This is a genomic window from Pelagicoccus sp. SDUM812005, from assembly GCF_031127875.1.
Lineage (GTDB): Bacteria > Verrucomicrobiota > Verrucomicrobiia > Opitutales > Opitutaceae > Pelagicoccus.
This window is the reverse complement of the sequence record NZ_JARXIA010000009.1, coordinates 1-230,686: the sequence shown is the minus strand read 5'-3', so window position 1 is coordinate 230,686 and position 230,686 is coordinate 1. Positions and strand designations below refer to the sequence as shown.

Below are 230,686 nucleotides of genomic sequence, written 5' to 3'. Positions count from 1 at the left end.
GCGCTTATAGTGAACTTATCCAATTAATTCTCGGCAGCCCGCCGGCTTAGGTCCCCGTCCACCCCTCCTCTAGGGACGTCCCCCTAGATTCTCCCGCCCCTTGTTCTCTACGGACAAGGGGTTTCCTTTTTCGCTCAAAACCAGCAACTTACATCGCCCCGACACCTAAGGCTCACCCCAAAAACATCATCCCCGCCAATCCCGAAAAACCCCGATCTAAGTTTTGTCCTATCCATATCAGTTTTATGAGACAGATGCGGTTGGAAAACGGGACAAAGGGGAGCGATACTATAAACACTCCAAGAAAGCGACCCAACCGGCCACTGGCAGACCTTTCTTTATTATCGTTAACCCAACGTGCGCTCGCGCCACTAGCTAATAATAGTGGGCAGGACGGCTACCTACTAAATACCCCGTTCGTTTGGCACACCCCTACAAACGTCTAGAAATATCACAGATATGAAATACAAAAACGCACCCACGACCCTTACCTCGGTCACGCGGTCCAGCGCCGCTGCCCTGCTCTTGCTCGGCCTCGCAACCGCCCCCGTTTCCCACTCCCAGGAGGACGACGAAGAAGTGTTCACCCTGGAAGCGTTCAAGGTGACAGGATCCTTCGCAGGCAGCCTCGCAGCCGCCGCCCAAGAAAAGAAGTTCAAGCCCACCATCGTCGAAGCCATCTCCGCCGAAGACATCGGCAAACTGCCCGACACCAGCATCGCCGAATCCCTGGCTCGACTCCCCGGCATGACCTCCCAGCGCGTCAACGGACGCAGCCAGGTCATCTCCATCCGCGGCTTCCCTTCCGAATTCACCACCGGCCTGCTCAACGGCCGCGAGCTCGCCACCACCAGCAACAACCGCGACATCGAATACGACCAGTTCCCCGCGGAACTCCTTTCCGGCGCTACCGTATATAAAACGACCGAAGCCGCCCTCGCCACCCAAGGCATCAGCGGCACCGTAAACCTGCAAACCGTACGCCCCCTCAGCCACGGAAAAAAGACCGTCGCCACCAACGTCTTCTACGAATGGACGGACAAAGGCGCCCTCAACGCCGGCTCCGACGACGCAGGTATCCGCTTCACGGGTACGTACATCGACCAGCTGCAAGAAGGCAAAGCAGGCATCGCCTTCGGCTTTTCCCATACCGACAAGCCCGGACAAGGCGAGCAATGGCAAGCCTGGGGCTACCCCAGCGGCGACACCGACGAGTACGGAAACATCAGCATCATCGGCGGAGCCAAGCCCTTTGTACGCTCCAGCTCGCTCGAGCGCGACTCCTTCATGTTCGTCTACGAAAACAAGCTCGCCGAAAACGTACACTCGACCTTCGACGCCTTCTACTCGAACTTCGCGGAGACCCAAATGCTGCGCGGCATCGAACTCCCCCTCTGGTGGAGTTCCGCCCAGTTCCGCGACGGCAGCGAGGTGGTCGACGACGGCTTCGTAGTCGAAGGCATCTACGACAACGTCTACGGCGTCGTCCGCAACGACATCGCCAGTCGCGACGCGGACGTCTACGCCTTCGGTTGGAACCTCGAATTCGCAAACCTCGGCGACTGGACCGCAGACGCCGACATCGCCTACTCCAAGGTCGATCGCGTCGACACCGTGCTGGAAACCTACTCCGGCACCGGCTCGAACCAAAGCGGCACTCCCGACAGCATCGCCTTCAACATGAGCGGCGGCACCGGAGCCATCTTCACTCCCACCATCGACTACACCGATCCCAGCAACCTCGTGCTCTCCAGTCCGCAAGGCTGGGGCGGAAACATCGTCCCCGGCGGACAGCTTGGCTACCTCAAGGAGCCGCAAACCGAAGACGAACTCCTGCAAATCAAGCTAGGCGCCAAGCGCGGACTGGAGAACAAAACCTTCAGCAGCCTGCAAGTCGGCCTCCGCTACACCGACCGCTCCAAGTCCGAAGCAGAAGTCGGCAAGTTCCTCGCCCTTCCCGGCGGAGCCACCGAAGCCCCACTGCCCAGCGTCATCGGCACCACCGACCTCAGCTTCATCGGCATCGAAGGCATGGCCAGCTACGACCCCATCGCCGCTCTCGACGCCGGCACCTACCAGGTCATCAACAATCCAAACGCGGACGTAGTCGCAGTCGACTGGAACGTCGACGAACAAATCACCCAGCTCTACACCCAGCTCGACATCGACACCCGCATCGGCGACACCCCCGTCACCGGCGCCGTCGGCTTCCAATACATCTTCAGCGAGCAATCCTCCAGCGGCCTCGCCGCCAGCGGAGAAGGAGACGCCGTGGAAACCCTGCCCGTCACCAACACCCACAGCTACGAGGACTTCGTTCCCTCCCTCAACCTGAACTTCCTCCTCCCCCAAGACCAGTACCTGCGCTTCAGCGCCGCCCGCCAGATCATGCGCCAGCGCATGTCCGACATGCGTGCCGGCTACCAGTTCAGCTACACCCCCGCCCGAGCCAACATCTCCGATCCCATCGATGGACCCTGGGGCGGCAGCGGCGGCAACACCGCCCTCGAACCCTGGCGGGCAAACGCCATCGACCTGTCGTACGAAAAGTACTTCAAGGACGGCATGGGCTACTGGTCCGCGGCGCTCTTCTACAAAGACCTCCGCACCTTCGCCTACAAGCAGAAGCAAATCCGCGACTTCACCGGATTCCCCTACGAAGGCGACGAGCCAGCCACCTTCCTCGGCGGCGTAGAAGTTCCCCAAAACGGTAGCGGCGGCAGCGTGCAAGGCCTCGAGCTCACCCTCTCCCTCCCCGGCGAAAAGCTGAGCGACTCGCTCAAGGGCTTCGGCGCCATCCTCAACGCCGCCTTCACCGACAACAACGTCCAGCCGGATCCCAACGACGCCAATACGCCCCTCCCCGGCTTCTCCGACAAGGTCGCCAGCGCCACCTTCTACTACGAATCCGAAAACGGCTTCTCCGCCCGCGTCAGCGGCCGCTACCGCTCCGAATACCGGGCCAACGTCGCTTCCTTCGGACCTCGCGGCGAGGACTTCCGCACCGTGCAGGACGAGACCGTCATCGACGGGCAAGTCAGCTACACCTTCCAGTCCGGAGCCCTCGAAGGCGCCTCCCTCATCCTGCAAGGCTACAACCTCAACGACGAGCCCCTCGTGACCTACGACGGCACCGACCCGCGCTTCGTCCGCGACTACCAAAGCTACGGCCCGTCCTACTCCATCGGCATGTCTTACAAATTCTAAGGACGAAAAACGAGACACGGGCTGGCCGAGCAGGGACCTGACTCGGCCAGCCCTCTTCTTTGAACCTCTCCCGCCCAAACGCGGACCGATCACCCGCAAACGAACTCGAAAAAATGTCCACTCTCGCACACAGTTGGCTGACCGCCCGTCAGTCCGGAGCCCTCCTCCACGTCAGCTCCCTACCGAGCGACACCGGAATCGGCAACCTCGGAGCAGGCGCTCAAAACTTCGTGGACTTCCTCGCCGCCGCCGGCTTCGCCTACTGGCAAGTCTGTCCCGTCGGCCCCACCGGATACGGCGACTCCCCCTACCAGTCCTTCTCGGCATTCGCCGGTAACCCGTACTTCATCGACCTCGCCGAACTCGTCGAGCGCGGCCTCCTCCAGGAGGACGAAGTCTCCGAGCTCCGCCAGCTCCCAAGCGACCACGTCGACTACGGCCAACTTTACCACCGTTTCTGGGGCATCCTCGCCAAGGCCCACTCCCGCTTCGACCCGCAAACCTTCTCCTTCGAAGACGGACAATCCTTCCACGAGTTCTACGAATCCCAAGCGTATTGGCTCGACCCCTACACCACCTTCATGGCCCTCAAGGCCCGCTTCGGGCAACGTTCCTGGGTCGAGTGGCCGGTCTCCTTCCGCGACCCTAAACGGATCTCCAAAATCAAGCTCGCCCAACCCGACGTATCCGAACGGTCGCGACACGCCTTCTACCAATACGTTTTCTTTCACCAATGGACTCGCCTCAAACGCTACGCCAACGAAAAAGGCGTGCAGATCGTGGGCGACATCCCCATCTACGTCGCCCTCGACAGCGCCGACGTCTGGAGCCGCCGCGACAACTTCCTCGTCAAAGCCGACGGCGACCTCGATTCCGTCGCCGGCGTCCCGCCCGACTACTTCTCCGAAACCGGACAGCTCTGGGGCAACCCGCTCTACAACTGGAAGCATCTCGAGAAAAATGGATACAAATGGTGGATCGAACGCATCCGCTCCAGCCTCGAGCTCTTCGACGTGCTCCGCTTCGACCACTTTCGTGGCTTCGCCGACTTTTGGGTAGTGCCATCCCATGCCCCCGACGCCTCGGAAGGGGCGTGGGAACTGGGCCCCGGCATCGCCCTATTCCAGGCCATCGAACAAGCCATCCCGGAAGGCAAGTTCATCGCCGAAGACCTCGGATACATCAACGAAAACGTATTCAAACTTCGCGAACAAACCGGCTTCCCCGGCATGAAGATCATGCAGTTCGGCTACGGGCACGACGACAATAACGTCAACCTCCCCCACTTCTTCGAACGCAACCAAGTCGTCTACACCGGCACCCACGACAACGCGACCACCCAGGCGTGGCTCGACTCCCTCAAAGGCGAAAACAAGCAAAACGTATTCGACTACTTCGACCTGCACGACAGCCCCACCGTCCACCGCATCCTGCAAGCCGCCCTCGCCTCCGTCGCCCGACTCGTCATCACCCCCGTGCAAGACCTGCTCGGACTCGGGCCCGAGGCCCGCATGAACGAACCGGGCACCTCCATCGGAAACTGGCAGTGGCGCCTCGATCCCCAAAACTTCGAAACCCTCACCCAAGGCTCCGTCGACCGACTCCTAACCCTCCACAAACGCTACCACCGCGTTGACGACACCCAGCAGCGCAACTACTCTGCTCCTCCGGAAAAGAAGACAACCTTCGACGAAATCCCCACTGCTTAAGCCTTTTCGCTTCGCCCCAAATGACCCAACAACGACTATCCTTCTGGCAAATCTGGAACATGAGCTTCGGCTTCCTCGGCATCCAATTCGGATGGGGACTGCAGATGGCCAACATGTCCGCGATCTACCAATACCTCGGAGCCGAGGAGAGCGAGATTCCCATGCTCTGGCTGGCAGCGCCGATCACCGGCCTGATCGTGCAACCAATAATTGGATACTACAGCGACCGCACCTGGACTCGCCTCGGACGCCGGCGTCCCTACTTCCTCGTAGGCGCCATCCTCGCCAGCTTGGCCCTCATCGCCATGCCAAACTCCTCCACCCTCTGGATGGCCGCCGGCCTCCTCTGGATCCTCGACGCATCGGTCAACGTATCCATGGAGCCCTTCCGCGCTTTCGTGGGCGACAAGCTCCCCGAAGACCAACGCAAGACTGGCTTCGCCATGCAAAGCCTTCTCATCGGCCTTGGCGCCGTAGCCGCCTCCTCCTTGCCTTGGGTTTTCAGCAACGTATTCGGCATGGAAGCCGGCTCCTCGGAAGGCAGCGCCATTCCGCAAACCGTCAAGATCTCCTTCTATATCGGCTCCGCCATCTTTTTCTTCGCGGTGCTCTACACCGTTCTCACCACCAAAGAAAATCCGCCTGAGAACATCGAAGCCTTCGAGCGCGAAAAGGCCCAGTCGGCCGGAGTCGGCAACATGTTCGCGGAAATCTTCTCCGGCATCAAAAGCATGCCCAAAGCCATGCGCCAGCTCGCAGTTTCCCAGTTCTTCACCTGGTTCGGCCTCTTCTGCCTCTGGCTCTACTTCTCACCTGCAGTTGCGACTCAAGTCTTCGGCGGAAAAGTCGGCGAGGCCGCCTACCAAGAAGGCATCGAATGGGCCGGCGTTTGCCTGAGCGCCTACAACTTCATCGCCTTCCTCTTCTCCTTCGCCCTCATCGCCCTGACCAAGAAATTCTCCGCCAAAGCCATCCATACCGTTTGCCTAACCTGCGGGGCGTTTGGACTCGCCTCCACTGTCCTCGTATCCAACCCTCAGATACTGATCGTCTCCATGGTCGGCGTCGGCATCGCCTGGGCAAGCATCCTGTCCATGCCCTACGCCATGCTCTCCAACGTGATTCCCGCCAAGAAAATGGGATTCTACATGGGCGTATTCAACTTCTTCATCGTCCTCCCCCAAATCGTCGCCTCGCTCGGACTGGGCTTCGTCGTCAAGCACCTGTTCTCGAACAACGCCGCCATCGCCGTCGCCCTCGGCGGAGCCTCCCTAGCCATCGCCGCCATCTCCCTCCGTTTCGTAGAAGAAGACAACTAGCCGATCCTCCCGGCAATATAGCCCGCGGGGCTCCTACGGCTTCATGCTGCTCGACTCCACTCCCGCAAACCGGGCCAAGTCCTCCAAGGCCTCCTCGGTGCTCACCACCCGAGCGTAGCGATCCTTCAAGGTCGCGATGCTCGCCTCGTGCAAGCGTGGAGTCACCGTGGCGCAGGCATCGTCTACCATCGTCACGAAATAGCCAAGGTCGCTCGCCGCCCGCACGGTCGTCTCCACGCACTCGTTCGTGTAGACGCCGCAAACGAAGAGCGCGTTCACTCCCATGTTGTTGAGCACGAAATGGAAGTTGGTCGAAGAGAACACGCCACTGGCCGTCTTGTTGACAACCACCTCGTCGCCAACCGGCGCCACCGCTTCCACAAACTCGGCCTCCTTCGAACCGGGAGCCGCCAATAGATCCAAACGCTTGTGCCCCGCGCTCCGATCCCGTCCATCCTGAGTCAAAGACTGTATTCGCGTATGCATGACCTCTAGCTGGCACGAGCGAAACGCATCCTGCAAACGCCTCACATTCGGCAATACCGTCTCCTTCAAGCGGCTGAAGTAATAGTCACGCCCTTCCTTCGGCACGCCCGACTTTTCCGGCTCGCGAAACACGCCAAACCCCTCCACCGCGTCGAGATACTGCAAATCGATGCAGAGCAGCCCCGTGTTGTGGTTTATCAATTGCTTGAAATGCCCGGGATTATCCACGATCGAATCGTGGTAGATCGACTTCAATGGGTCGCTTTGCTTACTCGTGTCTTTACTCATTGGATACAGGTCATGTCTTAGCGGATCGCGCCATGCGATCGATTGCCCTCAAGCAGAGATTCGCTCCGGCTTCGATGTCCGACCAAGCCGTCCACTCCGCGGGCGAATGGCTTTTCCCCTCCCGGCTCGGAACGAAAATCATCCCGATCCGAGTGAGCTGAGCCATGATCTGGGCATCGTGAGCCGCTCCGCTCGACATCTTCAAATAGTCTAAGCCCAAGCTCTGCGCTTCCTCCTCCAGGACTTCGATGATCTCGCCATGGCATTCAGTCGGCTCGATCTCGCTCTGGATCTCGTAGTCGAACATCAGCTTGCGGCGACGCGCGATAGCCGACAGCGCCCGATGAAAGGCTTGTCCCAGATCTTCCAATACAGCTTTCGACGTATCCCTCACGTCGATAGTCAGCTCCACCAGCCCCGGTACGGTATTCGGAGCGCCGGGCAAAATCTGCGCTCTGCCGATGGTAGCGCGACTAGACTCCGCGCCATTCTCTTCCAAGATACGCGGAATCTCGTGAGCGAAGTCCGCCAGACCCATAAACGCGTCCTCCCGCATCTCCATAGGCGTGGTGCCGGCATGGTTCGCCGTGCCGCGAATTTTGATGAGCCACTTAAAGAGACCGGTGATGTTCTCTACGATCCCCACCGACTTCCGCAAACGGTCCAGCACTGGCCCTTGCTCGATGTGCAATTCCAGATAAGCATCGATCTGCTCCGCCTCCAAGCGGGCATCCAACGCTTCCAACGGATTCATGCCGCAGCGAGTCATCGCTTCCGCCAAGGTACAGCCCTCCAAGTCACTGTAGTACTCCAAGGTCTCCGGCGTGACCGCCCCGACCACCGCTTCGGAGCCAAACATCCCGCCAAAGCGGCCTTCTTCGTCGCTAAAAGCCACGAGCTCCAGATGCCGCGTATAACCATCGGTCCCCCGTTCCTTGAGCGTGCGCAAACACTCCAGGGCCACCAGTACGCCTAGGCTCCCGTCCAGAGCTCCCGCGCAGGGAACCGTATCCAAATGGGAGCCTACCAGAAGCGTTTTCGTCGCTTCGTCCTCGGCCGCCAGGCGACCGAAAACGTTAGCCGCTCCATCCATCCGCACCGCGAGCCCCAGCGCCTCCAACTTCCGCCGCAACCAAGCCCGCCCTTCCATATCCGCTGCCGAGAAAGCAGTTCGATACAGGCCGCGATCCTCCGGATTCTTTCCAATCTCGGACAGCTCGAAGAAGTCCTGCTTCAGCCTTTCGATATCGATCGCCAACGGCATAGTTTTTCAGCGTAGTTACTAGTTAGATACAACTGGGGTCTCGACGAAGGTCTCGCTCAAGATCTGCAAGCATAGCAAGTGATTCAGCAAGGTGTCCTTGCGGGTTAGCGAGACGGGGTCCTGATCCTTGCGATAGTCCTCGAGGAACCTCGCCGTCCGCTCCGGACTGAGCAGCTCCGCCTTGCGCAAGGCATCCGGGTTCAAGAAGCGGTCGATCAACTCGTTCACCTTGGCAAGCTTGTCGGGGCTCGTGTGCGCAGGCGGGGCCATGAAGGCGAACTTCTCGCGCTTGTAGAGCACTTCCGGCAACACGCCTTTCACCGCTTCGCGCAGCACCCATTTCTCGATGTTCCCCTTCACCCTCAGGCTAGGAGGCACCTGCATCGCCACCTCAGCCAAGTGATGGTCCAGAAAAGCAGGACGCGATTCCATAGAGTTCGCCATGTCCACCCGATCGCCGCCCCAGTTCAAAATCTGGCCCTCGAGCTGACACTTGCTCCAGGTATACTGGGCCTTGTCGAGCGCATGGCGGTTCATCAACATCTTGCTATCGATCTTGGAGGCGATCGCCTCGATCGGATCGTAGTCGCCAATCTCCTCCAAGGCGTCATCGCTCAACAACGGCTTCGCCAACTCCAAGGTAGCCATCCAAGGCTGTATCCACGACGGCGTGAACCCGCACAGTTCCTCGAAGGCGGGATGCGTCATCTGGTTCTCCGCCAAAATCGCCCCCTTGAACAACTTGTTCGATTCGTCCAAAAGCCCTTGCAAACGGGCTCGCTCCTGCGGCGTCTCGTGGTCCAGACCGTAGAGAAACATGTCACGCTTGAAGGCTGGATAACCGCCGAACAGCTCGTCGGCACCCTCTCCCGTCACCACCGTTTTGTATCCACATTCCCTGACTCGCTGACTCATCAGGTACTTGGCGACCCCTAAGGTGTTGTAAAACGTACGCTCCGCGTGCCAGACAGTCTTGATAAAATTTTCGCCGTACAAATCGTCCGCCTTCAAGTTGATCTGCTCCTGGTCAGCTCCCATGCTGTCGGACATCTCCTTGGCGATATGCGCTTCGTCGTACTTGTCGTCGTCGAAGCTGATCGTAAACGCCTTCACAGGGCTCTGCATCGCCCCCGTGGCCAGACCGAGAATGCTGCAGCTGTCGATCCCTCCCGAAAGGTAACAGCCTACCGGCACGTCCGCCTCCAAACGAAAAATCACCGATTCGATCAGCTTCTCCCGAACCTGTTCGACGTGATCCCTTTCGCTCATCATCGCGTCACGGGCATCGATCTCCGGGAAGTCCATATCCCAGTACTTACGAGTCGACGTCTCCAGCTTTCCATTACGCTTCCTTACCACCAGCATATGGCCTGGCTCCACCGCCACGATCTCCTCGAACGCGGACGTTCCCGGCTCGATCGTTTGCATTAGCTGGTGCAAGGCCGCCTTGCGGTTCAAGCGTTTCGGCACATCCGGATGGGCCAAGATCGCCTTCACCTCCGACCCGTAAACGAAGGTCTCGCCGGAATTGTAATAGAACAAGGGCCGAATGCCAAAGCGGTCCCGCACGAACAGCATCTCGTCCTTCTCCCGATCGTAGAGAGCAACTGCGAACTCGCCACGCAAGTGCTCGACAAAGGCCTTGCCGTATTTCCGATAAAGCGTGAGCGCAATCTCGCTATCGGACTTGCAACTGAAGCGTTCCCCTTCCGCCATGGCATGAGAGCGATACTTCTTAAAATCGTAGAACTCGCCGTTGACCGTCAGCGTCAACGACTTGTCCGGACTGTGGATAGGCTGCTCGCCGGTATTAAGGTCGATGATCGAAAGGCGTGTATGCCCCATCGCTAACCCACGTTCCGCATCCACATAGCTTCCTTCCCCATCGGGACCGCGATGCTCGATCGTCTTCAGCATCCGAGACAGGGTGTACCCATCCTCTGGATGCATTGCTTTTACTGAAAATATTCCTGCGATTCCGCACATAGTTTCCTTAGGTTTGGACTTGAGAACGTCAATGCGCTCCAGTCCTTGTTCTACTTTACGGTTGGTATTTCGTCGGGCAGTCGATCCAGACGCCCGCTCACGCTTATGAGAAGCGCCTGCCGTACGAACACAGCCCCGTGGGCCTGCGAGAAATAAAGGTTGTGAGCCGTATCGTCCAAACTGCAGTCCAACTCGGACAAACGAGCCAAGGGGTGGAGTATCACCGCGTTCTTCTTAAGCTTGCTGTCTTTGTTCAGCTGGTACTCGCTGTCCAAGTTCTTGTAGCTATCTCCTAGGAATGCGATCGAGTTCATATAGATCACGTCCAACTCGGATACCCGGCTCTGCATGTCGTTAGTCACCTCGTACTTGATGCCTGCCTTGTTCAGCTCGGCCACCAAGTCCTCCCCAAAAGGATCCGCCATCTGAGATACGACAACCACCCGACTTATCCGGTCCTGAAACATCAGAGACATCAGCAAGAAACTCTTCACCGCTCGCATGCTTCCGGGCGTACCCAAAATCCCGAGACAGAGCCGCTTGCTCTTCTTGCTCGGGTCGGGACTCGCAAGCTCCGGTTTCCACTTCAAGAGCGCGTACCAGTCCGCCAAGGACTGCGTCGGATGCTCACCGCTGCCGTTGCCGGCATTGATGAGCGGCACCCTCAGGTTCTTCCGTACGCGTTCCGCCGAATCCGTTTCGGTGTGACGCATGATCACCATGTCGCAGTAAGCGTTGAACATCTCGCCGATATCCTCCAGCGACTCGCCCTTGCGCACTCCCGTAACGCCTCCCTCGGGGATGCTTAGAACCTTACCGTCCAAACGCAAAACCGCGCTCTCGAAGGAAAGGCGCGTACGCGTGCTCGCTTCGAAGAAGGCCGTGGTAACGATCTTCCCGTCCATGATGTGATAAGGAGCGATCTCGAAATTCTCCAGCACCGCGGCCAGCTTCGCTAGCTCGATCACCTCTTCGCGCTCGAAATCCTTCACACCCAAGATCGATCGCCCCTTCAGCCTACGAAGCACCGAGAGATCAATCGGGTTGTCCTCGAAAAGGTTAAGCGGCGGAGGCCTCAACGTCGCTACGCCTTCCGGAGGCTCCAAAAACTCGATATGCTTATTCAACTCCAACTTTTCGTTCATCTTACCACAGGTCCTTTGAGATTATATCCTTCACAACCATCCACAGCAGCGTAACCACGCCAGCCGCCGTCAAAAAAATCGCCGCGAAAATCAACGCGATCACCACAAGCTTAGGAAACATCACCATTACAATTTCTCCTCGTTCAGTTTACTCCATTGAAAATGCGTCTTCGACAAAGCGATCGAGCCGAAGGTAATGAGCATCGATACAATCGTCGCCACCAAGGAAGCCGTATACCAACCATATTCAAAGTACGAATACAGACCCACGGCAGACCCGCAAAGCATCGAAAGCACCGCGCCCAGCTCATTGGACCGTTTCCAATACAAGCCGGTCACCACTGGCCAAACCGCGCTCCCAACAAAGGGCCCTGCGAAAAAGAGCACCGACATAAGGTTCCCGATCCGCGGCAGGCAGATCAACCACGTCACCAGCCCCAACCCGACAATGATCACCGTCGAAATCGAACGCAGGCGGGCATCGCTCACCCCGGGGTTGAACATCTTCTTGTACACGTCTTCCGCCAGCAAGTCAGAGGTCGCCGCCAGCAAGCTGTCGATGCTCGATCCCAGCGAACAAAAGATAACAACAAAAAGCACGACCGCCCCCGCGGAACCCAGCAACTCGCCAGCGATCAAGGGTCCCGTCATATCTATATCCGTAATGTTGATACCGAGACTGTTGCTGAACAGAGCCGAAAAGCCGACCGCCAAGGGGATCGGCAACCAAAGCAGCCCGGCCAGCGAAAATGCCTTCGCTACCACCTTCTTGCGAATCGCAAAAGCTCGGCTCCACCAAACGTTGTTATGGAAAACCTCCCCGAAACCGAAAAACATGTTATTGAACAAGGACAGCAGCGCCACCGGCAGCAAAGCGTCGAACAGGGCTGGCTGGGTTTGCACCGAAGTCTCGTAAGCGTTGCCAAGGTCGATGCGCGACAGGGCCGCGATCGCCACTGCGATGATCCCGATCAAGATTACCACGCTCTGGATAAAGTCGGTCCCGATCACCGCGTAGAGCCCGCCCACCAAGGTATACAACACGCAGACCAGCAAGATCATGCTCATCCCGTACTTGTAGTTTATTCCTGCCAAGGCCTCCAGCACGATGCCGCCCGCCATCGCCATCGATACGAGCCAAGCCATCGAATAGAACAGCGAGATTCCCAAGAAGACCGACCAAGCCACCTTGCCGTAGCGCAAACGGATAAAGTCGCCGGAAGTAAAGCCACGTGGCATGAGATTTCGGATACGAGCCGCCATCGGAGCGAACAGGAACAAGCCGAAGCTCGCAGTCGTGAAGGCGAGCAATCCCCAGACTCCCATCTTCAAACCAAACTGAGGCACCACCATGATCGTATTGGAGGTCACCCAAGTCGCCATCGCCGTGGCCGAGCCGAAGGCTATGCCCACGTTTCTTCCGGCCAACATGAAGCCATCGAGGCTCTTCGACTTGCGTCCCCAGTACAGCCCCAGCCCGACCCACAGAATTCCAAAAGCGAGCAGCAAGGCCCACCCTACGTTCGGATCCAATATCGTTTCTTCTTGGTTCATCTCGATTTCGCTCTAGGAGCTCTCACTTCCTTCCGTAGCCCGGCGACCGAGCGCGATGGTACCGATCAATACAACGAAGCTAAGCGCTCCCGCCCCCATCAGCGGCCATACGATCGCCATGTCGATATAGTCAACCGTCACATTAAGACCTTCGTCTCCCCAATCTGGATACGCATCGCCTTTCGCTTTCGAACGAATACGAAATACATAATCGCCCTCCCCTAGGCCGGAAACGAAGGAGGCCGTGTCCTCCCCTTCGTAGACAAGTTGCCCAAGGCCAGAAGCATCCAGTCCCCAGCGACGCACCTCGTAGACGCGATCCCCAGAAAGGTTCCGTTCCGTCTCTCCCCACACCAGCGGCACCGTTCCGTCATCGGTCCGGTAGCTCGAGCCCTCCGGCTCCAAAAAGCCTTCGCCTAAGGCAATCGGTAGTTGCAATATGGCTACAAACAGAAACGCAGCGACCGTGCGAAACTGCGTTCTCATGCGAATGAGAGCGTGGTTCATTTCTACGAGGGTGTTACAAGGAGGTTAGGATTCGGTCCGTTCGGGTGACTTCGGGGAAACGCGACCGTTCCCCTTCAAGTCTGCCGTCGTTTCGAGAATGGGCGCCGTCGGGCTATCGACCGCCCCCTGCAGCGGGGCATCGATGCACTCGATCAGTTTCTCTAAGGAAAGCGCGATGGTTGCTCGCTCCAACTCGGGAAGCTTCTCGATCGCGTCTATTAAATTCTCCTGCAGCGGCGACGGTGAGGCCTCCACCATCTTCCGTCCCTTCTCAGTCAAGGTCACGCGGACCCGACGTCGGTCTCGCACCGAACGTTCCCGGGCCAGAGCTCCGCTCTTTTCCAAACGGTCCACAATCCCCACCGTCGTGCTCGGACTGAGGAAAAGCTCGTTCGCCAAGTCCTTGACCTCAAGCGGTCCCAGCTCGTCCAGCTTCAGCATGCACAAAAGCTGCGGCACCGTCATGCCGCTCTGCGTCGCGAGCCGACGCGAATGGCTGTCGATCGAGCGCACGATGCGACGCAACGAGCTCAGAATCCTCAAGTCGTAGCGCTCCCGGGGCAACACCGGCAGCACCTCCTCCACCTCGCCCGCAGGCAAAAGAGGAGCCTCATCTGTCTCTAATTCCTGGCTCATCCGCAAAGCCCCCGAACTGTTTCGACACGAATCATTCGTGTACGAACCTTTTTCGCGAAGCTTGGCTCTGTCAAGCCTACCGATAGATTTTAGGGGCGAGGAAACCTTCTGCCCTAGCGGGCCAGCACGATCAAAACCACCCCGAGCAAGATCCCCAGCACGCAGGGTGTCTTCGCCCGATAGTTGCGCTCCCTGAACAGCAGGTAGCCGGAAGCGAAGCTCACCAGCACGCCACCTCGGCGCAGGCAGGACACCACCGAAATCATCGCGTCCTCGTCCCGCAAAGCCTCGAAGTACAGGTAGTCGGCCACCAGCAGCGTCACCCCGATCATCGGCATGGTCCAACGCCATTGGAAGCGGCCGCGCGGCCACCAGTGCTGCCACCAGCCGATCATCATCGGCAGCATCACCACCACCAGGTAAATGGAAAACCAAGCCTGCACCGTCGAGGCCCGATAGCCGAGCGTGCCCATCAGGTACTTGTCGTAGAGCCCGCTCACCGTACCGGCCAAAGTCCCGCCGATCATCAGGAAAACCCACTTGTTGCGATGGAAGACCAAGCCTTCCTTTCGCCCCGCAAAGGACAAGGCCACGAAGGACGCCAGCGTTACTACGATGCCCGCCCACTGCATCCCGTTCGGACGCTCGGTAAAGATCACCACCGCCGCCAAAAGCGTCCACAGCGGCCCCGTCGCCCGAATCCCGCCCGCCAGGGATACCGGCAGGTGCTTCAAGGCGAAATAGGCCAGCACCCAAGAAACGGATACGATCGTCGACTTGAGCAGCAGCCGCAAGTGATCCGCCCAGCCCAAGGAATCTACCTCCAGCATAGCGAACGGCACCTCGCCCCACGCCGACCAGACCACCCAAGGAGCCCACAGCGACGCTCCCGACACCACGCTGATGAACAGGGTCGGAATCACCGCATTCCCATTCACGGAATGCTTCTTGAACACGTCGTACACCCCGAGAAACAAGGCGCTCGCTACAGCTTCGTAAACCCAAGTCATCTGTCCCGCCCCACTAGCCACAGCTCGCCCCGCGCCACAACTCATTTCAAAGCCGCGCCGAGATGCTCCTTCCTCTCCATTGCGCGTTTTCAGCATCGCACTGCCCGCCCCGATCCTCTAAATCCGCCGCAAACCATGAAAGATTCCATCTTGAATTTCATCAACGAGAGCAGCGAAGGCCTGATCAAAACCGGCGTCACCCTACTCGTCGTCCTTCTCACCTACTTCTCGATCCGCCTCTTCCGCCGCTACATCGACCACACCAGCGAACGCCACCGCTTCGCCCCCCAGCGCAGCGCCGGCATCTCCAAGGCAGGCCAAACGGTCATCTACATGATCTCCATCGCCATCATCTCCAACATCCTCGGCGACGGGATCCAAGGCCTCTTCGTCGCCACCAGCTCCTTCTTCGCCCTCGTCGGCATCGCCTTCTTCGCCCACTGGTCCATCCTCAGCAACGTCACCGCCAGCATCATCCTCTTCTTCACCTTCCCCTACCGCATCGGCGACCGCCTCCTCATCGAAAGCGAACCCAAGTACTGCGGCATCCTCAAGGACGTCACCCTCATGTACCTGAAGATCCAAACCGACGGCGGCTCCTACATCACCCTCCCCGCCAACGTCGCCGTGCAAAAGCTCATCACCATCCTCAGCCCCTCCGACTACCAAAAGATGCTGGAAGAGAAGGAGAAGAAGGACGACGATGGAGCCGTTTAAGAACTTTATCAACGCCACCGTCGTCCGCACCCTCGCCCAAGCCGTCAAGGACGCGTATCCAAAGTTCGCCGACAAGCGCTTCGAGAAAAGCTGCCTCGCGTCCCTCGACAGCCTCGAGCTCAAGCAGCGCGCCCAGCTCATCGCCGCCCAACTCTGGCAAGAGCTCCCCCGCGACCCGAGCCAAGCCATGGAGACCGTCCGGCAAGCCATCCTGCCGCTGCCCACCCTCGAGGAAGACGACTCCCTCGACGGCTGGGTCTACATGCCCCTCAACTCCCTGCTCACCGCCCACGCGCTGGAAGCGGTCGACGCCTCCCTCAAGCTCATCCCCGAAGTCACCAAACGCTTCACCGCCGAATTCGGCATCCGCGTCCTCCTCATCCACCAGCCCCAAAAAGTGTTCCCCCACCTCAAGCGCTGGGCCAAGGACCCCGACCCCAACCTGCGCCGCCTCGTCTCCGAAGGCACCCGCCCCCGCCTGCCCTGGGGCGAGCAAATCCCCGCCTTCGTGCAAGACCCGCGTCCCGTCCTGCCACTTCTCGAAATCCTCAAGGACGACCCTTCGTTGTACGTGAGGCGCTCCGTCGCCAACAACCTGAACGACATCTCCAAGGACAATCCCGAACTCATGCTCGACACCATCGAAGCCTGGCTTCCCCAGGCCGGCCCCCAGCGCCAGCAGCTACTCCGGCACGCCTGCCGCAGCCTCATCAAGCAAGGCTACCCCCGCTGCCTTGCCCTCCTGGGCTACGGAACGCCCCAGCTCAAGGTCCACGCCTTCGCCGCCAGCCCCGACGCTATCCAGCTCGGACAAAAGCTCACCCTATCGCTCGAACTCCACTCCACCGCCCGCCAAGCTCAAGAGCTCATCGTCGACTACCGCTTCCACCTCGTGAAGGCCAACGGCCAAACCGCTCCCAAAGTCTTCAAGGGAAATTCTCTCACCCTCGGCCCCGGAGCGAAAAGATACCTCCAGAAAAGCTTCCATTTGAAACCAATCACCACCCGCAAGTACTATACGGGGACCAACACCATCGAACTGCTCATAAACGGCCAAAGCCTCGCATCCATCCCATTCCATCTCACCGTATCCTGACCTAGCGCCCGCCAACTCGTTCGATGTCCAAACCGCAAAAACCAGCCAAGCCCCCACGCTTCCGCAAGACCAAGCGCCTCGCTATCGCCGCGACTGCCCTCCACTTCGCCGGAATCCTCAGCTTTCCCATCTGGTCCGCCTGGCTGGCCAAGCCCTTGGCCCAGCGCTTCGGCGTGCAAATCGAAACGGTCGAGCGCCTCTCCTGGGACCGCTGGCGCATCGAAAAGCTCGCCACCGAACAAGCAGGCGTCCAGATCGCCGCCGAGCGAGCCGAACTCCCCTCCCCCACCAAGCTGCTCTTCGAGCACTTCTCCTCCGCCCCCGCCACCGAACAGCTCGCCCTCGAAAACTGGACCGTCGAACTCTCCACCCCAAACCCAGCCCCGGAACCCGACTCTCCCGATCCGCTAAGCATCCCGGAAATCGTAGCCCTCGCCGACGACAGCCTCGCCCAGCTGGGCAGCTACCTCGCCTCCGTATCCCTGCGCTCCGGCACCCTCAGCCTCAACGGCCAGGCCACCCTCGAAATCGAAGCCATCGAGCTCAGCCCAAACCAGCTCGCCGCCACCCTCACTCACCTCCCCACCCAAACCGCCGCCCGGCTCGACGCCACCTTCCAAGCCCCCGGCCAATGGCAGCTCGACGCCGCCGTCCCCCAGCATCAACTCGCCCTCCACGCCGCACTCCAGAGCGACACCTCCCAGGCCAAGCTGGTAGGCGAACTGCAGAACTTCCAAAACCGGGTCTCCCTCGACGCCCTCTGGACCCGCTCCCTCGTCCCCGACGCCGGTCAAATCGCCACCCGCAGCTTCGAGCTCGACCAACGCTACACCTTCTGGGGCTCCGCTCCGCCCCTCTCCCTCGACGCCCTTCTCAACTGGAACGGCCAAGCCTTCGACTACCGTATCGAAGGCTTCGATACCAGCGACCCCAGCGGATCCTCCACCATCCTGCTCACCGGACAAGGCTCGCAAAAAGCCCTGCAGATCGACACCGCCACCGTTAACCTCCCATGGCTCTCCGTTGAGAGCGACAAGCCCATACGGCTCGACTTCTCCCTCGACAACCCGCTCGAAACCGCCCAGCTCGAGGCCAAGCTCGACCTCGCAAAACTTCCCTTCATCGAAGCCACCGGCAAGCTCGACGCCCTCCTGCAAACCCGCACCTCCCCCCAAGGCCTGCCCATCCTCACCGCCGACCTGCAAGGCACGAACATCACCCTTTGGGACAGCCTCCTGGAAACCGCCAGCGCCCAGGTAGACCTGCTCGGCCAGGAAGCCACCATCCAATCCTTCGACATCCGCTCCGCCGCCGGATCCTCCATCAGCCTCACCGGAGGCTACCACATCCAAGAAAAACGCTTCCTCGATTCCCAGCTCACCCTCCAGCTGGAAAACGAATCCCAACGCCTGCGCGAACTCCTCCCCCCGCTGGAATGGCAACGCATCGAAGGCGAGCTCCACCTCGTCGGCCCCCTCGCCGATCCCCAGTTCGAAGGCCACCTCGCCTCCCCCAGCCTCCAGCTGCCCAGCACCACCCCCTTCTCCGTCCAAGCCGACCTCAGCGGCAAGCTCCAGCAACTCGAGGCCCACCTCCAGGCGACCAACGAAAGCGAAACGCTCGAGCTCGCCCTCGAGCTCGAACGCAACCCCGAGCAAGCCAAGATCAGCCTCTCCCAGCTCACGCTCGCCGAAAACGGCGGCTCCCCCATCCTCGCCCTCGAGGAAGCCGGCACCCTCACCATCGACCTCACCCAAACCGCCATCGCCTCCGCCGGCATCGTGCTCGCCGGCCCTACCGGACGACAGCTCGAGCTCAGCTCCCTGCTCCTCACCCCAGACCAATTCAGCCTGCACGCCACCGCCATCGACTTCGAGACCAACGTCTTCAACGCCTGGCTCGCTAGCCCCATCCCCAACCTACGCATCCAAGATTTCGATACGCAAGCCACCCTCACCGAAACCCAATCCCAAATCACCACTTCCGGCTCCGCATCCTGGGCCCTCAAGGAAGGCAGCAGCGTCGACCTCTCCTGGCTCGCCAAGTCCGACCCCAAGCGCCTCGACAGCCTCAGCATCGACCACCTCGATATCGGGGCCGACTCCAAGCACATCCTCGTCGCCGAAGGACACTTCCCCGTATCCATAAACTGGTCACAAGGCAGCCCCAGAACGCAAATCCACCAAGACGCCCCCCTTGAATTCAGCCTGCAGTCCTCCCCGCATCCCGACTTCTGGGCATCCCTCGAAACCATCCTGCCCATCGCCCTCAAGCGCCCCGTCATCAAAGCCCAACTCAGCGGCACCCTCAACAACCCCAAAGGAAACTTCGACTTCAAGCTCGCCTCCCTCGACTGGCGACACCCCAGCGACCCCAGCAAGAACATCCAGCTGCAAGACTTCTCCGCCTCCCTGCTCGCCAACTCCGACGGCCTCGCCATCCGCTCCCTCGAAGCCCACGCCGGAAAAAACGCCGTCTACGCCGACGCCACTCTTCCCATCGGCGAAACCTCCCTGCTCAACCTCGTCAAGGACACCCAAAAGCTCGACTTCTCGCCCCTCACCGGCCACGCCCGCGTCGACCTGCTGGAACTCGAAGCCCTCAAGAGCTGGCTACCCGAGATCATGCGCTACGAAGGAAAGGCCCACATCGACATCAATCTCAACGCCGGCGACATCACCGCCACCGCCAAGGTCGAAAACCTCGCCACCCGGCCCCTCCCGCCCCTCGGAGCCCTCTCAAAGATCTCCGGGCAAGTCGAACTCGCCAAAGGCATCTGGCAACTCAAGGAAGTCCGCGGCCTCGCGGAAAAAAGCCCCTTCACCCTCAAAGGCTCCGCAGATCTCAACGACCTCGCAAACCCACGCTACGACCTCGCCTTCTCCAGCAAGGAGTTCCCGCTCATCCGCGACGACGGTCTCATCCTCAGCGGCGACATCGACATGCAGCTCGTATCCAAAAACCTAGACGCTCCCCTGCTCAAAGGTACCCTCAACCTCACCAAGGGACTCTTCCTCGTCGAACCCGATCTCCTAGCCAGCTCCACCAAAACCGTCACCTCCCGCCCGCCCTACTTCGCCGTCGAGCAAGCCCCTTTCAGCGAGTGGGGACTCGACATCGACATCCGTGGCAACGAATTCCTGCGCGTATCCAACTCCTTCTTCGAAGGCACCCTCTCCGCCGAATTCGACCTCGAAGGCACCCTCGGCACTCCTCTGCTCATCGGTAAGGCCGAAACCAATACAGGCCGCATCTTCTTCCCAGCCAGCTCCCTCAAGCTCAAAACCGGCCAAGCCTACATCACCCGCGACCGGCCCTCCGAACTCCAGCTCGAAGCCGTCGCCGAAGGACGCCTCTTCGCCTACGACATAAACCTCGACGTCACCGGCACCGTGGAAGACCCCGAGCTCGTCATCACCTCCAACCCCGCCCTCAGCCAGGTCGACGCCCTGCTCCTGCTCACCACCGGATCCGTATCCAACGCCCAAGGCAATCTCGCCCAAAAGTCCGCCACGTCCCTCGGCATCTTCATCGGAAAAGGCCTCTTCAAAAAACTCACCGGCGGCAACTCAGACTCCGCTAGCAAGCTCAGCCTCGAGGTCGGACAAGACATTTCCCAGCAAGGAAAGAAAACCATCGACGCCAGCTACCAGCTGACCGAAGACCTCGAAATCGAAGGCGAATACGACAAGCGCGACGAATTCAACGCCAACCTCAAATGGACCATCTTCAAACGATGACACGCCCCGGCAACAACTCGCTCGTCGGGCTCCCACTTGCGGCCCGCCGCCTTGTCCCAGCTCCGACGACGCTCCTCCTCGCCTTCTTCGCCCTGCTCGCTTTCCACGCCGCTCCCCTCCACGCCGCCACCGTAAAGGTCAGCGGCTTCGGGCTCTTCGGCAACGCGGAGCTGCGCAGCTCCCTGCGGCTTCTCGAAATCGAGGAAGGCGAACTCGACTCCCAAAAGATCGACGACGGCGCCTTCCTGCTCCTCACCCGCCTCACCCAAAATGGCTACCTCGACGCCAAGCTCACCGCGACCTACCAAAAAAGCGACGGGACCGAAGAAACCGCCACCTGGACCAGTCCCTTCGAACCGCAGATCCCCGAAGGCGTAGTGGCTGAAAAACTACACTACACCATCCAAGAAGGCACCCTTTACTATTACAACAGCGTCACCATCGACGGCCTTGTCTCCATCGATCCCGAAGAAGCGAAAAACTACATCATCCCCGACACCTCCCTCTACTCCCGCAAAAAAGACCGCTCCTATTCCCAAAACATCCTCGCCAACCACCAAAAGCAACTCGCCGCCGCCCTCGCCGCCCTCGGCCGCACCGACGCCAAGGTCACCCCCCTCTCCGTCGACATCGACAAATCGACCGGAGCCGTCGACGTCGCTCTCCAAGTCGACGAAGGCCCGCTCTACAAGATCACCCAAGCCGAAGTCCACTACCTCAAAGAAGACGCCCTGCTAGAGAGCAAAGAGATAGACCCCGGAGCCAACTACACCCGAGCTTGGGTCGAGGACCAAGTGCGCGCCATCCGCAACGAAGCCTACAGTCATGGCTATCCGGATACGAAAGTCAGCAGCCGCATCCTCAAGGCCACTCCCGAAGAGGGAACCGTATCCGTCCACATCCTCTTCGAAGTTCGCCGCGGCCCGAAGATCACCCTTTCCGGAGTCGAACACAAAGGAGCCACCGACACTCACCTGCCGCTGCTCGACCGCAAAGCCGACCTCACCACCGGCACCCCGCTCGACATCACAAAAGCCGAAGCCGCCCGGCGCCGCCTTTCCCGCCTCGGCATCTTCGAACGCATCGACCTCAGCTACCAAGACGACGGGCCCGGACAACGGAAAGCTGTCTTCGACTACAAAAACGGGGAACGCATCAAAGCGCAATTGCTTCTTGGATACGGAAGCTACGAGCAATTCCGAGCCGGGCTGCTCGCCCAAAGGGACAACCTCTTCGGCCGTGCCCACTCCCTCTCCTTTTCCGCAATCCGCTCCATCAAGTCCGCCAGCGGAAACCTCAACTACACTGTCCCGGAACTCCTCGGGGAATCCATCGACGGCACCTTCGAAATCAACTTCCTCAACCGCCAGGAACTCTACTTCGACCGCGAAGAGCGAGGCGTTACCATGGGACTGTTCCGCCGTCTCCCCGAACTCAAGACCGACATCGGTCTCGACTACGCCTTCGAGCGCAAGGAAGCCCGCAATCCGAAATTCGAAGGTGAAGACACGGACGATTTCCAAGAAGCCAACATCGGCAGCCTTTCCCTACGAGCCACCCGCAGCAATATCGACGATATCCTATACCCAAAATCCGGATACGAGATCTCCGGCGTCGTCCGCTACGCTGACGAATCCCTGGGCGGGGAAACCAGCTTCCTCAAACCCGAAATCAGCTTCGCCTACCACAAGCAACTCGGCAGCCGCTGGCTCTTCCACTTCGGCGCCAGAGCCGCCCAAATCACCTTCTCGGAAGGAACCCTCAGCGAAATCCCTCCCAACGAATTCTTCCTCGTCGGCGGCGAAAATTCCGTTCGCGGTTACCGTCGCGGCGAAGCTGCCCCGCTCGCCGAAAACGGCAACCCAACCCGCGTCGAAGCCTACTCCCTCGTAAATCTCGAGCTCGAATACCCCATCCTCGACCGGCTCAACCTCGTGCTCTTCGCCGACGCCGCCCGCATCTGGGAGTCCGCCGAAGCGAGCGAACTCTACGAGACCCTCTCCAGCGTCGGCCTCGGCTTCCGCTACAACACCATCGTCGGCCCGGTGCGCCTCGAATACGGCCACAACGTCGACCCGCGCCCCGAGGACCCGCGCGGCACCGTCCACCTCTCGATCGGCTTCCCCTTCTAGGAGGAGCAGGAACGGCTGCCCAACTCGTTGCTCTCCGCAGCGGCCTCTGGCTGCCGCGGCAGCTCCGCAACGCCTTCGCTGGCCGCTTTTGGGCGGCCATTTTCCCAGAAAGCTTGGGCAAACGCAGTCTTGTTTCCCGCGAGAAATTCGCGTAAACACTCTTCATCGCGGGCTAAAGCGACCTCGTCATTTGGATTGGCGAATTTCATAATTTCGTTAATCCAATCGGCATCGCTTGAGAAAACTGTATTTCGAAGATAGATACAGCAGACGCTCGACGATAATGCCAAAAAGACAATCTCCCCCCTTCCTCCTCAACTAAATCCCGTACCTTCCGATACTTAGCGGGCCAACGCTCGCTTTCCCATGCCAAAACACCCTCTCCTCGTCCTTAGCCTAGCTGTATCTTGCTCCCTCGCGACATACACCCATTTCGCTGGGAACGGAACCGCTGACTCCTATCGCATAGAAGCCATCGGCGAGGCCGAAACGCCTCTCCCCTCACCTCTTTCCGAAAAATCAGCCGAGCGCAGCCCCGACCTCGAGGCGAACGATTTCGCAAACCTCGCCGACACCCTCTACATCGGGACCGTCAAAAAAAGCAGCCCCGCCTACAGCGTCCTCCAGCCCCTCTTCGTGGAATGGGGCGCCAGCGACCCGCACGCCGCCATGGCCTACCTGCAGAACGCGCCGCAAGGCATCCAGCGCTTCAGCAAGGACGTCCTGCGCGGATGGGCCCAAAGCGGCGACCTCGCCGGCGCCCGGGCTTGGATCGACACCCACATCGGAGCCACCCTTTCCACCCCTTTCTACCTCGCCCTCGTCGACGGCCTCAACGACGTAGACCGACCCGAGCAAGCCCTCGAGCTCGCCCAATCCACCATCCCCAAAAACCAGCCCCCGCTCGCTAAGCAAGCCATGCAAGGCTGGGCCAGCCAGGACCTGCAAGCCGCCTCGCGCTGGATCGAGGAGCACGAGGCCGACCTCCCCCAAGCGCTCCAGGAGAGCGTGCTCAGCGGATACGCCCGGGCCTGGGCCAAGAAAGCTCCCCAAGCGGCCGCCACCTGGGCTAAATCCCTGCCGCAGGGCTCCGTGCGCGAGGAGGCCCTCTACGCAGCCTTCGACCAGTGGATCCAAAAGGACGCCACCGCCGCCGGCTACTGGATCTTCAGCCAAAAGAAGGACCCCGCCATCGAACAGGTGCTTTCCGAAACCGTTCCCCAAATCGCCCACGTCGATCCGGAAGCCGCCTTCGAATTCATCGAAAACGACGAGGCCAACCAAGAGGACCCCTACCGCCTGCGCGGACACCTCATCATGGCCCTCGACAACGTCATGCGCAAGACCCCCGCCGAAGCCACTCCCTGGATAAAGCGGGTCGAAGCCCAAACCCTCGCCGCCGCCAACGACGGCCTCACCGACGTCGGCTACGAGGTCCCCCAAACCGCCTACGTCGAGATGGTCAACCGCTGGGCCGCCGAAGACGAAGCCGCCGCCTTCGCCTACCTCGACAACGCTCCCCAAATCGACGAAGCCGCCCGCGACGCCATCGAGCGATCCGCCCTAGACCGACTCCAGACCGACGACCCCGAAAAAGCGGCCTACTACCTTTTCAAGCGCTGGCAGGATTCCGACCAAGCCAGCGCCGTCGCCTTCGCCGGCACGCTCTCGCCCCAGCACCTCGACACCTCCGTATCCAACTTCAAGGAACACTACCAGTCGATCGCCGAAGCCTGGGGCGAAACCGAACCGGAAAAGGCTGGCTTCTACGTAGAACGGCAAGAATTCCTCACCCCGGAAGAGACCGCCGAAGTCCTCGTCTCCCTACAGCCGGTCGAAAGCTAATCCCTCCCCCGAGCGAGCCCCCCCTCGCCCGTTTCCTCCCCGCAAGCGGCTTCCCTCCGCTTGATACGCTCCCCCAAAATCCCCCAAAATTGCCATGAAATCCCAAGCGTACTTCCTTGAGGAATACCGCCTGATCGTCGAAGTCGTGCTCGATCTCGTAAGCCACGAAATGATCGTCGCCCTCAAGAAGCGGGCTCGCCAAGCCGGCTGGATACGGCCGGGAACGAACTTCCTCGTGTGCGTCAACCACGGCACCGTTGCGATTACGCAAAAGGAGTTTCTCCAGTACTCGGAGTGGTCCGCCCAGAACCTTCCCGAACTCAAAGGCAGCAGGATCGCAGTCATCGCCGACTCCCCCCTTCTCTCCGCCCTCAACATCATCCTCAAAAAGCACGTCTCCGGCACCCGAACCATCGAGGTATTCACTACCCTGCGAGCCGCCGCAGATTGGCTCGCTGTCCCCAAAGAGCTGATACTCGAAAAGGTCCCCGAAACCCGCATCCACGACCTCGACTAGGCTCCAAACAAAAAAGAGGAGCCTCGATTCCCCGAGGCCCCTCCTGAAAACTTGGATACGCAAGAGCTACCAGGCGTACTGCCAACCGAGCGCCAGCGTATCCTCCCGGTTCATGCCAAATCCGTTTAGCTGCTGGTAGACAGGTTGCCCATACTCGATCGCCAAACGATTTCCCTTCAAGGCTCCCTCTCGGAAAAGATAGTTAAGCCCTACGATCGCCTCCAAGACATCGCCCCCGTAGTTCGCTTGGAAATGCGGAGGAGCCGCGTGGGCGTGCGGCCCATCGTAGTGTCCGTCAAGAGGCCCCTCAGCAGTGTACTTCAAGCGACCGGACACGCTCCACGCGGAATCGATCAGCCAGCTCCCCCAGACCGAAGCCTCCAAGGCGTCGGATCGCGAGTAGCCGGACTCGCCGCCATTCTCCAAACGCAGCGTGCCGAGAGCCTGCGCTCCCCAGCCAAACGCTTCCCCCGAGACAGAATAGGTCGCCCCGATCTTAGCGTCCCACGTTCCGGATCCAAGCTGCATCCCGTACGGCTGGAAGGATCCATGCATCATCTCGCTCACCGAGCCCGTCGGAGCGCTCAAGCCAAGATTCCAGTGCATCTTCTGCTTCCCGGATTCCCACCCCTTTACCAAGGCCGTCAACGACACGTCGCCCCAGCCCGAGGTGGAATGGCTCATGTCCATAGCGCCGTGCCCGCCATGCCCGCCCCCCATCTCGGCATGCGGATTCATGACCATATCCATGTCGAGCTCGAGGTAGTTCGCCATCAGCATCAAAGTCACCGAATCGCTGGGCGCATACATCATCCCGAACATGTCCATATCCATGTCCATACGGGTCGCAGCAGCCGAGAAACCCGCCGCGAAAACCTCATGGGTCGTCAGCGAATTCTCGCCCTGCCGATGCCCTTCCATGCTCATGGACATGTGGCGATACGAGAGCATGTATTCGCCAGCCTTATGTAGGTGGTCCCCCATTACGCCAATCGGAGCGTGGCTATCCGCGCGACCGCCCGAAGTTAGGAGCGTTTCCGTAGCGGAATACGCAGTTGAAGCAAGGCCCAAGGCCAAGGATGCCGACGCGATTGCACGCGTGGATACAATAGAAAAAGTCTTATTCATTTAATCTGAAAATTGAAGTAGTTATAGAATTACACTCCCGCTGCACACGTTCCGCAGCGGGCTTCGAGAGGACCCTCTCAACTATACTTCAATTCTCGGAGGCGGCTTCGCCACTTCCTCGGAACGACTTGCAAACTTTCCTGTATCCTCACCGCGGATACAGCTAAACTCGAACTTCGGCGGCAAAGCGTAGACCGCATCCGCATCGTCCGACATCACGAGCAGCTTGGCGATACCCGCAGACTCCTTGAGCGTGCCGCTTTCGCTCTGCTTCCGGTTTTCCTCGCGGACCACCAGACAGACCTCGCAGAGGTCCACCCCTTCGATACTCGAAATCAAGGCGGTACCAACGCCGCGCTCGTCCAATCGCTCCTTGGCCATGCTCGACCAAGCCATGAGCTGTCCAAACAGCAGCAAACTGTTCGAGAGACTCAAACAGACCGCCACGCAAATAGCTTTGGACAAAAGACGAAAAGGCACGAGCCGAACCCATAGGCCGCCGTCCTCCTTGGTCAATCCCTTTCAAAGCAAATCCGTACGCTCACAGCTTCACGAAAACCTTCCGCTTCCACAACCAATAGACCGGCAAGTACAGGACGCCAACATACAGCAAGGCATACAACAGCGAGGCCAACTTGCCGGGAATTCCCCAGCTCGTCAGGCTCTCCATGAAGATACCGCTCAAGCTGGGCCAATAGCTCGTGCCCGAATAGAAGAAAAGCGTCAGCATCCCCGAGAGGGCGTAGGCGACCACCGAATTGGAGCCGAACACCACCCCCACCTTCGCCCAGCTGCGATAACCCTGGATGTCAACCAGGAGCAGGCAAGCCGCCAAGCAAAGCGTCGCCCAACCTCCGGAAAACAGCACGAAGGAACTCGACCACAAATTCTTGTTCAACGGAAACACCCAGCTCCAAACCTCGCCGAGCAACACCGTCGCCACTCCCACGAAAAACAGCCAACTCACCCGCCGGTACGGATCCGCAATCCCCACGATCAAGGCCCCCACCAGCATCCCGAACAAGCCCGTCCCCACCGCCGGCACGGTGCTCAAGAACCCTTCCGGATCCCAGGTCCGCTCCCACATCTGCCCCGGCACCCACCTGCGATCCAGCCAAGCCGCCAAATTCGTTCCGGGCTCGAGGTTCGCTGCCAAGGCCGCCTCGCCGCTCGCCTCCACCGTTACCGACTGGGACGCACTTAAGGCTCGCTCCACGACCCCTTCCCGCAAGGCCCCTTCGTTCACCGCGTCGAGCGGAACCGGAACCAGTTGCAAGAGCGCCCAGTACGAAAGCAGCAAGCCTACGGCGATCCAAAGCTGCTGCCTCCAGCTCGTATTCAAAAACAGGATCGCGCAAACGCCGAACACCACCGCAATCCGCTGCAGCACCCCCACCACCCGAATCTCCGCGAAGTCGAACTGCGGCCAAAGGTTCAGGAAAACGCCAAGCGCGAAGATCTTCGCCACCCGCCAGAGAATTTTCCCGTAGGCCTGGCGACGTTCCCGACGCGACTTCGGCCTGCCTGCGTAAGCCAAGGCGATCGACACCCCGACGATGAACAGAAAGAACGGGAAAACCATATCCGTCACCGTAACTCCATGCCAGGAGGCGTGAAGCAGCGGACCGTAAACCTCGCCCCACGATCCCGGGCTGTTCACCACGATCATTGCGATAATCGTAAAGCCCCGTAGAGCATCGAGCGAAACAAGCCGTTCCCTTTTCTCCTTCATCACGTATTCAGTTTGCGATTACACGCTTCAAGATATAGCCAATCCCTAGCGCTGACAGGGAAAGCAAACCGATCCCCAAGGCGAGGTTCCCGTAAACGAGGTATCCGATTCCGAACAAAAAGAAATACACCGAAAAGCTTCCAAGCACAAAGTTCGCGATCCCTCGCGTGAGGCTCTCGCCCGGCGCCGCTTCCGGAACAGCCACCCCTTTCTCCCGCAACGAAGCGCGCACCTTCTCCCAACCGGGACCCACCGGGCGAATGGCAAGGTAGAACTTCTCTAAAACCTCCGGCGAACTCGCAGGCGTAAGGAAAGTCACCGCCAGCCACGCTACCGTCGTTACCGCTACGCTCGCCATCAATTGAACATGTCCGGCCAGGGGCTCGAATCCGCATCGCTCGTATCCAAATTCGAAAAACAAAGCGACGAGGAAGGACACGACCATTCCCGATATTTCAGTTGCCGCATTCACCCGCCACCAGAACCAACGCAAAATGAAGATCAAGCCCGTACCCGCTCCGATCGAAAGCAGAATGTTAAAGCTCTGCATCGCGCTTTCCAAAAACAGGGCCACCACTCCCGCCAAGATCATCAGCGCCACCGTCGAGAGCCTTCCCACTCTAACGAGCTCTCCTTCGCTCGCCTCCGGCTTCACGAAGCGCTTGTAAACATCGTTCACCACATAGGACGAGCCCCAGTTCAGATGCGTCGAAATCGTCGACATGAAAGCGGCCACCAGCGAAGCAAGCACCAAGCCCAGCACCCCTGCCGGCAAAAACGCCAACATCGCTGGGTACGCAAGGTCGTCGCGGATGAAGTTCGGATCCATCGCCGGAAACGCGACCTGCAACGATTCGAGATTTGGATACACGATCAGCGACGCCAGTCCCATCAATATCCAAGGCCAAGGACGCAAGCCATAGTGTGCAAGGTTGAAGAAAAAAGTAGCTCCGATCGCGTGCCGCTCATTCTTCGCCGCAAGCATTCGCTGCGCGATGTAACCACCGCCGCCGGGTTCCGCTCCCGGATACCATACGCTCCACCACTGCACCGCAAGCGGTACGATGAATACGGATACAAGCAGAGTCGAATCGGAAAAGTCGGGCAGCAGGTCGAGCTTCCCCACCACGTTCGGATGCGACAGCAAACCGCCCAAACCGCCCACCTCGGGCATCCCCACGATCAAAGAGGTCGCCCAGATAGACCCCACCATAGCGACCCCGAACTGGACGAAGTCCGTGATCAAAACGCCTCTCAGCCCGCCTAACGAACTATAGAGCACCGTGATCACAGAGGCGATCAGCAAAGTCTCCACCGGCGACAAGCCCAGCGCCACCCCGCCGAGCTTGATCGCAGCCAAGCAAACGTTGGCCATGATCATCACGTTAAAGAAGACGCCCAAGTAAATCGCCCGAAAGCCGCGCAAGAAAGCGGCCGACTTCCCACTGTAGCGCAGTTCGTAAAACTCCAAGTCGGTGGACACCTGGGAACGCCGCCACAACCGAGCGTACACGAAAACGGTCAGCATGCCCGTCAGCAGGAAGGCCCACCAAACCCAATTCCCCGCCACCCCATCTTGGCGAACGATCCCCGTCACCAAATTCGGAGTATCGATGGCAAAGGTAGTGGCCACCATGGATACGCCGAGCAACCACCAAGGCATACTGCGGCCTGAAAGGAAATACTCAGCCGAAGAACGGCCAGCCCGCCGAGACACCAGCAAGCCGATCAGCAGGGATACGACAAAGAAAGCGACAATGATGATCCAATCGAGAGGAGAGAGGGACATAAGTTTTGGGGTAGGGTTGAAACATGGGGTAAATTGAAAACGGCTAAGGAGCCAGCAAGCGCTCGACAGCATCGACCACCTGCAGCTCCACCTTGGCAACCGGCTCCCGAGCTCGGGCAAGGACCGCCTTCGCCTCCACCAGTTCACCTCGCAAGGAGGCTAACCCGAGCGCAGCAAGGTCGCGCAATGCTTCCGAAAGCGGCAGCGCTTCCCGCAAGGCAGGCGAGCGATCGGCCAAGCGAACGAAACCATCGTGGTTGGCCACCCACCGCTCCAGCATGCCTTGCACAGCCTGCTTGTCCGATGCGTGCCCAGTTTCCAGATACGCGGTGACTTGCGACCTAAAGCGACGAGCGTCCTTGGCATCCGCCACCGCCACGTCCGGCAACAACGTGTAAGGCGAAAACGACCGGTAGCTCAGGTCAGCGTTTCGACGATAGATCTTTAAAGGCTCCACCACATCGGCCAAAACCCGCAGCGGCTCCGTATCGTAACCGTTCGCCAAGCGACGCATCATCATCTCCCGATTTTTCAGATGGGTCAGTCCGTGCTCCTCGAGCTGCAGCGCGATCGTATCCAACCTTCGATACATATCCTCCACGTCCCGAACCGACGCGTCCGACCAAAGCCGCTCGGCGATCGCCGCGGTACGCGGCCAGATTCTCGAATCAACCGTTTCCACCGTCACATGCTCGCTCCACATGGTAGCCTCCCCGCCAAAAACCCGAGCTCTCTCGTCCTCGCTCAAGTCGATATCCGCAGGCAAGGGATCCACCCTGTAGTGCTCGCTCGCAGGCTGCATCAAGTCGATATAGTAACCGTTCGAAAGGATACTGGCATAACCGTCCTTCGCAGCCGCCACCATCGACTCCCGCCCTCGCCAGGAATGGATCATTATATCGGTCGGCATCCCGGGCTGCAGGATTTCGTCCCACCCGACCATCTTCTTCCCGAGCTTTTCGAGGATCACCAGGAGTCGCTTGTTGAAGAAACTCTGCAGCTGGTGGTTGTCGGCGATTCCGCGTTCCTTCATAAACGCTTGGATGTGCTCTGCCTTATCCCAGTGATGCCCCTCGTTTTCGTCGCCGCCGATATGGAAATACTCATCGGGAAAAATCGCCGCCATTTCCGTAAACACAGCTTCTAGGACCTCGTACACCTTTTCATTGGTCGGATCCAAAGTCGGATCAAAAATGCCCCAGCCGCGTTCGATCTCATAAGGACCCGGCAAACTTGCCAGCTCGGGATGCCCCACCAGCCAAGCCGTAGCATGCCCGGGGACGTCAAATTCTGGATACACGCGGATTCCCCGATCCGCTGCGTAGGCAACGATCTCCCGCATTTGCTCCTGAGTATAAAACATCCCGTCGGAACCCAACTCGTGCAAGCGCGGGTAGCTCTTGATCTCGGCCCGGAAGCCTTGGTCCTCGGTCAAATGCCAATGCATGACATTCATCTTCACCGCAGCCATCCCGTCGAGGTTTCGCTTGATCATGTCCATCGGCATGAAATGACGAGCCGAGTCGATCATCAGGCCCCGCCAAGGAAAACGCGGGTAGTCCGTCACGCTCGCGCCCGGAAAATAGTAGCCGTTCCCGTCCGCCGACAACAACTGTAGCAAGGTCTCCAAACCATGCATCGTCCCCAAGTCAGTCTCCGCCTCCAGGCGGACCTTGTCCTCGGCAACAGTAAGCCGGTACGATTCGTCTTCGCCCAAGGTCACCGACCCGGGCCGCGACACCACGATCTCCAAACCTGCCGCCTCCAACGCCTCTCCCTGCTCTACATAGTCCTGCGGCAGGAAGAGCCCAGTGCGTTGGTCCAAGCGACGAAGAAAGCGGCTCGCCGCCGCGTAGATACGCTCATCCGGATTTCCGCTCACCTTCACCGTAAACGTTTTGTCGATACGGTACCGCCCCTCCCCCGCGACGAGCTCCTGAGGTACCGGCATCAATCGAGAGAAAGCCTCCTCGCCTCCCGCAACTCCGCCCTCGCTCCCTTGAATTGCACCCAGCATAGCCACCCCCATACACACGTTCCAGATCGTCCTTAGCTTCATTCCTACCTCACCATTTTTTGGATACGCTCCAGCACATCCGTTCTAAACCGATCCAAGTGACCTCGTACAAAATCCTGCACACTTAGAGATTCATCCAACAACAACGGACCGAGATCCATCGCGAAAGTGTAACCGCTCGCCTCGTCCACCGAGTGAGATTGATAGAAAGTCGCATTCGCATGACGACGCCCCAAGGTCGCGTTTACGTAATCCTTTCCGCCAGCGACCTGCGATTCGAAAACCGCGACCAGATCCCGAGCCAAGATGGGATGTTCGTCCACCGGAAGCGCGATCTTGTACGCATCGTCCAACCAATCCAAATCGCGCCAGACCTCGCAACCGTAGACGCGCTCCGGACGTCGCTCCGCCGGCAGGCGCCGCAGCGCCTCCAAGGAACGAGCCAGCACCGCGATATGCGTGTCGTGCTTGTCCGCCGGATTGTGCAGGTACAGCGTGTGAGGGCGACAGGCATCCAGCAGGGCATACAACTCGTCCACCAGCGCCGAGGAAGCCTCAGCATCCTTCACAACCTTGCTCGGCACCCCTAACTGCGACTGGAAGGAATAGCCACCCATCTTCGCAGCACGGTTTTGCTCGCGATGGCGAACCTCCTTCATCTGCTCGTCCGTATAATCTCGATACAGACCCTCTCGGGCGCTGCCGCCACCATCCGTGACCGTCACCCCTGCGAACCAGTTCGATGCCGAACGGTAACAAGCCGCGATCCCGTGGTACGCGAAGATTTCCAAATCGTCCTGGTGAGCGCCGATGCCCATATGCGTCACCCGCGCTTGGGCCGCCTGCAAACTCACTCCGTCTGGTATATAATGCTTTTCCATCTCGATCTACTGCCCCTCGCCTTTGCGAGGATTCCAACGCACAAAGCACTCGATCGCCTCGTACTCCGCAAGGCCTAGCTTGTCGTAAAGCGCCGCCGTCTCCCGATTCCTTTGGATCGCCTGTTCCCAGGCTTCGCTCTGCTCAGGATTCATCACAGGCAATTGGCTCCGCTGCGAGCGGTGCTGGTAAATGGCTTGGGCCTTGGCCTTCGCTTCGTCCGGACTGCAGGGCACCGACATTTCCACTTGGTGGATCTCCCACTCGCGCCCGTCGCTTCGATACAGCCAGACGTAACAATCCTCGAACCATGTTTCCTCGGACAAGCTGCGTATCGCTGCCTCGAATACAGAAAAGCTCTTGGCCTGTACCGAACTGGGATCCGCCGCCTCGCCGGTCACGAAAATCTGGTGCGGCTTAACTGCCTGGATAAGCGCCCGCATCGCCGCGACATCCGCTTCCCCTATCTCGAATCGACGATAGCGGCCGTTCTCGTAGAACGGGAGATCCAAAAACCGGATACAATCCTTCCCAAGCCCACACATTTCAAGTGAAGCTCGCGCTTCGTTGCGACGGATATAGGATTTGAATTTTCTCAGCTTGGGAGAGTCCTCCGAAAAGGCTCCCTTCGCCTCGAGTTCCTGCAACACTTCCGAAGCGAGACTCGAGTCTCCCGCTTCCAACATCAAGTCCGCTGCCCAATTCGCCTCCTCGTCCGGCACGCCCAGGTTTCCCGACGTCAGGTACGCCACCGTGAGTTCATGCCCATGCGCCGCCAACCTGCTCAGGGTGGCCGCCATGGACAGCACATCGTCCTGCGGCTCCGGGCTCAAAACCAGCACTCGCTTCCGCGCAGGCGATGCCCGCTCGGGCCGGTAGGTGTCGTCCGCGTCGGGCTTGCCTCCGGGCCAGCCGGTTATGGTGTGCTGCACCTCGTTGAAGACACGAATGTTCAAGCCGTAGGCCGGTCCCTGCTCAGTCACCAGCTCCGACAAGCCATTTTCCTGGTAATCCTTGTCCACCAGCTTCAAAAGCGGCTTGCCTAACTTCAGCGAAAGGTGGGTTACCGACTTCCGGACCAGCTCCGGTGTCCACTCCGGAAAGCCGACCAGCCAGGGATACTTGCAGCGAGTCAGCTCCGACGCGGAAGCCGTATCCAAAATAAACGACACGTCCTTATGGGCCTGCAGGAAACTGGCCGGCAGACTTTCCACCGGAGCATCCTCCACCGCGGCTTTCACCACCTCCGCCTTCGAGCGTCCCCAAGCCAAGAGATACACCTTGCGGGCATCCATGATAGTCCCGACCCCCATAGTCACCGCGTAGCGAGGCACGTTGTGCTCGCCCTGGAAGTCGCGGGCCGCGTCCAAGCGCGTCAATCGGTCCAAGGTCACCAAGCGCGTGCGGGAGTTCGGACCCGAGCCGGGTTCGTTGAAGCCAATATGGCCCGTGCGGCCGATTCCGAGGATCTGCACGTCGATGCCGCCGCAAGCTGCGATCTTTTCCTCATAAGCCTGGCAAGCCTCGAAAACCTCCTCCCGCTCCACCGAGCCCTGCGGAATGTTGATCTGCTCCTCCGGCATATCGATGTGATCGAAAAGCTGCTCCCGCATGAAGCGGTAATAGCTCTCCGGATGCCGGCTATCGATCCCGAAGTACTCGTCCAGGTTGAAGCTCGTCACGTTGGCGAAACTCAGTCCTTCCTCCCGATGCAGCCGGACCAGCTCGCGATAGAGCGGCACCGGCGTCGAACCGGTCGCCAAACCGAGCACGAACGGATTGCCCTCGAACTGGCGCTTTCGGATGGCATCCGCTAGCTCGCGAGCCACTTGCCCAACGGCAAGCTGGGCGTCCTCGAAAACTTTGGTAGGGATGCGTTCGTACAGTTCCTGACCACTACGTTCATTCATATAAAAACGGGGATTGAATGGGTAAATGGGGCAAAGCGAGATGCTACGCCCTCAAGCATAACAAATAAAACCAAGGCAAATATTTGCAAATTTGATCCAGCGTTTGATATTTCCGATCACATGCAGAGCCCCTTTACCTCAGCTGCCCACAAACTCCACGCCCTCGGACTCCAGCCGCCGGACGACTACTTCCACGGCCTCAAGGCCCGCAACCTCTGCCACGTGGACAACATCGTGCTCTTCCACCGCACCCGAAAGCAGGAGCTGCAGCGACGCACCTTCGAAAGCCGCCCGCACCACCGCTTCGTCCTCATGCTCTGCTTCGAAACCGAAGGCGCCATCAACGTGGACGGACGCATCTTCCACCTGCGCCCCGGCGACGCCTTCCTCGTCAAGCCCTACCAGTTCCACTTCTACATGGAGGTTCAAGACGAGCGCATGAACTGGCTGTTCCTCACCTTCGAAACGCGCAACCCCAAGCCCTTCGACGTTTTCGCCAACACCCCCATCCCCCTCAGCCGCGAGCTCTGCGACGACGCGGTGGAAATCGCCGCCCGCTACGCTCGGCGCGAAACGCTCGACGAAGCGACCCTCGACATGACCACTTTCGCCGCCTCCGGCTTGCTCAACAAGCTACGGGCCTATTCGCTCAACCGATCCCGCGAACTGATAGCTTCCCCGTCGTACCCAACGACCGGATACGCGCTCGTCGACCGCATCAACGGCCTGCTCGAAAGGAGGCTGGAGGAAAACATCAGCATCAGCCAAATCGCCGCCGCCCTTTCGCTCTCCGAAAGCCACCTGCGCAAGCGCTTCAAGGTCCTGACCGGCATCAGCCTCGGCAGCTACCTCGTCCACTACAAGATCAACCGAGCGGTAAAGCTGCTCGTCCACGCCGACGACTCCCTTACCCAGATCGCCCTCGACTGCGGCTACGAGTCGCTCGCCGCCTTCAGCCGCAGCTTCAAGAAGCAACTGGGAACCAGCCCCTCCGCCTACCGGAAATCGGAAAAGTTCGAACGCAGCAAAAAATAAGAGCCCGCCCGCGATCCTCGCAGGCAGACTCGCAAACCACTGGATTCCCAAACCGCTAGCTGCGCGAAGCGGCCTCTTCCACCGCTCGCAGGAAGTCCGCAACATTCGACTCGTAGTTCAAATCCAAAGAGCGACGCAGCTTCTTGGCCGCCTCCACGTACTCCTTCTGCTCCACCAGCATCTGACCGTACTGCAAGAAGGCCTGCGGGGCCACCGTCTCGATGTTCTCCGCTCGCTGATAGAGAAACGCCGCCTCTTCGTAGTCCTTCTTCTTCCACGAGTGCTTCGCCAGCAAAACAATGGCGCGGCCGTTCATCGGATCCGCCTCGATGATCTTCGCAAGCGTCGCCGCCGCAGAATCGCTATCGTTGGCGCCCAGCTCAATCTCGGCCTTGAGGTTCAGCAAGGCGAGTCGCTGCTCCTCGTCCAGCTCGGAGCCGAGCCCCTCCACCGCAACGCGATTGAGGCGCAAGGCCTCCTCCCACGCTTGGTTTTCGATGAAAGACGAGATGGCGCGAGTCAGGCTCTTGAATCGTCCGGCCTTGACCTGGGTCGCCGCAAGGGCGTCCTCGTAAGCGTCGATCGCGAGCGCATACATGGCGCGATTCGCATAGATGTCGGCCAGCAGGAACAAGCTGCCCTCGTCCCCGCCACCCAAGCGACGGGAAATCTCGAGGTTCGCCAAGGCCGCCTCAATATTGTCCTTGGCCAAAGAAATGTTCGCCTGGTGCAAGTAGAGCTCATGGTTCGCCGAATCCTCGGCAATCAGCTCCGCGACCAAGCCCGCCGCTTCGCCAAAGGCTTCCAGCTCCATCAAGCAGCGGATCTTGCCGAGCTTCCAGTCCTTGGAGTTCGGTTGGAAGGCGATCGCCAAGCTATAGGCATTCAAAGCGGAAGAGTACATTTCCTGGTTCAGATAGCTGTATCCAAGCAATCCGTACGACAAGCCATCCGCTCCCCCGAGCTCCATGCCCTTGATGATCGCCTCGGCGCCCTTTTCCAGCTGACCGCTCTGCACGTAAGCGATGCCCAAGTTCTTGTAGGCCCGCATGAAGTTCGGGAACTTCGTCACCGCTGCCTCGTAGCTGGATACGGCCTTATCCATTTCGCCCAACTGCATGCGGATCGTTCCGAGCATGAAGTCCAGAGCCGCGCTCGACTCGCCCGTGATCCGTTCCTGGAGCAAGATCGCTCCCTGCTCCAAGTTCGCCTCCAAGACCGCGATCAAGGTCTTGAAGAATTGCCCCTCTTCGTCGCTGAGCCTCGGCTCGAGTTCGCTGTGAGCGCCGTAGCTCCCCATCACCCGGTCCTTGAACTCCGGGTTGGACCAGAAGTTTTCGCTCAAGGGATAGGTTTGAGCGGAGAGCGTTGCAGACGCGAGGCTAAGCGCCCCAATAAGATAATTCGAAAGTTTCATGATAAACGTATCCAAAAATTGTTTACTATAGTTCTAGTGTAAATGTGGTCCGGCCTCGCATCCGCACCGCCCTCCCATCCTTCTTGGGAACCGTATACCTCAAGGACTCAAGGTACTCGATGGCAGCGTCCGAAGCGATATCGTGGCTAATCCGCTCGAAACGCTGAAACTCCACGCGGCCTTCCGGATCGATCTCGTAAAGCGCCGTTACGGTGATGTCCCCCTTGACGCGGCCGATCAAGTTGCGCGGCGGCGACCATTGCGGCTGACGCACCAAGCGCGGCTTCTCGTCGAGCTCGGACATGCTAAAGGTCTGGATCTCCTCCAAGGCGTTGGTATCCACGTCGAAGGCCCCCATGCCGAAGGCCGCCCCTAAGGCATTGCCCGTCCCGGGATTCATCGCGAGCTGAAGCTGGCTCAGGCTCAGCGGCTTGGGCTGGCTCTGCAACTCGGGCGCCGGCTGCTCGACCTTCTCCTCGGGAGGAGGAGGCGGTTCCGGCGGCGGAGGCGGAGGTGGAGGCAACGCCACGTCGACCGTGCGAACCGTGCGACGCTCCTTCACGCTCAACAAGTGCTGCGTAAACGGCAGCACGAACACGATGACCGCCACCAGCAGCACGGAGTATACAAAGATGCGGGCGAACCGAGCCGGCCCGCGCTTCACACCCTTGGATTGGTAATGCTCGTCCATTGCAGCTACCTCTAGTCCTCCGTGGAGAGACTCACGGAAATCGCCCCCGCCAGCTTGGCTTCGTCGATTACCCGTACCAACGTATCCGTAATTGACTTACGGTCCGCTTGAATGATCACCGGCATCTTCTCCTTCTGGTAGAGGCGACGGATAATAGGGCGAACTCCGCTCACCCCGATCTCCTTGCCGCCGTAGACCACGTTGCCGTTCTCGGTGATCGCGATCAAAATGCTGTTCTTCTCCAGATCCGAAGCAGAAGTCGCCTGCGGCTTATTTACCTCGACTCCGGTTTCCTCCACGAAAACCGTCGTTACAATGAAGAAGATCAACAGGATGAATACCATGTCGATCAGAGGAGACATATTTATCTCCTCCGTGCTCTTCTTTTCCGCGAACATTCGCCTATTCCTCATCTCTCTCTAAATCTCCCAATTTGCTTCCCGCGCCTTTCGCGCGACACACGCTTCGATACGAGTTATCAACGTATCCAAAGCATTCTGACGTTTCTCGATCAGCATCATCAGCACATAGCCCGGGATCGCGATCACCAGGCCGAGCTGAGTCGTAATGAGCGCTTCGGAAATTCCGTCCGCGACCATGTTGACCGTCTGACCGCCCGAACTGATGGCGAGCCCCTTAAAAGTGCTCAGCATACCGATCACCGTTCCCAATAGCCCCGTCAACGGAGCCGCGCCCACGAAGACCGCAAGCATCGTACGTCGCCGGTCGATGCGCTCGATGTGCTCGTTCCGGATCTCGCTAAAGCGATTGATCACGTCCCTCTGGTCCGGCAAAGCCGCCTTGCCGTACTCGATCATGCTTTGGATCTCTCCGCTGGCATGGCTCGGCGTCTCGATCCAATCTTCGATCGTCTTGTCGCTGGCAGGCTTGCCGCGCAACTCGTTGAGATACACGACAATTTCCATGCCGGTGAAGAATATGAGCATAGCCAATCCAACAAGTGGATACATAAGCGTGCCGCCCGCATTCCATATCGGCATGAAGCTCTCCTGGAAAAATGCTGTCATCGTTTCATTCCCAATGGGCAAAATGCTACTTGCGGCCCGGTAGTCCGTTCACGAATACGACCGCAAGCTTCTCCATGTTGGCCATGATGGACTGAGCCTTGCGGTTCAGCATCGCGTGGGCGACCAGCGACGGGATGGCCACTACGAGGCCGAGCTCCGTCGTGATCAGCGCCTCGGAAATGCCGCCCGAAAGCGAACTCGCGTCGCCCGTTCCGAAAAGGGTGATCATCTTGAAGGTATTGATCATACCCGTCACCGTACCGAGCAAACCGAGCAAAGGCGCCACCGCAGCCGTAATCGCGATGACCGAAAGGAAGCGCTCTACCTTCGGCTGAGCCTCCAGCATCTTTTCGTACATCACTTCCTCCACCAGCTCCTTGTCCTGGTCGCTGCACTTGACCGCTTCCTCGATCATCGGACCAAATTCCCACGGCAAGGCGCGAGCCTCCTCCAGAGCCTCGTCCTTCTGCCCGGCGCGAACCTTGCGAATGATGGAGCCGAGGTGAGCCGCTCCCGGCTGCTTGATCGTGTAAATCGCAATCAGCTTATAGACGGCCAGCAAGGCGGCCAAGACCGCGAAAACAATGATCGGCCAAACCCAAAGCCCTCCCTTGAGCACGTGTTCGGCTACGCTTTCCTTCGAGCCCTCGATGGCCAAAGCAGCCCCCAAGGTCACGTCGAGGTCCAGCTCGCCCTCCGCTTGGGTGGCGATTTGGTGAACGCTCTTGGCGAATTCGGGAGAGAGCGCCGTAGCGTTAGGCAAGGCCGCTTGATGGCTCTCGATGATTCCTCCCTGCGCTCCCGATTCGCTGGCGAAAACGCTGACCGGCCCCATCTCTACGAAGCTCCCCGCTTGCAGGTCGCCGTTCGAGTCGATCGCTTGCCCCGCGTAGATCGCGCCGCCAATGCGCTCGCGAATCCGATCGATCCCCAACTTCACCGCGTCGATTTGCGATACGAACTTCTCCGTCTCCGAAACGTCCGCGGATTCCAGCGACTCACGAATCGCGTCCAGACGCGACTCGTGAATCTGCTGCTCCGCAGCCGTCATCTGAGTTTGCAGCTCCTGCAGGAACTGGTTCATCAAACCGCCGAGGTACTCGTTCTCATCCTGGATCGCCTGAACGCGACCTTCCAAAGCTTCTAAACCAATGGTGCGAGTGTCCTGGGCCCGCTGAGCGCGTTCCAAGGTCGCTCCCAGACCGCGCGTCTGCTGCTTTAGCTCGTTGATCCGACGGGAAAGCGGCACGCTCTCCTCACGGATCTCCTCGCGCACCTCGCTGAGCCGAGCGAGAGCCCGCTCCAGATCCTTTCGCGCCTGTTCGTTGACCGACTTCAGGTCAGCCTGAGCAAACGCTCCTGCAGCCACCACCGTTGCAGCCGCTAGAGCGGCCCATTTCTTGAAAGTATTCATCATTCTATCCGTAGTTATTTTATCACTACCGGGAGCTTAACAAACTCGGCCTGCTTCCCTTTTTGGTACATCGAAATCATATCGAGGATCGCCGGCCCGTACTGCGGCGCCTCCTGCCATTGCCAGCCTTCCGCAGTTGGATAGCCGTAGCCCGCCTTCTCGCCGCTCGCATCCGAGTAGTAGGCGATCGAGAAGCCGTAGTACAAAGTATTCACCTGCTTGCCCGCTTCCCCCGCGAAGGAGCGCGTCTCGGTCTCCAAGCTGATCACGTTATCGAACTTGTTGGCCTGGCTGAGAATCCCGACGACGTTCCTCAGGCGAATCGACAGCGAAAGCTGCGTCGGCTTCCCCTTTTCCGGCAACTGCCGAATCAAAGGCTTGATGCTGTCTACGTAGCTGGACGGGAGATAAGGGAGCAAGCTCCGGATCCCGTCCTCCAAGGCTTCGAGGCTCTCCCGTACCGTGGCGGACGCTTCCTCCAGCGACTCCTTGCGAGCTACGATCTCCTCGCGACGCCTATCCGCCTCAGTCGCAGACTCCTCCGTCTTCTCGATTTTCGCCGACAAGTCTTCCCTTTCAGCTTCCAGCATCCGAGCCAAGTCTTCGAGGACCGCCTTGTCCTCCTTCCAATCGTTCAGCTCCTTGGAGATAAGGTTCTCCGTTTCCGCCCATTGGGTTACGGTCGCCTTCGCCTCTTCGTAGATACCGTTCCCTGGAGCCGCCTGCAAGGAGAGAGCTCCTAGCGACGCCCCAAAGACTACTGCAAATTTTAGATGTTTCATTTTTTGAATACAGTTCTCTCGCAACGGATGGGACACGTTCAAATCGCCATTCCCGTTGGAAGCGCTGTCATCCTGCTACAAAAAACCTAAGGTCAACGGCCGAACTCAGGCGTAACGCAATCGTGACCCGGCTGGCACCATTCCTTGCCAGTTGGCGCCGTGGCGTAACATGCCTGCAGGGACTACCAAGCCCCGCGAGCTCGCCCCCTCCCTCCCCGAACCCCTCCGACCGAGGCACCCAGAAACGAAAAAGACCTGCCCTCGAAAGGACAGGTCTCCAAATTGTTGATACGCTGGGGATCTTAGTAGCCGTCTTGGTAGCCGCCACGACGATCTCCACCGCCACGACGATCGTTACCGCGGTATCCGCCACCGCCGCCGCGACGATCTCCACCGCCGCTGCCGCCACGGTATCCGCCACCGCCACCGCCGCGCGGACGGTCGCCTCCGCGGAATCCACCGCCGCCGCCACGTGGGGCGCGCGGAGCGCGTGGGGTTGCCTCGCGAACCGAGAGTTCGCGTCCGTCGAGCTCTTGCCCGTTCAGTCCAGCGATGGCCGCTTGGCCTTCGTCGGCGTTATCCATCGTGATGAACCCAAAACCACGGGACCGACCTGTTTCGCGGTCAGTGATGATCTTGAGCTGTGAGACCGCGCCGAATTGTTCGAACGCGTCTTGCAGGTCTCCTTCTGATAGCCCGAAGGAGATGTTTCCTACGTATATTTCCATTTATCTGATATTTTGAGCGTCGTATTGAGAAAAGGCAGTTTCAAACAGCGACGCTACAACCGGAAAATACCTGAACCATCAAGAGATGGCCTAACTAAAACAAAGCTAAACACGCATCAGATTTTCCGCAAACAAGCGAGCCGAAAAGCAAGGCCACACCCAAGCTTCCCCCACCTGTTTCCTCCCCGTAACACTGCGCCTAACCCGCCGCCGCCACAGCCGGTCAGCGGCCTCCTCGCCCCCAGCCCGAACCATGGTCGGCTTTCGCGCAGCAAAGCCTTGACTCGTTATTGAGACACAGTTTCATTCGCCACCCTCAAATCCAGATATTGATACTGAGTTTCAAGAACGATTCTAAACAAGGCCGTTCCCGAAACGCTTAACACTACGAACACTATGAACAGGAACCTAAATTGGACACGCCGCGCCGCCGCGGGCATCGCCAGCATCGCCGTCTTCGGCAGCGCCCTCAGCGCCCAGGACGAGCTCCCCTCCCGCGAGGAGATGTGGGCCATCATCCAAAAGCAGCAGGAGCAGATCAATGCCCTGCTCGAGCGAGTCGACACCACCGAGGTCAAGATCGTCGAGACCGAACAGGCCATCGAAGTCACCGCCGACCAAGTAGAAAGCACCGCTTCCTTCGTAGAAGGCTACGTCGCTTCCGGTTCCGCCCAAGCAGGCGCCGGAGCCATCGGCCGCACCAACCTCGGCGGTTACGGCGAGCTGCACTACAATTTCGGCAAGGCCGATTCCGCCGACTTCCACCGCTGGGTCCTCTTCCTCGACCACGCTTTCAACGAAAACGTCCGCTTCGTCTCCGAAGTGGAGCTCGAGCACTCCATCGCCGGTGCCGGTAAGGTCGGCGAAATCGAGCTGGAGCAGGCCTACGTCGAGTTCGACCTCAACGATACCGACACCGCCAAGGCCGGCCTCTTCCTCCTCCCCATCGGCATCCTCAACGAAACGCACGAGCCCGCCACCTTCTACGGCGTCGAGCGCAACAACGTTGAGAAGAACATCATCCCCACCACTTGGTGGGAAGGTGGCCTCGCCTATCGCCACACCAACGACGCGGGCTGGGCTTTCGACGCCGCCGCCCACACCGGCCTCTTCACCCCGACCTCCGGCAGCAAGGCCTTCAACATCCGCAGCGGCCGCCAAAAGGTCGGATCCGCCGAAGCCTCCGACGGCGCCCTCACCACCCGCGTGACCTACTCCGGCACCCCCGGACTCCAGCTCGGCCTCTCCGCCCAGTACCAAGCCGACATCGCCCAAAGCACCCTGTCGGAACGCATCGACGCCACCCTCGTCTCCGCCCACGCCGACTACCAACGCGGCGGATTCGGACTGCGCGCCCTCTACGCTCGCTGGGACATCGGCGGCGCCGCTCCTGGCGTCACGGGAGCCGACGAGCAATTCGGCTACTACATCGAGCCTTCCTACCGCTTCGAGACCGAAGCCGGCGACGTGGGATTCTTCGCTCGCTACAGCGTCTACGACAACTACGCCGGCAGCGCCTCCAACACCGAAGACGCCTTCTTCGACATCGGCATGAACTACTGGCCTATCGAAAACGTCGTCTTCAAGTGGGACGTGCAGTTCACCGACTACGCCGACTCCTCCAAGGACGAGGAAATCATCAACATCGGCGTTGGCTACCACTTCTAATTATTTAAGGTAAACACCAACACCAGAAGCCGAAGGGGATTGCGCCCCTTCGGCTTTTCCGTTCCAAAAGCTCAAGCCCACCGCTATGAATACGTTCGCACAGATCCGCATCGCCCTCGTCCTATCGCTGGCCCTCGCGTATTCGGCTTTTGGCGACACCCCCGACGAGGACGTCTACCTCGCCCCCGACGCTTTCATCTCCGAATCCTTCGACGATTCCCCGCCCAAGCCTTCCGTCCTCTGGGTCACCAACGAACTCAAGCCCCAGATCCAGAAAATCCTCGGCCACGACTACCCCGCCCTGCGCATCCGCTACTGGGCCCAGCAAAGCCGCTCCGCCTGGATCCTCGAAGAGATCGGCAAGGTCAAACCCATCACCGTCGGCATCGTCGTAGAAGACGGCAAGATCGTCCGCCTCAAAGTCCTGATCTACCGCGAAAGCCACGGTTGGGAGGTCAAGCACAGCTTCTTCACCGACCAATTCATCGAGGCGGAACTCACCGAAAAGCTGCGCCTGAGCAAGAACATCGACGGCATCTCCGGCGCCACCCTCTCCGTCAACGCCCTCAAGCGCCTCGGCGGCCTCGCCCTCTACCTCCACCAGCAAGTCCAGCCATGAGCAAGCGACGCCCAGCCAAAAAGCGCCGCGGACCGGGACGCGCCCTGCTCCGCTTGCACCGACGCGTCGGCGTCGCCCTCTCCGCCATCTTCATCGCCATCTGCATCACTGGCATCCTGCTCAACCACAGCGACGACCTCGACTTCCAAAGCCGCACCGTCCAAGCGGATTGGGTCTACGACTGGTACGGCCTCGAACCCGCCGGCGAACTCCTCCACTACCCGCTGCCGCAAAACAGCCTTTCCTCCCTCGACGGGCAGCTCTTCCTCGGCGAAAAAAGCCTCGGGCACTTCCCCGCCCCACGCGGCGTCGCCGTGCTGGAAAACCTCATAGCCGTCGCCTTCCCCCGCAGCATCCTGCTCCTCACCCACCAAGGCCAAATCATCGAAACCCTCCCCGACGCCGCCATCCCCGGAAACGATACCCGACAAATCGCCAGCCCCGACCAACGTACCCTAATTATAGATACAAACCTCGGACAGTTCCGCTCGGACGAAGCCATCCTCGACTGGAGCGCGAACGAATCCGCGATCGCCCTCGCACCCCTCGAAACCAGTCCCGCTCCCGCCGCGCTCAAGGCTAAGCTCATCCGCAGCTTCCGCGGGGAAGGCATCACCTGGGGCCGCGTCCTGCTCGACCTCCACACCGGACGCTTCTTTGGCAGCGCCGGCAAATGGATCGCGGACCTCAGCGGCATCGCCCTCATCCTGCTCACCCTCACCGGCGTCTACTACACCATGAGATACCTGAAGAAAGCCCGCGAACGCTCCCTCTCCCGCTAGACCATGAATCCTTCCCGCCGCCGTTTCATCAAGATAGCAGCTGTCCAAACCGCCGCCCTCGCGGTCGCCAGCCCGGTCCGCCTACTTGCCAGCAAGCCCTCCACCCCACTGAGGCAATGGAAAGGCATCGTGCTCGGAGCCGAAGCCAGCATCCAACTCAGCTGCGCGAGCGAAAGCCAAGCCAGCCGAATCCTCAAGGCCTGCGTATCCGAAATCCAACGACTGGAAAAAATCTTCAGCCTTTACGACGAACGCTCCAGCCTGAGCGCCCTCAACCGCAACAAGCAACTCGCCAATCCCCCCACCGAACTGGTCGAGCTGTTAAGCTTTTCCCGCTCCATCGGCCAAGCCACCGGAGGCATCTTCGACCCCACCATCCAAGCCGTCATCGCCGCCTACCGCGAACACTTCGCCCGCAACCAAGACGGATTATCCGGGCAGCTCCCCGCAGCGCTCGCCAGCGTAGACTTCCGCAAGATCCAGATCTCCTCCGAGGAAATTCGCCTGCTCAACCCCGCCGCAAGCCTCACCCTCAACGGCGTCGCCCAAGGCTACATCACCGATAAGATCGCCGCCCTGCTGCGGGCCGAGGGAATGGGCCACACCCTCATCGACCTCGGCGAGAAACGAGCCCTCGACTCCCACCCCAGCGGACGAAGCTGGCAACTAGGCCTCGCCAACCGCTTCGGCATCCACGACGTAGCCGAACTCAACGACCGAGCCCTGTCCTCGTCCGGCGGATACGGCACCCCCTTCGACCCGAGCGGAAAGCACCACCACCTGATCGACCCGCGCACCGGCCTCTCCGTCAACCACCACGCCTCCGTGCACGTGGTCGCCGATACCGCCACCCTCGCCGACGCCCTTTCCACCGCCCTCGCCACCTGCGGGCCCGAGGAGTCAAAAAGCATCGAGCAGCAGTTCCCGGAAGCCCTCGTGTTCCGCTCCTAGCCGCCACAGGTAAACGGTGCCCTAACCCGTAAAGCGACTCAAAGAATCCTTGAACCGCTCGCGCAGTTTCCACACTCACTCCTACTGATGCTACTTCCCATTCTCGCACTCGTTATTGGCCTCGTCGCCCTCATCTGGAGCGCCGACCGCTTCATCGACGGAGCATCCGGAGTCGCCGGACATTTCGGCATGCCTCCCCTGCTCATCGGCATCCTCATCGTCGGATTCGGCACCTCCGCCCCCGAGCTCGTAGTCTCCGCCTTCGCCGCCGCCCAAAACAATCCCGGCCTCGCCCTCGGCAACGCGTTCGGCTCCAACATCGCCAACATCGCCCTCATCCTCGGCATCACCACCCTCGTCGTCCCCATCACCGTGCGCTCCAGCATCCTCAAGAAGGAGCTGCCCATCCTCTCCGCCGCCACCGTGCTGGCCGGCTACCTGGTCTGGGACCTCGACATCTCCCGCAACGACGGGATCGTCATGCTCGTCGTCTTCGCCGGCATCATGGCCTGGACCACCCGCGAAGGCATGAAGGGCGACAGCGACATCCTCGCCGAAGAGTTCACCGAGGAACTCACCAGCAAAAAGACCTCGCTCGGCATGTCCTTCTTCTGGCTCATCCTCGGCCTGGCCATCCTGCTCGCCAGTTCCCGCTCCATGGTTTGGGGCGCCGTGGAAATCGCCACCCAGCTCGGCGTCAGCGACCTCGTCATCGGCCTCACCATCGTCGCCATCGGCACCTCCTTGCCCGAGCTCGCCTCCTCCATCGCCGCCGCCCGCAAGGGCGAGCACGACATCGTCATCGGCAACATCATCGGCTCCAACATGTTCAACACCCTCGCCGTGGTGGGCATCGCCGCCGTCATCCGCCCCTTCCAAACCGTTTCCGAAGTCCTCACCCGCGACCTTCCCAGCGTCGCCGCCCTCACCGTCGCCCTCTTCCTCATCTGCTACCGCAAAGGCGGCGAAGGACGCGTGACCCGACTCGAAGGAGCCCTCCTGGTGATCGCCTTCGCCGGCTACAACAGCTGGGTCTTCCTCAGCCAGTAAAACGGCCCGCGCCCCAGCGCCGCGCCGTCCTACGGACGCAAAGAAGCGAGGCCGCATCACCAGCCTCGCTCCGGAGAATCCATCTCTTTACTAGGAACAATATCTAACGTTATAAAAATCCCGAAACCAACAGTTGCGGACTCACGGTATCGGCGCCTTCCAGCTCACCCTTTAGGCGATTCCTCCCGAAACATGGAGAAAAGCGCTCACCGCCGCGCCGAAGCACCCTAGCGGCGCCCCCGAAAGCACACCGCCCGCGAAATCGGAAATTTCCCGCTTTTCCGCATCATTTCCCCAGCCGGTCACCGATGGGTAACATTTACCTGATAGCATCCGCGCGAAAACGATTTCCAAGCCGCGCTCCATGCCTTTCACTGTCGCCTCTCCCGAATTGCTCCAGCTAACACAGCCGTGATCGAAGCCAACAAGCTCACCAAAACCTTCCGCGACCGGAAACGCGGGCTCGTGCGAGCCGTCGACCGCGTATCCTTCAACTGCCAGCCCGGCCAAATCTTCGGGCTGCTCGGAGCCAATGGAGCCGGCAAGACCACCACCCTGCGCATGCTGGGCACCCTCCTCGAGCCCACCCAAGGCACCGCCACCGTAGCCGGCTTCGACGTCGCCAAGCAGCCCGAAGACGTGCGCCGCTCCATCGGCTTCCTCTCCAACGGCACCGCCCTCTACGGACGCCTCACCGCCCGCGAGATGCTCGAGTACTTCGGCCGCCTCAACGGCATCGAAGGCGCCCCCCTGCGCGCCCGCGTCGACGAGCTGATCGAGCAGCTGGAAATCGGCGAATTCCAGAACGGCCGCTGCGACAAGCTCTCCACCGGCCAAAAGCAGCGCGTCTCCATCGCCCGCTCCATCATCCACCGCCCGCCCGTCATGATCTTCGACGAACCCACCACCGGCCTCGACGTCATGACCTCCCAGACCATCATGAGCTTTATCGAGAAGTGCCGCGACGAAGGCCTCACCGTCGTCTTCTCCACCCACATCATGAGCGAGGTGGAGCGCCTCTGCGACAAGCTCGCCATCGTGCACCACGGCAAGATCGCCACCGAAGGCACCGTATCCGACATCAAACGACAAACCGGCGAGGACGTGCTCGAAAACGCCTTCCTCAAAGTCGCCCACCAGCTCGACGCCCAAGTGGAAGGATAACGCCCTCCCTCAACCTTCACCTTTCCCGCATGTCACTCACCCAAGTCATCTTCCTCAAGGAGCTCCGCGAAACCCTGCGCGACAAGCGCGTCATCCTCGGCGTCATCGTTTCCCCCCTCCTGCTCACCCCCTGCCTCATGGGAGCCGTCATGTTCTTCGGCAGCAAAAAGGCCGTCGAGCAGCAAAGCGCCACCCTGGAAGTCGGCATCTACCAGGAAGCGGAATTCCCCGAGCTCACCCAAGCCATCGAAGCCAACGAAAGCCTCGAAATCACCCGCTACCAAAGCCGCGAGGAATCCATCGAAGCCATCAAAACCACCGCCAGCCGGGCCGTGGTAGTCATACCCTCGGAGGCCCGCGACACCTTCCTCGCCCACGGCTCCGCCCCCATCGAGATCCTCTACGACCCGGCCAACGAAAACTCCAGCAACGCCCACGGGCGCCTGCGCGGCATCCTCGGCGACTTCAACAAGCAGCAAACCCAGGCCCGCCTCGAATCCGCCCAGCTCGATCCCTCCTTCATCCAACCCACCCAAATCACCTCCACCAGCGTGGCGGAAAGCTCCGCCGTTTCCGGCTTCGTGCTCTCCATCTTCCTCCCCTACATCGTCATCATGGGCGCCGCCTTCGGCGGACTCAACACCGCCTTCGACCTCTGCGCCGGCGAGAAGGAACGCGGCACCATGGAAACGCTGCTCGTCTCCCCTGCCTCCCGCCAAGACATCGTGCGCGGCAAGCTCTACACCATCTTCGTGGTCAGCCTCATCTCCGCCATCTGCTCCATCCTCGGCATCGTAGCCGCCATCAGCTTCGGCCAGCAGATCGTCACCAGCCTCTTCGGCGAGTCCTTCTCCATCTCCTACCTCAACCTCGCCGCCCTCGTCGCCATCGTAGTCCCCCTCGCCCTGCTCAGCTCCGCCGCCCTGCTGCTGGTCTCCACCTTCGCCCGCAACCCCAAGGAAGCCCAAGCCTACATCTTCCCCTTCATCGTCATCTTCCTCTTCCCCGCGGCCCTCTCCTTCGTCTTCGACGCCGAAAGCCCCCTCTACGTCGGCTTCATCCCCGTGCTCAACATCGCCCTCTCCATGAAGCAGCTCCTCAGCGACGCCTTCGACCTCCCCTTCTTCACCGTCACCCTCGCCAGCTCCCTCGCCTACGCCTGGGTTTCCATCCGCCTCGTCGCCTCCTTCTTCCAGAAGGAAACCATCCTCTTCCGCTCCTAAAGGACGCCCCCTTCCGCAAACGTAGCCGAGTCGATCGCCAATCGCTCATCTATTGAATTAGTAACTCTTATTCTTTTCCTAATTTAAATAAGCGTTTGCAATACCCCTGATCGCGCCTACGCTTATCGCAGCTTCAACGATAAGGAATCGGCGCGGCCCACCGCAGCCGTTTGCAAGCCCATGAGCAAAGCAGTCATCTTCAACAACACCGTCCTGCGCGACGGACACCAATCCCTCGCCGCCACCCGCATGCGCACCGAGCAAATGCTCCCCGCCCTCGAAGTCCTCGACGGCATGGGGTTCGGCTGCCTCGAAACCTGGGGCGGCGCCACCATCGACGCCGGCCTGCGCTTCCTCAAGGAGTTCCCCTTCGATCGGCTCGACGCCATCCGCTCCCGCACCAAGTCCAAGCACATGATGCTGCTGCGCGGGCAGAACATCGTCCAGTACGCCCACTTCCCCGACGACATCGTCGAAACCTTCATCAAGACGTCCGCCAAGCACGGCATGGACATCTTCCGCATCTTCGACGCCCTCAACGATCCACGCAACATGGGCACCGCCATCCGCGCCGCCAAGGCGGCCGGCAAGGAAGCCCAAGGCGTGATCTGCTACACCACTTCACCCGTCCACACCACGAAAGCCTTCGTAAAGCTCGGTCAGGAGCTCGAAGAAGCCGGCTGCGCCTCGCTTTGCCTCAAGGACATGGCGGGGCTCGTTCCCCCGCAGCAAGCCTACGACATCATCAAAGGCCTCAAGGACCGCGTAAAGATCCCCGTCGTCCTGCACACCCACGACACCGCCGGACTGGGAGCCACCACCTACTACGCAGGCGTCGAAGCGGGCGTCGACTCCATCGACACCTCCATCATCCCCTTCGCCAACGGTACCGGACAACCGGATACAGCCCGCATGCTTTCCTTGCTGGAAAACCACCCCCGCTGCCCCAAGTACGACCTCGACGCCCTGCAGTTCCTGCGCGAGCACTTCACCCAGGTCTACGAAGAGCTCAAGGACTTCACCAGCTTCTCCAACGAGCGCGTCGACTCCGACGCCCTCAAGTACCAAGTCCCCGGCGGCATGCTCTCCAACTTCCGCAACCAGCTCAAGGAGCAGAAGATGGAAGACAAGTTCGAGGACGTCTTTAAGGAAATCCCCGTCGTGCGCAAAGCCCTCGGCTGGATCCCGCTCGTTACGCCCACCTCCCAAATCGTCGGCGTGCAAGCCATGCTCAACGTCAAGTTCGGGCGCTGGAAGAACTTCTCCCCGCAAGCCACCGACATCGCCCTCGGCTACTACGGCCGCACCCCCGCTCCCGTCGACAAGGAAGTGCAAAAGATCGCCGCCCAAAAGTCCGGAAAGGATCCCATTACCGTTCGTCCCGCCGACCTCAAGGACCCCGGCATGGACGCCTTGAGAAAAGCCCTCGCGGCCAAGAACCTGCCCACCGACGACGAACACTGCGTCATCCAAGCCATGTTCCCGCAAGAGCTCGACGCGTATTATAAAAGCAAGGACAAGCCCGCCGACGCGCCTCAAGCAGCCGCAACTCCCGCGCCCGCCAAGGCCGGCCCCGCCGAAACGATCGAGCTCAGCGACTCCGCCCGCCGCTACAACATAGCCGTCAAAGGCAAGACCTACGCCGTAACCGTCGAAGAAATGTAACAAATTTTCCAATACACCTCCCCAAGGCCCGCTACCCAGCGGGCCTTTTTTCGTTAGACCCAACCTTACCGACGAAACACCTCCGTAGGGCTGCCGCCATGGGAGCCGTAGCTCAAACGAGCGAAGGCTGCTCGCGGCAAATCCCAGATCCTGCACCGCGGCACGTCGCAAGCGACGGCCCTACAAAAAAAGTCAACGTTGCATCCACGATCTCGATACAGCAATCCCGACCTCGCAGCACCAATAAAACCGCCCCACGAAAAAGGCTACGCCCCGTAGCGCGGTGCTTTAGCCCGCGACCGCATTGCAGGATCCATCGTCCTCAGACGCCTCCCGTAGGGCTGCCGCTCGCGGCACGCCGCAAGTCCCAAATTTCGGCGACCGCATTGCAGGACCCATCGTCTGCGGGCGCTGGCTGAAGCTCAGCGCTACGTTAAAAAGGCGTATCGACCCAGTCGATACGCCTTTGAAAGTTAATTGCGTTTCAGCAGCTCCCTTAGAGCGGGAGCGTCGTTTCGCCCATGAGGTGCATGTCCACGGCGCGAGCGGCTCCACGACCTTCGTTGATCGCCCAAACGATCAAGCTCTGGCCACGACGGGCGTCGCCAGCGGCGAAGATGCCGTCTACGCTGGTCGCGTACTTGCCGTATGCCGCCTTGGCGTTGCTGCGCTCGTCGGTCTCGATGCCGAGCTGCTCGATCACGGTTTGCTCAGGTCCGAGGAAGCCCATCGCCAACAGCGCGAGCTGGGCTGGCACTTCCTTTTCGCTGCCTTCGACTTCCGCTGGAATGAAGCGCCCTTCCGGATTCTTCTTCCACTCGACTTCCACCGTCTTGAGAGCGCGGAGGTTGCCGTTTTCGTCGCCGAGGAATTCCTTGGTCATGACCAAGTACTGGCGTGGATCTTCGCCCTGCTTCGCGATCGCTTCTTCCTGGCCGTAGTCGACCTTGAGCACGCGAGCGTACTGCGGCCACTCGTTGCCGGGAGCGCGCTCTTCGCTGGGACGCGGCATGATCTCGAGCTGGATAACGCTTTCGCACTCATGGCGAAGGGACGTACCCACACAGTCAGTACCGGTGTCGCCACCGCCGATGACTACCACGTTCTTGCCCTTGGCGGAGATGTAGTTGCCGTCCGCGTGCTTGGAATCGAGCAGGCTCTTGGTGTTGGCTCCGAGGAACTCCATGGCGAAATGAACGCCCTTGAGCTCGCGACCGGGAACCGGCAGGTCGCGCGGCTTGGTGGCGCCGGTACAGATGACCACGGAATCGTAGTCGTCCTTGAGGCGAGTCGCGGTGATGTCCTTGCCGATTTCCACGCCACAACGGAATTCGATGCCTTCGTCCTCGAGGAGCTTGATGCGGCGAAGCACCACGTCCTTCTCCAGCTTCATGTTAGGGATGCCGTACATGAGCAGGCCGCCCGGACGGTCGGCGCGTTCGTAGACGACAACGCTGTGACCGGCTTGGTTGAGCTGGTCGGCGCAAGCGAGGCCTGCCGGACCGGAGCCCACGACCGCAACCTTCTTTCCGGTGCGCTTCGCAGGCGGCTTCGCTTCCACCCAGCCCATTTCGAAGGCGCGATCGATGATCGATACTTCGTGGTGCTTGATGGTAACGGGCTTCTGGTTGATGCCGAGTACGCAAGAGCTTTCGCAAGGAGCCGGACAAACGCGGCCCGTGAACTCGGGGAAGTTGTTGGTCTTCATCAAACGACCAAACGCGTCCTTCCAACGGCCCTTGTACACCAAGTGGTTCCACTCGGGGATCAAGTTGTTGACGGGGCAGCCCGCGATGCCGGTGAAATGCTGCGAGTCGCCCGCATGGCAGAACGGCACGCCGCAATCCATACAACGAGAGGCCTGAGCCTTGATCTCGTTTTCGGGCATTTCTTCGTGCACCTCGTTCCAGTCGCCGAGGCGAAGGATCGGATCGCGATCGGTCGCGTTCTGGCGGTCTTGTTCTAAAAATCCTGTCGGTTTTCCCATGGTCTGTATTCTCCTTCTGGTGTCTTCTTACGTGTGGGTTATGCCATGGAGGCGAGGTGCATATCGAAGGCTTCCACCGCGATATCGTATTCGTTGTCGAACTTGTTCGTGGAGCGAGCCTTGTCCATGAGCTCGAGCATGCGCTCGTAGTCGGTTGGCATCACCAGAACGAACTGCTGCAGGGAAGCGTCCCAATCCTCGAGCAGCTCAGCCGCTACGTCGGAATTCGTTTCCTTGAGGTGACGCTCGACGAGGCTCTTCAGCTCTTCCTTGTGCTCGTCCTTTTCGACGGCGCCGAGGCGAACCATCTCCATGTTGCACTTGGAAGCGAAGGTTCCGTCGCGGTCGAGCACGTAAGCCACGCCGCCGGACATGCCCGCTGCGAAGTTACGGCCGGTTTCGCCAAGGATCACCGCACGGCCACCGGTCATGTATTCACAACCGTGATCGCCTACGCCTTCCACAACCGCCGTCACGCCGGAGTTGCGAACGCAGAAACGCTCGCCCGCCATACCGCGGATGAAGGCCTGGCCGCTGGTGCCACCGAAGAAGGCGACGTTGCCGATGATGACGTTTTCGCGAGCCTTGAACGGAGCGGACTTGTCTGGATAAACAACCAGCGTGCCACCGGAGAGGCCCTTGCCGAAGTAGTCGTTGGAGTCGCCTTCGAGCTCGAAGCGAACGCCCTTCGCGGTGAAGACGCCAAAGCTCTGACCTGCGGAGCCGTGGAACTTCACGTCGATGGTGCCTTCCGGCAAACCGTCGCCCTTGTAGATCTTGGAAATCTCGTTGGAGAGCATGGCGCCTACCGAACGGTCCGTATTCACAATCTCATACGAAAGCTTGACCGGCTCGCAATCGGCGAGCGATGCGGCGGCGTCCTTGATGAGCTTGCGGTCGATGATGTCGTGGATGAGGTGCTTCTGCTCGACGGTCTGGTACAAGCTGTCGCCTTCGAACGGATCCTGCTTGAAGAGGATCGGCGAGAGATCGACGTTCTTGTACTTCCAGTGGTCCACATCGTCGCGGAACTCGAGGCACTGGCTCTGGCCAACCATTTCGTCAACAGTACGGAATCCAAGCTCAGCCATGATCTCGCGGAGGCCTTCCGCCATCATGGTGAAGAAGTTCACGACGTGCTCAACCTTGCCGCGGTAACGGCTGCGGAGCTCGCGGTTCTGAGTAGCAACGCCAACTGGGCATGTATTCAGGTGACACTTACGCATCATGATACAGCCTTCGACGATAAGGGCCGCTGTAGCGCTGCCCCACTCTTCTGCGCCGAGGAGCGTAGCGATCGCCAAGTCGCGAGGCGTCTTGAGCTGTCCGTCCGTCTGTACGACGATACGGCTGCGAAGGCGGTTGCGAACGAGCGTCTGGTGGGTTTCGGCAAGGCCAAGTTCCCATGGAAGACCAGCGTGCTTGATGGAGCTGAGCGGCGAGGCGCCCGTACCGCCATCGTATCCAGCGATCAATACAACGTCTGCGTAACCCTTACAAACACCGGCAGCGATCGTGCCTACGCCTGCTTCGGAAACGAGCTTTACGTTGATGCGAGCGTCGCGGTTGGCGTTCTTCAAATCGTAGATCAGCTGCGCCAAGTCCTCGATCGAGTAGATGTCGTGGTGCGGAGGCGGAGAGATGAGGCCCACGCCTGGAGTGGAGCCACGAGTCTTGCCGATCCACGCGTCGACCTTGTGGCCGGGAAGCTGTCCGCCTTCGCCCGGCTTCGCGCCTTGGGCCATCTTGATCTGCAGCTCGTCCGCGTTGGTCAGGTAGTAGGAGTTGACGCCGAAACGTCCGGAAGCGACCTGCTTGATGGCGGAGCGCATGGAGTCGCCGTTTTCGTCCGGAGTGAAACGGATCGGGTCTTCGCCCCCTTCGCCGGAGTTGGACTTGCCGCCGATACGGTTCATCGCGATGGCGAGCGTAGTGTGCGCTTCCCAAGAGATGGAGCCGAAGGACATCGCTCCGGTCGCGAAGCGCTTGAAGATCTTTTCGGCTGGTTCGACTTCCTCGAGCGGGATGCTCTTGCGGTCGGACTTGAACTTCATCAAGCCGCGCAGCGTGTAAGCCTCCTTCGACTGGTCGTCGATGTTGCGAGCGTACTCGCGGAACACGTCCGTATTGTTCGTCGCAGTCGCTTGCTGGAGCAGGCGGATGGTGGTCGGATTGAAGAGGTGACGCTCTCCGTCCTTACGCCATGCGTAGCTGCCTCCGGACTCGAGCTCGTCGTCGGCGAAGATATCCTGGTCCTTCGGGAAGCCGGCGCGGTGCTTGGCGAGGGCTTCCGCGGCGATCTGGTCCACGCCGATACCTTCGATACGGCTGACGGTGCCAGCAAAGTACTTGTCGATGACCTTCTTGTTGATGCCGAGAGCTTCGAAGATCTGAGCGCCTTGGTAGGACTGCAGAGTCGAGATCCCCATCTTGGAGAAGATCTTGAGCAGGCCGCTGTTAACCGCCTTGCAATAACGCTTGTAGAGGGTCGCGTCGTCGAAGCTCGCGTCGACTACGCCTTCGTCGCGCAGAGCGCTGAGGGTTTCGAGAGCGAGGTACGGATTGACCGCAGCAGCGCCGTATCCCACGAGGGTCGCCACGTGGTGGGTTTCCCAAACGTCGCCCGCTTCCACCACGATTTCCGCGTCGGCGCGGAGACCCTTGCGGATGAGGTGGTGGTGGACCGCGCCCGTAGCGAGCAGCGAAGGCACGGGAGCGTGGTCGCTGTCGATGCTGCGGTGGGAGAGGATGATGATCTGGTAGCCTTCGATGGCAGCGTCCGCCGCGTCACGGCAAATACGCTCGAGGGCATGCTCGAGGGCGCCTTCCTTGCCTGTAGCCGGGAAAGTACAGTCGATGGCGCGAGCCTGGAAGTGGTCGTGGTCGATGTGCTTGATCTTGAGCAAGTCTTCGCTGGAGAGGACGGGCTGGCGGATCTCGATCTTGTGGCAGTGGCGCGGCGTCTCATCGAGCAGGTTCAGCGAACCGCCGATGTAGCTCTGCAGCGACATGACCATCTCTTCGCGGATCGGGTCGATCGGCGGATTGGTGACCTGGGCGAAGAGTTGCTTGAAGTAGTTGGAGAGGTGCTGCGGCTTGTCGGAGAGGATCGCCAGCGGATTGTCCGCGCCCATGGAACCAAGCGGCTCCTTGGCCGTGCCGACCATGCCTGCGAGGATGAGGTTGAGGTCTTCCTCCGTGTAGCCGAAGGCCTTCTGGCGGTTCTGCAGCTTGTATTTGCTTTTTGGAGTCACGGTGATCTCCGCCTCGGGAAGCTCCTCGAGGGTGATCTTGTGCTCCTTGAGCCACTCGCCGTAAGGCTGGCGCGAGCTGATGTCTTGCTTCACTTCCTCGTCGGAAATGATGCGGCCCTGCGTGAGGTCCGCGATGAAGATCTTGCCGGGCTGGAGGCGGCCCTTGCGCACGACCTTGGACTGGTCGACCTTCAAGCTGCCGGTTTCGGATCCCATGACGAGCATGTCGTCATCAGTCACGAGGAAGCGGGAAGGACGGAGACCGTTGCGGTCCAAAGTGGCGCCGATGACGTTGCCGTCGGTGAAGGAGATGGAGGCTGGTCCGTCCCAAGGCTCCATGATGCAGGAGTGGTACTCGTAGAAGGCGCGCTTCACGGGATCCATGTCGTCCTGCTTTTGCCAAGCTTCCGGAATTGCCATCATCATCACGTGGGCCAGCGGGCGTCCGCTGAGCACGAGCAGCTCGATCACCATGTCGAGATTGGCCGAGTCGGACATGTGGCTGTCGCAAATCGGGTGGAGCATCTTGAGCTCTTCCTTGGTGAAGTTGCTGGTCTCGAGCAGCACCTCGCGAGCGCGCATCCAGTTGATGTTGCCGCGAACCGTGTTGATCTCGCCGTTGTGGGAGAGGAAACGGAAAGGCTGGGCCAAGCGCCAGGCCGGGAAGGTGTTGGTCGAGAAGCGGGAGTGGAACATCGCCAAGGCGGACACCACCTTCTCGTTCTGCAGGTCGAGGTAGTACTCGCGCACCTGAGCCGTGGTGAGCTGGCCCTTGTAGGTGATGGTGCGAGCGGACATCGAAATGATGTAGAAGTCGTCGCCGATGCCGCTTACCGTCTCGCGAGCGAGATGGATCGAGTAGTTGCGCGCCACGTACAGCTTGCGCTCGAAGCCTTCCGCGTCGAGCTCCTCGGGCTTGGCTACGAAGACCTGCTCCACGTTCGGCTCCGTGTCGAGCGAGGCCTGGCCGAGGCCGGAATTGTCGCGAGGAACCTCGCGGTAGCAGATGACCTCTAGGCCGAGGGTTTCGAGGTTGCGGTTGAGCAACTCGCGGCACTCTTCGCGCTTGGCCTCGTCCTTAGGGAAGAAAATCATGCCCACGCCGTAGTCGCCGGCTTGGGGGAGGCTGATGTCGCGCTTGGCCAAGTCCTCCTTGAGGAAAGCGTGGGGAACTTGGATCAAGAGACCCGCGCCGTCGCCACAGCATACGTCGTAGCCCGTGCCGCCACGGTGCTCCATGTTGGTCAGCATCACCAACGCGTTCTCGATTACATCGTGCGACTTGCGGCCCTTCAAATTCGCCACAAAACCGATACCACAACTATCGCGCTCCAACTCTGGGCAGTAGAGCCCCTTCTTTTCTTCCTGGTTATCGATCATATGCCTAAAATTTCGGTGTTCTCTTAAAAATCTAAGTCGCTGATTACGTGGAGTTAACACGACAAAAAAACGGCTACTATTAGTAGTCGTTGTTCTGCGAGTCAAAAACTATAAATTATAGTTATATAAAGTTGTATTCGATAAGGCCGCCCCCACAAGCCAAAATATGGCTGCCCCTAAATTTCGCGGAGGCGGAGCGCGGGACTTACGGAAGTACCCTTCCCAGCGGACCGTGGCCTGCAAGGAGGGAGCACAAGAGCTCTTCCGGGCAAAGCTTTCAAGGCAAAATTACTCGGAGGGCCCCGGCCGCCCCCGCAAGCTCTTGGTCCGGCCCCGCAGGGTTTTGCTCTTGAGGCGACGCTCCTTAGCCCCGCGGGTGGGCTTGGTCGGGCGACGCTTCTTGGGTGCGACCAACACGCTCGCCACCAGCTCCCGCAGCCGAGCCAAGGCCGCCTCCTTGTTGGCCTCCTGCGAGCGCGACTCCTGGGACTTGATCACCACCAAGCCGTCTTCGTTGATGCGATGGTCCCTCAATTCCAGCAAGCGCTCCTTGATCGCCGGCGGCAGCGAGGAGGCTCGCACGTCGAAGAACAGCTGGATCGCAGTAGAAACCTTGTTCACGTGCTGACCGCCCGAGCCCTGGGAACGCACCGCCTTTATTTCAATCTCCTGCAATGGGATCCCTACTCTGGCCGAAACGCGCAACATCCCCGCAAGCTACGCCAAGAGCGCTCCCCCTTGCCACACTAATAATGCTGCACGCGCTCCGTCATTGACGGGCGACTCGCTCTCAAACACAAGTGCCCACCATTTCGCCAACGCCGCTTTCCATGATCGCTCTGCAAAACATCACCCTCCAGTACGGAGAACGCTATCTCTACAAGGAGATCAACGCCACCATCACCAGCCACGACCGCATCGGACTCGTCGGCAGCAACGGCGCCGGCAAGAGCACCCTGCTCAAAGTCCTCTGCGGACTGGAGGAGTTCGACTCCGGAAAAGTCGACAAGGCCAACTACGTCACTTTCGGCTACCTCCCCCAGGACGGCATCGAGATGCACGGCAAAACCCTTTTCGAGGAAACCGAGACCGCCTTCGCCGACATCCTCGGACTCAAGGCCAAGATCGAGGAAGCGGAAGCCCGTCTCGACGAAATGGATACCTCCTCCGAAGAGTTCTACGAAACCCTCGAGCTCATCGGCAGCTGGGAGCACCGCCTCGAAGACCTCGACGTCGGCAAGCTCCCCTCCCGCATCGAATCCGTCCTGCTGGGACTCGGCTTCTCCACCAAGGACATGAAGCGCAAGACCGAGGAATTCTCCGGCGGCTGGCAAATGCGTATCGCCTTGGCCAAGCTCATCCTCGCCCAGCCCTCCCTCCTGCTGCTCGACGAACCGACCAACCACCTGGACGTCACCTCCCAGCACTGGCTCGAGTCCTACCTCAAATCCTACGAAGGCTCGCTGCTCATGATCTCCCACGACCGCGGCTTCCTCGACGAGATTTGCAACCGCACCTTCGAGCTCTCCCTCGGCAACCTCTATACTTATAGCGGCAACTACAGCTTCTACGAACGCCAAAGCGCCGAGCGCAAGGAGCTCCAGCTCAAGGCCTACAAGAGCCAGCAAAAGGAAATCGCCCAAGCCGAGCAGTTCATCAACCGCTTCAAGGCCAAGGCCTCCAAAGCCCGCCAAGCCCAGTCCCGCATCAAGCAGCTCGACAAGATCGAACGCATCGTCATCGACAAGGAAGAAGACTGGGTCTCCTTCTCCTTCGCCCCCCCGCCCCACTCCAGCCAAACCGTCGTCAAACTCGACAAGCTCAGCAAGTCCTACGGCGACCACGAGGTCATCAAGGACGCCGACCTGCGCATCGAGCGTGGCGATCGCATCGCCGTCGTCGGCGTCAACGGAGCCGGCAAGACCACCATCGCCAAGATCATCGCCGGCGTGGAACCCTTCCAGTCCGGCGAACGCGAGCTCGGCGGCGCCACCCAGCTCTCCTACTTCGCCCAGCACCAGGCCGACGAGCTCGACCAAAACCTCACCGTGCTCGAAACCATGGAAGAAGTCTCCGCCGGCAAAAACGGCACCTCCATTCGCGGTATCCTCGGCACCTTCCTCTTCCGCGGAGACGACGTCTTCAAGAAGGTCAAGGTCCTCTCCGGCGGCGAACGCAACCGCCTCGCCCTTGCCAAGATGCTGGCCCAGCCCGCCAACTTCCTCATCCTCGACGAGCCGACCAACCACTTGGACATGCGCTCCCAGGACGCCTTGCAAAAGGCCTTGAAGGAATACACCGGCGCCTACCTCATCGTCACCCACAACCGCGCCTTCATCGACCCCATCGCCACCAAGGTCCTCGAAGTCCGCAAGGACGGGCTCACCCTCTTCCCCGGCAACGTCAGCGACTACATCAACCACCTCGACCAACTCGAAGCCGCCAAGGCCCAGTAGCCAACGGCAAGGAGCGAGCCTCGGCCCGAGCTCCCCGTGGCGCTCCCTCCAGCCCCCACCCGCTCTCGCAGTCATTCACGCCTCCGCCTCGTGCTTCTTACATAGGAACTTGACCGCTTCTCGCCCAGACGAGAAAAACGAGACAACTGTGCATGACTGAAAAAAACAATAGGAAGACCCAAATCATCGAGGTCGCCTCCAAGCTCTTCTTCGAGCAAGGCTACCACGTGACCGGCATCAAGCAGATCATCGAAGCTGCCGACATCGCCAAAGGGACTTTCTATTCCCACTTCAAGTCGAAGGAAGAGCTCGGACTGGAGTGGCTGCGCCGCGGCAGCGAGAAATGGATCGCCTGCCGCAATTCCTACCTCGAGCAATTCGGCGACGACCCCGCCCGCAAGCTCGTCGCCCTCTTCGACTACCAGGCCCAAAGCGCCGAAGCCTGCAAGTACCGCGGCTGCGCCATGCTCAACATGCTCGCCGAGTCCCCCGACCTCGGCTGCCCCATGCGCCAAGCCATCCGCGGCTATAAGAAAGACTTCCTCGCCTTCATCCGCAGCCTCGTCGACCAACACCTACCCGACGCCAGCGACGCCGACCGCGAGCAACGCGCCGGCGCCATCTACCTGCTTTCCGAAGGCGCCACCGTAGCCGCCCAAAACTTCTGCAAGATCGGCCCTATCGAAATCGCGAAGAAGCAGGTCGAAAAAATCCTCGCCGAATAGCGGCCCGCGCCGCCCTTTCCCGGATCGTGAAAAGAGCTCCCCTATCCCTCCTCGTCGTCATCGGAGTCGTAGGCTTCTTCTACCTGCAAAACAGGCCTCGACCCGCGAACGACGCGTCCGCCTACGTCGGCAAGCCCGGTCCCGAGCTGCAGGTCCAGCAATGGATCTCCGAAGCGCCCGACCCCACCGGCAAGCACCTGCTCGTCGACTTCTGGGCAACCTGGTGCGGTCCTTGCATCGGGGCCATTCCCCACATGAACGAACTGCACGCCCAGTTCCAAGACCGCCTCACCATCGTCGGCCTTTCCCGCGAATCCCGCCAAAAAGTCGAGTCCATGCGCTCCCCCCAGATGGACTACTACAGCGCCGTCGATACCCAAGCCCGCATGGCCAGCTTCTTCAATATCCGCAGCATCCCCCAAGTCGTGCTCATGGATCCCCAAGGCATCGTGCTCTACAAAGGACACCCCGCCTATCTCGACGAAGAAACGCTCCAGACGCTGCTCTCCGCGCCCGACGCAAACGAAAGCTAGCCCCTGCGTCCCGGCGCCACCCCCTCGTCCGTGAGATTCCCTCCAGAGGGAGAAACCGCCAAAGGCAGGTCACGCCCACTGCCTACTAACGAGCGGCACGCTCGCGAAGGTCCCGCTCTCCCCGCCCCCGAGTGAACGGAAAGCCTCGGTCCGGGCTGTCCCGAAGGCTGCGCTTTTGCGGTTTCACCAGATTCGCTTCAGCTCACCGGCTACCTCGGGTAAACCTTATCCCACTTTCTCCCAGAGACTTACCTCCGCGTCACCCCATCGTAGCGAACTTTTTCCTAGCGCTTTTTCCACTTTTCGAAAACTATCGGCAATCAAACCGACCGACCGGTCGCTTTATGTGTATCAACTGCAAACACGAACCACTTTAGATCGCCATGAACGCCACCGTCGAATCCACCCCTCTCCAGACCGCCTCGGAACTCATCCGCCAAGGACGCAACTACGCCTACGGATTCACCCGCAACTTCCACGACGCCGAGGACCTCGCCCAGCAGGCCTGGCTCAAGCTCGTGCAAAAGTACGGCGAGGTCACCGACCGCCGCCTGCTCTACCGAGCGATCCGAAACCTTTTCATCGACGGCGTGCGCCGCTCCAAGATCGTGCAGTTCGACTCCCTCGAGGACCGCGACTTCGCCATCGGACGCGAGCAAAGCTTCGGAGCCAACACCGACATCGACTCGCTCCTCAGCGTGCTCAACGACAACGAGCGCACCTACCTAAAGATGAACGTGGTCGAAGGCTACACCGCCTCCGAGATCGCGGAACGCACCGGCGTCCCCCGCGGCACCATCCTCAGCCACACCCACCGCGCTCGCAAGAAGCTGCACAAGCACTTCGAGTCCGAGTTCAACGACAACGCCGCAGAAGAAGCGGAACTCGCTGTAGCCGTGTAGGCCTTCCAGCGAGCCTTCGCTCCCAGACACTTTTAAACAGAAGGTACCTAGCAAAACCCGCCGCTAGGGGCGGAGCCGCGCCCAATCGCGAGCTCCGCTCCAGCAGCGGCATAACCGACACGCGTCAAATGACTCACCATGCAGTTAGATTGATTCGACGCCTCCAGCTCGGCGGCGCCAGCGTCCTCTTCGCAATCGCCCTCGCGAGCCCAGCAGCAGCCAGCCGCGAGATCGATTCCTTCACCCTGCGAATGGAAAACGACGCCCCGGCCGGGACCGATTCCCGCTACACCGCCGGAACCGAGTTCGCCTTCGCCTACGCCCCCTGGTCAAAGGCCAACGACAACGCCCGCTACCATAATACCCTTTCCCTCGGCCAACTCATCTTCACGCCCGAAAACCTCGACGAAATCGACATCGTCCTCCACGACCGACCCTACGCCGGCTGGAGCTACCTTCGCTACGGCCAGCACCGCAGCCACGACGACTCGATCCAATCCTGGCAACTCACCCTCGGCCTGGTCGGCCCCAGCTCCTTCGCCGAAGACATACAGCGCGCCGTGCACGAGCTGATAGACGACCGCATGCCGCTCGGTTGGCACAACCAATTGTCCGACGAATTTGGATACGCCCTAGAGCGCAGCCGCAGCAAGGTCCGCTTCCGCTGGCAACTAGGCGACGAACGCAGCCTGCAACTCTCCGAGTCGAGCCGCATCTCCATCGGAAACATCGACAGCAGCCTCAGCCAAGGCTTCCAGATCCGCGTCGGCAAACGACTCCAAGGCTCCCACGCCCCCGACCGGCTCGGAGCCCCCGCCGCCTACGTCGACAGCGCGAAAGCCTACACCCAAACGCCCACCCAGTTTCGCCCGCAACGCTTCTACTGGGTACTAGGCGGCAAGATGAGCTACGTCGCCCAAAACCTCTTCCTCGACGGAAACGCAAACGGCCAAAGCCACAGCGTTACCCGCAACCCATGGGTCCAAGAAGTCGAATCCGGATTCGCGTATTCGAAACCTGGATTCAAGGTATCCTTCCTCCTCGTCTATCGCAGCGAAGAGTTCCGCGAGCAAACCGGTGGCCAAATCTTCGGATCGCTCTCCCTCACCTTCCGCCGCTAAATCGCTCGAGCGCTCGGTCCGCCAAGAAAATCCCCAATAGCAAGAAGCCGAAAAACAGAAAAACCGGAACCGAGCCCTGGCCCAAGATAACCATCGCAGGCCCCGGGCAAAGCCCGACCATGCCCCAGCCTACCCCGAACAGGAGGCAACCCACGAAAAAGCGAGCGTTCAAAGGCTCGGGATCCGATTGGCGAGCGAAACGCTTCGGATAAAGCCTAGCCGCCAAACGCGTACCCAAAAGGTAAATACCAACCGCTGGCCCCAATACGAAAAGCAAGGTTATATCCCAGTCCCCAAAGAAATCCAGGAACCCTCGTACCTTAGACGGGCGCGACATGCCGGAAACCGCCAGGCCGAAGGCGAAGGTCGCCCCCGCCAGAAACGCATAAAGGTTTCGCTTCACTGCAAGCCCCCTTCCATCAGAAAAACCGTCAGGACTCCAGAAAGGATAAAGATCACAGTCGCCACAACCGAATCCACATCCAGATTTCCCATCCCGCACAGGCTATGCCCGCTCGTGCATCCTCCTGCGATCCTCGCGCCGCCGCCTACCAGCAAAGCCGCCACCGCGACCAGCCACAGCTCCACGCCCAAAGGCTCGGAAATCGACTGCGGATAGATCCACACCAAGGCGATCGCCGCCGCCAGCATCCCCGCCAAAAAGCTCCAGCGCCAGTCCGCCAGCGCCAGCCTGAAACTCACCGCCTTGCTCAGAAAACCTGAAATCCCCAAAGGATAACCGAGAGCCAGCCGCAAAAACAGCGCCGCCCCTCCCAGCAAGGTACCACCTATCAAGGCGCTAAGGTAATCTTCCATAGGAAAGCAGCAAACCCGCCTCTGCCCCTTACGTCAACATCGCCCTCCGGTAGAACGTATTCAGCCTCCCCATACGAACAAGCCCGCCGACTCATTAGATAGAGCCGGAATAGTCCTCGAACATTCCCGCCGCCTGCGCTACTGGTCTGACCTGCTAGTTCGCCCTCCGGGCCATTAGACAAACTTAAAGCCGCCCCCCTTCAACTTACTAAAATCGACAAATGAGCAGCCACCGCCTCCCCCGACGCGACTTCATCAAGAAGTCAGCCCTCGGCCTCGCCGCAGCCAGCCTCAGCTCCGGCAGTCTCTCCTCCGCCGCTATGACCTCAACCACCCGACCGCTCCACCAAGCCCTCCCTAAATGGAAGGGCTTCAACTTCCTCGACTTCTTTATGCCCAACCCCAAGGACGCCTTCTTCCACACCCAGGAAGAAAGCTTCAAGTGGATGCGCGACTGGGGCTTCGACTTCGTACGCATCCCCATGGCGTATCCATATTTCCTAGACATCGACTACGGCCGCGACATCACGCCGGACGACGTCTACCAGTTCTCCGAAAAGAAAGTCGCCGAAGTCGACGCCATCATCGAAAAGGCCCACAAATACGGGCTGCACGTCAGCCTCAACCTCCACCGGGCCCCCGGCTACTGCATCAACGCCGGCTTCCACGAACCCTACAACCTCTGGAGCGACTCCGACGCCCTCGACGCCTTCTGCCACCACTGGAGCATGTGGAGCCAACGCTACGCCGGCATCTCCAAGGACCTACTTAGCTTCGACCTGCTCAACGAACCCTCCCTGCGCGAAGACATGAACGACCAGCACGGCAAGCGCGAAGCCGTCCCCGGCGAGACCTACCGTCGCGTCGCCAAAGCCGCCATAGACAGCATCCGCCAGCACGCACCCGAACACCTCATCGTGGCCGACGGCAACAACGGCGGACACATCGCCGTGCCCGAACTCGCCGACCTCGGCATCGCCCAAAGCTGCCGCGGCTACGTGCCCTTCAACATCTCCCACCACAAAGCACCTTGGGTCTACAAGGACCCCGAAAGCCTGCCCGATCCCAAGTGGCCCGACGGCCCCGAGGCCAACCGCGAAGCCCTCAAGAAATTCTACCAGCCCTGGTTCGACCTGCAGGACCAAGGCGTCGGAGTGCACTGCGGCGAATGCGGCTGCTACAACAAAACCCCGCACCGCGTTTTCCTCGACTGGTTCGGCGACGTGCTGGGCGTGCTCGCAGAACGCAACATCGGCTTTGCCCTCTGGGAAATGCACGGCAACTTCGGCATCCTCGACTCCGGCCGCGCCGACGTGGACTACGAAGACTGGTACGGGCACAAGCTCGACCGCAAGCTCCTCGAGCTCCTGCAAAAGGCCTAAAGCGCCCTCCCCCGCCCGCAAAACGAGCCTTTCGGCGCAAAACTGTCACGCATCGCCAGAATGCGTGATTGCCAGCTCCTGCAGAGAGATCTACTTCGTCCTCATTCATCCATGAAGGACTCCCCCGAATACAAAGCCGAACTCCAAGACCTGCAACGCGAGCTCGTCCTCCTCCAGCAAGACGTCGTCAAAAACAACAAGCGGCTCCTCATCATCTTCGAAGGCCGAGACGCTGCCGGAAAAGGCGGCGCCATCCGACATTTCACTCGCCATCTCAACCCCCGGGGCATGCGAGTCATCGCCATGCCCAAGCCCACCGAGAAGGAAACCGGCCAGTGGTTCTTCCAACGCTACTTCCTCGGGCTCCCCAATCCCGGCGAAATCATCTTCTTCGACCGCAGCTGGTACAACCGCGCCGTCGTAGAACCCGTCATGGGCTTCTGCACCCCCGCCCAGTACGAAGAGTTCATGGGCCAAGTGAACAACATCGAAAAGATGCTCATCGACGACGGAATCCAGATCATCAAGTTCTGGTTCTCCATCAACCGCACCGCCCAACAAAACCGCTTCGAAGCCCGCAAGTCCGACGTGCTCAAGCAGTGGAAGCTCAGCACCGTCGACGCCCTCGCCCAGGAAAAGTGGGACGAGTTCACCCACTTCAAGGAGAAGATGTTCGAGCGCACCCACACCCTCAGCTCCCCTTGGGTCATCGTTAACGGAAACGACAAGGCCAAGGCTCGCCTCGAATCCATTCGCTACGTCCTCGCCAAAAGCGACTACGAAGGAAAAGGCCAGATCGGCACCCGCCTCCACCCCGACCCCAAACTGGTCCGCCCCTTCGACCTCGACTACCTCGTCGCCAAACGCAAGTCGGACAAGCTTTGAGCCCGTAGAGTCGGCGCTTCCCCAGTCCCGCCATCCGTTCTTGCGCGATGCGCTTGACACATTTGTCCCAGTCGGACCTAGGGATATCATTTAACGCTCTACAAGGGCGTTGACCCCCTTCGCTGGGGCGCGATTCTAGAAGACGTCCAGATAGCGACCCGCGGCCAAACCAGAGGCCTCCGGGTCGGTAACTATCAGGCGCTTGGCTCCCCCCATTTAGCCAAGCTCTAGCTACCGCAATCTATGTATACCCAAACTCCTTGGGAGGCGCTCGGCACGGCGTTTCCCGTCTTGCGCTGCCTACGCGCCTTACTGGTCGCGCTGTGCCTGCCCGTATTCTTAGCAAGCCCCGCCCACGCCCGTTTCGTCGACGTCACCGAAAGCGCCGGCATCGACGACTACGAACGCGTCACCCGACTCTACTCCGACTTCGTCGTGCGCGGCGGCACCCCCATCGTCATGGACTTCGACGGAAACGGCTGGCTCGACCTCTACATCATCCGCTACCAGCTCGACGACATCCTCTACCTCAACACCAACGGCGTCTTCACCAAAACCGTCAACCCGCTCGGCATCGACACCCAGAACGGCGGCAACGTCGGGGCTTGGGTCGACATCGACAACGACGGCGACAAGGACATGATCGTCGGAGTCGCCGACGCCAAGTCCAACCTCCTCTACCTCAACAACGGAGACGGCACCTTCACCGAAGCCGCCGCAGCCCGCGGGCTCGACCTCGCCGCCACCCTCGAAAACCATCAGTCCACCGCCGTCACCGTCGGCGACATCAACCGCGACGGATACCTCGACGTCATCACCGGCAGCTGGGGCGTCGATCTCACCGACGAAACCCGCTACGAACACTATGCCCTCTTCCTCAACCAAGGAGCCAGCAACCCCGGACACTTCACCAACGTCACCCAAGACGCCAACTACCGCTTCTTCGGCATCGGCATCAACATCTTCTCACCCGCCATCACCGACCTCGACCAAGACGGCTGGCCCGACATCGCCACCACCGTCGACTTCGGCGACTCCGCCCTCCACTGGAACAACGCCAACGGCACCTTCACCGACTCCACCGCCGCCTCCGGAGTCGGCCTCGCCAACCACGCCATGGGCACCGCCATCGGCGATGTCGACAACGACGGCGACCTCGACTGGTTCGTCACCACCATCGCCATCACCCGAAACGTCAACGGCGAGGTCAACCCCCTCTACATCAACCAAGGAAACCGCCTCTTCGACAACCAATCCGTCGCCGCCGGCGTCGCCTTTTCCGGCTGGGGCTGGGGCACCAACCTCTTCGACTACGACCTGGACGGAGACCTCGACCTCGTCGCCGTCAACCAAGAAGACATCACCCCCGAAGGCCCTACCCACGACGGCCGCATGTTCCTCTGGCGCAACGACCGATCCCTCAAATTCACCGACGTCTCCGAACAGGAAAACGCCAACCAACTCTCCCGCGGAGCCGGAATCGTCAGCTTCGACTACAACAACGACGGCGCCCTCGACCTCTTCTACGTCAACCAACACAGCCGACCCACTCTCCTCAGAAACGACCGAACGAAAGCCAACGCCTGGCTCAAAATAAAACTTCAAGGCAGCCTCTCGAACCCCGACGGCATCGGCGCCTTCGTCACCGTGCAACCCCAAGAGAACGGTCCCGTCTACGTGCGAGAATTCAACCCCACCAACGCCTACCTCGCCCAGCTCAGCCCCTACCTCCACTTCGGATTCCCGCCCACCGCCAACATCCACAAAGTCACCGTTCGCTGGCCCAGCTCCATCGTCCAAGAACTCACCAACGTATCCACAAGTCAACTACTCACCGTCACCGAAGACGCGTCCCTGCTCGCCGGCAGCGAGATCCCCGTCTTCGCAAACGCCCCCCAAGACCAAGTCGCCACCCGCGGCCAGCCCCTCACCCTATCCGTCTCAATCGAAGGCGGCTTCCGTCCCACCATCACCTGGTTCCGCAACGGCGTATTGCTCGCTGGATACGAAGGCCCGGAAATCACGATCGATAACATGCAGCCCAACAAGGCCGGCACCTACCACGCCGTCGCCACCAACTCCGCCGGCTCCACCCAAACCGCCAGCTTCGTCGTAGGCGTGCGCTCCGACTTCTCCGACCACAACATCGCTCGCCAATGGAACGAGCTCGTGCTCGATTCCGCCCGTATCAACTTTCCGGATCCCCCCATCGTAGCCCGCACCTTCTACCACTGCACCGCCGCCATGTGGGACGCCTACTGGGCCTACCAGCCAGACGGCTGGAACCGCGCCCAATCCGTCTTCCACCAAGAGTCCCCCACCCTGCCAACCGACCCCAGCGCGCGGGCCTCTCAACAAGCGGAAGCCCTCTCCCACGCCGTCTACACCGTCGCCACCGAACGCTACCGCAAAGCCTTCAACCACGACGCCATCCTGCTCGCCCTGCGCGACTTCATGCTGGAAAAAGGCTACGATCCGGACGACCTCTCCACCGAAGGCTCCACACCCGCCGCCGTGGGCAACCGTATCGGCAACGCCATCCTCAGCGCCGGCCTCGAGGACGGCTCCAACGAAGCCAACGGCTACGCCGACACCACCGGCTACGCCCCCGTCAACGAACCCCTCATCTACGGCAGCTCCGGCGTCACCCTCGTCGATCCCAACCGCTGGCAACCCCTCAACCTCGCCCGCTCCATCACCAAGAACGGCATCGACCTCGGCCCCGAAGTCCAACAGTTCCTCGCCCCCGGCTGGAACTGGGTCGCCCCCTTCGCCCTGGAAAAGCCCACCGACGACACCATCCTCATCGACCCCGGCCCCCAGCCGCTCTTCGGCGCCGAAACCGAACCCCAGCTCATCGCCGAAATGGTCGAGGTCATCCGAGCCTCCTCCCTCATGGACCCCACCCAAGAGGTCGTCATCGACGCCTCCCCCGGCGGGCTCCAACAAAACAACCCTTGGCTCACCCAAGACGGCCAAGGCCACTCCCTCAACCCCTTCACCGGCCAGCCCTACGCCCCCAATCCCGTCAACCAAGGCGACTACCTCCGCCTCACCGCCGAATTCTGGTCGGACGGCCCCGGCATCGAAGGCCCGCCCGGCGTCTGGAACATGCTGCACAACCAAACCAGCGACGACCCCCGCTTCGTCCGCAAGCTCGGCGGAGTCGGCCCCGAGCTCTCCCCGCTCGAATGGGACGTGCACGCCTACCTCGCCCTCAACGGCGCCCTGCACGACGCCGCCATCGCCGCCTGGACCATCAAGTCCAAGTACGACTCCATCCGCCCCATCTCCATGATCCGCTACCTCGCCTCCCTCGGCCAGTCCAGCGATCCCCAGCTCCCCAACTACCACGCCTCCGGCCTCCCCCTAGAGCCCGGCCTCATCGAACTCGTCACCGCCGCATCCAGCGCCCCCGGCCAACGCCACGAGCACCTCGCGGACCACCTCGGCGAGCTCGCCGTCTACTCCTGGAAGGGCGTTCCCAACAAACCCCGCGAAGACATCGCCGGAGTCGGCTGGGTACGAGCCGCCGATTGGAGCCCCTACCACCTGCGCACCTTCCCCACGCCCAACTTCGCCGGCTACGTCTCCGGTCACTCCACCTTCTCCCGGGCCGGAGCCGAAGTCATGGCCCTGCTCACCGGATCCCCCTTCTTCCCGGGCGGGCTCAAGGAGTTCGACTTCGAGGCCGGCAAGTACCTACAAGTTGAATACGGCCCCCGAGAAGACCTCACCATCCAAGTCGCCACCTACTACGACGCGGCCGACCTCACCGGCGTAGCCCGCATCTACTGCGGCGTACATATCGCAGCCGACGACTTCGTCGGCCGCAAAGTCGGAGCCCGCGTCGGAGCCGATGCCGTCCTGAAAACCCTCGCCCTACGCCAAGGCAACACTGCTCCCGAAGGTTTCCTTTCCACTCGTATCCAAGCACCCCTTACACCCCTAGACGAAGCCCTGCTCGTCTCCTACCAAGCCCCCTCCCGCCTTCCCGTCCGCAAGGCATCCAGCCTTTCGCAAGCCCTCGCAAGCGACGACAAAGCCATCTACGCCACCCCTGCCGCAGACGGCCAAATCCAATTTCTCGTGCGAGGCGAAGCCCTCTCCCGCATCGAAGTCCTCAGCCAGATCAGCGATTCGAAAAGCGTGACCCTCGACTTCAGCATCGAAAGCCCCGAACCCGTCGCCCTGCTAGCGACCGGCACCTGCAGCGAAACCGCAACCCTTGCCCTCGCCCAGAAAAACGGCGAAAGCTACCAGCCCCATTCCTCCAACCAAAACTGGATCCAACATCCCAGCGCCTCCCTCGCCTCCACCTTCAAAAACCGCCGCGACCTCGCCGGCGAGGAGCTCAACGACAACGCAGCCGCCCTTCCCCTGCTCCTCGGCCAAGGCGACTACCGCCTTACCCTGACCGGCTCCCAAACAGCCACGGCAGCCGGTACCCTCAGCCTCGATTTGGTCCGAGACCAATAGCCCCTCTCGCTCGCGACTCTCCCGCGAAGAAACAACTTGCGGCATCCGCGCCATCGCCGCATTTAGATCCGCACAATCCAGCTCCCCAAACAGGCCCCAAACCTGAGAAGTTGCCCGATTGCACCGCCTCCCCACCAACGAGGTCCGCGCATGAATAAACAAACCCTTCTCCCTTTCGCCGTCGGGGCTCTCCTGTCCGCAGTCCTAGTCGCCCTGGTCCTACGCCTCCTCGACAATTCCTCCGACGAAGCCCCGCCCGCCGGAGCGCCCCGCTTCGTATCCCAAGCCGAGCTGGGAATCTGGGAACAGATCGCCGAGCAAAACGACGCCATCCTGCACGCCGCGACCCCGCCCCCGCGCATCGATCGCATGATCCTCCCCTGGGAGCCCACCGAAGCCGTCATCCTCGCCACCGAACTGGAGTACATCCTGGAAGACCCCGGCCTCGCTCCCCTCTACTCGGAAATCCTAGCCAAGATCCTCCCCCATACCGAAGTCATCTGCCTCTTCCACCGCAAGGATCGTCGCCTCATCCCCCAGTTCGTGAACCTGCTGGAAAAGGATCCCCGCATCGGCGAACTGACCGAGCGACTCGAGTTCGTGCCCGCCGAAATCGGTTCCCCCTGGATTCGAGACTACGGACCGCTCTTCGGCTACGACAAGTCCGGAAAAATGGTCCTATTCGATACCGCCTACATCGATCCGCGTATCCAAATGTCGAATCTCCTCAACTCCCGAGTCCACCCCGACCCCGACCTCGCCAAGAAGACCGAAGCCCTCATGTACGCGGACGTCGAAAACCTGCGCGGCTCCGACATCTCTCCCTCCATCCTCGCAGGCCACCTGCAAGTAAATCGCTCCATCCCCACCGTCCTCACGCGGCCGCCCCTCCTGCTGGCCGGAGGCGACCTCCAGCTGCTCGACTCCCGCACCGCCCTCGTCTCCCAATCCACCCTCGAAGCCAACGGCGGTCGCACCGACTTCGTCGAATCCCTCTTCAAAAAATACTTCGGCATCCAAAACGTACACTACCTCGCCCCCTTCCCGGGAGAAACCATCGAACACCTCGATTTCGTGATGCAAATCCTCGGTCCCGATTCCATCCTCGTGGCCAAGCCGCCCGAGTTCGACGATCGCGAAATCACCAGCTTCAAGCTGCTCAAGCGGGAAGCCTCCCAACGCATGGCCCGCAACAAAGCCTACCTGCAAAAGACCTTCCCCAAACGCAAAGTCATCTCCGTCCCCACTCCGCCCCCCATCCTGCCCAGCGAAGAGCAGCTGCTCGAAGACGCCTTCGCGGAAGTCCTCCTCCACCTAGCCGAAGAAACCGGGGTGGAAGGCAACGAGATCATACGCGAGAAACGCAACGAGCGCGGACAAAGCGCCCGCGTCCTGAACGAAGCCATCGCCCTCAAAATTCGCGCCGACGTGCCCGCCGCCCGCAGCCTCTCCAACGAGCGCGACAAAAAGGCCATCATCTCCCACTACCTCGGCGAACCCTACGAGGAACTCCGCCGCGCCACCACCGAATCGCTCACCCACTACCGCAGCTACCTCAACTCCCTGCAGATCGTTCTCCCCAACGGCAAGGAGCTCATTCTCATCCCGCGCTACGCGCCCCTCCCCGGAGAAGACCCGCAAGCCTTCGAGCGCATGGAAGCCGAAACCCTCGCCGCCTACCGCCAAGCCCGTCCCGCCGCCCAACTCGAGTGGATCGACTGCAGCCAAATCATCGACCGCATGGGAGCCGTGCATTGCATGAGCATGGTCCTCCCTAGGCATCGTCCCTAGACGAAACGGCCCCGCATATTCCCGCGCCGCCCTACGTATCCTTTTTCCAGATACGAACCGCGGCAACAAACGCCTAACTCGCCTCAGGTCCCCTCTCGCAACCAAGCCCGAGCGAGCTCGATTTCCGATACGTCGTAGTAGTTCACGTCCGCCTTGGTGAACGGCTTGCAGAAGGTGGCCATCGCCCGCTCCCAGGCCTTGTTGCCCACGATCGCCATGCGGAAAATCGCGTTGTAGTGATGCAGCCCGAACTTCGCGTCCTCGAGCAAGCCATCCAAGGTCCACCCCTCGAAATCCGCGCAATCGAACAACAGCCGCACCTGCCCAAAGCGTGCCACCCCCTCGTCGATGATCGGGATGAACTTCTCGCAATCCGCCTGCGTGAGCTTTCCGCAAACCTTAACCTCTACGATCTTGCCGTCAGCCCTCTTTTGGACCTGCAAGTCATGCGTTTTTGTAGCCATGAGAATCCTTCTGTTAAAAGCGGAAAGTCTCTCCTTCCGATTGCTCGAACAATAAACGCAGCCCCCACGATTCGCAAACCCGCCGCCCAAAAAGAAAGGGCTTTTCCGAGGCGCCGCAAACCGCCCCTGCCTCGAAACAAACTTGCCCCCGCTGCCCTCCTAGCTATTCCCCAAGCACGCTCGAAACCGCGCCGCAGAACACCGATCGCCATGAAACACTCACTCTACGACATCCCAGCACTCACGAAATACCTCAGCCGCAAAGGCTTCGGAGATCGCGACCTGCGTCGTAGCAACCGCCTGCTCTTCCGCGAGTTCAAATCCCTCGAGGAAACCGGCTGGGAGCGCCCCCTGCTCGACGAGCTCGAAAGCAATTTCGAAACCTCCTACCTCACCCTCATCTCCCGCGTCGACTCCAACATCGACGGCGCCAGCAAGCTCCTCTTCGAAACCCGCGACGGCAAAAAGATCGAAACCGTCATCCTTCGCATCGCCACCGGCCGCACCAGCATCTGCGTCTCCTCCCAAGTCGGCTGCACCGAAAAATGCCGCTTCTGCGCCACCGGCGAGCTCGGCTTCTTCCGCAACCTCAAGCGCGAGGAAATCCTCGACCAAGTCGTGCAAGCCGGCCGCATCCTCGCCTCCGAAGGCCGCAGCCTGCGCAACATCGTCTTCATGGGCATGGGCGAACCCCTGCGCAACTACGACAACCTCATGGGCGCCCTCGAGCTGCTCACCACCCAAAACGTCTTCGACTTCGCCCCCAAACGCATCACCGTATCCTCTTTGGGGATACCCGAGCTCATCCTCAAGTTCGCCAAACGCTTCCCCCAAGTCGGCTTCGCCCTCAGCCTCAACGGCTCCAACGACCAAGGACGCTCCGCCGTCATGCCCATCAACGACCGCTACCCCATGGCCCAGCTGCGGGCCATGCTGGAAGAGCTCGAAACTATTCGCGGCACCGGCGCCATGATCGAGTACATCATGTTCAAGGACCTGAACGACAGCCTCGAAGCCGCCGACGAAGTCGCCGCCTTCCTCCAAGGCCTCGACGCCCACGTCAACCTCATCCCCTACAACCCCGACTACTCCCTCAACAAGTCCTTCCTCCCCTCCGACACCCAGACCATCGAAGCCTTCAAGCAGCGCCTGCAGGACGCCGGCTACAAGGTCACCCGCCGCTTCTCCCTCGGCCAAGACATCGCCGCCGCCTGCGGCCAGCTCGCCAACAAAGGCTGAAGCGAACCGCTGGCGCTCGCCCCACGCCACGCCACTAAACAGAGAGAGTTCCAGGCCCGCTCTCCCGATTTGACCCGAGCTCCCCCCGCCCTAGCGTCATGGCACACCCAACCATGATGCTAACAAGCACCCTCTCCTTCGCCTTCCTGCTCTCCCTTCCCCTGCTCCTCTCCGCAGCCCCGCTGGAGCTCTCCCTCGACCGCCCGGACGGCGTCTACCAAAAGGGCGAAACCGTCGCCCTCACCATCACCGTCGACAGCGGGCATTCCGCCCCACTCCAGCTAAAAATCCAAAAGGAAAACCAGGAAGTCGTCGACCAACGCATCCCCCTCCCTCCCGGCCTAGCGACCCACACCTTCGAGTACACCTTCCGAGACACCGGCAGCGTCATCTTCCAGGCCAATCGCGGCGGCGACGCCGACAGCATCGGCATCGTCGTCTCCCCGCACGAGCTTCGCCCCGGCAGCCCCCGTCCCCAAGATTTCGATACGTACTGGAAAAAGCAAAAAGCCCTCGCTAGAAAGCTGCCGCTCAAAGTCACCCAAACCGCCATCGAGTCCGATGCCGCCCCCTCCGGCTTCCGCGCCTTCGACGTCGAAGTCAACGCCCCCGGCCCCCAACCGCTGCGAGCCATCTTCGCCAAGCCGCAAAACGCCGCCGACCGTTCCCTCCCCATCGTCATCCAATACCGAGCCGCCGGAGTAAAAGGCGAATGGTGCCGCGCCAAAACCCAGGACGCGCTCGCCCTCGCCCAACGCGGCAACGGAGCCCTCGCCCTCGACACCAACGCCCACGGCATGCTCAACCACGAAGACGAAGCCTACTACGAGGACCTCCAAGACGGTCCCCTCAAAAACTACTGGGACCAAGGCAATAGCGACCGCGACGACTTCTACTTCCGCTTCATGTACCTGCGCCTGCTCCGCAGCATCGAGTTCATGACCCAGCAGCCCGAGTGGGACGGGAAACGCATCCTCGTCATCGGCGAAAGCCAAGGCGGCGGACAAGCCCTCGCCGCGGTCGGACTCGACCCGCGAGTCAGCGCCGCCGTAGCCACCGTGCCCGCCATGTGCGACTGGGGAGGTCCGCTGGCCGGACGCAAAGGCGGCTGGCCCCAGCCCATCGATTGGAATCCGGAGCAGCCGGCCGTCCACCAGGCCGTGCCCTACTTCGACGCCGCCCACCTACTCAAAGGCTCGCAGGCCACCCTCTGGGTCGAGATCGGCCTCATCGACGAAACCTGCCCCTCCACCTCCATCTACGCCGCCATCAACCAAGCAGGCGGCGAAGTGATCAGCCATCCCGTTCCCTACCGAGCCCACGGTTGGCCCGCAGGCGAAGAACGCGCCCATTGGGACGCCACCACCCACGCCGCCAAGAACGACTTCATCGACGACTACCTCAAGTAGCCCCCACTCCCAGCAGGAGCAGACCGGCCACGCGCTCGGATTAGATTGAAAAGCCCTAGCGGTGCGAAGCCATGCGACGTTCGCGAGCGGTTCGGTTCAAGGCCGATTTGATCAGCTCCGCCCGACGCTTCTGCGCCTCGGTGGGCTCTGGGCGAGCGATCTTCTTTTCTTCTTCCTCAGACTGCTTGGCTTCGGTTTCTCTACGAGTGCTATAAGTTTGGTAATTCATGACGACGATCGGTGTTAGCGGGGAAACGTCCCTTGGGGAGACAGGTACAGGTTGGCGAAAGCTCCTACTTCGAATAGAGCCGTCCGCATTGATTTAGCAGCTTGCCTTAGAAGGCGCAAAAACCGGAATCCCATAGGAATCCCGGTCGTTCTAGACCTAGCCTGCCTCCAAATGCATTCGAATTGCCGAAAAGGAAGCTCGTGCTGTAGGTCGCTTTAGAGAACAAGATAACCCAGCTCTCCCAAAGGTAAAGCAACTAGCCACTTTTTACCTTCAACAATGCGCCTAGCTAATACTAAGCGCTAACGAACCCTCAGCTCCAAAAAGAAGGCATCCCCGTCGCTAGACTCGTTCCGAGCCTCCACGCTATAAGTTCCAGGCTCCAGCCAGCCGCGCAAGCGACCGTCGAAATCCCCCTCCAGAGGTTGCAACGCTTTCGCAAAAGCCATCTCCCCGGAAGCCCCCATTAAACTCAAGGCGTAAGCCGATGCCCCCGCCGCCTCCTCGAAACCCGTCCCCAAAGCGCGGACTTCCACCGCGACCGGACCGCCTCCCTGTACCACGTACTCCGCCGCCAAACGATCCGTTCCCGCAATCTCCTTGGAAACCACCAGCAGCTCGCTCGGCGTCGCCGTCAAATCCTCGTAGCCCTGCAAACTGCGACGCTGCAGCGCTCCCCCGCGATAGCTCGACCAGCCGAGCGACGCCAGCTTGTCGCCGCCCTCGATCGCGTACAGCCGACCGTCGTTGTTGCCCACGTAAACCGTTCCATCCGGTCCCAAAAGGGGCGACGAATCCACGAAGCTATCGAAATCCGTCCGCCACAAAATCCGCCCCTCGGAATCCAACGTCAGCAAGCTTCCCTCCGTTTGCCCCTTGAGCACCCCCGCATAGATTCGCCCCATCCCATCCACGCACGGCGTCGAGTAGTAGTTGGAGCCAACAAACGTCCTCCAATTCAAATAACCGTCCCAAGAAAACGAATACAAGTAGCCGTCGCGCCCCACAATCAGACAAGACCGCCCCATGCCTTCCACCGCGGAGCCCTCCAAGATGCCTCCCGTCTGATACTTCCACCGTTGGCTCCCGCTCGCAGCATCCAGAGCATAGACATAGTAGTTCTGGCAGCCGAACACCACATGGCCCTCCGAGGTCATCATCGGGCTACTCGAGATTCCGAATTCCCGCCCCAAGGAACCAATCTCGAAGGGCACCTCCCACGACCACAGCTCTTCCCCAGCCGGCGACAAACACGCCACCAAGCCGGAACTCGAGCCCACGTAAACATTCCCGTTTCCACCGATCGCCGGCGAAGAATCCAGCTCCCCTCCGACCTCGAATTCCCACTTCAAGCTGCCATCCGGATTCAAGGCATACAAATAACCGTCGCTACTCCCGAAATAAATCGTCCCATCCTCAGCCACCGCCGGCGACGCGTACACCAAACTGTCCGTCTCGAACGCCCAAGACAACGCGCCTGTCGCAGTCTGCAAGGCCAGCAGGCGATCCCCCCAGCTCCCCACGTACAAAACCGATTCGTCCTGACTCAACGCCGGACTCGAGTCGACCCACTCGTTCGCCCGATAGCGCCAACGGAGCGCACCGTCTCCATTCAATGAATACACATACCCATCCAGAGAGCCGAAGTAAACGTTCCCCTCGCTATCCAAGACCGGAGAACTCGTCACCGAATCGCCAGCTTCGTACTCCCAAAGCACCCTGCCAAAATCCACCTCCGCTCCCGCAAAAGGCAATGAACTCAGCAACAAACAGAAAATCGTAACCCTAAGCATAAAGAAAACCCGTCCCAAAAATCCGACCGACTACTTCAGCCACCTCAAGCCCATCGAAACGCCCCGCGACTCATAGCTCGAGAAACTCGCATTCGAGTCCTCCTCTTCCCCATTCAACCAAACGAAAATCCCCCAGCGATCGTTCAAATCCCGATCCCATTCCAAGGACCAAGCCCACGAATCCGTGGCCTCCCTCGAACCGTCGTCCCCCAGCTGGTGATCGTAGCGATACGCCCCGAGGTCTGCCTGCAACGCCAGACGCATCCGCTCCCAGTCCCCTTGCCAGCGAAACTCCACCGAGCGACGGCTCCGGTCGTAATAGCCGAGCTGTCCATCCTCCCGCTGCCGGTCTCCCAGCAAAATGCTGAAACGATGCTCCGACGCATCAAAGCTCTTCCTAAAATCCAGCCCCGTCTCGAAACCGAGTTGGCTCATCTGCAACGAGCTCCCCACTATCGCAGCGCCGCTTAGGTCCCGCCCCGAACGTTCGAGATAATCCCTTTCGTATCCAAAAACTCCGGACACCCAAGACAGGTCGTCGTTGATCCGATAGTCGAAATCAACCTCCCAATTAAAACTCTCGTAGTCGCTTCCCTCCTGCTCGAAATTCATGCGCGAAAATCCGATCTCCGCATCATACTCGAACGCCCACAAAAAGGATTCCCAGCCCAACAGCAGCTCCGGCTCCTTGGCCTTCACCAAAAAGCTGTTCCGCTCCAGCTCGTCGAAGGTCGCGTCGAAGGCCTGCTCCAAGCCGAGGTAGCGCCCACCTAGCCGCCACTTGCTGTAGAGCCCCACATAACCCTCGATCTGGGACTGCAGCAAGAACAAGGTCTGATCCGGAACGTCGTCGCCCGACTCGAAACGGCGATGCTCCAAAAACGCCATCATATTCCAATCCAAGGCCTCTTCCCAAAGGCTACGCTCGAAAAAGCCCTCAAAGCTCGCCAGCAAATAAGCGGCATCGACCGGAGCCAGCTCGCTGTACAGAACGTTCTCCGCGTATCCATACCCCAACGACAAAGACGTTTCCCCAGAGAATTCGGAAAACGGATCGTCCTCTCCGCTTGCCCAAGGACAAGCGAGCGGGACCCAAGCAGCTATCAGCAACAGTCTAGACATCCGAAAAAAGCCACGACAGCAGCATCGCCGTCGTGGCTTCGAAAGGTTAGGATCTTAGCGTTCCGCAGTTTCGCGAGCGGAACGACGCGCCTCGCGCTCCGAACGGCGCTCTTCCTTCATCGCTTGGAATTGCTCCTTGTACTCTTCGCGCACCGCCTGGCGAGCTGCCTTGAGCTCTTCCTGCGTCGCGTCTTCGCCCAGCTCCTCGATCGCCGCCTTCAGGCTGGCCCGGACTTCAAGCTGGAGCTCGAGCACCTCAGCGCGGCGCTCCAAGAAAGCCCGCTTCTGCTCCGAAAGGTCGCGCTCCGTGTCGCCGAGCACCGCTTCGATGCGCTCGAGCTGCTTGTCGAGGCCGCGCTTGCCGCGGAACGAAGTGGCTGCATTCGCCAAGGAGGCGAAAACCGTGACCGTCAGAATAAGTGTAATCAGTTTTTTCATAGGTATATCCGTTTTGAATTAAAGGTCCCAGACCGCAGGTCCGGCTGTATACAAACCTAACTGCAGAGCCTGCGCCACTCGAAAACCCACAAGCTTTCCTCCTATCCCCCAACAACTTACAATAGTTCAGCTAATTTCCGCTACATCACGAAAAACGCGTTTCGGGGAATATTTCCTAAGTTTCCGCGGCTCGCCTCCCGAGGCTGGGGGAAAACCACCACCGCCTCGCGGCCCCTAGAACGGAAGCTGTAGGCTGAGCTTCCAGTTCGCGGAAAAGCGACTCGATTCGAACCGCTTAAAATTGCGAACCTCCTGCTGCTCGTCCTGCAAGAGGTTCTCCCCGCTCACGGTCACGAACGCCTCCTCGCCGATGCGCAGCGACACGCTCGCATCCAGCCAAACCCAATCATCGAGGCCAAGGCCTGGCCTGCTATCGAAATAGCGGGCAAACACGCTCAAGCTCACTCGGTCGCTCAATGGGCTCCTCGCCTCGACGAAGGCGTGATGCTTCGCGTAGTTGCGAAACTCGGACAAGCCCGCCTCTCGACCGCCCTCCTGCTGGTTCGCCCCGTGCCGCACCGTACCATAAAAGGCCCGCAGCCTAAGGTGCTCGTTCGCATGCCACCGGGCGCTGGCTTCCCAACCGTAGATCTCTCCCTCGAGCTCGTTTCTCTTATCGATGTACTGCACCCCTGGATCCGTGCTCAGGTCGACTGGGCCGAAATCCCGCAGGATCACGTCCTCGAAACTCTCGTGAAAAACCGAAGCCTCGAGCTGGATACGCTCGCCCCAGCGAGAGCGAAGCCCCATTTCCAAAACATCGTAAACCTCTTCGGAAAGCTCGGCATTCGGTCGAGAGACTTGAGTCACCTCGGGCGTTCCCTCCCCAAAGTATCCAGGAGGAAAATACAGAATAACCGAGGTCATGCGCGTCTTCTCCTCGTCCGCGAAACGGGCCGCCCGCGAATAGCTCCCCCAAATTCGCATCCTTTCATCCCAATCGTAAGCGAAGCGTGCATTCGGCAGCGCCACCAAACCGCCATCGTCCATATATTCGAAACGCGTTCCCAACGACCCCGAAACGCCATCCTCGCCCTCGAACAACGCGCTCAGGTTCAAGCCGTGCTTCCACACATCGAAGTGGTTCTCCCGATGCGTCACGAACTCGCCATCCTCGTTCGAAACATGCGTCAATCGCGTATCCACAGAAAGGATACCCTCCCATCCGTTTCCTAAGCCGTCCCGTACGCTCAGAAATCCGTTCCAGCTCCGCCGCCGCTCGTTCACCGCGAAGGGGCGGTTCTCCGTATCGTCGACGTAAACGTTCCACTCCACCGCCTTGCCCCCCAGAGCCGCGTCGCTCTTGCCATTCGCCCTCAGGAATACCCCCGTCTCCTCAATGTCGTTCGTAGCGAAATCGAAGTAGGGCGGCTGGCGGCTCGAAACCAGAAAAACCTGCCCGCGCCGGTTGTCGAAAACGCCCCCTTGGAATAGGTACGCCCAGTCCCCTTGCCGGTGGTCCACCCGAAACTCGACGCGCTCGCTCCTCCACTCGTCCTGCAAGTCCTGCCCCTCGGAACCCACCGACGCATCGTAGTCGCTCCGCTTCACATAGACGCGCCCAAACGTTTCAGCCCCCAGCTGCCAACCATAGCGCGCCCCCAGCTGCCGACCGCTTTCCCCATAGGTTCCGTAGAAAAGCCCGCCCTGCGTTTGCTCCGCCGACTTGCTGATGGCGTTGATCACCCCGTGCACCGCATTGCTGCCCCAGTTCGATCCGCCCGCGCCGCGAACGACCTCCACCTGCTCCAGATCCGGCAAAAACATGTCCACCTGATCCCACAAGACCCCGCCAAAAAGGCTCGAATACATCTGCCGGTCATCGACCAGCACCAGCTGGCGATTCGCAAACTCCCCCAGCAAGCCGCGTGACGAGATCGCCCAGGTCGAAGCGCTCACCCGGCCGATGTCCACGCCGTCCGCCTGGCGCAGCCCCTCCGCCAGGTTCAATCGGGAAAAGTCGACCAGCTCCTCCCCTTTGAGAATGGAAACCGACGCATTCGTCCGCCAAATCGACTCGTCCTGCCGCGAAGCCGTGCTCATCTCCACCTGCAGCAACTCGTCGAAAGAAAGCTCCCACAGCTCCCGCGAGCTCGCTCCATCCACGCCCCCAAGCTCACCGCCCCACGACAGTAAGACACCGAAGCACAAAACGGTTAGATTCCTAGTCTGCATACGAGACGCCTGAGATTTAAGGACTTCCGGCAACAGTCCCAACCCTAACTAAAATTCCCCCTTTAGCAACCAAAGGGTGGTCGACGCAGCGCCGTTACCGACCCCATCGCCAACGCCTAAAGACGCTCCAGAGCCCGGATCATTTCCATAGCCTGCACCGGCTTGTCGAAGAAACGGTCCACTCCCACCCGTCTCGCTTCATAGCGCAAGCCCGGGTCGACGCAGCCGGTAAGCATGAAAACCGGGGCGGGGGAGCGCAACTTGAGCTCCCGGATCACGTCGATCCCATTCGTCCCCTCCATGCGCTGGTCCACCACCGCGAGCTGGTAGTCGATGGGCCGCAGGGAATCGATCACCGTGTCGCCGTCCTCCGCCGTCAACACGTCCCAACCGTAGTGGCTAAACAGCATGTCCAAGGACTCCAAAATCATGGGGTCGTCGTCGATGATCAACACTCGGTTGCGCTTGCCCTGCTTACCCTCAGAAAACATATCTAATCACTCTCCAATCAACTTCTTCTCCCACGCTCGCTCCGCTTCCATCACCCGCTGCAAAAAGGCTTCCTCGCCTTGCGTCGAGGGCATGGAACTCGGATCCACCGGCAGCCAAATATCAAAACGAACGCCGCCCAAATCCGACTTTGCGGCGCTGATCGTCCCTGAATGGTGATGCACCAAGAAAAACGCAGCCAAGAGGTTGATCCCGTACTGGTCGGGTTGCCCGCGACGCGTGAAGAAGGGGTCGAACAAGCACTGCAAGTTCTCAGGCGTCAGCCCTGGCCCGTCGTCCTCCAGCACCACGTGAACCCCCGCCTTGCCATCCCCCGAATCCTGTGACTCCAAAGCGATGCGCAACTTCCCGCCTTCGTTCGCGTTCGCGCTCTCGTCGCGCAGCAGCAAATCGAACAAACGGGCAATCATGCCTCGGCTCGCCCGGATCGCCGGCACTTCCGCATCCGCAAAGTCGACCGTAAGGGAGCGACGGTCCAAGCTCTCCTTCACGCTCGCCAGCGCATCGCGGACCACCACGTTCAGATCGACCTGGTCGTCGTCCGGTACCGGCGGCGGCTCGGGAATATCCTGCACTTCCTTCAACAAGTCCAAGACCTTCTGCATCGACTCCTGGGCAGTCGCGTAAAAATCGTTCCAGTAGTTCGGATTGCGCAAGCTGTCCAAGCTCACGTTCTCGCTCTGCAGCTTCAAGGGAGCAAGGTCCAGGAAGGTCTTCACCGCCGTCAGGCCATTGCGCATGTGGTGGTTCAAGCCCGCCGCGAAAACGCCTAGGCTGATTAGCCGGTCCGTCATCATCAAGCGCTGCAACGCGGAAAGCTTCTCGCGCATCAGCAGGTCGCGCTCGCGCTGGATCAAGTAGAACTCCATGGCCCGCATGATGTTCATCTCCAGCTCCGGCGTCTCCACCGGCTTGGTGATGTACTTGTAGATCGCCCCCTTGTTGACCGAGTCGATCGCGGCCTGGATGTCCGCGTAAGCCGTGCACAGCACGCGAATGGTACGCGGACGCGACGCCCGAATCTTCTCCAGCAAGTCCGTGCCCTGCTCCCCTGGCATGCGCTGGTCCGTCACCACCACGGCAAAGGCATCCGGATCCGCCTCGAACTTAGCCCAGGCCTCCTCGGCGCTGTAGGCCGGTACGACTTCAAAAGTATCCATGAGATACTCACATACCAGGTCCGTAGTCTGCTCTTCGTCGTCCACGAAGAGGACTCGGTATTTCTTATAATCGTATTGGCCTGTCATTTAGAATTGGATACAGAGTTTGGAATTTGAGAATATACGGGAAAAGTCATAGCGAAGCGGCACCACTGGCCAGTCTCGCTCGCTACATCGACCGTGCCTTGGTGCTGCTGGATAATACGATGGCAAATGCTTAAGCCCAAGCCCACGCCTTGTCCAACCTTCTTCGTAGTAAAGAATGCGTCAAAAATGCGGCTCAAGGTCTCCTTCTCGATGCCCATCCCATTGTCTTCGAAACAGAGATGAACCCGCTCGGAATCCACTTGGCAGCTCACCTGAATCTCTCGGTCCTCTCCCCCCTTCTCCCGCAAGCTGTCCACGGAATTTTGCAATAGGTTAATAAAGAGGTGCACCAGCTGGTTCTGGTTGCCGCGAATCAACGCCCCCGCTTGCAGGTCCTTCTTCAAGGTAATTTCACTTGCCGGAATCTGCACGAAGCGTATCGCGTTCTCCAAGGCCACCGCCAAGTCCACCTTCTCGAAACGCGTCGTATCCGGATGCGTAAACTCGCGCAAACTGGATACGATCTCCGACACGCGACGGATCCCGTCGTGCAAGTCGCCGAGCGGCTTCTCCAGCAGCTCCGGGTCGGGATGCGGCGAGCGGGCAAGGCGCTTCTTGATCAAGTGCACGGACGTAGTTGCAAAGTTGAGCGGGTTGTTGACCTCGTGCAGCAACCCGGCGCTCAACTGCCCCAGCGACGCCATCTTGGCCTGCTGCACCATCTGAGTCTCCGTCTGCTTGATCAACTCCAAGGCCTTCTCCAAGCGCACGGTGCGATCCTCGATCTGCTGCTGCATCTCGTACACCGAAGCGAGGTTGCGACAGCGAGCCAGCAGCTCCGTCGAAGAAAACGGCTTGGTCAAAAAGTCCGTCGCCCCCGCATCCAAAGCCTGGAACTTGGACTCCTCGTCCGCCCGAGCCGTCAGGATCACGATCGGCACCCCGCGGTGGCTGGGCATCTCGCGCAAGCGACGCGTCGCTTCGATCCCGTCTACCTGCGGCATCATGAAGTCCAGCAAGATCAAGTGATGGCGACGCTTGGCGGCGATCTCCAAGGCCTCCGCCCCGTCGCGCGCCTCGTCCACACGATAGCGGCCGCGCAGCTGCGAACGCAGGAAGCGCATCATCTCCGGCTCGTCGTCAGCGATCAATATAGCGGGACGATCGTCCGCCTCGACCGGCGGAGCCTTCAGCTCCTCGCGATCGATACGACCGCTTTCGCCCGCCTTCCCATCTCCTGCCACCTGCTTCGGAGCAGGGAAAAAGTCGGCCCTGCGGTAGAGCTGCTCGAGCCACTTGGTATCCACGCTTTCGTTACCGTCCGGAGCGTCCGGTACGATCGGCTCGACCGGCAAAGTCACGTCCAGCTCAACTCGCATCGAGGTACCCTCTCCCAAAACGCTCTCCGCGGAAACCTTGCCGCCATGCAACTGAGCCAAGTCCCGCACCAAAGCCAAACCGATACCCACCCCTTGGTAACGCCGATTCGAGGCAGTCTCGGACTGCCAAAAGCGGTCGAAGACGCTCGAAAGCTCCTCGGGGGCGATTCCCTTGCCCGTATCGGCCACTTCGATACACAGCTTCGCGCCGTCGCGACGAGCCCGCAAAACGATGGAGCCGCCGGGCTGGGTGAACTTGATCGCGTTGAAAAGCAAGTTAAGCAAAATCTTCTCTACCTTCTCCCGATCCAGATGCACCGTCGGCTCCTCGCCAGCATCGATCTCCCACCGGAAGTCCAAGCTGCGCTCCTGGGCCATCGGATAGAACGAGCGGCAAACGCCTTCCAAATACGGAACCAACTCCACCTTGGCAGGGCGCAGCTTGAGCGAGCCCGCGTCCAAACGCACCAGGTTGAGCAAGTCGTTGATAAGGCGCATCAGGCGCATCGCATTCTGCTGCATGATGTCCAACAGCTCCTCGCGCTCCTGCTCCGTAAATGCCTCGTCCGGGCGGCGCAAGCGGTCCAGCGGACCGATCAACAAGGTCAACGGCGTGCGCAGCTCATGGCTGATGTTCGCGAAGAAGTTCGTCTTCGCCTTGTCCATCTCCACAAGCTTGAGGTTCGAAGCCTCCAACTCCTCTCGATTCGCGTCCAACTCATGGCGCAAGCCAAACTCACGAAACCGCATGCGATTGAGGAAAAAGCTGCCCGTCACCACGATCACCCCCGTCAGCACGATGAAGTAAAGGTTGTTGATCAAGAGCGACATCGACGAGGACCCATGGAAATAGCAGGCCGCTCCATACATCACCAGTGTCAGGAAAACGGATACAAGACTCTCCACGAAATCAACCTGAGCCACCCAAGCCAAGCCGATCAGGACCAAATTCAAGCCCGCGTAGTACGGAGAGTAAACGCCCTCCGTATAATAGATCATGAGGGCAATGAACAAGGACGGCTGCGTATACCACAGCAATCCGAAGAGACGATAGTACCGCTTGCCGAAAGGCTTCCCCAGCAACCACCAAATCCCGAGTACGATCGCCGAACAAAGCACCCTCAGCTGGAAGAAGAAGCCGAGCTGCTCCGGATAGACGAAGTAGTCGAGCAAGGCTCCGAACGGCATCAAGAGCACCACCAGCAAACAACCTACTCGAGAGGTCGTGATACGAAACGACTTGTTATAGTCGACAAAACGCTCGCGTAGCTCGCCGTCGTCCAACCACGCTTGATCAGTCTTGCTCATCCGGCTTTCGAACTTCCAGGAATATGTTCACGCCGGTCGCGTCTTTGTGGACCTTGACCGCGTCTGGCGCAGCCCCCTTAGGAGCGAGATTGGCCAACTCCTCCGCATTGCGGTAGATCAAGTGCCACTCCATTACATACTCCATCATGTAGCGAACCGGATTGCTCGAATCGACATTGGTCGCGACCAATAAGCCGCCAGGAGCCAGCATCTCGTAAAACGTCTCCAAAAGTCGGTGACACACCCGATCGGACAAATAGTCGAAAAGCCCCGCGCAGTATACCACGTCGTAGCGCTGCACGCCCTCTTCGGAGTCTCCGATCTTCGCCCCCTCCCGCAAAATCTGGTTCACCGAACGCTGGATCATGCGCAAGGGAGTGGAGCGGCGATGCTTCGCCTTGATGTCGCCCAAGAGCTGGGCCGTCCGATCGATGGTCTCCTTGTTGAAGTCGAGCAAGGCGAAGTCCGCCCGCTCGCAAAGGTCGTCGTCGGTCAAGAAGCCCTGCACCTCGCGCGCAGGTCCGCAGCCGAGGTTGAAGATACGGGCCGTCTTCCCCGCCCGCATGCGCCGGCGGGTCTCGGAAGAAAGCATCTCCATCAAATAGGTGATCCGATTGCGATGGGCCTCCGCCGGAGGCGCCGCCACGAAAAAGCTGTTCACGATCTTGGCGAAGATGGACGCCCCCTCCTTCGGATCGCGCAAAATCATGTTCACCATCTCGTAGTCGCCCGCGTAGCCCAGAGGCTTCTCGTAGGTGCGGTGCACGAAAGGCGCGCACATGACCAGCGGGTGCAGCTGGCGACGGCAATAGGCGCGATGGATCGATGCGGCATCGTCCGCCACATTCTCGGTGACCACCTCGAACTTCTTGAACTGCTCCGCCACCACGGGAAGAATCATGGAATTCACCCGCTCGATCACCTGCACCTCGTTGCGAGCCCGATCCGGCGGCGGCGAGGAACGCACCGCGATCTCCAGCTGCTCCGTCCAACGCTGCAAGTCGGTCAACAAAGTCTCGATGTCCGACACGATCACCTTCAGGTCCGGAGAAACCGCTTCCAGCTTGCTCCAGTCCTTGATCAAGCGGTCGAAATCCTCCGCCAGCCGCTCCACCTGGGTCGAGGGAGAAAGGATCTCCACGTCCATCCAGCTCTCGTCGTCCAGCGTCGCTTCGCACACCAGCACCAGGCCGGTGTTGACCATGTTGCTCACGATCGCCCGACCGCTGTAGACCTTGCGGGAATTGATGACGATCTCGAACTCGCCCAGCACCTCCGAAAGCTGCAAGATGCTGTACGGGTTATAAACCTCGAACGTCACCAGATAGCGCGTCATCCGCATCAAGGTCGCCCGCAGTTGGGTCCCCTGGCTATTACGGCAAATGATGATACTCTCGTTCTCTAAATCTTGGCTGCTATTCATCAACAAGCGGGTAGCTGGACAGTGAAGGTCGTGCCGCGACCGGGTCGCGAACACATGGTAATGGATCCTTCGGCATGCTCCACGATGTGGCGCGCAATGAAAAGCCCAAGCCCCGTCCCCTTCTTCTTGGTGGTGTACCGGGGCTCGAAGACTTTCTGGGTCTCGCTCGGAGCAATCCCGCCCCCATTGTCGCGGACCGTGAACTCGACCGCTCCGTCGCGAGCATAGGCCCGCAGCGTCACCTTGCCGAGCAGTCGCGGAGACGCTTCGATCGCGTTCTGCATCAGGTTCACCAAAATACGGGCCGTGGCATGACGGTTCAAACGCGGAGCGAGCTCGCTCTCCTCCGCATCCACCACCAAGTCGATCCCCTTCGCCTCCGCCCGCAGGCTCACGAAACCGGCCGCCTCATGAGCGATCTCAGACAAGGGAGCATACTCACGCGCCAAGGTATGAGGCTCCGAAAACGCCCTCCACTGGTCGATCAAGGAACTCAAGTAAGCCACGTTCTGCTCGATCATGCTGGCCAGCTTGCGACGCGTCTCCCGGTCGTCCTCCCCCTCCTGCAGCAAAAGGGTCAAAGCCTGCAAGCTCGTGAGCGGATTGCTGACGTCATGCAAAAACGCAGAGGAAACCAAGCCCTCGTCGGGCGGGCCGTAGTGGCTCTGCACCTCGCCCACCGCCGGCGTCGGGGCCTCCGCCTCCTCCTCCTCGATGAGCTCCTTCAAGCGCGAGCGCAGGGCCGCCGCGTTGAACGGCTTGTGCAGGCAGTCCGAGGCGCCCAAGCGCATCGACTCCTCCACCACCTCCAGCGTCGCATAACCCGTCAGTATGATCACGCGGACCGAACGATCCATGCTGCGAATCGACCGCAACGCCTCCAAGCCATGCTCGTCGGGCAGGTGCAAATCCAAGATCACAACGCTCGGGTGCAGCGAATCAAAAAGCCGAATCCCATCCTTCACCGTTTCCGCCGCATGAGGCTCGTAGTCGTCCTTGAGCAACATCGAAAGCGCGGCGCTCACGGAAGGGTCGTCATCGATGAGCAGGATCTTCTTTTTCGTATTCGTCAAAACGTCACTCTCCCAAAACTTAAAAACACAGTTGTAGGAGAGCTCGCCAAACATACAAGAGCCAAAGCCCAATATTGAAGCCAATATCCAAACTATCCACGTAGCGTTAAATCGTTTTCCAAGAAAAACTTGGGGATTGAATCTAGCGTAAAATACTGAGCCGTGGAGTACTTACCCTAAGCGCCAAAACCTAGTCGAATCATAGCGAAAAGCTCGGCCTTTGCCCTCCGTAGAAGCCATCGGAGGCACCTGCTCCAAACCCTCCCCGGCTCATCATCCTACCATTAGGAAACACTCTCTTGTCGACAAATCGCGAACGCAGCGAAAATCATGGAACAAGCGGCCGCTCGCACAAAAAACCGGACGCCTTTCCCGCCGACGCAGCCTCCTCCCTCGCATGAACCGCAACGACCCACTCAAAGCTCCCACCCTCTTCGGATTCCTCAAGGCCCAGCAGCGCCCCTTCGCCTGGTTCCACTTCTGGCGCACCTTCAGCATCCTCTCGGTCGTCCCCTTCCCCCTTATCACCCAATACATCGTCGACCACTCCATCCCCCGCGGCGACATGGTGGAAATGCTGCTCTTTTGCGGCTACGGCGGCCTCCTCATCCTCGTCCACTACGGGGCTATGTACTTCGCCCTGCAAATCCTCTCCCGCCGCGTGCAGGTCGTCATGGTCAGCCTCCGCTCCCGCATCTTCCGCAAGCTGCAGTTCATGCACTTCGGCTTCCTCGACAAGACCCAGACCGGACGCCTCCTCAGCAAGTACGCCTTCGATACCCAAAACATCGAAGGCGCCATCATCCCCATCCTCCTCAACATCATCCCCGAAATCATCCGCTCCGCCGCCCTCATCGGCGCCCTCATCTGGATCAACCCCTGGAACGGCCTCTTCGTCCTCACCACCGTACCCATCTTCGCCCTCATCCGCTTCCGCTACACCGGACGCATCGAACGCAAGAACCGCGAAGTCCGCCTCGCCCGCGAGCGGCTCACCGGCAAGGCCAGCGAATACATCTCCGCCCTCAAGCTCGTTCGCGGCTACGGCCAGGAACCCCAAGTCCAAGGCGAACTCGACGGCGTCAGCGACGCCTACTCCACCACCCGCGTCAGCCAAATGCTCGTCAACCAAGGCATGAACGTAGCCGTCTTCACCATGCACTCCGCCATCAACATCCTGGCCGTCTGCTTCGGTGCCTACCTCGTCATCATCGGAAACATGACCATCGGCGCCCTCATCGCCCTCGTCGGGGCCCTCCCCACCATCCTCAACCCCATCAACATCTTCGCCCAGTTCAGCATCCAGTACCTGCTCGCCGCCGAAAGCTACCACAGCATCAAGGAACTCATCGACTCCGACTACGTCGAACAATGGCGCGGCCAGCAGCGCCCGGAACGCCTGCGCGGCGCCATCGAGTTCCAAGACGTCTCCTTCGCCTACAAGAAGGACGGCCCCCAAGTCCTCGAAAACATCCAGCTCAGCATCGCCCCCGGCGAAAACGTGGCCTTCGTCGGCGGCTCCGGCTCCGGCAAAAGCACCCTCGTCAACCTCCTGCTCGGCCTCTACGCCCCCACCCACGGACGCATCCTCCTCGACGGCCAAGAGCAAGCCCACATCGACATGCGCCACCTGCGCCGCCAGTGCGCCATCGTCATGCAGGACAGCATCCTGCTCTCAGGCACCATCCTCGACAACATCCGCTTCGGCCGCCCCGAAGCCAGCGAAGAGGAAGCCATCGAAGCCGCCCGCCAAGCCAACGCCTGGGAATTCATCTCCCAACTCCCCCAAGGCCTGCAAACCCGCGTCGGCGAACGCGGAGCCAGCCTCTCCGGCGGCCAACGCCAACGCATCGCCATCGCCCGAGCCATCCTGCGCGACCCCGCCATCCTCGTGCTCGACGAGGCCACCTCCGCCCTCGACAACGAAAGCGAGCGCCTCGTTCAAAAAGCCCTCGAAACCCTCTCCCGCGGCCGCACCACCATCACCATCGCCCACCGCCTCAGCACCATCCGCAGCGCCGACCGCATCGTCGTGGTAGAGTCCGGACACATCGTCGAAACCGGCAGCTACGACGAGCTCTCCCAACGCGACGGCTCCAAGTTCCGAAAGCTCCTCGCCGCCCAAAACGGCGACTAAGCCAGCCCTCCGCCCGGACCGAACGCAACGAACCCCGCGCCCCGAAACGAGCAGACGCGTGCTTGTCACGCCCCTCCCCAGCCCCCAAAAGGTAGGGCCACACCATGCCAGATCCAGAAGCCAACAAAGACCAAGTCTACGCCGACCCCCGCGCCCAAGTCGCCGCTTTCGCCTTCGACGCGCGCGTGGCCGACGTCTTCGACGACATGATCCGCCGCTCCGTGCCCGGCTACGGCATGACCCTCTCCCTGCTCGGCATCATCGCCCAACACTACGCCAAGCCCAACACCCGCATCTACGACCTCGGCTGCTCCCTCGGCGCCGGCATCGCCTCCATGGGCGCCAAGCTGCAAACGCCCGAAGTCACCTTCGTCGGCGTCGACAACTCCCAGCCCATGCTGGACCGCTGCCGCCCCCACCTCGCCGACATCCAGCAGCAACACTGCCTCGAGCTGCTCTGCCAAGACATCCAACAAACCCCCATCGAAAACGCCTCCATCGTCGTCCTCAACTTCACCCTCCAATTCATCCCCAAAGCGGAACGCCTCGCCCTGCTCGCCCGCATCCGAGAAGGACTCGTCCCCGGCGGCATCCTCGTCCTCTCCGAAAAGATCCTCTTCGACGACCCCCAGATCCAAGCCGACCTCACCACCCTGCACCACGACTTCAAGCGAGCCCAAGGCTACAGCGACCTCGAGATCGCCCAAAAACGCGCCGCCATCGAAAACGTCCTCATTCCCGAAACCATCGACGCCCACGAAAGCCGCCTCTCCGCCGCCGGCTTCGCCCGCGACGAGATCTGGCTCCAATGCTTCAACTTCGCCTCCTTCCTCGCCTTCAAATAAAAGGTAGGGCTCGACCGCCGGGCGAGCCGCATCATACGTCCTCAGAAACCACTTCACCCTTTCCCGTGTCTCCACTTTCCACCTACGAAAACCTCTACCGACTCCTCGCCGACACCGACCTCGAGCCCTGGATCGAGCCGCTTCGCCAAAGCGTAGAGCCCGCCATCCTCCAATCCAACAACGGCCACCTCGACAAATGGCTCAACGCCATCGCCGCCCTCCCAACCCCTAACAACCCAGCCGCAGGCTCCCTCACCTCTCCCGCCATCCAAATCGGACGTCCCCAAGATCTCGATACCGACCAACGCGCCGCCCTCCCCGACACCCTGCACAACTTCCGCCCCTGGCGCAAAGGCCCCTTCGACTTCTTCGGCACCCACGTCGACACCGAATGGCGCTCCGACCTCAAATGGGACCGCCTGCTCCAAGGCATCTCCCCCCTCAAAGACCGTCTCGTACTCGATATCGGCTGCGGCTCCGGCTACCACTGCTGGCGCATGGCCGGCGAAGGCGCCAAGCTCGCCCTCGGCACCGACCCCTTCCTGCTCTACGTCATGCAGTACCTCGCTGTCCGAAAGTACCTGCAGCAGCCCCCCGTCTGGGTGCTGCCCTTCGGCATCGAAGGACTGCCCCCCGCCCTCCCCGCCTTCGACACCGTATTCAGCATGGGGATACTCTACCACCGCCGCTCCCCCATCGACCACCTCTACGAGCTGCGCAGCTACCTCCGCCCCGGCGGCGAACTCGTGCTCGAAACCATCGTCGTGGACGGCCCCCACGGCTACTCGCTCGTACCCGACCAATACTACGCCAAGATGAAAAACGTCTGGTTCATCCCCACGGTCGAAACGCTCGTACAGTGGGTCACCCGCTGCCGCTACCGCGACATCCAAGTCATCGACGTATCCACGACTACGACCCAAGAGCAACGCAGCACCGAGTGGATGGTCTTCGAATCCCTCAGCGACTTCCTCGACCCCAACGACCCCAGCAAAACCATCGAAGGCTACCCCGCCCCCAAACGCGCCGTCCTCACCGCCAAAGCCCCGTAAGTCTAGGGCTCTCTTTATACTGGCGCTTCTACTTACGCCATCTAAGTTCGCATCAAGATCCCTCCCTTGATGAGCAACCACAACGACGCCCGAATCGCCCCTTCCCAACTCTTCAAACGAATCCGAACACTACGGGGGCCAAAACCGTCGGAGAACGGAAAACACGCCGTAAAACGAAGGTTCGACCGGAACAACGAAAACATTTGCATTTCACTTTTAAGTGAACAAACCGATTGAAATCATCTTAAGAACGTTGCATGTTGGCAGTTGCCGACGTGTGGCCGCCCTCGAACTCGAAGGCAAATGTCCCGCTAAAGATTTCATCGAAGAACTCGCTCAATCCAATGCTCCAGGTCACAACTCATTCATCGCTCGTGTTGATACGATCGCGGAGCGTGACAAGTACAGAAACCCTAGGACCTTCAAACACTTGGGAGATGGATTATTCGAGTTTAAGTTCAACAAGACCTCCATGCGTCTCTACGCATTTTATGACGATATTGAAGGACTTGAGCCACAACTGATCATCGCAACCAACGGTGGCAAAAAGAATGCGAAAAAAGAGCAGGGACGAGATATTGAGAGAGCTAAGACCCTGAAGGCGAAATACTTCGCCGCTAAGGAAATCGAGTCAACCCAGTTGATCATCAAAGAACTAGACGAAGAATGAAAATCCGAATCGAGAAATCCGGGAGCGGCTTCAAGAGGCTTATTCCTAAGGAACTTCCCCTCGAGGCCGAGGTTGAGAAAAAGAAACTTATGATCGTGGAGGATCTCCTCGAAATCATGGAGCAAAAGGGCGTCTCGCGAGCCGAGTTGGCACGTCGAATGAACGTTCGCCCGTCTCGAATTACTTCCATGCTAAACGGCACTAACAACTGCACCATCGACACCCTCGTCCGCGCAGGCCGAGCAGTGGGAGCCGAACTGCACCAGACCTTCGCGCCAGTAGATCACAAAGTGGAAATTCGCACCTTCAACGAATACGGTATCACCGATGCCAACGTCACTGTCGTAAAGGTGAAAAAGCAAGAGCCCCAATTCCAAATCGCTTCCGATGCCATCAACGACGACCCAGCCGCTGCTTAACGCTTCGCCACTGCAAATCATCGAACACGCCTTCACCAAAGTGGAGGTACGTGCGAACAATCCTTACGCCGAAAATTCTTCTGCCAATCTTACCTGCAATCGATCCATAGAGAGCTCAAAAGATTCTCCAGATATCTGGAAAGTAAGCTTGGAGGTTAAGATCGATACAATCGATCAGGCCAAGCCAACCAACTACACTGCAGCAATTGCTGTAACTGGGAAATTTCGCATCCGAGACGGCTATCCGACAGAGAAGAAGCGAACACTCATGGAAGTGACTGCAGCAACCATCCTCTATGGCTGCTGCCGCGAGATGCTCGCCACCGTGACCGGCCGCTGCGAAAACGGGATCGTTTCACTCCCCTCGATAACCTTCGCCTCTAGCCCAGACGAAGAAAAGAACATGGCAAAAAAAACGGTGGCTCGCAAAGCAGCTAAGAAAGCGAAGCCAAAGGTCTCCTCGGATCAATCGAGCTAGCTGCGATGCCTGATTCAGGGATACATCACTTAGTCCTTCGCAAGCTGGGCGAACGATTGGCCAAGCGCTTCGAACAGCTTGAAAGCATTGCTCTCGAAAACTCAGTTGGACCAAGAACAGAATCGCTGAACAGCTTCCAGAGATTCTTGGAGTCAATCGGTGAACTCGAAAAAGCGAATCCGAGCCTCTTCCTCACCGACGAGGGTCATTTGGAAATCGCTTGGGAAGACGCGGCAGGCAAAAGCGTGCAATTCGAATTCCAAAACGAAGCGATCGAACACTACCGGGAAGCTACGAATTTCGAACAAGTAACCCCGATCGAGAATCTGGAATCATTTCTTCTAGAAAGCGAACTGGCAGCAAACTCCTAGCCTAGAACTCGCCACTTAATCTGTGCCCATCTGCCCAATCTGCGGCTAAAAAAGCTCCCGCAGCCTAAATCCTACAACCTTTCCACTTTCTCCCCGGCAACTGACACCATCATCCTAAAAGTTTGCAGCTCCTGCCACGAGCTCCGCGACGCCCTTGTCGCCGCCCCGTAAGTCGATCTCGTCTCGTCCAAATGCCTAAGAAACCTGTCCCTAGCAACCACTCCTCCGTCCTCTTCTGGGTATTCGCTATATTCATAACATGGATACCTTTGCTGAACGTCGTAATGGTGCTCTACTGGGCCTTCGCCGGGGACAACCCGACTCGCAAGAATTACTTCCGGGCCCTGATCGTCTGGTTTCTCGTCGGCATCGGCCTCTGGCTAGCGCTGACCCTAGTCGGCTTCGCCCCTGCCCTCATCGACTTGCTGGACCAGAAACTTGCCACCCCTAGCTCCGAACCGAAGCCCTAAAATCCCGAAGCAGGCGACATAGGTACCGTCTCCGCATAGCCTATCCACGGACCTTCCGAACGTCCCAACAGGGCCGACCAAAACCAGCTGGACGGATCCGTCCAGCTCTGTCCGTCCAAGGAAACAACCCGCTCCCTCACCTCAAGCCGCTCGCCGCCTCGCACTACAAGGACACGCCCCCACATCGCTCCGTCGACCGCCTTGAAGATCGGCATCGGCTCCGTCGTGTATCCAATCGCTCGATAGCAGTCCGCCGCTAGGTGATACCTCCGCGTCGCCCGATTGATCACCCTCACCACCAAGCGACGCTCATCCTTGCCAAACAACTCGATCGACCCCGGAAATCCTCTCGCGTAAGCCGCGGCCTGGTCCTCCATCGGCAAAGCGTACCACCCCTCGCGAAAAAGTTCCTCCCGCAACGTATCCACGATATCAGCACGGACTACGGGGCCTTCCGGCAAAGCGTTCGCTGTCTCCATTCGCGACAACCCCGACAAAACCAACACCCCAGCCAGCGCGAGCGGAGCCCAGCGGAACCGAAACGGAGGCCCCAGCGAGCGATCCAACTCCACCCTCCTTTCCAAACGCCCACCCACCCAAACGATCCCAGCCAAAACAAGAGCAAACACAGCCAAACCGATCCCATCATGAGCCCACTTCCCCAATCTCCACAGTCCCGACTCCACAAAAAACAGCAGCACATTCCGCAACACGTTTCCCGCGAAGGCGCTCGCGCTCGCTACCTGCAAAACCAGCAAGGCGCCACGCCACCCCGGCTTTTGGATACAGATCATCAAACAGGCCAAAAACGCTGACCCCCAAAGCATCTGCACACCGCTGCAAGGAGCGTCGATCACAATCGCCTCGCCCCGCCACAGCATAACCGTCCCCTGCGATTCCACTCCAAGACCAAACAGGTTCAGAACCGCCACGCTCAGCTTCCCAATCGCCCAGCGAAGCGGAAACCCGCCGTAAAACTGCAGCGACGAAATCAAAGGCAACGCCAAGACAAACAGCCCCGTATGTCCCAGCCAAGCTCTCCGATCCACCCACAGAGCCGCCAAAGCCAAGACCACAAAAAGCCCTTGTATCAGCGGAGTCGTCACGCCGCCCAACAAAAGCGGCACCAGCAACAAAACTGCAGCTAAAAGATAACGCCTAGGCGACACCGCTTGCCCCCTCCCCAGCGCCGCAAACACCAAAGCCGCCCCCAAGGCCAGCACTCCCCACGGCTCATCCGCCCCGTCCAGCATCCTCGCCCCATACCAACGCACCGACGGCCAGCAAGCGAAGAGCAACAAGAAGCCAAACACGCAGCGCGGAGCTTTCATGTCCGCAAACGTGTTAGCGACGGCAGAAGCCCGCGATCCCAAGGCAGGATCCTTCCACCACGACCGACCCCAGAAGCGCCGAACGATCCTCCTCCTAACATCCACGACGCACAAGTATCCAACTCACCGCTACAAGCACCAATCCCATCAGAGCCCACATCTCCGGCTCCGGCGTTACCGGCACCGAACTCCCGCCTATCCCCTGCTGCATTCCCTGCGGACTGGGCAACGGCTGGGCAATCTTCGCGAGTCCATCGCCGCCCTCTCGATTCCTCACTACCTTATCCACCGCCACGAACGACGTGTAGTGCGTCAACAACGAATGCTTCAAGCCGAGCCGAGTAATTTCCTCGCGCCTTTCCTCGCTCGGCCACAAGCCGTTGTAGTCCGAGATGCGACGAATCCTTTCCCGAGCCCAAACATACTCCAGCGAGCGGGAGTCCGCTAGGTTCACCGCTTCCGACATCCGTTTCGCCGCCCTGTATTCGGAATCTCCTAATAACCCTGACAGCACAATCTCGCCCGTCAGATCGCCAACGTACTTGCCAAAAACCACCACTGGGCGCTCCGCCAGCAAATCCGGCAACGCCACCGGTTCCACCTCAGAAACCTCCACTCCATCGAAAATCACTTTCAAGTCCGTAAGAATCGGCTCGCTCACGTATTCAGAAAACCGATTCGCGACTCGCTCCGACTCTTCAGGCTTCGCCACGAAAAACGGTTCGCCCTGCCCCACCTTGGCCATGCCCTCGATCAAGAAACGATTCGGAGCGGATCCGATTCCGCAGGCAAACACGTTCGCTTCCCCTAGCCGCGAACGAATCAAATCGAAAACTCGATCCTCTACCGTCACGTATCCATCAGTCAGCACCACGATATTTCGACTGATGCCCGCCTCTCCCGGCATGTCGTAAACCGTCTTCAATGCCGGCAGCAATCGCGTCCCTCCACTCCCCCGCGTTCCGTAAAGAAATTCCACAGCCGCCAACAAATTCTCAACCGTCGCGGAAACCGGTGCCGGGGAAAACACCTCCGACTCGCCGGAAAACAAAAGCACGTTGAAACGATCCGTGTCGTCCAAACGGGCCACCAGGGCTTCCATCATCGCCTTCGCCGTATCCAGGGGAAAGCCTCGCATCGAGCCGGACACGTCGACCACGAAGAAATACTCCCGGGGCAGCCGCTTGCGGCCCACCCCAAGCGGCGGCTCCAAACTCGCCATAAAATACTTCTCGCCGCCGCTCTCGCTCACCCAGACTCCCGATTTTACCGCGTCACCAGAAATCCGATACCGCATTCTGAAATCCCGATTTCCCACCGAATCCGCATCTCCCTCGAGCGACAGCCCCACCGTTTGCCCATCCTCAAAGCTCACTTCCGCCTCGTGCGAGTCGCATACCGCTCGCTCGATCGCAACGGCCGACCGAATCCGCACCGCAATCCCATACTTCACTCCCTCCCCCGCTTCGCCCACGAGGCGAGGGTTCTCCACCCAAGACACTTCCGTCTCCGTGTATCGCGGCCCCACCACCAAGGGCAGCTCGAATGCGTACTCACCCTTTTCCCGCTGAAGCCATTCCGTGTACCGAAGCGTCACCTCAACCACATCGCCAGGCAATATATTCGCCAGGTTCATCTGAAAGACATTGGGCCGCTCCTGCTCGAGCAAGCTAGCCGTTTTCCCTTCCGCTTTGGCTACCTCGTAAGTTCTGCGAGCTTGCCTCTTTTCCTGGATCTCCGCCTCCACCACACGATCCCCCACCCTCATCGTCAAAGCCGAGACCGCTGAACACGTCGACCCCGGAAACACGTAAACCGCCTCGATCGCCTCGCCACCCACGTTCGCGTAGGTCTGCACCAACTCCACCTCGGCAAGCGTCCCCACGATCTCAATACTCACGTCCACGCTCTTCAACGGAAGCAGGTCCAAAGCCCCCGTCGCTCCCTCAACCCTAAAATACGGCAATTCCGCATCCCAGCTCTCCTGTCCCCAGGAAGCGGAAAGCAAGGCGCAAAGCAAAGCGAGGTGGCGCAGAAGCGCGAACGAACGACGGGAAGAAAACGAAGGGAAACAATTCATTGCCCCACACCCTACAATGGCACTGCGCGGTTTTGATGAAACGGCGATGATCTCTCTGTGAAATCCCCCAAACAGGACCGGACCTCCTGCCGCGACACTACTCCCTCCCGACTTATCGCTTGATTTTCCGTAATAACATCCGTTATTACAGACAACATGCCCATCGAACTTAAAATCCGCAAAATCGGCAATTCCTACGGCGTGGTTCTCCCCAAGGAGGCCCTCCAGCACCTCAAGGTGGAAGAAGGCCAATCCCTCTACCTCACCGAAGCCCCCGAAGACAGCTACCGAATCGCCAAAGGCGACGATGACTTCCAGAATCAAATGGCTGAAGCGGAAGATCTTATCAAACGCTACCGCAATACTTTCCGCGAGTTAGCGAAATGAAGGAACCCGTCTGGTTGCTGCAAAGAACCGTGCTCAGTTTCCACGACCGGCTCTTAGCAGAATTCGGTGGAGCAAGTGGCATACGCGACACGGGCATGCTCGAATCGGCGCTGAATCGCCCCAAAGACAGATTCGCCTACGAAACCGCCACGCTCGAGCAACTTGCCGCGTCTTACGCCTACGGTTTGGTGAAAAACCATCCCTTCGTGGACGGAAACAAACGCATCGGCTTCGGTTGTGCCGCCCTGTTCCTGCAGGTTAACGGCCGCCCCTTCGCAGCAACCGAAGCCGAGGCCGTCATTCGCACCCTCGCCCTCGCCGCCGGCGAACTCGACGAAGCTGGCTACGCCGCCTGGCTCAAGGAAAACTCATAATCCTTGCAGGGCGCGGGCCTTGATGCCCATCCCTGCGAAAACTCCCTACCCCGGAAACCGCAACTCCGCTCGCACGCCCCCAGCCTCACGGTTCGCCACCACCAACGCTCCGCCGTGCAGGGCCATGATTTCCTTCACGAAACTCAAGCCCACTCCGCTGCTCTTCTCCCCCGTCTTTGGTCGCACCAGCGAGTAAAAGCGATCCGTCACCCTAGCCAAGGCATAATCGGGAATCCCCGGCCCCTCGTCTTCCACCGCCAATATCCGTCCCTCCACCCTCACCGAAATCGCCGTCCCGCCGGGCGAGAAATCCAAAGCGTTCTGCAGCAGGTTCAAAATCGCCTGCTTCACTAAAAACCGTTCCCCGCGTATTCGTTCCGCCCCTACGCTCTCGATCGAGACTTCAATACCCTCCTGCTTCAGCGGCGCCTCCAAAGGCTCCACGACCTGCTGGCAAAGCTCCACCAGGTCGAGCTCCTCCACGTTTTGCAGCCCTCGCCTCGATTCCACCGAAGCCAACTCCAGCATCCGATCCACGATTCGCCGCAAGCGCTCCGACTCCTTGCGCACGTTCGCCAAAAACTTCCGCCGCTCGCCTGCGTCCATATCGCCTTCCAACAACTCCGCCGCCCCGCTGATCCCCGAAATCGGCGACTTCAGCTGATGCGTCAAGCTCTGCACGTACCGCTCCACGTACTGCTTCCCCTCCAAGGCCAAGCGCATCTCCTCGAAAGCCCGCCCCAACTCGTTGGCCTCGATTCCGAACAAGCGCGGGTAACTCGCCTGCTTCCCGTCCCGCAACGCGTTCGCGTAAGCGATCAGCCGCTTGATCGGCTGCGTCAACCAAACCGACAGCACCGCTCCCAGCAAAAGAACTGCCACCCCCGCCACCACGACGTACGACTTGAACCGCCCTTCCGCCCGCGCGATCAATTCGTTCACGTAGGAGGTTGGCTTCCCCACCGTCACCACTCCCTGAATACGTCCATCCACCCGCACCGGAGCCGCCACATACAAGATCAATGCCCGTCCCCCATTCCGCTCCGTCCAAGTCGCCCGCGCCCCATACTGGCCCGCCAAAGTACGCGACACATCGATCCACTTCGAAAAGTCCTTCCCCTTGTTTTCACGATTCGCGGAATCGAACAGCACCACTCCAGACGCATCCGTCAAGTACACCTCCAGGTCGACCGATTCCTTGCGCAAGGAATAGATCTGAGCCTCGAAGCGACGTTCGTAGGCCCGCTCGAAAATCTTCTCGATCGTGTCCGCAGCATACCCCTCCAACTCCGCCGAATGCTCAAGCTGAGCCGCCAGGATATTCGCCGTATCCACAAGCGACTCCTCCATCGACTCCAAGTAGCGAGGCTGAATCTCCTGCGTCATGGTCGACATGATCGCATAAAATCCGCCTCCCACCACCAGCAAGTAAACCAGCAAGATACTGGCCCGAATCGAGATCAAGCGCTTCGGGAAGCGCAGCCAACGCGGCCCCCTCAAATCCGGATTCGTCAATACTTGCCAAAGCGTCCTCATATCACCACCGACATCGGCACAACGCTTGCGAATCGGCCAACGGCCAAAAAGCATAATTCGACGTCCACCATCAATTCCACGAGCAAAAGTTATCTGAGTTCATTGGCGCAATTTGCGGCTAAAATCAACGGACCGGATCCACCGCTCAATACACCATCGAATATCCAATTCCTCGGTGGGTCTGTATGTATTCGCAACTTGGCGACACTTCCCTCAGCTTCGCCCGCAAGGACTTTACATGGGCATCCACCGTCCGCTCGCCACTCGCCTCCGGCTCCTCCCAAACCTGATACATAAGCTGCTCCCGCGTCAAAACACGTCCCTGACGCTCCAAAAAGACCTTCAACATGCGGTATTCGTAGCGAGTCAAGTTCAGCGAGCTCCCCTCCAACACGATTCGATACCGATCCGTATCCAAAACAAAAGGACCGAACACACCGTCACTCGCAGACGCTTCGCCGCTTGCCGCCTCCCCTCGACCTCGCTTCAGGATCACCCGCACCCGGGCCACCAGCTCCCGCACGCTAAACGGCTTGCACACATAGTCGTCCCCGCCGATTTCCAGGCCTAAGATCCGATCGATCTCCTCGTTTCGCGCCGTCAGAAAAATGATCGGCACCTCCGAGAAGGTCCGGATCTGCTTGCACACCTCGAAGCCCGTCGTATCCGGCAGCCCCACATCCAACACCACCAGAGCGAAGCGATTCTCCCGCAGTTGCTCGAGGGCCTCGATCCCCGTCGTCACCACCACGCTTCCAAAGCCCTCTCGCTTCAAGCCGAAGCTCAAGTTGTCCGATATCGACGGCTCGTCTTCGACGACTAAAACACACTCACGCTGCCACTTGGATTCCGAATTCGACACGCAGAAAACGTAGTCGCCTCCCGCCCCATCCATCAACGCTAGAATGGATACACCCCTTCATTTAGGACGCTGCGCCAGCAACAGCCCCAAACTCACCCATAGCGCTCCCGACGCCAGCCATTGCCAAAAGGCAAAACTGTACCAAATCGGTATCCCCATCTCGCGCCAGCCAGCGTCCACCCAGCCCAAATCTCGCTGGTCGAGGTAGAGCGCCAATTGGCTCAACCCAATCGCCAGCAACGGCCCGACCACCACCGCGGATACCCAACGCGTCGCCCCCGCTCGCCGCGTCCGCGTAAAGGCTAGGCCGAGATTCCCGAAAAACAGGGAAAGGAAGGTCACCAGCGCCAAAGCCTCATGGGCCTTGTCCACCAGGTCGGACAAATGATAGACAAACAAGCGCTCCAGTCCGACCAACACACCGCAGCCCACCCCGACTCCAACCAGCCACGCAGCGAGCGTCTCCAGACGCGATCCGCCTTTGGCGTCCTGATAAAGTCGATACGCAACCGGAAAAAGCGCAGCCATGGAAAGCGCGATGCCCGCAGCGAACCACGCGCCTCCCTCCGGATTATGCTTCCGCGAGGCGAGAGCCGACATCACTTCGTAGAACCAATCGAAACCTCCCGGATAAAACCATGCCCCGATCGCGGCGCTCAAAGCAACCGTCGCAATCGAAATCCCATAGCTACACCAAACCCACTTCATTCCAGGAATCGACCTGCGCCTCAACCCGCCACATCGCTCGGCTTAATCGGATGCGTCTTCACGATGAAGATAACCATGCCCAGAATCATCAGGGCAGGGATCACCGCCATGCCCGCTCGCTGCGAGTCGAAAATCCCCACCAGCTGCCCGTAAAGCAAAGGCCCTAGGAAGGCGGTCGCCTTGCCCGAAAACGCAAAGAAACCGAAAAACTCGTTCGCCTTGTCCTCCGGCGTCAGACGGCTCAAATAAGCGCGGCTGGCCGATTGGTTCGGCCCGAGGAAAATTCCGATCACCACCGCGCACGCCCAGAAGCCAGCCTTCGTCGTCAGAAACAGGGCCGCCGTCGTCGGCAGCACCAGCCCGATCAACGAAATCACGATCGTCACCCGACTGCCGATCTTGTCCTCGACGAAACTAAAGACCAGCGACCCCACGCCCGAACACACGTTCAGGGCGATCCCGAACACCATCAGGTCCTGAAAGGTAAATCCGAATACAACCGTGGCATAGATACCACCGAAGGAAAAGATCGCCACCAAACCGTCGTTGTAGAAAAGCCGCGCCACCAGCATCCAAAAGAGCTGCCGGTACTCGCGAATATGGCGAAAGGTATCCGCCAAGCGCCCAAACGATTGCCGAGCTACCTTGAAAAATCCGTCCGGATGCTGCGGGGCCTTCCGCTCCTTCACCCAAAGCAGTATCGGAATACTAAATACGGCGAACCAAACCGCCACCAGGACGTTAGTAGTCCGCACGTTTTGACCGCCTTCCTTGCTCAAGCCAAACCAAGGATCCGCCGTCTCCGACAAGAACCCCGCCAAGGCGATGAACAAGCAGAGCAAGCCGCCCGCGTAGCCAAGGGCAAAGGCTTGCCCGGATACTTTGCCGTGCTTTTCGCGAGGAGCGATCTCCGGTAGAAAGGCATTGCTGAAGACGATCGAAAGCTCCGTCGCCACCAAGGCGAGGCCGAATAGCAAAAGCCCCCAGCCCACATCTCCCTTCACCGGGAAGTACAAGGCCGCGATAGCCACGCAAGCGATCGCAGTCGATACCACCAGGAAGCGCTTCTTCCAACCGAAGGCATCGGCCGCCGCGCCCAGCATCGGCGACAGCAGCGCGATCACCACCGACGCGATCGCCACCGTATTCCCCCATAAGGTCGTCCCCTCCGTCTCCGACGGAGCGATAACCTTAACGAAGTAAGTATTGAATACAAAGGTCAGGACCAGCGTTCCGAAAGCCGAGTTGGCGAAATCGAAACACGCCCAGGACCAAACGCGTTTAGGGGAGGATTCAGGCACGATGGATTGCCTAGCGGCTCCCATAAAAAAGGCGAGCCCGCAAGCTCGCCCTTCATTCCTCTAGTGGCCCACCTCTAATTCGGGCGCGCCTTCCGTTTCCTTCAGGGCCACCACCTTGCCACCCACCATCAAAAGCTCCGCTATTATGCGGCCCTTGACCTTCTCGTTGCGATAGATCGGCTCAATCACCTTAACGAACTGTCCCGTCTTTTGATCCACAAATACGCGCTCCTGCTCCCCGTCCGACTCGATGGTCGAGCTCAGCACCACTTCCTTCTCGTAGCGCCAGATCTCCGCCGAAACCCCGTCTTGCTCGATCACGTCCACCGACTTCGGCTCGCCCAGGATCGCGAGGACCTCCCCTTCGCTCATCCCTTTGCTCACGGTCTGAGGCGCCTCTTGCGCCGCGGGAGCGCTTCCCGTCGTTTCGCAGCCGACCATGCCGCAAGAGGCAAGAGCGAGCAACCCTGCCCCCAAGAGCTTCGAGAGGGCGTTCTTCGAAAGTAGTACTTTAAAATTCATGACGATACGGTTTGGAGATGATCGGCCAGGCCTCCCGCCGCGGGCGACCCCGGCAAGGACGACACTCCTCCAAGATACTCCGTTTCGCCCCTCGAGAGCTAGGAAAGGATTACTCTTTCTTTAGATCCCGACTCATCAAGTCGCCCAAAGCCTGCATCGGCGGCTTCGATTCGTAGCAGATCTTATAAACTTGCTCGAGAATGGGGGCGTCGATCCCCTTGCTCCGGCACTCCTGATGGAACGCCTTAGCCGTCCGGTAACCTTCCACCGCCGTCTTTTGCTGGGCAATGATCTCCGCCGCAGTGCGACCGCCTGCAATCGCTTCGCCAAAAGTCCGATTGCGGCTCCACTCGCCATGGCACGTCGCCACCAAGTCGCCGAACCCGCTCAAACCGTAAAAGGTTTCCAGCTTCGCTCCCAGAGCCTGCCCCACCCGTACCATTTCCGCCACGGCCCGCGTCAAAAGGGAGGCCAAGGCATTGTCGCCGAGCTTAAGCCCCTGGCAGCAGCCCGCCGCGATCGCGTACACGTTCTTCAAGCAACCGCCGAGCTCCACCCCCTTCAGGTCGTGGCTGGCGTACACCCGCAAGTTCGGGCCGCTGATCGCGTTTTGCAGGCGCTCCATAGCCGCCTCGCCGCAATCGTCAAAGGCAAGCGTCATAGCGGTCGGCTTCCCAGCCGCCACCTCGCCTGCAAAGGTCGGCCCCGAAAGGCTGCCCACGATCGCTCCCGGGAGCTCCTCCTTCACGATTCCGCAAGGCGTCTGGCGCGTCTCCAACTCCAAGCCCTTCGCCAGGCTCACGAAGAGCGCCCCCTGCTTCAACACGCCTTCCTCCAAAGCCGCAATCTGCTGGCACCATGCCCGCAAGGCATAGGACGGAGCCCCAAGGAAGACCACGTCCGCGCCCCGCAAAGCCGTGGCCAGGTCGGCAGTCACCCGTAGGCTCGCCCCGAACGCGTAGCCGGGCAGATAGTCCTTGTTCTCGCGCTCCGCCTCCATCGCCGCCGCCTGCTCGGGGCGACGCGCCATCAAGGTGGTCGGAAGCCCTTGGCGTTCGCAATGGAGAGCCACGGAAGTGCCCCAGGCGCCAGCGCCGCAGACCGTAATTTTCAGGGGTTCGCTCATACAGGATCCGGTTCTAAGGCCGCCCCCTTTGATAGCAATAGCGAGTTAGAGCGATCTCGCCGGTAAAAGATTTCCGCAAAACTGCCAAATTCCTTGTGTATAAGCGCTTAAATTGGACTTTGCACTGAACGCTTATTCACAAAAGCCGTCTTTCATGATAAGGCGGATTTCAAATACTTCTTAAATGCTAACCTATCTAAAGTCACGACTGAGACGATCCCCCATCCGGGAGGATCAAATGCTTAGGCGGAGCGATTCCAGAGATGGCGTAAAGAACGTGCAATTCGTCAGCTTCCTACAGCAAAGCGGATTCCGCAAACGCGCCCTCGATCGCCACGACAAGACCAAGCGCTTCAAGCGGGCCGTAGCCCTCCTAGCCATCTGGAGCTTCCTGCTCGCCTGCGGATGGATCGCCTACGAAAGCGCCGAAGCGCTCGAGCTCTTCTAGAAACCAAGCTGGCCCACCGCCAGCGATAGCGAGCTAATTCAGGCGCTCCGAACCTTCGCGAGCCACCTTCCACGCGGTCATCACGCCATCGACCATGAGGAACAAGGTCTCCTCCACGCGACGCGTAGTAGCCGGCGTATAAACGTTGTCCGTGATCGTCATCTGGACGCCGCCCACCTCCATGCCCGGCGTTTCCACCGTACCGGTCACCACCAAGGAAACGTTCTCGCTTACCTTCCGGTACACCCAGATTTCGCTGCCTTCGACCGGCGGCGTGGTCGGCCGCACCTCATAGGGCTTGCCCAACGCGGCCCACAAGTCCGCAGCCTCCATCCCCTTGTAAATCTCCACCGGCTCCGCGACCTCGCTTCCCAGCCCCGAAGAAGAGCCCGTCGTACTGCAAGCGGAAAGCGCCAAACCGAAAGCGAAGAAAGCGCCAAGCGCCGCAACTGGGATCCAGGGGAATTGCTTCATAACGATAAAAACAGGTGTCCAAAAAAGCCATACACCGAAACGCTCCCTTGCCCTTCCCTTTTTCAGCAAACTCCCCAGCTCCGGCTGGCAAACGCAAAAAAAGACCGCGGCCCGAAAGCCGCGGTCTTGGAAAATAGAATAACAGCACCCCGCCCTAGAGCGCCTTGGCCTTCACCGCGTTGCGCACCGTCGCTCCCACGAAATCGCGGTTGAGCTTGGAGATGAACTCTTCCGAGATCATCTTCGGGCACGCCGCCGAACACTCGTACTGGTTGGTGCAGTTGCCGAAGCCTGCCTCGTCCATGGCCGCAACCATGCTCAAGACGCGTCGGTCCTTTTCTGGCTGGCCCTGCGGGAGCAAGTTGAGCTGTCCTGCTTTCGCGGATACGAAGAGCATCGCCGACGCGTTCTTACACGCAGCCACGCACGCGCCGCAGCCGATACAAGCCGCCGCGTCCATGGCGAGGTCCGCGATCTCCTTGCCGATAGGGATCGAGTTCGCGTCGGGAGCCGCTCCTGTGCGTACCGTAATGAATCCGCCGGCTTGCTGGATCTTGTCGAAAGCCGCTCGGTCGGTCACCAGATCCTTCACGATCGGAAAAGCAGTCGCCCGGAAAGGCTCGACCGTGATGGTGTCTCCGTCCTTGAAGCTGCGCATGTAGGTTTGGCAAGTCGCCACCCCGTGCTCCGGACCATGAGGCTTGCCGTCGATCATGCAGGAACAGGTTCCGCAAATCCCTTCACGACAGTCATGGGCAAATGCGATCGGCTCTTCGCCCGCATCGGTGAGGTCTTCGTTCACCACATCCATCATCTCCAAGAAGGACATGTTGGGATTGAGGTTCTTGGCTTCGTAGTTTTCGAAGCGACCTTCTGTTTCGCTATTCTTCTGACGCCAGACGCGTAGTTTAACGTTCATGGTAATAATTCCTTCTATTGTTGGCTGGCTTACTTGTAGCTACGGGTAGCGAACTTGACCGACTCGTAAACGAGTTCCTCCGTGTGGCGAACCGGTTCCTGGTCCTCGCCCTTGTATTCCCAAGCCGCCACGTGAGCGAAGTTCTCGTCGTCGCGCTTGGCCTCGCCGTCCTCGTACTGGTGCTCCTCGCGGAAGTGGCCGCCGCAGGACTCTTCGCGAGCCAAAGCGTCGCGGCACATCAGCTCGCCAAGCTCAAGGAAGTCCGCCACGCGGCCGGCGCTCTCGAGCGACTGGTTGAGCTCCTTGCCTTCGCCGGGAACGCGAACGTCCGCCCAGAACTCCTTGCGAAGCTCGGGGATAAGCTTGATCGCCTCCTCCAGCTTTTCCTTGGTGCGAGCCATGCCGCAGTGGTCCCACATGATATTGCCGAGGCGCTTGTGGAAGCTCTTGACCGACTTGCTGCCCTTGTTGCCAAGCAGCTTTTCGGTACGCTCCTTCACCGCTTCCTCCGCCTTGACGAACTCTTGGTCGTCGGTCGAAGGCGCAGAAGAAGCCGTCAAGTTCGCCAGGTAGTGAGGAATCGTATACGGCAACACGAAGTAGCCGTCCGCCAGACCTTGCATGAGAGCGGAAGCGCCCAAACGATTCGCGCCGTGGTCCGAGAAGTTCGCCTCGCCCATGACGAAAAGACCTTCCAGGTTGCTCATCAAGTTGTAGTCCACCCAAAGGCCGCCCATCGTGTAGTGCACCGCAGGGTAGATGCGCATCGGAACTTCGTAGGCGCTCTCGTCCGTGATCTCCTTGTAGATGTCGAAGAGGTTGCCGTAGCGTTCCTTGATCGTATCCGCGCCGAGACGCTTGATCGCGTCGCTGAAATCTAGATACACGCCAAGTCCCGTCTCGCCGACGCCGCGACCGTCGTCGCAAGCTTCCTTCGCAGCGCGGGAAGAAATGTCGCGAGGAGCCAAGTTACCAAAACTTGGATACTTGCGCTCTAGATAGTAGTCGCGCTCCTCTTCAGGGATCTGGCTCGGCGGACGCTTGTCCCCCTTCTTCTTCGGAGCCCAGATGCGGCCGTCGTTACGGAGCGACTCGGACATCAGCGTCAGCTTCGACTGGTAGTCGCCGGAAACCGGAATACAGGTCGGGTGGATCTGCGTGTAACAAGGATTCGCGAAGGCCGCTCCCTTGCGGTGAGCGCGCCACGCAGCCGTCACGTTGGACTGGCGAGCGTAAGTCGATAGGTTGAACACGTTTCCGTAACCGCCCGTGCCAAGCACGACCGCATGGGCCGAGTGGCGGGAGATTTCGCCCGTATTCAGATTTCGGGTAATGATGCCCTTGGCATGCCCGTCTACGACGACCAGCTCCAGCATCTCCTCGTTCGCGCAAAGCTCCACCGTGCCGAGCCCGACCTGACGGCTAAGCGCCGAGTAGGCGCCGAGCAAGAGCTGCTGCCCCGTTTGGCCGCGAGCGTAGAAGGTACGGGAAACCTGGGCGCCGCCGAAGGAACGGTTCGCCAAAAGGCCGCCGTATTCGCGAGCGAACGGTACGCCCTGCGCCGCGCACTGGTCGATGATGTTGGCGCTGACCTGGGCCAGGCGGTAGACGTTCGCCTCGCGAGAGCGGAAGTCCCCCCCCTTGATCGTGTCGTAGAAAAGCCGATACACGCTGTCACCATCGTTCTGGTAGTTCTTAGCAGCGTTGATGCCGCCCTGGGCGGCGATGGAGTGGGCGCGGCGAGGGCTGTCGTGGAAGGTGAAGCACTTCACCTTGTAGCCGAGTTCGCCGAGAGTCGCCGCCGCCGAGGAACCTGCCAAGCCCGAGCCGACAATGATGATGTCGTACTTACGCTTGTTGGCAGGGTTGACGAGCTTGCCCTCCATTATGTGTTTCTCCCACTTACCTTCAAGCGGGCCGGATGGAATTTTTGAATCAAGTTTCATCGGAGGGAAATCTAGTTGTTGGAAGCGAGTCGAGTTTCGCAAACTTGGCAGTTCGGCGTGCAGAGCTCGCCCGAGCTCGCCTGGAAGTTCTCGTTCTGGACCTTCACGAAGCCAGAGAAGCACGCGCCCACGATGGCCGCGTTGCCGAGGAAGTAGAGGATGCACACCGCGAGCGATACCTTGTTCAAGCAGCCGGCCCAAGCCCGCGTGCGAAGACCGAGCGACTGGAACATGCTAGAAAGGCCGTGGCTCAGGTGCAGCGTGAGCAAACCGATCGCTACCAAGTAGAAGATCGATACCAAGGGATCCTGGAAGCCGAGCACCATCATGGTGTGCACGTCCGGCACCATCTCCCCGTCCAAGTTCACCATAAACAGCTCCGGCCCGTAAGCCTGCTTCGTGGTGAAGTGCAGGATGTGGTAGATAATGAAGGCCAGGACGATCAAGCCGCTCCACTTCATCGTGCGCGAAGCGAAGGAAGCCCGCAGCGTCTTCTGGTTCGCGTACCCCTTGGCCCCACGAGCGGCCTTGTTCTCCAGAACAAGCGCGATCGCAGACCAGATATGCAAGCCGACCATCAAAAGCAGGAACGCCCGGATCACCCACAGGACCGGCCCCAAGGACTGCAACAAGTGCGCATAGGCATTAATCTTCTCCGGCGGAGAAAAAATCTGCAAATTGCCGACCAAGTGGCCAATGACGAACCCGACAAGGACCAAGCCAGTGATCGCCATGATCACTTTCTTGCCCAGCGAGGTTTTGAAGAGGGCGTTGAGAATATTCATCGGTAAACAAACAAGTCATTTCTCCGCAGCTGAACAATCCGAGCACGGACCGCCCTTAGCGAAGGCCGAAACGAGTAATGTCCGATCTTTAATGGGTCAATTAGGAATCAGATATAAATCCTTCACCCCTACAAAGATAAGCATATGCCATCCCATGTATTAGCGTTCCTGCTAGCGTCGGGCCTTCCCAAGCCCAACGAGCCTCTCGCTTGCCCTCCCGCCCAAGATGAGCTTCGACCTTGCAGGAACATCCATTCCCGCTAAGCTTGGTCAAGCCCGCGAGCCCACTCCCAGCGCCCACCTTCCCAACAACCCAGAACATGCCCATCCCAGGAGCCGCCAACAGCGAACCCTCCCTCTTGCGAAGCCTCATAGACAACATCCCCGATGTCGTCTACCTCAAGGACCGCGAGCACCGCTTCATCGCCGCCAACCAAGCCGCCGCCCAGCTCCTCGGCGAAAGCTCCCCCGCGAAGCTCGTCGGCAAGACCGAGCTCGACTACCTCCCCCGCAAGCAAGCCGAAGCCCACCACCAGGAAGAGCGCCGCCTCTTCGAAACCGGCCAGCCCCTCCCCGCCAAACTGGAACAAGGCGTCGATCCCCAAGGCGCCTCCTTCACCTACCTCGTAAGCAAAAAGCCCATCCGCGACGCCCACGGGCAAATCGTAGCCCTCGCCGGCATCGGGCGCGACCTCAGCGAAACCCTCCAGCAGCAACGCCTCATCGACATCGAACGCGAGCAGCTGCAAACCGTCATCGACCACATCCCCGACTCCATCTACTTCAAGGACACCCAAAGCCGCTACCTCAACGGCAACAAAGCCTTCTACCGCCGCCGCCACGCCCGAAGCATCGAAGAAGTCATCGGCAAATCCGACTTCGACTACTTCAGCCCCGAAGCCGCCCAAAGCCGCTTCGACGACGAGGCCGCCATGTTCAAGAGCAAGGCCAGCATCACCAAGGAAGAGGAAGACTGGGACGCCGCAGGAAACCGGCTCACCATCAAAAGCACCAAGACCCCCATCCTCGACCCCCAGACCAACGAGCCCATCGGCATGGTCGGCATCAGCCGCGACGTCACGGAGCTGCGCAAAGCCCACGACGAGCTCGCCGAACGCAACGCCCTGCTCACCCAGCAAAAGCAAGAGCTCAGCGAAACCCTCGCCCTCCTCCAGCAAACCCAAGCCCAGCTCGTGCAATCCGAAAAGATGGCCTCCCTCGGCATCCTCACCGCCGGCATCGCCCACGAGATCAACAACCCCATCAACTTCGTCTACGCCGGCGTCAACAGCATGAGCAAGGACTTCGCCGACGTGAAAGCCGTCGTCGAGCAAGTCCGCAAGCTGCCTCAAGCCAGCGACCCCGCCGCCGCCATCGCTCAACTCCAGGAGACCTGCCAAGCCGTCGACTTCGAGCAAGCCTTCGAAGCCCTCGAAGAAACCCTCAAGGACATCAAGCTCGGCGCCACCCGCATCACCGAAATCGTGGCCGGCCTCAGCAAGTTCTCCCGCCTCGGCAAGGAAGACTGGCACCGCGCCCACCTCCACGAAGACATCGAAAGCGTGCTCGTCCTGCTCAAGAGCAAGTGCAAGCCCCACATCAAAATCGTGCGCGACTTCGACCCCCAGCTGCCCCCCATCCTCTGCTTCCCCGGCAAGCTCAACCAAGCCTTCATGAACATCCTCGGCAACGCCATCGACGCCATCGACGCCCGCGGCGGCGACGGCACCATCCAGATCACCACCCGCGCCGCCGACGGATCCGTCTCCCTCAGCTTCGCCGACGACGGCATCGGCATGAGCGAAGAAGTGCGCGACAAGATCTACGATCCCTTTTTCACCACAAAAAGCATCGGAAAAGGAACCGGGCTCGGGCTCGCCATTACCTACTCCATCGTGCAAGACCACCGCGGCAGCCTCCACCTCGAGACCGCCCCCGGACGCGGCAGCACCTTCACCCTCCAACTCCCGATCACCCAAGACGGCCCCCCTCCCGCCCAACGCTAGCCGCCTTCCCTCCAACCAACATGAGCGCCACCGCCAACGACCGCTACACCATCCTCTACGTCGACGACGAACCCTCCAACCTGCGCGTCTTCAAGAGCACCTTCCGCCGCGAGTTCGACATCCTGCTCGCCGACAACGCCGTCGAAGCCGTCGAAACCCTCAAAACCCGCGAAATCGACCTCCTCATCACCGACCAGATGATGCCCGACATGTCCGGCATCGAGCTGCTCAAGGAAATCCAAAGGCTCTACCCCGAAGCCCCGCCCAGCCGCGTCATGCTATCCGGATACGCCCAACCAGAAGATATCGACCTCGCCTTCGAAGACTACAAACTCTACAAGTTCATCTCAAAGCCTTGGGACGAACACGACCTCAAAGCCCTCATCATCGAAGCCATCAAGGCCGGGCATGGATAAGAAATTCACCATACTCTACGTCGACGACGAGCCGGGAAACCTCAATGCCTTCCGCATCACCTTCCGGCGAGACTACAACATCCTCCTCGCAGCCAGCGCCGAGGAAGGCCTGCGCCTGTTCCAAGCCGAAGACGTCGACCTCGTCCTCTCCGACCAACGCATGCCCGGCATGAGCGGCGTCGAATTCCTCGAGCGCGTCTTCGAAATCAACCCCGGCCCCTGCCGCATCCTCGTCACCGCCTACTCCGACATCGACGCCATCCAAGGCGCCGTCAACCGCGCCAACATCTTCAAGTACGTCCGCAAGCCCTGGGATACCGAAAAGCTTACCCAGACCATCGAGCAAGCCCTCGACGTCTACGGCCTGCGCAAGCTCAACCGCGCCCTCAACGACGAGCTCTCCGAGAAGAACAAAGCCCTCGAAGAAGCCAACCTCTCCCTGCGCGAGAGCGACCAGCTCAAGTACGACTTCCTCAAGATCATCAGCCACGAGATGCGCACCCCCCTCAACGGGCTCAAAGGCGCCACCCAGCTCATCAAGATCAACAGCCAGCAGGACGACCCCAACTCCAAGAACAAGGAGCTCATCGACGTGCTCGAAGACTCCGCCAACCGCCTCGAGCAATTCCTCCTGCTCGCCGAACGCATCACCAGCCTCAAAGCCAAACGCTACAACCTCGCCCTCCAAGAAACCGAGATCGTCGCGCTCATCCAAGCCGCCGTCGACCAGCTCGCCCCCGAGCTCGAGCGAAAGCAGCAAAGCGTCACCTACCAGTTCTGCCCCGAAACCCGCACCCTCGCCGACTCCCAGCTCCTCAAGATCTGCGTCGGCGAAATCCTGCAAAACGCCTCCAAACACTCCCCCCACGGAAGCCAGATCACCATCCGTACCCACGCCGCCCACGACACCCTCTCCATCGAAATATCCGACCAAGGAAGAGGCTTCCCCGACGCCGTCCTGCGCAACCTCTTCCGCGTCTTCATTCGCGAAGACCTCGGCCGCGACGACAACCTCGGCCTCAACCTCGCCCTCGCCAAGCTCGTCATGGACCTGCACGGCGGCACCGCCGAAGCCTACAACCGCCCCCAAGGAGGCGCCACCGTCAAGCTCACCCTCAAGCACCCTACCCCCGCCCAGGACACGCTCCCGCAAGAGCTAAGCGCGCCGCAGTCCTAGCGACGCCGAGCCCGGATCTTCAGCCACTCCGGATAGAACTGGAACAAAGCGGCCACCACCAGCGAGTGCTTGATCTCGCCCCGGTGGGCCATGGCGAAAACCTCGTCCACCGGAAACAGGCGCGTCTCCATCTCCTCGTGCTCGTCCCAAGCCACCTCGGCCAGGAGCGTTACGCCCTCGGCCCAAACGAAATGGCAAAAATTGTCCAGGATCGCCGGGTTCGCCGCCACCTTGCCGATCACCCGGCAGGACGCAGCCACATACCCCGTTTCCTCGCGCAGCTCCCGCTCCGCCGCCACCACCGGATCCTCGCCCGCATCCATGATGCCGCCCGGGATTTCCCAAGACGTCTCCTCGATGCCGAAACGGTACTGCCGCACCATCACCACCTGGAAGTCAGGCGTCACCGGAATCACGTTCACCCAGTCCCGCGTCTTCAGAACGTAGAAGTCGCCCTCCGTCCCCCGCACCGGATGGCGCAGGCGGCGCGAAACCAAGTCGAAGATCGGGCAATTGACCAAATCCTTCTCGTCCAGGCGCTGCCAAGCGTGCACCAGCTCGCCCTCGGAGCCCTTCCCTGCCTCAGACGAACTCATCGCTCAGCAACAAAAAACGCAACCCAGCCCAACTTAGTTGGACGGAGCAGGGATCGCCACCTGCTGGCCGATCCGCAAGCGACGCGGATCGATGCCCGGGTTCGCCGCCTGCAGCTGGCTCAAGGTGATCTTGTAGGCCGCCGCGATCTTACCCAAAGTGTCGCCGCTCTTGATCGTGTAGACGCCCGAAGTGCCCGGCTTGGTGTCCGGAGTCTTCGGGGCCGACGAAGACGCAGCCGGCGCCGCGGAGGAACTGCTCGACGAAGACGGCACCACAGCCACCTTCACGCCCTTTTCCTCCAGCTCCTCCACCATCTTCTTGGCCGTCAAGGCATCGATCGTCACCTTGCGCAAATCGCTGCGCACCTTGGTCATGTCCGAGTGCACCTCCTTGATCGCGTCGTTCACGCTCTTGGAAAAATTGTTCATGCTGCCCGAGAGGCTCTCCACCCGCTCAGCCGTCGCCCGCACCGAATCCTCAAGTCCCGTGTCCTGGCTCGACGCCTCCTCGAGGCGAGCGATTTCCTTCTCAAGCTCAGCCGCCCGAGAAAGTCCCATCCAACCGATGCCCAAAGCCACGAGGGCCACGATCACCGCCGCGATCGCGATAAACAGAGGCGTTTTCGAAGGAGAATCCAATTCAGAAGAAGATAAGTTTTCCATTTTAGCTGAGTCAAAGAGCCCTGAAGGAGGCATTTTTACCAAAACAAGAAGCGCATTCTCAGAGCGGCGCAACGCCTATTTCCCCGCATCCCCGAGAGAAATTCGAGATATGCCCCAAAGAATCGGAACTTGTTCTTGACAGAACCCCCGAATCCCAATCTTTTGCTCCTCCTTTTTACGGGGTGTAGCTTAGCCTGGTAGAGCGCCTGGTTTGGGACCAGGAGGTCGAAGGTTCGAATCCTTTCACCCCGACCATTTTCGAATGGGCAAAGAACCGCAGTACAACAACTGCGGTTTTTTTGTATGCAAACGCCTCGCGTGAAAGGATGAGAACCGAAAGGTTCGACGGAGCGCAGCGGAGAAGGCCGACCGAAGGGAGTCGCGCAGCGATGGAGCGAAGCGACAGCAATCCTTTCACCCCGACCATTTTCGAATGGGCAAAGAACCGCAGCATAACAACTGCGGTTTTTTTGTAGGCAAATGCCTCGCGTGAAAGGATGAGGACCGAAAGGTTCGACGGAGAGAGCGAAGCGAACGGAGATGGGGCCTGCGAAGCAGGAGTCCGAAGGACTTGGGCAAAGCCCAACCAATCCTTGAGATGTCACTCCGCTCCATCGATGTCGTCGCACCTGCTCCTCGGAACACCCCGACCATTTTCGAATGGGCAAAGAACCGCAGTACAACAACTGCGGTTTTTTTGTACGCAAACGCCTCGCGTGAAAGGATGAGGACCGAAAGGTTCGACGGAGCGCAGCGGAGAAGGCCGACCGAAGGGAGTCGCGCAGCGATGGAGCGAAGCGACAGCAATCCTTGAGATGTCACTCCGCTCCATCGATGTCGTCGCACCTGCTCCTCGGAACACCCCGACCATTTTCGAATGGGCAAAGAACCGCAGCGTAAACAACTGCGGTTTTTTTGTAGGCAAATGCCCCGCGTGAAAACACGCGTATCGACGGGAAGCCGCGTAAGAACGCAGGAGTCCTCGCGCCTGACAGGCGGCGCGAAGCCAGCGCGGCCCTACCTGCTTTCGCCAGCCGCCGCCACTTTACGCTATAGACGCTTAAGATTGGCAACGCGCCCTCCCGACCCGAAGCATTCGGCTGCTCGCCAACAAAAAACCAAATGCCTCTACTCGCCATGTGAAAGCAGCCAAACGCGACCGCGAAAAAGACCGTCCTAGCCAGCGCCCCTCCCCCCGGAAGAGCAGCTCCTACAAATCCTTTGCCCTCGTACCCTTAAACCAATGAAATCCTTCGCTTACTTCCTATCCACTCTTGCAAGCTGCTCACTCGCCGTAGCATCGGCAGCGGATCCGTTGCCCGCCTTCCCCGGGGCCGCCGGTTTCGGCAAATACGCCCAAGGGGCACGCGGCGGGACGAAGCCCGAAGTCTATATCGTCGACAGCCTCGCCGACGACGATAGCCCCGGTACCCTCCGGCACGCCATCGACAGCGTCAAAGGCAAGCGAGGTCGCTTCATTGTATTTCGTATCGGCGGAGTCATTACGCTGCAAGAAAGCAGACCCTTAGTCATCGACAGCCCTTTCATCACCATCGCCGGCCAAACCGCTCCCTTAGGCGGCATCTGCATTCGCGGCGAAGGACTAGAAATTCGCGACGGCGCCCACGACATCATCGTCCGCGGACTGCGCGTGCGACCGAGCGACTTGCACTACAGCGTCAACACCGCGCCCCGCAATCGGGATGCCATCAAAGTCGGCGAGCTCGCGGAAAGCGACCCCAGCCTCAGAGACATCATTATCGACCACTGCTCCTTCAGTTGGGGAACCGACGAAACCGCCAGCGCCTACCGGGCCTGCCAGAACGTGACTTTCCAGTACAATATCATCGAATCCTCGCTGCGAGACAGTATCCACGAAGATGAGACAGCTCCAGTCGAGTACCACAACGCCAAGCACGGCATGGGCATGGTTATCGGTCCATGGACTCGCAACGTTACTCTCTACCGCAACCTCATCGCCCATCACGAATACCGCAACCCCTTCCTCAAGCAAACGGACCAAAGCGAACTGATAAACAACTATATCTACAACTTCGGCAACGCTGGCGGACAGCTCTCCGGTTCCATAAAAGTGGGAACGCACCCGCTCAAAGCCCATGTTATAGCTAACTACTGGCTAGGAGGCCCGGACACGACCACCCACAAGGATCGGCTGGTCCGCTTCAACGGAATCGACTCCAGCTCGGGCAGCAAAATCTTCCTACGCGGCAACGCTGCATCGTTTAGCGGCTACGAGCTCCTGCCCCACCAGGACGTGATCGAAGCCGGTTTCACCAACGCTAAGATCAAATCCGAAGCCTTCACATCAGAACCCGCCTTCGCCGGGATCGGGATGAACGAAATAACGAAACTCTCCTCCCAGCTCAACGAGCTGGACTTCCTGCTCGACGAAGTAGGAGCCCGCTGGCCTTCCCGCGACGCTATCGACGCCCGCTTGATGAACGACATATCCAACCGCCAAGGTTCCCTTATCGACGTCGTCTACCTGCCACCAAAATCCCAGCCAGGAAAATGGCTCAACCCGGTCGGCCCTAAGGCCGCGGCCGACATCGATTCCGACGGCGACCCCAAGCTCCCCGACTACGCCAGCTACGGTCTCCCCTCGGCCATCGACGCCGACCGTGATGGCATTCCGGATACACTGGAAACAGAATACGGCAGCGATCCCCTAAAGGACGACGATGGCGACGGTTACCTCAACATCGAAGAATACCTAAACGACATCATAACCGGCACCCGCTAGAGTGCTGTCAGCCGAGTCCCTTATAGTATCTCCCAAAGAGCCTTGCGGAAGACGCGCTCTTTTAAGCCAGCAGGGTTCGCAGCAAGGTAGGGCTGGCGCGACGACGGTCGTAGTCCCATGCGAAGACTGTTTGCCGCCACGCCGAGACGACACCCGCGAACTACAACCCACGTTCTGGATACGTAACCGCGAGCGTCCGGCGTAGCTCGTCGAAGCTGCTGCCAGTTACCTTCAAAATCGTCGAATGAAAGTAGGGTACCGTCAAGGCACCGACCTTTGTATCCGCCGTCAGGATACCTTCACCCGCCAAGACACTCAGCTTCGCACCAGCCGGAAGCCCTTCTATGCGATATTCACGGGTCGTCGTTCCCCAATTGAAGAAGGCCAGATAAACCCCATCGTTCGCTTCTCCCAAAAACGCATGATAGGAGTCGTCGCGATCGCGGCCGCGTTGCCAGAAGTCGACCGGATAGAAGCGTTCGCACTTAGGCAACTCAATGGCTTCGCGTAGCAGCTCGCGACGCTCTTCCCGCAACGTCGGCAGCTTGTCTCCGGAAATAATCGGCCCGCCAAAGAGCCCCACATAGTGGGCCCACATACGCGACATCGACCAGGAGTTTTCCCATCCGGATTTTCGATAACTGTCGACCCGATCCTCGTCCTCGTCGAACTTGTTGCGTACCACCAGGTAGTCCGCATCGGACCAAACCACACGACCGTTCAAAAAGAACATGCCGCCATTCTCCATAGTGGAGCGCTGGTAGCGGCTGAAGGTCGGGTCGATATCGCCGCCCGAGCGCAAGCCATCCACGTGCCCGTAAGTCACGCCAAACTCCGCCGAGCAACCGAGGAAAAACGATTCCTCGCCCATCGCCTCCCGAAAGGCCAGCATCATGAGGTTGAATCCTTCAAAGAGCGTCATGCTGTCGTCATGCCGCACGATGCGCGTATCGGCTGGCAGCTCGGCCCGCGAAAGGATATTCACCTCCGCCGCGAATCGCATGAAATCGAGCTTGAAGTACTCGAAGCCCTTCTCCCGCAGCCAACGAATATTAGCCGCCATGTGAGCCCGAGCTCCCGGATGGGTGTAGTCGAAATAGACATGCCCCACCCGACCGTTGGAACGCTCGCCCACCAGCAGGCTTCCGTCCTCCAAATGCAAGAAATACTCCGGATGCTTGCGAGCAATCTTCGAGCGTGGATCCGCTCGCGTCGAGTCCACGTGGATACCGGCCCTCATCCCAGAGGCGTTGATCTCGTCCACGATCGCATCCAAATCTCCGATACGCACTTCCTCGTCGCCAAAGTCGCCCGAATGCTCGCGCCAGCCATCGTCGATCTGCACCAAGCTTCCGCCTAGCTCCATCTTCGCAAGCTCCCGAGCGTTTTCCATGATCGACTCGCCGCTGAAATGCTTGCCGTAGTAGTCCCAATTGGCCCAGCCCACGATCTGCTCCTTCTCCGGCAGGTTCACATTATTCGCCGCCGCGATCTGGTCGCCATAGCGGTACAGCAAGCCCTCCCAGGACTGGCTTTCCGCCAGCCATATCGACTCCAAAGTGACCGAGCTTCCCGGCTGGATCCGCTTCTGCTCGCCAAAGGTCTTCACCCTCACCTCGCCGGCATCGAAGGTCAGCTCCGTATAGAACGTCCTCCAGCCCAAGAGGCCCGCCACTAGGTGCCTGCCACCGTCCTTGCGCAATAGGAAGGAAGCGGAGGTGGCTGGCCAGTGAGCCGCCTCCGTGACGCGAGTCGGATGCCGAAACTGAGTCGTGCCTCCCGTGGCCACCAAGGTTTCGGAGGAAGGCGGGCCACCCCAGCCGAAACGCGTTTCTACCGAGTCCAAACGCACAGCCTCGCTGCCCTCGTTGCGCAGGACCACCCTTAAGGTTCTCCCGCCGCCTGGAGTCGTTTCGAAGCGCGACTCCGCCACAAGTCCAGGCACCGCATCCAGGGTGTGAATACGGACTTCCGGCAGCGCCAGGGTCTCTGCTCCAAGAACCGTCGCTCCCAAGAGCCACGAACCGATCAAAATAATAAGGTACTTCATTTGGGTTTCTCACTGTGACATCCCGCCACCGCCTCCCTCAAGGAGCTGCAGATTTTAGCGTAAAGCCTTCGCGAGCAATTTCAAAGGTAGCCATAGCCTAACCTTACGCTAAAGCTCCCGCACGCTAGCAAGCTTCCCCAAACTCCCAATCTTCTAATCGTTGAGCGAGGCGCCGCAGCGCCAACGCCCCAAACGCTTGCCGCCTCGAAACGGCGCACCTACAAAATGCAACAAACCCAGCAAAGGAATTTCATGTATCAATTGTTCTCCCAAAATCGCTTCTGGAACCTAACTGTCCTGATGGTCCTGCTTGCCGCGACAAGCAGCTGCCGTTCCGATTCGAATACGAAAAGCGATCCGAGCGCCGAAGCAGAGCTCACCTGGGACGTCGCTACCGAGATCGTCGATTCGATCCAAGCTCCTGAAATTCCCTCCCGCCTGTATTCCATAGTCGAATACGGCGCCCAAGCACGTCTCGACTTCGATTCCCTGCCCGCGGTCAAGGCCGCCCTCGCCGACGCCGTGCGGCAAGGCGGGGGGAAATTGATCTTCCCCGAAGGCAAGTGGTACCTCAAGGGCCCCATCCACCTCAAAAGCCACATCGAGCTCCATCTGGAAGCAGGGGCCGAAATCGTCTTCAGCGAAGATCCCGCTGACTACCTGCCCGCCGTGCTCACTCGCTGGGAAGGCAGCCTCTGCTACAACTACTCCCCCCTCATCTACGCCTTCCAAGCCACCGACGTGGCCATCACCGGCTCCGGAACGATCAACGGCAACGCAGCCGATGGCTTCGCCACCTGGCGCCCCCAGCAGCAAGCCGCCCAATTGCGACTCCGCCAAATGGGCAACGACCTCGTGCCCGTTCACCAGCGCGTCTTCGGCGAAGGCGACTTTCTCCGCCCTCCCTTCATCCAATTCTTCGGCTGCGAGCGAGTGCTCGTCGAAGATGTCACCGTCACCAACTCCCCCTTCTGGTGTATCCACCCAGTCTTCTGCTCGGACGTGACCCTGCGCGGGGTCACCGTCAATAGCTACCACCAGAACAATGACGGGGTCGACCCCGACTCCTCCCGCAACGTGCTCATCGAGGACTGCACCTTCCTTACCGGCGACGACTCCGTGGCCATCAAAGCCGGCCGCGACCAAGACGGCTGGAACGTGGGACGTCCCACCGAGCGCATCGTCATCCGCAACTGCGAGATGCCCGACGTGCACAACGCCCTCGCCGTCGGCAGCGAAATGTCCGGCGGCGTGCGATCCATCTTCATGGAAAACTGCCGCATCGGCAGCGCCCGCTCCTGCATCTACTTCAAGTCCAATCCCGACCGCGGCGGCTACATCCGCGGCGTGCGCGTGCGCAACATCCAAGTCGGCACCGCCCGCACCAACTTCATCGACTTCCTCACCGACTACCCCGGCTGGCGCGGCAACAACTTCCCCTCCCAATACTCCGATTTCGTCATCGAAGACGTCAGCTGCAACATCGCGGAAAAGTTCGGCATCTACGCGGTCGGCAAACCTCAGGCACTCGTATCCAATATCACCTTACGCAACGTGACCATCGGCCAAGCCAAGCAAGTCCCCCAGTTCCTCGCCCTCGCCGAGGGCATCACCTTCGAAAACGTCCGCATCAACGGCGAAGCGGTGCAGCCCAAAATCTACCCCGCCGAAACCCTCGGCACCCCTGAAGAAGAACGCGCCTTCCGCAACGCCCCCCTCGAGTCGGACCGATTGTAGGGGCCGTCACCGCTGTAGCGTCGCGGCAGGCAACGCGGCGCTTTCCCGTCCGCGTCCCGCAGCAGTGATCCAACCATCGCGTGCGCTGGCTAAAGCTCAGCGCTACCCTCGAAGCCACCCCTACTCCCTCCGCGACCTCGAACCCAACGGCGCGGTTAACTCACAACCCCGCCCCGAGCTAAGCGCAAAACGGGCCCGTTCGCTCGTACTTTCGCCTATTATCCGCTTGTCTCGCAACAGATCCGCGACAATCTGCAATCTCATGCCTTTCTGGCCAACCGAGCAACCCGCCATCGTCCCAATATCCAAAATCGAAAAATCTGTATATCGACCCCAAAGCGCACCTATAACCGGAAATTCTACCACCTTAACGGTTAAAAGCGGTAACCGAGCGTAGCGACATGACCACAAGAAACAAATACCACCATAAGTGATATGCGCACCAAAACTGCATAGAATAAAACGGTTTGATGAATAAAGAAAATATGGATACATGCGTCTTCTGTGGAGAGCACAAGATCGTCACCGACGATCACGTACCACCTAAGTCCATATTTCCAAAGCCACGCCCATCGAACTTAATAACGGTTCCTGCTTGCAAGGAATGCAACGGCGGCACGTCAAAAGAAGACGAGGAGTTCAAAATGTATATAGCTATGCGAGTAGGGATGGACACACCAGCCAAAAAAAACTCTCACTTACGACTTCCAGAACCCTTTCGCATAATAAAAGATTAAGAAGACGTATTGAAGTCGATTCTCGTAGGCTTTGGCTGCCTGTCAACCCGGGAGGCAGATTCGAAGAGAGAATAATGGTACCGTACTCAACGAACTCGGTTTACCAAACGATTGAGAAAGTAGTAAGAGGTTTGATCTATCAGGATTTTGACCTCATCCTTGATCACAGTTATTCTATCAACATACGCTCATTCGACGACATGAACGATTTACAAAGAAGGTGGATCAATGATCTGCTTCAGTCCTCGGGTGTCGGATCAACATGGACCAAAATCGGAGAAGGAAAGGAATTCGCCTACTCATACGGCATTGTTAAGGAATTTGTACACGGATCCTTCTGGTTACTGAGATTCTATGAAACGATAGACTTCATCGCGTTCGTCGCACCATCAGCCGAACTAGAAAAAGGAAAGAAATACGAACTCACATAATAACATCGAACCAGCCGATCGATACAAATGCGGTCACCACTCCACACTAAGCCAGTGCACATCACCTCGAAGATATGCAGAACTAAATGAATTTCAGACTAAAATTTATCATAGCCTTTTTTACGTTCTGCTTTTCTACAACGGGAGTTACGGCATCAGAAATCGAAATTCGTTCAACTGTTTCGGAGATAAATCCCGATAACTCATCGATTTCCGAGTACGAGCCTCCCAGTATCAATCAGACGGCTAAAAAAGAGGATACCGAAATTCGGATTTACCAAGAAGAATCGACTCAAGACTCAACGATGAAACTACCAGCTTATTTCGGAACGATACTAGGAGGATTTGCCTCTCTTGCCTTTTTGATCGCAAACCGAAGCGAATACGTCAGCTACTATGATTTGGAAGCACCGATTTTTCTGGTAGGAACCGTCATAGGTTTCTTTTGGACCTATACAAACCACGTGAGAGATGAAGCCTCAAAGTCAGACCGTACCTATTAGCATCCTTCGATTCACAAAAGGCTTCCTGACATGCATCCTCACCTGCCTTATAAGGCAGGTTCTCAAAAGCCCGATTCTTTGTGCCTTTTTGTGGCGATTCCCATCTCCTATATATTTCTAGCTGAAGCACGAAGCTAAGCTCGCAAGCGAAGCGAAAGCCTAACCGATCCCGAGTTCTGTATCCATCTTCTATGGACACAGAATTCGCAGAAATCGTGGCGTTGCCCCCTAGGCGTTTCTTCGAAAGGCGTTACTGCTTGGTTTCGCCATCCAATGGATACGGCCAATAGGGACTCACGGTACGGGCTTCGAGCATGTCGCGGCTAAACTGAGTCTGCAGCTCACGATAAAGCGGAGCGAGGTCGTTGGTTTCGCCGGGATCGTTAGGCAAGAAGTAGAGCTCCACCCGACCGGAACCGCAGCAGCGCACCGCCTTCCAATCCCCGCGGCGAGCCGCCTGCGGTTTGTTTCGCTCGTGGAACTCCCAGTAGAGCAGGCGTTCCTCTAGCTCCGCTTGGCGAGCGCCCAAGAGCAACGGGCTTACGTCCACTCCGTCGATCCCCTCTGGCGCTTCCACGCCGGCGATCGCGGCCAGCGTAGGCAACACGTCCGGAAAGTACCAAGGCGTATCGTCCACGCGGCCAGCGGGCACTTGGGCGGGCCAATGCACGATCATGGGCACGCGGATACCGCCTTCGTAGAGGTCGCGCTTGATGCCCTTGAAGGGACCGGAGGACTGGAAAAACTCGGGATCCGCCCCGCGCTCTTGGTGCGGACCGTTGTCGGAGGTGAAGATAACCAGGGTGTTCTGATCGATCTCCAAAGCCTCCAGGCGCTGCATTATCTTGCCCACGTCGCTGTCGATGCGGCCAACCATAGCCGCGTAGGCCTTGTGGGCCTCCGTCCACTCCTTGTCGATGTAGTCCCCGTAGTCGGGAATCTCCAGGCCGAAGGGGCGCGACTCGTTGTTGGCGTGCGGCAGCGTGGGGGCGAAATAAAGGAAGAAGGGATCCTCGCTTCCCTGCTGCTCGTCGAGGAAGCCGAGCACTTCCTCCATGAAAACGTCTTGGGAAAAGACTTCCTTATTGTCCGACACGCCCATCCCCAACTCGTTCTCGTCGGGCACCGTATTCGGAAAATGGATCTTGGACTCGTTGCGCCACATGTGGCTGGGATAGGAGTTATGAGCATGGCTTTGGTTCAGGTAGCCGAAGGAGTAATAGAAGCCTTGGCGGCGAGGCAGGCCAGCGGCCCGCTCCCCTACTTGCCCCAGTCCCCACTTGCCGATCATCGCCGTGCGGTAGCCGGCGCTCTTCAACACCTCCGCAATCGTCACATCTTCGTCCGCCAAGAAGATCCCCGGCGTGACCGTGCGCGAATTGCCTCGTATCCTCGCATGGCCGGTATGCAGCCCCGTCATCAGCGACCCTCGCGAAGGAGCGCAAACCGTCGCTCCTGCATAGGCGCTGGTGAAGCGGGTGCCTTCCGAGCCGAGCTTGTCGAGGTGGGGCGTCTTGATCTTCTTTTGCCCGTAGGAACCGAGATCGCCGTAGCCAAGATCGTCGACCAAGATCAAGATTACATTCGGCTTGTCTCGAGTCGCAGCGAGGCTGGACCCGGCGCCGAGAGCAAACGCCAGAGCAGCGACTGATATATTCAGAATTCGTTTGGGGAAAGGGTGCATACAGAAGGGTGTGAGTGGGTTGAATGAAAAGTATGGGGCGACCGCCAAAGCGGGCAACGATCGAACGGGGTTCGTGTCAAAGGGGAGGTAAGCAAATCGCGGTCCGCAAATCCAGAGTATCCCATTTGTAGCGTAAAACGGGCGCTGGATTTCGCGAGCGGGACGCTGCCGCCCGGGCGATTAAAATTGCCGCAACAATCCCCTCTACAGCGACCGCAGAACAGTCCTATGATACGCTAAACCTGTGCAACCCTTGAAAGGTCGCGCCGCAAATTCGGATAGTTGCTCGAAACCCCAGCAAGCGTCCGATTCCCGAGCTAAACCGAAACACCACACGAACCATCCCATGCGACTCCCCCTCACGGCCCTAGCCCTCGTTATCACAATCGCCGCCACTTCGGCTGCCGCAGGCGAGCGTCCGAACATCCTCATCGCGATCTCCGACGACCAGTCCTTTGCCCACACCTCCTTCGCCGGATACCCTGCGGTCTCGACCCCTCACTTCGACCGCGTCGCCAGCAGCGGCGTCTTCTTCGAAAACGCGATCGCTGCCTCGCCCGGCTGCAGCCCCTCGCGAGCTGCCCTGCTGACCGGCAGGCACACCTGGCAGATCGAAGAAGCCGGCACCCATGCCAGCAGCTTCCCCGCGAAGTACCGCACCTTCGTGGAGCTGCTGCAGGAGGCAGGTTACACCGCTGGCCACACCGGCAAGGGCTGGGGCCCAGGCAACTACGAGCTGGAGGGACGCACGGAAAACCCCGCCGGCCCGGGCTTCCACGAGAAACGGCTCGTCCCTCCCACCAACGGCATCAATAAGATCGACTACGCCGGCAACTTCGAGGACTTCCTCGCCCAGCGGGATCCGGAGCAGCCCTTCCTGTTCTGGTACGGCGCCAAGGAACCCCACCGCAAGTTCGAGAAAGGTTCCTACCTCGCCGCTCAAAAGTCCCTCTCCGACGCGACTCCTCCCTCCTTCCTGCCCGACCATCCGGAAATCCGGGCCGACCTAGCCGACTACTGCGTGGAGATCGAGTGGTTCGACCAACACCTCGGCAAAATGCTCGCCATGCTGGAAGCCTCTGGAGAACTGGAAAACACCATCGTCATCGTAACCAGCGACAACGGAATGGCCTTCCCGCGAGCCAAGGCGAACGTCTACGAGTACGGCGTGCACGTCCCGCTCGCCATCATGTGGAACGCCCAGATTCCTCCCAACCGGATCGTGAAGGACGTCGTCGGATTCGTAGACCTGACAGCAACGATCTTCGACCTCTCCGGAACCGCGCCTCCGCAAGGCGAACTCGCCCTTTCCGGCGCCAGCCTGCGGGAACTGCTCCTCTCCGACAGGCAGGGCCTGACTCGGCCCGACTCCTTTGCCTACGCCGCCCGGGAGCGACATTCCTCCTCCCGCTACAACAACCTGTCCTACCCGCAGCGGGCCCTGCGCACCAGTCGCTTCCTCTACATCAAGAACTTCGCCCCAGAACGTTGGCCCGCCGGCGACCCCGTGCAGCTCGATGACGAAGGCAAGCCCCTGGGCCCACATTCTGGATACACCGATATCGATCGCTGCCCTAGCCAAGACTTGTTGCTCGCGGGCCACGATACGCCAGGCCTCAGCAAATACTTCCACTTAGCCGTCGACAAGCGCCCCGCCGAGGAACTCTACGACATCCTCAACGACCCCGGCTGCCTGCACAATCTCGCCGACAAGGAAACCTACGCTGCCACCCGAAGGGAGCTGCGCGCCCAGCTGGAAGGCTATCTTCTCGAAACCGGAGATCCACGGCAGGTAGACGGAGGCGATATCTGGGAAACCTATCCAAGATACTCGCCCATGCGCACGTTTCCGCCGCACGCCAGCGGCTCGGACCAATAAAACTTCACGCGACTGGCAAAAGCCAAACGCCACCCACCAAAACCTCAACAACATGAGAATACTCCCCACCGCTTCGCTAGCCACCCCCCTACTAACGCTCGCCTTCCTAAGCGCCGCCCCAGCCGAGAGCTCCGAGAAGAGCCCGGAAGCCATCGCTCAGCGAGTCGCCAATCACCTCATCGAGCAAACCACCTTCGACTTCCACAACCGCAAGACCGGCGAGCGTTTCGAAGCTGCGAGCGACGAGCTGGTGAATACCGACTTCCGAGTACGTTCGCCCTACAACGTGTGGCACTACGGCAACGGAGTCCTGCTGCTCGGCATGCTTTCCCTCAGCGAGGCGACCGAGGATGACCGTTACCAAGACTTTGCGACCCACTATTTCGACGAAACCTTCAAAAGCATCGCTGTATTCAAAAACCACTACGGCGAGGGTCGGCCTTGGGTGGAACACCAACGGTACTTCCGCACGCAAAAGCTCGACGACTGCGGAGCGATGGCCACCGCAATCTTCGAAGCCTCCAAGCTCAAGAAGCGCCCCGAGTACGCCCCCTATTTCGAGACAGTCGGCGACTTCATCCTCAACTACGAGCACCGACTCGAAGACGGGGCATTCTACGTGGAGTTCCCCCGCGACCGTTCCGTCTGGGCCGACCACGTCTACATGAGCGCTCCCTTCCTGGTACGCCGCGCCGAACAGACAGGTGACACGCGCTACCTCGACGAGGCCCTACGCCAACTTCACCAGTACCATCAGCTGCTCTGGAACGATTCCCGACAAGTGTATCACCACGGCTACTACGCCGACGAAGGCATCCGCTCCTTCGCCCACTGGAGCAGGGCCAACGGCTGGATCGCCATGGCCAAGGTCGAAATCCTCAAGTACCTGCCCGTCGACCACCCGCAACGGGACTGGGTCGTCTCCAGCCTGCGCCAACAGATCATCGGCCTCTCCAACTACCAGGCCGCCAGCGGGCTTTGGCACCAGCTTCTAGATCGCCCCGATTCCTTCGAGGAAACATCCGGCACAGCCATGTTCACCTACGCTATCGCCTACGCGGTCAACGAAGAGCTTATCCACCGCGACTACCTTCAAATCGCCGAGCACGCCTGGGATGGCCTAGCCTCCCAAGTCACGGCGGAAGGCACGCTTCTCAAGTGCTGCGAAGGCACTGGAATCCACGACGACGTGTTCCACTACCTCAATCGAAAAACCACGACTCCAGACCTTCACGGCTCCGGCCCCCTGCTGCTCGCAGCCGCCGAGCTCATAAAAGCGCAGCGTTAGTATTCTATATTTCGATACAAAACAGCCACCTGCTCAGGTGGCTGTTTTTTTTTGCGAGCATAGCACGCGGCATAGGATAACAAGCGTACAAATCGCCGTCTATCGGCGAACATCAGCGGTTAATCGTAGGGTTGGCGCCCGCTGAGCAAAGCAGAAGGGATCTGCGGCATGCCGCAAGCGGCAGCCCTACGAGCTCCGTTCGCTCTTTTCCCCTACCCCCAACAAAACAAGCCGAACCCTGAGGTAGCTGGAACAGCGATGGACCCGATTCAAATCGCCGTCTACCGGCCTACATCAGCGGTTATTCCCAGAGCGGCGAAGCTTCAAACCAACCGCTTCATCCTTGCTGAACGAAGCGGTCCGCCCGGCGGTCGGACCCTACCAACAGCGCAGGGGAGGTCCCACATAAAATCGTAGGGCTGGCGCCATGGGAGGCGTAGCTCGGAGAGCGTAGACTGCTCGCGCCACGCCGCGATGCAGCAGGAACTTGCCGCATGCCAACACGAGCGGCGGCTCACTCAGCTGCGTCCGCTGCTGTCCCTCCATAAAACAGAAAAAGGGTGCACGCCTACCAACGTGCACCCATGAATTTAGGAACCTATGATGTGTTACTAAAAGCAGCTCCCCCATCAAAAAGGGAGCGGAGAACCAAAACCTTCTAGAAAGAGAACGTCGTGCTGAAGGTATAGCTGCGCGGCGTTTGCCAGCGGAAACGAGTCGCCGTCGATACGCGGGCCGCTGTATTCAAAAAGTCACCATCGGGCGGGAGGCGATGGAGTCGCGTGCCCTCCACGACCTGGTCCTCGTCGAACAGGTTGCTCACTCGCAACTGGAAGCGTACGTCCAAGTCATCGCTGATCTTCCTCTTGTAAGCCAGCGTCATGGTCGCGAGCCAGTACGGCTCTCCGTAAGCTGGTGTATATTCATCCGCGTTGGGGTCATCGATAGCCGCGGTTGGATCTCCCGGCGCGTCGGGGTCCTGGATCGTATCCAAAGCGCGGAACCCGAGCACCTTCTTGCCTCGGTAGTTTGCGCCCAGGCCAATTTTGAATCCCTTGAGGCCGCCTTCCCTGAAGGTGTAGTCTGCGAATACATTTCCTGTGGTCTCGGTCAAACCAGTCAACTTCTGCTCGCGGCCCGCTTCCGTTCCGATATTCGGCAAATTGTTGAAGAAGATCTGATTGTAGGAGGTCGCTGCCTCGTCGGCGTCGGGACGCTCCGCTTCCGGAATGCTCTCGTCGACAAGGGCCATGCCGTCGCTGTCGAAGTAGGCGCCGGAATCGGTTACAACTTGCCGGATGGTGCCCGTCCATTGGTCGAGGAACGCCAACGTGTCCTGCCAGGCGTCTACGGCGCTGCCGTCGGAGAGCGCCAGGTTCGCCGATACGCGCAACTGCTCGCTAACGTTGGCCACCAACTCGAACTCGTAGCCGGAGGCGCTCATGTCGCGCTGGTCGAAGGGCTGGTTCGGCACCAAGGGGAAACCGCGGGCGTTGACGCCTTCAGGCGATAGGTCGCCCACCACGTTGGCCCGGTGCAAGCGCTGCAGGTGGTTGGTGAAGTTGATGGAAAACGGTTGAGCGGTTTCTTCCGCGTCGTAGCGGGACAGGCTGCCTTGCAGCTTGCTATCCAGGAAAGCGAAGCGGATCCCGACATCGGTGCCCTTCGAAACGGGCGTCGGCATAATCGTACCGTTCAAGCGCAGTCGCGTTTCGCTAGCAGGAGGGTTGAATCCAGTCGCGTAGTTGGCGAACACGCTGAAACGATCGTTCACGTGATAGACCGATCCTAGGGAATAGGTCGTCTCCTTCGGATTGATGGCCGGCGGACTGTACTGAGTTTGCTCCTCCTCCGTGAGGTCGAGGTAGTTTGCGGGGGCTGGCGCACGATAGAACACGGTGCTGCCGTCCCAATTCGCCGGATAGTCTTCGTAGTTCCGGTTGTAGTCCTGGGAGATCTGCAGGTCGTCGTAGCGCATCGCCAGGATGACGTTCAGCCGATCCTTGAAGAACCTAGCGTTGAGAGCGGCCTGCCCATAATTGTAAGACGTGTTCACCCGCGAAACATCCTGAGGACGGCTTCCGTCCGCCACCCAACCTACTGGAATGGCCTCACCATCCACCATAGCTTGATTCACTTCCGGCAGGCTGAAGTTATCGCCGTTCCAGTAATACCGGTACCACACTTGCTCGCCGCTGGCCCAGTCCCGCGGATCCTCGGAATCGAGCAAGCGGTAGCTGGAAATCTTCTTGCGGAACTTCGAATCGGTGAAGCCGCCCATCACGCTGAATACATAGCGACCGAAACGCGTCTCCGGCACCGAGTAAGCCATCGCGACGCGGCCACTGGTGTATTCCGTTCCGAAACTGCCCCAGGAGCGGCGCCCGTGCCCGTAGGGCTGCAAGAACATTGGATTGTCCACGCCGCCCGAGAAGCTCGGATCCGTGGGATCTTCGCCGGTAGGAAGCTTCCGATTGATGTCGATGTACACTTCGTCGAGGTCGCGGGCGTTGAGGTAGTTCGTCTCACGGGCTTCTTCAGCGGCATTGAGGCCCACTTCGAAGTGGAGGTTCTGCCCGACGCGGTGACGGAGGAACGCGGAGTACGTTTCGTAATCCTGGGAAACGGTGGGCTCGTCCGTGGAAAGCGTGACCGAGGCGTCCGGCACTTCGAACTCCGAACCGGCCACTGCCGCGTCGAAGCGTCCTGGGAAGAGATTTTCGATCCCGATAATGGGACGGTCGCGGTGCTGGATATTGGGCGCCCCGTTCGGGACAGCGACCCCGCCGATCATAGTCTGCGTGCGACGGTTTCCACCCATAGTGGTCATGGTACTCGAGTAGTCTAGGATATCGCCGCCGAACTGGGGAACGTATACAAGAAAGGGGTTGGTGTCGCTGCCGCCGCCGGCTCGAGTGACCCCAGCCGGTCGGGATACGCTGTTGCCCGGAGCGGTCGCGTTCGTAACAAGCTCATCGTAGACGGTGGTACCGTCCCAGCCGGTAAACCGGTCCGAAAAATAGGAAAACGGACTATTCCGTTCGAACTCTCCGCGCTCGGCCTCCATCAACAAAGAGGTGTTCTCCGAGATCTTCCAAGTCGCGGCCAAGGTCGCTGCCTTGCGGCGATCGAAGCCGAAGCTCCTCCAGTCGTCTGAATCTTGCCACAGTAGATTCACCCGAGCGGCGAACTTTTCGTTGATCACCTTATTGTAATCGAAGGTCGTCCGAAGCAGGTTCCACGAGCCGATTCGAAACTGAGCCTCCCCGAAATCCTCGCTGAGGCTGGCGCGCTTGGTGACCACGTTAGGCGTGCCCGAAAACGACCCCGCCCCGAACAATATAGCGTTGGGACCGCGGGCGTAGTCGTAACGATCCAAGTTGTAGCTATCGAACTGGATGCTGAGGGGAAAGAAGTTACGTTGCCTACCCGAGGAGGTCACGCCGCGTATCGAAAGCGTTTGGTCGCCGTTTCCGAAGATCGCCAGACGGCCTTCCTCCTCCACGCTCGTCGCGTTCACCGTCCACTCGATCGCTTCTTCCAAATCGGTGATGTCCAGGGCATCGATAAACTCGCGGGTCTGGACCGAATAGGCCGCAGGAGTGTCTTTCAACGAACTCGAAAGCCTTCCTCCGGCCAGCGAATTCACGGCGACAAAGCCGTCGTCGTCTTCCGTAGAAACGACAAAGGGCGAAAGTTCGAAAACCTCCTCATCGCTCTCCTGGGAGAACATTTCTGTATTCATAAAAAGAATACTTCCCGCAAATATCACGAGACGTCCGGTTGGGTATTTTAGGGGTATCATTGTATATATAGCTTGTAATTAGGAGCGTGGTTCGGCCGACCGCATAACTTTATCCAATCCATAAGACCGAAGTTTACCCGATAATTGCGTGTCCCCTCCTTGAGCTCAAGAGAGCGACTGCTTTAGCGTACAATAAAAACCCTGCTCCGCCCCCAAAGCAATCCGTCTGCCACCGACTAATGGGCGCAAATGCGATGCGATTCGCCCCTTTTCGGCCCTAATTCTTTCGGGCAACGAACTGCCCTAAGCGAATATGCTTGGGCGCCAGCGCCACGACGCTCGCGCCCAAGAATTTCAAAGCTGCGGCTCCCTCCCTAGAAGGAATAGGTTGTCGTGAACGTGTAGCTGCGAGGAGTCTGCCAACGAAAACGGGTGGGGGTGGAGACCCGAGCGGCTGAGTTCAGGAAGTCGCCATCGGGAGGCAAGAGGTGAATCCGCGTCCCCGCGATGGGCTGGTCCTCGTCGAACAAGTTACTCACGCGAAGCTGGAAGCGTACTCCGCGATCATCCTTCAGCTTCAACTTGTACCCGAGCGTGAGAGTCGCCAACCAGTAGGGCTCGCCGTAGACGGGCGTATATTCGTCTACGCTCGGGTCGTCGATAGCCGCTGTCGGATCGTTGGGCGAGGCCGGGTCCTGGATTGTATCCAAACCACGGAACCCAACCACTTTCTTGCCTCGATAGTTGGCGCCCATACCGATCTTGAACCCCTTGAGCCGCCCTTCCCTAAAGCTGTAATCGGCAAAGAGGTTCCCAGTCGTTTCGGTCAATCCCGTTAGCTTCTGGTCACGCCCAAACTCGGTGCCTATCTTCGGCAGACGATTGAAGAAAATCTGGTTGTAGGCGCTAGCAGCCTCGTCCGCATCGGGACGTTGGTCCACCGGAATGGAAACGTCTTCAACCGCTCGGCCATCGGACTGGAAAACCGCGCCCGAATCCCAAACAACTTGCTTCATGGTTTCGGTCCACCGGTCCAGGAAAGCCAAGGTATCCTGCCACGCATCCACCGCGCTCGCGTCGGAGAGAGCTAGGTTCGCCGAAAGGCGCAATTGCTCGTTCACGTTAGCGGTGACCTCGAACTCGTAACCGGACGCGCTCATATCGCGTTGGTCGAACGGTTGGTTCGGGACGAGAGGGAAGCCGCGAGCGTTGATCCCTTCCGCTGAAAGGTCCCCTACCACGTTGGCTCGATGGATGCGTTGCAGCTCGTTGCGGAAATTGATCTCAAACGGTTGGGCCGTCTCTTCGGCATCGTAACGGGACAAGCTCCCCTGAAGCTTGTTATTCAAGAAAGAGAAACGAATTCCCATATCCGTTCCCTTGGAAACAGGCGTCGGCATGATGGTGCCGTCCAAGCGGAGACGCGTTTCGCTCGCAGGTGGATTGTATCCAGTCGCATAGTTCGCGAAGACACTGAAGTTATTCGTCAGGTGATAAACCGATCCGAGGGAGTAAGTCGTCTCCTGGGGATTGATAGCGGGCGGGCTGTACTGCGACTGCTCTTCCTCCGAAAGTTCCAGGAAATTCGCGGGAGCGGGCTGGCGGTAGAAGATGGTGCTGCCATCCCAGTCCTCAGGATAATCCTCGTAGTTTCGGTTATAGTCCTGAGCGATGGTAAGGTCGTCGTAGCGAATGGCCAAGATGAGGTTCAAGCGGTCCTTGAAGAACTTCGCGTTGATCGCCGCCTGAGCGTAGTCGTAGGAAGTATTAACCAGCGAAACGTCTTGTGGACGGTCTCCGTCCGCTACCCAACCGACCGGATAGGTCTCTCCGTCAATGACCGCTTCATCGATTTCGGGCAGGCTGAAGTTTCCGCCATTCCAGTAGTAGCGGTACCATACGCTCTCCGCGCTCGCCCAATCCCTGGGATCCTCCGCATCGAGCAAACGGTAACTAGAGATCTTCTTGCGAAACGTCGAATCGCTGTATCCCCCCATCACGCTGAGCACGTAGCGACCGAAGCGGTCCTCGGGAACTGTATAAGCGAGAGCAATACGGCCGCTGGTGTACTCGGTGCCGAAGCTTCCCCAGGACCTGCGTCCATGACCGTAGGGCTGCAGGAACATCGGGTTGTCCACTCCGCCGGAGAAGTTGGGGTCGCTAGGGTCCTCGCCGGTCGGGAGCTTCCGGTTGATGTCTATGTAGACCGCGTCGAGATCACGGGCGTTGAGGTAATTGGTCTCCCGAGATTCCTCAGCCACGTTCAGGCCGAGCTCGAGGTGTAGATTCTGGCCGAACCGTTGGCGGAAAAATCCGGAAAACGTTTCGTAATCCTTTTCTACCGTCGGCTCATCGGTAGAGAGAGCGAACGAAGCGTCCGGAACCGTGAATTCCGATCCGGCAACGGCTGCGTCGAAACGCCCTGTATAGAGATTGTCGATACCGATGATGGGACGGTCGCGATGTTGGATACTTGGCGCTCCACTCGGAACTGCCGTGCCACCGATGCCGGTTTGGACCCAGCGATTTCCACCGACCGTGGTCATCGTGTTTGCGTAGTCAAGAATGCTGCCGCCAAACTCCGGAACGTAGACCAGGAAGGGGTTGCTGTCGTTGCCTCCTCCCGAGCGAACAACACCCGCGGACCGGGCCGCATTGGTGCCCGGCGTGGTGGCGTTGGTCACCAACTCGTCGAAGACGGTGCTGCCGTCCCAACCGGTAATCTCGTCCGAAAAGTACGTGAAGGGGCTGCTCTCTTCGAAGTGTCCCACTTCCGCTTCCAAAAGAAGAGTGGTATTCTCGGAGATCTGCCAAGTGGTCGCGAGGGTGGCCGCTTTTCGCTTGTCGAACTCGAAGGTTCTCCACCCCCCGGCATCCTGCCAAAGCAGGTTCACGCGAGCGGCAAAACGCTCGTTGATCACCTTATTGTAGTCGAAGGTGCTGCGGTAGTTACTGTCGGAGCCGATGCGGAACTGCACTTCCCCCGCGTCCTCCGCAAGCATGGCCCGCTTCGTTACGACATTCGGCGTCCCTGAAAAGGAACCGGCTCCAAACAGGATTGCGTTGGGTCCTCTCGCATAGTCGAAGCGGTCTAGGTTGTAACTATCGAACTGGAGGTTGAGGGGGAAGAAGTTCCGCTGCCTACCAGTAGAAGTTACTCCACGAATCGAAAGCGTCTGATCTCCATTTCCAAAGATAGCCAAGCGACCTTCCTCTTCGACGCTCGTTGCGTTTACCGTCCATTCCAACGCCTCGGAAAGATCGACGATGTCGAGAGCATCGATAAACTCGCGCGTTTGCACCGAGTAGGCAGCAGGGGTATCCTTGAGCGAACTGGATAGCCGTCCCCCCGCCAGGGAATTGGCAGCGACAAAGCCGTCATCCTCTTCTGTCGAAACGACAAACGGAGACAGCTCGAAAACCTCAGCGTTGTCCTCCTGAGCAAACAAACTTGTATTCACGAATACAAGACAACCGGCCACAATTGCGAGGCGGGTAAATTCGCACGTAAAGGGTACTACAGTGTTCATATCTAATTAATAGGGTAATGGCGGCAGGTTCGGTGGACGCATGTCCACTACGCCAAACGTGCCTAACATGCCCTCAATTTTATAGCGTCCGCTCACCCCGAACAATACGAGCAACGCTTTAGCGTACAACCTCGCGCAAGAGAGCTCCGCGACGCTAGGAACGCTCCTGCAGCGAAAGCGGGCGCAGCCTACTTTTCCCCGGTCGGCCGTAGGGCTCGCACCGTCTTCCCCTCTCGAAAAATGCCATCGACCACCGTAGATCGAGGCGTAGCGGGAACCCCCGTTTCGCTGTTGAACATCATTCCCACGAGAAGGCTCACCGCGCTCTCGCCGACGAACTCCGGGAGCTCGTCCAAACTGGAAACCTTCGAGTCTTCCACCGTCCCCAAGGAAACTAAGCCGACCTGCTTCGCGCCGGAACCGAACTTCCTAGCCTGCAAGGCGCGCATCACCATCGACGCGTTCTGCACGAAGAGCACGTCGACCCGATGCGTGGCCACCCAATCTCGAATCATTTTGGCTTCCTGGGCGTCGTCGATATCGTCCGGCAACAATAGAATACGGTCTCGATGACCATACCAAGCCAAGGCAATCGAATAGCGGTGCCTTTGCCTGCGCTCCAAGCTCTCGCTGAAAATGGCTCCAATATTAGTGTAGCCTCGCAACTGCATCTCCTCGACCACCCGCATCGAATTGAAGACTTGGTTTGGGCCCACCCTGTGGAATCTCGGAGACAAAACCGAAGTCGTGGCCGCCACTACGGAAATCCCATCCCAGTTGACCTTGGAGGAAAACGTTATCGGCCGATCCGACGGAAGCAGGATGCAGCCGATGATTCCCCGCTCCCTGATCACACGTACAATTTTGGATACATCGTCCCGGTAGTCTCTCAGCTTGAAGCAAGCGCAACCATAACCAAGACGATCGAGATGCTTCTCCACGCCTTCCTTCAAGCGCAGGTTGTAGCTGTGCTGCAGGTCAGACGTCTGCAAGTCGATCAAGGCGATCACGACGCTACGGCTGGCCACCCGCGACGAGCGGAGCTTTCCCATCAAGCGAGCCACCTCTGGATCGGGACGGTATCCGACACGCTCCGCAGCCTCCCTTACCTTTTCACGCGTCGCCACGCTGATGGACGGACTGTTCCGCATCGCGAGGGAAACCGTCATTAAGCTGACCCCCGCTTCTTTCGCGACCTCTCGCTGACCCACTCTTCGAGGGGTTTTCTCGTTGCCTTTCTCCTCGTTTCGCTTCTCCGCCATGCAGAATTTACTATACGCTACAATAGTCGCTCACTGGTCAATTTCAAAAGCCAGCGCTTTGATTCTAGCTCCGAGGGACGCTCATCGATCAAACCTGAGCTCCTAGGACTTACCCTCTCTTTTTATCCATGATCAAACCTCAATCTAACCATCTCCGCCAAACCCGTTCACTCGACGGTTTCTGGAACTTCAAACGAGACAAAGACGGCATAGGCGAAGCGCGAAACTGGTTTCTTGGCTTTGACAGCGAATGCGAAATCGCGGTGCCGGGAAGTTGGAACGAACAACGTACCGACCTCGAGCAATACTTCGGAATCGCTTGGTACTCCCAAACCTTCGTCGCCCATTCCTCCTGGCAGGAACACGGCGTATCCGTCCACTTCGGAAGCGTGCAGAACCATGCCAAGGTCTGGCTAAACGGAACCTTGGTCGGTACTCACGAGGGCGGGAGCCTCCCGTTTCAGTGCGACCTCTCCCGATGCATCGTTCCGGGAAAGGAAAACCTGCTCGTCGTGCAAGTGGACGCGTCCATCAACCCTTGGGACCTCCCCCCGGCCCGCATCGCGACCAACGCGAAAAACGAAGGCTTCCACAACAGCAACCCATCCGTGACGTATGACTTTTTTCCATACGGCGGAATCCCTCGCCCCGTCTCCCTGCAGGTCACGCCGACGCGCGAAAGCATCGACAAGATCCGCGTCGACACCGGCCTGAACCTTGAGTCGAAAACCGCCAAGGTCGGCATAACCGTCACCGTAAAGGACAGTACCGCTTGTAGCGTGGAAGTTCGTATCGAAAAAGCGGCCGCGACTGCGGCGCTCGACTCCCATGGCGTCGCCACCCTCTACATCGACATCGCGAATCCACGCCTGTGGGACCTAAAAACCCCTGAGCTCTACGTAGCCGAAGTAACCCTACTCAAAGACGATCAAGCGATCGACCACTACCGGCAAACCTTCGGCATCCGAACCATTGAAGTTGTCGGCAACTCCCTAAAGCTGAACGGAAAAACTGTATTTCTACGTGGATACGGAAAGCACGAAGACTTTCCGGTCTTGGGGCGAGGCCTTTCCCTTCCCTTGATCGCTCGCGATTTCGACCTGCTGAAGTGGACAGGGGCAAACTCCTTCCGCACCTCCCACTACCCCTATGCCGAAGAGTGGTACGAGTTCGCCGACAGGCACGGTATCCTCATCATAGCAGAGACTCCTATGGTCGGCCTCTGCGAACGATTGTTCGAATCCGATGATATAAAGGCCAAAGCCTTGAAGCTCGTTCGAGACATGGTCGATCGCGACCATCACCACCCGAGCGTGATCATGTGGAGCGTGGCCAACGAACCTTGGATCGAATCCCAAAAAGGAACGGACTTCATCAAGGCCCTGCTCTCCGAGGCACGCTCCCAGGATAGCTCCCGCCCCGTCACCTACGTCGCGCACAACGGCATTGAAATCAATGCAGCTTGCCGCGATTGCGACATTGTATCCGTAAATCGATACGGAGGTTGGTACGACTATCCGGGCGATATCGAAACGGGCACCGCCTACCTCGGAAAGGTACTCGACAATTTCCACTCCACCTTCGGAAAGCCAATTTTGCTAGCCGAATTCGGAGCAGACGCTATACCCGGTGAACACTCCCTCCCCTCCATCATGTTTACCGAAGAGTTCCAAGCCGACATCATCGAAGCCCAAATTCTCGCCGCCGAATCTCGCGACTGGGTTATCGGTACCCACGTTTGGGCGTTCTCCGATTTCAAAACCGGTCAGTCCATCACCCGAGCCGTGCGCAACCACAAGGGCATCTTCACTCGAGATCGATTGCCTAAGATGGCCGCTCACTGTATCCGCCGCATTTGGACAGAAACGGGTCAAGCCTAAGCATGGTCTCTTCATTCGATTACGCAACCATCGGCCTCTATCTCGTCTTCTTAGCCTCCATCGGCTGGCTTTTCCGTCGATTCACCGGAGGCAGTACCGACTATTTCGCCGGCGGCTTCAAGATGAACTGGTGGCTGATTGGAGCCGGATCCTTCGTATCCAATTTCAGCGCCTGGTCTTTTACCGGCGCGGCCCATATGGCCTACACCTACGGAGCCCTTATCTTCGCCTTCTTCTTCATGGACGCGGCGGCGTTCTTCATCAGCTACCTCTGGTTCGCTCCGAGATTCCGTCAGCTTCGCCTAGTCACCGCCATGGACGCCGTACGGCTCCGCTTCGGGGCTTCGAGCGAGCAGTTCTTCACCTGGCTCGGTTTCGTCAGCTCCCTCGGCGTGGCTACCGTCTGGCTCATTAGCCTTTCCGTGGTCCTCTCCTCCTCTTTCCAAATCCCTCCGGTACCCGTTATCATCGCAGCCGGCGGCATCGTCACCATCGTGGCGCTGCTGGGAGGAAGCTGGGCCGTCGCAGCCAGCGATTTCGTCCAACTCGTCGTGTTGTTGGGCGTCACCGTAGTCGTTGCGATCCTTACCCTTGTCGAGCTGGGAGGCCTGAGCAATTTCATTGCCCAAATTCCTGAAGGACACGAACGCATCTTCCACCCCACCGGATCCATCCCCTACGACTGGCTTTACCTCGCCACCGCGTTCTTCGCTGCCGTCTACGCGCGCAACAACCTAGTAAACGCCGGCAAGTACATCACAGCCAAGGATTCCACCCACGCCCGCAAGTCAGCTCTCATACCAGCGATTGGATACATCGTGATGCCCTTCATTTGGATGATCCCTCCCCTGGCGGCCTTCACCTTGGTGCCAGACCTGGCCGAACGTACCGTGGTAGCAAATCCCGGCGAGGCATCATACATCGAAGTCTGCCTCGCGATTCTTCCACAAGGCATGATCGGACTGCTCGTCGTCTGCATGTTCTCGGCAACCATGTCCAGCATGGACGTCGCCCTGAACAAGAACGCGGGCTTCTTCGTGAAAAACTTCTACCAACCCATCCTGCGCCAGCAGGCCACCGACCGGGAGCTGCTCCTAGCGGGCAGAGGATCGACCATCTTCTTCGGACTCTTCGTAACGGCCTGCGCCCTCCTCGTTACCACCCAGTCCGGCATCACGCTTTTCGACGCCTTCCTCTACCTGGGCGGCTACCTCGGAGTACCGCTCGCCATCCCCCTCATCTTCGGCATGCTGATGCGCAAGGTTCCGAAATGGTCAGGCTGGGCCACGACCTTCTTCGGAATACTCGTTTCGATCGTGATCTTCAACTTCGTGCCCACCGACTCCGGCAGGGCCTTCTTCGAGCCCTTCCTTGGCAACTCAGTTTACGAGTACATGGTCTCCAACAAGTTCGTAGTCGGCAACCTCGTAGGGGGACCCCTCACCGCCCTCTTCTTCTGGGCGACGCGCTACTGCTACAACCCTGAAAAAGACGTCGAACAACAAACGCGCTCGCATGAATTCTTCCGCCGCATGAACACTCCCATCGACTTCGAAAAGGAAGTCGGCGGAGATATCACGGCCCGCCAATCCCTGGCCATAGGTCGCCTGACAGTCGCATTCGGTTGCTTCATCGCACTGCTAACCTTAATTCCAAATCCGATGTCTGGACGAATGGGGATCCTTGGTTGCGCCCTTTTCCCCCTCGCTATCGGAACCGCCCTTATCGTTTACTCGAAGCGGGTAAAATCTTAAGTTTCACTCCCCCCCAACTACCATGCTTTCGCGCTCCCGTATTCTTCTTTTCATTACAATAACACTCTCCTGCCTCGCTGCAGCAGCCCAAGCCGAGACCAAGGACCAGCGGCCAAATATCGTATACATCCTCGCCGATGACCTCGGCTACGGCGACCTGGGTTGCTACGGCCAAAAGATGATCGCGACCCCGAACATCGACAGGCTTGCCCAAGAGGGCATGAAGTTTACCCAACACTACGCGGGCAACGCTGTCTGCACCCCTTCTCGTTCCAGCTTGCTCACCGGCAAGCACCCCGGCAATGTCCGCCACCGCGACAACCCCCGCTTCGTCGACAGCTACGGATTTCTCCCCCAGGAGACCACCTTTGCGGAAGCAATGAAAGAGGCCGGCTATGCCACCGCGATCACGGGCAAATGGCATGTAGGAGATCGCAACGACACGGAGGACATTGCTCCGTATCACGGATTCGACTACAACTACTGCGTGGGATTCCCCTATCCCGAGGGTGGCGTCGAGCACTGGCCCAGCCACCTCTTCGAAAACGGAAAAATGGTAAAGATTCCAGAAAACCAAAATGGCCAACGTGGAGCGTACATGGACGACCTCTACACCGACGCCGCCATCCGATTCCTCAACGAACGCGATAACGAGAAGCCCTTCATCCTCTTTCTCTCCTTCCAAGGCGTTCACGTCCCGATGGACGGAAAAATATCTCCTGACTACGCCAACAAGGATTGGCCGGAGGTAGAGAAGGTCTTCGCCTCCATGCTCCAGAATCTCGATACAAACACGGGCCGCTTCCTCAAAGAACTCGAAACGCAGGGCCTTGCAAAGAACACGGTCGTATTCTTCACAAGCGACAATGGCCCCCACCTCGAAGGAGGACACGACCATCGCTTTTTCAACAGCAACGGCCCCCTCCGCGGAGCTAAGCGCGACTTGCTAGAGGGCGGCATCCGCGTGCCCCTGATCGTCCGCTGGCCGGATATCGTGCCTCAACACAGCCAAAGCGACCATGTATCCGCTTTTTGGGACATGCTTCCTACCTTTGTCGATATCGCGGGCGAGCCCCTTCCCGCCGACACGGACGGGATCAGCTTCCTGCCCACCCTCACGGGCAATAAGCAAGAGAAGCACGCCTTCCTTTACTGGGAGAACCAAGAGTACGGAGGTCAGCAAGCCGTGCTCGAGAACGACTGGAAGCTCTACCGCAAAGGCATTATCGATAACTCGAACGCAGAATGGGAACTTTATAACATCACTTCGGACCCTGCCGAGCTCCACGATATCGCCTCCAAATACCCCCAGGTGGTTCGCCAACTTTCCCGCCGCGCTTCCGACTCCCACACCCCCTCCCCCATCGCCCCCCTGTTCAAGTAATTCTTCGTTAGCAGAACAAATCTAGGTTGGATCCATCCTACGGACTTCGAAGGCATGCATCGCCCCTTTCCATCCAACACCTTCTGCAAACAGCCAGGCTGTTCTACTGCGACCGTGCCAGTAGCGGCTGAAAAACTGCTCTCCACGCCTACTACTTCCAATTTCCCCCCAAAGCAGTAACACCGATCAGCCAAGCCTGTCGCATAAGCAACTCGAGCTTATTCGCAAAATCGAGCATCCAAACGTTTCTACGAAACACAGGAAGATCGGCAAAGCACGCTCGGCTAAAGGAGAAGTAACTCGCGATGCCAGGCCGCTCCAACGTCCTAGACTTAGACCTAGCTATCGGAAGCCTTAACTTCAGAATCTACTTAATGGTGTAAGGTCCGCAATTTCAAAGAAACGATTGAGGCCACCTGATCGTGGGAGAACCTAATAAACGAGTTTAGGAAAGGAAAACTGGTTCGAACGCATGGAGCGATTTTCCCTTCTCGTATCATGTCAATTTACAGAACCCCAAAACACACAATGCGCCTAAAAACCATCCTTACCCTTATCTCCGCTCTCTTGGTCGGCCAAGGTTCGATCAAAGCCGATACCCCAGCCCCCTTGGAAGCTGACATAGTTATCTATGGAGCCACCTCCGCCGGAATCGCCGCTGGTATCCAAGCCAAAAGAATGGGCCGCTCCGTCATTGTTATCGAACCTTATGAACATGTTGGCGGACTCACGACTGGCGGACTGGGCCAAACCGACATCGGCAACAAGCAAGTCATCGGCGGAATCGCCCGCGAGTTCTACAGAGGAATCCGGAACCACTACCGCAAACCAGAAGCCTGGATCTGGCAAAAATCTGAAGAGTATCGGGACGGTGGTCAGACCCGCACCGAGGAACATGAAGACACCATGTGGACCTTCGAACCGAGCGCCGCTCAAAGCGTCCTCGACAAGATGATCGAAGATGCCGATTTGAAGGTCTTCACAAACCATCGCCTCGATCGAGACGGCGGAGGTGTCACGAATGAGGGTGCCCAAATCCGATCCATAAAGATGGAAAACGGACGAGTCATCAGCGGCGAGATTTTCATCGACGCCACCTACGAAGGCGATCTCCTTGCCGAGTCAGGTGTTAGCTACACCGTCGGACGCGAAGCGAACGCTCAATACGGCGAAACGCTCAATGGTGTCGTGGCTGATCGCATCTCCCCCACCTTGCAATACAAGATCTCGAAAAACGCAGCCAATCACCAGATCGCGGATGGCGTCAACGCCTACGTTATTCCTGGCGATCCCAGTAGCGGCACCCTGCCCTTCGTGCGCAACGCCGGACCGGGGATCGAAGGAAGCGGCGATAAGATGGTACAAGCCTACTGCTTCCGGGCGACCCTCACGAGCCACCCAGAAAACCGAATCCCCTTCCAAAAACCTGAGAATTACGACGAACTTCACTACGAGCTACTCTTTCGCCATCTCGAAAACGGCGCTAAGTTCCTTTGGATCAATGCAGCGATGCCTAACTGGAAAACGGATACAAATAACGGGGGCGGATTCTCTGGCGACTTTATCGGCATGAACCATGACTACCCTGAAGCTAGCTACGCCGAAAGAGAACGAATCATCGAAGCGCACCGAGACTACCAACTGGGCCTCTACTGGACCTTGGCCTACCACCCTCGTACTCCAGCTTGGGCTCGGGAATACGTATCCAAATGGGGATTGCCAAAAGATGAATACCCAGAAAACGGAAACTGGTCGCCTCAACTCTACGTGCGCGAGGCTCGCCGCATGGTGGGGCAAATCGTAATGACGCAGCATCACTGTGAGGGTCTTGAGACCGTCTCCGATTCAGTCGGCATGGCTGCCTACGGAATGGATTCTCATCACGTACAACGCTACGTGGACGCCAACGGACACGCTCGCAACGAGGGCAATATGCAAGCCGACGCTCCTGCTCCCTACCCCATTAGCTACCGCTCAATGCTTCCAAAAGCAGAGGAAGCAAATAACTTGCTCGTCCCCGTTTGCCTCTCGTCGAGCCACGTGGCCTTCGGCTCAATCCGCATGGAGCCGGTATTTATGATTCTAGGACAATCCGCCGCGACCGCTGCGGTTCATGCGCTGGAACACGACCAAACGCTTTCCGAACTTGATATCGAGCGCTTACAAAAACGCTTGCTACAAGACCAACAGATCCTCGAGAACTAATTGAAAAAGCAAAGGGGAGGACGATGAAAATCGTCCTCCCCTATTTTCTAAAAACGACAAGGGACTGCAAATAAACAGCTCCCTTTCATATTCGCAGACTAGGCGATCTTACGTCTGAAAGCTGCCATCCCAATCAAGATCATTGGTAACGCCGCATAGATAGACGAATCCGGAACTGCGTTAACCGTTACCCCAAAACTTGATTCGATATCAAAGAACTCTGAGGTATCTGAATCGAAATCATATAGCTCAAGTCCTTGGCCTATCGATGCGGGGCCCACAACCGCGACCGACTCGGTCCCCGCGCTTAGAGCCGTGAAGCTCAAAGTCGCGAGCAGGATGTCTGTTCCACCAAAAATCGGATCAAACGGGTCACCCAGAGCTCCCACTTCGGGCTCCCCGAAAGAGAACTTTGTGAGCGGCAACGGCACGCTCCAATCATTAAGCTGAATGATTCCGTTGGCCGGCAAAAAGCCTAGCGGATCAAGATCGAATGCGAAGGTTGCCACTTCCAAAACCGAGTTGAAGGTTGCCACAAAGGCGACGTCGAAACTCTCGCCGACTTGAATCGAAGAATCCAAGACTTCGAAGTTATAGGAGACTGCCTTGCTCGAGGAAGCGCAAGCCAGAGCAGCGACACCTACCATTACGAGCGATCCCATTCTGGTTATATCTTTAATATTCATTTTCTTTATATTGTTGTGTTTTCACTTGGGCAGCTTGCTGCCTCACATACTTCTCCGAGCAATTTTATACCATACCGAATAGTCCGATCTTGTTATCGTTCCATCGTTGTCGTAATCCATGGATTCGATAAATCTTGGGCTTCCGACGGTGGTGCCAACGGCGCCCCTCGCCAATACGGCATCCTGCGAGTCTATGACACCGTCGCCTGACAAATCCCCAGGTACCGCTTCGATTTCCTCTGAAAGCAAAAGTCCAGTCCCGAAGTAGGATGGGTCTGACCAAGACTGATTCACATCAGTCCACCAAGCAATCTTACCCTCGCTGGACTCCGTATCCGGAATGTCATTATCGGCAATCATCAGATCAAATCCGATGTAGTCACCTGCACTTGGGTTAACTCCATAGTTACTCCAGGGAACAAAGAACTCCACGTTGTATCCTCCTTCTACTTCAACACCTGCTGCCAAGACCCCCTCAAGCGTAGGATTGCCGGCACTCGCGCCCACACCGGTCACGATGTTATAAACATACTGCCCATCGTTTTGGTAGCTCGTGGTCTTCGCGTTGTCGGGATCTAAGTAGAACTCAACTGAATCGAAGTCGTGCGCGCTCTTCGTCGTCCCTTCTGTATGATAGACAAGAATGTCGTCTTGAACCTCGACGTAAAAGTAGAGACCTGCACCATCCCACAGAACGCGGTAGCTTCCATCAAGATCGGCGGCTCCATCTACAGTCCCACGGTTGACGCGAGAGATGGGATACTCATTCGCGTCCGACCAAGCGGAGTCCATCAGGCCATCGATCGCAATGCTCTCCGCAGCGAACTTGATCTCCGCCTTGTTTGGCAACGCGGTCACGCTGAGAGTAGCGATATCACTGATTACCGGTCCCAGAGAATTGGATACGACAACGTAGTACTCGTCTCCGTCGTTCTCGACGGAAAGGTTGCTCAACTGCAAAGCAGGGCCTTCCGCACCTGAAACCACCTCGCCATTGCGGTACCACGTGTAAGTAAATGGCGCCTTTCCGATAGCTACCACTTCGAACGAAGCGCCCGCACCTTCACCGACATTGGCATCATCAGGTTGGCTGACGATGATTGGCGCCTCGGCTTCCGGCAATGAAGCGTTCAACAGCCACCAGTCCTTTAATGCTCGGTACTTGAAGGCGAGCAGCTCCGGCTGGCCAACGTACTCCTTGGAGCCCCAAGCCATGCCGCGACCGTAGCCACCGTGATGCACAAAGTGAGTGAACTCCTGATAGAACGGCGCCAACGCGTCGAGGTATGCCATGTAGGCATTGTAAATCAGCGGATTACGGCTCGCCGCTTCGCCAGCTGTCGTGATATGCTGGCCCCCTTCGTAAGTGATCATCGGAATATCCTCCGCAGACCAAACTTCATAGTGATCGCGAGCGGTCGTCTTAACTCCTTCCAAGCGGGCATAGAAGTCAGCCAGCATCGCTTCGTCGTCCCCACTCGAAGTGAAGTTGAAATACGGAGCCAAGGCATAGCCATCGATCTCCCGACCATTCGGATTGATCAACGGATCGCTTAAGGCATCGCGGTGCACCCTTGAAAGGTCCGGGAAGCTGGACCAGCCAGAAAGCACTTTGTAAACACGATGGCTTTCCTCGCCGAAGCTTGCATCGAAGATCTCGTGCAGCTCTAGCGAACGCATCACATAGAAGCGGAAGCGGGCATACTCCTTGTCCTGAAACCATCCGTAGCGCGGGAAGTCACCTTGCTCCAAACCAAGGGCATAGCCTTGCTCTTGAGTGTAGATTTCCGAGCCGAAACCAGCCCAGGCCTCGTTCGAGTACTCGACCATCACCTGGAGATTAGGATCTAGATTGTCCCTGATGAGATTGGCCAGCTGGGCAACGTAGTCGTTGCTCGCAGCGTGCGGCACATTGATCCACATATCGACTTCAAGCAAGTTGCAGAGCTTGATCATCCATTCGAAGGCGACGCCTTGCAGAACTCGGACATTTTCCTTAGTATAATTTTGGATCACTCGCTGGTCCAAATCGTCGGGCTGCCTGCGGTCTTCCCAGTTCTCGATCCAATTATTATTGGTCGGATTCATGTCCATGAATCGAATCACCTCATAGTGAGCGAGCTCGTCGAGGAAGACGGGATTGAACGGATTGCTGGTATCGTAGTTCGCCCATTCGTCGGCGAAGTTAACACCAGACTTCCAAACCCCGTTCAAGTCGCTTCCCAGTCCGATTCCCAAAACCATCGGATCAAGGGCTTGAGCACGTTCCAAAGTCGTTACACTAAAGGCAGCGCTCGGAGCCGACTCGTTCCCATATACATCCAATGCGGAGATCGTAACGTCGTAGGTCGTATTCGGAGACAAGCCAAGTAAACGCAGTTCTGGTTCAGTGGTGGCATTCCAGAATTGTCCTTCAACGAATACACGGTAGCTGCTAACGCCTACCCCGGCGTCAACGGAAGGCTCCCAGGTGAGCTTGGCTTCAATGTCTTGAACGTCTACTGCAGCCAATCCGTCAGGAACGGACGGCGGCGTTTGATCGACCGTATCTGGTATGGGAAAGCCGAAATCGAAATCGCCAGACCTCACGCTACCCCAACTATCCGGATAGTCAGCACCAGTGAGTTCCGTCGCTTCATAAAGCTCTGTCCACGTTTCACCGTCGTTGGAAGCTTCGCAATGGAATGCTGTTAAACGCGACCAGCTAGGCGAAGCGATACGAACCCCGGTCGGGATCGCCGCCGTATCCTTGAAGTCAAGCGTCACCTCGTTTCCAGACTCCACATACCAATGAGAGTTTGTATCACCGTCGAACATCTTCCACGGACCGTCGAACGCGTAGACATTGCCCGTGCTTGTGGATATCTCCACAGACTCGTCGCCAACGGAACCTGTGATCAAGTTAAATGGCATTTCCTTGTCTCCAAACAGCCAACGAAGCTCGCGCAGCTGCATGGGATTTGGGTCGCTGGAAGACGCGTCTATCCAGAAGCGAAGATAACGGTAGGCCTTCGCCTGGTTGGAATTCGCTTCGACCAGACTACCAAACACCGCGATGTCATCTCCGTCACTGAAGCCAACCCCCTTGCTTGTATAGGCCACTCCATCGTAACCGTATATTCTGAAGGTGACTGTACCCTCCACAGACTGCAGGGCAGCTTCAGTTGTCGTGGAAACTGAGAAAGGATTTCCTAGCATTCCTCCCAGAGTTTGCGGAGTCACACCGGAATTTCCTCCCAGCGAAATTCCTGCTGTTTCGAAGCCATCAAGGCTATACTGGATCTCAATCGAAAAATCCTCTGGATCAGTGCCGTTATTCTGAGCGTAAGCCGAGTAGAATATTTGATCGATCTTCAACGCGTATCCTATTTTCGGAGACACAGAGAACTCATAGTACTCTCCGTTCGCGATAGCTACCTCCAAAGTCGGATCATCGAATCGAGTACCGGTCGTGTTAAAACCGCCGGTCTCGCCACCATAGGTATTACTTCCACTCGCTCCCGGACCACGGGTGAGGTCGCTCACAGTTACGTTGAGATTCTCCGTGGTAGCCGCAGCACTGGCCTCGCCACCACCATACCCCGCAAAGTCAAACGCTGCAATCACAGCCGAATCGCCAGGAACGGCGGGCGTTTCGATTGCGACTGGACCTGCGAAGGAGGATGCATCCGATCCAGCTACCGCACGCACGCGAATCGTGTACTCAGTACTGGCAGAGAGGCCGGTGATCAATATTTCGCTGGAGTCTGCGTCCAGAGTTTCGACCTGCGGATAAGTAGCCCCACCATCCGTGGATACTTGAACTTCGTAAGCCGTCTCACCGTCAGCATTATCCTGCCAAGTTGCAGCAATCCGGTCAAAGGCAGGTGCCGAGATCGCTAGATCGCTGGGAGCCGCCAAAGTGAGACCTCCACCGCCAGAACCTCCAGCTGAGCGCACCGTTCCAAAGACAAACAAGTCTTCGCCCGCGTCGAAACCAATACCCTTGGCCGTGTAGCTAGCACCCTTGTATCCGTAGAGTCGGAAGGTTACCGTCTCGGATACCCCTTGCAAAGCCGCTTCGCTCTCGGTCGAGAGGGTAAACGGATTGCCGAGCATACCTCCGATCGTTTGAGCAGTCACGCCGTTATTACCTCCCAGCGACACCCCGTTGGTCGCGAACCCATCAAGACTGTACTGAACTTCTATGGAGAAGTTCTCAGGACTCGTCCCATTGTTTTGGGCATAGGCCGAGTAGAAAAATTCTTCGATATCGAAAACGTATCCACTATCTGGAGTAACGGAAAACTCGAAGTAATCATCGTTCGCGATCGAGCCTGCGATATCCGCGGCATCGAATCGAGGACCTGAGGTATTGAAGCCTCCAAGCTCTCCTTGGTAGGTCGAGCCACTGCCGGTCGTTCCCGCACCGCGAACCAAATTACTCGCAGCGGAGTTTTCGGCAATCGTTGACGCGCTCGCTGTGGCCTCACTTCCTGAATAAGTAGCGAAATCGAATCCTGCTATCACCTCTGGAACCGCAGGGTTCAACTCCGTGACCGTACCACGAATCGCCAAGTCATCTCCAGCGTCAAAACCTATCCCCTTGGAAGTGTAGCCCGCTCCCTTGTATCCATAGATTCGGAACGTCACTGGGGCCGTCACTCCCTGCAGAGCAGCTTCCCCTGCCGTTTGCAATGAAAAGGGATTTCCGAGCAGCCCTCCAATAGTCTGAGCAACCACACCCGAATTGCCACCAAGCGATGTACCAGCCGTGGCGAAACCATCGAGGCTGTACTCGACCTCAATCGAAAAGTCGCCTGGGTTGGTACCATTGGCCTGGGCAAACGCTGAGTAGAAAACTTCTTCAATATCAAAAGCGTATCCTTCCAATGGTGACACCGTAAACTCAAAGTAGTTATCGGCAGAAATAGCTTCCTGCAAGGTCGCCTTAGTGAAGCTCGTAGCGGCGGTATTAAATCCTCCTAATTCGTTTCCGTAATTGGTTCTCCCAGCTGCGCCCGCTCCGCGTGTTAGGTCCGTAACAGTGGCGCCGCTGTTAGCCGTCGTCGCTGTCGCTGTATTTTCAGTGCCTGCGTAGGTCGCAAAATCAAACCCAGCAATCACGTCGAGCTCAGGAAGTGGAGGTAGCGTGGTCGTACCGGCCGCTCCTGAAAATCCGGATACAAAGCTACCGTTCACCGCGCGGACACGGTAGAAGTAGATTGTCTCTGGCGTCAGTCCGGTATGCGAATAGCTCGTCACATTCGGCCCAACATCAATGCTCTGCAAATAGTTCTGTCCGCCGTCGCCGGAAATTTGGATTTCGTAGCCCGTTTCGTTGTCTGCATTGTCCGTCCATGATAGGTCGATTACCGTCGCAGAAACAGCGTTGACCGCGAGATCGGTGGGAGACGCCGGGATGTCAGGGTTCTCGTCAATGACCACGGAGAATGTCGCCCTCGCCTCGTCCCCTGCTCCAGAATTGGTGTCGGAATCCGTCACCACGACTTCGAAACTGTAGTTACCAGCCACTTGAGGAGTTCCGGAGAAGAGGCCGTCATTGAAACTTAAGCCTGAAGGCAGATCAACGGGATTGGTTACACTCCAATTCAACGCTCCATTTCCACCTGTCACTATAAGGTTGGCTTGGTAGGGATTTCCCTCCTGACCATCTGCTAGCGTAGTGGAAGTTTGGAACACAGGAGCAGTATCATTAAAGGCGAGAATCTCAAACGGGAATAGAGCTTCATCGAATTCGCCTCCTTCATCTGTCGCGCGAATCGTCGGAGAATAGACTCCTTCCGAACCCGGAGCAGGCGTACCTGAAATCAACCCGGTCACGGCATTAAGGGTGAGGCCGACTGGCAGACTGCCACTTTCCACAGTCCAATCGATCGGAGGTACACCGCCAAAGGTCTGCAGCTGGGTCGCGTATTCAGTATTCACTGCACCATCGGGGATGCTCGCGGTGATAAGCTGGATACTAACGTCCCCTGCTATCTCAAGCAGAGCCTGGTACTTGGGAGCAGTCAGATCTGCAACGTCTTCAGTAGCCCCCCATGACCCATGACGGCTGGCGCCACCAGCGACGACGAAGTAAGCGAACTCTTTTCCTCCAAGTTCAAACCAGTTGTCGATCATGTCTCGCTTCACCGCGTCTTTCATGCCCGGCAAGCGGTTCATCAGGATACGGTTCTGCACATTGGTCGTCGAGCCGCCGCCTGTATCCGGACCGCCTTCGTAAACCATGGGAGCAACGCCCCAATCGTTGACGCTCTTGTCGATAAAGGTAGAACGACCTCCTGCCGCTTGGCTGTCGCTACTGGCAACCAAAGCAGCCAAAAGCTCCTCGGGTGTCGCTGTATCTGACGCGGCACCGTCGTTCATGTAAGGCGCGATCGCGAAGCCGTAAAAATAGTCGCTAACCGGACCGTAAGTCGATTCCATCCAGTCGACTGCGGCTTGCCATTGGTTTTGCAAATCGAAACCGATTGCACTCGCCCAGTGAGCATGAATCGGGCGTACCTTGTCCAACAATACGTCTGTACCATACTTTTCAGACAATACTTCGGAGAATATCTGTCCGAACTCGTAAGCTCGCTTGATATGGCGACGACGCGCCATGTGTTCTTCATCGCTCGTTCCCCAATCGAAGCCATTGTCTGCGGCTTCGACCGCGGCCAGCTTGTTGTATATATATTGGCTGAAGCCAAAGTTCCAAACCTCGTTCGAATGCTCGAGGTAGACATTGAGGCTTGGGTCAAGCGGATCGGTCGTCTGGACGCCTTGAGCCAGCATAGCTTCACTGAAGGGTCCGCTTACGTCCGCATCCCCCATATCTACGCCGTAAGCGACCAATATCGCCAACTTCTTCACGTAGTCGAGTTCCGCATGCACGGGAATGTTCAACCAAAGGTCCGCCCCTACTTCGTTAGCGATTTCGATGTCATACTCCCAGGCGACTACCGGCTGCTTGAGACCGCGGTTCTCAAGCACTTGCGAAGGGCTATCCTTCGTTACGCGATCTTGCCACAAGGTAACGTTATTTGGATACGGATCGCCTTGAAAGGGATTCGAATTATTCGTGTGCTGCACATCCATAAAACGTAGGGCCGCGAATGGCTTCAACGCGTTTATAAACTCGTCGGTAAAGACTTGATCCGGGCGGTCATGGTAACCGGGGCGAATGACCTCCAGGTCCGTTATCCCAGCGCCGGTGGAGCTCTCTGGATTAACCGTATTCGTAAACTGAATCGCAGCTAGACCGGAATTGTCATTCGGGTCGTTTGCAATCACTTCGTCTTGGCTAAATACGTACAAGTCCAAAGTCGTGGTGTTGCTCGCCACATCATAGGTTTGATTCGTAATTGAAAAGTACGAATCGCCCGCAAACGAAGAAACGGTCGCATCTCCCTTAAAAGATACCTTATAAACTCCACTCACGTCGATCTGCTTCCGTTCAGGATCGTCGTAGGGCGGATTCAACCAGCCGCCCCACAGACGCCAGTCGAACAAGATCATGCGAAAATCAGTCGTCGGCCAGCCACGTTCATCGCGCATTGTGTCCCAATCGAGCGGGTCTCCGTTCGGCTGAGCCCAGCGATTCGACGTCTTAACGACATCGACAAATGCCCTCATTGGGCCACTGCCGATTCCGCCGATATTCGCTGTTGTCAGTTCGGGATAGGTATCCTCTTGAGCAAATATGATACTCGGGGTCAGGCTTCCGAGTATCATAACGATTAATGAAAAAATCAGTCCTCTCCCCTTGGGGTGTAGACATGCGGGTGCGCTCGTAGACATAGCTTCTCTCATAGCAATTTCAGGTAGGGGACTAGAGACGGTGAAACAATTCTCCACTCGCCACTTAATCAGGGGCTTTATAAATACTTGCTAAAGTGATTAGCCGAAGCAGACGAACACACTATTTGTTATAGCATAAATCCGTTTATAGCCCTAATTATATATCCAGTAAAAAGCTTGGAAAGTATTACCCTAATAAAAAAGCCCAGACACTACTAGGGAAAAGTCCGCCTCACACGAACTCCATCGGGTGCTTCTATCTCGACCTTGAGACTACAATCAGGCTCGCGAGTCCACGCTACTCTGATAAGTCCCAGGCGATGTGGGAGAGAACCCTCAGCCTGATCAATCCCCTCGATTCGTAGCGGATCAAGAATCCAATGATCTGGATCACCCGCAAACTCCTGCCTCAAACCGAGCACCCACTTGGTGTACCAAACTGCTGGATACCCGCTCCATCCGTGACAGCGACTCCCCATTCCATCCTTAAATCGATAGAAACATTCCGGAAGAGTTCCAAATCCGTCCTCAACAAGTGGCCCCCAATGCGTCCGGATTAAGCTTAGTGCTCGCTCGCCAAAACCTCGCTCGGCCATCTCTGAAAGCAGATAACGGAAAAAGTACAATTCGATATGCCCCGCAAATCTGCCTTCCTTCAGCCCTAGTTCCAAGTTACCCTCCAGAAGATCGAAAAGGTAACTTTGAACGCTCTCAAGCTGACTTGCCGATCCTATCTTCAAGGACCATGCCAACAGGTTAGAATGGGCCGCAGGGCTCGTTGACATAGTACCCTTACTTTCGATACAAGCCGCATAACGTCCTTCCGCGGCAATCCAAAGAGCGGACGCAAAAGCTTCCCTCACCTTCAAAGCCTCACCCTGAAAAGCTTCCGCTTCGTCGGTGTGACCGAGCTCGAGAGCTAGAGCAGCCGACTTTTCGAGGGCGAGAATCCTTAATGCGTTCAAAACCGCATTCGCAACTCCCTGCCGATCTTCCAATCGTACCCCCCAATCTATAAAAAGCTTCATTCCCTCGGATCCCCATAGCCCTGTTGGGCCTGCCTGCCAAACCGAGCTTTCCCACAAGCGCAACAGATGTGGCCACAATTCCTCTACGATAGATTTATCGCCTGACATGGCCCAATGTTCCCAAAGGCCAAGCACCCAGATTAGCGAAAAGTCTTCGTGTGGGGTGCGATGATGGGCTGGCGCTACGCACGCAAACTGACCGTTCTCCAATTGCGATTGAGCAAAGAGCTGCAGACAGCGACGGGCGATTCGCAGGTCCGCGTCGATGAGGCCTTGCAATAGTTGATTGACCGTGAAGTCGCCAATGTAAGCTCCCCTCTCTCGCCACGGAGAATCTGAATACACGTCTTCCGCGCTACCAATGACCGTTGCTAGCGCCGCTCTCCATATTGCCTCGTCAGTCGGATTACCATCGGCAAACATACCCTTCGCGGCTTTGAGAGTCCGCGTCTCTATGACATTTAGCGAATTCAATGTAGGCTTTTTCTCTGCACCAGCGGCTGGATACATCACCACCTGGACAACATGCCCGCCCCTAGGATTAAGACCGGTAATCTTCTGCAAACCGCCTCGCAACACGTAGCGATCGACGGTGTGGACAAAAGGGTTCGTGCGATAGAGATCGATCATACCGTTAGGCTGCTGCCATTCGTCGTAGCCCACGTCGATTATCTGCCCCGGCTCAGCGTCCACCTCGAGCTCCACATGGCCAAGGACCTCCCTTCCAAAATCGAAGACCAAAACTGTTCCCCCATCCTCTTTTGAATCGGACCCAAACTCCATCTTGAGTTTTTGCCACGCCATAAGGCGGGCCGGGGTGAGCTTCCATGGGTCTCCGTCAGCGGCAATCCAATCCGCGTTCTCCACCGGCTGCCCCGCCACGATCCACTCGTTTTGCGATTGCTCATCCAACAAAGGCGATACGCGTAGTCGATCTCGACAATCCGCGATCGGAAATGCGCAAGCCCGCAATCCTCGCGGCAGTCGAAAGAGGCAGTCCCAATAAACTGTATTGGGCAAACACTTCACAAACCCGCAAATACAGTTCCACCCCCTCTTGAGAGACACTGAGCCAACCATGCGGAGTCCAGCAACCTCTTCAGCTTCACTCCCCAAAACGTCACCATTGATCCAATACACTCCCCAGTGGTGCCAGAGTTCGATGGCATGCGACCGATCCGACTTTACCCAAAACTGAATCGCCAAACACCTACTTCCTTGGATAATCCCCGGAGGACCAAGATACCTATCAGGAAAATGGATCCCAAAGATTTCACCAAGGTCCGCTAGCGATTCCTGCAAAACAAGCGAGCGCGGCTCCGCTCTCTCGAACGGGGGCCGAGGCACATTCCTCGGCGCAAGCTCGCCCCAGGCCACCTCTGATTCCGGGAGCAAACGCGGCGGCTCCCATCCATGGCCCAAGACTCCTGGCAGGTACCAGGCGTCCTCCGTGCAACGCGTGTCGCGAACCTCGACCGCATTGAGGGCGAAGGTGTAGAGAGCGGTGTCCTTCGCCCACCCGTCGAGTGCCCTCACTTTCCAGGATCCCGGAGTGCCGAAGTCGATACTGCCACGCCCTCCCCATGCGATGAATCCGTCGCGACCTCCAGGCATCGTTTGAAACGAAGAACAGCCGTAATGATGAACCTCTACCGCGATACAGTTCGGGCCAGAACCAAGAAACGGAGCCAAGTCGATGCTATCGAACAGGGGAGCCGATTGCACGAAGCGAGCAGGACCCGAGGACACAAACGCCCCATTCACCCAAAGCCGATAGCGAGTCTCCGCGAACAGGTGCAAACAAAGCTCTCCATCTCGCGAGCCATCGTATCCATCTAAATCTAAACGATAGAGCAGCACCTGGCTACGATGGGCTTTATGGACGGGCAAACCAACAAATCTGGCTCGTGGCGAAAACATCCTGAACTAGCTGCTTGGGATAAGGGGGGAGAACAAGCGCTCCAAGTTGGGGCGACTCATACGTGAGACGAACAAAACGGTACGAGCGCGTCACCCACATCTCCTATCAAACCGTTAATCCTGACTACCCTAATCCGTGATTTGTCCTTAACGAATTAACCTCGAAACATCGTGACAGCCGCCTTCCCCTCGCGAGTTTACGTATTCTTACAACCAATCTCCCATACCCATTTTCCACGGCCAACTCCTGAAGATGACTCCCGCCTCGCTCACGTCAGAACAACTCGATGCCATTCTTGACCTGCAAGGACACGAACCTTGCCCCGGAGTGGAGATCGAATTCGAACGCATATTGGGCGAGCTCCCTGATGGCCACTCAGTCTACGCTACAATCTACCGACCGAGCCACCTCTCAAGCCAGCCCGCGCCCGGACTACTCGCCTTCCACGGAGGAGGATTTATCGCCGGCAACCCAAATGGCTGCGGCGAGATCGCTAAGACGCTAGCGCTTTCGCTAGGCATCACCACTGTATCCGCTTCGTACCGACTGGCAAGCGAAGGCGAGCCAAGCTACCCAGGTATCTTCGAAGAAGCCTCGCTATCTTGGCGTTGGATTTTGGATCACGCGGTCGAGCTCAACATCGACCCTACACGGATAGCGGTATCGGGGGAATCCGCCGGCGTCCTGCAAGCCGCCCATCTCGCAGTAGAAAGTCCCTTGCTCTCCCTCGACCCTCAGACTCACAGGCCCGCTGCCCTCATCTCGCTTTGGGGATGCTTCGACTACGTAGCGCGCTGGTTCGACCGAGGCCAATCTCCCGGAGCCGAGGCAGATCTGCTGGGTACAACTTACTTGCAAGACCCGCGGCTCTACCACATCGTGAGTCCCGTCAAATACGCCACAGCGCCCCTCCCTCCTGCAATCCTAGTGTATGGAAGCCAAGACCGCGTCGTTCACCTGCGGCAAGGCAAAATCGCCCATGCCGCATGGCAAGCCGCCGGAGCTCGTAGCGAACTAAAAATCCTGGACAATATCGGCCACGACACGATCGGCGACACCCGCTACCCCCGTGAGCAAGCCCTACATGCAGCCGTCAAATTCCTCGCCGCCCACCTCTAGGTGGCGTCCTGCGAACTGAGGAACTACTTCGTATCCAAACTACCATGACATTCCCAATCTGATTTATGATTACCCCACCCCTCTTCACCCGAGAACCCGCCAACCCCATCGTCACTCCCGGCGCACCGTCCTGGCGACGCGCCGTTAGCTTCAATCCAGCCGTCTTCCACGACGGCCAGCAGTATCGGATGCTTGAACGCTGCGCCGGCAGCCTCCGTCCCTTCATCTGTCACCTCGGACTCCTAAGGAGCGACGACGGCGTAAACTGGGAGCTCGCTTGCGACGAACCCGTATTCACCCCCGCCATGTGCGGCAGCCCCATCGGCAGCGTGCAAGATCCACGCGTGACGAGGCTGGAGGGGCGCTGGTGGCTCACTTTCGCCTACCGCCCCTACGCTTGGTCATCGCACCCCACAGGCGTAGGAGTACCTGAATCGCACGAGACCGACTTCCCAAACTTGCCACCCTTGCCTCAAGCCGACGCGGCTGGCTCATCCAATGTCGCGAACGGTCGCTCAGACAACCTTACTCGATCCGGTCTGGCTGTATCCGACGATGGGCTAAACTGGAGCTTCCACTCCTGGATCACCCCAGCGAATATCGACGACCGTAATGTCATCCTCTTCCCAGAAAAGATCGACGGACGCTACGCCGTGCTCCGCCGTCCCCTGGAAGCCACGAGTTCCTCTATTTGGCTAAGCTACTCGGATGATCTCGAAACCTGGACCGCCCCCGAACTCCTCGCCAAGGCCGCGTATCCATGGGAGAACAACCGCATCGGAGGTTCTTGCCCGCCTATCCGTACCGACGCCGGCTGGCTGCTCTTCTATCACGGAGTGGAAACCACCGATCCATCTGTCAAGGCCGTCACTTATCGCATGGGCGCCATGCTTCTCGATCTAGCAGATCCCCAAAAAATCATTGCTCGCTGCCCGCTGCCGCTTTTCGAACCAGAAGCCTACTACGAACGCGTTGGCCTCTACATTCCCAATGTCGTCTTCCCCACCAGTTGCCTGCTGGAAGGCGACACGCTGCTGCTCTACTACGGAGCCTGCGACACCTCCATTGGCCTCGCTCGAGCCAGCCTCAGCGAGCTTCTATCAGTGCTAGTCCGCCACCCCTGCCAGGACTCCCTTTAGTTAACGGATTCATGAGACCGTCCGCGTATCGCGCTCGCCTTGAATTCTTCATGATCCCTATAAACTAAATCTCCCGCCCCGCTCCATGATCATTACCCGAAAGAAAAAGGTCCCCGTCCACTGGCTTTTCTACGCCCAGTTGCCACTCCTTCTCACGATATACGGCGAATCCGTTATTCACGCGCCCTTCCTCCTGCTCATGAAGAAATTCATGGACAACCCCGCGGCCATCATGGGGCTGATCAGTATGGAGATCTATATCAACCTGTTTGGAGCTCCTTTCATTTCGTGGCTGAGCGACCGCGTATGGACTCGCTGGGGACGCCGCAAATTCTTCGTCGTAATCGCTGACACGGGACGCGCCCTCTGCCTGCTCGCCATGCCCTTCGCGCCAAACGTCATAGTCCTGATCATCCTGCGTTGGGCGTTCAGTCTCGCCGGCAGCTTTGGCAGCATGACTCAAGCCTTGATCTACGAAGTCGTTCCACCTCCCCAACGCGGGCGGCTTTCCGGCTTCTTCCAAGCCTCCGTCCAATTTGGCAACATCATCTTTTTCTTCCTGCTGCTCGGTCGATTCGACGACTATTATTTCATGGGGCCGTTTCGCTATGTGACCGAACTCAGCGGCGGCGCCATCATGTTTTGGCTTTGCGCCTTCGTCCTGCTCGGCATCTCCGCTTTCGAAGCATTGGGCTTTCGCGAAATTAAGCCACCCGATGGCGGCAGCATAAACGACGGTAGAAAGCCCGGACAATCGATCTTCATCCACTTCTTCAAATCGTTCTACCAAGACGTATTCGCAAAAGACCTACTACCGATCTATCTCTTTGTATTCGTCACGATCATGTTCGCGGTAAACTTGGGGATTTTCCAGCCACTGCTCTACACCGAGCAATGGGGCTACTCGCTGCAGGACATGGGGAACACGATGGCAGTAGGAGCCATCTTCTCCATTACCTTCGCCCTCATAGCAGGTTGGTTCGCAGACCGCTATGGAAAGATCCAAACCTTCGTTCTCGCTTCGGCAGGGTCGCTGATCATGAACATCTTCTATACAGTATGGGTAGCCTTCCAGCCAGACAACCGGCCCACACTCATCCAAATCATAGTCATCGGAAACATCACCCAAGCCTTCATGATGGTGAAGTCGGTCGTAACCTACCCGCTGATGATGGAGTACGTGAAACGAAGCCGTATGGGCTCGGCAAGCGCAGGCATCTACCTCTTCCAAAACCTGTTTCGCAGCCTCGTTCTTCTGTTTGTGGGCGTCTGGCTGGTCTGGTGGTCGGTCTGGTTCTTCCCGCAAGCCGGCTACCAAACCGCGACCACCTTCCCCGACGAAATTGACGCGGATCAACTACGCTCAAAGATCGAATCGACCGGACTCGACCCCGACGACTACCTGCTACGCCCAATTCATCAATACGGAGTCGACAAGGAAACGTCCATGCGTTGGTGGATACATCGCAACGATGAAGAAACGGCAGATATCCTAGCTGAGCTAAAAGACCTCAAGAACGAGCTATCCAGCCTCGAAGCAGAAGTCACTTCGCCCTTCTTAACGGAGCCAGAACGCGACGCTATCAACGAGAAAATCGACACCGCGAAATCGCGCACCACTGAAATCAACGAAACACTTGAGCGCGGCAAATCCGAGCTACACCGAAAGCTTTACGCGGTTCTCGGCGACGCACTCTTCGAACCAGGCGCCCAATTACGCGACGCTCGATTCGAGGACGACACCTTGTTTCTCGCCCTAACGACGATTGAGGAACTCCCTCAGGAACAAGTCGAGTTGTTCGAGCAAAACCTCAACGGTCCGCAATACCAAGTCACTGCTAGCAAGAATGACCTATCCAGCTCTCGTTGGCGATCAGAGGTACGCGTCGAAGTCGTGGACGGAGAAACGCCGGGCTTGCAAGTTAATGCGAAGTTCGATCCGAACTTCACCCGCATCTATCGGATTTTGAATACAGGAGATAACTTGATCCCTGCCACCTTCGAGCTAGCGAATTCGATCAATAGCATCTTCCAAAGCGGGCTCGGTCGTGGTAACCAGCAATTCACGATCACTTCGGTAGAGAAAGGAACACGCGATGGTCAAGCAACGCTCAGCTTCGAGCTAAGCATCTCACAAAACGCCCTCACCTCGGACGCTTCCCTCCTGGCAGAAGCCCTTACCCAAGAGCAAGCGATCGAAGACGCCAGCACTCAGCAAATCGCGGACAACCGATATCGCTTCGAACTCCAACTCGCGAGCGAAGCGATGACAGCCAAAAATTCCGACTGGTTATCCCGCTCTCGAGCAGACGAAATCCGAACCCGACTCGATTCCCTGATGCAGGGCGAGGCGTTCGCCCAAGGCTTAGCCACTGAAACCTACCTCCGCTTGGCGGACGTGCTCGCCTCGCAACCCTTCTACGTAAACATCCCCGAAAACACACCTCGCAGCAAACATACGGAGCGGGAGTATGAATACTTCTTTTCCAGCAAAACCCTGGAAATCGCGAGCGACCTGGTAGGTTTCGCTATCATCTTCTTCATAATCTATATCGAGAAAAAAGGTGTCATTCGCCGCTACGGAGCAGAGGAGGATCTAAAACGATGAGCCCAGAAGAATTATACAAAGACGAAGCTAATATCGCGAAAGCGAGTGACGGACGCTGGTATTACACGCCCGACAAGTTCGCAGCCAAGCTTGCGTTCCTAATCGGAAGCCTCGCGATCACTGCTTTGGGCGTCATCCTCATTTGGGATCCAGCGGTAAGGTATCTATTTGGCGAACAGGAAATGGCTCGCATCACCCGCATCGAGAGAAACGATCCGGACACGGAGCCTCAACTGATTCGCTATCGTAAAGAGATCCCAGAAGGCGACTACTTTACGCGCTTCACTTACACCGCCACTGTCGACCAAGAAGATGGAAGCTCAAGGGACTTCACCCTCGCAATTGGTAGTCGCAGAAACGCGTTTGTGAACGTGAACGATGACGTCGAGATCATCTACTTCACTGAAGACAGTCACGCGTATCAACTTTATGAACACCGCACCTGGTCCTTTGGAATCGGCTTTTTGTTTGTCGGAGGCCTCCTTACATCCTGTGCGGTGCCAACTCTTTTGGCGGTCGGCAAACCAATCCTCATCGACGAGGAAGCCGCCGAAGACTTATCCGAGGATCCAGCGCACGCTTAAAGCAGAAAGGCCAGTCGCTATAGACCGGCCTTCCCGCATAAGCTACCAAACCAAATTCTTTCGGATGTATTCAAAACTTTGGGATAGCGAATCGAAAGGATCCCCAGGGCAAGTGTCCTGCTCTACAATATAGTGCTCGCATCCCGCTGCTTCCGCTTCTCTGACAATTTCCACGAAGTCCATATTTCCATTGCCGATCTCCGCATAGTCAGCGTCCAGAGAATCAGGCTTCAGGCGATAGTCCTTCATGTGCAAAAGCGGTGACCGACCCTTCAAGCCACGCAGCCAACCAGCTGGCGAACCGCCGCCCCTCTGCACCCAAAAAGTGTCAATCTCAGCCTGAAGGAAGCGGGCATCCGTCTCCTCGTAGATTCGCTCTAAGATGATCTTACCTCGACTGCGCTGGAACTCGTGATGATGGTTGTGGTAGCACAATACCAAGCCCGCCTCCGCCATCTTTCGACCGGCGTCGTTTAGCCCTTTGATCAACGCATCCACTTCCTCGTCGCTAGAAAAGTCTACCCCCGCAGGGTAAGGATAAGCAGTGTAGCGGACGCCTAGATTTTGCAGGCGAGCAATCACCGTATCTGTTTCGTTGAGGATCTGTTCCCCAGACTCGTGCGTAGCGCAAATCGTCAAACCCCGCTCGCCCAAGACTTCCACAAGCTCCTGTTCCGTGAACAAGTCTGCTGACAGTCCGCTGACCTGCACCGACTTGTATCCCATTTTAGATACTTTTTCGAATGTCGCCAAGGCATCCTCTCGGGTTTTCACAAAATCCCTTAACGTATAAAGGATCACTCCAAACTGTTCTATTTTCGGCATTATCTATTCCTATTTATCGTTTCACCTTGCTTAGAAGGACTTCGCAAATTCGTCGCTATCTACAGTGCCTCGCACGTCCACTCGAGCTTTGGGCTTCGAGGCAGCAATACGGGATTTCAGAAGAGCTTCATAACGCGAGCTATCCATCGGCAAGCTCACCTCTCCTCCTTCCGCAGCTGATAGAAGCATCGCATTTGCCAGCTCGACCGAGTTCATCCCTTCTGCGGCGGGAGCGATCAAGAGCTCTCCATCGAGTATTGCCTTAGCGAAGTTTTTCAGCACTCCAAGATGCTGTTCTCCTGTATTGGGGAAAGGGATCTCAACCTTCCAGGTGTCGGGTTTGCCGAACAGGTTTTTCGTTGTTTTCAGAAACTCTCGGTTCTCGACTTCGTTGCGCAGCCATTCGACTTTTCCGTTTTCCAAGATCACCCGCCCTCTGGCGCAAGCGACCTCTAGGCGATTCGTTCCCGGTGCCTCGCCGGTCGTAGTGATCATCACGCCCCGCTTACCATCCGCATATTTCATAACCGCGGTAACGCTATCCTCGACTTCGACGTCATGGAAACGACCGATCTGGCAATCCGCCCAAATCGTTTCCGGCATACCAAAGAGCCACTGCCAAAGGTCGAGCTGATGCGGACATTGGTTCATCAAAACGCCCCCACCTTCACCCGACCATGTAGCCCGCCAGCCGCCCGACGCGTAGTAGGCGTCGGGTCGATACCAGTCCGTAATGGTCCATTGAACTCTCTCGATTTCACCCAACTCGCCGCTCTCGATCAATTGCTTCAACTTGATGTAAGCCGGATCCGTTCGTTGGTTAAACATAGCGGCAAAGACAACGTCCTTACCCTTACTCGCCTCGATCAAACGTTCGCAATCTGCTTTATGAACGGAAATCGGCTTCTCTACCAACAAGTGCAATCCTGCAACCAAAGTTTCGATACCGTATGTCGTATGGCTGAAATGAGGCGTGCATACGATCATAGCCTCTACCTCTCCAGACTTTATCAAATCGCTTCCAGACTCGAAGAAACGGATATCCGGGAAAGCTTTGGAAACGTCACTTCGCTCGTCCGCTATAGCTGCTAACTCCAAGCCCGGCACCTTCCCTTCCATGATCATTCGTGCATGAGCACTGCCCATGTTTCCTAATCCAATAATTCCGACGCGAACTGATTTATCCATGTCGCAATAATAGCAAAACGGAGCCTAGCTTTGGAATGGACTCAAAGGTGCATCTCTTGCACTTTCCTGTCATCTCATGAAACAAGAAAAACTCAGAGGCTTAAAACTTTCCCTCTGCGATCGCTTGATTCTCCACAACAATCCACCGGGCTGGAACTGGCGTTCCAATATTCCAGATTACTACAATCTTTGGATTGCACTCTCAGGACCGGGAAAAATGTGGATCAACGACGAACTCATACCCTTCTCGGCAGGTACAGCCATTCTACTGTATCCGAACGATAGCGTTTATGCGGAACGGCTCGACTCGGCGGGAATGCGAAACATTGGCTTGCACTTTAGGTGCATCAACGAGCCTACCAACAAAAGAGGACTTCAGGCATTCAAACTCCATCCCATCCAACTGAGAAGATTAAGCCTGATTCACGAAATGGCCCGTTACCTCTCTGAAGTTCCAGTATCGCAACAGGAAGAGGCGAACGACTGGGCGACTAAGATATTTCATGTGTTCGCCCGTGATTGGCTGCTTGGTCCGGAGGACCCTCGCGACCAGATTATTCGAGCCCAAGTTGAGCGAATTAAAGAACGCCCCTATCAATCCTTTCCCACCGAGGAGCTCGCCAAGGAAGCTGGCTTATCGCTCTCGCAATACCGTCGACGTTTCGCGAAGCTGACTCAAACCCAACCGAGAACCTTTTCGATCTTGCAACGTCTCGAAACAGCCAAACGCTTACTTCTCGAGAGTACTCTCAATATCGACCAGATCGCTCAAGCCCTCGGCTTCAACGACACTCCTTTTTTCTCCCGTCAATTTAGGAAGAAGACCGGAATGAGTCCTTCCGAATTCAGAGCTCAAAATCGCGAGGACTCCGTTTAACGAATTAATTGCAAGGCAGCTTCCCAAGCCGCCTTGCAGCAAACAAAAGCTCCAGCCCATAGATATGACTGATACAATCAAGCTAACCATCTGGAACGAATTTCGACACGAGAAGAGCAACCCAGCTGTGCAAAAGATCTATCCAAAAGGGATCCATTCGACCCTAGCCGAGTCCCTCGAGAAAGATGCCAAGATCGAGGTGAGCACCGCCACCCTAGACGAAGATCAGCACGGACTAAACGAGGAAGCGTTGAACAATACCGATGTATTGATCTGGTGGGGACACTGCGCCCACGGCGAGGTTTCCGACGAGATCGTCGAGAAAGTTCAGCAAAGAGTACTCTCGGGCATGGGCCTGATCGTCCTGCACTCCGGCCATTACTCGAAGATCTTCAAGCGCCTCATGGGCTCCAACTGCTCGCTTCGCTGGCGGGAAGCAGCAGAAAAAGAACGACTCTGGAATATCGCACCCGGACACCCCATCACCCAAGGGATTGGAGAATACGTCGAGCTTCCCAACGAGGAAATGTACGGCGAACGATTCGACATTCCAGAACCGGATCAGCTGATTTTCATCTCTTGGTTCGAAGGAGGAGAAGTCTTTCGCAGCGGAGTGACCTGGACTCGCGGCAATGGAAAAGTCTTTTACTTTCGCCCCGGTCACGAGACGTATCCAACCTACCACAACAAAGACGTTCAACAAGTGATCCGCAACGCGGTTCACTGGGCAAAGCCAATGGTAAACATCCCCACCAATCTCGCTCCCAACACCGAACCGCTCGAGTCCCTTTCCGAGAAAAGTGCCACATTTGGCGAAGCTGGCATCAAAGGCCAGTAGTTACAGGCTCGAAAGATGAAGCAACTTAAGTGCGCCGTCGTCGGCCTCGGCATGGGCAGGCACCACGTGAAAGCCTTCCACGAACACCCGGATTCCACTGTGGTCGCCCTTGTGGACCTCGACGAAAAACGGCTGAAGGATATCGGAGACCAGCACCAGATTCCTAATCGTTACCAATCGGTTGACGAACTATTCGCCAACGAGCAGCTGGACATCGTCAGCATCGCCACGCCAAACAGCCTGCACAAGCCCGTGGCCCTGCAAGCCTTCCAGCACGGAGCCCACGTCTTCTGCGAAAAGCCGGTCGCGCTCAACGCTCGGGAAGCGGAAGAGATGATCGCGGCATCCCAAAACGCCGACCGCCGGCTGATGATCAATTTTTCCTTTCGCTTCACACCGACCTCCTGGGCCCTCAAACAACAAGTTGACTCGGGAGCGATCGGCGACGTTTACGCAGGCCGAACCCGCTGGCTGCGCCGCGACGGGATGCCGGGCTTCGGCGGCTGGTTCGGCAAGAAGAGCTTAGCCGGCGGCGGGCCGTTGATCGATCTCGGCGTGCACCGACTCGACCTCGCTCTCTGGCTCATGGGATATCCAAATCCTAAATACGTATTGGCCACGACCGCCAATACGCTTGGTAAACAGAAAGCCGACGCAGCCGGAAAGGAATTCGACGTCGAAGATTTCGCTTCCGCCCAGATCACATTCGAAAAGGGCGTTAGCCTGCAAGTCGAGGCCTCGTGGATGGGACACATCAAGGAGGAAACCATGGAGACATCGCTGCTTGGCACGAGAGGCGGCTTGTCGCAAAACAACATCGATGGCAGCTACGACTTCCGAAGCTTCCTCTACACCGAATCGCAAGGCAGCAAACTCGATATCGAAATCAAAGGCGGCACCCAAGGCCCCCCTAGCGGCATGCACCACTTCGTCGATTGCATAAGCGCAGGACGTCCACACACCGCCACCGCCGAGGAGGGCCTACTCGTCATGAAAATCCTCGATGCCATCTACCTCAGCGCCGCATCGGGCCAGCCGGTCAGCCTCGCCTAGCTCCTTGATATGACAGCGGAAATCCAGCTTCTCGTTCGAGCCGACGACATTGGATCCAGCCACGCCGCGAACCTCGCCTGCGTCAAAGCCTTGCGCGACGGCATTGCCCGATCGGTCGAAATAATGGCCCCTTGCTCCTGGTTTCCCGAAGCAGTCTCCCTGCTTAAAGACCTTCCTGCCGGCCGCGATGTCGGCGTACACCTTACCCTTACGTCCGAATGGCCGAACGTGAAGTGGCGTCCACTTACGCACTGCCCAAGCTTAACCGACGAGCTAGGCTACTTCCTCCCCAGAATCTGGCCGCGCTTCGATGGCGATCTCTGCCTACGCAACAGGCCTTGGAAACGCGACGAAGTCGAAGCGGAATTTCGCGCTCAGATCGAACTCTGCCAAGCCCAACTCCCCGAGCTCAACCATCTCAGCTACCACATGGGCTGCAACGACGCAGATCCTCGAATCGGGACCCTCTGCCGTGAACTTGCCGTCGAGTACGAACTAGCGGCTGATCCCTTCGCCGCCGGATTTAAAAGCATTCCACTCGCGCCAAAATCCGAAATCGCCAATACGACGGAACGCCTCCACCAGGCCCTTTCCTGCCTCCAGCCTGGCAAGTGGATTTTGATCGACCATCCCTCTCTCGACAATGAGGAGATGCAAGGTATCTGTAATGTAAACGGCCGAAAAATAGCGCGAGAGCGACAACACTTTACTGATGCTTGCTGCAGTCCTTCTTTGCTAGAGCTCATTCGCCACCGAAACATCCAACTGGTCAGCTACGCCGCGAGGGGCTAGCCACGAATACAAGCAGTACCACCGACTGTATCCGTAAGAACAGTACCCGCCATGCCAGAGACGTCCCAAGCTAAGTCCGACAATTGGTGGCTGATCAAACGCCTTCTTAGGCTGATCTGGCGCTACCGCGGCAATAGCCTGAAGGTCATCAGCCTGCAAGGCGCCCTGCTCTGCCTGGGACTTGCGGGGCTCACCCTTACCGGACTTGGCATCGACTACATCCACTACTCCATCAGCGAATCGGGTATCACCGAGCAAAGCGTCGCCTATCCTGCCGGCAAGTTCGGGTTCACCGTACCCCGCCATTGGAAACCTATGGTCTCCATCGCAACCATCGCGGCAGCCATCCTCGCTTTCGCGATCCTACGTGGTCTCCTAAACTACGCCTACACGATTTCCCTCAACCAACTAGTACAAGGCAAACTTGTGGTCGACCTGAGAGGAGAAGTCTATGAACGCCTGCAACGCTTGAGCTTTCGCTTCTTCGACGCCAATACCACGGGATCCATCATCACTCGAGTCACTAGCGACGTACAATCCGTGCGTTTGTTCATGGATCAGGTCGTAATTCAGGTATTCATAATGAGCGTTTCCCTGACCATCTACACTCTCTACATGGTCAGCCTCAGTCCCAGCCTCACCCTAGCCTGCCTCGCCACCACTCCTATCCTTTGGCTGTTCACCACTGTATTCTCACGACGGATACAACCTCTCTACGGTAAGAACCAAAAACTCGTCGACCGCCTTGTCCAGAAGTTCGCCGAAAACCTTCAAGGCATGCAGGTCGTCAAAGCCTTCAACTTCGGAAACGACCAAAGGGCCGCCTTCGAAAAGGCCAACGAGAACGTATTCCAGCAGCAACGCAGCATCTTTTGGCGGGTGAGCCTTTTCTCCCCGACCGTCGGTTTCCTGACACGCGTCAACATCGCCGTGCTGCTCGGCTTCGGCGGTTGGCAGGTGATCAATGGACAACTGGCACTTGGATCCGGACTGGTCGTCTTCGCCGGCCTGCTCGAGCAGTTCTCCAACCAAGTCAATCAAGTCGCCAACGTCGCCAACAGCATGCAGCAGTCGCTTATCGGCGCCCGACGGGTCTTCGAAATTCTCGATGCACCCATCGAAGTCAAAGACGTTCCCCACCCGATTCATCGCCCAGCGATCAGTGGAAAGGTCTCCCTGCGAAACGTCAGCTTCGCCTACAACGGGACTCAGTCCGTAGTGGACGAAATAGACCTCGAGGTGCCGCCCGGCCAATGCGTCGCCATCCTCGGCGCTACTGGTTCCGGAAAATCTGCGCTCATGAGCCTGATCCCGCGCTTCTTCGACCCGCAGAGCGGACAGGTGATGATCGACGACATAGACGTGCGCCAACTCAAGCTCGAAGACCTCCGGCGCAGCATCGGCATCGTCTTCCAGGAGAGCTTCCTCTTTTCAAACACCGTCGCCGCCAATATCGCCTTCGGCCACCCCGAAGCGACTCGGGAACAAATCGAAAAAGCGGCCCGGATTGCCGCCGCCCACGACTTCATAAGTGCCCTCCCGCACGGCTACGAAACCATTCTCGGCGAAAACGGAAACACCTTGTCCGGCGGCCAAAAACAACGTCTCGCCATCGCCCGCGCGATCTTGCTCGAGCCACCAATCCTCCTTCTCGACGATCCTACCGCCGCCATCGACAGTGAAACGGAACAGGAAATTTTCACTGCCCTAGATCAAGCCATCGCAGGGCGAACCACCTTTCTCGTCGCCCACCGCCTCAACACCCTGAAAAGAGCCGACACCATAATAGTCATGGAGCGGGGGCGCATCGCCCAACGCGGCAGCCACCAAGAGCTCCTCCAACAAAGAGGCCCCTATCGTCGAGTCGCTCACCTGCAATTGGCAGACACGGGGGACTTGGAGAGTTTTTACAGAAAAGGAGACTTCGAATGAACGACCTAAAATCGCCTCGCGGCATCGACCGAACCCCACGAGAAATCGGACTGCTGCAACGCCAACGAGACGCCGAGGAGGAAGCATTCACCCGTCCGCTGGAGTGGAGCTTGATCACCCGACTCATCAGCTACACCAAGCCCATCGCTTTCAAGCGAAACCTCCTCATAGCGCTCACCCTCGTCCGCGCTATCCAGCTCCCGCTTCTTGCTTGGATGGTCGGCAGCATCATCGCCGGTCCGATCGCCCAATTCGATACAGATCTCCTATTTTGGTCCGTCGCAGGCTACCTGCTCCTCGCTTTCAGCACCGATTTCCTCTTCCACTTCCGCCAGCGATTCGCCCAGGAAATCGGAGAAACCGTAGTGAAAACCTTGCGCAGCGAGATCTTCGAAGCCGTCCAGCGACAGCCGATGGCATTCTTTCAGCGCGTAAAGCTGGGGTCTATCATTGGTCGCATGACCTCGGACGTCCAGACCCTGCGTACTGCTATCCAAGACGTCTTCTTCGTTTCCATTGTACAAGTGGGAATTCTCGTTTTCGCCGCAAGCCTCATGGCGTATACCGATCTCGTCATGTTCGCCATCGTGGCCGCCCTCGCTCCGATCCTATGGGCAATCAATCGCCACTTCCGCTCACGCCTCAGCCAATCGTCGCGACAAACGCAAGAGAGCTTCAGCCGGGTTACCGCAAACCTCGCCGAATCCGTCAACGGCATCCGCATCACCCAAGGCTTCGCTCGCGAATCACGCAACGCGGATCTTTTCCGCGCCCTCATCGTGGACCATGCTCGCTTCAATATGATGCTAGCCCGCACCTCCGCGCTGCTCATCCCTTTACTCGAGCTCAACAGCCAGTTCTTCATCGCCCTGCTGCTCTTCGTAGGCGGGTGGAGGACCCTCGACGGAGCCATGGAGATAGCAGACCTCATCCGCTTCTTCTTCCTCGCTAACCTCTGCTTCGGCCCCATCCAAACACTCGGCTCCCAATTCAACCAAGCCCTCATCGCCATGGCCGGAGCAGAACGCGTTTTCAAGCTGATCGACCAGGAGCCCGACTGGACCGACGCCCCTTCCGCCCAAGCCCTTCCTGCCAAAGACGCCTCCGGCGTCGAAGTCGAATTTCGCGATGTCACCTTCTCCTACGTCGCCGGCAAACCCGTTCTCCACGACATCAACTTCAAGGCGGAAGCCGGGCAAAGCATCGCCCTCGTCGGGCACACCGGAAGCGGCAAGAGCTCCATCCTCAACCTTGTATCTAAATTTTACCTACCGGATAAAGGGCAAATCAAGCTGGACGGCCAAGACCTCCTAAACCTCACCTCCGATTCCATCCACGACCAAATGGGAATCGTGACTCAACAAAACTTTCTTTTCAGCGGCACCGTGCTCGACAATATCCGCATGCCCCGTCCCGAGGCGAGTGAAGCAGAGGTCCAAAAGATCCTTCTCGAACTGGACTGCGACGACCTCGTCGAAGACCTCTCCCATGGCCTCCACACCGACGTAGGCGAACGCGGAGCCTCGCTCTCGCTGGGCCAGCGACAACTCGTCTGCTTCGCCCGAGCCATGCTGGCAAACCCTCGCCTGCTTATTCTCGACGAAGCGACCAGCGCCATCGACTCCCTCACCGAAGCAAAGCTGCAAACCGCCCTCGAACGCCTCCTGCTCGGTCGCACCAGCTTCATCGTCGCCCACCGCTTAAGCACCATACGCAAGGCTGATTTGGTTCTCGTGCTCGACAAAGGACGCATCGTCGAACGCGGCACCCACGACAAACTGCTGCAAGCTGGAGGACCATACGCGACCCTCTATCAAAATTTCTCAAGCTAGAGCTAGGAGCTCTGCAGCAGAGATTTCCTTCACTGAACGAAGCTTCTCGCCACTGCGCTCAACACTGTCCCAAGACGTCAGAAAATAAATTAGCCAGTCGTCTTCAAAGCCGACTAACCCTCAAACGACTTCAACAACGACTGCAAATTACTCAGGCTACGCTCCACGCTCTCCCAAGGAGAAAGATCCGCAGGGCGATCCTGCTCCACCACCAGCCATTCAACGCCAACCTTCACCGCAAACCGAGCCATCTCCGAGCAGGGCACAATCCCGTCTCCAACCTCTATAAACCGAGCTTTATCCCTTTCTCCACACGCCTCCTCGCAACCAGATTCTAGGCCCTGCAGATCCTTCATGTGCAACACCGCGATTCGGTCCGAGAAAAGTTCAGCGTAGGCCAACGGATCGACTCCAGCAAAAGTGGCCCACGCAATATCAAGATGCAAACGGAGCAATTGAGGATCGGTCTGCCGCATGAGCGCCTCTAAATAGCGCTCTCGCGAATCCGGTATCCGCGCGAACTCGTGGTCATGGTTGTGGTAGGTCAAAACGAGGCCCAGCTCCCGACAACGCCTCCCCATCTTGTTGTAGAGCTCCGCGTCAGCGGCGATTTGTTCCGCCGACTCCGTAGGGCCCCAAGCGATACAAAGATGACGAGCGCCCATCTCGCTCGCTTGGCGAATCAAATCGTCTCCAAAATCAAAATACGAGTACTTCGTACAATGAGCGGCAACGAGCTCGATACCGACCCCTGACAGGCGCTCGGCAAACGCCTTGGGCGAAAGTCCGAGCCGCTCAAACACTCTGGCGTCCACTTCAACCCCAGCAAACCCGAGATTCGAGATACGCCCGAGCGTAGCCCAAAAGTCCGCCTCTAGATCGTCCTGAACGATCCCAATCAACCCAATATTCGGTCTGTCCAAAATAGCTCCTTTCTACGTTCCGAGTATGGACTTCAGTTCGCTATCCTGCAAAGGCCGAAACGGTTCCGCTCGACTTTCAATCGTCATACTCACCCCTGATTTCGAGGACTCATATACAGCAAGCATCGCCTCCAGAACGTGGCACATCAAGGCTCCGCTTGCCCGAGGCGACCTTCCGTCCTTCAAGGCCAAGGCCATTTCGGCAACGCCGAGCCCCCGCCCCTTCGAAATGTATCCGTCGTTTGATGACGGATTAATAGATCGTTTCTCTTGATTTGTCTCTACCGTTACCTTCTCGCCGTACATGTTCGCATCACTCAACTTAATCCGGCCCGTCCTCCCGAAGACTTCAACGCTCGGAAAGTAGCTGTGCACATCTTCCGTAGCGATCACCGTGGCAACCACACCGCTTTCAAACGACAGGCTAGCTACCGCCGTACTCGCTCTATCCAGAGAAAAACGCTCACCGGACTGGCCATCGACCTTTTCAGGAAAGCGAACGTCTGCGATGCCCGATACACGTTTTACCGAGCCAAAGAGCATTATCATCGCGGTGATATAATACGGGCCAAGGTCGAGCAATGCCCCGGAAAAAACCTTGTGGTAACGCATCGAGTCGAAAGTTCCGACCGTGATCAATGCGTGGGCAACTACCGGAAAACCAATCGCACCCTCTTGAACAAGCTTCGAGCATGAGTGGAACGAACCACCGAGAAAGGTATCTGCTGCCCCGCCGATTTGTACGTTATTACGTTCAGCCGTATCCAAAAGTTCGCGACCTTCTTCAAGGGTTAGGCAAAGCGGCTTTTCAGTGAACAAATGCTTGCCTGCCTGCAATACTTGCAAGCTTGTTTTAAAATGCGCCGGCGCCGGAGTTAGATTGACTACAAGATCGATTCCCGCATCGGACAGCATTTCCTCCGCAGTCACCACATTGTCCACTCGAAACTCCTCTGCCCGCTTGCGAGCCAAATCGAGATCGAGATCCGCGCATGCGGCGATTTCCACCAAGGCGGAAAGATCACCGGTCAGATTTTTGAGATAAGCCGGAGCGATCGCTCCGCAACCTAGTATTCCGACTCGTAGTCGTTGGGTCATAGGAAAAATGGGTGTCAATGTTGAGCAGGCAAAAGACCGAAAAGCTCGAATGCCCTCGATTTTGCATTTGGTAAATCCGTTGAAAGCTTTTGACGCCCCCCGAAACTCAACTCTCGATGGGCAGCACAAAGCCCACCCCCAACTTACGTTTCATGAACACCGTCCTTTCCGTTGCCATGCTCATCACTGGATTCTCGAACTCCCTTCACTGGGAAAACATCGCCCACGACGGCAATCAACACTGGATCCTCACCCATCCGATTCACGAGCAAAGAGACTTCGACCTCGGCGCCCTGGACTTTCCGAATGCAAAGCAATTCTACCTTGCGAAGCGTAGTGGCGTGTTCTGGATGATACCGACCTGGAGCGACGACCTCGATTCCCACGGAGATACCAACCCCGGAGAGGACCTCGGTTTTATCATGGCCCAACAAACCGACGGAAGCTGCGTCCTCCTCCTACCACTATCGACGCCCAACCAAAGAGGCCGGCTCTACTTCGACAACGGACTTCGCGCAGGACTGCGTTCCGATCAAACAACCAGCGCGGAAGCAGCCCCCGCCTTCATTCTCTCCCATGGGAAAGACCCTGTGGAGCTGATCGCCTCCTCAATCAAAGTCGCACGCCAGCACCTCAACACTTTTAAACTCCGCGAAGAAAAAGAAGACCCCACCTTTATCGATTCGCTCGGATGGTGCACCTGGGACGCTTTCTATCGAGAGGTGACCGCGGAGAAGATCGAAACCGGCTTCGTCCAGTTTAAAAAAGACGGCCACACCCCTGGCTTCCTCATCATAGACGACGGCTGGCAAGACGTATCCGCAAACTGGGGATTGCGATCTTTCGCCACGAATACCGAGCGCTTTCCCGACGGACTGGGCGAACTGACTAAAACGCTAAGAGACCGTCATCAGCTGCGGTGGATCGGAGTCTGGCATACCTTGCAAGGATACTGGGGAGGAATCGACCCAGAAGGTCCCCTCGCCGATCGTTACCAGCTTGAGACGACCCGTGGAAAGATGGAGGTCTTTGCAGGGTGGCCCGACCAATACTCCATCGAACAGCGGGTCCACGTAGCTCACGAGAGCGTCGACGCATTCTTCCACGACTACTACCAGAAACTCTCAGAGCAAGGCATCAACCTAGTAAAGGTCGACAACCAAGCCCAACTCGAGCTGTTCAGCCGCCGAGAAGACTTGCCCGAGAACGGCATTCGTGACTCCTACCAAAATGGCCTGCAATCCGCCGCCATAGAAAAGCTGAACGGGAACCTCCTGCACTGCATGAGCCAAAGCAGCGAGGTCTACTTTCAACTCCTATCAGGCAACCTCGTACGCAACTCCGGTGACTTTTATCCAAAGAAAGACGAGGCCGCCCAGATCCACCATATCGTGCAAAACGTGTTCAACGCTGCCTTCACAAGCAACTTCTGTGTACCGGATTGGGACATGTTCCAAACCTACCATCGAAACGCCAAAATGCACGCCATCGGCCGCGTCATATCAGGAGGCCCCGTTTATATCAGCGACAAGCCCGAGTTAACAAACCACGCCTTACTCGACAAACTCGTAGTAGGAGAAAACCGGATACTACGCTTTTCCCAATCCGGAAAACCGATTGGCCGCCAGTTCTTCCAAGACCCTCGCCAGAGCAACGAGCTCCTCGCAGTTGTCAACCATCATCAAGATGGATTCGGCGCGGTCGCGTTCTTCAACTGCGCAATTGATCAAGATCGTTCCGGACAGGTAACTCTTTCGGAGCTATCCGATCGTGCCTCGACGAAATTCGCTGTTTTCGACTATGCCGAGCAAACCCTTCACTACTTCACGACAGACGATGAGCTCACCTGCAGCCTTCCCCCCGCAGACGCCAAGGTTTTCGCATACGCGCCCGTCCTGAGCGGAACTGCCTGCTTCGGCATCGCCGGTAAACTCAACGGCATGGCAGCCCTTAAGTCAGCGACAAATATTGCCCAAAATACAGTCCTCTACCGCCTTCACGGAGCAGGGAAAATTCTCTTCGGAGCCAACTCCCTTCCGAAGACAGCAACGATCAACGGTGACCCTGCGCACGTCACCAGCGTTCTAAATGGCAATGGCTTCACTGTATCCGCAGAAACATTCGGCCCGCTCGAGATCATCGTCGAGATGCACGAGCTAGACTAGAACTAGGCGGCTCTAAACAACTCTCCTTGGCGCGCCTAGGCAATCGCTGGCCTGCACCGCCAAGGAAGCCTCAATTTGATCCACCAAGATTCTAGAGCGGTCCCATGTGAGCACGATTCCGGCGGGAGCCTGCACACTCGCCTTAATCATCCCTTCTGAATTTCGCTTCCATTCAACTGCAATAACTTGGTCTGTCCCTGGAATTGGATAGGCTCCTTTCGCCCATTCGAGTGGAGATCGAATATCGATCTCCACCACGCTGAAATCTGGAGCTTTCGGGAAACCAACTCCCAACGCATGCTTCGAGAGATAATACATCGGACTCGCCGACCACGCGTGGCAATGACTCGCAGTCGTGCGAAAGAACTCAAACGTAGTAACCGCGCCATTCGCAAGCATCCAGCCCCAGCCTTCACGCATGAGGGACTCAGCTAACTTCGACAGCCCCATTTTATACAGTCCTTGAAAAATGAAGAATGAGTAAGCTGGGCTAAAGTAAGCTCCAGATTCTGGGGAGTATCCATTTATGAATACGTTCTTGAATTCAGACTTAAGCCAATTACGAATGGATCGCACTTGCGAAGGAGTCGCGACCTTCGAAAGCACTGCAAGAATACTCGCATGAAAGGATTGGGTGCGGCCTTCAATGTTGTCATTGAAGCAACCCTTTCGCTCGTTCCAGAGAAGCTTTCGTGCGTTTTCCGCGACCATATTGCGCCTCGTTTCGAATACTTCAGCCTGAACTAACTCTCCAAGTACGCGGGCAATTTTAGCGGCACTACCGAGCATCTGTAGATAAGGGAAAGTCAAATTCGCATTTGGTCCCGACTTATCCATCAATGCATCCGAGACACCGTTGTCCCCATGCAGACCGCCGTAATGCGCCTTAACGCCCTTCAATTTGGGCCAATCAGCATCCAGCAGGCCATCCTCACGCTCGTCAGAAAGACCATTGAACCAGTCGATGCTACCGAGCATGGCAGGCCAGTCGGTTCTCAATCTATCGACATCCCCTGTATTCAGATAGTACTGCCAATAACCTTCGATCGCTTCTATGGAAAAATCGGATATCGTATAGTCTCCTTTGTTAGGATAAACCGCTCTAAACTTTCCGGTTTCATCAGGGGACTGACCGAACAATTCCATACATCGCCCCATCAATTTTGTATCTCCGTAGGCGGCTAAGGTATTGTGAAATTGAATGATTGTATCGCGGAGGTACATACCGCGCTCTCGCCCCGAACAGTCGACGAACACATCCTCCATGTTTGCATGCTGAGCGCGCTCGCACATCGCCCACACTTCGTTTAAGAGTGAATCCGAACACTCGAAACGCCCCAACTTGTGGACTGGGTAACGGCAGGACAGAAAAACCAGCGAATCTAACCTGACATCCGCAGCTGCTCCCCTGACCGTGATCCTCATGTAACGAGCCCCTCTCGGCTGACTCGTCATGTATTCAACCTTGTCCTCGGTTGCGAGGATACGATCGCCCGCTTGGTAAACGATAGTATGCTCAAGGTGGCTGCCATCCGCGCTCAAGTGCTCGCCATAAGCGAGGTCGATTGTCGCTCCCGCAACACCAGACAGAGCGACTCGTGGCAAGACAAGTTGCATGCAATCAAACTCTAGGAACAGAGAGAACCCCACAGGGTAGTCTGATATTTTGAATACATGAGATTCGAGTTTGTCGGCACCTACTTCTTCAAAAGGCGGAGCATACAAGTCCCACATGGAGCGCCGGGCAGGATTTGAATCCATCTCCTCTGCATAAACTTCTATCCAGCCGCCATCTACATCGAAGCTATCATCCCAGGGAATCGGGACCTTGCCCTCAAAAGGTTCATCCCTGAAAGTGGATCCCAAAATCGGGGTACGCAACCAAGCCAAATCATCGTCGTATTTCCTATTTGGAGACAACCTCAGATCTGCGGAGCGAGGTAGCGCCATCATGAAGCTATGACAGTCATCGATAAAGGTTTCGACGGCGAAGAATGAGTTCCAACCTTCTTTTAGACTCAAGCAAACGTTCTTTCGAAGTCCATCAACTCCGATCCCGATATCGCAAAGTTCTCCGTTCAAATAGTAGCTCCCCCAAAAAAGCCCTGCTACCACATTTTGATTCTTGGGCGAGTGTATCCACGTCGCAACTCCAAGAGCCATATTATCTCTGCCCTCAAAGATTTGCTCTTTCCCGTGAAACTGGGGGCCGGCTACCGAAAACCCGTGCACGTCTTCTCGATCAGACAAAGGATCGACAGGTCGCGGAACTCGGAAAGGAACCTTCCCGAGATCCATAAATGGAATAGTACGCGGTTTTAACGGCCCCCATCCATCCTGCTTTGGGAGCTCAGTTACAGGGCTCCATTCGCTGTCGTCAAAATTTAAAGTCTCCCAACCCGTCAACGCTTTGTCCTGATCGAACACGTCAATCGCATCGAGTGCAAAGCTCATTTTCAAAGCCTCAGAGTAAAACGCTTCACACCTACGAACCTTCCACGACGAGTTCTGAGACGTGGAAAAGTCTACCCTTTCTCCGTTTCCATCGCTGAGCTGACCCCACGCAATAAAGCCGCCCCGTACGGAATTATCCTTGAAGGTTTTGCAGCCGAAAGACTTGACCAGAACGGCAACGACATTTCGTCCTTTTCTCAGTTTCGAAGCGATATCAACCTCGTCGAAGAGAGGGTGGCGTATATCGAAGCGGACGGGTCCGAACTGAACAAACTCGCCATTGACAAAAAGCTGGTAGGCGGTGTCCGCAAAAAGACAGAGCTCAAAACGGGATGGCACCTCGGAAAGTTCAAAGCACCGCCGAAAAAGGGCGAAACGATTCCTCCCCTCTCCATGGGAGTTATACCAAACAAATTTCGTTGGAGGAGATTCAAACATGCAAAAGTAGGTAATAAATCAAGGGTTTACGCGTGCTCGCACGCACGTCTACCGTCGGAATAGCTTCGATAAAAATGACGATGCCTACTCGATTCCACCGAACGAAAACTTTAAAAATTAATTCGTTTACTTCCGAAATCGCTTGGTAAAAAAGCGAATTCCCTCAACCTCACTAGCATACCCTGAGCCTTCCAAAAGCTTGGAAGCTCCCTATCTAATTCAAGTCCATGGAAAGACCCTCTCAGAAGCTCATCGCCAAAACCCTAGGCATCTCCACAGCAGCCGTTTCCCTCGCCTTGCGCGATACAGGAACTATCTCAAAAGAGCTCTCAGAAAAAGTGAAGGAAACCGCGCGAGCGCTCGGCTATCGACCCAATCCGATGCTCTCATCTCTCGCCTCCAAGCGCTTCCGCGAGTCGGATACACCACTGAGCATCCCCCTAGCGCTTCTGGACTTCATGGACAAAGACTCCTCTTACAGAATAGAGCTGAAAGCCCGGGCAGAGCAACTTGGATACACGCTCAGCGCGATCGACGCGAAAAGCCTCGAAAAATACGCCAACCCGTCCCTCACCCTCTACAATCGAGGCGTCCAAGGCATCATTCTAATGGGTCCGATTCCACTAGGCTCCTTCCGTGAAGACTTCAATTGGGACGACTTTTCCGTGGTTCAATGCGGCCGCTTTCTCGAGCCCCTCCCCTTCGACACCGTTAGGCCCAACATTTTCCAGGCTATGAAGCTAATCTTCACCAAGGTCATGGAACGTGGATACCGACGCATCGGCTTCGCCTTAGGGCGACACGATCCCCTCCTCGAGGACGACGAATCTCGAATCTCCGCCGCCTTGGGCCTACTAGCGGTGCACTGCGATCCGAAAGACCATATTCAACCTTACTTCGGGTCCTTCACCGATAAGCAAGCGCTCGTCAACTGGGCTAAAACGAACAAGCCGGACTGCATTATCGGCTTTCACATCGGACAATGCGCTACCCTCGTCGAGGCAGGCATCAAGGTACCCGAAGAAGTCGCCTTCGCTTGTCTCCACCTCAACGGAGCCCCAGGCCTCGGCGATTCCCGAAACCTGAGCATTGCCGGCATGGAACAACAGCTGCGAGAAATCGCCGACCAAAGCGTAAACCTCATCGACCAGAGCATCCGCCATCACGCCCGAGGAAGACCAGAGCTCCCTCGCCAAGTCCTCGTGCCTTCCTACTGGGTCGACGGCGACTCCTTACCGAACAAACGCTAACAAAGCTCTCGTGCCGCATAGGATACACCAAGCGTAAATATAGTCGCGAAAAACACACCTGCGCCTAGAATTCTAGCAACACACTTCCAAGATGCAATCGAGTATCCAACATACAACGACGCAACGAGAAACAATCTTCCAATCTACTCAGCCGTTGCCCTGCGCCGCACAAAGGCCACTTCCACCTCCCCGTCGAGCTGGACTACAAGACGGCGTTCTTCCACCAAACCATCCGAGTCCATTTTAATTTGAGAATCTAACACGGGCACCGAAACGCTAGAAAGCTCCGTCCACTCTCGAAGATCCTCGGAATACTCGAAGCCGTCTTCTACGCCTACCATTACGGAATTGCGGTGGCAAGAGACTGTCAAAGCCGATTCCCCCGCCACCCTATCGAATCGAGACATCTCCCAAACCTCTCCATCAAAGCGTAGCGGATCTCCCGCCCTCACGAACTCGATCAGATTAGCAGCTCCGTCACCATCTGGATCCGCCGAAACCAAAGCATCCGTCGCTTCGGAGCCCCAAGCAAAACGAGATTTCCAGAGATCATAGCTCAGCCCGCTCACGCCCTCTACCACTGCATAAAGAGCGCCCTCGGGGAAATAGAATGAAGCCACACCGTCTTCCAAACTAAAAGGCACCTCCGCAATCGGCATTCCGTTGGCATCCAAAGCGCGAACGGTATGCACTCCCGGATTCCTGATCCGTACTTTGAGCCCGGCTGTCTCTAATCTCCAAGGAGCCTCGCCATAGCTAGTTATCTTTCGCACCTGTACTTGCTCGCCGGACACCTCAATGATCGCCTCTTCGTCCTCCCAACCCGTCGGACGGGCACGAGTGCCAACTTGCACAAGCAACCTTCCGGAGGCGACGATTGGATAACCGTCCAGACTGACTACGGAAGCCGCAACGGATGGACCAGTGCTCTCAAAAGCAACCGAACTCAACTCCTGCACAGTCGCTTGGTAAGAAATCATTGACTGAACATGCGAAGCATCGACCGTGAATAAATTTCGTTCCGTATCCAAAATAATTTGACCCGTTTCACTCGTCACTCTTTCACCGTTTTCAGTTCGCTCTATGTAAGAGTCCAAATCTTCCATAACCACATTCTCGCTCTCATTCCCGCCAAACTCCATCGTCACGGGTCCGACCAGAAAAGCGAGAGGGTCGACGCCGCCCTCCATCGTGGAATCAGGCGCTTGATCACCGCTATCTCGATTCGGGTCAAAACTCGCGCTCTCCGCAATGATGGGCGATTTCCTCTGCCAAAGCGCACCAAGTGAACGCTGCTCCTGCACTACCGGCTTCCCTCGCCGAATATAACCTTTGCGAAACGCTAGAGCCGCCGCGGGCCACTGCCCCGCCATGTCTGGGGTTTGGCACAACCATTTACCCTGAGATGCATGGTAGCCATTCGCGGAACGAGGCGGAGTGAACCCCTCCGTTTGGGCCACAAACCAAAAGTAAGCGTCGAATCCTGTGAGTGAGGAATAGGCGGATAACAGCATGGAACTCTCGAAACCCGTATCCGTCGGCATAACCCAAGCGCTCTCCGTCACCATCATGGGCTTGCCCTCGACCTGCTTAACACTGATGGGAAACGATCGTGCAGCGTCTTTCAGCATCGAAGGGTTCGTATAAAAATCTCCGTTTTCGATTGCCCATCCGTTGTTGTCGCCTTTGTGCAAGCCGCCAAAGTAACGGTTCACAGCGATCACGTCGCCACTGGTCTGGCTGTAGCGTTCGCTGTCTTCCATCAAGACAACATCAGCTGACTTCCAATTTCCAGGATTAACGAGGACAGGACAATTCAAGTCCTCCCTTACAAAGCGTGTAATCTCCGCGTTGAAATCATACATCGTCTCAACCCAGAACTGCATTTGGTCGTCCAGGCGTGCAGTCGTACCGTGAGCCGCTTTTCCATCGCCCGTTAGATCCCAAATATTGGCTATCCCTAGAAAGCCCTTTTCGATGTCGTCATTTCCTGAATACGCTGTTCCCCATGCTTCAAAGGCAGCATCAATGGACTGATATTTGTTCAAAGCCCAAGCGTAAAACAATTCACCCAGTCTCCTTTTTGGCCCAGCTTTCAAGTTATTTACAGTCCAAAAGAGCAAGCTGTCCTCGTTCTGAATTTGAAACATGGCAAGGGCGGGTTCCTCAGCCAAGGTTTTGCCATCCAAATGTTCGCTAGGGGTAGTGAATAGCTTACGAAGCCATTCCTTGTACGCCTCTTGAATCTTCGTATCGAAAAAGAGGAGACCGTGATGCCCCCCTTCCCAATCGGTGCCCCAGCGGCTATCATCACTCTCCATCGTGTTCGCCCAATAAGGGGAGACAATAGTGTAAACGCCCGCTCGTTTCATTGAACCAACCGAGCGGAAAATCCAATCCAACTCGCCTTCATTCGAGTCGTTTAGCTCCTGGCTGTCAGCGTGAGGGTTGATGTGGCTGTGCAAACGGATGAGGTTCACTCCGCGCTTTGCCAACCAACGGGCATGGCGGTCCAAATCGGGAGCATTCTCCCATCCAGGTCTTGGCCGAGGCTGAAAAGGGATATCGCGCGCAACGGCAGTATTGACCGCCCAAAAGCGAAGCGGCTCGCCATCTCCTCTAACAAAATCCCCTTGGTCGTCAGTACGCACCCAACCACTTTGCCCTGCTAAATCCTCGTTCAGATAGCGAAGGTCAAAAAGTGCAGAAGGATCGAAATCGTCCGGCTCCGGATCAAAGGCCCATGTGTCTTGAGAAAAAGCCGAGCTTACAAGTTGAGAAGCTACAAGACCTGTAGCCAACAGTTTCCATCTAGTATTTTTTGTATTCAATTTTTATTTACGTTCGTATTTTAGTCTGCATCTCGAACCAAGGCACGCAGGAAACGCCGTCCTTCCGGCAACATTCCTGATTTGGCTGAAATAGAAATTCGTACCAGCTGGTCTCCCATCTTTTCACGCTCCAGAATGCACTCATCTAGGCCTAGCGCATTCCAGTCCACGAGGTCTTGGGAAACACACAGTCGCACCTCAGGCTCCAGCAACGCGTCGCTCATTAGAAAGGAAAGCCCCTCAACCTTGCCATCGGTTGTCCTCAGCACCTTAACATCGTTCGCGCCTAAGGAGGTCGCCAAAGGCTCCGCTCCAAAATAGAAAGCCGCAGCCGACTCGATCGGATCAGCCAACAGATCAGCTGTATCCACAGGACCATTCGGCTCCCCCACCCTGGCATTCGCCCAAAGTTCCGCAGCTTCTCTCCAATCAACAGTGTCCGCCGTCCCGTCGAAATATCCTTTTGCTTTTGCGTAAGCGGACTTCCCAATATTCGAGCCCATCACTCGTCCACGCAAGTCATCCGGCCAGACGTGAATGCCTCCATATAGTCGGGATATACCCGCTTCATCAGCGGCATCGAAGTAAGTCGCCCACGTTAAAGTAACGGTTTCCGTCGGCCCGCGCTCAAACTCCAGAAACTCGTTAGCGCCGGCTGTGAAAGAACTGATCCCTCCCGGAAAGTAAGCCGACCCAGTTATCGCCGCGATCACTTCCGCCGCTGCTCGACTGAAAGCGCTATGCCCAGAAGTGTAGGCCCCAAAAGGAGGCGTCACGAAAGTATCTCTCTGATAGGGCATCCACTCCACTGCAAGTATCCAACCAACTCCACCATAGTCCAAATTAGGATTATCGGGAATCCCCTTCCAACTACGTATCGCTATTGCACCTACATGATCAACCAGATGAGAATGCCGCTGACCTGGGGCTGAACTGTCAACGGTGACAACTTCCACTAGATTTTCCTTTAGCGGCAATCCTTCCGGCGAATAAGAGGGACCATCGGGGTCCGAACTTTGCCCCCGGCTACCCATGTAACGAATCATGGTGATAGGCCTCACATAGTTGTATTTCCGCTTTGCATCCCAACAAGCGATCGCGGCATCAGACACGGCTGCATCCAAGGCAAAGTACAATTTCACGTCCCATTCCAGCTCATCGACGACCTCGCCTTCACCTTCGAAGCGCCGCTCGAAAAGCGGGTGGTCCGTTACGTGATTCGCGACCGAATTCCAATGCCCGGGCGGCGTTTCCGAATCCGGACCATCCGCCCAAAACTCCGCCAAAATGCGACCATAGTCCGCCCGAAGCACTAGGTTCGGTTCGTATGCCTCACCAGTTTCGGGATTGATTTCGTAACCTATTCCATCGTTGGTTCCGAGCGTGTTGTTATGTCGAACTCCTGGCGAAACATCGATTTCCACGGAATCCGACGGATCCAGCCAGCTACTAAACTCTATCAATTCGATAGCTGCGTCTTTGTAATCCTGATCTCCTTCACCTCCCAAGTACGGCGGTGGCCCCGGGTCGCTATAAACATCTTGGCGCGTTGGGCGCTCGAGAGCAAAGGGCCGCACTTCTCCCCAATTCGCCCCAAGAAACTTCTGTGTTGATTTTCCCACTACAATTCCATTTTGCAGGATGAGGTAGTCGAAGGACAGCGGCTGCCACTGGTTAGGATCTTGAACCTCAGTCCCTGGCAAAGTGAAAATGAGCGGGTCATTAACCGGCTCGTATCCCGTTTGGTCAACGTAGCTGTAAAGCTCATTGCCTCCATCCGTCCAAGTGTAGGCGAGCAAACGCGCCGCAATTCGATTGCCCACCGCTGCCGGCGAATCCCCAACTACACTTTTGTCATCGGGATCGTACCCGAGTAATTCCATCCGCTCCCGCAAGGCTGGCAAAGTGACTTCCGAGCTCGGAGAAAGGCGGAAGCGACTGCGCAAGAGGCGATAAGCAGCATAGCTGATCGCTTCGGACCGCGCTTGCAGGATATCGGTCGGTACGGGAGGAGATTCCACTGACAGATAGGGTACAGAAGCTCCTTCGAAGTCGTAAGCAACCCAAGCATCCCACATCACGCAGGCCAAACCAAAAAGGTTGCGCGAATGAACAGTAGGTGCCGGATAATCGAGCCGAATCGCATTCAGCAGCTCCTCCATCCATTGGCGCGCGACTGACTTGTTCAAGTGAAGCGAATACACGCCCACTCGAGCATGCTCGCTGTAAGCCACGCCTGCTGCGTTCGTCGCTGTGGCGTAATATTTTCCTGCATCTCCATGCTGGACATCTTCTAGCAAAAGAGTTTTCCCGACTGCTCCTAGCAATGGCTGGCCATTGCGGTACCAGCGGACCAAAGGCAATGGATCACCTTCCACTTCCACTTCGAGGAGCAAGTCGTCTCCCGGTCGAAGGCTTTGCTTTTCCGGTTCGCGGGTAAAACGAGGCGGAGTAAAGGCGGAGCTGCCTCCTTGGCTCTCGACGACATTGAAAATACGTCTGGTCGGTATGTCGTAGTATTCCTCCTCAACTCCACTTGGCCAACGTATCCGAATTTCAGCGACTGAACCTAAACCCGATCCGAGACCGAAGTGCAGCAGCGGCTGCTTCTGGGCTAAATAAGTATTGCCGGGGTTGAACTCCTGAGTCTGAAACGGACCGTTGGCAGTCGAGCGAACGCTGACCAAAGTTCCAAATGCGGCACGGTTAGAGTCAGTGCCTTGCAAGGCGATATCAAGCCAAGCGTTTTCCGCCGTGCGATCATTGCGCAGTAGTACGGGGGACGAGTTCTGGTGCACGACCAAGATGTCTAAGTCGCCGTCGTTGTCGTAGTCGAAAGTGACTAGTCCGGCCCCGTTAGCCACATGATTGACCATTTCCGAATCGGACACCCTAGAGAATCGGTTGTCACCTTCGTTTCGCCAAAGGATCATGGGGGCCAGAACCTCTTCGCCCTGTCCGTCCAAGTCTTTCCCGTTGGTCATGACCACATCCAAGTCGCCGTCGTTGTCGTAGTCGAAAAGATCGCATCCCCAGCCCCAGCCACCAGTGGCGATACCCGATTCGTCAGACACGCTTTCGAAGACGCGATTTCCTTGGTTTATATAAAGCTGGTTACCCCGATAACCCGGGGCATCGGTGAAACGGATGGAAGTGACAAACCAATCGAGCAGGCCGTCGGCGTTCACATCGGCGATGGCCGTACCCATTCCGTTCTCCTCTTTGCTCACGCCTGCGACTCTGGTACCATCCGAGAAAGTGCCGTCGGCGTTGTTCCAAAAGAGTCGGCTGCGTTCAAAGTCCGCCACGATGGGCAGATCTGGCCAACCATCGCCATCCAGATCGCTAACCAGAGGAGCGTAGACAGTGAGTTCCGGCGGTGGGAAGGCTACGCCGGAAGTGATACTAACGTTGTCGAAATAGCCGGGTTGGGCCGCTCCTCGATTGAGGAAGACGGCAAAGTGTTGGCCGACGGTCTGCTCGGTTACGCTAGCTCCCCATTCTCCAACCACCAAGTCCAGACATCCGTCGCGATTCAGGTCGCCCGCGGCGACGCCGACGCCTTTATGTGGAGAAGTGGAAGGCAAAGCCAATGCCCTGGAGGCAGCGGCCTCGATGAAGCGCCCGGCCCCTTCATTGACGTAAAATCGATGCTCCTTTTCGTCTGCTGTCGCTACAAAGAGATCTTGGTCGCCGTCATTATCAAAATCCGCCCATAGCGGGGCGTTGCCTCCATCGGACGTGTCGAGCCCAAGTGGATTGTCAATCCTCTCAAAAGCTCCTCCCGTGTTGCGCATGAGTACGTCCGGAAGGCGGAAGCGCACGATGTAAACGTCGAGCCAACCATCACCATCGAAGTCAATTACAGCCGGAGCACCGCCACGCGCCACGAAGGCCAAGTCTTCGGTAAGCTCTTCTGCTGCGAGTTGCTCCAAAGAGGCGAACGGTGTACTCGCAGTGACATCAGTGAAGGCGGCATGAGAAAGGGACCACGGCAAAACAACAACGGCGACGACCCCAAGAAGGCTTACGAATGATCGCAAGTAGTGGACTGGGCTTGTCATGAGCACAGCATAGAAGGAGTTAGTTCAGTTAACTGGGTAAGTATAATTGGGAATCCTGCAGCTTAGCGGCTCTTCGAGGAGACGCGCTCGGGACCGAATGATAAAAATGCCAAAACGACGCTCAGGCCTTTGATTGCCTGAGCGCCGTCGAGAATTTCGAGATCAATTGGCTAGGCCCTGAAGCCAAAGCCCAGCGGATCAGGAGCCGAGCAGCGAACTAGAATTCGAAGGTGTTCGAAATCTTCCAGCTCATCCCTTGGCGAATACGCCAGCGGTTCGGATTGCCAAACGGATCGGTGGAGAGAGCCACCAACTCGTCGTCGCCGCCAACGTTGTAGAGATTCAATTGGATCTTCCAATCTATCTTTTCGTTCAGCTTCTTGCGATAGCTGCCCCACAAGTCGAAGGTCTCGTACCCGTCGTCCATCACCGGAGAAGTAATGTCAGGGATCTCTGCATTGTCTTCGGACGGTAGATAATCTATCGCAGCGCTGTCTTCCCATCTCAGGGCTCCTCCAATGCCAAACCCCTCTAGACGACCATCGCGGAAGTTGTAGTTGGTGATCAGGTTGGCCCGCCATTCGCGCACCTCCGGTTGCAGCTGACCGTTGAGGGCCAGTAGCTTCAAGTAGTCTCCGCGAAAAGTTGGGTACCGGTTGATTCGAACGCCTGGGCTCGCGGACCAGAAGATCGGCATTTCGCCCACGGGCGTGTTCATGATCTTGTCGTCGACAAAAGCAGAGAGAGCGAGGAAGGATTCACCCGGAACCTTGTCGCGAGTCGCTTTAGTCTGGGATGCGTTCAAAGCGATACGCCAGTTCCTAGTGGGGTTCGCTGTGAACTCGAACTCTTTGCCTTCGGATACGGCGTCCTCCGTGAATCGGTGCCCGCTTGGACGTGTGACACGTATACCAACCTGAGGGTCTCGCCAATCTCCATTGGAAACCCACGCATCCTCGAAGAGAGGAAACTCGGTTGATAAATCCTCCACAAACTGTTCCCAGGCAGGAATGATAGTGCCTCTCAAGTAATCCGGATCCGGATGGACGTCGGTATTCCAGGCACCTGAATTGAAGCGAGCCAAGGATTCAGTGGGAGCGTAGAGCGTCTGTTGCAGCGCCCACATTGCACCGATATCACCCGTCGTATTCTGGTTGCTGACAACTGTCTTGTATTCAGTCGCTCGCAAGGAGTACTTGCGGTCCTTTGTCTCGAGGAGAACGCTGTACTCCTCGGTCTTGCCAGCCGGTGGCGGCAAAGGACGCTCGAACGCATCCAAACGCCCAGCAGCGGGCTGGAAGTTCTCTCCTTCGTTGTAGTACAAGCTGAACTTGAAGGGGAGATAGTCGGGATCGCCCAACAGTCGGTTCAGGTGTACGGAGACGCTCCAATTGGTGGTGTCCGTATCCAGATCGTAGGACGTCGCATCCGGATTGTTCAGATTGAAAACGGATGGACGCACGTCGTCCCGGTCCGGCTGCTGATCTGGAACGTCAGCGGCTGGCGCATCCAGCAAAGTGCTGGTCGACTTGTCCGTGCGGTATCCATAGAGGCCGATAACCGAATCGTTGAAGAATTTGCCCTGCCAGACGAAGACCTCGGACTTGACTCCGAAATCCGACATTCTCGCATTGCTGGTAAGATAATCGCGGTCAGGGCCGGGGCCGATCATGTTGCCATCACTATCAACCAAGGAAATGACGTTCACAGTCTTGTCCGTCCATCCCACGTAGTTGGCCGGATTTTGCCTTTGCTGCGGCAGGGTGCCGTCGTCATTCCGATTACGTGGCTCGTTCCACTCGCTGAGCGGATCGACGCCTGTGGCCGCCCACGTGCTATCGAACATCCGCACCGTGATTGGTCCACTGCTCGGAAGAACATACTCGTCTACACCGCTGAGGTTAATGCCGGCGGCCGAGCTTCGGCCGCGCAGGTCGTCGCTGAGGTAGTAACGGAAGCTTGGGCTGCCCAAGGAGCCATAGCGATCGTGATCTTCCGCAGAAATCGCGGCCAAGTTTAGGCTTCGGCTCTCGCGGTAGTTAGATTCATCGGCATACAACCCGGTGAAGGTGTGACTGCCAAGAATGCGGGCGAAAATATTGTCGTTCTTGTCCTCGAAGTCGTAGTTCGCGAAAACCTGGCCGCGGAACGCGCTACGATTGGAATCGTTTACACTGTTGCCGGTGGAATGTAGAACCTCTTGGACGTAAGCACGCCCGATGTTCGGGTTGGCTGTCGCTGGATCGTTAGGATCCACCGGGCTGCCCCACTCCAACTGCTCGTTTATGTCGATCCCAATACGGCTTTCCCAACCGAAGATGCCATATTGACCTCGGGAGAGCTCTTGATCGAAGAAGGCCAGGTTGTAACCGAGCTTGCCGCCGAGGAAGGTCTGGGAAACAGAAGCTTCCACCACATCCCAATCGGTCATCTCGCGCTTGTTAGGTCCATCGAGCAACTTGTTGTAGAAATCGAAAACCGTCGGGTCCGAGATCGCCTGGTTTTCCCAGAAACCGCCCGACGCGCCGTATTGGCCCGTGTAGGTGGCCCAGGCCGAAGTGGAATCGATCCCCCTGCGGCGTGAGTTGTCGCCCCAAATATTCGCGGTCACCCCAGTAGGAAGCGGGCCGTGGCCCACGATGTTACCAGCGGAGTCATAGGCTCCATACTTGTTGCCGATGGTACCAGTGTTGACTGACGGACCGGCCAGCGAATTGAACTGGAACTGCGGACCGTTCATGAACTGCGATACTGCAGCGCCCGAGAAGTTGTTGCCATCGCTCAAACCGTCGAAATACGGGTCTTCGGTGAAATGGTTGACCGTCCGCTGACCAATACCGCCTGGGTAGCCTGGATACGTTTCCGCCGTATAGACGGTGTTGTTGTCCTCGGACGTGCGCGAAGCCGGAGTCCAGAATGGGGTAATCAAGTCAGCCGGCGTCAAAATACGCGGCCGATTCGAGGTGATTGAGCCATTTTCGAAGCTGATGTTAACATCGAACGTAGAGCCATCTCCATTGAAAGCCTTGGGAGCGTACTTCGCCGCAATGAACATACGGTTATCTTCTTCGTAGGCGGGCTTCTGCTGGAACTTCGCATCCTCACGAAGGGCGGATACGTAGAACGCGAGTTCGTTCTCGATCAACACCTTGTTGTAGTCCACCGTGGCCCGAATGCTGCCGAAATCGTCTAGGGAAAGGCCAACGGACCCTTCGTTTTCAGAGATGCTTGCAGAGGTGGTAGTCGCATTGACGACCCCGGATGGACTGCCCAATCCGAAAAGAATCGAGTTCGGACCGCGCAGCAAATCGACACGCTTCACGGTATAGCCGTCCCATGGCACGTCGGTCGAAAAGTAATTGCGGGTATTGTCTGCGCTGTTGAGGCCGCGAACACGGGTATTTCCATTCGGATTACCAAACAAGTCTTGTTCGCGAGCCACGCTGCCACCGGACACACCGCCGGAGTAATTACCTCGGGCTCCACCGACTTCGGTGTTGGTTGCGTACGCGAGTACCGTCTCGTTATCCGTTCCGCCGACGTCTTGAAGGAACTCTTCGGTCAAAACCGAGATGGACGACCCAATGTCTGAAAGGTCGGTGCGGAAGCGTGTACCGGCCAACGTGCTGGTGGCGCGGTAGCCTTGATCTGAATCACCTTCGACAGTGAACGGAGAAAGCTCGTAAAGCTCCCCCTCTTCGTCGGATTCCTGGGCAAACGCAGAGCCGCCCACTACAACAGAGGCGGCGAGCAACGCGGCCGAAAAAGGGCCAACTTTGCTGGGATAGTTTTTGTAATTAAGCATGATAGTTCGATTTAGGTAAACAAGTCGGCCGAAGAACCTTAGCTCACGTCGATGCAGCACTGTCAGACGAATAGCCCAGAAGGCCTTCGCGAGCTGATCTAACTATAAACCAATTGCGACAATCGGTTCGATCATCGGGGTAGGGACAACTTGATATGGGTTGGGTATGGGTATTGAAAGACAGAGGTAGAAGAAAAGCTTCCAGTCCCCTGGACCCGAGCTAGATCCGCGAGGAGGAAGCCCGTGCTGGTAGGTCGAGTTTGTACGCTTTCGCTTCAAAGCGCGAAAGCTAGCCGTGCATAAAACCGTTAATAACAATGGGCCTGTTAACCGAACAGGAGGTCATCGCAACCAATATAGCAAACTCCTCCCAAGGAGAAGCGACCTAGCGTTAAGCAGAGGATCTATCGTCCGCATCAAAACGCCCGCTAAACGCTTTCCAAGTTCCTCTCGAGATCGTTCACCGAAATAGGCCCCTACGTATCCTATTGCAGAATACAAAAGACAAAGCGATCCCCTTACGCCTAATATCAATTGTCCGAAACCCAATTGGGTACGACATTAAAGCTCAGGTCGAAAACGTACGGTCCGAGCAACCAAACGAGGACTATCACAATCGGCACCAGACTCAGATTGAGCAAGAAGCCCGCCTTCGCCATTTGCGGCAGGCGCAGTACACCACTTCCGAACACGATAGCGTTAGGCGGCGTACCGACCGGCATCATGTAGGAACAGTTTGCCGCAAAGGCCGTCGGCACTAGGAAGAGCAGCGGATTCTGTCCGAGACTGATCGCCACCGCGCCCACGACAGGAAGAAACGTGGCCGCCGTCGCCGTATTGCTGGTCAGCTCGGTAAGCAGCAAGATCCCAAAGCAGATGATCGCCATCGTAAGCAAAACAGGCAAAGCATCGAGCCCTTGCCATAGCGTACCCAAATATTCTGACAGCCCGTGAGTCTGGATCATACTCGCCAGGCTAAGTCCACCACCAAAAAGCAAAAGCACGTCCCAAGGCAAAGCCTTGGTCGCCCCCCAGTCCATCACGAACTCCCCTCTTCGAACGTCGACTGGCAGGAGAAACAGCGCGATCGCTCCAGCGATCGCAATCGTCGTGTCCGACAGCATTGGCAAGAAGCCGGAAAGCACCGGTCTGAAAATCCACGTAAGCGCGGTGAGCGTAAAGACGAACGCGACCCCCAACTCGCCTTTGGAGAAGGTCCCCAAGCGGGAGCGTTCTTCCGCCAGCAGATCCTGCATGCCTTCGATCGCTTTGCTGGGCAGATGAAAGACCACCCGCGTGAGCACGAGATAAACGATCGGCAACGTTAACAAGGTCATGGGCACGCCTACCATCATCCATTGGCCAAACCCAATCTCGTATCCATAAACTCGATTCAGATAGCCCGCTAGCAAAGCGTTGGGAGGGGTCCCTATCAAAGTGGCCATACCGCCCGTCGTGGCCCCGTAGGCGACCGCGAGCATCAAGGCCGGACCGAAGTCCCTTCCCGGCCCGCCACCACCCGAGCTGTCTTTGGCCAGCGCCACTACGGAACTCGCGATCGGCAGCATCATAAGGGCTGTGGCTGTATTGCTCACCCACATACTAACCAGCGCCCCTGCCAGAAGAAAGCTCGCCACGATCCGGTTCGGCCGCGTTCCCAAGGCTCCAATCAAACCGATCGCAACCCGCCGATGCAGCCCCCACTTTTGCATCGCCAGAGCGATAACGAATCCACCCAAAAACAGAAACACTAAGGGATTCGCGTAAGGTGCCGCCACCTCTTTGATCGGACCGAGGCGCAGCATCGGAAACAAAGCCATCGGCACCAGAGCAGTAACCGGGATCGGAACCGACTCGCAGATCCACCAAATAGCCATCAGAGCTGCCGCGCCCAGGGTATGCCAACCCTCGAGCGAGAGTCCGCTCGGCGGATCGCTGAGCAAAGTCAGCAAGAGACTCCCCGGCCCTAGGATCCAGCCTGACCACTGCCTCGTTCCGTAATGAGCAGGCTGCTTGGCGCTATCTTTCAAGCCGGTTAAACTAGCGCTCATGAACGTGAGGCTTGAGTCTGTCCGGAGGTGTAAGCGAGGCCGAGGGAAGTCCGAGCGAGCATCACTTCGCCTCGAACTTGCTCTCGGCAGGCACGATTTTCAGCCCCACCGCCGCAGCCCAAAGATGGTACCCCACATTGTTCAAATGCAGGCCGTCGTCTAGAAAGATCCCCTCTCGTGGCTCGCCAGAGTCGTCGAGCAGAAACTCCGCCACATCGATAAACACGAGCTGCTCGTCCGCTTCGCAAACCTCCTTCATCATTCGGTTGGCTTCCGCGAATTGATCCTTGAGGTTCCAACGTACAATGCTCGGCTTCACTCCGATGACGTAGATACGAATCTCAGGATTTAGCTCTTCGACCTTTTTGCGAAATTCCATGAAATCGTTTAAAACCTCCTTGGGAGTCATTCCCCCACCAAGGTCGTTATCCCCTTCGTAAATCAAAATCGCTCGGGGCTTGTACCGAGCCACTAGCTCGTCGAAGAAATGCAGCACGTCGCTAAACTTGCTCCCTCCAAATCCTCTGGGTATAACGGTCAACGGAGCCAAATCTCGCTCCATTCGCTTGCCCCACATCCTCATCGAAGAGCTTCCCACGCACAATACCGCCCCCTCGGGAATATCGTTCTCCAAGCGATCCGCTTCGAAAGCGTCGATGTCCTTTTGGAAACGATGCGGCTCCTCCTGGGCAACAGCCGAACCGAGGCCAAAGGCCAAGGCGCAAATTGCGTAGACAACGATACGCGGAAGGCGAGAGAGGTAACTTGCGGAGACCACCTCTGGCTCATTGGATTGATTAGTCCTGATCAATTTACGATAGTTTGCTAAGGTCATTGTTTTAGGGTTCTACAGTTGCACCGCGAAAAAAGGGTTTGAGGGAGCCTACGATACCTCGCTGATTATAAATCGTGATGGGCACGCGGTATAAAGATCGGCCTCGTAAAGCTCCAAATACTTGAAGAACAGGGAATCAGCCTTCGAATGGATCCCCTGTAAACGATCCCAATCATAAACCCGTTTAAGTCTCGGAGAGACAGGGGCCCGCAATCCTCCCTAGTCAGCTCTGGCGGGCGCATAATTCTCCGCGAGGAACGAAACCAAGTCTTCCCCGACTAAGGTATAAGTTTTCTTCAAATCGTGACCAAGCCCCGGAAATATCCGAGCGTGGAATTTGATATCCTGCTCGTTTAAGTAGAGCAAAAATGGCGGTAGATCGGCAAAGAAACGCTCGCTATCACCCATCGTAAAATACATCGGCATCGCTCCCCCACTCAGCAAAGACCGATTCTTTTCTGCCCAAAAACGAACGTTATCGCTATCACTCGAAACACTAGCCGACAACTCCTCTGGCCAACTCAAAGCACCGGAACAACTCACGATCGCGCAAAACAATTCGGGATACTTGAAGCCCAAGCGCGTGGCCCCTTCTCCCCCCATCGAGAAGCCCGCCAGAGCTCTCCCCTCGCGCTCGGCGATCGTTCGGTAACGCTCGTCAATGGCCGGTATCAATTCTCGAATCACCCACGTCTCCGCCTTCACGTTCTCCACTGGCCAATCTCGATAGCGGCTGAACTGCCCGGAGTTGGGAACCACGTAAATCACCTCGCCGATCTCGCCAGCCTCCACCATGCGCTTCGCCACCATAGCCAAACCGATATCGTTCTCTTTCCCGTAGGCGCCGTGCAGCCAATAGACAACGGGGTACCGCATCGTGGAATTCGACTCGTAACGAGGCGGCAAGTAAATGCTAAAGCCCATCTTACGCAGCATGGATTCGCTCCAAACCTCGCCATGGTTCACACCTTTAATTTCTGTTCGGTCATTCCAAATCCACGTTGAGGGATCGCTGGGAATCGGCCTCGCCACACCAAAGCCAGCTACTATCACTCCGTTAAGCACTAGGCCGAACACTATCGCCATATTTTTAAAGCTCATCTACTGTCGGGTCCAATTTCGAGCAGCACACAGATCATCTCCAAAAACTGAAAATTACTTTTAGATAAACCCGATAACCTTCTGGCTACAGATAAGCGCTGATCCAATTAGCCCAAAGCGAGAGATGTATACACATCCCCATATAGCAGTGACTACGCAGCAAGCGTAGCGGAAGGAACTTCGGTTTAGCTCTACCCCAAGCTATCTACGCAAAGGACGAGTTCCGAAGGTTCGACGGAGCGCAGCGCTGATCGACTTGTATCCAGATAGCCAACACCGCCGGACCTGGGATTCCAAGAGGGTCCGCCAAAGCGAGGGGCCGAAGTGCCAAGCTTACTTCTTGGAGAGATGGCGGCGCTTGCGATAGGCTAGGGGCGTCGTTTCGAATATGGAACGAAAGTGGCGGATGAAGCTGCTGTGGTCGTAGAAGCCTGAATCGATGGCGATATCGGTGATCGGCGTATCGCTGTTGAGAAGGCGATCGCTGGCGATGAGGACGCGCAGCCGCACGATGTATTGCCTCGGAGTAGTGCGGAACGTTTCCTGGAAGCGCCGCTCGAGCTGTCGCTGCGATAGCCCGATCCGCTTGGCAAGGGCCGGTATCGAGATCGGCTCCGAGTAATGGCTGCGTATGTACTCGACCAGGGTGAAGATAACGTCGTTGGAGTGGTCGAGCATCCGCTCGTAGCTTTGCACGATGCCGCAAACCCCCACCGTCTTCCCGCTCAAGTCCCGCATGGGGAACTTTTGCGTGATGAACCACTCGGGCAGGCGCTCGCGAGAGGGAAAAAGCTCCACCAGGTTCAGCAAGGGCTTTCCGCTGCGCAGGACCTCCAGGTCGTCAGCCCGGAACTTTCGGGCCATGTAGGCCGGGAAGATATCCACGTCGCTCTGCCCTCGCAGGTCCTCGGCGCTGGCAAGCCCGCAGCGCTGGGCGAATTCGCGATTGCCCATCAGGATGCGCGACTCGCGGTCCTTGACGAAATACATGACGCCCGGGAGGTGCTCGAAAAGCTGATTGAGCGATACGGTCGGATCAATGTTCGAAAACCATGATTTCACTTCAAGCATGGCGAAAAAGTACAATTTTTTAGCCAGTCGATACAAGCTGCATTTCCTTGGGCGCGCTAGACTACAGATGTCGGTCGAGCCGCGTGCCGGACCGAGTCCTTAACCCCTTTATCCCTATCATGAACTTCGGCGCGAGCACTTGGCTTTGGACCTCCCCTTTCGACGGCAGCGACGTTTCGCTTCTCCATAAAATAGCGGAGCTCGGCTTTAGCTGCGTCGAGATCCCGGTGGAAGACCCGCAGACCCTGGATGCGGAAAAAATCGCCGCAGCCCTGCAAGAGACCGGCCTGCAAGCGATCGTCTGTGCCGCGGTCGTGGGGGAGAGAGACCTCTCAAGCTCCGATCCCGCCAAGGTCCAGGCCGCCGAAGCCTACCTGCAGGCTTGTATCGATCTAGCGGTTACATGGGGAAGCTCGCTGGTGGTAGGCCCCCTCTACGCGCCTGTTGCGAAGCGACGCCTGCCCACCGAAGCGGAGCGGCAAGCGGAATGGTCCCGCTCCGTAGCGGGCTTGCGGCGGATGGCCCAAGCCGCCGCCCACGCTGGCATCCGGCTGGGCATCGAGCCACTGAACCGCTTCGAGTCAGATATGGTGAATACAGCCGAGGACGCCTTGAGGATGCTGGACGAGATCGACCATCCGGGGATCGGCCTCTCCTTGGATAGCTTCCATATGAACATCGAAGAGGTCGATTTTTGCAAGGCGGTGGAGGCCGCGGGATCGCGGCTGCTGCACCTGCAGGTGTCCGATAGCCACCGCGGCGTCCCGGGCGAGGGAAACAGCGATTGGAATGGCTTGCGAGAAGGCCTGCGCCGCATCGGATACGACGCGACCGTATCGATCGAGAGCTTCTCGCCGGACACCTCCAGCCTCGCCGAAGCGGTCTGCATCTGGAAGCGTTTCGCCGCGAGCCAGGACGAGTTCGCCAGAAAAGGCCTGCAGTTTTTAAAAGCTTGGTCTGCCTGACTGACGGACAAGGACGAGCACGATTAACCCCAAAAAGTGAATACAATGAATGTTGCAATCATAGGGCTCGGATTCGGAGCCGAATTTATCCCCATCTACCAAGCCCACCCCCGGGCTGAAATGTACGCGATCTGCCAGCGCAACGTGGAAAAGCTGACAGCGACCGGCGACCAGTTCGGCATCGCCAAGCGCTACACCTCCTTCGAGGACGTGCTGGCCGATCCCGAGGTCGACGCGGTTCATATCAATACGCCGATTCCCGATCACGGACCGCAATCCATCAAAGCCCTGGAGGCAGGCAAGCACGTAGCCTGCACGGTGCCGATGGCGACCTCCGTCGAGGACTGCAAGCGCATCGTGGAGCTGAGCAAGGAAACCGGCCTGACCTACATGATGATGGAGACCGTGGTCTACAGCCGCGAGTATCTCTTCGTTAAGGAAATGTACGAAAAGGGCGAACTCGGGCGTATCCAGTTTTTACAGGCAAGCCACCAGCAAGACATGGCCGGCTGGCCTGGATACTGGGACGGGCTGCCGCCCATGCACTACGCCACGCATTGCGTCGGCCCAGTGCTCGGCCTGCAACGCAAGCTGGCGGAAACCGTTTCCTGCGTCGGCTCCGGAAAGATCGACCCCGCCCAAGCCAAGGTCTACGGATCCCCCTTCGCGATCGAGTCCTGCCATATCCAGATGAAGGACAGCGACGTCGCCGCCCGGATCTACCGCTCCCTCTTCGAAACCGCCCGCCAGTATCGCGAGAGCTTCGACGTTTACGGCTCCCAGAAATCCTACGAGTGGCCCTTGATCGAGGGCGAGGACCCAGTGCTGCACACCTTGGGCAAGCCCGAGCCGGAAATACCGGAGCGCGTAACGGTCCCCGACTACGCCCACCTCCTGCCAGAGCAAATCCAGCATTTCACCGGACGCGGCGTCTACGATGCCGACGAGCGCCAGCACCTCTCCTTCACGCAGGGCGCCGGGCACGGAGGCTCGCACCCGCACCTCGTCGACAACTTCATTCGCGCCGTGCTCGACAAGTCGAACCCCTATCCCAACGCGGTGGAGTCAGCGAATATCAGCTGCGTAGGCATCCTCGCCCACCAGTCCGCCATGAAGGGCGGCGAACCCATGCGCATGCCAGACTTCACCCTGTCCTTGGACTAAGACCCAAAACGCGCCGGTTGCCGCGTCGCTCCCCCTTTCCTAGATAGATCTCCCACCCTACAGATGAAACGCACCCTTTTCCACCGCTTGGCCGCCCTGGCCGCAATCGCAACCCTCGCCCCGGCCAGCCCACTCCTAGCGGCCCCAGAGGAAGATGACGCAGGCGTTATCGACCTCCTCTTCATCGGGCACGATCAACGCGAAGGAAACGGCTACCACCTATCCCACGTTTTCGCCCCGGTCTTCAATCGCTCCCTCGGCGGCGAGAAGATCCGTATGCGCTATGTGGAGACGCTGGACGCGCTGAACCCGGAGGACCTGGCGGCCACCGACGCCTTGATGCTGTATGCGAACTACAATACGATCACCGCAGAGCAAGAGGCCGCGCTGCTCGATTTCGTAGCCAACGGCGGAGGCTTTCTTCCCGTGCACTGCGCGAGCGCCTGCTTCGGGCATTCGCAGGAATTCGTGGACCTAGTCGGAGCCCGCTTCCGCAGCCACGGCTACGAGGAGTTCTCCACCACCATTGCCGAAGGAATGGAAACGCACCCCATCCTGCGCGGATACGAAGGCTTCGCCACCAAGGACGAGACCTACGTGCATGCCGACCACAACGAGAACCAGCGGGAGGTTCTGATGCTGAGGGAGGACGAACCTTGGACTTGGACGCGTACGCACGGCAACGGCCGCGTCTTCTATACCGCCTACGGCCACGACATGAACACCTGGGGACAGGAGGCCTTCCACGACCTGCTGATTCGCGGCATCCTCTGGAGCGTGGGCGAGGAGAAGCAGGAGGCCAACCGTCGCCTGGTCGCGAGCCTGCCGGAGCTGGAATACGAAGCGGCAGACACCATACCCAACTATCGCAAGCAAACGCCCGCACCAGAACTCGCTCGCGCGTTTTCCCCAGCGGAATCGAAGCAGCTCAGCCTGGTGGCCGACGGTTTCGAGCTTCGCCTGTTCGCAGCGGAACCTGACATCGTAAACCCCATCGCATTCGCCTGGGACGAAAAGGGACGCCTGTTCGTGGCGGAGACCGTAGACTATCCGAACAACGTCGACCCCAACCAGGAAGGCAACGACCGGATCATCATCTGCGAAGACACCGACGGCGACCACCGGGCGGATACCTTTACCGTATTCGCGGAAGGACTAAACATCCCCACCAGCTTAACGCCCATCGACGGAGGATGGATCGTGGCCCAAGCCCCTCACTTCCTGTTTCTCAAGGATACGGACGGAGACGACAAAGCGGACGTCAAGTATCCAATCAACAACTACTGGGGAGTCCGAGACACTCACGCCGGCCCCTCCAACCTGCGCTACGGCTTCGACAACAAGATCTGGGGAGCGGTCGGCTACTCCGAGACGGAAAAGTCGACGCAAGGCGCCTACGGGCAAGGCGTCTTTCGCATGGATCCCGACGACGGGACCGTCGAGCCGATCGGCCTTTTCAGCAACAACACCTGGGGTCTGGGAATGAGCGAGGATTTCGAGATCTTCGGTTCGACCGCCAACAACGCGCCCGCCTGGCACGTTCCCCTCTGGCGCCCCTTCACCTACGAACGAAACCCCGCCCTGCCATCCCGGCTCGCCGCAAAGATCGACGACTTTACCCAGTTTTTCCCCATCACGCACAAGTTCCTGCAAGTCGACGCCCACGGCCGCTACACCGCCGGCTCCGGCTTCAACCTCTACACCGCCCGAGCCTTCCCGAAACAGTACTGGAACTCCTCCGCCTTCGTCGGCGGGCCGACCGGGCATTTGCTGGGCCTATTCTTTCTCAAGGAAAACGGCTCGAGCTACCTCGCCCAAAACCGCGGCTCCCTCCTGTCCTCGGTCGACGAGTGGCTGTCCCCCGTCTTCGCCGAGGTCGGTCCGGACGGACAGCTCTGGGTCGCGGATTGGTACAACTTCATCATCCAGCACAACCCCCGCCCCTCCAAGCAGTCGGCAGGCTTCGAAGCCAAGATGGGTATCGGCAACGCCCACGAAAACCCGCTGCGCGACCGCCACCACGGCCGCATCTATCGCATCGTGGCAAAGGGCTCCGAGCCCGCCAAGCCGCTCGACCTCTCGAGCGCCAGCGCCACGCAGCTCGTGGAAACCTTGTCCAACGACAACCTATTCTGGCGAATGACCGCCCAACGCAAACTGGTGCGAGAAAAGCGCCGCGAGGCGATTCCCCAGCTTCGCGAAATCGTCCTCCACGATCGCAAGGTGGACGAGATCGGCCTGAACACGCGAGCGATCCACGCCCTCTGGAGCTTGCACGGCCTGGGCGCCTTCAACCTCGCCTCGGAGCAGTCGGAGTCCGTCGTTCGCTCCGCCCTCGCCCACCCCTCCGCCGCCGTTCGCAAAAACGCCGTCATGGCCCTGACCGAAACCGGCGGCGCCGCGGAGCTGAGCCTGGCAGCCAGCAAAACCGACGACCCGGATCCCAAGACCCGCCTCAAAGCCCTCCTTGCCCTGGGGCTCCTTCCCCCGTCCCAAGAACGCGCCCAGGAGCTGCTGAACCGACGCTCTCGCTTGGTAACTGATCCCTGGCTCGGCCGCGCCTTCGCCTACGCAGCGCTCGATAACGGCGACGCCTACGTGCAGCTCTTGCTCGAAGGAAGAGCCGCGATCGACTTCAACCACGGTTTCGCAAGCGTCGAAGACGTTCCCGAGTACCTCGCCCTGAAAGGCTACCTCGAGAAGCAAAGCGGCCCCTTGCTCCCCGCCCTAGGCGAGTGGCAGAAGCTCCCTCCGCAAACCATAGCAATTGCCAGCATGGCCCTCCTCGACGTATGGAAGAAGCAACTACACAAACCCGACCGCCACGAAATTTCCGCCCTGCAGGAAATGGCCCGTATCGTCGACGCGGATACGCAAATGCAGCTCAAGCTCCGCGCCGCCGGACTCGACCTGCAGTTCGAGAAAATCGATCCCGAGAAATACCAAGCGTTCGCCAAGAAGCACACCTTCGAACCGCAAATCTGGACCTGGGGACGCGCCTCCTCGGGCGAGCAGCTCTACCTGCAGCATTGCGTCGCTTGCCACGGCTCCGACGCAGGAGGCGATCAAGGACTGGGAGCCCCCTCCCTGCGCGGGATGGATAACTGGTACACGCAAACTCAGCTGCAAAAGTTCCACCAAGGAATGCGCGGCACCCATTTCAAGAATCCGCGCGGCATCGCCATGCGAGGAGCCCTCCACTTCCTCGAAACGGAAAGCCGCCCCGAGATGCCTATCTCCCACCTCGCCCACTATCTCGAAACCCTGAAGCCAAACGCCCCGGACGAAGCCACCCTGGACGGCGACCCCGCGAAGGGCCAAGCGCTCTACGCCACCTGCGCAGCCTGCCACGGCCCCGAAGCCCAAGGCAACGTGGACCTCGCAGCGCCCAAGCTCACCGGCAAGCAAGACTGGTACCTGTACAAACAAATTCGCGACTTCCGCGACGGAGCCCGCGGATCCGACCCTCGCGACGCCAAAGGCGCCGAGATGGCTCTGATGGCCAAAACCCTAGTGGACGAGCAAGCCATCAAGGACGTGGTAGCCTATATCCGTTCCCTGGATACGAACTAAGGCCCCCGCCCCGACCGCCTCCGTTTCCCTCAACCCCAAGCAACCCGATCCCATGACCGACTCCCCCGCCAACGCAAAACGTCTCCTGTACGCCGGCTTCACCGCAATCCTTGCCACCGGCGTAGGCTTCGCCGTCCGCGGCGGAATCCTCGACAACTGGGGCGCCGAGTTCGGATTTTCCGCCACCCAGCTCGGAGTGATCAGCGGCGCCGGACTAACCGGGTTTTGCTTCGGGATCTTCGTAGGCGGGCTGGTGGTCGACTCCCTAGGATACGGGAAGCTCATAGTCGCCTCCTTCCTATTGCACCTGCTTTCCGCCGTGGTCACCTTCACCGCGACTGCCGGCATGGATACAGCGATCGCCTACCAGTGGCTTTTCTGGGGAACCTTCATCTTCGCCCTGGCGAACGGCTCGCTCGAAGCGGTCGCAAACCCGCTGGTGGCCACCCTCTTCCCCGAAAACCGTACCCACTATTTGAATATACTGCACGCTTCCTGGCCCCTCGGGCTCGTTCTCGGAGGCGCCGTCGGCTGGTTCCTCGACGACCGCATGAACGTTTCCTGGAAAGCCCAGCTCGCCATCTTCCTGATCCCAACCATCGTCTACGGAATCATGTTCATGGGGCAGCGCTTCCCCAGATCGGAAGCCGCGGAAAAAGGCCTCAAGCTCGGCGACATGTTCAAGGACGTCGGCCTGCTCGGCGGGATCGTCATCGCCTTGATGCTGTTCCTCTTCTTCCAAGCGACCTTCCCCGCAATTCCCCTCTGGGCGCTGGCGATCGCAGCCCTAGCCCTCATCTTCGCCATCGGCAAGATCACGAGCTTCGCCCTCGGCTCCCTCATGCTCTTCGTCCTATTCCTCACCCATATCCTAGTCGGCGCCGTCGAGCTCGGCACCGATGGATGGATACAAAACATCACCGGCAGCATCCTGAGCTCCGAGGAAGGAAAGTTCCTCTTCGTAATCACCTCCCTCACCATGTTCGTCCTGCGCTTCTGCGCCGCGTGGATCGAAGAGCACTTAAAGCTGTCGCCCGTCGGCCTGCTCCTGCTCTGCTCCGTGCTCGCGTTCGCAGGCTTGAATTTCTCCAGCGGAATCGAGTCCTTCCAAGGCGCCGTATTGGCATTGCTGATATACGGAGTCGGCAAGACCTTCTTCTGGCCGACCATGCTTGCGGTGGTCGGCGACCGCTTTCCCCGCACCGGCGCCATCGCGATCAGCATCATGGGCGGTCTCGGCATGATGTCCGGCGGATTGATCGGCTTGCCAGGCCTCGGCTACGCCAAAGACCGCTTCGCCAGCGAAGCCCTGCAAGAACAAGCGCCCGCCATCTACCAGGAGATGAAAGCCGTCGACACCAACAGCTGGCTGTTCTTCAAGCCCGTCGCGGCCATCGACGGCAAGAAGCTAGCCGAAGCCCGCTCCCAAGACATCCCCAGCGAGCTCCAGCAAACCCTGATCGACGCCAGCCTGCAAGGAGACCGCAAGACCCTAAGGGTCGACTCCCTGATTCCGGCCACCATGGCCTTGATCTTTTTAGGCCTCCTCGTCTACTTCCGCCGCCTAGGCGGCTATCGCCGCATCAAGCTCGACGAATAGGCAAGGCCGACGCCGGTCTCTCGATTAGATCCCCAAAATCCCCCGCCAAATCTCGAGTCACGCCTAGGCGGGCTAACGAAACGGAAGTCTGGCGATCCCAAGGGCGCTGCAGGGAGGCCCAGGGCGATCGCCTTCATATGTCCCCCTGCTCTATTCCCTTCCCCTCGAGTCAACTTTACTTGCCTCACCCCGCGGGAGCTGCTCATTTCGTCCCCGATGGAGAACGATATCATACGACGGCACGCAGTGAGGACCTCCGGGATCTCGGGACAACCTATGCTGTTCGCACATGGCTTCGGTTGCGATCAAAGCATGTGGCGATTTGTCGCTCCAGAGTTCGAACAAGACCACCAAGTGATCCTGTTTGACCACATGGGTAGCGGCGATTCCGATACGAGCGCCTACCAGCGAAGCAAGTACTCCAGCCTCCATGGATACGCTGACGATATTGTGGAAATTGCCCGCAGCCTAGACTTGGAGGACTCCATCCTCGTCGGGCACTCCGTTAGCGCCATGATCGCCCTGCTCGCCGCCAAAAAAGCGCCAGAGCTTTTCGCCCGCCTCATCCTCGTCGTGCCCTCCGCCTGCTACATAAACCATCCTCCCCACTATACAGGAGGATTTTCCCGGGAAGACCTAGAAGGCCTCCTCGACCTCATGCAGAAGAACTATCTGGGCTGGGCTTCCTTTCTCGCTCCAGTGATCATGAAAAACGAGGACCGACCCGAGCTTGCCCAAGAACTGGAGCAAAGCTTCTGCCGCGCGAACCCCGAAATCGCGCAGCAATTCGCCGAGGTCACCTTCTTGTCCGACCACAGAGATGATATCCAAGGCATAGCCACCCCTTCCCTCATTCTCCAATGCGAGGACGACGCCGTCGCTCCGCCCTCCGCAATCGAATACGTCCACTCTCAACTGGAAACCAGCGTACTTCGAACGATGGAAGCCACTGGACACTGTCCCCACGTCAGCCACCCAAGCGAAACCATAGCAGCCATCCGCAGCTATCTCAGTGCCGGCGGTGCAGGACCCGCGGGATGAGCCAGCCCCCTCCTTTCCCCTCGCTAACCGGCGAGCTTGCTTTCGACGACGACAAGCGCATCGCGCTCGCCAACGAAACGCTCGCCAAATGGCTAGGCTACACTCCAAGCGAATTGATCGGAGAACACATCGACCTGCTGCTCGACGGCGGAACTCGCTTCTACTTTCAGTCACAAGTCATCCCCTCCCTCAAGCTCCACGGCCGGCTCGAAGAGCTTTATCTCCCATTGAGGAAAAAGGACAGCGAAGCACTGCCCTTCCTCTTCAACATGCAACGAAGCGAAACCGGCGAACGTCCCCTGAACTACGCTTCCCTCGTACGCATGCATGCTCGAGCCAAACTCGAACACGAGTTGCTCATCGCCAAGAAGCAAGCGGAGGCCGCCGACGAAGCTCGCTCGAAATTCCTCGCTATGATGTCCCATGAGCTAAAAACGCCGCTACATGCCATCAACCTCTCTACGCACCTTATGCTCGAGGAAGCAGTCGGTTCCCTCACCGGGGACCAAAAAGAGCTCATGGAAACCGCCAAAGAGGCCAGTACCAACCTCGCCCGCCTCATCGAGGACATCCTCGACTACGCGAAGCTGCAGCACGGGAACGTCTCCGTGGAGCCAACCGCCATCTATGTCGAAGAAGCCCTCAAACGCGCCGAACGACTCGTCATGCCAAAAATCAAGGAAGCGAGCATCCAGTACCAACGCTCTCCCATTCCTTCGAACTTAACCCTGCATGCAGACCCCGATCGCCTGCAGCAGATTTTCCTGAACCTCCTCAACAACGCCGCCAAGTTCACGCCAGAGCACGGGCGCATCAGCGTCGGCGTACGCGCCAGCGAAGCGCAGGTCTTCATCGACATCTCCGACAACGGATGCGGGATCGCAACCCCCGACTTGCAACGCATCTTCGAGCCATTCGTCCAGTTGCAAAGCGTCGACCGCGAAGCGTCCAACGTCAGGGGAAGCCTCGGCCTAGGACTAGCCATCTGCCGCCAGCTCGCCCGCGCCATGAACGGCGACCTCACAGTCAAAAGCGAACTGGGGAAAGGTTCCTGCTTCACCATTCGGCTTCCCTTGGAGGACACTCCAAGCATAGAGGAAAGCCTTCCCAAAGCGCAATGAGGCCCGCCGCCTTCGAACTGCCCTAGGGCGTGTCTTTAAATGAGCTCTTTGCTGGTTCGAGCCCAAATCGAAGCAGCGCAAGGCTGCCAAAGCCTTGCGACACGAGTGTCGGATGGCTTTGGAGGACGCCGCGAACTTCGATTTGGGCCGAATCGCTTCGCGACAGGTCCCATTTTTCGAGGAACTGCGTTCGCCAAATGGGACAGGGCCTCGGCCCAGCCGCCATTTGGCCGCCTTGTTCCTCGAAAAATGGGTTTCTGCCAGCTTTGAGCTCATTTAAAGACACGCCCTAACGAATCAGGACAGCCACACAGCGGGAACCAGCCGAAAACCTCCAGCCTCGTTCGGTGCCTTCCGCCGCCAAGGCGGCTATCGCCGCCTCAAGCTCGACGAATAGGCAAACCCCGCCCTCAAAAAAGCTCCCCCGTAGGGCTGTCGCTTGCGACATGCCGCGTTGCAAGATCCACCACAAGATTCCTAATAAGAATCTACCCGATTCTCTCCTCGCTCCGCTCCTCGAGCGTCGTCCCTCTCGGTCCTCGGTAGCCGTAGCGGTTGGAAAAAGCCACGGACGCCCAAAACCGTTGACTTACGAAAGCCAGCTAAGTACTTCTCCCCAAAGCAACGGCCTGACAATCCAAGTTTCAATACAGACCTATTTGACGCTTTAAAACGCTGCGCTGCAGAAAATGAACACCTCAACAAAATGGTTAGTTTCCGTAGCTCTCTGTTTCGTCGGCTTCAACCAAGCCACGGCCACAGAAGAATTCGAACCAGCTGATGTATTCGTTGGAAGCGTTACGAGCAAATCTACCCGCTACATCTACCAAGGAAAAGAAATCACCCGAGACAGAGCAGAAGAGCTCTACGTCGAATACCTTGAGCGTGAGCCTACCTACGAGAAAGAATGGGATCCCGATTCGGGACAACCGCCGCCTAAGGAAGTATGGGATGAAAAGTCTTTCGAGCTACCGATAAAGTACAGAGTCACCGTTGCAGTGGAAAGCGGCATTCAAGGCAGTATCAAGAAAGACGATACGATCGATGTCACTTGGGAATCTAGCTATAGATGCTACTGCACAAGGTTGGAATCGATAGGTCTCGAAGGAGGCCGCTTTCTTTGGACCACAAATCCTGATTCGAGTAAAAAACGAGCACGGTTTATGCCTCATAGACTGGGGTCCGACTACGCCAAATCCTGGCTCAAACAAAAAAATTAAAACGAGCACGAATCAGACGTCGCCCACAACATCGAGCTGAGCTCTACACGATCCCCCGCCCAGACCCTCAAAGTTATTATAGCCTCAAAAAAACATGGAAAAAGAAATCAAACAAAAGGCGAAAGAGTCAGCCATCCCCGGCTTCGCCATCCTTTGCCTATTCACAGTAGGCATACTCGCAGCAATCGGAGCATTGGCCGCGCCTACAGGAAGCTTATCTGGACCAGCCTACCTACTCGTTTCCGCTTCGATCTTTATATACATCCTCCAGTTCTGCTTCCGAAAGAATTAATAGAAACCTCCTCAATCCTCAAATACCCAACCTGAATATCCGAGAACGTTCGAGCTACGCCCCGACATCACGCATCAACACGAGGTTGAAAAGTAATATGACAAAATACATCATCCTACTACTACCCCTTCTCATATCAGGGTGCACAACGTTACAAAAGGTCGACATGAGCGACCTTCCCTCTGCAGACAGAGAATTCGTCACCAGCAAGATCGAAGCCGATAACTATCCAGGATTCCTTACCGGGGAAGGCAACATCTACAGCTGCAGATATGGAATACACTACATGAGGGAAAAGGAATTCGAACCGTCGAAATCACAGATATTCTCAGGCTTACTAACCAAATACTTACCTGAATCCAGCGGACACGAGGTTACCTTGAATCGATTCGATGTCTATTACAACTGGCGGCTCAGAGCGCTTGAGGCGGCCGGCCCCGCCGTAGGAGCTGCCTTGGGTGGAGTCCTAGGTGCCGCAATTGGAAGTGAGATATCTAATTCAGCGAACCAAAAACAAGGAACATTTGTTTTCGAAGATTTAGTGATAGAACTAGACCCAGAGAACATACCGGTTGACGAAGATGCACGTTACGTTGGCTGCAAAGGAAAGCACGAGGGAGACTACAAGGTTGGCTTAGTGAGCGGAGGCCATGACGTCGTTATAACATGGCTAAACTTCAACATTGGGGCACAAAAGTATAGCTACAAAACATACTATCAGACCCAGCTAGACGAAAGTGGTGGAATGCCTCAATCAGTTGAAGCGGCCCTCGAAAAGACATTTGCAGCGATCTCCGAGAACATCGTCCTCGAAAGCCATGAAGAGTAGATTCAAGCAAATGGCACGGAGAACGAACTCAAACGCTCATCGTCTCCACGAGTCGCGAACGACACAAAACAGATAGCCCTATTCCGCCCCCCAAATGACTGCACTTGCCGGGAGCACACGAGAAGCGAGACCCGAAATTTCCTGAACAGGAGAAAACATCAACCGCCGGCAAACCGACAGCAAAGGGTAAGGATTAACACTTTTTTCCCTCCCTCGATCAAAAGGGTGACACTGTCACTGGTAGGTTCGGAGTTAGGCATGGGGTGGTTTGTGAATGTAAGGTGTTGAGTGATGATTTGGTTGGATTGGGGAGAGTCTAGGGATGTGGCTCAAAAGGTTGTTTAACACTCGCTTCGCGAACAGGATGGCTCGTTTCTCACCAGCAGAATTCTCGTTCGCTCTGGGGCTCTTGGGGAGTTTATTCCAGTTTTTTTGTGGTATGCATTTGACGCTTTAGTTTTTCGTCAATGGTATTTTTCGGATGACGAAGGCGGTAAGGATGGTATTGGGTTCGTTGCTGTTGTCGGTTGGTTTGCTGTCGGACTCTTGGGCGGAAGAACCTTTTCGGAATCACGCGTTAATCGAAGCGAGTGCGATGACGAATGGTGGTGTTGGCGGGCACCATAGTGTACAGCTACCTAACAATGCAGGGACGAAGATATTCGAAAACGATGAACTTGCTATCCATCTGACTGGAAACCAAATGCGGCCAAAAAAGCCGGGGCAGAATCTGACGGGGAACGAGCGTCTGTTTTTCGAAAGCGATCCCTGTGAACGCATAACCACACCTTGGGTACGAAACTCAGGGATGACGATCAATGTGGCTAGTGTGGTCGTTGTTCTGAAGAAAAGTCCTAGCTTCGAGTTAACCCGCCATTGGCTTTGGTATGAACTGCGACCGATCTTGAGGAGCGAGGTTGCAGATCGCTATTGTGGAGGAAAGATAGAGTATGTTTTCGCTACCTTTTTTATCTATGGCTATGAAATCCGTGCCGGTGGAAAGATTGAAATGGTAGTCGACCGTGAGTACCAAGAGTTCGACCTTGGAAGCGAATTGGAGCGCCGCCGGTTGCTCAAGTTTCCAATTTTGGCGTTAGCGTCGGCGCAATTCTATTTCTGGGATAAGTTCTCACCTGAATTGAAGGCGGTCTATGAACGGGAAGGAATGGTCAACGAAAATGGCTTACGTTTTCCTGAGTATGGTGTGAATGCCCCACAGGGTTCATATTATGAGGTGTTTAATCCGCGCATGCCTCATGGAGGATCGGAAAGCTTCTATCGCGAGAGTACCTCTCTGGAATCATTTGCGCGGTCCAATGGAAAAATACTGCGGAATCCACCAGATGGATATGTTGAATATTTCACGCAATTCTATGAGGACTACAAGCAACACCTGGCAGAGCAGCCAATGTTCCCCGAAAGTAGTCAGGAGCTGGAGGATTGGAACCGAAAACATCGCTCGCACCAGGAGCTGACTCAAGCTCACCGAAATATGATCCAGGATCTATTGCGGGATGAATACTTGGTAGACGGGATTGAAAAAGCCTATGAAAAATTTGTTTCGGGAAGATCTGGCTTCGAGTTGGATCAGGTGAAGAATGAGTTTGTCACTGGCTTGTCGATTTCTCTGGTGAGCATGCTACAAGAACGAAAAGCGAAGATGTTGGAAGGGGACGCGGTTTTGGCTTCGAGGAAGCTTATTGATTCCATCCTCAAGACCGAGCCTAACTCGACTTTCGTTAATCGCTTTTACCCTTATATCGGCAAATCTAGTCTAGCGATTTGCCAGCGTCTGAATTCTGGATCGTCTTTTCTAGAGCACTATGTAGATTCGATTGTTCTCGAACGAGTGGCGGAAGAAGTGTCTCGCACGGCCAAGGAAATCAAAGAGGCCGCAGAAAGAGCGCTCGAAAAAAACAACGAGTGAGTGTTGTTTGGATACAACGATCATTGAAGGAGCTAAAAATTCGGTGGTCTCATGACGGGCACGGCTACTTCTGCCTTGGCGATGGCGACTAATTAGTGGGGCCAAGCGGCCGATGCGATGAGCTCAGGATATTCGAGATGTTGATACTTCGGAAGCGCCTCTGGCTTGCTTGAGGTGGCTGCAGCACCAAAAAGTGTCAATTATTCCCCTTTAAGCATCCGCTCCTCGCACAATCAATCGGCCCTCGTGCCGCTCTGCCCCAGCACCGCCTCTACGCCGGGCCACTCTTCTGCCGTCAGGGCCCAGCGCTCGTGGTCGCGCCATTCGCCGCCGACGTTCAGGTACTTGGGCGAAAAGCCTTCCAGGCGAAATCCGAGCCGCCGAACCAGCTGCCGCGACGGTTCGTTGCCGGGTTGGATGTTCGCCTCCAGGCGATGCAGCCCGTGCTCCGAAAAAGCCCGCTCGACCACCCGGGCCAGACCTTCCTTCATCAGCCCCTTCCCCACGAACTCCGCCACCGCCCAATAGCCGACGTAGGCGCTCTGGAAGGCCCCTCGCACCACCTCCCCGAGATTGACCAAGCCCACGATCCGGTCATCGCTCACGCGGCAGACGAAGTAGCCCTCCTGCCGGACGTCCTGGATACGCTCCAGGTACTCGTAGTAGCCCCGCAAGTCCTGGGTCGGAAACACCCAGGGCCGATGCAGCGACTCGCTCGCCTTCACCGCCGCCACGAATTCCTTCCCGTCCCGGCGTTCCGGCCGCCTCAGATATAACTTCGCCATTTGCAGACAGGCTAAAGGCGCCTATTAGTTACTCAACTAAAGAGCTCCGCTTTCCTAGGAGACGCCCTCCCGCGCCCTGCAAGTTCATTGCCATGGCCAGCTCGGGCCCTTCAATGAACTCCCAAATGGCTATGCAAAAAACGACCGCCCTCCGCTACGCAACCTACGGCAAGCCCGAAGAGGCCCTTCGCCTCGAGACCCAGGAGCTGCCAAGCCTCGGCCCCGGCCAAGCTTTGCTCGAGGTGCTCGCCGCCCCCATCAACCCCGCCGACTTCGGGCGCATCGGCGGCACCTACGGCGAACTGGCCGAGCTGCCCGCCACCGCTGGACTGGAAGGCGTCGCCGAAGTCAAGGAGCTCGGCAGCCCCGACACCCCCTTCCGGATCGGACAAAAGGTCTTCGTCCCCAGCTCCCTCGGCTCCTGGCAAAGCCACGCCGTAGCCAACTGCGACGAACTCTACCCCGCCCCCGAAAAGCTTCCCCTCGAACAAGCCGCCATGGGCTGGGTCAACCCCGCCACCGCCTGGAAGCTCATGCACGACTTCGCCAAGCTGCAGGCCGGCGACGTCATCGCCCAAAACGCCGCCACCTCCGCCGTCGGCAAGCTGGTCATCCAAATCGCCAGCCACCTCGGCATCAAGACCGTCAACCTCGTGCGCTCCCTCGACGCGGCCGAGGAGCTCAAGCGACTCGGCGCCAGCATCGTGCTGGTCGACGACCGCGACGCCGCCAAGGCCGCCCTCGAGCTCACCCAAGGCAAGAAAGCCAAAATCGCCCTCAATTCCGTCGGCGGCTCCAGCGCCCTAGGCCTCTGCAAGCTGCTGGCCGACGGAGGCAGCCTCATCACCTTCGGCGCCATGGACCGCGCCCCCGCCCCCTTCCCCACCCGGTATTTGATCTTCAACGACATCCGCCTACGTGGCTTCTGGGTCAGCAAGTGGTACAAAACCGCCCCTCGCGAAGACATCCTCGCCCTGCACAACGACGTCTTCACCTTCATGGAAAACGCCAAGATCGGCGTCCCTGTCGCCGCCACCTACCCCCTGGAAGACTGGCAAAAAGCCCTCCAGCACTCCCAGACGGCCGGCAAGTCCGGAAAGGTCCTCTTCAAGCCCTAGGGCGCGTCGCGGGGCCGGGAGTTTCAAGCGCTCCCCAGTTTCCACTTCCCTCCTCCCGCATCACCCGTCACTCTTTCAACCCGTGTCCGATCAACCCTACAAGTTTCGCAAAAGCGTCGAGCGACTCATCGCCAACTTTCGCGGCATCCCGGAAAACTACCCCGGAGAGGCACCGAAGACCGAGCGACCCATGGCCACGGTGCTGGAGCGAATTCTCAAGAAGTACAAGATCGGCGAAGACTCCCTCGAGGACCGCATCGTCAAGAACTGGACCCAGATCGTGGGCGCCGCCAACGCCAAGAACTGCGCCCCCAACCGCATCGAGAAAGAGCGCACCCTCATCATCGCCGTATCCAACCCTGTGATACGCCAGGAGCTCGAATTCAACAAGCGCCTCATCCTGCAAAACCTGCACAAGATCGAAGGCGCCAAAAAGATCCGCAACATCTTCTTCAAGTCCGGCTAGCCCAAGTCACTATAGAATTGATATCCGTCAGGTCGGCTTCGCCGCATAGGCGCCTACGGCAGCAGGTTTGCGAAACCTAACTCCGCCCAGCGGAACCTAATTGGCCAACGGCCAACCTGACAATCAACACTCTACCGGCTCCGCAGCTTCGAAAGCAGGCGTAGCAGCTCGATGTAGAGCCAGATGAGCGTTACCAGCAGGCCGAAGGCGCCGTACCATTCCAAGTACTTGGGAGCCCCCTTAGCCGCGCCGCTCTCGATGAAATCGAAATCGAGCACCAGGTTCAAAGCCGCGATCACCACCACGAAGAGGCTGAAGCCGATTCCCACCCAGCCGCTCTCGTGTATCAAGGGGATCGATACGCCAAAGAAGCCCAGCACCAAGGAAATCATATAAACTACGAAAATGCCGCCCGTAGCCGCCGCGACGCCAAGCTTGAAATTCTCCGTGGCCTTGATCACCCCGGTCTTATAAGCGAACAGTAGGGCCAGCAGCGTGCCAAAGGTCAGCAGCACCGCCTGGAAGACGATCCCCGGAAACTGCAGCTCGAAAAAGGCGGAAAGCACGCCTAGGACCAAGCCTTCCACCACCGCGTACAGGGGCGCCGTGATCGGAGCCGCCGTCTTCTTGAAGATCGTGATCATCGCGATGATCAGGCCCGCGATGCTTCCGCCGATCATCCACGGATACAAAGTCGCGGGATTCCCCTCCGTCTGGGCGACCGTCATGGTCTTGTCGTAGGTGAAGATCGCTGCCACCCAAAGCAAGCACAGCAGGAAACCGGTCTTGTTGACCGTTCCATTGATGGTCATGACCTCGCCGCGAGCCGCAGCCCGGTCGATATCAAACGCTTTGTCATTCAAGGCGGGATTGGAAGTTCTCATGACCGCGCATAGTGAGCAGCCAAATCCCGCAAAGCAAGCCCCCTCGATACCGCCCCAAAAACGTTGCCACGCCCCCAACCGGGCCTAAGCGACGGGACCACCTAGTTGGCTTCCCACACCGAGCCCAGCCCCTCGGCCAGCTCCGCTTCCCAGCCTTCCGGCTTCAGGGCGTTGACCCAGATCACCGCCTTATAGGTCGCGTCCGTAAGCGTCACGTCCGGAGCGGAACCGGCGATGTACTCCTCCGAATCGTCCGACTTGAAAGTCACCACCGTGGTCAGCCAAAAGAAGCGGGTCTTCCCGTTGATCTTGCGAATAAAGGGTCGCTGCTCGGCGGCCGTATTTCGCGTCCAGTCGTAGTTCTTGCGGCTCTCCATCACCTTGGGGATCACCGCGGAAACGCCGGTCAGGGCCTCGCCCTTCTCGTGGTGACGGTACACCTTGATGGCCCCAATCCCGTCCGCCGGAGCGAACACGCTCGTATTCAAGCCCTGCTTGTCTTCTTGGAACGGCTCCAAGGCAAAGTAGTGGTACAGCTTTCCCTTGTCCCCAAAATTGAAATACGCGGTGAACGGCTGGTCGTTGAAGTCGCCCGGCAAATCGGGGATGCGGATGTCTCCCAAATGGTAGCCTGGCATGGGCGCCCAGAAGCCTTGCTGAAAACGGAAACTGTTCGCCACGAAGCGCGACACTTCCTGCGGCACTACGTTCTGCCCTTTCAAAAACTCATGCTTCCCCACTTCGCTAGGACGTATCCATTCTCCGGATCCGAGCAAAACGTTGCTCGCCCAGTCCACCACGCCTTCGCCATGCTGGCGGATCACCACCACGCCTCCAAAAACGGGCCGCGGAAAGAAAAAGCCCTTCCAACGAGTCAGCGACACCAGCTGCACCCACTCCCCTTGCTCGTCCTTGGCGTAGCGTACGTCGCTCGGCTCATAGTTAAAATACTTCCAAAGCCCGAAGCGCTTGATCGTAGCAGTCTTCACGTTGCGGCTGAGCAGGAGGTCCTCTCCGGTGAGAAAGGAAACCGGACTGCGATTCTCCTGCGAGAAGTTCGGCGAGGGAGCGGAGGAGGAAACATGGATCACCTCACGAACGCGTCCCGTCAGCCGCCGCACCGCAAAGCTGGGCTCCACCGCCATCGTCCAGGAATACCCATCGCCCACCCGCGTAAAACTGGGCTCCGAAACCTGCTCCACTTCCGTCATCGCTTCGCCCGCCAAGGCGCGAATCGAATTCAACGGTTGGATACGCTCGTACGCTGTCGTGGGCAACTCGCCGATCTCTTCCTTCTCCAGAGTCTTGTAGCTCCAGTAGAGGCCCAAGTACTCCCGTGGCTTCCCTTCCAAAGCGACGAAGGCCAGGATTGCCCCGAGGTTCAGCAGCAACAAAGCGCCGCCCAGCACCGCCCGGCCGCGCTTGAAGAGGTAGAGCGCGGTCGAAAAGACAAGCGCCGACAACAAGATGGGAAACGCGTTGATGCGCAGCGTCAGGGCCACAGGCTGGATCCACGCCCGCCCCACGAACAAGGCCAGCAGCAAGAGCAGACCCGCTACCAGGAACTTGAAGCGATTCCGCTTCGCCCAATCCCGCAAGGCGCCGCTCACGTTCTTGAACAGCCAATACAGCTGGCTCGAGAACGGCGTATCCAAATCCTCTGACTGCGATTCCGCTAATTTGCTTTCTTCACTCATGGCCTGCTAGCGCTTCGTGTAGCGACGTATCATCTCCCGCGGATCAATATCGTCGTCATCGTCCCCATCCTTCTTCTCGGGCGAGGCGGTCAGCTTTTTCGCTGGCGGCTGCGGCTTTGCCTTCGCCTTCTCTGCCTTTCCGAAGACGTCGCCGATGGTCTTGTCGCCGCTCTCCAAGTCGTCGATCGCATCGAAGACCTCGTCCTTACGTCTCCAAATTCCAAATACCCACGGCCCTATCGCGAAGCCGAGCAAGGTTACCGGAACCTCAACGATCCACAGGATCAGCTCTACCAGCAAGTTCGGCTCGGCCACGCTCATCACCGCTACGATGCTTTGGGCGGTGGACAGGAGGGTCGCCATCAGGGCCTTGTGCCGCGTCTTGCGGTTGTAGACGAAGCCGCGCTGCACCGACTCCGGCAGAGGCTTCTCGTGCGTCAAGCGATACCAAAAGCGATACACTCCCTGCCCGTACTTGCGATCCACCACATACCAGAACGCTCCTAGGATGAGGAACATCACGATCCAAAAAACGAGGTACGATGTCATATTTGCCATAGCGGTGCTTAGTTGGGGTTGGGAAGGTTCTTGGCCTTGAGCGCGGCCACGGCCCACTTTCTCCGATACTCCGGCCAGCTGGCGTAGAGCTTGTAGAACTGCTGCTTGCTGTGACGGTACAGCATCTCCAAATCGATGGGCCGCATCTTCATCAGCAACATCCAAACCAGCGATTGCATGTTCTCGTCCAGGTCACGGTGCGGACGGGCCAGGTAGCGCTTGAGCTTCTTCGAAAGGTCACCATCGCCCAACTTCCCCTTCTCGGCCAAGCGCTTGGCGTCGTCGATCTCGAAAAACTCGTCGGGCAGCTGCTTGCGGGCCGCAGAAATCGCCCCCTTCTTCTGGGCCGAGGTAGCCGCGGAGAGGTCGAGCTGCACGTTTACGCTGCGGTACATCGCCTCCGCCAGCAGGTTGTCCTTGAGGTCGTCCAACAAGCTGGGATTTTTGGATACGGCGTCCGCCTTCATCTCGATGAGCTTGAACTTCTCCAGCACGTGATACAAGGACGGGTCATCGATGCCGAATACGCTGCGCTCCTTGTCGATCAAGCGACCGTGCTTGCGCACGTTTTCCAGGATCAAGATCCGATCCGTGAAAAATCCCGGCAAGTCGCGAAAAACGAATACACCATCGAAGGCCTTGGTGAAGAAGCTCCTCACTCCCACGAAGGGAATTTCCGGAATGATGCAGGGCTTGAACCTCAAGTCCCCGAACCTCTGGGCGCTTTCGATCAGCTTCCCGCGCGCTTCCGTATCCATCCAAAGGTCCACTTCGTCCCGAAAGGCCGCCACCAGATTGCGCTGCTCCCGCGCTCCTTGGATGATCCGGTCGATCGAGGTGGAACGCACCGTGATGGCCTCCAGCATCAACAGGTCCAAAGGCGAATGGTAATGGTCGATCTGCTGGTCGATATCCAGCCAAAGCGCCGTCTCGGTCGTGAGGTTCGCGATCTGCGGGCGAGCGGTCCGAAACACCTCCCCCATCAATTGAAAGTCGAAGGAATGGGTCGGCGCGTAAATCGGCTTCCCCTCCTGGTCCGGAGTCAGGATGATCGCGAACTGGTTCGCCTCCCCGTGGCTCAAGTAGTTGAGATTGCCCTTTTCCTCCGCCACCTGCGGACTCCAGCCCACCCCGTCGATTTGAAAGGCCTTGCACTCGGTTGGGGCAATGCCGATATCCGCCAAGCAGCGATTGTAGCGCTCGACCATCGGAGGCGTCACCACCGACACCAAGCCCGCTCCGAATAAGCCTTCCTTCTTTAAAAGATCCATAATTTGGGTACAGGGCTACGCCCCTGACTTCCTCTCCAACCGGCGAGCCGCTTCGCCTTGATACTCCATCGAATGCATCAGGCGCTCGATCTCGCGCTCGCGGTCCGCATTCGCGATTTCCGCAAGGCTGTTCAGGTACTTGAATACCTCGCGCTGGCGGATCTCCGAGAAGGAAAGCCCCTTCATGTTCTCCCGCATCAGATCGCGCAACATCTCCACTCGCCGCTCGTAGCTCTGCCCGAAAAAGAGTTCCGTATCCTCGAACCATTCGTCCGGCATGTCGAAGTCGGTGATGCGATTGCTGACCTGCTGCTGGATGTTGCGAACGTCTCGCGAGGAGAAAAACGGATACACTTCCAAAACGCCTTGGTACAGCTTCGCGAAATACTCTTGCTCGCCCACCTGATGCTCCGTCTCCAAGGAGGCCAAGCGCGAAGCCAGCCGCTCGTCGTTCAAGCCCAACTCCTGCTCCTGCGTCTTTTCCAGGTCGCCCAAGCTCGCGAAGCTGCTCTGGGCGCTCAAGTACTCGTAGTCCGCCGGATCCTTCATCGCCACGAAGCCCTCGCGTATGCTTTCCAGCTTCCGCCACCAAAGGTGGTCCTGATCCAAGAAATCCTCGCGGCTCTCCGCCCCGTTGATCGGGAAACGGGCCTGCACGCGGGACAGTACCGCCCGGTCGATCTGCTCCGGCAAATTGGTGAAAAACTCCAGCACCGCATTGCCGCGGCGAATGGCGTAGGCGCCTTCCGTGTAGCGGAGAAATACGCCGATCACTTCCCGCACCCCTGCAGATACGCCCTGGCGGGAACGCTCTTCGAAATTGTTCTCCGCATCATCGATCGGAGCGTAGATGACCTTATCCGGATCTTGGATACGCTTCATCCAAGAAACCGCCCGCTCCGCGGAACCGCCTTGGAAGGTGGAAATCAAATTGTCCGGCAACGGCCAAAAGAGAAACGGCAGGCCGAGCTTCTGGCAGTACTCGTCGAGCAAGGTCGCGGTCGCGGCGATCTGCAGGCTCTTGCCGGTGCCGGGCTTTCCGTAGCCCATGCGCACGAGCGACATGCTGCCCAGCTCCATGAAAGGATTCCGACCCACCGCCGGATCGTAGCAGGCCAAGCGCTGGGCCAGCCGCTTGGCTTCGTGCTTGGCGGCGCGGTTGCCCACGATGTCGTCGAAGCGTACGCGGTTGAACTCGACCGTCGCAACCGAAGCGCTCGCCATGTCGGCAAAGCCTTCCAAGACGAACTCGGAGCCTTCCAGCTGATAGGAAACCTCCGTAAAGAATTCGCAGTGACGCAAGGAGTTTGCCCGCGATCGCACTTCCTCAGCCATGGCCTCGAAGTACAAGGACGCGAACTTCACGAGGTCCAAATCCGTATTTACGATTCCACTACTTTGCACCATGGAACCGAAATAGAAAACCGCGCATTCCATCGACTTCAGCGGATTGGAAAGGTCCACTTCCGGAATCCCCGGAAACTCCATGACCTTGCCCGCCAACTCTTCGCTCTCGAACTGCTCGAGCTGCCAGCGGATAAAGGCGGACGCGGAGAAGAGCCCCACCGCGGAGCTCGCGTGGTGCTTGTCGTAAAACTCCGTCTGCTGGGCCTGCGTGAGGCGGCCCAAGCGGTTTTGCTGCACCAGCCGCTCCAGCCCCGCCGCCTGTCCGTAGGCGCGGGCGATGTGCAAGCCGAGCATGATTCCTCTGCGTACGACCGTAAGGGTGTGGTTCACATTGTCCGTCAGCAGGAGCGGATCCTTGCTGACATGCTTCGCGATCTTCACCAGCGAAACGCTGCTTTCGGACGCAGGGGAACTGTAGTCGGTCGACGGACGCCAGCGACCTTCCTCGCTCTTGGGAGCGGAACCGCTGGACGGGGCCTTGGGCTTCCAGGAAACCTTGGTCAGCAAGGCGTTGGCGTGGTCCAGGTTCTTGGACAGGTCTTGTTCGGTTACGGGTAGGTGAGAGGAATCTCTAGCGGGCATGGGATAAGGCGATGGGGCTAAATTTGATAGACGGAAAGCTGATCGTCGTAGGCGTAGAGCTCGTGCTGCTCGTAGAGCTTCTGGGCCTCGGGATCGCTGGATCGCAAGTGCTGCATGAGGTGGTGCGGCAACAGTAAGTATTTATGGATACGGGAAGTCTTCGCCATGAAGCACTCCAGATCGTTCTCTGGAATCGCGAATACCTCCCGGACTTTGTCGGGACGCAGCCAGCCGCCCTTTTCCTTGATCACCTCGGTCGTGGAAAAAACCGTTTCCGTGGTAATCTCCACGCTGAACTCGGTCGGCTTGGCCAGGCCCTTCACCATCAGGGCAATCGGACCTTGGTCGAAGGTGAAACGCGGCAGAGCGAGCGGACCGATCTTGGTGCGCTTTAGGATCTTTGGGTGGATGCCTTCCAAGTGGTTGTCGATCGCCATCGCCAGGACCGCAAGCGGCGGCACGCGACGGCCTTCGTTGCTGATGATCGACTTCAGCTCTTCGTAGCTTTCCCCCTTCTTCTCCAAGGCCGTCTCCCGCGTGTCTTGCTCAAAGAGCATGGTGTGCACATAGGGAAGGTTGTCGGTGGCGTTGTAGCAGCTCCACGCGCAAAGGTAGTGGCGCCGGCGGCCTTTCTTGCCGCGCAGCTGGACCCCGGCGAAGCGGAAGGGCGACATGAAATCCGCCTCCCGCAATCGCTCCAGATAGTTCCGCTCCGCCATCAACCCCAGCGTACCCAAGGGCTCCGCCTTGGTTTCAAACAATTCGTTGAGGGCGTCCTCCTTCAAATTGTTCATGGAAGGAAGCTTCTTGAGGCGATCCGCGCTGCCCAAGAGGTCGGCATTGAGCTCCTGCAGTCCGATCAAGTGCGGAAACCCCGACTCGTTCAGATCGATCTTCAGGTTCTTGTCCGGACGGAAGCGCTGCCGCTCTCGCAACAGTTCGACCGTATTCAAAAAACGGGACAAAAAGAGGCGAAGCACCTTCGACTCCTCCGCTCCGCCGGCGGCTTGCTGCTCGCACCACGCGTCCAGCGCGTTGCACACGCGCTTGATCTGCTCGAAGTACAAGAGGTAGTCGTCCTCTTTGGGCAAGGATACGAAGTCCCCGCTCTCGGCCAATTTCTTGGTCAGGCTCATGTATTTGGAAATTGGCTACGAAGGCGAAAACTAGGCTTCCTTGGAAGCGCCTTCCCCATCCGCATAGGTGAAGAAGGAGGAATCCATGGGATCGATGCCGTAGCGCTCGCGGAACTTTTCGAGGGCTTCGCGCTCGCGTTCGCGGATCTGGGCCTGGGCCTCCGCTTGAGCGGCGCGGGCTTCCTCGATGCGCTTGATGCGGTCGGGCTGGCTCTCGATCATTTCCATGCGGCGCTGATCGGAGGCGGATCCGACCTTGGCCATGAAGTCCACGTTGCTCTTGTCGATAGCAGTTCCGAGATTGTCCAGGTTCTGAGCCACATCCTGGTCGCTCATCGCCTTCATCGCTTCCAGGCGCGAACGGAAGGTGATCAGGCGCTCCTCCGTGTCGGACTTGAGCAGGGTAATCCAAGCCCGCTGGTTGTCGCGCAACTTCATCTGCGACTTCTCGTGCACGTCGAGCTCGGCAGCGAAGCGTTCCTTGGACTGGAAGAGCACCAACGCTTCGTTGCGCTTGCCGCGCGTCTCCTCGACCGCGGCCCGCAAGGCCGAGAGGGCCTTCTCCTGGGCGACGTACTCGGAGGAGCCGTTGGCGAGCGATTCGATTTGCTCTTCCGCGGAACGCATCTCCGCTTCCTGCTGGTTGAGCCGCGTATCCAATTCCTCGAGCACCTTGGCCGCCTCTTCCTTCACGCGGAAGGCTTCGGCCTTGCGGATGCTGACCGCCTCGAGCTGCTTCACGATCTCCACGGAGCGGTTCTCCATGATCTCGATCGTCTTCTGCACCTTGAACATGAACTCCTGCAAGCTCTCCTCGATGTCCGCCTTCATCAAGCGGTCGCGAGCCATGGCCTTGGCCTTGGACTCGGCAGCGGCGACTCCCTGCTTGGCGGCCTCGATGCCTTCCTTCGCCTCGCGAAGCGACTTTTCGCGGGACGAGAAAATGAACTTCCAGCCGGGCGCATCCTCGACCTTGAGCAGGGCCGACTCGGCCTTGGCCACGCCTTCCTGGGCTTCGTCTATGACCTTCTGCTCCTCGGGGGAGAGCTTCTGCAGATCCGCGTACTCCTCGCCCATCTCGTTCATGAGGGCGTTCAAGCCGAGAACCGCTTGGGAAAGGTCCGCCTCCTCCGCATTTAGCTCGGAACGAAGCTTGTCGAAGTCCGCCTTGAGCACGTCCATGCGGATGTTGCGCTCTTCGGTGTTCTTTATTTTGGCGGCGTCTTCGAGCTGGGATTCGAGCTCCGCAATCTTGTGGGTGAGGTCCTGGCCGCCGCGTTCCTTGATGCGGGAAAGCGAGCTTTCGGTTTCGGAACGGAGTGAAGCGAGGAGGTCTTCGGAAGCTGTGCTAGCTGTCATGGGATTGATTTCAAGGGGTTAGGGACTAATACGAAGGCGGTTGCCTTGGGTATCGGTATAACTTCGTAGAGGGATACCGGTCAAGGACGAGAATCGGAAAACTACGAATGCTCCCCTGCAAGCAGCTCGAAGCCGCAGCACGCCTCCCGCTACTCGAAATCGGCGAGCACGCTCTCGATGGAGCGGATCCGCTCCGGCGGGAAGAAGCTGTTGATGCGACAGATGATCTGCTGCAAAATCCCGTCCGGACAGGACGCTCCCCCTGTCACGAGGACGCGGATACGCTCATTCTCCGGCAGGAAGGCCCGCTTTTCCATGACCCCTTGCTTGGGATCCTTCGGGTCGTAGGGAAAGATGAAATGCTCCACCTCGGAACGGGAAAGGATGTTCGCCTCGCTCTGGATATAGAAGGCCCGATCCCCGAAGCGCTCTTGGCAGAGCCGGAAGAGCTGGAAGGTGTTGGAGCTGTTCTTGCCGCCCACCACGATGGCCGCGTCGATGTCCTCGTCCAAGGCCTTGGCGAGCGCGTCCTGGTTGACCTGGGTCGCGTAGCAAAGGGTGTCGCCCTTGCTGCTCATGGCCAGATGGTCCGTGATATGGGCCTCGCCGTAGGTCGAAGTCAGCGTCTCCTCGAGGTAGGCGATGATCTTCAGGGTCTCGTTTCGCAACAGGGTGGTCTGGTTCACCAAGGCCAAGCGATCCAGGTCCTTGCTCGGATCGAAGCCGACCGAGGAGCGGGACAGGAAGGGCTCGAACAAGCGGCGCTTCTCCGCCTCCGTCTCGGCCCGGATCACGTCGCCCAGCATGGCCGCTTCCTTCATGTCGCGAATCACCACCGAAGGCGCGTACTTGGCGCTGTTGGAGAAGGTGGCCTTGGTTTCCTCGTGCTCGGCCTTGCCGTGGATCACGATGGTATAGCCTTGCTGGCCGTAGCGGCGAGCCGCCTTCCAAACCTTTTCCACCAGCATGCAGGTGGCGTCGTACTGCCGGATCGGCAGGCCGCGCTCGATGAGGCGAAGCTTGTCCTCGTCGCGGGCGCCGAAGGCGGGAATGATCACGATGTCCTGGTCGCTCAAGCTGTCCCAGTAGGGACGCCCCGTTTCCGCCTCCAGCTGCGGCACCCCCTTGTCGCTCTGCAGGTACTTGAGCCCGCGGGACTGCAGGTCCTGGTTGACGAAGGGGTTGTGGATCAGCTCGCTGAGCATGAAGACCCGCTTGCCGGGATTGGCCGCCAAGGTCTCGTAGGCCCGCTCGATCGCGTTCTGTACTCCCAAACAGAAACCGAAATGGCTCGGCAAGAGGAACTCGGTCGCGCCGAAGTCGAGAAAAGCCGGCGTGGTCGCCGAGCGCTCCTTGGCCCGCTTCACCGCCTTGATGGCATCGCACAGGGCGCTGTGGTAAAGGGCCACCGAACTGTCGTCCACTTGGTAGATTTTGCGGTTCCGCTCCTTCTCCGCCCGAAAGCGGTAGATGTATTCATTTGTATTGAGATATAAGTAGGGGATGCGGATCGCGTTGGCCCGGACCCGCGAAAGCGCCTCTTTCGGCAGCTTGCTCTCCTCGTAGAAGTCGCGCAAGGGCACCGCGAACCACCCCTCCTGCTCGAGCGCTTCCGGCAGCTCCATCTCGTCGAGCGCCGCGAAAAAGAGCCCCGGCTCGATCTCTACCAATTTTTCCGTCCGACCGAGCTCCTCCAGTCGAGAACTCGCCTCCCGCGCCGCCTCCGGACCGCTCGCGAAGGCCTTCAACTTGCCGCAATTTTGGCCGCGACGCGTCACGATCTTGCTGTTGCCCAGGAAAAGGCAAACCACATCGGCCGCCGCGCTGCGGCAGTCTTCACTGGCGATACTGGACTCGTTCGAACTCATGAGCGGCCCATTCAAGGCGCAATGCCTTGGACCGCAAACACAGATTGCGAGGCGTCGCGCCGGTCAATCCTTCGCTTGCATGCCCCACCTTTCTGGACACATTGCAGCAAAACAGCACCGGGTCCTCCCAGTTCGCCCTCCTCCTACCATGTCAGACTCTCAGGCAAGCCACACCACTGATAGCAAGCCCGCCAAGAAGCGCAGCCTCGGGCTCGACCTCTTCCCCCTCCGGAAAACCGCAGCCGGCTACAACAAAGTCGCCTTCTCCGGCGACCTCCGAGCCGCCTTCAACGTAGCCCTGCTCGCCTTCCCCCAAGGCATGGCCTACGCCGCCATCGCCGGCCTCCCCCTGCGCTACGGCATCTTCGGCTCCGTAGTGGCCACCGTGATCGGCGCCTTCTTCGCCGGGTCCAAGTACATCACCCTCGGACCCACGAACGCGACCTCCGTCATGGTCCTCAGCTCCTTCACCGCCCTCGGCATCGTATCCGAGCAGGAAGCGGTATCCAAGATCCCGCTACTCCTCCTGCTGGTCGGCATCGTGCTGGTCATCGGAGCCATCGTGCGGGTAGCCAGCCTCATCCAATACGTTTCCCGCACCGTCATCACCGGCTACATCACCGCCGCCGCCTCCCTCATCATCGCCAACCAGCTGCGCAAAACGCTCGGCTTCGACTTCACGCCCGACGAGAAAGCCGCCGCCTCCACCTTCTTCCAGGTCATCGAGCTCACCCTGCGCCACCTCGACGAGGTCCAATGGGACACCCTCTCGCTCAGCCTCGCCACTGCCGCCATCTTCATCGTACTGGAAAAGTTCTTCAAAAAGCTTCCCAGCGTAGCCGTCACCCTGGTCCTTTCCTCGACCATCGCGTATCTAGGCAGCCGATACATCGACGGATTTTCCGTCGCCCTCCTGCCGGGGCTCAACGCCAGCGAATGGGGACTCACCCTTCCCACCAACATCAGCCAAGAGAACATCAACCTGATGCTCTCCCCCGCCATCGCCATCGCCCTGCTCTGCACCTTGGAGGGCAACTCCATCGGCAAGTCCCTCGCCGCCCGCGACGGCGCCCGCCTCAACGCCAACCAAGAAATGTTCTCCGCCGGCATGGCCAACCTAGGCTGCGCCCTCTTCTCCGGCATGGCCGCCTCCGGCTCCCTCACCCGCTCCCAGCTCAACGTCGGCTCCGGCGCCTTCACCCCCATCTCCGGGCTCTACTCGGGCATCATCATGCTCGCCAGCGCCTACGCCCTCGCCGGCCTCGTGCAGTACGTCCCCACCGCCGCCCTCGCCGTGGTGGTCATCTCCATCGGCATCTCCCTGCTCAACAAGCACCAGCTCAAGATCGTAACCAAGAGCACCAAGTCCGACAGCATCACCTTCTACGTCACCTTCCTCACCGGCCTGCTCTTCGCCCTCGACTTCGCCATCTACATCGGCACCTGCGTCTCCATCGCCCTCTTCCTCAAGAAAGTGGCCAGCCCCGAAATCGTGGAGGTCGCCATCGACAACGAAACCGGGCAAGTCGGCCAGCTCAGCGACAAGGAGCAACGCTCCGACCCGGAAGTCTCCATCGTGCACGTGGAGGGCGAGCTCTTCTTCGGCGCCTCCGAGCTCTTCCGCGACCAGATGCGACGCGTGGCCGACGACGTCAACCTCAAGGTAGTGGTCATGAAACTACGCAACGCCCACAATCTCGACGCCACCAGCTGCATGGCCCTCGAAGAACTCATCAAGTACATGAACGAGCGCGACCGCATCCTGCTCGTCAGCGAAGTCCGCCCCGACACCATGCGCATCTTCGAAAACTCCGGCATCATCAAGGTGATCAACCCGATCAACCTCTTCGCCGACGAGGAAAGCAACCCCACCCTCTCCACCGCCAAGGCCCTCAAGCGAGCTCGCCAAATCCTCGGCGGCCTCACCCCCAAGGTCTCCATCTACGCCAAGGAAAAGCGCAACTAGGGCAGCCGACCAGCCGCTCGGCTGCAGCGCCCACCGTCGCCGCAGGCTCCTCGCAAGCAATCGAATCGATCCGCTAGCGCAAGCGCTCCAGCCGCAAGCGCTGGCGCTCGTCGAAGAGCTGCCCCTTGAGCAGCTTGATGGCCACCGCCATGCCGAAGCCGCTGCCGCCCGCGATCATGAACCAGATCACGATCTGGTACTCGACCGCCTCCACCGGCGACGCCCCCGCCAAGATCTGGCCCGTCATCATCCCGGGGAGAGCCACGATGCCCGCCGTCGCCATCGAATTGATTACCGGCGTCATGCCAGCACGGATACAGTCCTTCGCATAGCCGCCGATCGCTTCTTGGGCGCTCTGCCCGAGAGCCAAGCGCTGCTCCACCACGCTTCGGTTGCTGTAGATCGCATCCGTCAAGCGATCCATGCCCAAGCTGATCGCGTTCATGGTATTACTGATGATCATTCCCAGGATAGGTATCGCGTACTGCGGCGCGTACCAAGGATCCGCCCGCACCACCACCAGCAGCCCGAAAAGCGAAATCGCGAACGAGGAGACGAACAAGGTCGACGCCCCCAGCCGCCAGCTCCTCCAGCCGCTCAGCTTGCGCTTCTGCCGGGCCAGGATCTCCCGCGAAGCCACCGTAAGCATTATCGCCGCCATCAAGGCGACCATCCACAAGCGGCCTTCCTCGAACAAGAAACGCAACACATAGCCGACCAAGGTCAGCTGGATCATCATCCGCCCCGCCGCTACCAGCAAACTGCCGGAAATCCCCAAGCGCATGCCTCGAAACAAGGCCGCCAAGCCCACCGCCAGCAAAGCCGCGAATCCAAGATCCCAATACGAAAGGTCGATCGCGCTCATCTCGCCAGCTCCTCCAAGCGCTTCCCGCCCATATAAAATCGTCGCCCGCCGATCCGCTCCGCCTGCCCCTCGTCATGCGTCACCCAAATCGAGCAGGCGCCCGAGCCTTCCATGTATTCACGCAGCAAGGACTCCACCGCGCCCGAACTCCGGGCGTCCAAATTCGACGTCGGTTCGTCCAGCAACAAAACCCGCGGCTGCCGATCCAGCAGGCGCAAGATCCCCAGACGCTGCCGCTCCCCCATCGACAAGCGAGAGACCGGCCAATCCATGCAGTCCCCCGCCAATCCCAAGCCCTCCAGTCGCTCCGGCGAAACCTCGCTCAAGAAGTGAGCCCCCACTCGATCCTCCCACCACAAGGCCTCCGCCGCAAGGAAGCTCACCTCGCGACGCCATTTCGTAGGTAGAATTCCACTACAGGCATCGCCATGCAAATAGACTTCGCCCGTGTGGGGTATCAGGTCCGCGATCGCCCGCAACAACAAGGACTTGCCCGAACCGGACTCGCCTTGCGCGCACACGATCTCCCCCGCCTCCACTTCTAGGGAAACCGGCTCCCAGTCCAAAAAACTAAGCCCTACGACCTTCAGCATTCCCGGAACCTAGCGCGGCGCCTCAGCCCGCGTAAACCCTCCCTTCGCGCATTTTCGCCCTTCACTCTTCCCGCGACCCGCTCCACTCTTTTTCCCATGCCAACACGCATCGCACTCGTAGGAGCCAACTACGGCGCCACCCTCGCATCCGGATTCGCCGACCTCGAAAACGCCGAGATCGCCGCCATCGCCGACCCCGACGCCGCAACCCGCAGCGACGCCGCCGCCCAGCTCGGCGTGGCCCACGACTCGCTTTTCGACTCCCTCGACGACCTGCTGCTCAGCGCCGAAGTCGACGCCGTCCTGGTGGCCAGCCCCACCCACTGGCACGAACGCCATGTAGGCGCCGCCTTCGACCGCGGCCTGCACGTGCTCTGCGCCTCCCCCGTCGGCGTTCGCGGCAGCGAGGTTTCCCACGTCGTCACCTCGGCCGGACTGGTGGGGAAAACCTTCATGTGGGCCAATCCCCTCCGCTTCGATCCACGCGTATCCATCGCTCAAGCGCTGGTGGAAGCCGGCGAAGTGGGCGAACCCACGCACGGCAGCGCCAGTATCCAAATTTCGGATTGGCCGCACCCGGCGGACTCCTGGCGACTGGAACGCGACCTCGGCGGCGGCGCCCTGCTGGAAGTCGGAGCCCAGACCCTCGACGCCCTCTGGTTCGCTATGGGAGCGCCCGATCCCATGGAAGCAATGGCTTCGCGTTTCAGCTCCTTCTCAGACCGCCACGCCAACGATCTGGAGCACCCCGCCGAAGACAGCCTCAGCGGCATGGTCCGCTTCAAGAACGGGGCTTGCCTGCAAATTTCCGCCCAGCTCAACGCCGCCCTCCCGCAAGGCGAAAGCTCGCAAGCGATGAGCTTCGTCGCCACCCGCGGCGCCATCGATATCGCCGCCGGCCAGCGCCGCGACCTCGAAGGCAACGCCTACGACTTCGCCAAGGCCTCCTGCTCCAGCTCCCAGCTGCGGGCCCTCGCCGTATCCTTCCTGCAAGCCATCGAGACCGGCCAAGAACCCGCCGCCAACGGCAAGCAAGCCCTCGCCTTCCACAAGATGATCGACGCCCTGCTCGAGTCCGCCCGCGAAAAGGAAGCCGTATCCATCAAGGTCGAGCGCAGCTTGGACGACCTTTTCGGCGGCCTCTGAACGCCCGAGCCGCCAGCGCGTCCATCTAAGGAATGGGCGCTCGCGCCCCGCCCGCCGCGCTCGCTTGAAGTGCCAGCCGCCAGGCTGGTGTTAACCTTCGCAACGCATCCATGAGATTCCCGATTCCCAGCTTAATCATCGCCATCGCCCTCTCGTTCGCCGCCAGCGCTTCGCTCGCCGACGAAGAAGAGATGGCCGCCTTCCAAGCCATTGAAATCACCAAGAAAACCGACGTCCGCTTCCCGGGAACCATGCGGGCCATCGGGGTGAAGGAAGGCCGCGTGTCGCTGGTCGCCTCCATCGACACCCAAGGCAAGATCCTCGACACCTTCGTTCTGGAAAGCACCCGCCACGCCTTCACCAAATCCGCCCTCAAGTCCCTTTCCGAGTGGGAATTCACTCCCGCCCTCTGCGACGGCCAGCCCATCGACTCCTCCATCCGCATCGACCTCAGCTTCCAGGTCGACCGCAAGCTGGCCTGGCAAACCTTCCAAGCTCCCGGCCCCGCCGACGTGACCCGTACCCAGTCCGACGAACGTCCGGTCACCACCGCCCGTTTCGGCGAGCTCGACGCCATCCCCTTCCCCATCGAAATCGTAGAGCCGACCGCCCCGGTCGAAGGCGTCGCCACCATCGAGTTCTACATCGACGAGCTCGGCCACGTGCGCTGCCCGCGCATCACCGCCGGCAGCAGCCTAGCCTTCGGCCAAACCTTGCTCGAGGCCGTTTCCCAATGGAAATTCGAACCTCCCGTTTCCGAAGGCAACCGCACCAACACCATGGTACGCCAGTCCTTCTCCTTCAAGGACGGCAAGCTCAGCTCCGTCGCCCCGCTCTAAGCGGCGCCGCCGCGGCCTACTCCGCGTCGCCCCAGATGTCCCCCGAGGGACCGATCCTGCTGCTCAGGATCACCTTCAAGGCCTTGCGGGCCCGGTAGAGCCGCGTCTCGATCCCCTTCACCGAGCAGCCCACCACCTCCCCGATCTCCTTGTAGCTCAAGCCTTCGTACTGGTAGAGCAGCAAGGTCACCCGCAGGTCGTGCGGCAGCTTGTTGATCGCGTCCTTCACGATCTCGATTCGCTCGCGGTTGAGCGCCTCCTGGTCGGGCGGGAGCCCGTCGCCCGTATTGGCCAAGGGATGAGCGGCGCGATCCGCCTGGCTCATGTCGTCCGTCAAGCTGTCCTTGCCGAAGGCCGGATGCCGCCGACGCCAGCGCTCGAAGTTCTTGCAGAGGTTGGAGAGCGAGGTAAACGCCCAGGCCGAAAACTTGGTGCCTTCCTTGAAGCGGTCCCGGTTCTTGTAGACCCGCACGAACAGCTCCTCCACCAAGTCGCGGGCATCCTCCTCGCTCTGCACGTAGCGGTAGGCGAAACTGAGAAAGGGGCGCTGCCACCGGACCATGAGCTCATTCAACGCTGTATCGCGTCCTCGGCGCAGCTCTTCGAGCAGGGCGAGATCAGTCTCATTATCGGATGGCATTAAAGGGGTAAGAGGAGGATAGATTCTCGGAGCAAAGGGTAGAAGAGAATCGGTAGAATTTCCTAGGCTTGCTATCTCCTAGGAGGAGGGAAGGTCTAGTTTATTCGGCTCTGAACAATGGAAAAGTAGCGTTTGCGCTGATCCATGTTCATCACATCCCCCACCGACGCAATCAAGTCGCTCGTCGACTTCACGCAGGCCTCGTCGAGCTTGCGCTTCGCCTCCATGTAGTTGCGGATTTCGAGGTAGTCGACATACCCCTTGGTCACCCGCTCCGCCTCCAACTCCGCCAGCAACAGCTCCAAGTCGCGAACCTTGCGCGACAGGGTACGGATCTCCCGCTCGCGATCCCCATGCAAGCGCGTGATCCGCGCGAACTGCTCCTCCGAGAGGTCCAGCTCCGAGCGCAGCCACTCCATTTCGCATCCGGTATCGGCCGAAAAGCAAGCGGGCGAGTAGGCCCGCACGTAGCTCACGTGGGCAAGGATCCCGCAGGCCAGGCCGAGGGCCAAAACTGATATCGATTTCCACATGTCCGTATTACTTGAAAAGGTAGGTGTCCTTGATCAAGGGATCGATCACCTGCTTGTAGCTTTCCGCGAGCTGTTCGCCGCGCTCCACCTGCTGCTGGGCCACCCGTAGCTCCGCCAGGAGCAAGCCCCCCAACACGCAGCTCACCACGAAAACCGCCGCGTACACCGGACGGCTCAGGATAGACTGCGCCAGACGGAAGAAATTCGGCAACGCCGCCGGCTCCCGGTCCTCGTTCGCCACGCGGGCCCATACCCGAGCGTTGAGGCGCGGATGCTTGATATCCACATCCTGCCAGAGCTCCAAGTCTCGGTCTAACTGTTCTGACTCACGGTCCATGGTACGATCTTTGATGGTTGCGGCCTCGTTTCGTTCGAAACGTTTCCAGGCAATCCGGAAACGCGGCGAAACTAAACCTTACGTAGTCAAACACCTAACCGCCAGCTCTCACTTCACGAAAAATACCGAATTCCCACTCCCGCCCGGGGACCCCGCCCGAAACGGACCTAATTGCAGCCGCAGCCGCCGCCGCCCACCCCTTCGCCGCCCGTGGAGGCCTCGCGGGAAAAGGTCACATGGGCCGACATCACGCTCTCCAACTGGTCGCGGTCCGAACGCATGGAGTAGTCCGCCAGGTTCCCCTTCTGCCAAGGCTCCACCGTCTGGCAGCCCGCCAAGCCCAGAAGCAAGCTCCCTAGGAAAACAGCCTGCCCTAGACGCTTCATTGCCCCGCCTCCTCCAGCAAGGCTTGGATCTCGCTCTCCAGCTTGGCCGCCGTTTCCGCTCCTCGCCAGCCGTAGTGCACGGCGCGGATCACCCCCTTCGCGTCGACCAGGAACGAAGTTGGCATCACCTCCACCCCGGCATCCGAAACCAGCGACTGCTTCGCGTCCCACACCACCGCAAAGCTGGGCTTCGCCCGATCGACGAATTTCTGCATGGACTTCTCGCTCGAGTCCACGCTCACCGCCAAAACCTGGAAGCCCGCGTCCTTGTTGGCTTGATACAAACGCTCTATCTCGGGAAAGGACGCCTTGCAGGGCACGCACCAGGAGGCCCAAAAGTCGACGTAAGTCACCTTCCCCTCGAGCTCCGGAATCTCGCCCTCCAAGGCGAAGCTCCCCAGCTCCGGCAACGGCTGACCCTTTTCCCATGCGGAAAAACCGGTCGTTACCAACAACAGAGTCGCCGCCACGGCGCTCCCCCAAAACCTAAGACTGCACAACGTATTCATAAAATTGAGATGTTTGATAGTTAGAATGCTCCGAGACGAAGCAGGCTTCCGCCCCGAAATTCGCTTCCAGGAGCTCCGCTCCCTTTTCCGCCCCTGCCACGAAAGCCGCCGTGGAAAGTACCCCTGCCTCCAGGCACGAAGGCGCCACCACCGATACCGCCAGCAAGCCGTTCGCCACCGGGTAGCCCGTCCCCAAGTCGATGATATGCCCGTACCGACGCCCGCCATGCACGAAATTGCGATGGTAGTCGCCCGAGGTCGCCACGCCCCCGCCGCGCAATAGAGCAAGCCCCGTCCAAGTCGCTCCCGGACGCTTCGGGTCCTCCAAGCCAATGTGCCAAGCGGGCGAATCCGGCGGCGTACCCAAAACATGGATATCCTGCCCGAAGTCCACCAAGCAATCCCTGATCCCGCGCTCCACCGCCAAGCCCGCCACCTTGTCCACCGCATACTCTTTCCCGAAGCCGCCGAAATCCAGGCACATCCCGCTTTCCGGCAGGAAGACCTCCCCCGGGCGACGCTCCACCTTTTGCCAACCGACCAAAGCCTTCGCCGCCGCGATCTCCCCCTCGCTGGGCAGCTCCGAGCGGCGACGCCGATAGTCCCAGAGCAAAATCAAAGGCAGCCCCGATGGGTCCAGCTGCCCATGCGTCATGAAATTCAAGTCGTCGCACAGAGCGAAAAGATGCTCCGCCTCCGCATCGACAGCCACCCAATCCACGCCAGCCTTGCCATTGATCTCAGACAACAAGCTTGTATCCAAAAACCGCGAGTACTTCCCCTCGAAACACCCGACCCACTCCACCGCCGCCTTCGCGAAACCAATCGCTGCCGCCCGATCCGCCACCGCGAACAGCACCGAGCAAGCCGTCCCCAACGCTTGGAACTGCAAGCGGTAAAGCCCGCGCGACTCGTCGAAAGTCAAACGGCTTTCGATCGGCTTGCGGTAGGCCTGGTCGCCCGCTAGAACCACCACGTCCCTCCCACCGTTAAGATATCCGCGCTGGGGAACGCCTCCTCCAGCGTCTCGCCATCGCGGCCCTTCATCTCGTAGCGCTCCCAGCTGAGGTCCACGGAAACCGACTCGTTGAACTTGTAGATCCCCTTCAAGCCATACGTCTCCGTCCGCATCTTCGCCAAGCGATAGTCCGCCGCATAAAAAGGCCCCTGCCCCGCCACCGGATCTATCGGGTCGATCCCCGTCCCGTTCAAGTCCGTATAATAAAAGTCAGCCGCGCCCTGCGTGTAGTAGCGATAGCTCGGCCTCAGCGTAAACGCGTCACCAATTTTCTGATACCACTCGAAATCGAAGGTATGGCTCTCGATCCCCCAGCTGTCGTCGAAATAGCGATAGTCGAAATCCACGCTCGCCCGCAAGGCGGGAAAAAAGCGCTTTACGTTGGCAAACCAGATTCTCCGCAAGCGCTCGTCCGGGCGATGCTCCGGCGATTCCTGAAAAAGGAAAAAGCCGGGCAACACTTCCACGTTCGAGGCGATCGACTTGTAGGGATCCGCCAAATACCCCTCGAACTTGCTGTAAGTGAAGTTCAGGCTCGCGACGGTATTGGGATCGAGCACCTGGCTGATCCCCACATAGCCATCGAGGCTCTCCTTCTCGCGCTGCTCGGCGAAGAAGCTGGGCTGGATCTCGTCGTCGATATAGGAAATCCCGTAGCTCACGCCCGTATTGCGCTTGTTGTACTCGGAGGTGTTGTAGATCGCGTAACCCTTGGAGAGAAAGTCGCTCTCCTTGCTGTGCGAAAACTGGAAGGAGGTCTTGTGAATCCCGTTCGTCCAATCCAGATCCACCACTCCGGCCTCCCGCACGTCCGTGATCTCCGACAGTACGACCTCATCCCCCTCGCGCCCGTTCGATCCCGTGGGGGTCGCTCCGGAGATCGTGTCGTGCACCCCGTGCAAGCGCAGGGCCACGCTCTGCGTGATCGCCTTCTCCCCGCCCAGGTACTTCGAGACCACCCGCACCCGCCCGTCGTCCTCCTGGTAGTCCTGCCACTTGACCGACAGGTGATCCTCCGCTCGGGCCGGCTTCACCCACGCGACTTGAAGGTAAGCGCCAACGGCGAGCGCCCGGCAAAAAGCGGGCGGCGAAAAACGGAAATCAGTCATAGGGCGCAAAACAATTCGGGAAAACGAGACACTAAACCAACAGGCCGCAGGGCCCAACCTTTATAACGCAGCAAACGGCAATTTGGATTTACGAACAAGTTTCCTAGTGTGGTGTAAGATAAATAATTTACAAATTAAATGTGGCTTCTCCCCTCTTGTTCCTACATGTTCTTTGTAGTGGAAAGACGAGGACGAAGAGTAAAACCAATCGAGCTTGAAGAGGACGAGGTCAGCTATCTCAACTCGC

The 230,686-nt window shown here is 58.3% G+C and carries 170 protein-coding genes and 1 tRNA gene (1 of these 171 cut by a window edge); 80 read left to right on the top strand and 91 right to left on the bottom strand.

Going from position 1 to position 230,686, the window contains the following annotated elements; all coding sequences use genetic code 11:
• From QEH57_RS12730 to QEH57_RS12715, 4 genes are all read left to right on the top strand, one after another.
• Nucleotides 1–27: the 3' end of a glycoside hydrolase family 13 protein gene (locus tag QEH57_RS12730; protein ID WP_309007121.1), read on the top strand. Its footprint begins 1,833 nt before the window's first position; 27 of the gene's 1,860 nt are visible here — the last part of the coding sequence; its start codon lies beyond the left edge, outside the window; the stop codon is at nt 25–27.
• Nucleotides 28–459: 432 nt separating this feature from the next.
• Nucleotides 460–3,207: a TonB-dependent receptor gene (locus QEH57_RS12725; RefSeq protein WP_309007120.1), complete on the top strand. Its 2,748-nt coding sequence runs from the start codon at nt 460–462 to the stop codon at nt 3,205–3,207.
• 113 nt (nt 3,208–3,320) lie between these two features.
• Nucleotides 3,321–4,916 (top strand): 4-alpha-glucanotransferase, encoded by a 1,596-nt coding sequence (gene malQ / locus QEH57_RS12720; RefSeq protein ID WP_309007119.1) that lies wholly within the window; start codon nt 3,321–3,323, stop codon nt 4,914–4,916.
• Between the two features lie 20 nt (nt 4,917–4,936).
• The gene (locus QEH57_RS12715; protein WP_309007118.1) at nt 4,937–6,235 is read left to right on the top strand and encodes an MFS transporter; all 1,299 of its coding nucleotides are present in this window, start codon (nt 4,937–4,939) and stop codon (nt 6,233–6,235) included.
• 33 nt (nt 6,236–6,268) lie between these two features.
• Here QEH57_RS12715 and QEH57_RS12710 read toward each other — a convergent pair whose 3' ends face one another.
• The 8 genes from QEH57_RS12710 to QEH57_RS12675 all read right to left on the bottom strand — a co-directional run bounded on the left by QEH57_RS12710 (nt 6,269) and on the right by QEH57_RS12675 (nt 15,111).
• Nucleotides 6,269–7,009, bottom strand: coding sequence for an isochorismatase family cysteine hydrolase (locus QEH57_RS12710; RefSeq protein ID WP_309007117.1), 741 nt, complete (start codon nt 7,007–7,009; stop codon nt 6,269–6,271).
• A gap of 10 nt (nt 7,010–7,019) precedes the next feature.
• Nucleotides 7,020–8,267: a Zn-dependent hydrolase gene (locus tag QEH57_RS12705; RefSeq protein ID WP_343224775.1), complete on the bottom strand. Its 1,248-nt coding sequence runs from the start codon at nt 8,265–8,267 to the stop codon at nt 7,020–7,022.
• Between the two features lie 24 nt (nt 8,268–8,291).
• Nucleotides 8,292–10,223, bottom strand: a complete 1,932-nt coding sequence (asnB, locus tag QEH57_RS12700) for an asparagine synthase (glutamine-hydrolyzing) (RefSeq protein ID WP_343224774.1) — start codon at nt 10,221–10,223, stop codon at nt 8,292–8,294.
• Nucleotides 10,224–10,309: 86 nt separating this feature from the next.
• Nucleotides 10,310–11,404 (bottom strand): hypothetical protein, encoded by a 1,095-nt coding sequence (locus tag QEH57_RS12695; RefSeq protein ID WP_309007114.1) that lies wholly within the window; start codon nt 11,402–11,404, stop codon nt 10,310–10,312.
• A 126-nt stretch (nt 11,405–11,530) separates the two neighbouring features.
• Nucleotides 11,531–12,958: a hypothetical protein gene (locus QEH57_RS12690; RefSeq protein WP_309007113.1), complete on the bottom strand. Its 1,428-nt coding sequence runs from the start codon at nt 12,956–12,958 to the stop codon at nt 11,531–11,533.
• A 12-nt stretch (nt 12,959–12,970) separates the two neighbouring features.
• Complete coding sequence (locus QEH57_RS12685; RefSeq protein ID WP_309007112.1) at nt 12,971–13,465, bottom strand: hypothetical protein; 495 nt, start codon at nt 13,463–13,465, stop codon at nt 12,971–12,973.
• Nucleotides 13,466–13,489: 24 nt separating this feature from the next.
• A complete protein-coding gene (locus QEH57_RS12680) occupies nt 13,490–14,101 on the bottom strand; it encodes a MarR family transcriptional regulator (RefSeq protein ID WP_309007111.1) in 612 nt (203 codons plus the stop codon).
• Nucleotides 14,102–14,214: 113 nt separating this feature from the next.
• Complete coding sequence (locus tag QEH57_RS12675; RefSeq protein ID WP_309007110.1) at nt 14,215–15,111, bottom strand: DMT family transporter; 897 nt, start codon at nt 15,109–15,111, stop codon at nt 14,215–14,217.
• Nucleotides 15,112–15,246: 135 nt separating this feature from the next.
• Between QEH57_RS12675 and QEH57_RS12670 the strand changes: the two genes are divergently transcribed.
• From QEH57_RS12670 to QEH57_RS12655, 4 genes are read left to right on the top strand one after another with little or no spacing between them, the layout of a single operon-like run.
• A complete protein-coding gene (locus QEH57_RS12670) occupies nt 15,247–15,828 on the top strand; it encodes a mechanosensitive ion channel family protein (protein ID WP_309007109.1) in 582 nt (193 codons plus the stop codon).
• Nucleotides 15,815–16,924 (top strand): hypothetical protein, encoded by a 1,110-nt coding sequence (locus QEH57_RS12665; protein ID WP_309007108.1) that lies wholly within the window; start codon nt 15,815–15,817, stop codon nt 16,922–16,924. Before QEH57_RS12670 ends, QEH57_RS12665 begins: the two co-directional genes overlap by 14 nt.
• A 23-nt stretch (nt 16,925–16,947) precedes the next feature.
• On the top strand, nt 16,948–20,664 hold the full coding sequence (locus QEH57_RS12660; protein ID WP_309007107.1) for a translocation/assembly module TamB domain-containing protein: 3,717 nt from the start codon (nt 16,948–16,950) through the stop codon (nt 20,662–20,664).
• Entirely contained in the window at nt 20,643–22,796 is a 2,154-nt protein-coding gene (locus QEH57_RS12655) for a BamA/TamA family outer membrane protein (protein ID WP_309007106.1), read from the top strand. The genes QEH57_RS12660 and QEH57_RS12655 overlap by 22 nt, the downstream gene beginning before the upstream one ends.
• Here QEH57_RS12655 and QEH57_RS12650 read toward each other — a convergent pair.
• The gene (locus QEH57_RS12650; RefSeq protein WP_309007105.1) at nt 22,793–23,005 is read right to left on the bottom strand and encodes a hypothetical protein; all 213 of its coding nucleotides are present in this window, start codon (nt 23,003–23,005) and stop codon (nt 22,793–22,795) included. The two genes, QEH57_RS12655 and QEH57_RS12650, sit on opposite strands and share 4 nt — an antisense overlap.
• A gap of 157 nt (nt 23,006–23,162) precedes the next feature.
• On the opposite strand from QEH57_RS12650, the gene QEH57_RS12645 reads away from it, so the two are divergent.
• Entirely contained in the window at nt 23,163–24,641 is a 1,479-nt protein-coding gene (locus QEH57_RS12645; protein WP_309007104.1) for a hypothetical protein, read from the top strand.
• 94 nt (nt 24,642–24,735) lie between these two features.
• Entirely contained in the window at nt 24,736–25,158 is a 423-nt protein-coding gene (locus QEH57_RS12640; protein WP_309007103.1) for a hypothetical protein, read from the top strand.
• 66 nt (nt 25,159–25,224) lie between these two features.
• On the opposite strand, the gene QEH57_RS12635 is transcribed toward QEH57_RS12640, so the two are convergent.
• The 7 genes from QEH57_RS12635 to nagB form a co-directional block, all read right to left on the bottom strand.
• Nucleotides 25,225–26,286, bottom strand: coding sequence for a transporter (locus QEH57_RS12635; RefSeq protein ID WP_309007102.1), 1,062 nt, complete (start codon nt 26,284–26,286; stop codon nt 25,225–25,227).
• Nucleotides 26,287–26,367: 81 nt separating this feature from the next.
• The gene (locus QEH57_RS12630) at nt 26,368–26,751 is read right to left on the bottom strand and encodes a hypothetical protein (protein WP_309007101.1); all 384 of its coding nucleotides are present in this window, start codon (nt 26,749–26,751) and stop codon (nt 26,368–26,370) included.
• A 76-nt stretch (nt 26,752–26,827) separates the two neighbouring features.
• Nucleotides 26,828–28,018 (bottom strand): heparan-alpha-glucosaminide N-acetyltransferase domain-containing protein, encoded by a 1,191-nt coding sequence (locus QEH57_RS12625; RefSeq protein ID WP_309007100.1) that lies wholly within the window; start codon nt 28,016–28,018, stop codon nt 26,828–26,830.
• Nucleotides 28,019–28,025: 7 nt separating this feature from the next.
• On the bottom strand, nt 28,026–29,807 hold the full coding sequence (locus QEH57_RS12620; RefSeq protein ID WP_309007099.1) for a sodium:solute symporter family protein: 1,782 nt from the start codon (nt 29,805–29,807) through the stop codon (nt 28,026–28,028).
• Between the two features lie 43 nt (nt 29,808–29,850).
• Complete coding sequence (locus tag QEH57_RS12615; protein ID WP_309007097.1) at nt 29,851–31,866, bottom strand: family 20 glycosylhydrolase; 2,016 nt, start codon at nt 31,864–31,866, stop codon at nt 29,851–29,853.
• A 2-nt stretch (nt 31,867–31,868) separates the two neighbouring features.
• A complete protein-coding gene (locus tag QEH57_RS12610) occupies nt 31,869–32,705 on the bottom strand; it encodes a PIG-L family deacetylase (RefSeq protein ID WP_309007096.1) in 837 nt (278 codons plus the stop codon).
• Nucleotides 32,706–32,711: 6 nt separating this feature from the next.
• Entirely contained in the window at nt 32,712–34,613 is a 1,902-nt protein-coding gene (gene nagB, locus QEH57_RS12605; RefSeq protein ID WP_309007095.1) for a glucosamine-6-phosphate deaminase, read from the bottom strand.
• A 120-nt stretch (nt 34,614–34,733) separates the two neighbouring features.
• Between nagB and QEH57_RS12600 the strand changes: the two genes are divergently transcribed.
• Nucleotides 34,734–35,648, top strand: coding sequence for an AraC family transcriptional regulator (locus tag QEH57_RS12600; protein WP_309007094.1), 915 nt, complete (start codon nt 34,734–34,736; stop codon nt 35,646–35,648).
• Nucleotides 35,649–35,703: 55 nt separating this feature from the next.
• On the opposite strand, the gene QEH57_RS12595 is transcribed toward QEH57_RS12600, so the two are convergent.
• From QEH57_RS12595 to QEH57_RS12565, 7 genes are all read right to left on the bottom strand, one after another.
• Nucleotides 35,704–37,065, bottom strand: coding sequence for a tetratricopeptide repeat protein (locus QEH57_RS12595; RefSeq protein ID WP_309007093.1), 1,362 nt, complete (start codon nt 37,063–37,065; stop codon nt 35,704–35,706).
• A gap of 25 nt (nt 37,066–37,090) precedes the next feature.
• Nucleotides 37,091–37,756, bottom strand: coding sequence for a hypothetical protein (locus QEH57_RS12590; RefSeq protein ID WP_309007092.1), 666 nt, complete (start codon nt 37,754–37,756; stop codon nt 37,091–37,093).
• Between the two features lie 11 nt (nt 37,757–37,767).
• Nucleotides 37,768–38,169, bottom strand: a complete 402-nt coding sequence (locus tag QEH57_RS12585) for a biopolymer transporter ExbD (protein WP_343224773.1) — start codon at nt 38,167–38,169, stop codon at nt 37,768–37,770.
• Between the two features lie 6 nt (nt 38,170–38,175).
• Nucleotides 38,176–38,784, bottom strand: coding sequence for a MotA/TolQ/ExbB proton channel family protein (locus tag QEH57_RS12580; RefSeq protein ID WP_309007091.1), 609 nt, complete (start codon nt 38,782–38,784; stop codon nt 38,176–38,178).
• A gap of 25 nt (nt 38,785–38,809) precedes the next feature.
• Nucleotides 38,810–40,201, bottom strand: coding sequence for a DUF3450 family protein (locus QEH57_RS12575; RefSeq protein ID WP_309007090.1), 1,392 nt, complete (start codon nt 40,199–40,201; stop codon nt 38,810–38,812).
• An 11-nt stretch (nt 40,202–40,212) separates the two neighbouring features.
• Entirely contained in the window at nt 40,213–40,980 is a 768-nt protein-coding gene (locus QEH57_RS12570; protein ID WP_309007089.1) for a DUF3450 family protein, read from the bottom strand.
• Between the two features lie 302 nt (nt 40,981–41,282).
• Complete coding sequence (locus QEH57_RS12565; protein ID WP_309007088.1) at nt 41,283–41,708, bottom strand: RNA-binding protein; 426 nt, start codon at nt 41,706–41,708, stop codon at nt 41,283–41,285.
• Nucleotides 41,709–42,104: 396 nt separating this feature from the next.
• Here QEH57_RS12565 and QEH57_RS12560 point away from each other — a divergent pair, with 396 nt between their 5' ends.
• From QEH57_RS12560 to QEH57_RS12525, 8 genes are all read left to right on the top strand, one after another.
• Nucleotides 42,105–43,376: a porin gene (locus QEH57_RS12560; protein WP_309007087.1), complete on the top strand. Its 1,272-nt coding sequence runs from the start codon at nt 42,105–42,107 to the stop codon at nt 43,374–43,376.
• Nucleotides 43,377–43,461: 85 nt separating this feature from the next.
• Nucleotides 43,462–43,995 carry an FMN-binding protein gene (locus QEH57_RS12555; protein WP_309007086.1) on the top strand — a complete coding sequence of 178 codons (534 nt, stop codon included), beginning with the start codon at nt 43,462–43,464 and terminating at the stop codon, nt 43,993–43,995.
• The gene (locus QEH57_RS12550) at nt 43,992–44,777 is read left to right on the top strand and encodes a PepSY-associated TM helix domain-containing protein (protein WP_309007085.1); all 786 of its coding nucleotides are present in this window, start codon (nt 43,992–43,994) and stop codon (nt 44,775–44,777) included. Before QEH57_RS12555 ends, QEH57_RS12550 begins: the two co-directional genes overlap by 4 nt.
• 3 nt (nt 44,778–44,780) lie before the next feature.
• Complete coding sequence (locus QEH57_RS12545; RefSeq protein ID WP_309007084.1) at nt 44,781–45,728, top strand: FAD:protein FMN transferase; 948 nt, start codon at nt 44,781–44,783, stop codon at nt 45,726–45,728.
• 87 nt (nt 45,729–45,815) lie between these two features.
• Nucleotides 45,816–46,778 carry a calcium/sodium antiporter gene (locus QEH57_RS12540; protein ID WP_309007083.1) on the top strand — a complete coding sequence of 321 codons (963 nt, stop codon included), beginning with the start codon at nt 45,816–45,818 and terminating at the stop codon, nt 46,776–46,778.
• Between the two features lie 411 nt (nt 46,779–47,189).
• Nucleotides 47,190–47,942, top strand: coding sequence for an ATP-binding cassette domain-containing protein (locus QEH57_RS12535; protein WP_309007082.1), 753 nt, complete (start codon nt 47,190–47,192; stop codon nt 47,940–47,942).
• Between the two features lie 29 nt (nt 47,943–47,971).
• Nucleotides 47,972–49,165, top strand: coding sequence for an ABC transporter permease (locus QEH57_RS12530; RefSeq protein ID WP_309007081.1), 1,194 nt, complete (start codon nt 47,972–47,974; stop codon nt 49,163–49,165).
• A 180-nt stretch (nt 49,166–49,345) separates the two neighbouring features.
• Nucleotides 49,346–50,830, top strand: a complete 1,485-nt coding sequence (locus tag QEH57_RS12525) for a pyruvate carboxylase subunit B (RefSeq protein WP_309007080.1) — start codon at nt 49,346–49,348, stop codon at nt 50,828–50,830.
• Nucleotides 50,831–51,326: 496 nt separating this feature from the next.
• On the opposite strand, the gene QEH57_RS12520 is transcribed toward QEH57_RS12525, so the two are convergent.
• From QEH57_RS12520 to arfB, 3 genes are all read right to left on the bottom strand, one after another.
• Nucleotides 51,327–52,817, bottom strand: coding sequence for a glutamate synthase subunit beta (locus tag QEH57_RS12520; RefSeq protein ID WP_309007079.1), 1,491 nt, complete (start codon nt 52,815–52,817; stop codon nt 51,327–51,329).
• A gap of 38 nt (nt 52,818–52,855) precedes the next feature.
• Nucleotides 52,856–57,451, bottom strand: coding sequence for a glutamate synthase large subunit (gene gltB / locus QEH57_RS12515; RefSeq protein WP_309007078.1), 4,596 nt, complete (start codon nt 57,449–57,451; stop codon nt 52,856–52,858).
• 288 nt (nt 57,452–57,739) lie between these two features.
• Complete coding sequence (gene arfB / locus QEH57_RS12510) at nt 57,740–58,159, bottom strand: alternative ribosome rescue aminoacyl-tRNA hydrolase ArfB (RefSeq protein ID WP_309007077.1); 420 nt, start codon at nt 58,157–58,159, stop codon at nt 57,740–57,742.
• A 122-nt stretch (nt 58,160–58,281) separates the two neighbouring features.
• On the opposite strand from arfB, the gene QEH57_RS12505 reads away from it, so the two are divergent.
• From QEH57_RS12505 to QEH57_RS12485, 5 genes are all read left to right on the top strand, one after another.
• Nucleotides 58,282–59,907 carry an ABC-F family ATP-binding cassette domain-containing protein gene (locus QEH57_RS12505; RefSeq protein WP_309007076.1) on the top strand — a complete coding sequence of 542 codons (1,626 nt, stop codon included), beginning with the start codon at nt 58,282–58,284 and terminating at the stop codon, nt 59,905–59,907.
• A 152-nt stretch (nt 59,908–60,059) separates the two neighbouring features.
• Nucleotides 60,060–60,632 (top strand): TetR/AcrR family transcriptional regulator, encoded by a 573-nt coding sequence (locus QEH57_RS12500; protein WP_309007075.1) that lies wholly within the window; start codon nt 60,060–60,062, stop codon nt 60,630–60,632.
• 26 nt (nt 60,633–60,658) lie between these two features.
• Nucleotides 60,659–61,165, top strand: coding sequence for a TlpA disulfide reductase family protein (locus QEH57_RS12495; protein ID WP_309007074.1), 507 nt, complete (start codon nt 60,659–60,661; stop codon nt 61,163–61,165).
• 383 nt (nt 61,166–61,548) lie between these two features.
• Nucleotides 61,549–62,067, top strand: a complete 519-nt coding sequence (locus QEH57_RS12490) for an RNA polymerase sigma factor (RefSeq protein WP_309007073.1) — start codon at nt 61,549–61,551, stop codon at nt 62,065–62,067.
• 128 nt (nt 62,068–62,195) lie between these two features.
• Nucleotides 62,196–63,188 carry a lipid A deacylase LpxR family protein gene (locus QEH57_RS12485; RefSeq protein WP_309007072.1) on the top strand — a complete coding sequence of 331 codons (993 nt, stop codon included), beginning with the start codon at nt 62,196–62,198 and terminating at the stop codon, nt 63,186–63,188.
• On the opposite strand, the gene QEH57_RS12480 is transcribed toward QEH57_RS12485, so the two are convergent.
• Both QEH57_RS12480 and QEH57_RS12475 read right to left on the bottom strand, forming a co-directional pair.
• Complete coding sequence (locus tag QEH57_RS12480; RefSeq protein ID WP_309007071.1) at nt 63,172–63,591, bottom strand: DUF6691 family protein; 420 nt, start codon at nt 63,589–63,591, stop codon at nt 63,172–63,174. The genes QEH57_RS12485 and QEH57_RS12480 overlap by 17 nt on opposite strands.
• A complete protein-coding gene (locus QEH57_RS12475) occupies nt 63,588–64,004 on the bottom strand; it encodes a YeeE/YedE thiosulfate transporter family protein (protein ID WP_309007070.1) in 417 nt (138 codons plus the stop codon). The genes QEH57_RS12480 and QEH57_RS12475 overlap by 4 nt, the downstream gene beginning before the upstream one ends.
• Before the next feature lie 221 nt (nt 64,005–64,225).
• Here QEH57_RS12475 and QEH57_RS12470 point away from each other — a divergent pair, with 221 nt between their 5' ends.
• The 4 genes from QEH57_RS12470 to QEH57_RS12455 all read left to right on the top strand — a co-directional run bounded on the left by QEH57_RS12470 (nt 64,226) and on the right by QEH57_RS12455 (nt 72,541).
• Nucleotides 64,226–65,386 (top strand): cellulase family glycosylhydrolase, encoded by a 1,161-nt coding sequence (locus tag QEH57_RS12470; protein ID WP_309007069.1) that lies wholly within the window; start codon nt 64,226–64,228, stop codon nt 65,384–65,386.
• A gap of 111 nt (nt 65,387–65,497) precedes the next feature.
• Nucleotides 65,498–66,271, top strand: coding sequence for a polyphosphate kinase 2 (gene ppk2 / locus QEH57_RS12465; RefSeq protein ID WP_309007068.1), 774 nt, complete (start codon nt 65,498–65,500; stop codon nt 66,269–66,271).
• Between the two features lie 243 nt (nt 66,272–66,514).
• Nucleotides 66,515–70,750, top strand: coding sequence for an FG-GAP-like repeat-containing protein (locus tag QEH57_RS12460; RefSeq protein WP_309007067.1), 4,236 nt, complete (start codon nt 66,515–66,517; stop codon nt 70,748–70,750).
• 150 nt (nt 70,751–70,900) lie between these two features.
• On the top strand, nt 70,901–72,541 hold the full coding sequence (locus QEH57_RS12455) for an agmatine deiminase family protein (RefSeq protein WP_309007066.1): 1,641 nt from the start codon (nt 70,901–70,903) through the stop codon (nt 72,539–72,541).
• Between the two features lie 83 nt (nt 72,542–72,624).
• Here QEH57_RS12455 and QEH57_RS12450 read toward each other — a convergent pair whose 3' ends face one another.
• Nucleotides 72,625–73,005, bottom strand: a complete 381-nt coding sequence (locus QEH57_RS12450) for an STAS/SEC14 domain-containing protein (RefSeq protein ID WP_309007065.1) — start codon at nt 73,003–73,005, stop codon at nt 72,625–72,627.
• A 210-nt stretch (nt 73,006–73,215) separates the two neighbouring features.
• Between QEH57_RS12450 and rlmN the strand changes: the two genes are divergently transcribed.
• Together rlmN and QEH57_RS12440 are read left to right on the top strand one after the other, a co-directional pair.
• Entirely contained in the window at nt 73,216–74,244 is a 1,029-nt protein-coding gene (rlmN, locus tag QEH57_RS12445) for a 23S rRNA (adenine(2503)-C(2))-methyltransferase RlmN (protein ID WP_309007064.1), read from the top strand.
• A 113-nt stretch (nt 74,245–74,357) separates the two neighbouring features.
• Nucleotides 74,358–75,653, top strand: coding sequence for an acetylxylan esterase (locus QEH57_RS12440; protein WP_309007063.1), 1,296 nt, complete (start codon nt 74,358–74,360; stop codon nt 75,651–75,653).
• Nucleotides 75,654–75,708: 55 nt separating this feature from the next.
• Here QEH57_RS12440 and QEH57_RS12435 read toward each other — a convergent pair whose 3' ends face one another.
• The 10 genes from QEH57_RS12435 to QEH57_RS12390 all read right to left on the bottom strand — a co-directional run bounded on the left by QEH57_RS12435 (nt 75,709) and on the right by QEH57_RS12390 (nt 88,410).
• Complete coding sequence (locus tag QEH57_RS12435; protein ID WP_309007062.1) at nt 75,709–75,882, bottom strand: hypothetical protein; 174 nt, start codon at nt 75,880–75,882, stop codon at nt 75,709–75,711.
• A 302-nt stretch (nt 75,883–76,184) separates the two neighbouring features.
• Nucleotides 76,185–77,675, bottom strand: coding sequence for a PQQ-binding-like beta-propeller repeat protein (locus QEH57_RS12430; RefSeq protein ID WP_309007061.1), 1,491 nt, complete (start codon nt 77,673–77,675; stop codon nt 76,185–76,187).
• Between the two features lie 30 nt (nt 77,676–77,705).
• Nucleotides 77,706–78,797, bottom strand: a complete 1,092-nt coding sequence (locus QEH57_RS12425; RefSeq protein WP_309007060.1) for a hypothetical protein — start codon at nt 78,795–78,797, stop codon at nt 77,706–77,708.
• Nucleotides 78,798–78,851: 54 nt separating this feature from the next.
• On the bottom strand, nt 78,852–79,235 hold the full coding sequence (locus QEH57_RS12420) for a hypothetical protein (protein WP_309007059.1): 384 nt from the start codon (nt 79,233–79,235) through the stop codon (nt 78,852–78,854).
• A gap of 234 nt (nt 79,236–79,469) precedes the next feature.
• A complete protein-coding gene (locus tag QEH57_RS12415; RefSeq protein WP_309007058.1) occupies nt 79,470–81,470 on the bottom strand; it encodes a TonB-dependent receptor plug domain-containing protein in 2,001 nt (666 codons plus the stop codon).
• Nucleotides 81,471–81,586: 116 nt separating this feature from the next.
• Entirely contained in the window at nt 81,587–81,961 is a 375-nt protein-coding gene (locus tag QEH57_RS12410; RefSeq protein WP_309007057.1) for a response regulator, read from the bottom strand.
• Between the two features lie 6 nt (nt 81,962–81,967).
• Nucleotides 81,968–83,227 carry a hybrid sensor histidine kinase/response regulator gene (locus tag QEH57_RS12405; protein ID WP_309007056.1) on the bottom strand — a complete coding sequence of 420 codons (1,260 nt, stop codon included), beginning with the start codon at nt 83,225–83,227 and terminating at the stop codon, nt 81,968–81,970.
• Entirely contained in the window at nt 83,224–85,914 is a 2,691-nt protein-coding gene (locus QEH57_RS12400; protein ID WP_309007055.1) for an ATP-binding protein, read from the bottom strand. Before QEH57_RS12400 ends, QEH57_RS12405 begins: the two co-directional genes overlap by 4 nt.
• Nucleotides 85,901–87,337 carry a methyltransferase gene (locus QEH57_RS12395; protein ID WP_309007054.1) on the bottom strand — a complete coding sequence of 479 codons (1,437 nt, stop codon included), beginning with the start codon at nt 87,335–87,337 and terminating at the stop codon, nt 85,901–85,903. The genes QEH57_RS12400 and QEH57_RS12395 overlap by 14 nt, the downstream gene beginning before the upstream one ends.
• A complete protein-coding gene (locus QEH57_RS12390; protein ID WP_309007053.1) occupies nt 87,337–88,410 on the bottom strand; it encodes an ATP-binding protein in 1,074 nt (357 codons plus the stop codon). The genes QEH57_RS12395 and QEH57_RS12390 overlap by 1 nt, the downstream gene beginning before the upstream one ends.
• Nucleotides 88,411–88,807: 397 nt before the next feature.
• Between QEH57_RS12390 and QEH57_RS12385 the strand changes: the two genes are divergently transcribed.
• From QEH57_RS12385 to QEH57_RS12350, 8 genes are all read left to right on the top strand, one after another.
• Nucleotides 88,808–90,547: an ABC transporter ATP-binding protein gene (locus QEH57_RS12385; protein ID WP_309007052.1), complete on the top strand. Its 1,740-nt coding sequence runs from the start codon at nt 88,808–88,810 to the stop codon at nt 90,545–90,547.
• 104 nt (nt 90,548–90,651) lie between these two features.
• Nucleotides 90,652–91,392: a carboxy-S-adenosyl-L-methionine synthase CmoA gene (gene cmoA / locus QEH57_RS12380; protein ID WP_309007051.1), complete on the top strand. Its 741-nt coding sequence runs from the start codon at nt 90,652–90,654 to the stop codon at nt 91,390–91,392.
• A 65-nt stretch (nt 91,393–91,457) separates the two neighbouring features.
• A complete protein-coding gene (gene cmoB, locus QEH57_RS12375) occupies nt 91,458–92,444 on the top strand; it encodes a tRNA 5-methoxyuridine(34)/uridine 5-oxyacetic acid(34) synthase CmoB (RefSeq protein WP_309007050.1) in 987 nt (328 codons plus the stop codon).
• Between the two features lie 220 nt (nt 92,445–92,664).
• Nucleotides 92,665–93,114, top strand: coding sequence for a type II toxin-antitoxin system RelE/ParE family toxin (locus QEH57_RS12370; RefSeq protein WP_309007049.1), 450 nt, complete (start codon nt 92,665–92,667; stop codon nt 93,112–93,114).
• Complete coding sequence (locus QEH57_RS12365) at nt 93,111–93,533, top strand: helix-turn-helix transcriptional regulator (protein WP_309007048.1); 423 nt, start codon at nt 93,111–93,113, stop codon at nt 93,531–93,533. Before QEH57_RS12370 ends, QEH57_RS12365 begins: the two co-directional genes overlap by 4 nt.
• A complete protein-coding gene (locus QEH57_RS12360; protein WP_309007047.1) occupies nt 93,502–94,011 on the top strand; it encodes a protein-export chaperone SecB in 510 nt (169 codons plus the stop codon). The genes QEH57_RS12365 and QEH57_RS12360 overlap by 32 nt, the downstream gene beginning before the upstream one ends.
• A gap of 146 nt (nt 94,012–94,157) precedes the next feature.
• Nucleotides 94,158–94,382 carry a hypothetical protein gene (locus QEH57_RS12355; protein WP_309007046.1) on the top strand — a complete coding sequence of 75 codons (225 nt, stop codon included), beginning with the start codon at nt 94,158–94,160 and terminating at the stop codon, nt 94,380–94,382.
• Between the two features lie 191 nt (nt 94,383–94,573).
• On the top strand, nt 94,574–94,852 hold the full coding sequence (locus QEH57_RS12350; protein ID WP_309007045.1) for a hypothetical protein: 279 nt from the start codon (nt 94,574–94,576) through the stop codon (nt 94,850–94,852).
• Here the strand turns inward: QEH57_RS12350 and QEH57_RS12345 are convergent.
• Both QEH57_RS12345 and QEH57_RS12340 read right to left on the bottom strand, forming a co-directional pair.
• Entirely contained in the window at nt 94,849–96,183 is a 1,335-nt protein-coding gene (locus QEH57_RS12345) for an archaeosortase/exosortase family protein (RefSeq protein WP_309007044.1), read from the bottom strand. The genes QEH57_RS12350 and QEH57_RS12345 overlap by 4 nt on opposite strands.
• 94 nt (nt 96,184–96,277) lie before the next feature.
• Entirely contained in the window at nt 96,278–98,263 is a 1,986-nt protein-coding gene (locus QEH57_RS12340) for a VIT domain-containing protein (RefSeq protein WP_309007043.1), read from the bottom strand.
• A 156-nt stretch (nt 98,264–98,419) separates the two neighbouring features.
• Here QEH57_RS12340 and QEH57_RS12335 point away from each other — a divergent pair, with 156 nt between their 5' ends.
• The gene (locus tag QEH57_RS12335; RefSeq protein WP_309007041.1) at nt 98,420–98,650 is read left to right on the top strand and encodes an AbrB/MazE/SpoVT family DNA-binding domain-containing protein; all 231 of its coding nucleotides are present in this window, start codon (nt 98,420–98,422) and stop codon (nt 98,648–98,650) included.
• A complete protein-coding gene (locus tag QEH57_RS12330; protein ID WP_309007040.1) occupies nt 98,647–99,024 on the top strand; it encodes a type II toxin-antitoxin system death-on-curing family toxin in 378 nt (125 codons plus the stop codon). The genes QEH57_RS12335 and QEH57_RS12330 overlap by 4 nt, the downstream gene beginning before the upstream one ends.
• A gap of 45 nt (nt 99,025–99,069) precedes the next feature.
• Here QEH57_RS12330 and creC read toward each other — a convergent pair whose 3' ends face one another.
• The 6 genes from creC to QEH57_RS12300 form a co-directional block, all read right to left on the bottom strand.
• Nucleotides 99,070–100,560 (bottom strand): two-component system sensor histidine kinase CreC, encoded by a 1,491-nt coding sequence (gene creC, locus QEH57_RS12325; RefSeq protein ID WP_309007039.1) that lies wholly within the window; start codon nt 100,558–100,560, stop codon nt 99,070–99,072.
• Between the two features lie 145 nt (nt 100,561–100,705).
• The gene (gene creB / locus QEH57_RS12320; RefSeq protein ID WP_309007038.1) at nt 100,706–101,455 is read right to left on the bottom strand and encodes a two-component system response regulator CreB; all 750 of its coding nucleotides are present in this window, start codon (nt 101,453–101,455) and stop codon (nt 100,706–100,708) included.
• 24 nt (nt 101,456–101,479) lie between these two features.
• On the bottom strand, nt 101,480–102,130 hold the full coding sequence (locus QEH57_RS12315) for a hypothetical protein (RefSeq protein ID WP_309007037.1): 651 nt from the start codon (nt 102,128–102,130) through the stop codon (nt 101,480–101,482).
• A gap of 20 nt (nt 102,131–102,150) precedes the next feature.
• A complete protein-coding gene (locus QEH57_RS12310; protein WP_309007036.1) occupies nt 102,151–103,431 on the bottom strand; it encodes an MFS transporter in 1,281 nt (426 codons plus the stop codon).
• A 60-nt stretch (nt 103,432–103,491) separates the two neighbouring features.
• Nucleotides 103,492–103,953, bottom strand: a complete 462-nt coding sequence (locus tag QEH57_RS12305) for a hypothetical protein (RefSeq protein ID WP_309007035.1) — start codon at nt 103,951–103,953, stop codon at nt 103,492–103,494.
• Between the two features lie 109 nt (nt 103,954–104,062).
• The gene (locus tag QEH57_RS12300; RefSeq protein WP_309007034.1) at nt 104,063–105,079 is read right to left on the bottom strand and encodes an NAD(P)H-dependent glycerol-3-phosphate dehydrogenase; all 1,017 of its coding nucleotides are present in this window, start codon (nt 105,077–105,079) and stop codon (nt 104,063–104,065) included.
• 184 nt (nt 105,080–105,263) lie between these two features.
• On the opposite strand from QEH57_RS12300, the gene QEH57_RS12295 reads away from it, so the two are divergent.
• Nucleotides 105,264–105,527: a hypothetical protein gene (locus tag QEH57_RS12295; protein WP_309007033.1), complete on the top strand. Its 264-nt coding sequence runs from the start codon at nt 105,264–105,266 to the stop codon at nt 105,525–105,527.
• Nucleotides 105,528–105,560: 33 nt separating this feature from the next.
• On the opposite strand, the gene QEH57_RS12290 is transcribed toward QEH57_RS12295, so the two are convergent.
• From QEH57_RS12290 to QEH57_RS12275, 4 genes are all read right to left on the bottom strand, one after another.
• Nucleotides 105,561–106,001, bottom strand: coding sequence for a hypothetical protein (locus tag QEH57_RS12290; protein ID WP_309007032.1), 441 nt, complete (start codon nt 105,999–106,001; stop codon nt 105,561–105,563).
• Nucleotides 106,002–106,155: 154 nt separating this feature from the next.
• A complete protein-coding gene (locus QEH57_RS12285) occupies nt 106,156–106,920 on the bottom strand; it encodes a succinate dehydrogenase/fumarate reductase iron-sulfur subunit (RefSeq protein ID WP_309007031.1) in 765 nt (254 codons plus the stop codon).
• 29 nt (nt 106,921–106,949) lie between these two features.
• Complete coding sequence (locus QEH57_RS12280) at nt 106,950–108,866, bottom strand: fumarate reductase/succinate dehydrogenase flavoprotein subunit (protein ID WP_309007030.1); 1,917 nt, start codon at nt 108,864–108,866, stop codon at nt 106,950–106,952.
• Between the two features lie 11 nt (nt 108,867–108,877).
• A complete protein-coding gene (locus QEH57_RS12275; protein ID WP_309007029.1) occupies nt 108,878–109,651 on the bottom strand; it encodes a succinate dehydrogenase cytochrome b subunit in 774 nt (257 codons plus the stop codon).
• A gap of 320 nt (nt 109,652–109,971) precedes the next feature.
• Here QEH57_RS12275 and QEH57_RS12270 point away from each other — a divergent pair, with 320 nt between their 5' ends.
• From QEH57_RS12270 to QEH57_RS12260, 3 genes are read left to right on the top strand one after another with little or no spacing between them, the layout of a single operon-like run.
• Nucleotides 109,972–111,657: a PAS domain-containing protein gene (locus tag QEH57_RS12270; protein ID WP_309007028.1), complete on the top strand. Its 1,686-nt coding sequence runs from the start codon at nt 109,972–109,974 to the stop codon at nt 111,655–111,657.
• A 20-nt stretch (nt 111,658–111,677) separates the two neighbouring features.
• A complete protein-coding gene (locus QEH57_RS12265; protein ID WP_309007027.1) occupies nt 111,678–112,073 on the top strand; it encodes a response regulator in 396 nt (131 codons plus the stop codon).
• Nucleotides 112,066–113,250: a hybrid sensor histidine kinase/response regulator gene (locus tag QEH57_RS12260; RefSeq protein ID WP_309007026.1), complete on the top strand. Its 1,185-nt coding sequence runs from the start codon at nt 112,066–112,068 to the stop codon at nt 113,248–113,250. Before QEH57_RS12265 ends, QEH57_RS12260 begins: the two co-directional genes overlap by 8 nt.
• Here the strand turns inward: QEH57_RS12260 and QEH57_RS12255 are convergent.
• Nucleotides 113,247–113,846: an NUDIX hydrolase gene (locus tag QEH57_RS12255; RefSeq protein WP_309007025.1), complete on the bottom strand. Its 600-nt coding sequence runs from the start codon at nt 113,844–113,846 to the stop codon at nt 113,247–113,249. The genes QEH57_RS12260 and QEH57_RS12255 overlap by 4 nt on opposite strands.
• Nucleotides 113,847–113,879: 33 nt before the next feature.
• Nucleotides 113,880–114,509: a LysM peptidoglycan-binding domain-containing protein gene (locus QEH57_RS12250; protein WP_309007024.1), complete on the bottom strand. Its 630-nt coding sequence runs from the start codon at nt 114,507–114,509 to the stop codon at nt 113,880–113,882.
• Between the two features lie 178 nt (nt 114,510–114,687).
• Here QEH57_RS12250 and QEH57_RS12245 point away from each other — a divergent pair.
• Both QEH57_RS12245 and QEH57_RS12240 read left to right on the top strand, forming a co-directional pair.
• Nucleotides 114,688–114,764 (top strand) — tRNA-Pro (locus QEH57_RS12245).
• Nucleotides 114,765–115,752: 988 nt separating this feature from the next.
• The gene (locus QEH57_RS12240) at nt 115,753–117,273 is read left to right on the top strand and encodes a hypothetical protein (RefSeq protein WP_309007023.1); all 1,521 of its coding nucleotides are present in this window, start codon (nt 115,753–115,755) and stop codon (nt 117,271–117,273) included.
• 160 nt (nt 117,274–117,433) lie between these two features.
• Here the strand turns inward: QEH57_RS12240 and QEH57_RS12235 are convergent, their stop codons facing one another.
• Complete coding sequence (locus QEH57_RS12235) at nt 117,434–119,323, bottom strand: alpha-galactosidase (protein ID WP_309007022.1); 1,890 nt, start codon at nt 119,321–119,323, stop codon at nt 117,434–117,436.
• A 225-nt stretch (nt 119,324–119,548) separates the two neighbouring features.
• On the opposite strand from QEH57_RS12235, the gene QEH57_RS12230 reads away from it, so the two are divergent.
• Both QEH57_RS12230 and QEH57_RS12225 read left to right on the top strand, forming a co-directional pair.
• The gene (locus tag QEH57_RS12230; protein ID WP_309007021.1) at nt 119,549–121,060 is read left to right on the top strand and encodes a glycoside hydrolase family 28 protein; all 1,512 of its coding nucleotides are present in this window, start codon (nt 119,549–119,551) and stop codon (nt 121,058–121,060) included.
• Nucleotides 121,061–122,314: 1,254 nt separating this feature from the next.
• The gene (locus QEH57_RS12225; protein ID WP_309007020.1) at nt 122,315–122,731 is read left to right on the top strand and encodes a hypothetical protein; all 417 of its coding nucleotides are present in this window, start codon (nt 122,315–122,317) and stop codon (nt 122,729–122,731) included.
• Nucleotides 122,732–122,981: 250 nt separating this feature from the next.
• On the opposite strand, the gene QEH57_RS12220 is transcribed toward QEH57_RS12225, so the two are convergent.
• A complete protein-coding gene (locus QEH57_RS12220) occupies nt 122,982–124,415 on the bottom strand; it encodes an arylsulfatase (RefSeq protein ID WP_309007019.1) in 1,434 nt (477 codons plus the stop codon).
• A 346-nt stretch (nt 124,416–124,761) separates the two neighbouring features.
• Here QEH57_RS12220 and QEH57_RS12215 point away from each other — a divergent pair, with 346 nt between their 5' ends.
• Together QEH57_RS12215 and QEH57_RS12210 are read left to right on the top strand one after the other, a co-directional pair.
• Nucleotides 124,762–126,294, top strand: coding sequence for a sulfatase (locus QEH57_RS12215; RefSeq protein WP_309007018.1), 1,533 nt, complete (start codon nt 124,762–124,764; stop codon nt 126,292–126,294).
• A gap of 52 nt (nt 126,295–126,346) precedes the next feature.
• Nucleotides 126,347–127,582, top strand: coding sequence for a glycoside hydrolase family 88 protein (locus QEH57_RS12210; protein ID WP_309007017.1), 1,236 nt, complete (start codon nt 126,347–126,349; stop codon nt 127,580–127,582).
• Nucleotides 127,583–128,240: 658 nt separating this feature from the next.
• On the opposite strand, the gene QEH57_RS12205 is transcribed toward QEH57_RS12210, so the two are convergent.
• The 3 genes from QEH57_RS12205 to QEH57_RS12195 all read right to left on the bottom strand — a co-directional run bounded on the left by QEH57_RS12205 (nt 128,241) and on the right by QEH57_RS12195 (nt 136,119).
• Nucleotides 128,241–131,327 (bottom strand): TonB-dependent receptor, encoded by a 3,087-nt coding sequence (locus QEH57_RS12205; RefSeq protein ID WP_309007016.1) that lies wholly within the window; start codon nt 131,325–131,327, stop codon nt 128,241–128,243.
• Between the two features lie 374 nt (nt 131,328–131,701).
• Complete coding sequence (locus QEH57_RS12200) at nt 131,702–134,857, bottom strand: TonB-dependent receptor (RefSeq protein ID WP_309007015.1); 3,156 nt, start codon at nt 134,855–134,857, stop codon at nt 131,702–131,704.
• Between the two features lie 188 nt (nt 134,858–135,045).
• On the bottom strand, nt 135,046–136,119 hold the full coding sequence (locus QEH57_RS12195) for a LacI family DNA-binding transcriptional regulator (protein ID WP_309007014.1): 1,074 nt from the start codon (nt 136,117–136,119) through the stop codon (nt 135,046–135,048).
• 128 nt (nt 136,120–136,247) lie between these two features.
• On the opposite strand from QEH57_RS12195, the gene QEH57_RS12190 reads away from it, so the two are divergent.
• The 4 genes from QEH57_RS12190 to QEH57_RS12175 all read left to right on the top strand — a co-directional run bounded on the left by QEH57_RS12190 (nt 136,248) and on the right by QEH57_RS12175 (nt 143,342).
• Complete coding sequence (locus tag QEH57_RS12190) at nt 136,248–137,999, top strand: glycoside hydrolase family 2 TIM barrel-domain containing protein (protein ID WP_309007013.1); 1,752 nt, start codon at nt 136,248–136,250, stop codon at nt 137,997–137,999.
• A gap of 2 nt (nt 138,000–138,001) precedes the next feature.
• Nucleotides 138,002–139,753, top strand: coding sequence for a hypothetical protein (locus QEH57_RS12185; protein ID WP_309007012.1), 1,752 nt, complete (start codon nt 138,002–138,004; stop codon nt 139,751–139,753).
• Between the two features lie 22 nt (nt 139,754–139,775).
• Nucleotides 139,776–141,137: an arylsulfatase gene (locus QEH57_RS12180; RefSeq protein ID WP_309007011.1), complete on the top strand. Its 1,362-nt coding sequence runs from the start codon at nt 139,776–139,778 to the stop codon at nt 141,135–141,137.
• Nucleotides 141,138–141,665: 528 nt separating this feature from the next.
• On the top strand, nt 141,666–143,342 hold the full coding sequence (locus tag QEH57_RS12175; RefSeq protein ID WP_309007010.1) for an FAD-dependent oxidoreductase: 1,677 nt from the start codon (nt 141,666–141,668) through the stop codon (nt 143,340–143,342).
• 98 nt (nt 143,343–143,440) lie between these two features.
• Here the strand turns inward: QEH57_RS12175 and QEH57_RS12170 are convergent, their stop codons facing one another.
• The 3 genes from QEH57_RS12170 to QEH57_RS12160 form a co-directional block, all read right to left on the bottom strand.
• On the bottom strand, nt 143,441–144,028 hold the full coding sequence (locus QEH57_RS12170) for a hypothetical protein (protein WP_309007009.1): 588 nt from the start codon (nt 144,026–144,028) through the stop codon (nt 143,441–143,443).
• 42 nt (nt 144,029–144,070) lie between these two features.
• The gene (locus QEH57_RS12165; protein ID WP_309007008.1) at nt 144,071–151,747 is read right to left on the bottom strand and encodes a sugar-binding protein; all 7,677 of its coding nucleotides are present in this window, start codon (nt 151,745–151,747) and stop codon (nt 144,071–144,073) included.
• Between the two features lie 281 nt (nt 151,748–152,028).
• Nucleotides 152,029–153,753: a family 78 glycoside hydrolase catalytic domain gene (locus QEH57_RS12160; RefSeq protein ID WP_309007007.1), complete on the bottom strand. Its 1,725-nt coding sequence runs from the start codon at nt 153,751–153,753 to the stop codon at nt 152,029–152,031.
• A 1,261-nt stretch (nt 153,754–155,014) separates the two neighbouring features.
• Here QEH57_RS12160 and QEH57_RS12155 point away from each other — a divergent pair.
• The 4 genes from QEH57_RS12155 to QEH57_RS12140 all read left to right on the top strand — a co-directional run bounded on the left by QEH57_RS12155 (nt 155,015) and on the right by QEH57_RS12140 (nt 160,212).
• Nucleotides 155,015–155,881 (top strand): alpha/beta hydrolase, encoded by an 867-nt coding sequence (locus tag QEH57_RS12155; protein WP_309007006.1) that lies wholly within the window; start codon nt 155,015–155,017, stop codon nt 155,879–155,881.
• A 65-nt stretch (nt 155,882–155,946) separates the two neighbouring features.
• On the top strand, nt 155,947–157,020 hold the full coding sequence (locus tag QEH57_RS12150; protein ID WP_309007005.1) for a hypothetical protein: 1,074 nt from the start codon (nt 155,947–155,949) through the stop codon (nt 157,018–157,020).
• 85 nt (nt 157,021–157,105) lie between these two features.
• Complete coding sequence (locus QEH57_RS12145; RefSeq protein ID WP_309007004.1) at nt 157,106–159,628, top strand: MFS transporter; 2,523 nt, start codon at nt 157,106–157,108, stop codon at nt 159,626–159,628.
• Nucleotides 159,625–160,212, top strand: coding sequence for a hypothetical protein (locus tag QEH57_RS12140; RefSeq protein WP_309007003.1), 588 nt, complete (start codon nt 159,625–159,627; stop codon nt 160,210–160,212). The genes QEH57_RS12145 and QEH57_RS12140 overlap by 4 nt, the downstream gene beginning before the upstream one ends.
• Before the next feature lie 42 nt (nt 160,213–160,254).
• Here QEH57_RS12140 and QEH57_RS12135 read toward each other — a convergent pair whose 3' ends face one another.
• Nucleotides 160,255–161,037 carry a sugar phosphate isomerase/epimerase gene (locus QEH57_RS12135; protein WP_309007002.1) on the bottom strand — a complete coding sequence of 261 codons (783 nt, stop codon included), beginning with the start codon at nt 161,035–161,037 and terminating at the stop codon, nt 160,255–160,257.
• Between the two features lie 30 nt (nt 161,038–161,067).
• Nucleotides 161,068–162,225: a Gfo/Idh/MocA family oxidoreductase gene (locus QEH57_RS12130; RefSeq protein WP_309007001.1), complete on the bottom strand. Its 1,158-nt coding sequence runs from the start codon at nt 162,223–162,225 to the stop codon at nt 161,068–161,070.
• A 76-nt stretch (nt 162,226–162,301) separates the two neighbouring features.
• Between QEH57_RS12130 and QEH57_RS12125 the strand changes: the two genes are divergently transcribed.
• The 6 genes from QEH57_RS12125 (at nt 162,302) to QEH57_RS12100 (ending at nt 169,549) form a co-directional block, all read left to right on the top strand.
• Nucleotides 162,302–163,102 carry an AraC family transcriptional regulator gene (locus QEH57_RS12125; protein ID WP_309007000.1) on the top strand — a complete coding sequence of 267 codons (801 nt, stop codon included), beginning with the start codon at nt 162,302–162,304 and terminating at the stop codon, nt 163,100–163,102.
• Nucleotides 163,103–163,166: 64 nt separating this feature from the next.
• The gene (locus tag QEH57_RS12120) at nt 163,167–163,940 is read left to right on the top strand and encodes a ThuA domain-containing protein (protein WP_309006999.1); all 774 of its coding nucleotides are present in this window, start codon (nt 163,167–163,169) and stop codon (nt 163,938–163,940) included.
• Nucleotides 163,941–163,955: 15 nt separating this feature from the next.
• Nucleotides 163,956–164,993, top strand: a complete 1,038-nt coding sequence (locus QEH57_RS12115) for a Gfo/Idh/MocA family oxidoreductase (protein WP_309006998.1) — start codon at nt 163,956–163,958, stop codon at nt 164,991–164,993.
• 9 nt (nt 164,994–165,002) lie between these two features.
• Complete coding sequence (locus QEH57_RS12110) at nt 165,003–165,785, top strand: ChbG/HpnK family deacetylase (protein ID WP_191615645.1); 783 nt, start codon at nt 165,003–165,005, stop codon at nt 165,783–165,785.
• A gap of 51 nt (nt 165,786–165,836) precedes the next feature.
• Entirely contained in the window at nt 165,837–167,717 is a 1,881-nt protein-coding gene (locus QEH57_RS12105) for an ABC transporter ATP-binding protein (RefSeq protein WP_309006997.1), read from the top strand.
• The gene (locus QEH57_RS12100) at nt 167,714–169,549 is read left to right on the top strand and encodes an ABC transporter ATP-binding protein (protein WP_309006996.1); all 1,836 of its coding nucleotides are present in this window, start codon (nt 167,714–167,716) and stop codon (nt 169,547–169,549) included. Before QEH57_RS12105 ends, QEH57_RS12100 begins: the two co-directional genes overlap by 4 nt.
• Nucleotides 169,550–169,662: 113 nt before the next feature.
• On the opposite strand, the gene QEH57_RS12095 is transcribed toward QEH57_RS12100, so the two are convergent.
• Both QEH57_RS12095 and QEH57_RS12090 read right to left on the bottom strand, forming a co-directional pair.
• Nucleotides 169,663–170,472: a sugar phosphate isomerase/epimerase gene (locus tag QEH57_RS12095; RefSeq protein ID WP_309006995.1), complete on the bottom strand. Its 810-nt coding sequence runs from the start codon at nt 170,470–170,472 to the stop codon at nt 169,663–169,665.
• 12 nt (nt 170,473–170,484) lie between these two features.
• Nucleotides 170,485–171,570 (bottom strand): Gfo/Idh/MocA family oxidoreductase, encoded by a 1,086-nt coding sequence (locus QEH57_RS12090; RefSeq protein ID WP_309006994.1) that lies wholly within the window; start codon nt 171,568–171,570, stop codon nt 170,485–170,487.
• 152 nt (nt 171,571–171,722) lie between these two features.
• On the opposite strand from QEH57_RS12090, the gene QEH57_RS12085 reads away from it, so the two are divergent.
• Nucleotides 171,723–173,735: a Sip1-related alpha-galactosidase gene (locus tag QEH57_RS12085; protein ID WP_309006993.1), complete on the top strand. Its 2,013-nt coding sequence runs from the start codon at nt 171,723–171,725 to the stop codon at nt 173,733–173,735.
• Between the two features lie 12 nt (nt 173,736–173,747).
• Here QEH57_RS12085 and QEH57_RS12080 read toward each other — a convergent pair whose 3' ends face one another.
• Nucleotides 173,748–176,627: a hypothetical protein gene (locus QEH57_RS12080; RefSeq protein WP_309006992.1), complete on the bottom strand. Its 2,880-nt coding sequence runs from the start codon at nt 176,625–176,627 to the stop codon at nt 173,748–173,750.
• 227 nt (nt 176,628–176,854) lie between these two features.
• Here QEH57_RS12080 and QEH57_RS12075 point away from each other — a divergent pair, with 227 nt between their 5' ends.
• The gene (locus tag QEH57_RS12075; RefSeq protein WP_309006991.1) at nt 176,855–177,877 is read left to right on the top strand and encodes a LacI family DNA-binding transcriptional regulator; all 1,023 of its coding nucleotides are present in this window, start codon (nt 176,855–176,857) and stop codon (nt 177,875–177,877) included.
• 143 nt (nt 177,878–178,020) lie between these two features.
• Here the strand turns inward: QEH57_RS12075 and QEH57_RS12070 are convergent, their stop codons facing one another.
• The 7 genes from QEH57_RS12070 to QEH57_RS12040 form a co-directional block, all read right to left on the bottom strand.
• Nucleotides 178,021–180,708, bottom strand: coding sequence for a hypothetical protein (locus QEH57_RS12070; RefSeq protein WP_309006990.1), 2,688 nt, complete (start codon nt 180,706–180,708; stop codon nt 178,021–178,023).
• Between the two features lie 20 nt (nt 180,709–180,728).
• Nucleotides 180,729–184,751 carry an FG-GAP-like repeat-containing protein gene (locus QEH57_RS12065; RefSeq protein ID WP_309006989.1) on the bottom strand — a complete coding sequence of 1,341 codons (4,023 nt, stop codon included), beginning with the start codon at nt 184,749–184,751 and terminating at the stop codon, nt 180,729–180,731.
• Between the two features lie 238 nt (nt 184,752–184,989).
• A complete protein-coding gene (locus QEH57_RS12060) occupies nt 184,990–188,577 on the bottom strand; it encodes a TonB-dependent receptor plug domain-containing protein (RefSeq protein WP_309006988.1) in 3,588 nt (1,195 codons plus the stop codon).
• Between the two features lie 530 nt (nt 188,578–189,107).
• Nucleotides 189,108–190,628: an SLC13 family permease gene (locus QEH57_RS12055; protein WP_309006987.1), complete on the bottom strand. Its 1,521-nt coding sequence runs from the start codon at nt 190,626–190,628 to the stop codon at nt 189,108–189,110.
• Between the two features lie 61 nt (nt 190,629–190,689).
• Nucleotides 190,690–191,439, bottom strand: coding sequence for a GDSL-type esterase/lipase family protein (locus QEH57_RS12050; RefSeq protein WP_309006986.1), 750 nt, complete (start codon nt 191,437–191,439; stop codon nt 190,690–190,692).
• Between the two features lie 243 nt (nt 191,440–191,682).
• Entirely contained in the window at nt 191,683–192,564 is an 882-nt protein-coding gene (locus QEH57_RS12045; protein ID WP_309006985.1) for an alpha/beta hydrolase-fold protein, read from the bottom strand.
• A gap of 333 nt (nt 192,565–192,897) precedes the next feature.
• Nucleotides 192,898–193,635 carry an AraC family transcriptional regulator gene (locus QEH57_RS12040; RefSeq protein WP_309006984.1) on the bottom strand — a complete coding sequence of 246 codons (738 nt, stop codon included), beginning with the start codon at nt 193,633–193,635 and terminating at the stop codon, nt 192,898–192,900.
• A 119-nt stretch (nt 193,636–193,754) separates the two neighbouring features.
• Here QEH57_RS12040 and QEH57_RS12035 point away from each other — a divergent pair, with 119 nt between their 5' ends.
• From QEH57_RS12035 to QEH57_RS11995, 9 genes are all read left to right on the top strand, one after another.
• The gene (locus tag QEH57_RS12035) at nt 193,755–194,600 is read left to right on the top strand and encodes a sugar phosphate isomerase/epimerase family protein (protein ID WP_309006983.1); all 846 of its coding nucleotides are present in this window, start codon (nt 193,755–193,757) and stop codon (nt 194,598–194,600) included.
• 45 nt (nt 194,601–194,645) lie between these two features.
• Complete coding sequence (locus tag QEH57_RS12030) at nt 194,646–195,764, top strand: Gfo/Idh/MocA family oxidoreductase (protein ID WP_309007137.1); 1,119 nt, start codon at nt 194,646–194,648, stop codon at nt 195,762–195,764.
• 63 nt (nt 195,765–195,827) lie between these two features.
• On the top strand, nt 195,828–199,337 hold the full coding sequence (locus QEH57_RS12025) for a PVC-type heme-binding CxxCH protein (protein ID WP_309006982.1): 3,510 nt from the start codon (nt 195,828–195,830) through the stop codon (nt 199,335–199,337).
• A gap of 52 nt (nt 199,338–199,389) precedes the next feature.
• Nucleotides 199,390–200,937 carry an MFS transporter gene (locus QEH57_RS12020; RefSeq protein WP_309006981.1) on the top strand — a complete coding sequence of 516 codons (1,548 nt, stop codon included), beginning with the start codon at nt 199,390–199,392 and terminating at the stop codon, nt 200,935–200,937.
• A gap of 276 nt (nt 200,938–201,213) precedes the next feature.
• Nucleotides 201,214–201,978 carry an alpha/beta hydrolase gene (locus tag QEH57_RS12015; RefSeq protein WP_309006980.1) on the top strand — a complete coding sequence of 255 codons (765 nt, stop codon included), beginning with the start codon at nt 201,214–201,216 and terminating at the stop codon, nt 201,976–201,978.
• Nucleotides 201,975–203,099, top strand: coding sequence for a PAS domain-containing sensor histidine kinase (locus tag QEH57_RS12010; RefSeq protein ID WP_309006979.1), 1,125 nt, complete (start codon nt 201,975–201,977; stop codon nt 203,097–203,099). The genes QEH57_RS12015 and QEH57_RS12010 overlap by 4 nt, the downstream gene beginning before the upstream one ends.
• Before the next feature lie 689 nt (nt 203,100–203,788).
• Nucleotides 203,789–204,319, top strand: a complete 531-nt coding sequence (locus tag QEH57_RS12005) for a hypothetical protein (RefSeq protein ID WP_309006978.1) — start codon at nt 203,789–203,791, stop codon at nt 204,317–204,319.
• Between the two features lie 458 nt (nt 204,320–204,777).
• A complete protein-coding gene (locus QEH57_RS12000; RefSeq protein WP_309006977.1) occupies nt 204,778–205,440 on the top strand; it encodes a hypothetical protein in 663 nt (220 codons plus the stop codon).
• 481 nt (nt 205,441–205,921) lie between these two features.
• Complete coding sequence (locus QEH57_RS11995; RefSeq protein ID WP_309006976.1) at nt 205,922–207,367, top strand: hypothetical protein; 1,446 nt, start codon at nt 205,922–205,924, stop codon at nt 207,365–207,367.
• A gap of 233 nt (nt 207,368–207,600) precedes the next feature.
• Here QEH57_RS11995 and QEH57_RS11990 read toward each other — a convergent pair whose 3' ends face one another.
• Nucleotides 207,601–208,152 (bottom strand): GNAT family N-acetyltransferase, encoded by a 552-nt coding sequence (locus tag QEH57_RS11990; protein WP_309006975.1) that lies wholly within the window; start codon nt 208,150–208,152, stop codon nt 207,601–207,603.
• Nucleotides 208,153–208,277: 125 nt separating this feature from the next.
• On the opposite strand from QEH57_RS11990, the gene QEH57_RS11985 reads away from it, so the two are divergent.
• Nucleotides 208,278–209,270, top strand: coding sequence for a 2-enoyl thioester reductase domain-containing protein (locus tag QEH57_RS11985; protein ID WP_309006974.1), 993 nt, complete (start codon nt 208,278–208,280; stop codon nt 209,268–209,270).
• Nucleotides 209,271–209,352: 82 nt separating this feature from the next.
• Nucleotides 209,353–209,736: a DUF721 domain-containing protein gene (locus QEH57_RS11980; RefSeq protein ID WP_309006973.1), complete on the top strand. Its 384-nt coding sequence runs from the start codon at nt 209,353–209,355 to the stop codon at nt 209,734–209,736.
• A gap of 131 nt (nt 209,737–209,867) precedes the next feature.
• Here the strand turns inward: QEH57_RS11980 and QEH57_RS11975 are convergent, their stop codons facing one another.
• The 8 genes from QEH57_RS11975 to ispH form a co-directional block, all read right to left on the bottom strand.
• The gene (locus QEH57_RS11975) at nt 209,868–210,620 is read right to left on the bottom strand and encodes a Bax inhibitor-1/YccA family protein (protein ID WP_309006972.1); all 753 of its coding nucleotides are present in this window, start codon (nt 210,618–210,620) and stop codon (nt 209,868–209,870) included.
• Nucleotides 210,621–210,721: 101 nt separating this feature from the next.
• Nucleotides 210,722–212,317, bottom strand: a complete 1,596-nt coding sequence (locus QEH57_RS11970) for a hypothetical protein (protein ID WP_309006971.1) — start codon at nt 212,315–212,317, stop codon at nt 210,722–210,724.
• A gap of 6 nt (nt 212,318–212,323) precedes the next feature.
• Nucleotides 212,324–212,866 carry a hypothetical protein gene (locus QEH57_RS11965; protein ID WP_309006970.1) on the bottom strand — a complete coding sequence of 181 codons (543 nt, stop codon included), beginning with the start codon at nt 212,864–212,866 and terminating at the stop codon, nt 212,324–212,326.
• A gap of 17 nt (nt 212,867–212,883) precedes the next feature.
• A complete protein-coding gene (locus QEH57_RS11960) occupies nt 212,884–214,146 on the bottom strand; it encodes a DUF6638 family protein (protein WP_309006969.1) in 1,263 nt (420 codons plus the stop codon).
• A 15-nt stretch (nt 214,147–214,161) separates the two neighbouring features.
• Nucleotides 214,162–216,135 (bottom strand): AAA family ATPase, encoded by a 1,974-nt coding sequence (locus tag QEH57_RS11955; protein ID WP_309006968.1) that lies wholly within the window; start codon nt 216,133–216,135, stop codon nt 214,162–214,164.
• A 17-nt stretch (nt 216,136–216,152) separates the two neighbouring features.
• On the bottom strand, nt 216,153–217,271 hold the full coding sequence (locus QEH57_RS11950) for a hypothetical protein (protein ID WP_309006967.1): 1,119 nt from the start codon (nt 217,269–217,271) through the stop codon (nt 216,153–216,155).
• 30 nt (nt 217,272–217,301) lie between these two features.
• The gene (locus QEH57_RS11945; RefSeq protein ID WP_309006966.1) at nt 217,302–218,630 is read right to left on the bottom strand and encodes a hypothetical protein; all 1,329 of its coding nucleotides are present in this window, start codon (nt 218,628–218,630) and stop codon (nt 217,302–217,304) included.
• A 149-nt stretch (nt 218,631–218,779) separates the two neighbouring features.
• Complete coding sequence (ispH, locus tag QEH57_RS11940; protein WP_309006965.1) at nt 218,780–220,498, bottom strand: 4-hydroxy-3-methylbut-2-enyl diphosphate reductase; 1,719 nt, start codon at nt 220,496–220,498, stop codon at nt 218,780–218,782.
• A 148-nt stretch (nt 220,499–220,646) separates the two neighbouring features.
• Between ispH and QEH57_RS11935 the strand changes: the two genes are divergently transcribed.
• Nucleotides 220,647–222,464: a SulP family inorganic anion transporter gene (locus tag QEH57_RS11935; protein ID WP_309006964.1), complete on the top strand. Its 1,818-nt coding sequence runs from the start codon at nt 220,647–220,649 to the stop codon at nt 222,462–222,464.
• 73 nt (nt 222,465–222,537) lie between these two features.
• Here the strand turns inward: QEH57_RS11935 and fetB are convergent, their stop codons facing one another.
• Nucleotides 222,538–223,329 (bottom strand): iron export ABC transporter permease subunit FetB, encoded by a 792-nt coding sequence (fetB, locus tag QEH57_RS11930; RefSeq protein ID WP_309006963.1) that lies wholly within the window; start codon nt 223,327–223,329, stop codon nt 222,538–222,540.
• The gene (locus QEH57_RS11925) at nt 223,326–223,922 is read right to left on the bottom strand and encodes an energy-coupling factor ABC transporter ATP-binding protein (RefSeq protein WP_309006962.1); all 597 of its coding nucleotides are present in this window, start codon (nt 223,920–223,922) and stop codon (nt 223,326–223,328) included. Before QEH57_RS11925 ends, fetB begins: the two co-directional genes overlap by 4 nt.
• Nucleotides 223,923–224,018: 96 nt before the next feature.
• On the opposite strand from QEH57_RS11925, the gene QEH57_RS11920 reads away from it, so the two are divergent.
• Both QEH57_RS11920 and QEH57_RS11915 read left to right on the top strand, forming a co-directional pair.
• Nucleotides 224,019–225,068, top strand: coding sequence for a Gfo/Idh/MocA family oxidoreductase (locus QEH57_RS11920; RefSeq protein WP_309006961.1), 1,050 nt, complete (start codon nt 224,019–224,021; stop codon nt 225,066–225,068).
• A gap of 110 nt (nt 225,069–225,178) precedes the next feature.
• Nucleotides 225,179–225,907 carry a TonB family protein gene (locus tag QEH57_RS11915; RefSeq protein WP_309006960.1) on the top strand — a complete coding sequence of 243 codons (729 nt, stop codon included), beginning with the start codon at nt 225,179–225,181 and terminating at the stop codon, nt 225,905–225,907.
• A 16-nt stretch (nt 225,908–225,923) separates the two neighbouring features.
• Here QEH57_RS11915 and QEH57_RS11910 read toward each other — a convergent pair whose 3' ends face one another.
• The 7 genes from QEH57_RS11910 to QEH57_RS11880 all read right to left on the bottom strand — a co-directional run bounded on the left by QEH57_RS11910 (nt 225,924) and on the right by QEH57_RS11880 (nt 230,439).
• Complete coding sequence (locus QEH57_RS11910) at nt 225,924–226,547, bottom strand: sigma-70 family RNA polymerase sigma factor (protein WP_309006959.1); 624 nt, start codon at nt 226,545–226,547, stop codon at nt 225,924–225,926.
• Between the two features lie 95 nt (nt 226,548–226,642).
• Entirely contained in the window at nt 226,643–227,080 is a 438-nt protein-coding gene (locus QEH57_RS11905) for a hypothetical protein (RefSeq protein ID WP_309006958.1), read from the bottom strand.
• A 7-nt stretch (nt 227,081–227,087) separates the two neighbouring features.
• Complete coding sequence (locus QEH57_RS11900; RefSeq protein ID WP_309006957.1) at nt 227,088–227,417, bottom strand: hypothetical protein; 330 nt, start codon at nt 227,415–227,417, stop codon at nt 227,088–227,090.
• A 167-nt stretch (nt 227,418–227,584) separates the two neighbouring features.
• On the bottom strand, nt 227,585–227,803 hold the full coding sequence (locus QEH57_RS11895; RefSeq protein WP_309006956.1) for a DUF4266 domain-containing protein: 219 nt from the start codon (nt 227,801–227,803) through the stop codon (nt 227,585–227,587).
• Nucleotides 227,800–228,312: a TlpA disulfide reductase family protein gene (locus QEH57_RS11890; protein ID WP_309006955.1), complete on the bottom strand. Its 513-nt coding sequence runs from the start codon at nt 228,310–228,312 to the stop codon at nt 227,800–227,802. Before QEH57_RS11890 ends, QEH57_RS11895 begins: the two co-directional genes overlap by 4 nt.
• Nucleotides 228,290–229,288, bottom strand: coding sequence for an FAD:protein FMN transferase (locus QEH57_RS11885; protein WP_309006954.1), 999 nt, complete (start codon nt 229,286–229,288; stop codon nt 228,290–228,292). The genes QEH57_RS11890 and QEH57_RS11885 overlap by 23 nt, the downstream gene beginning before the upstream one ends.
• Entirely contained in the window at nt 229,276–230,439 is a 1,164-nt protein-coding gene (locus QEH57_RS11880; RefSeq protein WP_309006953.1) for a DUF3570 domain-containing protein, read from the bottom strand. The genes QEH57_RS11885 and QEH57_RS11880 overlap by 13 nt, the downstream gene beginning before the upstream one ends.
• Nucleotides 230,440–230,686 lie beyond the last annotated feature (247 nt).

What these genes read in the sequence shown, in the direction of transcription:
- QEH57_RS12725 (WP_309007120.1), top strand. Translation starts at nt 460, where the DNA reads ATGAAATACAAAAACGCACCCACGACCCTTACCTCGGTCACGCGGTCC.
- malQ (WP_309007119.1), top strand. Translation starts at nt 3,321, where the DNA reads ATGTCCACTCTCGCACACAGTTGGCTGACCGCCCGTCAGTCCGGAGCC.
- QEH57_RS12715 (WP_309007118.1), top strand. Translation starts at nt 4,937, where the DNA reads ATGACCCAACAACGACTATCCTTCTGGCAAATCTGGAACATGAGCTTC.
- QEH57_RS12710 (WP_309007117.1), bottom strand. Translation starts at nt 7,009, where the DNA reads ATGAGTAAAGACACGAGTAAGCAAAGCGACCCATTGAAGTCGATCTAC.
- asnB (WP_343224774.1), bottom strand. Translation starts at nt 10,223, where the DNA reads ATGCATCCAGAGGATGGGTACACCCTGTCTCGGATGCTGAAGACGATC.
- QEH57_RS12695 (WP_309007114.1), bottom strand. Translation starts at nt 11,404, where the DNA reads ATGAACGAAAAGTTGGAGTTGAATAAGCATATCGAGTTTTTGGAGCCT.
- QEH57_RS12690 (WP_309007113.1), bottom strand. Translation starts at nt 12,958, where the DNA reads ATGAACCAAGAAGAAACGATATTGGATCCGAACGTAGGGTGGGCCTTG.
- QEH57_RS12685 (WP_309007112.1), bottom strand. Translation starts at nt 13,465, where the DNA reads ATGAACCACGCTCTCATTCGCATGAGAACGCAGTTTCGCACGGTCGCT.
- QEH57_RS12680 (WP_309007111.1), bottom strand. Translation starts at nt 14,101, where the DNA reads ATGAGCCAGGAATTAGAGACAGATGAGGCTCCTCTTTTGCCTGCGGGC.
- QEH57_RS12675 (WP_309007110.1), bottom strand. Translation starts at nt 15,111, where the DNA reads ATGACTTGGGTTTACGAAGCTGTAGCGAGCGCCTTGTTTCTCGGGGTG.
- QEH57_RS12670 (WP_309007109.1), top strand. Translation starts at nt 15,247, where the DNA reads ATGAAAGATTCCATCTTGAATTTCATCAACGAGAGCAGCGAAGGCCTG.
- QEH57_RS12665 (WP_309007108.1), top strand. Translation starts at nt 15,815, where the DNA reads ATGGAGCCGTTTAAGAACTTTATCAACGCCACCGTCGTCCGCACCCTC.
- QEH57_RS12660 (WP_309007107.1), top strand. Translation starts at nt 16,948, where the DNA reads ATGTCCAAACCGCAAAAACCAGCCAAGCCCCCACGCTTCCGCAAGACC.
- QEH57_RS12655 (WP_309007106.1), top strand. Translation starts at nt 20,643, where the DNA reads ATGGACCATCTTCAAACGATGACACGCCCCGGCAACAACTCGCTCGTC.
- QEH57_RS12650 (WP_309007105.1), bottom strand. Translation starts at nt 23,005, where the DNA reads ATGAAATTCGCCAATCCAAATGACGAGGTCGCTTTAGCCCGCGATGAA.
- QEH57_RS12645 (WP_309007104.1), top strand. Translation starts at nt 23,163, where the DNA reads ATGCCAAAACACCCTCTCCTCGTCCTTAGCCTAGCTGTATCTTGCTCC.
- QEH57_RS12640 (WP_309007103.1), top strand. Translation starts at nt 24,736, where the DNA reads ATGAAATCCCAAGCGTACTTCCTTGAGGAATACCGCCTGATCGTCGAA.
- QEH57_RS12635 (WP_309007102.1), bottom strand. Translation starts at nt 26,286, where the DNA reads ATGAATAAGACTTTTTCTATTGTATCCACGCGTGCAATCGCGTCGGCA.
- QEH57_RS12625 (WP_309007100.1), bottom strand. Translation starts at nt 28,018, where the DNA reads ATGAAGGAGAAAAGGGAACGGCTTGTTTCGCTCGATGCTCTACGGGGC.
- QEH57_RS12620 (WP_309007099.1), bottom strand. Translation starts at nt 29,807, where the DNA reads ATGTCCCTCTCTCCTCTCGATTGGATCATCATTGTCGCTTTCTTTGTC.
- QEH57_RS12615 (WP_309007097.1), bottom strand. Translation starts at nt 31,866, where the DNA reads ATGAAGCTAAGGACGATCTGGAACGTGTGTATGGGGGTGGCTATGCTG.
- QEH57_RS12610 (WP_309007096.1), bottom strand. Translation starts at nt 32,705, where the DNA reads ATGGAAAAGCATTATATACCAGACGGAGTGAGTTTGCAGGCGGCCCAA.
- nagB (WP_309007095.1), bottom strand. Translation starts at nt 34,613, where the DNA reads ATGAATGAACGTAGTGGTCAGGAACTGTACGAACGCATCCCTACCAAA.
- QEH57_RS12600 (WP_309007094.1), top strand. Translation starts at nt 34,734, where the DNA reads ATGCAGAGCCCCTTTACCTCAGCTGCCCACAAACTCCACGCCCTCGGA.
- QEH57_RS12595 (WP_309007093.1), bottom strand. Translation starts at nt 37,065, where the DNA reads ATGAAACTTTCGAATTATCTTATTGGGGCGCTTAGCCTCGCGTCTGCA.
- QEH57_RS12590 (WP_309007092.1), bottom strand. Translation starts at nt 37,756, where the DNA reads ATGGACGAGCATTACCAATCCAAGGGTGTGAAGCGCGGGCCGGCTCGG.
- QEH57_RS12585 (WP_343224773.1), bottom strand. Translation starts at nt 38,169, where the DNA reads ATGAGGAATAGGCGAATGTTCGCGGAAAAGAAGAGCACGGAGGAGATA.
- QEH57_RS12580 (WP_309007091.1), bottom strand. Translation starts at nt 38,784, where the DNA reads ATGACAGCATTTTTCCAGGAGAGCTTCATGCCGATATGGAATGCGGGC.
- QEH57_RS12575 (WP_309007090.1), bottom strand. Translation starts at nt 40,201, where the DNA reads ATGATGAATACTTTCAAGAAATGGGCCGCTCTAGCGGCTGCAACGGTG.
- QEH57_RS12570 (WP_309007089.1), bottom strand. Translation starts at nt 40,980, where the DNA reads ATGAAACATCTAAAATTTGCAGTAGTCTTTGGGGCGTCGCTAGGAGCT.
- QEH57_RS12565 (WP_309007088.1), bottom strand. Translation starts at nt 41,708, where the DNA reads ATGGAAATATACGTAGGAAACATCTCCTTCGGGCTATCAGAAGGAGAC.
- QEH57_RS12560 (WP_309007087.1), top strand. Translation starts at nt 42,105, where the DNA reads ATGAACAGGAACCTAAATTGGACACGCCGCGCCGCCGCGGGCATCGCC.
- QEH57_RS12555 (WP_309007086.1), top strand. Translation starts at nt 43,462, where the DNA reads ATGAATACGTTCGCACAGATCCGCATCGCCCTCGTCCTATCGCTGGCC.
- QEH57_RS12550 (WP_309007085.1), top strand. Translation starts at nt 43,992, where the DNA reads ATGAGCAAGCGACGCCCAGCCAAAAAGCGCCGCGGACCGGGACGCGCC.
- QEH57_RS12545 (WP_309007084.1), top strand. Translation starts at nt 44,781, where the DNA reads ATGAATCCTTCCCGCCGCCGTTTCATCAAGATAGCAGCTGTCCAAACC.
- QEH57_RS12540 (WP_309007083.1), top strand. Translation starts at nt 45,816, where the DNA reads ATGCTACTTCCCATTCTCGCACTCGTTATTGGCCTCGTCGCCCTCATC.
- QEH57_RS12530 (WP_309007081.1), top strand. Translation starts at nt 47,972, where the DNA reads ATGTCACTCACCCAAGTCATCTTCCTCAAGGAGCTCCGCGAAACCCTG.
- QEH57_RS12525 (WP_309007080.1), top strand. Translation starts at nt 49,346, where the DNA reads ATGAGCAAAGCAGTCATCTTCAACAACACCGTCCTGCGCGACGGACAC.
- QEH57_RS12520 (WP_309007079.1), bottom strand. Translation starts at nt 52,817, where the DNA reads ATGGGAAAACCGACAGGATTTTTAGAACAAGACCGCCAGAACGCGACC.
- gltB (WP_309007078.1), bottom strand. Translation starts at nt 57,451, where the DNA reads ATGATCGATAACCAGGAAGAAAAGAAGGGGCTCTACTGCCCAGAGTTG.
- arfB (WP_309007077.1), bottom strand. Translation starts at nt 58,159, where the DNA reads ATGTTGCGCGTTTCGGCCAGAGTAGGGATCCCATTGCAGGAGATTGAA.
- QEH57_RS12505 (WP_309007076.1), top strand. Translation starts at nt 58,282, where the DNA reads ATGATCGCTCTGCAAAACATCACCCTCCAGTACGGAGAACGCTATCTC.
- QEH57_RS12500 (WP_309007075.1), top strand. Translation starts at nt 60,060, where the DNA reads ATGACTGAAAAAAACAATAGGAAGACCCAAATCATCGAGGTCGCCTCC.
- QEH57_RS12490 (WP_309007073.1), top strand. Translation starts at nt 61,549, where the DNA reads ATGAACGCCACCGTCGAATCCACCCCTCTCCAGACCGCCTCGGAACTC.
- QEH57_RS12485 (WP_309007072.1), top strand. Translation starts at nt 62,196, where the DNA reads ATGACTCACCATGCAGTTAGATTGATTCGACGCCTCCAGCTCGGCGGC.
- QEH57_RS12475 (WP_309007070.1), bottom strand. Translation starts at nt 64,004, where the DNA reads ATGGAAGATTACCTTAGCGCCTTGATAGGTGGTACCTTGCTGGGAGGG.
- QEH57_RS12470 (WP_309007069.1), top strand. Translation starts at nt 64,226, where the DNA reads ATGAGCAGCCACCGCCTCCCCCGACGCGACTTCATCAAGAAGTCAGCC.
- ppk2 (WP_309007068.1), top strand. Translation starts at nt 65,498, where the DNA reads ATGAAGGACTCCCCCGAATACAAAGCCGAACTCCAAGACCTGCAACGC.
- QEH57_RS12460 (WP_309007067.1), top strand. Translation starts at nt 66,515, where the DNA reads ATGTATACCCAAACTCCTTGGGAGGCGCTCGGCACGGCGTTTCCCGTC.
- QEH57_RS12455 (WP_309007066.1), top strand. Translation starts at nt 70,901, where the DNA reads ATGAATAAACAAACCCTTCTCCCTTTCGCCGTCGGGGCTCTCCTGTCC.
- QEH57_RS12450 (WP_309007065.1), bottom strand. Translation starts at nt 73,005, where the DNA reads ATGGCTACAAAAACGCATGACTTGCAGGTCCAAAAGAGGGCTGACGGC.
- rlmN (WP_309007064.1), top strand. Translation starts at nt 73,216, where the DNA reads ATGAAACACTCACTCTACGACATCCCAGCACTCACGAAATACCTCAGC.
- QEH57_RS12440 (WP_309007063.1), top strand. Translation starts at nt 74,358, where the DNA reads ATGATGCTAACAAGCACCCTCTCCTTCGCCTTCCTGCTCTCCCTTCCC.
- QEH57_RS12435 (WP_309007062.1), bottom strand. Translation starts at nt 75,882, where the DNA reads ATGAATTACCAAACTTATAGCACTCGTAGAGAAACCGAAGCCAAGCAG.
- QEH57_RS12430 (WP_309007061.1), bottom strand. Translation starts at nt 77,675, where the DNA reads ATGCTTAGGGTTACGATTTTCTGTTTGTTGCTGAGTTCATTGCCTTTT.
- QEH57_RS12425 (WP_309007060.1), bottom strand. Translation starts at nt 78,797, where the DNA reads ATGTCTAGACTGTTGCTGATAGCTGCTTGGGTCCCGCTCGCTTGTCCT.
- QEH57_RS12420 (WP_309007059.1), bottom strand. Translation starts at nt 79,235, where the DNA reads ATGAAAAAACTGATTACACTTATTCTGACGGTCACGGTTTTCGCCTCC.
- QEH57_RS12415 (WP_309007058.1), bottom strand. Translation starts at nt 81,470, where the DNA reads ATGCAGACTAGGAATCTAACCGTTTTGTGCTTCGGTGTCTTACTGTCG.
- QEH57_RS12410 (WP_309007057.1), bottom strand. Translation starts at nt 81,961, where the DNA reads ATGTTTTCTGAGGGTAAGCAGGGCAAGCGCAACCGAGTGTTGATCATC.
- QEH57_RS12405 (WP_309007056.1), bottom strand. Translation starts at nt 83,227, where the DNA reads ATGACAGGCCAATACGATTATAAGAAATACCGAGTCCTCTTCGTGGAC.
- QEH57_RS12400 (WP_309007055.1), bottom strand. Translation starts at nt 85,914, where the DNA reads ATGAGCAAGACTGATCAAGCGTGGTTGGACGACGGCGAGCTACGCGAG.
- QEH57_RS12395 (WP_309007054.1), bottom strand. Translation starts at nt 87,337, where the DNA reads ATGAATAGCAGCCAAGATTTAGAGAACGAGAGTATCATCATTTGCCGT.
- QEH57_RS12385 (WP_309007052.1), top strand. Translation starts at nt 88,808, where the DNA reads ATGAACCGCAACGACCCACTCAAAGCTCCCACCCTCTTCGGATTCCTC.
- cmoA (WP_309007051.1), top strand. Translation starts at nt 90,652, where the DNA reads ATGCCAGATCCAGAAGCCAACAAAGACCAAGTCTACGCCGACCCCCGC.
- QEH57_RS12365 (WP_309007048.1), top strand. Translation starts at nt 93,111, where the DNA reads ATGAAAATCCGAATCGAGAAATCCGGGAGCGGCTTCAAGAGGCTTATT.
- QEH57_RS12360 (WP_309007047.1), top strand. Translation starts at nt 93,502, where the DNA reads ATGCCATCAACGACGACCCAGCCGCTGCTTAACGCTTCGCCACTGCAA.
- QEH57_RS12350 (WP_309007045.1), top strand. Translation starts at nt 94,574, where the DNA reads ATGCCTAAGAAACCTGTCCCTAGCAACCACTCCTCCGTCCTCTTCTGG.
- QEH57_RS12345 (WP_309007044.1), bottom strand. Translation starts at nt 96,183, where the DNA reads ATGAAAGCTCCGCGCTGCGTGTTTGGCTTCTTGTTGCTCTTCGCTTGC.
- QEH57_RS12340 (WP_309007043.1), bottom strand. Translation starts at nt 98,263, where the DNA reads ATGAATTGTTTCCCTTCGTTTTCTTCCCGTCGTTCGTTCGCGCTTCTG.
- QEH57_RS12335 (WP_309007041.1), top strand. Translation starts at nt 98,420, where the DNA reads ATGCCCATCGAACTTAAAATCCGCAAAATCGGCAATTCCTACGGCGTG.
- QEH57_RS12330 (WP_309007040.1), top strand. Translation starts at nt 98,647, where the DNA reads ATGAAGGAACCCGTCTGGTTGCTGCAAAGAACCGTGCTCAGTTTCCAC.
- creC (WP_309007039.1), bottom strand. Translation starts at nt 100,560, where the DNA reads ATGAGGACGCTTTGGCAAGTATTGACGAATCCGGATTTGAGGGGGCCG.
- creB (WP_309007038.1), bottom strand. Translation starts at nt 101,455, where the DNA reads ATGGATGGGGCGGGAGGCGACTACGTTTTCTGCGTGTCGAATTCGGAA.
- QEH57_RS12315 (WP_309007037.1), bottom strand. Translation starts at nt 102,130, where the DNA reads ATGAAGTGGGTTTGGTGTAGCTATGGGATTTCGATTGCGACGGTTGCT.
- QEH57_RS12305 (WP_309007035.1), bottom strand. Translation starts at nt 103,953, where the DNA reads ATGAATTTTAAAGTACTACTTTCGAAGAACGCCCTCTCGAAGCTCTTG.
- QEH57_RS12300 (WP_309007034.1), bottom strand. Translation starts at nt 105,079, where the DNA reads ATGAGCGAACCCCTGAAAATTACGGTCTGCGGCGCTGGCGCCTGGGGC.
- QEH57_RS12295 (WP_309007033.1), top strand. Translation starts at nt 105,264, where the DNA reads ATGCTAACCTATCTAAAGTCACGACTGAGACGATCCCCCATCCGGGAG.
- QEH57_RS12290 (WP_309007032.1), bottom strand. Translation starts at nt 106,001, where the DNA reads ATGAAGCAATTCCCCTGGATCCCAGTTGCGGCGCTTGGCGCTTTCTTC.
- QEH57_RS12285 (WP_309007031.1), bottom strand. Translation starts at nt 106,920, where the DNA reads ATGAACGTTAAACTACGCGTCTGGCGTCAGAAGAATAGCGAAACAGAA.
- QEH57_RS12280 (WP_309007030.1), bottom strand. Translation starts at nt 108,866, where the DNA reads ATGAAACTTGATTCAAAAATTCCATCCGGCCCGCTTGAAGGTAAGTGG.
- QEH57_RS12275 (WP_309007029.1), bottom strand. Translation starts at nt 109,651, where the DNA reads ATGAATATTCTCAACGCCCTCTTCAAAACCTCGCTGGGCAAGAAAGTG.
- QEH57_RS12270 (WP_309007028.1), top strand. Translation starts at nt 109,972, where the DNA reads ATGCCCATCCCAGGAGCCGCCAACAGCGAACCCTCCCTCTTGCGAAGC.
- QEH57_RS12265 (WP_309007027.1), top strand. Translation starts at nt 111,678, where the DNA reads ATGAGCGCCACCGCCAACGACCGCTACACCATCCTCTACGTCGACGAC.
- QEH57_RS12260 (WP_309007026.1), top strand. Translation starts at nt 112,066, where the DNA reads ATGGATAAGAAATTCACCATACTCTACGTCGACGACGAGCCGGGAAAC.
- QEH57_RS12255 (WP_309007025.1), bottom strand. Translation starts at nt 113,846, where the DNA reads ATGAGTTCGTCTGAGGCAGGGAAGGGCTCCGAGGGCGAGCTGGTGCAC.
- QEH57_RS12250 (WP_309007024.1), bottom strand. Translation starts at nt 114,509, where the DNA reads ATGGAAAACTTATCTTCTTCTGAATTGGATTCTCCTTCGAAAACGCCT.
- QEH57_RS12240 (WP_309007023.1), top strand. Translation starts at nt 115,753, where the DNA reads ATGAAATCCTTCGCTTACTTCCTATCCACTCTTGCAAGCTGCTCACTC.
- QEH57_RS12235 (WP_309007022.1), bottom strand. Translation starts at nt 119,323, where the DNA reads ATGAAGTACCTTATTATTTTGATCGGTTCGTGGCTCTTGGGAGCGACG.
- QEH57_RS12230 (WP_309007021.1), top strand. Translation starts at nt 119,549, where the DNA reads ATGCAACAAACCCAGCAAAGGAATTTCATGTATCAATTGTTCTCCCAA.
- QEH57_RS12225 (WP_309007020.1), top strand. Translation starts at nt 122,315, where the DNA reads ATGAATTTCAGACTAAAATTTATCATAGCCTTTTTTACGTTCTGCTTT.
- QEH57_RS12220 (WP_309007019.1), bottom strand. Translation starts at nt 124,415, where the DNA reads ATGCACCCTTTCCCCAAACGAATTCTGAATATATCAGTCGCTGCTCTG.
- QEH57_RS12215 (WP_309007018.1), top strand. Translation starts at nt 124,762, where the DNA reads ATGCGACTCCCCCTCACGGCCCTAGCCCTCGTTATCACAATCGCCGCC.
- QEH57_RS12210 (WP_309007017.1), top strand. Translation starts at nt 126,347, where the DNA reads ATGAGAATACTCCCCACCGCTTCGCTAGCCACCCCCCTACTAACGCTC.
- QEH57_RS12205 (WP_309007016.1), bottom strand. Translation starts at nt 131,327, where the DNA reads ATGAATACAGAAATGTTCTCCCAGGAGAGCGATGAGGAGGTTTTCGAA.
- QEH57_RS12200 (WP_309007015.1), bottom strand. Translation starts at nt 134,857, where the DNA reads ATGAACACTGTAGTACCCTTTACGTGCGAATTTACCCGCCTCGCAATT.
- QEH57_RS12195 (WP_309007014.1), bottom strand. Translation starts at nt 136,119, where the DNA reads ATGGCGGAGAAGCGAAACGAGGAGAAAGGCAACGAGAAAACCCCTCGA.
- QEH57_RS12190 (WP_309007013.1), top strand. Translation starts at nt 136,248, where the DNA reads ATGATCAAACCTCAATCTAACCATCTCCGCCAAACCCGTTCACTCGAC.
- QEH57_RS12185 (WP_309007012.1), top strand. Translation starts at nt 138,002, where the DNA reads ATGGTCTCTTCATTCGATTACGCAACCATCGGCCTCTATCTCGTCTTC.
- QEH57_RS12180 (WP_309007011.1), top strand. Translation starts at nt 139,776, where the DNA reads ATGCTTTCGCGCTCCCGTATTCTTCTTTTCATTACAATAACACTCTCC.
- QEH57_RS12175 (WP_309007010.1), top strand. Translation starts at nt 141,666, where the DNA reads ATGCGCCTAAAAACCATCCTTACCCTTATCTCCGCTCTCTTGGTCGGC.
- QEH57_RS12170 (WP_309007009.1), bottom strand. Translation starts at nt 144,028, where the DNA reads ATGAATATTAAAGATATAACCAGAATGGGATCGCTCGTAATGGTAGGT.
- QEH57_RS12165 (WP_309007008.1), bottom strand. Translation starts at nt 151,747, where the DNA reads ATGATACTCGGAAGCCTGACCCCGAGTATCATATTTGCTCAAGAGGAT.
- QEH57_RS12155 (WP_309007006.1), top strand. Translation starts at nt 155,015, where the DNA reads ATGACTCCCGCCTCGCTCACGTCAGAACAACTCGATGCCATTCTTGAC.
- QEH57_RS12150 (WP_309007005.1), top strand. Translation starts at nt 155,947, where the DNA reads ATGATTACCCCACCCCTCTTCACCCGAGAACCCGCCAACCCCATCGTC.
- QEH57_RS12145 (WP_309007004.1), top strand. Translation starts at nt 157,106, where the DNA reads ATGATCATTACCCGAAAGAAAAAGGTCCCCGTCCACTGGCTTTTCTAC.
- QEH57_RS12140 (WP_309007003.1), top strand. Translation starts at nt 159,625, where the DNA reads ATGAGCCCAGAAGAATTATACAAAGACGAAGCTAATATCGCGAAAGCG.
- QEH57_RS12135 (WP_309007002.1), bottom strand. Translation starts at nt 161,037, where the DNA reads ATGCCGAAAATAGAACAGTTTGGAGTGATCCTTTATACGTTAAGGGAT.
- QEH57_RS12130 (WP_309007001.1), bottom strand. Translation starts at nt 162,225, where the DNA reads ATGGATAAATCAGTTCGCGTCGGAATTATTGGATTAGGAAACATGGGC.
- QEH57_RS12125 (WP_309007000.1), top strand. Translation starts at nt 162,302, where the DNA reads ATGAAACAAGAAAAACTCAGAGGCTTAAAACTTTCCCTCTGCGATCGC.
- QEH57_RS12120 (WP_309006999.1), top strand. Translation starts at nt 163,167, where the DNA reads ATGACTGATACAATCAAGCTAACCATCTGGAACGAATTTCGACACGAG.
- QEH57_RS12115 (WP_309006998.1), top strand. Translation starts at nt 163,956, where the DNA reads ATGAAGCAACTTAAGTGCGCCGTCGTCGGCCTCGGCATGGGCAGGCAC.
- QEH57_RS12110 (WP_191615645.1), top strand. Translation starts at nt 165,003, where the DNA reads ATGACAGCGGAAATCCAGCTTCTCGTTCGAGCCGACGACATTGGATCC.
- QEH57_RS12105 (WP_309006997.1), top strand. Translation starts at nt 165,837, where the DNA reads ATGCCAGAGACGTCCCAAGCTAAGTCCGACAATTGGTGGCTGATCAAA.
- QEH57_RS12100 (WP_309006996.1), top strand. Translation starts at nt 167,714, where the DNA reads ATGAACGACCTAAAATCGCCTCGCGGCATCGACCGAACCCCACGAGAA.
- QEH57_RS12090 (WP_309006994.1), bottom strand. Translation starts at nt 171,570, where the DNA reads ATGACCCAACGACTACGAGTCGGAATACTAGGTTGCGGAGCGATCGCT.
- QEH57_RS12085 (WP_309006993.1), top strand. Translation starts at nt 171,723, where the DNA reads ATGAACACCGTCCTTTCCGTTGCCATGCTCATCACTGGATTCTCGAAC.
- QEH57_RS12080 (WP_309006992.1), bottom strand. Translation starts at nt 176,627, where the DNA reads ATGTTTGAATCTCCTCCAACGAAATTTGTTTGGTATAACTCCCATGGA.
- QEH57_RS12075 (WP_309006991.1), top strand. Translation starts at nt 176,855, where the DNA reads ATGGAAAGACCCTCTCAGAAGCTCATCGCCAAAACCCTAGGCATCTCC.
- QEH57_RS12060 (WP_309006988.1), bottom strand. Translation starts at nt 188,577, where the DNA reads ATGCTTAATTACAAAAACTATCCCAGCAAAGTTGGCCCTTTTTCGGCC.
- QEH57_RS12055 (WP_309006987.1), bottom strand. Translation starts at nt 190,628, where the DNA reads ATGAGCGCTAGTTTAACCGGCTTGAAAGATAGCGCCAAGCAGCCTGCT.
- QEH57_RS12045 (WP_309006985.1), bottom strand. Translation starts at nt 192,564, where the DNA reads ATGAGCTTTAAAAATATGGCGATAGTGTTCGGCCTAGTGCTTAACGGA.
- QEH57_RS12040 (WP_309006984.1), bottom strand. Translation starts at nt 193,635, where the DNA reads ATGCTTGAAGTGAAATCATGGTTTTCGAACATTGATCCGACCGTATCG.
- QEH57_RS12035 (WP_309006983.1), top strand. Translation starts at nt 193,755, where the DNA reads ATGAACTTCGGCGCGAGCACTTGGCTTTGGACCTCCCCTTTCGACGGC.
- QEH57_RS12030 (WP_309007137.1), top strand. Translation starts at nt 194,646, where the DNA reads ATGAATGTTGCAATCATAGGGCTCGGATTCGGAGCCGAATTTATCCCC.
- QEH57_RS12025 (WP_309006982.1), top strand. Translation starts at nt 195,828, where the DNA reads ATGAAACGCACCCTTTTCCACCGCTTGGCCGCCCTGGCCGCAATCGCA.
- QEH57_RS12020 (WP_309006981.1), top strand. Translation starts at nt 199,390, where the DNA reads ATGACCGACTCCCCCGCCAACGCAAAACGTCTCCTGTACGCCGGCTTC.
- QEH57_RS12015 (WP_309006980.1), top strand. Translation starts at nt 201,214, where the DNA reads ATGCTGTTCGCACATGGCTTCGGTTGCGATCAAAGCATGTGGCGATTT.
- QEH57_RS12010 (WP_309006979.1), top strand. Translation starts at nt 201,975, where the DNA reads ATGAGCCAGCCCCCTCCTTTCCCCTCGCTAACCGGCGAGCTTGCTTTC.
- QEH57_RS12005 (WP_309006978.1), top strand. Translation starts at nt 203,789, where the DNA reads ATGAACACCTCAACAAAATGGTTAGTTTCCGTAGCTCTCTGTTTCGTC.
- QEH57_RS12000 (WP_309006977.1), top strand. Translation starts at nt 204,778, where the DNA reads ATGAGCGACCTTCCCTCTGCAGACAGAGAATTCGTCACCAGCAAGATC.
- QEH57_RS11995 (WP_309006976.1), top strand. Translation starts at nt 205,922, where the DNA reads ATGACGAAGGCGGTAAGGATGGTATTGGGTTCGTTGCTGTTGTCGGTT.
- QEH57_RS11990 (WP_309006975.1), bottom strand. Translation starts at nt 208,152, where the DNA reads ATGGCGAAGTTATATCTGAGGCGGCCGGAACGCCGGGACGGGAAGGAA.
- QEH57_RS11985 (WP_309006974.1), top strand. Translation starts at nt 208,278, where the DNA reads ATGGCTATGCAAAAAACGACCGCCCTCCGCTACGCAACCTACGGCAAG.
- QEH57_RS11975 (WP_309006972.1), bottom strand. Translation starts at nt 210,620, where the DNA reads ATGAGAACTTCCAATCCCGCCTTGAATGACAAAGCGTTTGATATCGAC.
- QEH57_RS11970 (WP_309006971.1), bottom strand. Translation starts at nt 212,317, where the DNA reads ATGAGTGAAGAAAGCAAATTAGCGGAATCGCAGTCAGAGGATTTGGAT.
- QEH57_RS11965 (WP_309006970.1), bottom strand. Translation starts at nt 212,866, where the DNA reads ATGACATCGTACCTCGTTTTTTGGATCGTGATGTTCCTCATCCTAGGA.
- QEH57_RS11960 (WP_309006969.1), bottom strand. Translation starts at nt 214,146, where the DNA reads ATGGATCTTTTAAAGAAGGAAGGCTTATTCGGAGCGGGCTTGGTGTCG.
- QEH57_RS11955 (WP_309006968.1), bottom strand. Translation starts at nt 216,135, where the DNA reads ATGCCCGCTAGAGATTCCTCTCACCTACCCGTAACCGAACAAGACCTG.
- QEH57_RS11950 (WP_309006967.1), bottom strand. Translation starts at nt 217,271, where the DNA reads ATGAGCCTGACCAAGAAATTGGCCGAGAGCGGGGACTTCGTATCCTTG.
- QEH57_RS11945 (WP_309006966.1), bottom strand. Translation starts at nt 218,630, where the DNA reads ATGACAGCTAGCACAGCTTCCGAAGACCTCCTCGCTTCACTCCGTTCC.
- ispH (WP_309006965.1), bottom strand. Translation starts at nt 220,498, where the DNA reads ATGAGTTCGAACGAGTCCAGTATCGCCAGTGAAGACTGCCGCAGCGCG.
- QEH57_RS11935 (WP_309006964.1), top strand. Translation starts at nt 220,647, where the DNA reads ATGTCAGACTCTCAGGCAAGCCACACCACTGATAGCAAGCCCGCCAAG.
- fetB (WP_309006963.1), bottom strand. Translation starts at nt 223,329, where the DNA reads ATGAGCGCGATCGACCTTTCGTATTGGGATCTTGGATTCGCGGCTTTG.
- QEH57_RS11925 (WP_309006962.1), bottom strand. Translation starts at nt 223,922, where the DNA reads ATGCTGAAGGTCGTAGGGCTTAGTTTTTTGGACTGGGAGCCGGTTTCC.
- QEH57_RS11920 (WP_309006961.1), top strand. Translation starts at nt 224,019, where the DNA reads ATGCCAACACGCATCGCACTCGTAGGAGCCAACTACGGCGCCACCCTC.
- QEH57_RS11915 (WP_309006960.1), top strand. Translation starts at nt 225,179, where the DNA reads ATGAGATTCCCGATTCCCAGCTTAATCATCGCCATCGCCCTCTCGTTC.
- QEH57_RS11910 (WP_309006959.1), bottom strand. Translation starts at nt 226,547, where the DNA reads ATGCCATCCGATAATGAGACTGATCTCGCCCTGCTCGAAGAGCTGCGC.
- QEH57_RS11905 (WP_309006958.1), bottom strand. Translation starts at nt 227,080, where the DNA reads ATGTGGAAATCGATATCAGTTTTGGCCCTCGGCCTGGCCTGCGGGATC.
- QEH57_RS11900 (WP_309006957.1), bottom strand. Translation starts at nt 227,417, where the DNA reads ATGGACCGTGAGTCAGAACAGTTAGACCGAGACTTGGAGCTCTGGCAG.
- QEH57_RS11895 (WP_309006956.1), bottom strand. Translation starts at nt 227,803, where the DNA reads ATGAAGCGTCTAGGGCAGGCTGTTTTCCTAGGGAGCTTGCTTCTGGGC.
- QEH57_RS11890 (WP_309006955.1), bottom strand. Translation starts at nt 228,312, where the DNA reads ATGAATACGTTGTGCAGTCTTAGGTTTTGGGGGAGCGCCGTGGCGGCG.
- QEH57_RS11880 (WP_309006953.1), bottom strand. Translation starts at nt 230,439, where the DNA reads ATGACTGATTTCCGTTTTTCGCCGCCCGCTTTTTGCCGGGCGCTCGCC.